Annotated in this window: 122 protein-coding genes (1 of these 122 cut by a window edge); 28 read left to right on the top strand and 94 right to left on the bottom strand. The window is 41.0% G+C overall.

Annotated elements, in window-relative coordinates; translation table 11 throughout:
* The 4 genes from B9A18_RS16855 to B9A18_RS16840 form a co-directional block, all read right to left on the bottom strand.
* A partial coding sequence (locus B9A18_RS16855; protein WP_084290674.1) for a Gfo/Idh/MocA family protein occupies positions 1-794 on the bottom strand: 794 nt, incomplete at its 3' end.
* A gap of 18 nt (positions 795-812) precedes the next feature.
* Complete coding sequence (locus B9A18_RS16850; protein ID WP_084290672.1) at positions 813-2,270, bottom strand: Gfo/Idh/MocA family protein; 1,458 nt, start codon at positions 2,268-2,270, stop codon at positions 813-815.
* A 36-nt stretch (positions 2,271-2,306) separates the two neighbouring features.
* A complete protein-coding gene (locus tag B9A18_RS16845; RefSeq protein WP_084290670.1) occupies positions 2,307-5,735 on the bottom strand; it encodes a 3-keto-alpha-glucoside-1,2-lyase-like domain-containing protein in 3,429 nt (1,142 codons plus the stop codon).
* Positions 5,736-5,785: 50 nt separating this feature from the next.
* Positions 5,786-7,075 carry a Gfo/Idh/MocA family oxidoreductase gene (locus tag B9A18_RS16840; protein ID WP_084290668.1) on the bottom strand — a complete coding sequence of 430 codons (1,290 nt, stop codon included), beginning with the start codon at positions 7,073-7,075 and terminating at the stop codon, positions 5,786-5,788.
* Between the two features lie 186 nt (positions 7,076-7,261).
* On the opposite strand from B9A18_RS16840, the gene B9A18_RS16835 reads away from it, so the two are divergent.
* The 3 genes from B9A18_RS16835 (at position 7,262) to B9A18_RS16825 (ending at position 9,847) form a co-directional block, all read left to right on the top strand.
* Entirely contained in the window at positions 7,262-8,530 is a 1,269-nt protein-coding gene (locus B9A18_RS16835) for an ROK family protein (RefSeq protein WP_084290667.1), read from the top strand.
* A gap of 85 nt (positions 8,531-8,615) precedes the next feature.
* A complete protein-coding gene (locus B9A18_RS16830) occupies positions 8,616-9,545 on the top strand; it encodes a DnaJ C-terminal domain-containing protein (RefSeq protein WP_084290665.1) in 930 nt (309 codons plus the stop codon).
* 11 nt (positions 9,546-9,556) lie between these two features.
* Positions 9,557-9,847: a chaperone modulator CbpM gene (locus B9A18_RS16825; RefSeq protein WP_084290663.1), complete on the top strand. Its 291-nt coding sequence runs from the start codon at positions 9,557-9,559 to the stop codon at positions 9,845-9,847.
* Here B9A18_RS16825 and B9A18_RS16820 read toward each other — a convergent pair.
* From B9A18_RS16820 to B9A18_RS16800, 5 genes are all read right to left on the bottom strand, one after another.
* The gene (locus B9A18_RS16820) at positions 9,844-11,715 is read right to left on the bottom strand and encodes an alkaline phosphatase (protein WP_235005354.1); all 1,872 of its coding nucleotides are present in this window, start codon (positions 11,713-11,715) and stop codon (positions 9,844-9,846) included. The two genes, B9A18_RS16825 and B9A18_RS16820, sit on opposite strands and share 4 nt — an antisense overlap.
* A 72-nt stretch (positions 11,716-11,787) precedes the next feature.
* Positions 11,788-13,311, bottom strand: a complete 1,524-nt coding sequence (locus B9A18_RS16815) for a RagB/SusD family nutrient uptake outer membrane protein (protein WP_084290661.1) — start codon at positions 13,309-13,311, stop codon at positions 11,788-11,790.
* 19 nt (positions 13,312-13,330) lie between these two features.
* Positions 13,331-16,690, bottom strand: a complete 3,360-nt coding sequence (locus tag B9A18_RS16810; protein ID WP_235005353.1) for a SusC/RagA family TonB-linked outer membrane protein — start codon at positions 16,688-16,690, stop codon at positions 13,331-13,333.
* Positions 16,691-16,819: 129 nt separating this feature from the next.
* Entirely contained in the window at positions 16,820-17,773 is a 954-nt protein-coding gene (locus B9A18_RS16805) for a FecR family protein (protein ID WP_084290659.1), read from the bottom strand.
* 63 nt (positions 17,774-17,836) lie between these two features.
* Positions 17,837-18,376 (bottom strand): RNA polymerase sigma-70 factor, encoded by a 540-nt coding sequence (locus B9A18_RS16800; RefSeq protein WP_144009527.1) that lies wholly within the window; start codon positions 18,374-18,376, stop codon positions 17,837-17,839.
* A gap of 208 nt (positions 18,377-18,584) precedes the next feature.
* Here B9A18_RS16800 and B9A18_RS16795 point away from each other — a divergent pair, with 208 nt between their 5' ends.
* From B9A18_RS16795 to B9A18_RS16770, 6 genes are all read left to right on the top strand, one after another.
* Positions 18,585-18,908 carry a hypothetical protein gene (locus B9A18_RS16795; RefSeq protein ID WP_084290655.1) on the top strand — a complete coding sequence of 108 codons (324 nt, stop codon included), beginning with the start codon at positions 18,585-18,587 and terminating at the stop codon, positions 18,906-18,908.
* Between the two features lie 89 nt (positions 18,909-18,997).
* The gene (locus B9A18_RS16790) at positions 18,998-23,362 is read left to right on the top strand and encodes a CusA/CzcA family heavy metal efflux RND transporter (RefSeq protein ID WP_084290654.1); all 4,365 of its coding nucleotides are present in this window, start codon (positions 18,998-19,000) and stop codon (positions 23,360-23,362) included.
* Positions 23,363-23,366: 4 nt separating this feature from the next.
* Positions 23,367-24,659, top strand: coding sequence for an efflux RND transporter periplasmic adaptor subunit (locus tag B9A18_RS16785; protein WP_084290652.1), 1,293 nt, complete (start codon positions 23,367-23,369; stop codon positions 24,657-24,659).
* Positions 24,660-24,718: 59 nt separating this feature from the next.
* Complete coding sequence (locus B9A18_RS16780; RefSeq protein WP_084290650.1) at positions 24,719-26,698, top strand: heavy metal translocating P-type ATPase; 1,980 nt, start codon at positions 24,719-24,721, stop codon at positions 26,696-26,698.
* A gap of 111 nt (positions 26,699-26,809) precedes the next feature.
* On the top strand, positions 26,810-28,360 hold the full coding sequence (locus B9A18_RS16775) for a hypothetical protein (protein WP_084290648.1): 1,551 nt from the start codon (positions 26,810-26,812) through the stop codon (positions 28,358-28,360).
* 245 nt (positions 28,361-28,605) lie between these two features.
* Entirely contained in the window at positions 28,606-29,367 is a 762-nt protein-coding gene (locus B9A18_RS16770; protein ID WP_084290646.1) for a methyltransferase domain-containing protein, read from the top strand.
* Between the two features lie 44 nt (positions 29,368-29,411).
* Here B9A18_RS16770 and B9A18_RS16765 read toward each other — a convergent pair whose 3' ends face one another.
* The 19 genes from B9A18_RS16765 to B9A18_RS16675 form a co-directional block, all read right to left on the bottom strand.
* Positions 29,412-30,836: a GDSL-type esterase/lipase family protein gene (locus B9A18_RS16765; RefSeq protein ID WP_084290644.1), complete on the bottom strand. Its 1,425-nt coding sequence runs from the start codon at positions 30,834-30,836 to the stop codon at positions 29,412-29,414.
* 233 nt (positions 30,837-31,069) lie between these two features.
* A complete protein-coding gene (locus tag B9A18_RS16760) occupies positions 31,070-32,596 on the bottom strand; it encodes a DUF4955 domain-containing protein (protein ID WP_084290642.1) in 1,527 nt (508 codons plus the stop codon).
* A 5-nt stretch (positions 32,597-32,601) separates the two neighbouring features.
* Positions 32,602-34,041, bottom strand: coding sequence for an alpha-L-fucosidase (locus B9A18_RS16755; RefSeq protein ID WP_084290640.1), 1,440 nt, complete (start codon positions 34,039-34,041; stop codon positions 32,602-32,604).
* 94 nt (positions 34,042-34,135) lie between these two features.
* On the bottom strand, positions 34,136-35,455 hold the full coding sequence (locus B9A18_RS16750; protein WP_235005352.1) for a glycoside hydrolase family 88 protein: 1,320 nt from the start codon (positions 35,453-35,455) through the stop codon (positions 34,136-34,138).
* Positions 35,456-35,480: 25 nt separating this feature from the next.
* Positions 35,481-37,352, bottom strand: a complete 1,872-nt coding sequence (locus tag B9A18_RS16745; RefSeq protein WP_084290638.1) for an alpha-L-fucosidase — start codon at positions 37,350-37,352, stop codon at positions 35,481-35,483.
* Between the two features lie 18 nt (positions 37,353-37,370).
* Positions 37,371-38,555 (bottom strand): alginate lyase family protein, encoded by a 1,185-nt coding sequence (locus B9A18_RS16740; protein ID WP_084290713.1) that lies wholly within the window; start codon positions 38,553-38,555, stop codon positions 37,371-37,373.
* Positions 38,556-38,564: 9 nt separating this feature from the next.
* Complete coding sequence (locus B9A18_RS16735; protein ID WP_200816378.1) at positions 38,565-40,712, bottom strand: glycoside hydrolase family 31 protein; 2,148 nt, start codon at positions 40,710-40,712, stop codon at positions 38,565-38,567.
* 13 nt (positions 40,713-40,725) lie between these two features.
* Complete coding sequence (locus B9A18_RS16730; protein ID WP_084290636.1) at positions 40,726-43,326, bottom strand: glycoside hydrolase family 95 protein; 2,601 nt, start codon at positions 43,324-43,326, stop codon at positions 40,726-40,728.
* Between the two features lies 1 nt (position 43,327).
* Entirely contained in the window at positions 43,328-45,799 is a 2,472-nt protein-coding gene (locus tag B9A18_RS16725; RefSeq protein ID WP_084290634.1) for a glycoside hydrolase family 95 protein, read from the bottom strand.
* 9 nt (positions 45,800-45,808) lie between these two features.
* Positions 45,809-48,274, bottom strand: coding sequence for a glycoside hydrolase family 2 TIM barrel-domain containing protein (locus B9A18_RS16720; RefSeq protein WP_084290632.1), 2,466 nt, complete (start codon positions 48,272-48,274; stop codon positions 45,809-45,811).
* A 175-nt stretch (positions 48,275-48,449) separates the two neighbouring features.
* Complete coding sequence (locus B9A18_RS16715; protein ID WP_084290630.1) at positions 48,450-49,328, bottom strand: AraC family transcriptional regulator; 879 nt, start codon at positions 49,326-49,328, stop codon at positions 48,450-48,452.
* A 323-nt stretch (positions 49,329-49,651) separates the two neighbouring features.
* Positions 49,652-51,451 carry an alpha-L-fucosidase gene (locus B9A18_RS16710; protein WP_084290711.1) on the bottom strand — a complete coding sequence of 600 codons (1,800 nt, stop codon included), beginning with the start codon at positions 51,449-51,451 and terminating at the stop codon, positions 49,652-49,654.
* A gap of 139 nt (positions 51,452-51,590) precedes the next feature.
* Positions 51,591-53,885 (bottom strand): glycosyl hydrolase family 95 catalytic domain-containing protein, encoded by a 2,295-nt coding sequence (locus tag B9A18_RS16705; RefSeq protein ID WP_084290628.1) that lies wholly within the window; start codon positions 53,883-53,885, stop codon positions 51,591-51,593.
* A 12-nt stretch (positions 53,886-53,897) separates the two neighbouring features.
* Positions 53,898-55,361, bottom strand: coding sequence for a RagB/SusD family nutrient uptake outer membrane protein (locus tag B9A18_RS16700; RefSeq protein WP_084290710.1), 1,464 nt, complete (start codon positions 55,359-55,361; stop codon positions 53,898-53,900).
* An 11-nt stretch (positions 55,362-55,372) separates the two neighbouring features.
* Positions 55,373-58,876 (bottom strand): TonB-dependent receptor, encoded by a 3,504-nt coding sequence (locus tag B9A18_RS16695; protein WP_235005351.1) that lies wholly within the window; start codon positions 58,874-58,876, stop codon positions 55,373-55,375.
* 206 nt (positions 58,877-59,082) lie between these two features.
* Complete coding sequence (locus B9A18_RS16690) at positions 59,083-60,249, bottom strand: FecR family protein (protein ID WP_084290626.1); 1,167 nt, start codon at positions 60,247-60,249, stop codon at positions 59,083-59,085.
* Between the two features lie 74 nt (positions 60,250-60,323).
* On the bottom strand, positions 60,324-60,902 hold the full coding sequence (locus tag B9A18_RS16685) for an RNA polymerase sigma factor (RefSeq protein WP_084290624.1): 579 nt from the start codon (positions 60,900-60,902) through the stop codon (positions 60,324-60,326).
* A 155-nt stretch (positions 60,903-61,057) separates the two neighbouring features.
* Positions 61,058-65,092: a hybrid sensor histidine kinase/response regulator transcription factor gene (locus tag B9A18_RS16680; RefSeq protein WP_235005350.1), complete on the bottom strand. Its 4,035-nt coding sequence runs from the start codon at positions 65,090-65,092 to the stop codon at positions 61,058-61,060.
* Positions 65,093-65,299: 207 nt separating this feature from the next.
* Entirely contained in the window at positions 65,300-66,451 is a 1,152-nt protein-coding gene (locus B9A18_RS16675) for an aldose epimerase family protein (RefSeq protein ID WP_084290620.1), read from the bottom strand.
* Between the two features lie 132 nt (positions 66,452-66,583).
* On the opposite strand from B9A18_RS16675, the gene B9A18_RS16670 reads away from it, so the two are divergent.
* The 5 genes from B9A18_RS16670 (at position 66,584) to B9A18_RS16650 (ending at position 73,033) form a co-directional block, all read left to right on the top strand.
* The gene (locus B9A18_RS16670; protein WP_084290708.1) at positions 66,584-67,294 is read left to right on the top strand and encodes an NUDIX hydrolase; all 711 of its coding nucleotides are present in this window, start codon (positions 66,584-66,586) and stop codon (positions 67,292-67,294) included.
* Positions 67,295-67,382: 88 nt separating this feature from the next.
* A complete protein-coding gene (locus tag B9A18_RS16665) occupies positions 67,383-69,086 on the top strand; it encodes a ribulokinase (RefSeq protein ID WP_084290618.1) in 1,704 nt (567 codons plus the stop codon).
* Positions 69,087-69,118: 32 nt separating this feature from the next.
* Complete coding sequence (locus B9A18_RS16660) at positions 69,119-69,817, top strand: L-ribulose-5-phosphate 4-epimerase (protein ID WP_084290616.1); 699 nt, start codon at positions 69,119-69,121, stop codon at positions 69,815-69,817.
* A gap of 30 nt (positions 69,818-69,847) precedes the next feature.
* Positions 69,848-71,338, top strand: a complete 1,491-nt coding sequence (gene araA / locus B9A18_RS16655; protein WP_084290614.1) for an L-arabinose isomerase — start codon at positions 69,848-69,850, stop codon at positions 71,336-71,338.
* Between the two features lie 9 nt (positions 71,339-71,347).
* Positions 71,348-73,033, top strand: coding sequence for a sodium/sugar symporter (locus B9A18_RS16650; RefSeq protein WP_084290612.1), 1,686 nt, complete (start codon positions 71,348-71,350; stop codon positions 73,031-73,033).
* A gap of 84 nt (positions 73,034-73,117) precedes the next feature.
* Here B9A18_RS16650 and B9A18_RS16645 read toward each other — a convergent pair whose 3' ends face one another.
* The 21 genes from B9A18_RS16645 to B9A18_RS16545 all read right to left on the bottom strand — a co-directional run bounded on the left by B9A18_RS16645 (position 73,118) and on the right by B9A18_RS16545 (position 104,822).
* On the bottom strand, positions 73,118-74,134 hold the full coding sequence (locus B9A18_RS16645; protein WP_084290610.1) for a zinc-binding alcohol dehydrogenase family protein: 1,017 nt from the start codon (positions 74,132-74,134) through the stop codon (positions 73,118-73,120).
* Between the two features lie 28 nt (positions 74,135-74,162).
* On the bottom strand, positions 74,163-74,951 hold the full coding sequence (locus tag B9A18_RS16640) for an SDR family oxidoreductase (protein WP_084290608.1): 789 nt from the start codon (positions 74,949-74,951) through the stop codon (positions 74,163-74,165).
* A gap of 14 nt (positions 74,952-74,965) precedes the next feature.
* Entirely contained in the window at positions 74,966-76,879 is a 1,914-nt protein-coding gene (locus B9A18_RS16635; protein ID WP_084290606.1) for a glycoside hydrolase family 88/105 protein, read from the bottom strand.
* A 97-nt stretch (positions 76,880-76,976) separates the two neighbouring features.
* Positions 76,977-79,283, bottom strand: a complete 2,307-nt coding sequence (locus tag B9A18_RS16630) for a DUF5703 domain-containing protein (RefSeq protein WP_235005349.1) — start codon at positions 79,281-79,283, stop codon at positions 76,977-76,979.
* 11 nt (positions 79,284-79,294) lie between these two features.
* Complete coding sequence (locus B9A18_RS16625; protein WP_084290604.1) at positions 79,295-80,746, bottom strand: sialate O-acetylesterase; 1,452 nt, start codon at positions 80,744-80,746, stop codon at positions 79,295-79,297.
* Positions 80,733-82,046: a bile acid:sodium symporter family protein gene (locus B9A18_RS16620; protein ID WP_084290602.1), complete on the bottom strand. Its 1,314-nt coding sequence runs from the start codon at positions 82,044-82,046 to the stop codon at positions 80,733-80,735. Before B9A18_RS16620 ends, B9A18_RS16625 begins: the two co-directional genes overlap by 14 nt.
* A 6-nt stretch (positions 82,047-82,052) precedes the next feature.
* Positions 82,053-82,715: an aspartate/glutamate racemase family protein gene (locus tag B9A18_RS16615; RefSeq protein ID WP_084290600.1), complete on the bottom strand. Its 663-nt coding sequence runs from the start codon at positions 82,713-82,715 to the stop codon at positions 82,053-82,055.
* A gap of 8 nt (positions 82,716-82,723) precedes the next feature.
* On the bottom strand, positions 82,724-84,121 hold the full coding sequence (locus B9A18_RS16610; RefSeq protein WP_084290598.1) for a four-carbon acid sugar kinase family protein: 1,398 nt from the start codon (positions 84,119-84,121) through the stop codon (positions 82,724-82,726).
* A gap of 5 nt (positions 84,122-84,126) precedes the next feature.
* Complete coding sequence (locus tag B9A18_RS16605; RefSeq protein WP_084290596.1) at positions 84,127-85,374, bottom strand: ribulose-bisphosphate carboxylase large subunit family protein; 1,248 nt, start codon at positions 85,372-85,374, stop codon at positions 84,127-84,129.
* A gap of 7 nt (positions 85,375-85,381) precedes the next feature.
* A complete protein-coding gene (locus B9A18_RS16600; RefSeq protein ID WP_084290594.1) occupies positions 85,382-87,430 on the bottom strand; it encodes an aceric acid hydrolase in 2,049 nt (682 codons plus the stop codon).
* A gap of 36 nt (positions 87,431-87,466) precedes the next feature.
* On the bottom strand, positions 87,467-90,844 hold the full coding sequence (locus tag B9A18_RS16595) for a glycosyl hydrolase (RefSeq protein WP_084290706.1): 3,378 nt from the start codon (positions 90,842-90,844) through the stop codon (positions 87,467-87,469).
* A 12-nt stretch (positions 90,845-90,856) separates the two neighbouring features.
* A complete protein-coding gene (gene fucP / locus B9A18_RS16590; RefSeq protein WP_084290592.1) occupies positions 90,857-92,170 on the bottom strand; it encodes an L-fucose:H+ symporter permease in 1,314 nt (437 codons plus the stop codon).
* Positions 92,171-92,214: 44 nt separating this feature from the next.
* Positions 92,215-92,655 carry a MaoC family dehydratase gene (locus B9A18_RS16585; protein WP_084290590.1) on the bottom strand — a complete coding sequence of 147 codons (441 nt, stop codon included), beginning with the start codon at positions 92,653-92,655 and terminating at the stop codon, positions 92,215-92,217.
* 21 nt (positions 92,656-92,676) lie between these two features.
* Positions 92,677-93,756: a Gfo/Idh/MocA family protein gene (locus tag B9A18_RS16580; protein ID WP_084290588.1), complete on the bottom strand. Its 1,080-nt coding sequence runs from the start codon at positions 93,754-93,756 to the stop codon at positions 92,677-92,679.
* A gap of 6 nt (positions 93,757-93,762) precedes the next feature.
* On the bottom strand, positions 93,763-94,998 hold the full coding sequence (locus B9A18_RS16575) for an extracellular solute-binding protein (protein WP_084290586.1): 1,236 nt from the start codon (positions 94,996-94,998) through the stop codon (positions 93,763-93,765).
* Positions 94,991-96,151 carry a CaiB/BaiF CoA transferase family protein gene (locus B9A18_RS16570; RefSeq protein WP_084290584.1) on the bottom strand — a complete coding sequence of 387 codons (1,161 nt, stop codon included), beginning with the start codon at positions 96,149-96,151 and terminating at the stop codon, positions 94,991-94,993. Before B9A18_RS16570 ends, B9A18_RS16575 begins: the two co-directional genes overlap by 8 nt.
* Positions 96,152-96,154: 3 nt before the next feature.
* Complete coding sequence (locus B9A18_RS16565; protein WP_084290582.1) at positions 96,155-97,306, bottom strand: CaiB/BaiF CoA transferase family protein; 1,152 nt, start codon at positions 97,304-97,306, stop codon at positions 96,155-96,157.
* Positions 97,303-98,463 carry an ABC transporter substrate-binding protein gene (locus B9A18_RS16560; RefSeq protein WP_084290580.1) on the bottom strand — a complete coding sequence of 387 codons (1,161 nt, stop codon included), beginning with the start codon at positions 98,461-98,463 and terminating at the stop codon, positions 97,303-97,305. Before B9A18_RS16560 ends, B9A18_RS16565 begins: the two co-directional genes overlap by 4 nt.
* Before the next feature lie 39 nt (positions 98,464-98,502).
* Positions 98,503-100,914 carry a beta-galactosidase GalB gene (gene galB, locus B9A18_RS16555; protein WP_084290578.1) on the bottom strand — a complete coding sequence of 804 codons (2,412 nt, stop codon included), beginning with the start codon at positions 100,912-100,914 and terminating at the stop codon, positions 98,503-98,505.
* A 15-nt stretch (positions 100,915-100,929) separates the two neighbouring features.
* Positions 100,930-102,045: a glycoside hydrolase family protein gene (locus B9A18_RS16550; RefSeq protein ID WP_084290576.1), complete on the bottom strand. Its 1,116-nt coding sequence runs from the start codon at positions 102,043-102,045 to the stop codon at positions 100,930-100,932.
* Between the two features lie 8 nt (positions 102,046-102,053).
* Positions 102,054-104,822, bottom strand: coding sequence for a glycoside hydrolase family 78 protein (locus tag B9A18_RS16545; RefSeq protein ID WP_084290574.1), 2,769 nt, complete (start codon positions 104,820-104,822; stop codon positions 102,054-102,056).
* A 214-nt stretch (positions 104,823-105,036) separates the two neighbouring features.
* Between B9A18_RS16545 and B9A18_RS16540 the strand changes: the two genes are divergently transcribed.
* Positions 105,037-105,810: an IclR family transcriptional regulator gene (locus B9A18_RS16540; RefSeq protein ID WP_084290572.1), complete on the top strand. Its 774-nt coding sequence runs from the start codon at positions 105,037-105,039 to the stop codon at positions 105,808-105,810.
* 124 nt (positions 105,811-105,934) lie between these two features.
* On the opposite strand, the gene B9A18_RS16535 is transcribed toward B9A18_RS16540, so the two are convergent.
* From B9A18_RS16535 to B9A18_RS16425, 23 genes are all read right to left on the bottom strand, one after another.
* A complete protein-coding gene (locus B9A18_RS16535) occupies positions 105,935-106,846 on the bottom strand; it encodes an NAD(P)/FAD-dependent oxidoreductase (RefSeq protein WP_084290570.1) in 912 nt (303 codons plus the stop codon).
* A 147-nt stretch (positions 106,847-106,993) separates the two neighbouring features.
* Positions 106,994-109,327, bottom strand: a complete 2,334-nt coding sequence (locus B9A18_RS16530; protein ID WP_084290568.1) for a PDZ domain-containing protein — start codon at positions 109,325-109,327, stop codon at positions 106,994-106,996.
* An 82-nt stretch (positions 109,328-109,409) separates the two neighbouring features.
* Positions 109,410-109,880, bottom strand: a complete 471-nt coding sequence (locus tag B9A18_RS16525) for a DinB family protein (protein WP_084290566.1) — start codon at positions 109,878-109,880, stop codon at positions 109,410-109,412.
* A 236-nt stretch (positions 109,881-110,116) separates the two neighbouring features.
* On the bottom strand, positions 110,117-112,291 hold the full coding sequence (locus B9A18_RS16520) for an alpha-L-rhamnosidase-related protein (RefSeq protein ID WP_144009525.1): 2,175 nt from the start codon (positions 112,289-112,291) through the stop codon (positions 110,117-110,119).
* Between the two features lie 11 nt (positions 112,292-112,302).
* On the bottom strand, positions 112,303-113,892 hold the full coding sequence (locus B9A18_RS16515) for a sodium:solute symporter family transporter (RefSeq protein ID WP_084290564.1): 1,590 nt from the start codon (positions 113,890-113,892) through the stop codon (positions 112,303-112,305).
* A gap of 40 nt (positions 113,893-113,932) precedes the next feature.
* Positions 113,933-115,018: a Gfo/Idh/MocA family protein gene (locus B9A18_RS16510; protein WP_084290562.1), complete on the bottom strand. Its 1,086-nt coding sequence runs from the start codon at positions 115,016-115,018 to the stop codon at positions 113,933-113,935.
* Positions 115,019-115,027: 9 nt separating this feature from the next.
* Positions 115,028-117,574, bottom strand: coding sequence for an L-rhamnose mutarotase (locus B9A18_RS16505; RefSeq protein ID WP_084290560.1), 2,547 nt, complete (start codon positions 117,572-117,574; stop codon positions 115,028-115,030).
* A gap of 10 nt (positions 117,575-117,584) precedes the next feature.
* Positions 117,585-118,472 (bottom strand): sugar phosphate isomerase/epimerase family protein, encoded by an 888-nt coding sequence (locus tag B9A18_RS16500; protein WP_084290693.1) that lies wholly within the window; start codon positions 118,470-118,472, stop codon positions 117,585-117,587.
* Positions 118,473-118,477: 5 nt separating this feature from the next.
* Positions 118,478-119,884 (bottom strand): acetylxylan esterase, encoded by a 1,407-nt coding sequence (locus B9A18_RS16495; protein ID WP_235005348.1) that lies wholly within the window; start codon positions 119,882-119,884, stop codon positions 118,478-118,480.
* On the bottom strand, positions 119,884-121,017 hold the full coding sequence (locus B9A18_RS16490; protein WP_084290558.1) for a sialidase family protein: 1,134 nt from the start codon (positions 121,015-121,017) through the stop codon (positions 119,884-119,886). The genes B9A18_RS16495 and B9A18_RS16490 overlap by 1 nt, the downstream gene beginning before the upstream one ends.
* Before the next feature lie 9 nt (positions 121,018-121,026).
* Positions 121,027-123,765, bottom strand: a complete 2,739-nt coding sequence (locus B9A18_RS16485) for an alpha-L-rhamnosidase (RefSeq protein WP_084290556.1) — start codon at positions 123,763-123,765, stop codon at positions 121,027-121,029.
* Between the two features lie 67 nt (positions 123,766-123,832).
* Complete coding sequence (locus B9A18_RS16480) at positions 123,833-126,601, bottom strand: glycoside hydrolase family 2 TIM barrel-domain containing protein (protein ID WP_084290554.1); 2,769 nt, start codon at positions 126,599-126,601, stop codon at positions 123,833-123,835.
* 15 nt (positions 126,602-126,616) lie between these two features.
* A complete protein-coding gene (locus B9A18_RS16475) occupies positions 126,617-128,089 on the bottom strand; it encodes a sialate O-acetylesterase (protein WP_235005347.1) in 1,473 nt (490 codons plus the stop codon).
* A 4-nt stretch (positions 128,090-128,093) separates the two neighbouring features.
* Positions 128,094-129,941: an exo-alpha-sialidase gene (locus B9A18_RS16470; protein ID WP_084290550.1), complete on the bottom strand. Its 1,848-nt coding sequence runs from the start codon at positions 129,939-129,941 to the stop codon at positions 128,094-128,096.
* 42 nt (positions 129,942-129,983) lie between these two features.
* Complete coding sequence (locus B9A18_RS16465) at positions 129,984-130,910, bottom strand: glycoside hydrolase family 43 protein (RefSeq protein WP_084290548.1); 927 nt, start codon at positions 130,908-130,910, stop codon at positions 129,984-129,986.
* Entirely contained in the window at positions 130,910-132,358 is a 1,449-nt protein-coding gene (locus B9A18_RS16460; RefSeq protein ID WP_084290547.1) for a glycoside hydrolase family 140 protein, read from the bottom strand. Before B9A18_RS16460 ends, B9A18_RS16465 begins: the two co-directional genes overlap by 1 nt.
* A gap of 12 nt (positions 132,359-132,370) precedes the next feature.
* Positions 132,371-135,556 carry a DUF6298 domain-containing protein gene (locus B9A18_RS16455; protein WP_084290545.1) on the bottom strand — a complete coding sequence of 1,062 codons (3,186 nt, stop codon included), beginning with the start codon at positions 135,554-135,556 and terminating at the stop codon, positions 132,371-132,373.
* Positions 135,557-135,615: 59 nt separating this feature from the next.
* Entirely contained in the window at positions 135,616-137,244 is a 1,629-nt protein-coding gene (locus B9A18_RS16450; RefSeq protein WP_084290543.1) for a polysaccharide lyase domain-containing protein, read from the bottom strand.
* Between the two features lie 4 nt (positions 137,245-137,248).
* Entirely contained in the window at positions 137,249-138,904 is a 1,656-nt protein-coding gene (locus tag B9A18_RS16445; RefSeq protein ID WP_084290541.1) for a pectate lyase family protein, read from the bottom strand.
* A 426-nt stretch (positions 138,905-139,330) separates the two neighbouring features.
* Positions 139,331-140,302, bottom strand: coding sequence for a hypothetical protein (locus tag B9A18_RS16440; RefSeq protein ID WP_084290539.1), 972 nt, complete (start codon positions 140,300-140,302; stop codon positions 139,331-139,333).
* A 25-nt stretch (positions 140,303-140,327) separates the two neighbouring features.
* Complete coding sequence (locus B9A18_RS16435; protein WP_084290537.1) at positions 140,328-142,193, bottom strand: RagB/SusD family nutrient uptake outer membrane protein; 1,866 nt, start codon at positions 142,191-142,193, stop codon at positions 140,328-140,330.
* An 11-nt stretch (positions 142,194-142,204) separates the two neighbouring features.
* Positions 142,205-145,339 carry a SusC/RagA family TonB-linked outer membrane protein gene (locus B9A18_RS16430; protein WP_084290535.1) on the bottom strand — a complete coding sequence of 1,045 codons (3,135 nt, stop codon included), beginning with the start codon at positions 145,337-145,339 and terminating at the stop codon, positions 142,205-142,207.
* 302 nt (positions 145,340-145,641) lie between these two features.
* Entirely contained in the window at positions 145,642-146,316 is a 675-nt protein-coding gene (locus tag B9A18_RS16425) for a DUF3826 domain-containing protein (protein WP_084290533.1), read from the bottom strand.
* 453 nt (positions 146,317-146,769) lie between these two features.
* On the opposite strand from B9A18_RS16425, the gene B9A18_RS16420 reads away from it, so the two are divergent.
* Positions 146,770-147,642 carry an AraC family transcriptional regulator gene (locus B9A18_RS16420; RefSeq protein WP_084290531.1) on the top strand — a complete coding sequence of 291 codons (873 nt, stop codon included), beginning with the start codon at positions 146,770-146,772 and terminating at the stop codon, positions 147,640-147,642.
* Between the two features lie 19 nt (positions 147,643-147,661).
* Here the strand turns inward: B9A18_RS16420 and B9A18_RS16415 are convergent, their stop codons facing one another.
* The 8 genes from B9A18_RS16415 to B9A18_RS16380 all read right to left on the bottom strand — a co-directional run bounded on the left by B9A18_RS16415 (position 147,662) and on the right by B9A18_RS16380 (position 163,079).
* Positions 147,662-151,189 carry a malectin domain-containing carbohydrate-binding protein gene (locus B9A18_RS16415; protein WP_084290529.1) on the bottom strand — a complete coding sequence of 1,176 codons (3,528 nt, stop codon included), beginning with the start codon at positions 151,187-151,189 and terminating at the stop codon, positions 147,662-147,664.
* Positions 151,186-154,008, bottom strand: a complete 2,823-nt coding sequence (locus B9A18_RS16410; protein WP_144009524.1) for a glycoside hydrolase family 95 protein — start codon at positions 154,006-154,008, stop codon at positions 151,186-151,188. Before B9A18_RS16410 ends, B9A18_RS16415 begins: the two co-directional genes overlap by 4 nt.
* Before the next feature lie 17 nt (positions 154,009-154,025).
* On the bottom strand, positions 154,026-155,630 hold the full coding sequence (locus tag B9A18_RS16405; protein ID WP_084290525.1) for a glycoside hydrolase family 28 protein: 1,605 nt from the start codon (positions 155,628-155,630) through the stop codon (positions 154,026-154,028).
* A gap of 21 nt (positions 155,631-155,651) precedes the next feature.
* On the bottom strand, positions 155,652-157,199 hold the full coding sequence (locus tag B9A18_RS16400; protein ID WP_084290523.1) for an MGH1-like glycoside hydrolase domain-containing protein: 1,548 nt from the start codon (positions 157,197-157,199) through the stop codon (positions 155,652-155,654).
* The gene (locus B9A18_RS16395) at positions 157,199-159,943 is read right to left on the bottom strand and encodes an alpha-d-galacturonidase (protein ID WP_084290522.1); all 2,745 of its coding nucleotides are present in this window, start codon (positions 159,941-159,943) and stop codon (positions 157,199-157,201) included. The genes B9A18_RS16400 and B9A18_RS16395 overlap by 1 nt, the downstream gene beginning before the upstream one ends.
* A gap of 283 nt (positions 159,944-160,226) precedes the next feature.
* Entirely contained in the window at positions 160,227-161,567 is a 1,341-nt protein-coding gene (locus B9A18_RS16390; RefSeq protein ID WP_235005346.1) for a S8 family peptidase, read from the bottom strand.
* A gap of 89 nt (positions 161,568-161,656) precedes the next feature.
* Positions 161,657-162,181, bottom strand: a complete 525-nt coding sequence (locus B9A18_RS16385) for a hypothetical protein (RefSeq protein WP_084290519.1) — start codon at positions 162,179-162,181, stop codon at positions 161,657-161,659.
* 97 nt (positions 162,182-162,278) lie between these two features.
* The gene (locus tag B9A18_RS16380) at positions 162,279-163,079 is read right to left on the bottom strand and encodes a DUF4382 domain-containing protein (protein ID WP_084290517.1); all 801 of its coding nucleotides are present in this window, start codon (positions 163,077-163,079) and stop codon (positions 162,279-162,281) included.
* A gap of 157 nt (positions 163,080-163,236) precedes the next feature.
* Here B9A18_RS16380 and B9A18_RS16375 point away from each other — a divergent pair, with 157 nt between their 5' ends.
* The 4 genes from B9A18_RS16375 to B9A18_RS16360 are packed head-to-tail and all read left to right on the top strand — an operon-like array spanning position 163,237 to position 166,380.
* A complete protein-coding gene (locus B9A18_RS16375; RefSeq protein WP_084290515.1) occupies positions 163,237-163,515 on the top strand; it encodes a hypothetical protein in 279 nt (92 codons plus the stop codon).
* A 43-nt stretch (positions 163,516-163,558) separates the two neighbouring features.
* On the top strand, positions 163,559-164,368 hold the full coding sequence (locus B9A18_RS16370; RefSeq protein WP_235005345.1) for a hypothetical protein: 810 nt from the start codon (positions 163,559-163,561) through the stop codon (positions 164,366-164,368).
* Between the two features lie 13 nt (positions 164,369-164,381).
* Positions 164,382-165,056 (top strand): response regulator transcription factor, encoded by a 675-nt coding sequence (locus B9A18_RS16365; protein ID WP_084290512.1) that lies wholly within the window; start codon positions 164,382-164,384, stop codon positions 165,054-165,056.
* Position 165,057: 1 nt separating this feature from the next.
* Entirely contained in the window at positions 165,058-166,380 is a 1,323-nt protein-coding gene (locus tag B9A18_RS16360) for a sensor histidine kinase (RefSeq protein ID WP_084290510.1), read from the top strand.
* A gap of 6 nt (positions 166,381-166,386) precedes the next feature.
* Here B9A18_RS16360 and B9A18_RS16355 read toward each other — a convergent pair whose 3' ends face one another.
* From B9A18_RS16355 to B9A18_RS16325, 7 genes are all read right to left on the bottom strand, one after another.
* On the bottom strand, positions 166,387-167,640 hold the full coding sequence (locus tag B9A18_RS16355) for an MFS transporter (RefSeq protein WP_084290509.1): 1,254 nt from the start codon (positions 167,638-167,640) through the stop codon (positions 166,387-166,389).
* 18 nt (positions 167,641-167,658) lie between these two features.
* Positions 167,659-168,576, bottom strand: coding sequence for an ROK family protein (locus tag B9A18_RS16350; protein WP_084290507.1), 918 nt, complete (start codon positions 168,574-168,576; stop codon positions 167,659-167,661).
* A 100-nt stretch (positions 168,577-168,676) separates the two neighbouring features.
* A complete protein-coding gene (locus B9A18_RS16345; RefSeq protein WP_235005344.1) occupies positions 168,677-172,732 on the bottom strand; it encodes a hybrid sensor histidine kinase/response regulator transcription factor in 4,056 nt (1,351 codons plus the stop codon).
* Between the two features lie 26 nt (positions 172,733-172,758).
* The gene (locus B9A18_RS16340) at positions 172,759-175,383 is read right to left on the bottom strand and encodes a DUF4962 domain-containing protein (protein WP_235005343.1); all 2,625 of its coding nucleotides are present in this window, start codon (positions 175,381-175,383) and stop codon (positions 172,759-172,761) included.
* A gap of 9 nt (positions 175,384-175,392) precedes the next feature.
* Complete coding sequence (locus B9A18_RS16335; RefSeq protein WP_084290503.1) at positions 175,393-176,787, bottom strand: sulfatase family protein; 1,395 nt, start codon at positions 176,785-176,787, stop codon at positions 175,393-175,395.
* 2 nt (positions 176,788-176,789) lie between these two features.
* A complete protein-coding gene (locus B9A18_RS16330; RefSeq protein WP_084290689.1) occupies positions 176,790-178,286 on the bottom strand; it encodes a sulfatase family protein in 1,497 nt (498 codons plus the stop codon).
* Positions 178,287-178,295: 9 nt separating this feature from the next.
* Positions 178,296-179,939, bottom strand: coding sequence for a sulfatase family protein (locus B9A18_RS16325; RefSeq protein ID WP_084290501.1), 1,644 nt, complete (start codon positions 179,937-179,939; stop codon positions 178,296-178,298).
* 348 nt (positions 179,940-180,287) lie between these two features.
* Here B9A18_RS16325 and B9A18_RS16320 point away from each other — a divergent pair, with 348 nt between their 5' ends.
* Both B9A18_RS16320 and hepC read left to right on the top strand, forming a co-directional pair.
* Complete coding sequence (locus tag B9A18_RS16320) at positions 180,288-181,496, top strand: glycoside hydrolase family 88 protein (protein ID WP_084290499.1); 1,209 nt, start codon at positions 180,288-180,290, stop codon at positions 181,494-181,496.
* A 14-nt stretch (positions 181,497-181,510) separates the two neighbouring features.
* Complete coding sequence (gene hepC, locus B9A18_RS16315; RefSeq protein ID WP_084290497.1) at positions 181,511-183,487, top strand: heparin-sulfate lyase HepC; 1,977 nt, start codon at positions 181,511-181,513, stop codon at positions 183,485-183,487.
* A gap of 92 nt (positions 183,488-183,579) precedes the next feature.
* Here the strand turns inward: hepC and B9A18_RS16310 are convergent, their stop codons facing one another.
* From B9A18_RS16310 to B9A18_RS16300, 4 genes are all read right to left on the bottom strand, one after another.
* Positions 183,580-184,227, bottom strand: a complete 648-nt coding sequence (locus tag B9A18_RS16310) for a DUF4136 domain-containing protein (RefSeq protein WP_084290495.1) — start codon at positions 184,225-184,227, stop codon at positions 183,580-183,582.
* Positions 184,228-184,270: 43 nt separating this feature from the next.
* Complete coding sequence (aspA, locus tag B9A18_RS16305; RefSeq protein WP_084290493.1) at positions 184,271-185,680, bottom strand: aspartate ammonia-lyase; 1,410 nt, start codon at positions 185,678-185,680, stop codon at positions 184,271-184,273.
* A gap of 36 nt (positions 185,681-185,716) precedes the next feature.
* A complete protein-coding gene (locus tag B9A18_RS25015; RefSeq protein WP_144009523.1) occupies positions 185,717-185,959 on the bottom strand; it encodes a hypothetical protein in 243 nt (80 codons plus the stop codon).
* Positions 185,960-186,096: 137 nt separating this feature from the next.
* On the bottom strand, positions 186,097-187,071 hold the full coding sequence (locus tag B9A18_RS16300; protein ID WP_084290491.1) for a 3-keto-disaccharide hydrolase: 975 nt from the start codon (positions 187,069-187,071) through the stop codon (positions 186,097-186,099).
* A 217-nt stretch (positions 187,072-187,288) separates the two neighbouring features.
* Between B9A18_RS16300 and B9A18_RS16295 the strand changes: the two genes are divergently transcribed.
* The gene (locus tag B9A18_RS16295; RefSeq protein ID WP_084290490.1) at positions 187,289-188,329 is read left to right on the top strand and encodes an AI-2E family transporter; all 1,041 of its coding nucleotides are present in this window, start codon (positions 187,289-187,291) and stop codon (positions 188,327-188,329) included.
* 4 nt (positions 188,330-188,333) lie between these two features.
* Here B9A18_RS16295 and B9A18_RS16290 read toward each other — a convergent pair whose 3' ends face one another.
* Complete coding sequence (locus tag B9A18_RS16290) at positions 188,334-189,647, bottom strand: erythromycin esterase family protein (protein WP_084290488.1); 1,314 nt, start codon at positions 189,645-189,647, stop codon at positions 188,334-188,336.
* 43 nt (positions 189,648-189,690) lie between these two features.
* The gene (locus B9A18_RS16285; protein ID WP_084290486.1) at positions 189,691-190,380 is read right to left on the bottom strand and encodes a BON domain-containing protein; all 690 of its coding nucleotides are present in this window, start codon (positions 190,378-190,380) and stop codon (positions 189,691-189,693) included.
* A 204-nt stretch (positions 190,381-190,584) separates the two neighbouring features.
* On the opposite strand from B9A18_RS16285, the gene B9A18_RS16280 reads away from it, so the two are divergent.
* A complete protein-coding gene (locus B9A18_RS16280) occupies positions 190,585-191,712 on the top strand; it encodes a beta-propeller fold lactonase family protein (RefSeq protein ID WP_084290484.1) in 1,128 nt (375 codons plus the stop codon).
* Here B9A18_RS16280 and miaE read toward each other — a convergent pair.
* Positions 191,709-192,290 carry a MiaE family protein gene (miaE, locus tag B9A18_RS16275; protein ID WP_084290482.1) on the bottom strand — a complete coding sequence of 194 codons (582 nt, stop codon included), beginning with the start codon at positions 192,288-192,290 and terminating at the stop codon, positions 191,709-191,711. The two genes, B9A18_RS16280 and miaE, sit on opposite strands and share 4 nt — an antisense overlap.
* Before the next feature lie 128 nt (positions 192,291-192,418).
* Between miaE and B9A18_RS16270 the strand changes: the two genes are divergently transcribed.
* The 4 genes from B9A18_RS16270 to B9A18_RS16255 all read left to right on the top strand — a co-directional run.
* A complete protein-coding gene (locus tag B9A18_RS16270) occupies positions 192,419-194,224 on the top strand; it encodes a response regulator (RefSeq protein ID WP_084290480.1) in 1,806 nt (601 codons plus the stop codon).
* A gap of 41 nt (positions 194,225-194,265) precedes the next feature.
* Complete coding sequence (locus tag B9A18_RS16265) at positions 194,266-194,601, top strand: SMR family transporter (RefSeq protein ID WP_084290478.1); 336 nt, start codon at positions 194,266-194,268, stop codon at positions 194,599-194,601.
* Between the two features lie 4 nt (positions 194,602-194,605).
* The gene (locus B9A18_RS16260) at positions 194,606-195,250 is read left to right on the top strand and encodes a Crp/Fnr family transcriptional regulator (RefSeq protein ID WP_084290476.1); all 645 of its coding nucleotides are present in this window, start codon (positions 194,606-194,608) and stop codon (positions 195,248-195,250) included.
* A gap of 70 nt (positions 195,251-195,320) precedes the next feature.
* On the top strand, positions 195,321-196,020 hold the 5' portion of the coding sequence (locus tag B9A18_RS16255) for a sulfite exporter TauE/SafE family protein (protein ID WP_084290474.1). It continues 95 nt past the right edge of the window; 700 of the gene's 795 nt are visible here — the first part of the coding sequence; the start codon lies at positions 195,321-195,323; its stop codon lies beyond the right edge, outside the window.

Below are 196,020 nucleotides of genomic sequence, written 5' to 3'. Positions count from 1 at the left end.
CCGGCCTCTTTCGCTACAATCGACACAGAACCTTTCGGTCCGATCACATCTTTCACAAAGAAAGCCGTTTCACTCATCATTGGGCCCCAGCCGGCTTCATACCAGCCCACAGAACCATCTTCAAATCGAATCTGTAATTGCCCGTAATTGTAATTACCTTCCGGAATATCATTACTTAATCTTGCTCCAATAGCACTTACCTGTAAAGGCTTAGAGCGGGTCATCTGACACATCACATCTATATAATGTACCCCACAATCTACTATTGGGCTCAAACTTTTCATCAGGTTACGGTGTACCGTCCATTTGGCACCCTGACTTTGCTGATTCAAATTCATCCGCATTACCAATGGCTTTCCCATTTCTGATGAAAGTTCAATGAAGCGTTCCCATGACGGGTGATAGCGTAAAATATAACCCACCAGTAATTTCTTACCATATTTTTTAGCGGCATCAGCAACACGCTGTGCCCCCTCAACAGAATCTGCTAATGGCTTCTCTATAAATACGTGTGCGCCGCTTTCCATCGCCTTAACAGCAAAAGGTTCATGCGTATCCGGATAAGTAGAAATACACACTGCATCAGGCTTCGTTTGTGCCAAAGCTTCTTCATAATCACTGAACAAGGGATAACCACCGCCCAGCTTTTCGTTTAACACCACTTTACTGTTACCGGTAGATACGATACCACATATTTCAAATCCATCAAGGTTATGGTAAGCAGCGGCATGAGAGGCTCCCATATTACCGCAGCCCACAACCAATACCCGAAGATTTTTTGTTATTAATGACATGTTTTTTCTGATTAACGATTATACACCTAAACTCCACCCTTGACGGTATTCACGCTTCACAAACTGGTTTACATCATCAAAGTTAGTCACCCTTAGGTTTTGCTTATCCCATAGCAATTTAATATCTCTGCCAGGATAGCTAAAGCCTTTGCCATTCTCCTTCGGTTTCTGTACATCTGTACCTCTGATAGCCAGATTAGCAATCAACAAAGTTTCGGTAAGTGGGCCTGCAATTTCAAACGGAGAACTCAGCTTCATTTTTCCATAACCTGCAATAGCAGCTTCCGCCCATTGCCAGTAATGTCCGTCTACCCCCCCAGGAACGCGCTCAGTACGTTTTTTGGTACGGTCCTCCGCATTTTTAGTTAAAGGCAATAAACGAGGGTTAGCGCCATATACATCGCACATCATTTTACCTTTTGTGCCTTCAAAAAGTACACCGTTAGCACCAAAAGGCTCATTAGGCAACAATTCTTCCGGACGAGCAGGCTTAATACCGCCATCCATCCAGTGGATCTGTAAATTACCTTTGGTCTTTTTAGTTTTCTCAAAAGTCATGATTACATGACTTGAAGGCGGACAACTATCAGGGAAATATCCCCGCTTAAATTCATCTACATAAATACTACCCACGCTGCACTGCACATCGATAGGTGTATCCAGACCCAATACCCTGAAGGGTGGTTCAACAAGGTGACAGCCCATATCTCCAATTGCACCAGTACCGTAATCCCACCAGCCTCTCCAGTTAAATGGAACCAGCTTATCTATAAAAGGCTTATAAGGCGCACTACCTAACCATAAGTCCCAATCCAGTTCTTTAGGGATTTCGCCGTTGGTAGACGGCCATAAAACACCCTGTGGCCAGGATGGACGGTCAGTCCAGCAATACACATTTTCCACCTTCCCGATTACACCCGCATCAATCCAATCCTGCAATTGCCTTACGCCATCTCCCGATGAACCCTGGTTACCCATTTGGGTAACTACCTGATAACGGTTAGCAGCTTCAGTAAGCTTGCGCGCTTCGTAAATATCGTGACTCAAAGGTTTTTCAACATACACATGTTTACCTAACTGCATCGCAGCCATAGCAATCATTGCGTGGTTATGGTCGGGCGTAGACACCACTACAGCATCTAAGTTCTTGCCATCCTTATCGAGCATTTCACGATAATCTCTGTAGTATTTTGCTTTTGGAAAAGCTTTTACCGATGCAGCAGCTCTTCTATCATCCACATCACATAAAAATGCGATTTCAGATTTACCACCTTTATAAATATTAGCAATATTACTTTGTCCTTTTCCACCTGCACCTACGGCTGCAACCATCAAACGATCACTTGGGGCTAAAAAACCGCGGCCACCCAATACATGGCGTGGTACAATCATAAATCCTGCAGCTGCAAGTGCAGTGGTTTTAATAAAGTTTCTTCTTGAACTACCCGTACCTAAATCCTTTTTCTCCTCAGTCATTTCTAATTCCTGTGTATACGATAAATAATATTTTTACTATTTCTTTTTGCTCAGATCTTTGATTCTAATGTTTCTGAATTCTACTGGTGAACCATGTCCAAGGAACCCGATATGTCCGCTCTCGCGTAACAATCCAGGATGGCTTTTACCATCTGCAGCACCGTTTTTCCTGGCTTCAGTAAGGTCTGCATCCAAAATTACTGTTCCGTTCAGGATCACTTTAATCTTAGGGCCTTTTACAATTACTTCTTCGTAGTTCCACTCACCAACAGGTTTAAGGAATCCTCTTTTTGCAGGGATTGTACCATAAACAGAACCATGATATTGGTAAACATGAAGGTCTTTATAAATTGGGGCATCATTATCTAAAATCTGTAATTCCATACCCTGGTAAGCAGCATCACCTGTTAAAGGAGCTCTGATACCCAGACCATTGTTAGCACCCGGAGTTAATTTAAACTCAAAGCGATAAATGAAATCACTGAATTCTTCTTTAGTAAACAAGTTACCACCTGAACCTTTTCCTGGTTTCGGACGGATAGCGATGTTGCCATCTTCGATGGTATAATCGGTAGTATTGCCAGTCCAGCTGTGCATATTGGTACCGTCAAACAATACCTTATAACCTTCTTTCTTTTCTTTTGCACTCAATTCAAAAGGTTTTGCACGAGGAATCTCTCTGATGTAAAGATCGCGGTAGGCAACCGGTGATCCGTGTGCCTGCAACTCTATTTGCTCCTCTGCAAAAATTGGCAGATTTCTGTCCCAGAAATTCTCCAGAATCACATTGTCAGTTACCAGTTCACCATTCAGATAAACAGTAACACGGTCGCCCTTCATTAAAATACGGAAAGTATTCCACTCATCTAATTTATTATCGGCAACTTTTAGCGGTTTACTTTCGTTTGTTTTATTGTTATACAAACCACCTGAGCCTACTTGCGCACCTACTTTTACGCGTGCATTGTCCCAGATTTGTACTTGTGGCGTACCACGAAGATAGATACCAGCATCACCTTCACCTTTCTTATCATCAATGATTTTCCAATCCACCAACATTTCAAAATCGCCATACTTTTTCACAGTAGCCAGGTTATTTCCATGACTCATGAATTGCAGCTCGCCATTTATTGGTTTCCAGCTATCAAGTGCTTCAGCATCTGCTTTTGCCTGAGCAGTAGCCAAAGTAGCGGCATCCATTTTAGCCCTCTTTAACGGATCACCAACCAGGCCTTTCCAACCAGTCAGATCAGTACCATTAAACATAGGCACAAAACCTTCACCCTTTGGCATTTCAGCAAGATACTTACGCATTGCTTCTATTTGATATTCACTATCAGCACCTTTAATTACGCTAATGGTTTTGTTCAATAAATCTTTTACCAAAGCACCATTGTATGATTTATCAGCCAGAGTAATGTTCATAACCGCATTGGCTGCTGCTTGTTGCAAAGCTGGATTATCAAGGTATCTGCCTGCAAATAATAAAGCATTCAGGCATTTCCCCTGCTCTATATCTTTTAAGATTTGTTGTTGTTGCGCAGGCGCTTTAGCTACTGCCATTGCTTCACGCAATAATAATAGTCGTTGTTCAGGCTGGTATTTAGCAGCCCTTACCAAACGAAGGTATCCATCAACCGCCTTATTAACATAAGCCGCATTAGCAGGCTGACGTGCAATTTTGATCAATTCATCAGCAGCACCAATATCTGCCCATGATGACAAAGCAGCAATAGCGGCTGTTTTAGTCGACTCGTCACCCGTATTGAAAGCTTCAGAAACCGCTTTTAACGATTTATCTCCACCTAAACTTGCCAGCATTTTATAAAAAAGTGGTTTTTTATCTGCTGATGTAGCAGCCATTTGCTGTAACACCATATCTACCTGCTGATCATTGTTTTTTACACCTTTCATCGCAGCAATAATTGCATCCTGAACTTTCACTAATTCAGTCTGACCGGGAGTCTCATTCAGCAATTTGAATAACTGAGGTAGATTTTCGCTGGTAACAGTTTGTTTAAGCGCTGTAAAAGCGGCCTGTTTAACCTCAGGGTTTTTACTTTTAAGCTGGCCGTAAATGGTGCTCAATTGTGCATTTGCAGCTCTTGAAGCCAACACATTGATTAAAGCAACCTGAACTTCCGGTTTTGCTTTAGGAATGAAGGCTGCAACTTTAGCTGTGATCCCATCTCCACTCATTCTGGAAATCGCATCAGAAACCGCAGTAATTGTAGCTCCATCACCCCTGCCCATAGTTTTAAGTAAATTACCAAGTACTTGCTCCTGGCCAATTTTACCTGCCGCTGCAATTGCTGCCGATCTAACAGCTAGATCATTGCTTTTAAATAAAGCAGTAATGGCAGGAAGCACAGATTTGATTTTACTATCGCCAAGCATGTCGATGATCGCTACCTGAGTAGCAGGATCAGCTTTTGCAATCTTTTTAGTCCATTGATCAGCCGTTACAGGCGTAAGATTAGGCAAGGCTAATTTCAATGCCGCAGCACGGTATTGAAATTGTTTATCGCTCATTGCAGCGAATAGATATTCATCACTTTGTGCTTTGCTAAAATCAGAAACCAATTTCAACGCAGCAGTGCGGATATGCACCTGATCATCTGCTTTTACTTGCTCAAGAATTTTCTTAGCTATTTTGTTGGCTTCAACCTTTTCACCGTTCTTCATTAACTGCTCTGCATACCATACATAAGCAGCAACAGCATTGGTGTTATCGTATTTATATCCAGCCTTTTCTGCAGCGGCAGCTAAAACTGGTTCTGAAGAAGGATCAGCAATATAGGCCAATGCGTATAGTGACATTTTAGCCAGATTACTTTCACCTGTAGTTAAAGGAGCAATAGCTTTTGCGGCCGCTTTATCACGACTATCACCTAATGCTTCAACAATAGAAAGTTTAGCCGCACCGTTAGCTTTAGCTAAACCGTTTAACAAAGCAGCTTTTGCCGCTGGCGAATTGATTTTAACCAATGCTCTTGCTGCAGGATCTGCAAGCTGCGCATCTGCTAAATAAGGCTGTAAACTTGCTATGGCGTCGTCTTTACCTACCAATTCCAGCTGACTGATGATAAACGATTTGTTTTGTTTATCAGACAACTTAGCTAAGGCTTTAACATAGGCGTTTACACTCATTTTTCTCCAGTTTTCCTGGCCAGGTTGAGTTACATAAGCAGAAAAACCGCCAATAGCATATTCAAGCAATGCATTGTTACCTTTTCCGGGTGCCGTTAATCCACTGATCAGCGTGACATAACCATCCTCACCCAATTGGGCGATTTCCTGCATATTTCCCTTTAATTGCTTAGCATCCCTTGCAGGTAATTGAGCTAGCAAATCTGCTATACGCGTGGTGGTCGTACGCTCGTCGGATTTATCCTGTGCCTGAGCAAAAACATTGCCTTGTAACAATACAACAGCAAGCAGGATAAAGAATATCTTTTTTATCATTATAGTATGAATGAGATGTTTGTTAAAATTATTTTAAAAGAATGAAACGATTAGATGATAAACGGTGCACGCATTACGGGGTTAATTAACCTGTTAGCTCCTTCATCATCCACAAACTCCTGTTTAACCGGATCAAATTTCAGATTCCTGCCTAAACGTAAAGCAGCCAGTCCGATGTTGATGATGTTACATGAACGGTGGCCGTTTTGCTCATTCAAAGCAAACTGTTGTCTTGTTCTAACAGCTTCAGAAAAATCGGTCATTTGTGGTGCAGGATCTGGGAATGCTGCCAGTTTACGCTCCAGATCAGGGATATCTGATTTAAAACCAGGATATAGTTTTCCTTTTGGACCTTCAATATAAGGCACATTGGCATCTTTAGCCTCGCCATCTAAAATAATCTGACAACCGTCAGCATAGGTATAAGTTATTCTTCTCCAAATACCTACAGCATCAGTATGTTGCTGAGGAGCATCTATTTCAACCGATATCGGGTTGGTATCATCTTTACCTAAAAAGTATTGAATTGGATCCAGATAGTGCTGCCCCATATCACTTAAACCACCACCATCATAATCCCAGTATCCACGGAAAGTCTGGTGTACACGATGCGCGCTATATGGTTTATAAGGTGCAGGGCCTAACCATGCATCATAATCCAATTCAGCAGGAACCGGTTCAGGTGGCAAATTATCTTTACCTACCCAGAAAAACTTCCAGTCGTAGCCCGTGTGTCTGCTTACTGTTACCTTTAAAGGCCAGCCTAACAAACCACTATCAACCAATTTCTTAACTGGTTTCACAGTAGTGCCTAAACCATAAAAATTATCTTTAAAGCGGAACCAGGTATTTAACCTGAAGATTCTGCCATTTTGCTTTACAGCTTCCATTACCCTTTTACCTTCACCTATGGTATGGGTCATTGGTTTTTCACACCAGATGTCTTTACCGGCATTAGCAGCGTCAACGGCCATGATACCATGCCAGTGCGGAGGTGTGGCGATGTGTACAATATCAACTTCGGGAAGTTTAATCAACTCCCTGTAGTCGCTAAAGGTTTTTACACCTTTATCCAACATCGGCAGTGATTTTGCGATATGTCGCTTATCTACATCGCAAATGGCAACTACCTGAGTTCCATCGTATGGGAAATGGTTTCTACCCATTCCACCAACACCGATAACAGCTTTGGTTAGCTTATCGCTTGGTGCAATAAATCCTTGTCCTCCCAATACATATCGGGGAACGATGGTAAAAGCGGCCAATCCTACCGCAGTTTTCTTAATAAAATCTCTTCTTGAGCTTGGTTGTTGTGGTTGTTGTGGTTCTTCCGGTTTCATATGAGCTTGTGTTGTTTCATCTTCATGCAATCCCCAACATCAATTACATCGGATCATTGCATGGTTAATATTAGTGAGAAATTGTCAAAAACACAAAACATCCTTTAATTATTTGGGTATTAAAAATACTTTCATGATTTTTTAATATAAGTTCCATATATTTAACAAAACAGAGCAATTAAACCGATGGATCTTCGTCTATTAAATAACATAACAAAACCAACGCATGATAAACAGCTGACCCATAAATACCAGCTTGTTAAACATCTTTTTAATTCAGGTCCATGTTCAGTTTCTACTTTATGTCATACCATGAACATGAGTACACCTAGTATTTTAAAACTGATCACCAATTTAATTGACGAAGACTGGATCGAAAAGAAAGGGTATGGCGTATCTATTGGGGGTAGAAAACCTGATTTGTATCGCTTAAAGGATAAGAAAATTCTGATCATCTGCATTGATATCGCATTGTTCCACACCAAAATAGCGATAGTAGACAACAATTATAATTACATTGTCGAAGCCCAAACCATTGCGTTGCCGATCTCAAAAAGCACAGGATCGGATTTCTTCCATATTTTAAGCACCCATATCCACGACATTCTAAAAAATCATGGCATCAACGTCGACCAGTTAATTGGCTGCAGCGTAGGCATGCCCGGCCTGATTGATTCTGAAAAAGGCAAAAGCTACAGTTATTTTCTTAGCGATACAGAAGACACTTCCTTAACAGCTGAATTTGAAAAAATGCTGAAGCTCCCTGTTGTGATCCAAAATGATGTAAACGGATCATCCATGGCAGAATTTACACACGGGATGGCAAAAGGTAAGCAAAACGTCCTGATCCTGTTGATGGACCTGGGTGTCGGACTGGGAATTATCATGGATGGTAAATTAAGAAAAGGCGCCTGTGGTTTTTCGGGAGAACTCGGCCACATCCCCTTTGTAGAGAACGGCGCCTTGTGTTATTGCGGCAAACACGGTTGCCTGGAAACCATCACTTCTGGCAATGCTTTATCAGAAATGGCAAAAGAAGGTATTCTCTCAGGCAAAAATTCTATGCTGAACAAACTCAGCAAAGAGGAACTGCAAAGAATTGAACCGGCTGTGATCATCGAAGCAGCAAATAAAGGCGATCAATATGCCATTCAGCTACTCTCCAATATCGGCACCTATATGGGAAAAGGAATCGCTATGCTGATCCAGCTCTTCAACCCGGAACTGATCATTTTAAGCGGGAAAATTGCCGAAGCGAAACAATACATCACGCTGCCCATGCAACAGGCCATCAACACCTATTGCATGACCCAGATCAGAGAGCGGACAACAATTGTCTCTTCCGAGCTTGGTGAAAATTCGAGGCTTTTGGGCTATGCCACAACAGGCATCGATCATTTTCTGGACGCCTGCATTAAGAAAACCGGAAAGTCAAAGTCAAGAATTCACATATAGTAATGATAATTAGCTTATTATTTGCATAAGCAATCATTTTATGATTTTATGTGTTATTAAATTACAATAGCAAAAGACAACATACATGGCATTTATAGATTACTATAAAACTTTGGGACTTAATAAAACAGCTTCCCAGGACGATATCAAAAAGGCCTACAGAAAACTGGCTAGAAAATACCACCCGGATCTGAATCCCAATGATAAGGAAGCCAATAAGCTTTTTCAGCAAATCAATGAAGCTAATGAAGCTTTAAGCGATCCTGAAAAACGCAAGAAATATGATGAATACGGGGAGAACTGGAAAAATGCCGATCAGTTTGAGCAGCAAAGACGTTCTCAGGGACAGCAATCCTACCGTGGTTCAGGCAATCCTTTCGGAGGCGCTGGAGGTGGTGGCTATAGTACCGGAGATTTTGGCGGCTATGGTGGTGGCGATTTCTCTGATTTTTTTGAATCTATGTTTGGCAGTGCGGGCGGTAGACAAAGTCGCGGTCAGACAAAGTATAAAGGCCAGGACTTCCAGGCTGAACTAAAGCTGAATCTGCTTGATGCCTATAAAACACATAAGCAAACCATCACTGTAAATGGCAAGAACTTACGAATTACTATACCGGGCGGTATTGCGGATGGACAGGTAATTAAATTAGCCGGCCAGGGTGCACCTGGTAGAAATGGTGGTCCGAATGGCGATCTGTTTATTACCATTGGCATCCACCCACACCCTATTTTTAAAAGATTAAACGACGATATTTATGTCAGTAAGGAAATTGACCTCTACACGGCTGTGCTGGGTGGTGAAACGATGGTCGACACCCTTGATGGTAAAGTAAAGCTAAAAGTTGCCCCAGGCACACAAAATGGCATCAAGGTCAGACTAAAAAATAAAGGCTTCCCAGTATATAAAAAAGAAGGTGATTTTGGCAATCTGTTTGTTACCTTCATTGTAAAAATACCAACTGAACTTACTGAAAAACAAAAAGAGTTATTTGAGGAATTACAAAATCTTACTTAAAACCATGGACTATGGAAAGAGAATTAATTGCAATAACCCAATACTGTATCCAATACAATATCGAGCCTTCTTTTATCAGTGCTCTTGAAGAATCAGGTATTATCATCTTAACCAACGTTGGTGAAGAAAAATTCATGTACGCCTCACAACTTAGTGAAATAGATAAGTACATCCACTTTTACTATGATTTGGAAATTAACATTGAGGGTATTGACGCCATCAGGCATTTACTTCAAAAAGTAAGGGAAATGCAAGAAGAAATACAGCTACTAAAAAAGCAGCTGCACCTTCATCAACCTTAATTAAAGCAATTTTTCCTGCTATTGAGTTTTAGGACCTTTAATATTTTATGAAAAATTTCATTGTTCTGGTAAGTGCCCCTAAATTCATCTGAGCCCGGACCGTAAGCAAATACAGGAACCATAATATTGGTATGATCATTTGTACTGAATTCGCCAGTGATTGTTCCGTACTGCTGATCAGCATCCAATAGGGTTAAACCACCAGTTTCATGATCTGCGGTCACAATTACCAGGGTTTCCCCGTCCTGATCTGCAAACCTGAGTGCTGCTTCAATCGTTTTGTCAAAATCATGCATCTCAGTTACTACATAAGGCAAATCGTTGGCATGGCCACCATAATCGATTTGTGCAGCTTCAGCCATGATAAAAAAGCCTGCTTTATTTTTCTTAAGCATTTTTATAGTTTGTAACAAGGATTCTTTCAATACCTCACCCCTACCATCTTTTACTGGCCGGGTAGCTTCATCTTGCAACAATACCAGTTGCCTGCCTTTGGTTTGGTTAGAAAATTCAGCAAATGAAGTACTTAAATTAAAGCCCTTATCAGCTAAGTTATTCATGAGCTGTGTGTTTTTATTCTTTATAAAGCTGGTTTGATTGGAACCAACTAAGATCTCTAGTTTGCTATCCAACAGATCCCTTGCAATCTCCTCAGTCATAGATCGATCCACTTGATGCGCATAAAATGCAGCAGGTGTAGCGTCGGTAATATCGCCAACACTTATGACACCGCTTTTCAGTCCGTAGTTAGCCAGGGTATCTACCAGATTAGTTCTTTTCCTGTCATCGGGTCCCATTCCAATGTATCGGTTATTTGTTTTTTCACCGATTGCAATGGCAGAACCACCAGCTGCCGAATCTGTATTTCCTGAATTTGATGCACCTGTCTGAGAAAAACCTGTGTTTTTAATCCGGTTAATATTCATATCACCATGATTAGCGATAAACCCTGCATGAATCTGGGCCAGTCCCATCCCATCACCAATCAACAAAATTACATTCTTAACTGGCTTTTTTAATCCATCCACCTTGTATTGTGGCGTATAAACCGGATAAGCAACCGGATTGGTATAAGTTAACTTATCCTTATGAAGGTAAAAATCCCGCAGTTTCTCAGGACTATCAGTATTGATCCAATCGGTACCTAATTTTTCTAAAACGATCCATGTATTAGGACTGTCTTGTGTAGCCCAAAAACGGAATGGTTTATTCATTTGATGGGCTTTATCTACCAGCCCTTTTAACTTTATCACATCTGTTGGAGTGGGCACGCCCTTTCCGTTCCATTTCGTGTAACTTTTAAGTTCGTCACTGATCATTCCAATACGCTTTAACTGATCTTCAGTATAAGCCACATTTGGCCGTCCATCAAATGAAATATAATCAGGATAATCTTTAAAATCCACCGGCTTCGGACAGTTGCCACTTATTACAATGCATATAGCAGCCGGATTTTTTGTGCTGTTAAAAACATCCTTATATACTTCTAAATCCTTAATCAACTGCGGAAGCACGCGACGATAATCTGCTTTAATGTCGATCACCAATTGAAGCTTTAGGGAGGGGTCTTCGTAAGGTCTGTTTCCATTTTTAACATAAAATTTAGACAGCGGTTCCAGATAAAGCTTTCTGAGTGTTGCATCAGCGCTGATTTCCGTAGTATCATGTGCGGCGTATAATTGTCCGTTTCTTAAAAATACATCAACCTCAATGGAGCCCATCCCTGCATAGTAAGCACTGAGTAATGGTATATTCTGATGGTAATCATTATGGCTATGCCCACGATTGTATGCTACCGTATTTTGCGCATTCGTTTGCAAAGACATTAGTAAAGCGCCAATCATTGCGCAAAAAAAATATTTCTTCATTCATTTATTATTTAAAAAACCACACTTACTTTTCAGTAAGCATGGTTAAATTAAGCGTTGCAAAATAGGGAACTACCAACCAATACTCTGTTTAATTACGCCGCCACTATTGTCGATTTCCCTTTGAGGAACTGCCCATACATCATGAACATTAGGGTCAAAATTTCTGGCCGCCCAGATTTCTTTTCCCTGAGAATCGTGAAGTGGCCTGGCATAAGTAGCTTGTGCATCTCCCCATCTTACGAGGTCGCGGTGACGATCTGCCCATTCACCAGCCAACTCATTCCGACGCTCGCGTTTCAAATCAACAATCGTCATTCCTGTTTTGGCTAATAAACCAGCCCTTACCCTGATTCTATTTAATTCTGTATCACCTGCACCTACTCCGTCCTGCATAATTGCCGCTTCAGCTTTAATCAACAGCACCTCAGCAAAACGCATTAAAGGGACGTTAAGATCGGTAGTTCCATTATCACCACTTGGGTTAACATGCAAAGGAATCGGGTTTGGATAAGAGAAAGGCTCCATATACTTTTTAAACTGATAGTCAGAAGTCGCCCCCCCATCTTTGGTAAAGCTACGTTCCTGACCGAAATACATAAATTTATCACCGGTCTTTAAGATGGTAGCTTCACGACGCTGGTCACCAGCTTCATAAGAATCATATAATTCTTTGGTAGGCAGGTAATAGCCCCAACCATTATAAATATTCCAGCCTTTATTGGTTAGCATTACACCCGGTAATTTACTACCCCAACCTGTACCACCTGCACTTGGCGAACATACTACCGACCAGATATATTCCTTTGACCAGTTATTAGCTGATTTAAATACATCCGCAAAACCAGTTAAAATCAGTTCATGCTTTCCAGAAGTAATGACCATATCGGCATACTTCTTTGCGTTAACATAATCCTTTTTGTAAAGATAAACCTTTGATAAATAAGCCCAGGCAGCAGTTTTATGTGCCTTGCCATAGTCAGCTGCAACCATTTCTGTAAAGAAAGGAAGATTGTCTGCCGCCTTTAAAAATAACTGAATGATATAATCATAATTTTCATTTACATGCTTCGCTCTTGGAATGGCTTTAGTAGGATCGGTATCCAATCCAACAATTGGAACGCCGGCTTTATCATTACCGTAATTAGCTGCCAGCTGAAAATAAACCAATCCTGCATTAAAATAGGCGTCGCCAATAATCAGTTTTTTCAGCTGCTCATCCATGGGAATAGCAGGAACATTTTTAATGATGTCGTTGGCACGTTTGATAATCGCATATCGCATGGCCCACTGCGATTCTGTATAACCTCCACCAATGTAATTCTTATTAAAGTTCTTAATGTTATCGGCCTCAGGCTTATTTCTTCCTGTAACCATATCATCACTGGCATTGATAAACCAGAACATCCCCCTACCATAATAATCCTCTTCATTGTATTTCTCATACATGCCGCCTTCGGCTTTCAAGGCATCTTCTTTTGTTTTCCAGAAGTTTTGTGCAGATGGTGCACCCTCAGGAGTGATATTCAGCTGATTTTTGCATGAACTCAGGACAGCAAAGGCAGCTATGGCTATATATTTTATACTCTTTTTCATTTCTTTCTTTTCTACGGGATTATAAATTCACACTAAGACCAAACAGGAAGCTTCTTGACTGGGGGTAACGGCCCACATCAAGTCCGTAATTATCCATTCCTATTTCCGGATCGAAACCAGAATATTTAGTGATGGTAAATAAATTGTTTGAGGTAACATACACACGTATCGCCCCGGCTTTCAACTTACTGGTAATAGATTTTGGAAGTGAATAACCCAGGGTGATGTTGCGTAAACGCAGGTAAGAACCATCCTCTATATAAAAATCTGAAGCGTTAAAGTTTCCATTTTCGTCAGATGTCGAAATGATCGGAACTTTACCGTTAGGATGTTCAGGGGACCATGCATCCAATATACCTTCCAACTTGTTGTAAGATGGTCCGCTGGCGCTAAAAGTAGTACGCTTTACTGCATTGAATAATTTGTTGTTTTGAACCCCTTGTGCAAAAATATTCAGATCAAAATTTTTGTAACTCGCATTAAAACTTAAACCATAAGAAAAATCGGGATAGGCACCTCCTGCAAAGTAACGGTCACCACCATCAATAGATCCACTATCATCCAGGTCTGCAAATTTAAAATCACCCGGACGTGCCTTGGGCTGTATCTTTACACCTTTTGAGTTCTTATAATTATCAACCTCCGCCTGTGTTTGAAATATACCTTGTGTTTTTCTTACAAAGTAACTGTAAAGTGGCTGTCCTTCTTTAATATATAAAGGGGCAAGCTCATTTCTGAAGTTATTCGTTACAGCAATACTTTCCAAACCAGGAGCCAGTTTGATCACTTTATTGTTTACTTTAGTTAAGCTGGCATTTACCGAGTAATTAAACGCCTTTCCTTTATCACTGGTATAGGTTAAGCCCAGCTCAATACCATTGTCTCTCACCAAACCTGCATTAATGGTTTGTGTGCTTAAGCCTGCTGTTCCTGGTAAGGGTTTCTTCAGGATCATTTTATCTGTATTTTTAATAAAATAATCTGCTGTAAGTGTAAGGCTGTTCTTCAGCATTCCAAGGTCCAGACCAATATTAGTTTGTTTGGATTCTGCCCAGGTTAGCTCCGGGTTCTCCAATACATTTGATACATATCCGTTTTGTAAAGTTGGCGTCTGCCCGAAATAAGCTATTGTTTTAACCAATAGCGGGCTCACATCTAGTGGCTGCAGACTACCAAGATTGCCTAAAAGACCGTAACTACCCCGGATTTTCAATTCACTTAACCAGGTACTTTCCTTTAAAAAGTTCTCTTTACTTAATACCCATCCCCCTGATATTGAATAATAAGGTTGAAACTTATTTTCTGGTTTTGGAACGAGTGAAGACCCATCACGACGACCTATGATCGATAGCAGATATTTATCTGCATAGTTGTAATTGGCTCTGATAAATAAAGAAGACAATGCCGTTGATACCAGATCACTTACTGCAGGTTCGAAAACACTGGCATTCACCAGGTATCTTTTAGCAGGAGCTTCATCGTCAAAACCCCTTCCGATAACTGAAAAACCATTGTATTTAGTTTTCTGGAATGAAAATCCACCGGTAAAGTCCAAATGGTGAAGCCCCAGATCTTTTTTGTAAGTAAGCACCTGCTCTGCAAGAATATCGGTTAGCCTCCTGTCACTCTCTTCCAATGAGTTGGTTAATAACGGCTTGCCGACTTCAGGACGTTTAGGTGTAAAAATTTTTGCATGATAAAATCCTTTAGTAACACTTAGGTTGGATCTGAATGTTAATCCTTTTGCTAAATTAAAAACTGCATAAGGATTGATAAGCAGTATATTTTCAGGCCTGTTGACATCCATACGCATCAGATCGGCAACAGGGTTAATAATGTCTCCATAATCACCAGCGTATTGTCCACCCGGTAAACCAGCAAAGGAACCATCTGCGTTATAAGGAGTAGCATTTGCAGGATAATAAATGGCCGATAACAACGCACCGGTATAATCGCTGCTGGTGTTCGCTCCCTGACCGTTTGTACTGCTAAAAGACAGGTTTTTACCTATTTTCAACCAGGATGTTAACTGATGATCTGAATTGATACGAAAATTATAACGCTGTACTTTTGTGTTCAATAGAATACCTTCGGCATTACGGTAGTTAAAACTCAGGTATACATTTGATTTTTCAGATCCCCCGGATACGCCCAGGTTATAGTCTTGTGTAAGTCCTGTTCTAAATACTTCGTCCATCCAATTGGTCCGGGTAATCTGTCCATCCGGATATTTTACGGGATCAAAAGCAGGCAATATGGTTGAGTTACCATTCTTTGCTGCTGTTGCAGCTAATGATGCACGTTGCGCAGCATCCAGCGATTTAAGCTTTTTCCATGCACTTTGTGTACCTATTTTTCCATCTACAGTGATTTCCATTCTGCCTTTCTTTCCTTTTTTAGTGCTGATCAGGATGACACCACCGGATGCCCTGGCACCATAAATAGCAGCAGAGCCATCTTTAAGAACAGAAATAGATTCAATATCGTTCGGGTTCAGTACCGGTGTACCAGGTACAATAGATCCATCCACAACATACAATACACTCTCACCGTTAATACCGCCTGAACCTCTAATATTTACCCTGGGTCCTGATGTTGGATCTCCACCTTCATTGGTTACGATTACACCCGGTGATTTTCCCGCCAGGATTTCACCAACGCTATTCACTGATCGCGAAGAGATTTGATCGAGCGGAACCACACTCACTGCACCAGTAAGGGTAGCTCTTTTCTGTGTACCATATCCAACCACAACGACCTCATTTAACAACGACTTATCTTCCATTAAGGTTACATTATAAACATCAGCATCAGTCACCCTAACCTGTCTGGTTTTATAACCTACCATTGAAAAAGACAGCACAGCATCATCTCCAACAGGGATACTGTATTTTCCGTTTACATCTGTAGTGGTAGATTTTGCAGTACCCAATACCTTAACAGATACACCCGGCATGGCAAGTCCTGTTGAATCTGTTACCATCCCCCTAATCACTCTATCAGCCTTTTTAACAGGTAATGGAATGCTTTTTAAAATGATAAAGCCTCCCTTTTCCGTGCAGCTGAAACCCAGTTTTCTAAGTACTGACTCTACCTTTTCGTTTTTAAAAGTTTCGTTAACTTCTCTTTTACTTTCTAACAGGACATCCGGATTGTAAATAAAACGTAGACCGGTACCAGCCTCAATTTCTTTCAAAAGCTGGCTGGTGCTACGCCCTTTGGTAACTTTTAAACTCACCGAGCTTTTTTCTAGTTTTTGTGCCATACCGGGCGAGGCAACAAGTGCCCCGCACAGCGTACAAAGGATGGAAAAAGTTAAGAATGAATATTTCATGGCTTTATAAAGAGCTGCTGACCTCTCGTATGAGGATTGTTTCATATATTTATTTGTTTTTTAACATTGAATTGTGTTTTAAAATTAGCCTGGCTGCATAATTGGCGTTAGAAGCCGGCTTTAAAAATACCGGTGCTGATCTGATCAGTGCCGGTTATGTTTTCGATTACGCTTTCATTTTCTATACAGGTTATAGGTTTTATGGTGATCTGATTTACTCACTTTAAGACGATGCAAACTGCATAGCAGGTCCATGATCTCTTCAGGAGTTTGTTTGGTATTAAAAGTTGCTGTACATTTTAGGTTATTTAAGTCGGTACTACCTAAATTGATGTGTATGCTATAGGCATATTCCAGCCTTTGGCAAACCTTTAATAAGGTCTCCCCTTCAAATGCTATATTGGTATATACCGGTTCAGGAGTGTAATCAATTACTGCCCGCAGGTCCTTCTTATCATAGATAATACGCTGCCCCTTTATCAAGGTTCCAAATACCTGTTTACCATTTCCTACAGCGACTTTTCCAGTTACTACGGCAATACAGATCTTTCGGCTTGCACCGTACGACTTAATATTAAAGGAGGTACCCAATACTTTAGTATACAAGTCATGACCTGTTTTAACAGTAAAAGGACGATGTTTATCATGGGCAATATTAAAGAAAGCTTCTCCCTCTGCAAGCTCTACAGAACGGCTGTCGGCCTTGAATCTGGCGGGATATACTATTTTAGCTGAAGGGCCAAGTTTGATTTCAGAACCATCTGCCAGCACTATATTTTTCCGCTGTGTTGCAGTAGTACTTATACTGACCAGATTTTCACTGATTGTTTTTCCTCCAGGCCAAACTACAACAGCTACTCCTGATACAAGGAGTAAAACTGCGGCTACCTTTAGCAGTCCAAACCAGCCTGATAAATGCAATACCTTTTGTGCCGAATGGTTTTCCATTGCAGCTTGTAGTCCGAGGAAAATTTCATTCCCCATTTCAGCTTTTCTATTTTCGGCTATATGCTGATTGCTATTTTCATAAGATGTGTACCAGCTTTCTACCTGTTTGATTTCGGCAGGGCTGGCTTCACCATCTTCATATCTTTTCAGCAGTATTTTTGCCTGTTCTTCTTTTGTCATCTATATACATGTCAGTTCAAAAGAAGATTGGTACTATGTAGTACCATTAAGTTTGAGTTAATTTTATATTAACTGCATGAGAACTGCTAAAAACAGCAAATAAGACAACCTTTCCTTCAGCAATTTTAGTGCAGATGAAATCTGATTTTTAACAGTTTGGACAGACAGTCCAAGTTCAATAGAAATTTCACTAATTGTTTTTTCCTGCTTTCTACTCATCCAAAAAACCTGACGCATTTTTTCGGGTAAACCCGATATGGCATCATCAATCTCTTTGTTCAGGTCTTTAAGCATTAATTTATTCTCGGCCGACAACTCCATCTTCTCTCCTATCAGCAGCAACAGATCTTCCCGATGTTTATCTTTTATTACAGCCGACTTAAAATAGTTAATCACTTTATACTTCACCGCGCCCTGCAGATAAGCACCCAAACTACCTTCTATCATCAATCGCGATCTGTTTTCCCATAAAGAGATAAAAATCTCCTGAGTAATGTCCTGGGCGATTTCTTCGTCCCTAACCCGCCTGTAGGCACTATCCAATACCACTTCCCAGTAATTGCGGTAAATTTGCTCCATAGCAAAGGCATCTCCCTTCTTCAAAGAGGCAATCAGCGGAGCGCTTAACGGAGTAGCTTTTGTTTCGATAGTAGTTTTTTTACAAAGCTACAATGTGCAACATTCCCATTACATTAAGAAATCTTTAAGAAAATAAGACCCAATCAAGCCATTAGTTAACTTTAAATTAAAATAAAACAGCCGAATGATAAGGATTAATTTGGTTTATAAAAAAAACTGTTAAGTTTGTAATATGAAGTATCTCGCATTCCTATTCACCATCTACATACTGGCCCTGTCTGCATGGCCATGCTGTGGAAATGAAGCAGATCTTCCATCAGGACATCAGGATTCGTGTTACACATCTTCTGAAAATCATAATGATAAGCATGAAAACTCACATGCCTGCTCTCCATTTTTTCATGCCAGTACTTACCATGCTTTTGTAGCTGCGTCGACCGTGACTAAAGCACCATCGCTGGTAGTAGCCGAACGGAACAGTAGCTTTCCTGATTACCAGGACGGTGCTATTGTCTTATTTCCGGGCGACATCTGGCAGCCTCCTCAGTGGGTATAATTAATTTTCTAAAATCTTTTACTATTAATTATCCATTGCATTGTCATGGCAAATATTGCTATTGATATGCTGTAAATTAACATCATTTTATGTTTAATAAGATTATTTTATTCTCTATAAAGAATAAACTGGCTATTGGCATAATGACCCTGGCTTTAATGATCTGGGGGATTTATTCCTTAACAAGGCTACCTATTGATGCAGTACCGGACATCACAAACAATCAGGTACAAGTCATTTCACAGGCCCCAAGTTTGGGTGCGCAGGAAGTGGAACAATTCATCACCGCACCTATTGAGCTGGCCATGGCCAACATCCCAAAAGTGATCGAGAAACGCTCGATTTCCCGTTCGGGAATATCGGTGATTACCATCGTTTTTGAAGATGATGCGGATATTTACTGGGCCAGACAACAGGTTGCTGCCCAGCTAAAAGAAGCTGAAAGCATTATTCCGGAAGGTTTAGCTGAACCTACGCTTGCCCCTATTACTACTGGTTTGGGCGAAATTTACCAATATGTATTGCACACCAAAAAAGGCTATGAAGGTAAATATACGGCTACAGACTTAAGGACCCTGCAGGATTGGGTAGTCAGGCCTCAGCTTGCCGGAACCAAAGGCGTAGCCGAAGTGAGTGGCTGGGGTGGTTATGTAAAACAGTATGAAATTGCATTAGACAATGAAAAACTGAACGCCAATAATGTAACCATTTCACAGATTTACGACGCGCTTAAAAACAACAACGAAAACACCGGAGGTTCTTATATTGAACAGCAAAGTAATGCCTATGTGATTCGTGGAATCGGTCAGGTTAGATCCCTTGACGATATTGAAAAGATAGTCGTAAAAAATGTTGGTGGTGTTCCCGTACTCATCAGAGACATTGGAATCGTACAGTTTGGTACGGCTACCAGGTACGGCGCAGTAACCAGAAACGGAACCGGCGAAGTTGTAGCCGGCATCACTTTGATGCTTAAAGGTGAAAACTTTAATCAGGTGATAAAAAATGTAAAAGAAAAAATCACACAAATTCAAAAAACACTACCTGAAGGTGTGGTTATAGAACCTTATATGGACCGCACCGAATTGGTTGGCAGATCCATCAGCACGGTTCAGAAAAATCTGATTGAGGGCGCCCTGATTGTGATTTTTGTACTGTTGCTATTGCTTGGTAACTGGAGAGCGGGTTTAATCGTAGCTTCGGTGATACCTTTATCAATGTTATTCGCCTTTGCCATGATGCGGCTTTTCGGAGTGTCGGGCAACCTGATGAGTTTAGGAGCTATAGATTTTGGTTTAATTGTGGATGGCGCAGTAATTATTGTAGAAGCGATTATATTCCGACTCACAGAAAGTAAACTGTTTAAAGGCACACCAAGGCTAACTCAGCAACAAATGGACAAAGAAGTTTTTACGGCTTCTTCAAAAATCAGAGCCAGTGCAACATTTGGAGAGATCATTATCCTGATTGTATACCTGCCCCTGTTATCGCTGGTTGGTATTGAAGGAAAGATGTTTAAGCCAATGGCAGAAACGGTAGTATTTGCCATTATAGGTGCATTTATTCTCTCTTTAACCTATGTCCCGATGGTGAGCGCCTTGTTTTTAAGCAAAAATACAGAACACAAAAGAAACATATCCGACAAGATCATGGATTTCTTCAAACGCATCTACCAACCTATGTTAGAACGAGCCCTGCGTTTTAAAAAACTGGTTATTGCTTTTGCGATCATTTGTTTTTCTATCTCGCTTTGGTTGTTTAACAATATGGGTGGCGAGTTTATTCCGCAATTGGAAGAAGGAGACTTAGCAGTTGAAATCGCCATGTCGCAGGGAACATCCCTTACACAGGTAGTAGAAACTTTTGGCAAAGCCGAGAAAATATTGAAAGATAAATTCCCTGAAGTGAAACAGGTGGTAACGAGGATTGGGAGTGCTGAAATCCCTACCGACCCGATGCCGGTTGAACGGGGCGACATGATGGTGACGATGTTACCGAAAGAAGAATGGACTACAGCAAAGACCAAGGAGGAGATGTCGGAAAAGATGGAGGAAGCCTTGTCTATTTTACCAGGTGTAAGCGTAGAACTCACGCAACCTATGCAGTTGCGTTTCAACGAATTGATGACTGGTGTAAGGCAAGATGTTGCCATAAAAATTTATGGGGAAGACCTTGATAGACTTACAGCTGAAGCCAATAAGGTTGCGAAGCTTATTGCTCCTGTAAACGGCGTAAATGAGCCTTTTGTTGAACAGGTAACCGGACTACCCCAGGTAGTTGTGACTTATGACAGAGATAAAATTGCTCAGTATGGTTTAACTATTGGCGACATCAACACCATTTTAAAAACGGCCTTTGCAGGAAATGTAGCGGGCGTAGTATTTGAAGGTGAGAAACGTTTTGACATGGTGGTTCGCTTGCAGCGCGATCTCCGCGAGAACATCTCCAGCATCGAAAATTTATACGTCCCACTTCCTTCAGGCAATAAAGTGCCTTTAAACCAGGTGGCAAAAATAGAACTTAAGGAAGCTCCGGCACAGATTTCACGTGAGGATGGAAAAAGACGTATTTATGTAGGTTTTAATGTTAGAGGAAGAGATGTAGAGCGTACGGTGACCGAGATCCAGAAAATACTGGATGCAAAATTAAAACTTCCTTCGGGCTATTACATCACTTATGGTGGCCAGTTCCAGAACCTTAAAGAGGCAAAAGACAGACTTTCTCTTGCAGTCCCTGTAGCTATGATTTTAATTCTGGCTCTGCTTTATTTTACCTTCAAATCATTTACGCAAACCGTACTGATTTTTACAGCGGTTCCATTATCAGCTATAGGTGGCGTACTTGCATTATTGCTTAGAGGTATGCCTTTCAGTATCTCGGCCGGTGTTGGCTTTATTGCCCTCTTTGGTGTAGCGGTATTAAACGGAATTGTCCTCATCTCCTATTTCAACCAGTTGAAAGAGGAGGGGGTTACAGATGTATACAAACGCGTAATGCAAGGTACAGCGGTAAGGCTCAGACCGGTAATCATGACGGCTGCTGTTGCTTCGCTTGGTTTTTTACCAATGGCCTTATCAGGCAGTGCAGGTGCAGAGGTGCAAAAACCTTTGGCAACGGTGGTAATCGGCGGCTTAATCTCTGCCACGCTGCTTACTTTATTTGTACTGCCTTGTTTATACATTTTGGTTACAGACCGTAAAAAACGCATATCGATGCCCGCAAAATCAATAGCCATGGTACTGATTCTTTTTGGATTAGGATTTACAGGTTCAGCTAAAGCGCAGCAATTGCCCATCTCGGCAGATACAGCTGTTGCCCTGGCCTTAAAAAACAACCTGCAATTAAAATCTTCAGGATTGGCCATCGACCAGTCGAGGGCCATGCAGAAAACTGCTTTTGACCCGGAAAAAACCGCTTTTGGTGTCTCTCAGGATCCTACTGGTGGTGCCAGCAACGATAACTCTATCTCCGTTTCGCAGAGCTTTGCCTGGCCCGGTTTTTATAAAAACCAGAAAAAGGTGCTTGTCGGACAAACGGGTCTAATGGAAAAAACAGGTAATTATACCCGATCGGAAATTACCCGTGATACCAGGTTGGCCTACTACAACCTGCTTTACAGTATGAATACTTTAAGGGTTTTGGAAATGCAAGACAGCATTTACCGTAATTTCATTAAGAAATCTGAAATCAGGTATAAAGTTGGTGAAACCTCGAACCTGGAACTAATTACAGCCAGAAACAAATACCAGGAAGTGCAGGCCTTAAAAAAGGCAGCCGAAACAGAACTGGCCATACAGCAGTTAAACTTACAGCAATTGCTAAACGTAAAAACGGCCATCACCCCTATTGAAAAATCATTGCCAATATTGACTTTAGCTGAGACTGGAACAAATGGAACAGCGGGTAATCCATTGATTGATGTATATCAGCAGCAAATTGCGGTAGCCAAATCGAAAATTGATTTAGAACGTTCACGTGCTATGCCCGACCTTACGCTAGGCTATGCGCAACAGTTTGTAATCAAATCTTTTGATCCGGCAAACATTGGTAGGAATTATACTCCCGGAACTCGTATTGCCGGTATTCAGCTAGGTATTGCTGTACCTATATTTAACGGTGCAGGTCGTGCAAGGGTTAACAATGAAAAGCTTGCTGTACAGATTGCAGAAACAGACTATCAACGGGTACAAAATGAACTGGCTATGCAATACAACCAGGAGCTTCAAAATTATGCGAAGCACAAAAGTCTTGCGGATTATTTTACTGCTGAAGGCATAAAACAAGCAGATGAACAACTGCGCATTGCACAAGTATCCTACGACCTGGGAGAGATTGGCTACATTGAGTTTATTCAAAACATGGCACTCGCTGTGCAAAGCAAACTTAGCTATCTGCAAACCGTTAGCCAGCTCAACCAATCAGTTATTCAATTACAATTTTTAAAAGGGAATTAATCAAATGAACGCAACACCATATATCAAAAAAAACATAGCTGCACTGATTTGTTCAGCATTTATTCTTACGGCAATTGCTTCATGTGGCGATACGGCAAAAACCGGGGCGACAGTTGAAGCAGCACATGACCATGGAGCTGAAGGGCATGAAGAACATAGCGATGCACTTGAATTGAGTCAGGAGCAACTGGATGCCGTTGGCATCGTGATTGGGGAAATAGAACAGAAAAACCTCACCGCTGTGGTAAAAGCGAGCGGACAGCTGGCCGTTCCACCACAAAATGCAGCACAAATCAACGTGCTTACCGGTGGTATCATCAGAAAAATCAATGTCATAGAAGGGCAGCGTGTAAGCAAGGGACAAGTGCTGGTTACAATCGAAAACCAAGACCTAATTAAGCTGCAACAGGATTATTTGACAGCCAAAAGTGGCTTTAGCTTTGTTGAGGCCGAATACAACCGCCAGCAACAGCTTAAAGCTGCCAACGCTGGAACAGGAAAATCCCACCAGCTGGCAGAAGCCAATTACCATACAGAACGTGCCAGATTAAAGGCATTGGAACGTCAGCTACAACAGTACGGTATCTCCATTAGCCGCATCGCATCCGGAAACATCACTTCCCAGGTACCGGTTACCGCTCCTATCAATGGTACTATCGGAAAGATTACTGCAGAAACAGGTTCTTATGCACAACCTGGTGTATCGATCATGGATATTGTAGACAATTCAAAGATCCATGCCGATCTGATTGTATTTGAAAAGGATTTGTCGAAAATTAAAATAGGTCAGAAAGTTGATTTCCAGTTAACCAATCAAAAGAACGAACAGATTGAAGGGCACATCTACGGTATCAATAAGTCTTTCGAAAATGATAGTAAAGGCGTGGTTGTTCATGCCATCATTAAAAAACCGGGGACTAACCTCATCCCGGGAATGTATGTAACTGGCCTTATTGGCGTAGGTACAGCAACTACAAGTGCCGTTCCAATTGACGCTGTAGTCAGATCTGATGGTAAAGAGTTTATCTTTATCGTAGACAATAAAGCCGAAGTTGCTCATGAGCAGGAGCATGAGCACGATCATAAAGGAGAGCCAGAAGAAAAACATAAGGAGGAAGATGCAAAGCATGGAAAATCAGTGCATTTCAAAAAGATAGAAGTAACTACAGGCGTTTCGGAAATGGGCTATGTACAGATCAATCCCCTTGAAAAATTACCTGAGCACGTTAAGGTAGTCACTAAAGGAGCCTTTTACCTGGAATCAAAAGCATCAGGACCAGCGGCACACAGTCATTAATTAAACATTTCCTATCAAGGATATGAGACAAAACATTGAATTATATGTAATTTAAGGGTATGAAGTCTGCGGAAGTACATGATGATTGCTGTTCGGTTAAAGAGAACAGCAATCCTAACGAATATAAACATAGCGAAACGGATCATTCTGATGATGATGGGCATAACCATGGTGCAGAAGAACCTTCAGGATGGTTAGATCATTGGCCTTTATTAACGGCGCTGACCATCGTGGTGATCATGATGGTTTTGGCTTACGGTTTTCAGCTTACTTTTAGTACCCCTACACAACTGATCATTTTTATCCCCGCCTATTTATTGGCGGGGTATAATGTTTTGGGATTGGCCTATAGAAAAGCATTACGGCTCGACTTTTTCAACGAATTCGTTTTGATGAGTGTAGCCACGATTGGTGCATTTGCCATTGGTTCGTTTAGTGAAGGTGTTGCTGTAATGGTGTTCTACTCCATCGGTGAATGGTTCCAGGATTCGGCAGTAAGCAATGCCAAACGAAGCATTAAAGCCTTGCTCGACATCAGACCGAATACCGTTAATGTGATCAGAAATGGAAAAGTGCTTACTGTAGCTCCTGTTGATGTAGCTATTGGTGAGACGATACAGATCAAACCAGGCGAAAAAATAGCATTGGATGGCGTATTGTTGTCGGACAAAGCTACCTTCAATACTGCTGCATTAACCGGAGAAAGCAAACCTGATAACAAAGCCAAAGGCGATACCGTATTGGCCGGAATGATTAACCTGAACCAGGTTACAGAGGTAGCGGTTAAAGCTGCTTTTAAAGACAGCAAACTGAGTAAAATACTCGAAATGGTACAGGATGCGACTGCAAGGAAATCGCAAACGCAACTGTTCATCTCCCGTTTTGCAAAAATATATACACCAATTGTATTTGCACTGGCCGTTTTAGTGGTAGTCCTCCCCTTGCTCTTTGTTTCCGACTATGTTTTTAAGGATTGGCTATACAGAGGGTTGGTATTTTTGGTTATCAGCTGTCCTTGTGCGCTTGTGGTCTCCATTCCTCTCGGTTATTTCGGTGGAATTGGATTAGCCTCTAAAAATGGAATTTTGTTTAAGGGCTCCAACTTTTTGGATGTAATGACCAAGGTAAATACTGTGGTGATGGATAAAACCGGCACGCTGACAAAAGGTGTGTTTGAGGTCCAAAAAGTAGTGACCAATGTTTTTGATGAGCGGGAGTTAGTCTTACTGGCAGCAGCCATCGAAAGTAAATCTACCCACCCTATTGCCCTTGCTATAGTTAAATATGCAGGTGAGATTTTCCATGATGCACAAATTACTGAGGTAAAAGAAGTATCAGGACATGGACTTAAAGGAACCATAAATGGGAAGGCCATACTGGCTGGAAACACCAAGTTACTAAGGAAATTTGATATTGATTACGACCATAGCATCGACAATGAAGCAGATACCATTGTGGTCGTGGCCGTAGATGGTAAATATGCAGGCTATATCACTATTGCCGACGAGATTAAAGAAGATGCCAAACAGACTATTACCGATTTACACCGTTTAAACATCCAAACGGTAATGCTTAGCGGCGATAAGCAAAGCGTGGTTAATAAGGTAGCTAAACTATTGGGAATCGATAAAGCTTTTGGCGACCTTCTACCGGAGCACAAAGTTGAAAAGGTAGAAGCCCTCAAGAAGGAAGGCCGACACCTGGCCTTTGTAGGTGATGGTGTAAATGACGCTCCTGTTATTGCGCTTGCCGATGCAGGAATTGCAATGGGTGGTCTGGGAAGTGACGCCACCATAGAAACGGCCGATATCGTGATCCAAAATGATCAGCCTTCAAAAATAGTAACAGCGATAAAGATCGGGAAACTGACCCGCAACATCGTTTGGCAAAACATAGCATTAGCCATGGGGGTAAAAATTATTGTTTTAATCCTAGGTGCAGGTGGCGTGGCTACTTTATGGGAGGCCGTAATTGCCGATGTGGGTGTAGCGCTTCTGGCCATATTAAACGCAGTTCGCATTCAGCAAATGAAGCTATAAATTATCGGCAGGCTTACCTATTGAAAGCCAATTCAATTGATAAGTCTGCTAATAATACGTACAAAAAAATCGGTTTTTATTGCGCAATTGCATTAGCAATTTAAACCGCACATGAGAACCAAATCTATCTTAGCTATCTGTATCCTGTTTATCGCGGGATTAACACTTTCCTTTGTAAAAGACAATATCTGGGGATCTAAATTCTTAACCGTAAACAAAGACGGCAGCATTACTTACTTCCCAGATGAAAAAGGTAACATCATACCGGATTTCAGTCTAGTAGGCTATCACCATGGTTTAAAAGAAATTCCGAAAGTCAACATTGTAAAAACCATACAACCTATTTCAGGCGATGCCGGAAAGCTAATTCAAACTGCAATCGATGAGGTATCAAATATGCCGCTCGGTGCAAATGGTTTAAGGGGTGCAATCCTGTTAAAGAAAGGGGCCTACTCCATCGCTGGTACGCTTAGCATTAAAACCGATGGCATTGTATTAAAAGGTGAAGGCAATACTGCTGACGGCACCAAACTCATCGCTGCAGGCAAAGGCTTACGTTCTTTAATCACCATCGGTGGAAAAGGCAGGATAACTGAAGCTGGCAATCGTGTTAAAATTACAGATAAGAACGTGCCTGCAGGTGCAAAATCATTCCAGGTAAGTTCATCGAAAGATTTTAAGGTAGGTGATAAGATCATCGTATACAGACCAGGAACAGAGAATTGGATTCATGATCTTCAAATGGACCGAATTGTAGCCAGAGACGGCACCAAACAATGGAAGGGCGAAGATTACAACCTAAGCTTTGAGAGAGCAATCACAGCTATAAATGGGAACAAAATTACAATTGACAATCCGGTAGTTATGGCGATGGAAGAACAATATGGCGGCGGAGAAATTTTCAAATATGAATACAAGGGCCGCTTAAAAGAGGTAGGTATTGAAAACATCCTGTTCGAATCCGAATATGCGCATGATACGGATGAAGATCATGGCTGGGTTGCAGTAGCCTTCAATCATATTGAAAACGGCTGGGTAGATCAGGTAACATCTCGCTTTTTTGGTTATTCATGCGTAAGTCTGGGTAATGGTGCAAAGAATATTACTGTAAAAAACTCCAAATGCTTCGATGCAAAATCAGTGATTACAGGAGGAAAAAGATACTCATTCAATAACGACGGGCAGCAAAACCTGTTTATGAATCTGGAAACTACTGAAGGCCGACATGATTATGTTACCGGTGCAAAAACCTGTGGCCCGAATGTTTTTTACAATTGCAAAGCAAGGAAAACACATGCGGATATCGGTCCACACCACCGCTGGGCAAGTGGTACTTTGTATGATAATATTGATACCGATGGTGAGATCAACATTCAGGATCGTGGTAACTGGGGCAGCGGACATGGCTGGGCAGGTGTTACTCAGGTAGTGTGGAACTGTAAGGTTAAGGGTGCTGCAATACAAAACCCATGGGTATCAGGAAAAAATTATGCGGTTGGTGTGCAGGGACAGAAGCTAAAAGGTCGTTTAGAGGGGAAACCAGATGGTGAATGGGAAGGAATGAATAAAACGGATCTACAGCCGGCTTCTTTGTATCAGGCGCAAGTGAAGGCAGCGAGATTGGCTGGGCAAAACAGGGATTCTCCTCTGAGACTGCATTAATTCGAAGTGTTTATGGCTTTTATGGCCTCATTGAGCTCCTTTCAGTCGGTTAATTATCGCTGAAGAAGCGATAAAGAACGCTAGGTCTCATCGGAAAACCCAATTTTGCTCGTCAACTAACGGGAGTTACACGTATAAACTCACGGAATTGATGGTAAACTCACAGAGTTGCTGATAGATACACAGATTGACCTTTCTTATTGTTGACTTTATTTCCGAAATTCAGGTCATTAACACCAATCAATATGGCATGGGATCCTGAAAAATATGACGAATTTAAGTCTGAGAGATTTAAACCGTTTTTTGATTTAATCGATCTTATTGGGGATAAACCAGATATGAAGGTGTTAGACTTAGGTTGTGGCACCGGGGAGCTTACCTATATGCTGGCCGAAAGGCTGATCAATCCAAATGTAAAAGGGATCGATTCTTCGAAAGAAATGCTGGAAAAGGCTAAGCAGTACGGCAACATTACCTTTGAGCAAAAAACGATTGAAGAACAGATCAAAACAGGCGAAAAATGGGATTTAGTTTTTTCAAATGCAGCACTTCAATGGGTGGATGACCATCACACTTTACTGCCAAAAATCATATCGACCTTAAATAAGGATGGACAGTTAATTATTCAGATGCCAGTTCAGGATGAGAACTTACTCAACAAGATCCTATTAGAGTTGGTAGAAGAAGAACCCTTTAGCACTGCTTTAAATCACTGGAAAAGGATATCTCCGGTGCTTTCTATGGATGATTATGCACAGATTTTGTTTGAAAATGGCGGCAGTAAGCTTACCATTTATCAAAAGGTCTACCCTATTATTGCAGCTACCCACAACGAGCTCTATGAATTCATTTCCGGATCTGCACTTGTTCCCTATTTTGAAAGATTTGATGCTGCAACAAAAAAACGGTTCATAAGCGAATTCAAGAAAAGAATAAGTTTAAAATTCAAGAAACTACCGGCGCTCTATGCCTTTAAAAGGCTAATCATTTACGCTCAATTTCATTGATGCTACATTTTTTTCAACTGACATAGGTCGAAGAGGAACAATTGTTATTTACTACTTTTTAAAATAAACTCAACAATCACCTGAGGATTAGGCAAGCTATGCGGATGGTGCTTACCCTCAGGCTTGTGAATAATCCTAATATCACCTCCTGCTCTTTTTATCTTTTCAGCGAAAGGTAAAGTGTTTTCAGCTATTGGCACTACCTCATCCATATCACCACAAACATGCAGCATCGGATACTTGCCCTTAACTATTTCCTTGATTTTATCTATTGGACTACCTGAAAATGCCGCAGCTTCTTCCTCTGTTTGGTAACCATAATCTTTTAAAAAAGTACTCCATTCCTTTTTACTTCCCGGGCCTATCCCTTTACCTCCCGGCCAGCTTTTTAAATCCAAAACCGGATTATCGGCATAAACGCAAGCTACTTTAGAGGGGTTCGCCGCAGCCCAATTGTATACATACACACCTCCACGACTCATCCCCTCAAGTACAGCCTTCTTAGCTAAACCCAGCTTTTGCAGGTAAGCGTAAAAGTCATTCCATATCCCTACTGCCTCCTTATTACCAAACAACTCTGCTACATCGCAATAAACCACATGATAACCCCGCTCTAAAAGGGCAATATCTGCTTGTGGCTCATGGCCCCAAAACCTTGCTCTCCATATCCAGGGCATGCCCGGAGCAGCCCGCTTAGGTTTTACAATTCGGGCATCACGACCGTTAAACAAAAAGCTTAAGGCCTCATACCCATAAAATGAAGACTCCTTAACAGCAACATCTTTCATCTTATCAGATACATTTACATTTTTCGTCTTCGTTCCAATAAACTCATGTAAACGTGCAGCAATAAGACCCGCCCCAACAGCATCCGGATGAACTTTATCCGCAAATAACGCTTCCTTATCAGCGAACAATGAATATAAATCAAGCACCGGAAGCTGCTCTTCATAAGCTAATTTCCGTATGGTTGCCAGAATACTGTCTTTCAGAAAACTCCCCGAAATACCAAATTTCTCCTCAGAAAAAGCCTTAACCGGCAGCAACAGCACAACTTTTGGATGACTCGGCAGCGCAACAAAGCTCCTGACCATATCCCTGTAGTCATTTTCAAAATCAACCATCATTGGCCTATTGATCAGCTTACTATCATTGGTTCCCAATTTGATAAAAACCAGATCAGGATTAGCTGCCAATGCCTTCTGATACTCTGCCGTATTCCAATATGGCTTATTTCCCTTTTTAAGCATCGTAGCGCCACTAACACCAAAGTTCAGCACTTCGTACTTTCCAACACCTAACAACGCTTGTAGTTGCGCCGAATAAGACTCCTGCGGCCTATTAGCCAATCCAGATCCATAAGTAATACTATTCCCAATACAAACAACCCGTATTTTCGACTGTGCAAAACCAGTTGCTCCAATCAAAAAAAGCCCCCATACCAAAATCACTCTAATGATATAATTCATTTCTATTCTCGTCTTCTTAACCTTCTAAAAAACATCCATAAGCACCACACTATATCCACAACACACTATTTTCTGCATCATGCTGCTCTATACATCATGCTATTCTCTGCATCATGCTTGAAAAAGAAAATTACCTTCTCTGAAGCGGCCTTAGGCGCTGTTGTCCTTCAACAACAGATGCCAGACGCTGAAGAGAACGGTTATTTTCTTCGTTATTTTCTTCCTTTTTCTCGCTACTTATTAAGTCTCAACTTCAACTGCGCCTCAAACAGCGACTTCGGCAATACCGCTTCCCCTTTCATCTCTACTACCCCTGCATTGTCAAACGTCACTTCCTTATCCGACTGAAAACCAACCAAAATTGGCTCTGCAATTGTATAATTCCTCCTTCTGCTCATATCCCAGAAATTGTAGTGCTGGTCCTTTGCCGACTTATGATGAAAATCCCAAAGCACCAGGTGCTTACCATGATGCGGATGTCCGGGTTCCGGACCGCCAAGGTTATAAAAAACACCTCCATCAATATCATCATACAAGGTGGCAAAAGGTTGCCCCGAGTGTATGTCGAAATTCTGATCCGTACCTAATGAACATTGGGTAATAACCGTACTTACAGCACCGTAGCCTGTACCTGCACCATGATGTTGCGCACCATTAAATGTACATTTCTTAACCAACACACCATACCCGGTTCTTGCGTGTACCGAAGCATGCCCCTTTTTACCTCTAAAATGAGTATTTTCTACTGTTACCTGATATCCTGAGCGGATCATTACCCCTTCATTCCAGTCATGAAACTCACAATTGCGCACCCAGCTATTCTTCACATACTCCATACCGATCGCTTCATAGGCATAATCATGAATTTCATTTTTATGGTGAATAAACTCTTCAGGATAACTCTTCCAGTTACTGGTAAACAAGATGTCTTCTACACCGCAATGGTCTATAGAAACATATGATTCAATTGTCCAATTGGCCGACTTAACCATTTTGATATCCAAATGAATAGGATTTTTAAAAGTAACCTTCTCTCCCTCCACTTTAGTGATCGTATGAATTTCATAAATCTGCATTCCGCCCTTTTCGCCCAATAAGCGCGACCATTGCGGCTTCAATTCCAAAGGAGAAAAATAAAGTCTGGTATACTCCTCACTTTTATGACGGATCACTACATCCTGCCCTACCTTTAACCTGGCTGCATCCTTTACAACGACAGAGAAAGTCTCCCGTCCTGCATCTTTCACAATAGTTGCCAGCTTTTCCGTATTCAATTTTTCTGGCTTAAACATAAACTGCCGGCCATTGATACGCATGTTTGCCTGGTAGATTTCGGTACCACCGACTCCGCTCCCACTGCCTTTTAAAATGATACCACTTTTTGAGATTAGGATCTGCTTTTTGGCATCTTCATCGGGAGCAATCAGGTATTTACCGGATGAGAAGTATATAACACCACCGCCAGGATTAGCTTCGGCCGCATCAATAGCCTTTTGAATGGCTTGATCATCAAACTGATCATCATTGGGTTTAGCCCCATAATCATCAACCTTAAAATACTTTTTATTAGTTACAGCTGGGATCGGAATTTCGGAAAACCCATAACCTGCATATGAAAAATCGGGCAGCACTGGCGTGCTACCCGATTTTTTTGCTTTCACAAAATCTTCCCACAATGGGGCTGTCTTTTGCGCATGAACATCTGTTATTAAAGTATTAATTAATAAAAGCGATGCGGCAAATTTTATAGTTTTATTCATTTATTTTAGTCTAATGCACCTGTTTTCATTTCCTTTTTAGGTGTAGCTTCCTGCTGATGGGCTACTTCACCTTCAAACTCAATTTTAATTACACTTGCAACGGCATCAGGCGCGCTTGCAGGCAGGTTAATCACCAAATTATTTCCTTTAGTTTCCGCTTTCACGTTGTCTTTTGCGCCCAATAACTTTGCAGAAACAACTTTATTCTTAATAGCTGAAATGGTTAATTTTCCGTCTGCAGGCCAGTTAAATACTGTAAAATAAAGTGTAGTACCCTTAGCGTTATCCTTTCTGGTTACGCGCCCCCATTGTTGCGGTACTAAAGGACTGGATTTAGTACCATATATAGATTCACTGTTCACTTTCATCCATTTACCAATCTCCGCCAGTCGATCCACACTTTCCTGAGGAAATGTTCCATCAGGTTTCGGACCGATGTTTAGCAGATAATTACCACCTTTTGAAGCAATATCAGCCAGGTTACGGATTAGTGTCTCTGTAGATTTCCATTTCTGGTCAGCCGTTCTGAAGCCCCAGGTTCCATTCATGGTCATGCAAGTTTCCCAGTCCATGCCATCCAATTCAGCCTGACTAGGTATTTTTTGCTCTGGTGTTTTGGTATCTCCTGGAAAGTTCGGACGTTTCAAACGATCATTGGTAATGATATGTGGTTGTGATTTTAAAGCATTTTGTAGTTTAAGTGCTGCTTCATCAGTCATATTGGTTGGCGTATCCCACCAAAGCACAGCGATATCACCATAATTAGTCATTAACTCTTTCACCTGCGGAACAGCCACATCATCAATATATTGATCAAATGTTTTGGTCATCTGCGCAGGATCCCAATGCCCTTTATTAGCCAGGGTATAAGCATCAATTTTGGCCGAATCAGGATTTAACCATCCTTCTCTCATTACTTTTCTAGCTACAGATCCTCCCGGATTGTTCCAGTCTTGTGCCTGTGAATAATAAAAACCTAACTTAATACCATGCTTTTTACAAGCTTCAGCCAGTGGCTTCAATAGATCCTTACCGTAAGGTGTAGCATCAGTGATGTCCCACTTGCTTGCTTTAGAGTTGAATAAAGCAAAACCATCGTGGTGTTTTGCGGTGATAATCAGGTATTTCATTCCGGCATCTTTTGCCATGCGTACCCATGCATCCGGATTGTATTTTACAGGATTAAAGTTCCTGGCCATTTCCTGATATTCGGTGACCGGGATTTTAGAGCGGTTCATGATCCACTCTGCCCCTCCGCGCAATTGCTCATGACCTTTGTAAACACCGGCAAACTGAGCATATACTCCCCAGTGAATAAACATTCCAAATTTGGCATCACGCCACCAAGCCATCCTTTCATCTTTTGTTAAGGCTCGCTGACTGTAGGTAGACTGGGCTAATAATAAAAAAGCCGTTGCTACTATAAGTAATTTTCGTTTATACATGATTTGGTTCTAGTTGGTTTTACTAAGGACTAAAATAGCGCATTTGCTTTGCTTAAAATTCAACAAAATTGGCTCTTCCATATACTATTGTAACTTATCTTTTTAACGCTTTATAACGAAGCAAAGCTTCAAGGTAGTAATAATCAGCGTACGACAATGGTACATCCACCTCACTGTTAGACGGCTTTGAACCGGTGCTGCTGATCAGAATGAATCCTTTATTCTCTCCTACCGGAGATACATATTTAGTAGCCAGGCTGTTCAGCATCTTATCTGCTTTTTGCAGGTAAAGATTTTTATTCTTGCTATAACCGCTTAATTCATATAAGCCCGAAGCAATTACTGCAGCAGCCGAAGCATCGCGGGGCTCGTTAGGAATGTTAGGTGCATCAAAATCCCAATATGGAACCAGATCAGCGGGCATGTTTTTATGATTCAGTATAAAACGGGCTATGTTTTCTGCCTGTTTTAAATAGGCAGGATCTTTTGTAAAGCGGTAACAAAGGGTATATCCATACAATGCCCATGCTTGTCCCCTTGCCCATGCAGATTCATGACTATAGCCCTGATGGGTTTGTCTCTTTAACACAGCACCTGTATTCGGATCATAATCAACAACATGATAAGAACTGTAATCAGGGCGGAAATGATTTTTCATGGTGGTATTGGCATGACTTACTGCAATTTTATGGAAGGAAGAATCACCGGTAAGTACTGTAGCTTCAAAAAGTAATTCCAGGTTCATCATGTTATCAATGATTACCGGATTTCCCCATTTATCGGTACTGTGGTCCCATGAGCGTATCACTCCGGTTTTAGGGTTAAAACGTGTTGCCAATGTTTTGGCCGACTGGATAATAACATCCGCATAATGTTTGTCTTTAGTTACACGATATCCTGTACCTACACTGCAGTAAACTTTAAAGCCCATATCGTGGGTTTTGCCATTGAACTGCTCTTGCTCAATAAGTGCAGTATATGCTTTTGCCTGATCTAACCACTGCTGCTTACCGGTATATTGGTATAAGAACCATAGCTCACCTGGAAAAAAACCACTTGTCCAGTCGCGCGAAGCCACCAGCCTCAAATTACCATCTTCCAATGTTCTCGGCGAAACCTGGTCGGCTTTTGCCCCGGCAACCTTAACCTTTTCTATTTCTTTAAGCATCACAAGGGTTTGCTTGTCGGCCTGGTTAAACGCCTTTTTCACATCTACTTCAAAGGCATTTGTTCGCTTTGGAAATGCAGTCGTGGAAAGAACTTCTGTCCTGCCTAATTTTCCAGAGTTCTGAGTACTTCCTGAGATTGTTGAGGTTTTTGTGTTAATGGTTTTAACACGTTGAACGTTATCCTGCGCAATAGATGAGCCGGTAGCGAGCAATAAAGCATATATGGTTAAAGGGATTGTTTTCATAATCGTTTCTCTTATTATTAATATTCTATTTTATAGGTAAAAGCTGGATTTCAAGTAATTTCATCAACTCCGCTCCTTTAATAGCTAATGGAGTGACGTTAAGCTGATAGGCACCCTCGCCCAATTCGGCAACACAAATTTCCTGGGTAACAACGGCTCCCTTTTGAGAAGCAATAACTTCTTCTTTTTTAGAGAAATCGCCTACTTTGATTTCATAAGTTGAACCACCCTCATCGGCGATATATTTTGCAATAATTTTATACCTGGCAGGTTTTAATGCTTTTAAATTCCAGGATAAGTTGCTGTCTTTCGAGCTCCATCCGTTAACAAAGTAGCGGTCGGTTTTTCCATCGCCAAAACCTAACTTTTTCCCTTGCTGTTTAGCATCAAACACCAGAAATCTGTTTACCGGGATATTTGGATCAAGCACTCTTGCCGCATCAGCTTCGATTTTCCCATTCACTTCCAACACCAGCACCACGTCGGGGCTGCCAGGAGCATTCGCAGGCAAACTCACATTCACATCTGAGGCTCCTAAACGTTTAACCGCTAACTTCTTTTTGTTTTTGTCAGTCAGGAACCAGGCCGCTTTAACGTCGCTTTTCAACCCGCCAACTACCAGATTCCCATCTTTAGGCCAGTTGAATACATGCAGGTAAATAAGCTGACCTTTTTGAGTGCTTACGCCCCAGGCCGGGATAGGCAATACACCGCGCTGGGTACCATATATCGCCTCACCATTTTGGCTTAACCAGCCGCCAATACTATCCAGAATATTTTTGTCCTTCTGATCAAAGGTACCATCACCTTTAGGGCCTAAATTCATTAACAGGTTAGCACCACGCGAAGCCGAGTTAGCCAAAAGCTGTATAAAAAACTTAGCAGATTTATGACTGTTATCATGTTTAGAATAGCCATAAGATTCGTTGGTGGTTGGAATCGCTTCTGCATCACCGGCAACGGTAAGCAACTCAGCAGGCCTGTCGCCCGTATTTACATAATCACCAAAATTAACTTTAGCGCTTCTTACCAAACGACCATTTACCACAATGTCAGGATCTGTTTCTCGGATGGCTTTAAGAATCCTAATGTTTTCCGACAAAGGAAGCTTTTGTGGTGTATCAAACCATAAAATATCAGGATGATACTTGTTAATGAGTTCTTTTATCTGAGGAATTGCTTTTTGATCTACGTACTTAACTGCTTTCGGTAGCCATTCCGGATGCGTATCGTACCAGTTAGTACCACCATGCAGTTTATCTCCACCAGGGTTGTTATACTCCCAGTCGTTACCCGGGGCATCAGGATGCTCCCAGTCGAAGGCATGTGAATAATAAAAACCGAACTTCATTCCATGCTTCTTAGCTGCAGCAGCCAACTCGGCCATTGGATCACGCTTAAAAGGTGTTTGCTTAACGATATTAAAATCAGAAACATTTGAATCATACATGGCAAAACCATCATGATGTTTTGCGGTAATGATAAAATAATGCATTCCAGCTTTTTTGGCTTCAAGGATCCATGCTTCAGCATTAAATTTCGTAGGATTAAATAGATGTGCCAGATCCAGATAATCTGCTCTTGTTATTTTCTCTTTACGCATCAAATGCTCGGAATACCCCTTCACTTCCTTTCCTTTCCATTCTCCGGCAGGTAGTGCGTATAAGCCCCAATGTATAAACATCCCAAACCGGGCGTCCCGCCACCAGGCAATCCTTGCATCATGAGTCTTCATGGAGTTTTTCCACCAGCCACTACTGGCCTCCTCCATTGCTTTCTGATCACGCTGCTGCGCCCTGTTAAACATTTCTTTGTCTTCATCTCCAACTACCTGACTATACCCGAGGCTACTGAGCGTAATGAGGGAGGAAAATAAAAATACTGCTTTCCGGTTCATGGCAAATTCTTTTTTTAGTTACAGCCAGATTAGGGGGTTCCTAACCGGCAAATTTCTGATTACTTCTTCTACAGTAGGCTCATGATCAAGCTTTACCCAGGTATTCAGCCAATCTGTTTGACCATAAGCATTGGCCCCGAAAACCAAAAATGGTTGTGCTACCGGCCAGTTATCCCAATACATTACATCCGGTTTTAGTGGCCATTTACTTTTATCAGCTACAAAAGAATACAAATACGCAATCCCTTTTTGAATAGATTTTCCATCACTGGTTTTATAATTCCAAAGATTATCAGTTTTGGTGGATAGAATCTGGCAAAGAGTGGTCATCGCATCCAGATTAAAGATCGAATAACCATAAGGTTTTGTACGGGCAAGTTCCCTTGGGAAGCTACCATCCACTGCCATTTGGTTAGGCAACAATACATTTTTATACCTGTCGCGACAAAAATCCAGCAGCTTATCATCATTACACAGTTTAGCAAAAGATGCCACCTGCATAGTAAAGCAAGTACCATGATTGTTTTGAGCATTCATTTCATCTTTTCCGTACTGGTGACTCATTAACCAGTTAAGGTATTGAGCAAACCATTTTTTGGTTTCAGACAAAACGCCTGAGTCTATTGCTTTCTGCATCACAATGAGTCCCTGAGCTACTTCCATCAATTGAATGGTGTCGATAATGCCAATTCCGCGACCGGTAAAACGCCCTTTTATAGCTTGTGCATATTGCAGGTTAGGATTCATCATGGTCCCTTCATTTACAAACCAGGCCTGTAAGTGCAACATGGCCTGGTTTACATATTTCTGATCGCCCGTAAGCTTATATGCAGAAGCCAGCGAGCCAATGATTTTACTGAAACGGATCATTGCCAAACGGTGTGCTACAAAGTTTTCCGGATTGGTCATCCCATCCTTCTGAATGTATGGACCATCAGGATTTTGTGAATCTGGCCACCAATAATCTCCCTCCGAATAAAAGTCGTGCTTACCACCGGCACTTCTCGATGAGCTTTGCGCGGTTACCGTTACAGGCTGCTGTTGCATGGCCCATGCTGCGTTCTTTAAAATAGATGCTTTTAGTGTCTTTACAACTTCTTTTTGCACACCTTCTGCAATATCCTCTGGATTATTGGCCATGGCATTTATCTGAGCGCTAGCCATGATCATCAATAAAAATGCCATTAACAAATACTGTTTCATCCTTTTCATTTATTTGGTCATCGCTTTAAAGCTTACTTTATTTATAGTATTAGGTTTCCCTTTTGCGGCACCGGATATAGCCGTTTTGAGCTTACCATTTCCGTCTTTAGCTACATTAATTTCCCTGAAACTATATGCACCTTTTTCATAATTAAAAGTCTCCCCATCATCATCATAAAGCATATACTTACCAGGTTTACTTCCATAGTATCTGATCTCCAGATCAAGTTTTTCAGTTGATTTAGGTGCATGCATCAACGCTGGTCCCATTGGTACAATACCACCGTCTTTTACATAAACAGGGATCTTATCTAAGCCTGGAGTAACCGTAATAACTTCTCCATCACCTGCATATGCACCGGTATAGAAATCGAACCATTTACCTTTAGGCAAAATCACCGTTCTGGTTTCCTTGCCTGCAAACATTGGGGCTACCAATAAATACTCGCCGGCCATATACTGGTCTTTCACTTCTTTACTTACTGCTTCAACATATGGGTTCTCTTCCAGATTGGTTGTTTTAATTTCTTTCTTCACATCCGCCTGATAGCCATCTTCAAGATTCATCGCTCTAAATGGAGGGATCCCCTGAAAATGATACTTGGCAAACTCACTGTACCAATAGGGCATCATTTGCATACGCAACAATGCGATATCTTTCACCTGTTGCTCTACTTTAGGGTACGACCATGGTTTGGTGCCGGTAGACCATGCGTTGATCATCGCCATTGGTGAGAATACAACAGATTGCATACGGCGCAACCATTCTTCCTCCGTTTTAGAAGCTCTTGCTTCCGGAGTCCACAATACCCCCGCAAATCCACTATTGATCAGCGCGGTAATGAAATCTTCGTGGTTATAATAATCGTTGTAGATTACATAAGGCATAGATGCCCCACCGCCATTAGATCCCCTTACCAATCCATAAGTACGTTGATTGCGTTCATGATACATTTCTGCGCTGTAACGCTGGATCAGCAAACCATAAGTCTGGCGCATTTGCTCTGCGCTTTTTCCCGAAGGAAAAGTCGTTAAATCAGGCCATAAATAATGGTCATAACCATCTACCTCATCAAACTTATAACCACTAACACCGATGTCGACCTGACTTTTTTTCAACTGTGAAAAAAGGATATCACGTGCTTCCGGCATAGTCAGATCAGGAATTGCACCCAACCAAACTGTACGATCGGCAGTAAAAGGCTTAATACTGTTATAGATAGAAGCTTGCGGAGAAACATAAGGGTTTGTCCACAGGTTAACCCTTATCCCTTTGTTCAATAAGCTTTTCACAAAAGCTGATGGTTCAGGAAAACGTGTTTTATCCCACTCAAACGTACAAGGGTAAGCTTTGCTTTGCCACCCCGGTTCTAAGCCAATAAAATCAAGTGGAAAGCCTTTATCTTCAAATGCTTTAACCTCCGCCTCTACATCTGCCGAAGTATACAATGTTTTTACCCTTTGTGTAAAGCCTAATCCCCAACGAGGAGGTAGTACTCCACCACCGTTTAACAGGTTGTATCTGCGAATGGCATCGAGTGGTTTAGGACCAGCAAACACATAAAACTCTACGCCTTCTGCTGGCACCAGAATTTCTACACCATCAGAGTAAGGGCGTGAAGACCATGTTTTATCTGTATTACGATCTTTTGCTTCAGGAACATTCTTCCCTTCGCGTTTAACAGCGGTTCCGGCATAAATATCCAGGTATCTTGCTGAATTGACAAACACACCATACCCATTTGAGGATACATAAAAAGGGGTTGGCGCATGTGTACGTCCGTTGTCTTTACCCCCAAAATGATCCACATGTAGTTTCAGGATTTTACCACGCTGATGAACGGTTTGAAAATTTAAGCCAAAGCCGTAGATCTGTTCGTTTTTATCAAGCGGAAAACGCAAATAGGTTTTTCCATCCGTTAGCTTCCCAGTAATTTCTTCCTTTACCAGCGGGAATGAAGCCTCCCCCATGTCTTTTAATCCATTTATAGCCGGTTTGGCACCAGCAGCCGTTAGCAGATTATAACTTTCAGGCTTGCCCACACTTCCCTTCCAAACTCCGGGCGCGATAAGTTCCCATTTGATTTCCTGGGCAACCAACTGGGAGACACTAAATAAAAGGATTAAGCAAATGGAATATTTGAATATTCGGTTCATAGCAAATAATGGTTTATAGGGTAGTTACTTTATATATTTTCCCTTTTTCGGTTTTAAAATCTATCACATAGCTCTTTTTCAAATCGAGCTTTTGGAGCTTTGCCTTTTCACTTTTATGGTATTCCGGCTGCTCAAAAAGCTCGTTTAAGCTATTTTGATTTCCCCCAATTGCAGGTTTTGAAACAGCTCCATTAATTGCTACAGGAACATTCGTGCTTAATCTGCAATTCCCTCCGGAACCCGAGTAAATCTGCGCCGCTGCCAACTTTCCATTGTTCCAATCGATGGCTACCGTAAAATTCCCTCTGGCTTTTATCCCTTTAATGCTGCCTTTTGTCCATTCATCAGGCAAAGCTGGCAATAAGTTGAGCTGTCCTTCATTACTTTGCAACAGCATTTCCGTTATTCCGGCAGTAGCTCCAAAGTTTCCATCAATCTGAAAAGGTGGATGCGCATCAAATAGGTTAGGATAAGTTCCACCCCCACTCATTTGTACATTGGTTAATTGCGCTGCCGGTGCATTTGGATCTGCCTTAGCTTCAATAGTTTTTGCCGGGTCGATTAAGGTAAGTCCTGCTTTTAAAATTTTCAAAGCATGATTTCCATCCTTTAACCTGGCCCACCAGTTGATTTTCCAGGCCATAGACCAACCAGTGCTTACATCTCCACGGTGTATAAGCGACTGTTTTGCTGCCGCGGCCAATTCCGGTGTATTTTGTGTAGTAATTTGATTTCCAGGATAAAGTGCAAAAAGATGCGATAAATGACGATGTGTATCTTTAGGATCATCCAGGTCGTTAAACCACTCCTGCAACTGTCCATGGCGTCCAATGTTGAAAGGATATAATTTTTCTTTTGCTGCTATCAAACGCGCACGGAAATCTGGATCGATACCCAATGCCTTTGATGATTCAATACAATCATGGAACAACTCTCTGATGATTCCCATGTCCATCGTCGTAGCCTTACTCACTTCGTATTCTTTCCCATCAATCTTAAAGACGTTCTCAGGAGAAGTAGAAGGATTGGTTACCAGGTATCCGCTTTTATCTTTTACCAGCCAGCTTAACATAAATTCTGCTGCGCCTTTCATTAATGGATAGCCCTTTTCTTTAAGGAATTTCTTATCACCGGTAAACAGGTAGTGGTCGTATAGATGGGTGCTTAACCATGCTCCACCCATCGGCCATGCCGACCATCTTGGGGCTCCTTTGGGATCCCAGTCGTACCCTCCTGAAGGTGATGTTTTAGACCAGATATCGGTATTATGGTGAACCACCCAGCCCCGCTGAATGCCATAATTGACTTTAGCAGTTGTAGCACCATTAACAGCCAGTCTACCGATAAAATCAAATAATGGCTGATGCAATTCAGAAAGGTTCGTATTCTCGGCCAGCCAGTAATTCATCTGCGTATTGGCATTCACGGTATAATTACTTCCCCATGGTGGCTGAACATGATCGTTCCATATGCCCTGTAAATTGGTGGCCGGTGATCCTGCCCTGGAACTCGCGATCATTAAATATCTTCCAAATTGGTAATAAAGTACTTGTAAACCCTGATCATTCCCCAGAGCTCCCTGGCGTGATAACCGCTCATTCGTAGGCAGTTTGCTCAGTTCCGTATTGTCGGCCAACTTAAAAGAAACCCGGTCGAATAAGTGTTTATAATCTGCCTTATGCACCGCTTTAAGGGCATCGAAAGTTTTGGGATAAGCCTTTGCCAGTAATGTTTTAGCTTCTAATGCAGGATTCTTGCCCTGTAAGCCGGGAGATTTATTGAAACCATTGAAACTGGTGCCATCTGTCAGAAATATCGTTACTGCATTCGCGTTGCTTACATTAATGGTATTCCCCGCAGCTTTTGCCGTTCCTCCATGAGTCTTAACCTGAACATGAACTTCAAAGGTCATTCCTTCCTTATCGTCGTAAACAATTTGTTGTGGCTCAGATGCCCGATGCGCTACATGCTTAGGTGCCTTACCCTTAAGCACCAGATAATTATCGGCTTCAGCCTTAACTGAATGCTTTAATTTACTGATTATACTGGTTGTAAAGCTGATCGCATGCATTTTATCAGACGTTAAACGTATAACCATCACCTTATCAGGATAACTGATCAGCGTTTCGCGTTTATAAGTAGTACCGCCTATTTTATAAGTTACTGTACTAATTGCGTTATTAATATCCAGCTCGCGGTGATAAGCTGTAGTTGTTGAGTCTTTAAGGTTAAAGTCTAAAAAAAGATCAGCCATGGTCAGGTAACGCGCTGAATACGGCCCCTGCATGTTCTTTTTCCAAATTTCTGCAGCTTTGCCATAATCGCCGGCAAAAACGGCTTCCCGAACCAAGGGTAAGCCCGCCTGGGCTTTAGGGTTATTACCCGCATCAGGTGCCCCCGACCATAAAGTACTGTTATTAAGTTGAAAGCGCTCTTTGTTTACGCGACCAAAAACCATTGCTCCTGTCTTTCCATTACCAAGCGGTAAGGCTTCTTCCCATATTTTAGCAGGTTGATTGTACCATAACTTCAAGCCTGATTCTTCCTTCTGCTGAGCAAGCACTGCTGAAGTACCAAAAATTACCCCAAGAAAAAGAACACTATACTTCACCATATCAATTCAATTTAAAAGTGTATTCCTTACCTGCTTCTGTTTTAAAATCGTATTCCTTTGCAGCTTTTACACCTACAGGATTTAGTTTCGCAAGCGGAGAAATCAATGGGGGTTTAACTACCGGAGTTTCATAAAAAGGATTCGGATTTACGCCATTACCAGCGGAAAACTGGGCGGTATTCATCTTCATATCTGTATTAAGGCGCAATCTGCAATTGCCGCCATTTTTAGACTTTATTTTAAGCTGGGTTATTTTATTATTGCTCCAGGTCATGTCGATTACATAACCTCCACGCGCTACCAATCCTGTAATTTCGCCTGAAGGCCAGTTATCTGGTAAGGCTGGTAAAAGATGTATTGCGCCATCATGTGACTGCAATAACATTTCTGCAATACCGGCTGTACAACCAAAATTACCATCAATCTGAAAAGGAGGATGGGCATCGAACATATTCGGATAGGTTCCACCGCCTGTTGTACTTACGCCATCAATGCGCCCCCCTACCAGCTTTAACTGATCGGTAATAAGTTTATAAGCATGATTACCGTCTAAAAAGCGAGCCCAGAAATTAACTTTCCATCCCATCGACCAGCCTGTAGCCGGATCTCCGCGGTAAGTTAAAGATGTTCTGGCTGCGTCAAATAGCTTTGGTGTTCTTGAGGGGGAGATCTGATTACCTGGATATAAACCGTATAAATGCGAAACGTGACGGTGTTTATCATCAGGACGATCTGAATCGTGCATCCATTCCTGTAACTGGCTGTGTTTGCCAATTTGCATAGGTGCTAACCTACCTATTGTAGTTTTTAATACCTGACGAAAATCAGAATCAAGGTTTAAAATCTCCGCAGCTTTCCCGGTTTTGGTAAACAGATCGAATAAAAGCTGATTATCCATGGTTGTACCTGCGGCAATAGATACGCGCTTACCAGGTACATAAGTATTTTCTGGAGAATTAGATGGAGCAACCACCAGCCATTTGTTTGTTGGCTCTTCCTGCAATACATCCAGATAAAACTCGCAAGCTCCTTTTAATACCGGATAATATTCTTTCAAAAATGCCTGGTCACCGGTAAACATATAATGATCCCATAAATGCTGACTTAACCAGTTACCGCCCATTGGCCACAAACCTGCATAAGGCCTGTCTACCGGCCCTGTAATACGCCATAGATCTGTATTGTGATGAGTTACCCATCCTTTTGCGCCATACATTACTCTGGCCGTTTCCCGTCCGGTAACTGAAAGATCTTTTAACATTTTAAACAATGGGTCATGCAATTCCGACAGGTTTGTAACCTCTGCAGGCCAGTAATTCATTTCCGTATTGATGTTGATTGTATACTTACTGTCCCATGGCGCCAGCATTTTATCGTTCCAGATACCTTGTAATGTTGGCGGTTGATTTCCCGGTTGCGAACTGGAAATCAATAAATACCTGCCAAATTGAAAATACAATGCCGTTAAATGGGGATCATTCGTTTTCGCAAATTCAGCGATACGCAGGTCTGTGGGCTTATTTACCGCCTCATTTACACCAATATTAAACTTTACCCGGTTAAAATACTGCTGATAAAATTTGATGTGATCTGCTAATGCCGATACATAGTTCTTTTTAACCGCCTTATCTAAAAATGAAGCGGCTTTAAGCCCCGCATTTCCGCTTACATCTTTGTAGTTTTTAAAGTTTGTAGCGATAGAAACATAAACTGTAGCAGAATTCGCGTTCTTCACTGTCCAGGCATTATGCTGCAACGAAGCATTTCCACCATCTGCAATCACTTTTACCTGCGATTCAAACTTAATTTGTCCTTTCTCCCCTTCGTGATCAGTGGTGATTCCCGAAAGAATCAGTTTACCATTTTCTGTTTTCAAGCCTCCACTTTGCTCGGAATTCATCGTTGCATTGAAAGTTATCTTACCCGGTTTATCAGCGGTTAGGCGCAGTATCATTACCTGATCGGTAAATGACGAGAATATTTCTCTTTTATACTTTACGCCAGCAAGCTCATAAGTAACCGTGGCTACAGCTTTTTCAATATTTAAATCGCGATAATAGTTAGTTGCTTTTTCATGGCCATCAAACTTTAGGTTAAGATTTCCAGCAGGCTGATAAATCATCCCACTATTCTTTTTAGGGAACATCTTTACATCAGCAATGGCTTGTGCGTCCTCAAACTTCCCTTCAAAAAGTAATTTCCTTAATTCCGGAACAGCAGCTCCTGATTCAGCAGTAATGTTGCTGTTAGGTCCGCCCGACCAAATGGTCTCTTCATTTAATTGCAGTTGTTCGTTTGCAGGTTCGCCAAAAACCATGGCGCCTAAACGACCATTACCAATTGGCAGGGCTTCATTCCAGTTAGCAGCAGGCCTGTTATACCACAACTTAAGGGTACCATCATTCTTTTTCGCCTGTCCAAAGGCAAAAGAAGAACTAACAAGAGTAAGAAATAGAAATAAACCTTTGATCATGAGCTTTTATTAATTAATTGAGAGGAAGCCTGCCGGTATACCATCAGCTTTTACACTGGCTACACTTTTGCCTTTATTCGTATTTACACTAATCACAGCTCTTCCGTTATAAAGCTGTACTTTACGTGATCCATCAGAAGTTCCCTGATCATCAATCAAAGCTCCCTCTCCGGTTAAACCAAATGTGACATAATTGCGTGCATCTAAACACAAGATATTGTTTGCATCAAAAAGTCTTGCCTGCATGACCACAATATTATCCTTTTCAGCTATTTTCTCTAATACCAATTTAGCTGGTTTACCCCATTTGGCAGTCTGGTATTCCTGTGTAATTTCATCAGTAATTTCTTTACCATCCTTTGTTTTGGCTACAACCTTGATTTGATTTGGGCCTTCGTTGTATTTTACCATCCATCTTAAGCCTGCGGCAGGAAAATTCTGACTGTTTCGTTTCTTTTTACCCATGCTTTTGCCATTCAGGAAAAGCTCTGCTTCATTACAGTTAGAATATACCTTAACCATTTTCTGCTCGCCCGCATCGCCCCATCTTACCGGCCATGAATGTCCGTAGACATGAACCATCGGAGCTGCAGTCCAGTACGACTGAAAAACATAATAGGCTTCCTTTTTAGTAAAATCTCTTTCAATTACCCCCTTTTGGTTCATGTATGGAACAGGGTTATCCGGACGAACAGGTGTAGAGAAGTCTTTAAATGGCCAGTAAGCGGCACCTGTTAACCAAGGCATATTTTCCTGCTCTTTTAAATGCCAGTCGATCAAATTAACTATATAACTCTCACTCCAGTCGCCATCCTTTGAAACCCTTGCAGCACCACCATGTAAGGAAGCATCACCAGCTCTTTCATCCGTTCCCACACCTGTTTCAACTATACTCAAGGCTTTATCCGGACTTTCAGAATGTCTACCTGCATGACTATCACCGCCCCACTCTACGTGCAGGAAGTGATCAACCCTGTCAAATTCTTTTTTAGAAGCCTCTTTATATTCGGTATAAATTCCTCTGTACCAACCTGCCCATATAGATGGAGAATAAACATCTACAATATCTTTACAGAAATCACATCTTCTGATGGCTGTCTTTCTGGTAGGATCAAGTTTATGTGAAAGATCATTGAGTTCCTTCATAAAGGTTCTGATCTTTTGCTCATCAAACTCATTAAAATCTCCGGGCCAGTCGTTCTCATTCCCCAATCCCCAGATGATAACTGAAGCATGGTTATAATGCTGCTCAATCATATTGGTTAGCATTCTGCGTGCCTGGTTTTTATAAACATCGCCACCAAGACCGCCGCGACACCATGGAATTTCTTCCCAAACCAGTATGCCCAGGCTATCACATAAATCGAGCACAATTCTGGATTGCTGATAATGTCCCAAACGAATAAAGTTCACGCCCATCTCTTTCATCATCGTCATCTCCTGGCGGATCATTTCCTCTGTCATCGCCGCAGCAACACCTGCATGATCTTCATGACGATGTGTTCCCCTTAACAATAATCGTTTACCATTAAGCAGGAAAGGCCCTTTTTTCTGAAACTCGAAACTCCTGAATCCGATCTTCTCCTGATGTACATGTGTGTCGCCTTTAGCAGTGATGCTGGTTTGTACCGTATACAGGTTTGGCTTTTCAGGTGACCATAATTTAGGGGCTTTCAGGTTTGCTTCCCACAAAGCTTTATCACCATAGAATGCCTTTATTTGATTTTCCCAGGTGGCAACGATCTTTCCTTCGGGATCTCTTACTTCTATTTTAACTGAAACCGTGTCTACGCCATTAGGATTAAGTAACCTTCCGCTAATGTTCAATTTGCCTAGCGCCCCCTTAGCATCAACACTTGCAGCAGCAAAAATCTTATCTACAGATACTTTAGGTACATAAACTAAATTCAAGTATCTATACAGTCCACCATAAACGTTAAAATCAGATAAATCAGAAGGAATCATTTCCAGGTCCCTGCTGTTATCACATCTGATTTCCAATGGGATTTTACCTTTAAACTCTTTATCAAATGCAGCTGTTTTTTTAAATGCATTTACCGCATCAGTGATGTCAACAGTCCACTCATCGTAACCTCCAACATGCTCGGCTACTTTTTTATCATAAATATATACCCGTGTTTTCTGACCGGCGCCTTCAAAATGTAAAAGTGTTCTTCCTTCTGAATAGGGATTTTTGACATCCAATTGCGTGCGGTACCAACCTGGTCCCTGATAATAATTCTCATCAGGATCTACAGAATTTAAAGCATTAAAGCAATGTGGTAAATTCACCGACTGCCACAATGGAACACTTTCGGGGTTACCTTCTTTCACCGGTCTTACTGCTTCCCAAACACCCCCCAGATCTCCTTTTAAATATTCCCAATTGTTAATTAATCTTTGCTTGTTTTGCGCAGAAATATATTGACTACATATCAGCAGTCCTAAAAAAAATACCAGCTTAACTCTCTTCACTTTCTATTCGATGTAACTTAAAAATATAATGGTTGGTGGTTGTTTTGACAAATGCTAAATTGCTCATTAGGGCTAGCATATTGATTCGCCCTTTTAGCTTATTCATCAACTATTTTGGCATAATAATGCAGCTCCTGCTTAACAGACGGGTAAAAAACAAACATAATCTGGGAGGTTAAGCGCAAGCGCTAACAAATTCTTTCTGATAGCACAAAGGACTTTTACCGGTAACTTTCTTAAAGCATTTGTGGAAACTCGCGAAGTTGTTAAAGCCACTGTTGTAACATACCTGTTTGAGGTTAAGACTATGTTCAATCAGCAACTTACAGGCCTGTCCAACTTTAACTTCTATTAAGAATTGGGAATAGGTTTTACGCGTACGCGATTTAAAATAGCGGCAGAAAGAATTCGGACTGATCCTGGCCACTTCAGCAATCTCTTCTAAATAGATTTTATTTTTAAAATTGGCGTAGGTATAATCATATATATCATTGATTCTATCTTTCTCTACCATTTCCAGATCGTAATGGAATCCCACTGAAGAAAGTACTTCCAGCTGGCTTGATTTGGCTATTTCTACCAATGCCTGCATTAGAATAATAATTCTTTCTGTTCCTTCAGCCTTTAGCATTTTTGTAATTAATTCTGCTATCAGCTCCTTATTCTTCCCAGTTACCTTTACGCCTCTTTTAGCTTTTTCTAAGATATCTTTCAGTTGCTTATTCTCCGGCAGATTAATGAAACAATCCCCAAAAAGGTTCTCACTAAAATGAGCTACTCTCACATCCGCTGCCGCAGGCTTTACATCCGTGGTAAAATAAGCATCATCAAACCTCCAATAGTGCGGCAAATTAGCGCCTAACAATACAATATCTCCTGATTTAAAACGCTTAATGCTATCGCCGATAAATTGTGTACCGTCTCCCTGGTTGAAATAAATCAATTCAATCTCCTGATGGTAGTGCCATTTATTATTAATAGAAGGCTCGAGGTCTTGCCTTACACTAAATGATTGGGCAGGCTCCATTGATACTTTAAGTAGTTGTGCTTTCATGATCAATATATTTGGTTAGGTTAAATTTTTGGTTTGGCTGATTTTACGGTAAAATATTTGAGCAATAAATTCCTATCAGCTGGTCAATTTGACCAGTGACAGGAATAATTCGGGATGTCTGTTCGTGAAGAAACTGCTAAGGATACTTAATGAAAGTATCAGCAGTAAAAAGGTTATATAAATTTCGTTCATGGCTCGTTTAGCTTTACAGGTTAAAGACATTTAAATGTCCTATAACATTATATTTGGTAAGGCTAATCTAGCTCTGAACGAAATAGAAAAGGGGGTAAAATCTTAAAAGAAGGGGGTGAAAATCTTAAATATCACTTCACAGGGTCAATATGAACAGATTTTAGCTTAAAAAGCTCTACTCCGTTTTGTAATGGCTTAATGTTTATCTGATAAACTCCTGCTTTAGCAAATGTTGTTGTTGCAATAGTGTGTTTAATGAAAGGTAATGGTGCTTTGTTATCAAACTCTGAAGTACGTAAAGTCCTGAAAAGAAACTCCTGATTGTTAACATTCATACTCCCTTCCTGTTTAGCACTCTCCGGTGAACAAGAATATTCCAAAGTGATTTTAAAATCGCCCGGCTCCGTTACACGAACAGAAAACTCAGCTTCATCTGTGCGGTCTTTCATCCCTGTTACGCAGATGGTATGTTTCCAATCCCCATAATAGTGACTATAGGTTAAACTATTAATCTTTGCATTCCCTTTTAGCTTTGCAAAAGTTGCTTCTACCTGATTTTCCTTAAACTGACTGGATACAGTTACCGGAACACTTAAATCGTAATCCGCTACTTTTCCCAAATACTCCATTACGAAAACGGTGTTGGCAGCATCTTTATCAAATTCCGGAAGCTCAATCCAGACATCATCGCCTGTCTTTTTCCAGACCAGATTTTTCTGGTTTGTTAAGGTATATACCTTTGAAACTTTCCCCTTAAATCCTGGAACCAATAATTTACCATTTTCAGGTCTGTATAATACATGCAGATATTGTTTACCGGGCTTAGAAGTACTTACACCCCAGGGCTGTGCCGGAATTAATCCATAAGTACTGCTGTATATACTCTCTCCGTACTTATTCAACCATTTTCCGGTTTCCCTTAAAAATTTTGCTGAATATTCAGGAATATTTCCTTCGCCATCAGGTCCAACATTTAGCATCAGGTTCCCACCTTTTGAAGCTACATTAGCTAAAAGCCTGATAATTTCTGCCGGTGTTTTAAAATTCATATCGTGTTTGATATAGCCCCAGGAATCGTTGTGCGTATAGATCGATTCCCATGGACCTTTGATTGGGGTAGCGGGCACTTCCGAATCACCGAAATCTTTATAATCACCCAACCCTTGTCCAACCCGACTACTGAATAAGCTTTTTGGCTGTAAAACTCTTAGTTCATCCACAAATGCCTGCGTTTGTGCTTTGGTCATACCGCCAGGGGTGTCAAACCATACAATCCCCAAAGGCCCGTAATTGGTCAGCAATTCTTTTAATTGGGGAATAGCCTTTTCCTTATAATATTTCTGGTAATCTTTTTTTGACTCCTCAAAATCCCAGGTATTCCTTCCTCCATTAGGCTCATACCAATCCTGAAATTGTGAATAATAGAAACCAAAGTGGACTCCCCGTTTTGCATTAGCTGCAGCAAGGGCTTTCATTGGATCTTTTTTATAAGGTGTAGCATCTACGATATCAAAATCACTAACTTTTGAGTCATACATGGCAAACCCATCATGATGCTTCGCAGTAATGACCATGTATTTGATACCGGCATCTTTAGCCAACTGCGCCCAGTCTTCGGCATTAAACTTTACAGGGTTAAAGGTTTGTGCCACCCCCTTATACTCGGCAACAGGAATTCTTGCCTGATTCATAATCCACTCACCGCTACCGTAATAGCGTTTCCCTTTCCATTCACCGGCAAGTTTAGCATACAAGCCCCAATGGATGAACATACCAAACTTAGCATCTTTGAACCACTGAATATTAGCATGTTCTTTGTCTGACGACCTGCTATCCCACATTTCATCCATTGTTTGCGCATGAACAGCCGCAACAGCACTGCTGCTTAAAGCTATTGAAAGGATAGTTTTACGGAAATAATTCAATTTCATGTTTATGATAGTTTTAGATACAATCTTCCAATCTAAAACTATCATAAAATTATACTGGCAATAAAGCATGATTTTGCCTAATTATTAAGTTATTTTAGCAGACTGATTGTTTTTTGATTTTTTATTTGTTCGACTACGGCTATTTTTCAATGCCCATCTCCAGATATTCGCCAGGCTTTGTATCAAATGCAAAAGTATTGCCTGAAAGTAGCTCGGCCTTTTGGCCATTTCGCATTAGCTGCACTTTTTTCCCTGGCCAGGGATTGTCAATAATACATGGCCGACCAGCCTCACTTAACAATTTAACATAGCTGATTTCGCCTTTTTCCAAACTGCTGCTCACCAGGAATGCGCCATAAGCACGTAACTGATCAAAACTGGCATCTTTATCCTTATTCCAATTCGGAAATATTCGGATCACCTGTTCATAGCTTTGCATCATCATTTCATTTATAGTAAGCGGAACAGCAGCAAGGGTTTCGGTTCCGCCACCATCAGCAGTGATCCAAAGGTTGGGAAGTGACTGTAAGGTGATTCGATCTTTCAATTGCTTTAAAATTTCGTCGGAATCATATCCCACTCTTACCGCAGCAGGAAAACAGGTTTCAATACCATTCCCGAGTGTATTTGCCCATTCTCCGGGAGCTTTCATCCGCTCCTTCCAACGGCTTACATCGCTCAGTAAAATCTGATTAAAAGCTGAATCTGTTTTAGGACCGCATACCCCACCAGGGAGTATCAAACCATGAATGGAAACTCTGGCTAATCCAGCAATGCGACTATGCCAGGCAGATGGACTTTTTTCAACTCCTTTCAAACTCAGTTTACCATCCACTTCTCCTACCGTAAAATCACTCATATGGTTAACAATATGCTGCCACTTTTCTACCCTTTCTGCATCAACTTTTAAAAATGTACTGACGTCAATTATTCCTTTGAACAACATTTTCACTAACCCAACTGAAAGTGTAGAATTAAAATCGCCAAGCTGGTCGCGCCATTGTCCATTATTTTTCAGGTTCGGCATGACCTCACCGTAATGGTCCATGTAAATCACATATCGACCATTCTCAAATTTCAGATAGTCTTCCCAAAAGTTGGCACATTCCAGCAGGTAAGGGTAAATTTTACGGGCATAAACGGCATCATAGGTGCTGTAAAATCGCATCAACATATTACCCACACTGAATACAGCATTGATTTTTTGTCCCAAAAATTTATACCCCCCATCAATGGTATTTTCCCGCGTTGCATACCGTTTCAGCATTTCTTCAGGAGTAAGTGGCCAGCGGGTTGTAACCAAACCTTTAGGCCCTATCCCAACCGGGTAATAAATTCCTTTAATCTCGAGCAGATCTTTAGCATGTTGCTTTCCCTTTTCCATGTAATCCAGCAATGGCTGATCAAAATTATCAGTCTGATCAATGTAATTAGATGAATATGCCGCCCAATAAGGAGCCTGGTAATTGTAATTCAGGTGGTAATCACCACCCCATGCAGATGAATCACGAGTTACAAAAGGTCCCCAGATGCCCGGTGCAAATTTGTCGCCCCTCGATGTGGCTCCAAATAAGTATTGTGAAGCATAGTAATATTTTTCAATAAAAGGATCGTTTATACGGACATTTGAACGTCCCCAGAAGTCCTTCCACCAGGCTTCGTGTGCCTTTTTCATCGTAGCTATGCTACCTGCTGTTGTCGATTGCGCTTCCTTGATAGTCCTTTCCTTCCAGTCTTTTCGGTCATGATTAGTATACATGGTTACGGTAAGACTTACCCTTTGATTTGGCTTGAGATTTAAAGTACCATCTTTTTCAACCCTGGCACCTACAACCTTTAACGCCATGGCAATATGGGATGGCCATTCCAGCAATGGCGTATTTTCAAAAGACCGGGTAACCCAAATTACCTCTCCATTCTGGCCATCTGTATTTATCGAGGTATTGCCTTTGGTAGCGTAAAGCCCCAATTTCATACTGCAAGCTTTGTTTGCAATAAATTCGGCCACCACTGTATTTCTTGTTGCCGCTACCCAGGCATTCATAGAGACAGTGAGGTTTTCTTTTGTAAACTTCCCTGCAATGAAGGCTTTATCCTGGATTTGCTCTGCATAGAAATTAGCGCCCTGGAGGGCGCTAATTTTCACTTCTAACCATCCTGGCAATGCGATTCCGCCACCTGGGTAAACCGGATATGCCCGCCAGAAATCATTTTTACCCAGATATAAGCTTAGCTTATCCGGGCTTCCGCCAAGCGTTAAACCAATATCTCCATTTCCAGCTAAGGGTCCGTCAGGTGTTTTAGCTGTAGGCACCTTTTGTGGGGCTGTTGTAAAAACAGCCTTATAGCGACCCGCATAAATTTCCTGTGCATAATTTCTACTAAAGAGACACAGCATTAGCATCGTTAAGGATAACAGAGATTTGTTTATCATATATTGAGCACGTTAAAATCCAGTATTTTGTGTCCAGACACCTCTCATGATATCCATTTGGCCAAGAGGAATTGGGAAAAGATAAGATTTGAATTTTCTCTTTGTTCCTTTTGCATCATAAGGGATTAAAGGAATGACCTGATCTGCTATTTTCCATCTGATCAGGTCATTATATCGCAAACCTTCAAAAGCCAACTCTACTCTTCGTTCATTCCTAATGTCATTTCTTGTAAGTACTAGTTTTGGTGGCATATTTACACCCGGCCTGGCTCTTACATCATTTAATGCTTTTAACGCGCGCAGATCAGCTCCCTGACCGTTTTCGAACATCGCTTCGGCATACATCAACAGCAAATCGGCATATCTGATTTTAACCATATGCTGATCACTCAAAGTAGCTCCTGAAGCATTATTAATTGCTGGATTTATCCATTTTTTAATAGCCATACCAGTATAAGGAATCTGACCTTCTGCAGTACTTCCAGTTTGCTTAAAACCTCCCGGATTATAAGCCCATGGATCTCCTGCTTCGAAAATGGTCATTTTTCTTCTTGGGTCATTAGGTTCGTATGCATTTCTAAGTTCTACAGTTGGAAATATCGACATCCTTCCACCAATTACCTGATCTAAAGAATGATAATCATCCGGAGCTCTGAATTGTACAGAAAGCATTATCTCCCTGTTATTGATTTGATTGCCGAAGAAAATACCTGCGTAACTAGGGGAAAGCTGAAAAGGATTTGTAGGATCCCCAATTAATGTCCACGCGGCGTCAGCTGCTTCTGCAAAGCGCTGATTATTTAACAGCACTCTTGTTTTTAGAGCAATAGCAGTCCCTTTAACCGCACGTCCGTCTGTATAAGGATCTTGTTTCAAATAAGAAATGGCAAGATCCAAATCTTTAAGGATCTGCGTAACAACATCAGACTTTGGCGATCTTGGTGTATTCAGATAATCGCCACCAAGCTCTGCTGGTTGTAAAATAATTGGAAGATCACCATACAACTGGGTCAATTCATTGTAGTAATAGGCTCTTAGGAACATGGCTTCGCCTTTCATGCGCTTGTTGGTGGCATCCGGCATATTAGGAACCCGATCTACATTTGCCAGAAAATAATTACACGATGCAATTCCCTGAAAGCCGAAAGTGAAGGTTTTACTTACAATACCGGTTGTCGCCTGGTTATGATCACCCCTCATCACCACATCAAAAGATTCATAATTAGAGGTATTTGAAGCATTATCAGAAAGTGCTTCCCAATAAAGAGAGTTTCCGCTCTGGTTTTTTCCGTTTGAAAAAATTGGTTCTTTTAGTTTTGCATAGCAAGCCACTAAAGCCTTGCCTGCCTCCCCTTCTGTTTTCCAGAAGTTCTCTTCCTTAGGATTAGAAAGCGGGTCTTTATCAAGTGTCTTTTTACATGAAGTCACAAAAACTGCTGACATCAGAAAAAGCCCTATTCTTATATATGTTTTCATCTTATTCATGATTAAAAGGTAACTTTAAGTCCGAACGAATAAATTTTAGCCTGGGGATATATTGCTGCCCTGCCACTTGCAGCTGCACGCTCAGGATCACTTCCATCAAAGAAATCAGTGATTGTAAACAGGTTATCACCTGAAACATATAAACGTAAACCTTGCATTTTAGCTTTATTGATCAGCTTAGCCGGAAAGTTATACCCCAACTGCAGATTTTTTAACCTGAGGTAGGAAGCGTCTTGTAACCACCAGTCAGACACCTGTGTATTTGGTGCATAAAGTTCATTAAAAATATGTGGTATGGTATTGGAAGTACCTTCTCCATCCCATGCATTTTCCCAGAAAGTTGGAGGAGGACCGGCTTGTCTGAATGGTGCAACACCCCATTCTTTCACATAAATTTTCCTTCCCTGTACCCCTTGAAAGAAGAAGCTCAGGTCAAAATTCTTGTATTCCGCATTAACGGTAAGTCCGTAGTTAAATTTAGGGAAAGCACCACCTACAACCGTACGGTCATCAGTTGTTATTTTTCCATCCGGCACACCATTTGGTCCGCTCACATCCCTATACTTCATGTCGCCGGGTTTAGGTTTCACTATTGGAGTTGGTCCGTTATCAATCTCAGCCTGATTCTGATAAATACCATCAAAAATATACATGAGATAAGACTGATAAGGCAAGCCTTCTTGTGTGATGGTTCCATTGCCGCTGTTGATTTCACGGGCACCAAATTTTACCACTTTATTTTTATAAGTTTCGAAATTCCCCTGCACCTTATAACGGAAGTCATTTATTTTGCCCTCATAACCTAAAAGGAACTCCAATCCAGTGTTTTTCATTTCACCGCTATTTACCGTTGGTCCGGCTAATCCGATAAAGTCAGGAACCTGAAGCTCTCTTAAAATATTGGTTGTTCTTTTAGTATACCAATCTACAGAGCCAAATAAACTAGATCCGAAGAGGCTGAAATCAAGGCCTAAGTTAGTCAACGTGGTGGTTTCCCATTTCACATTGCTATTGATCAGATCCGTTTGCGTTACCCCTTGTTGCAGGCTTCCTCCGATGAAATATAGGTAAGGGTTTAATACAGACTGATAAGGATATGGCATAGTTTCACCTAAAAGTGTTCTGTTCACGTTCTGGTTACCTACCTGACCCCATGATACTCTGGCTTTAAGGTTATTTACCCAGCTCACATCTTTTAAGAAATCTTCCTGAGAGATTCTCCATCCCGCTGAAGCTGATGGAAAAAATCCCCATTTATTTCCGGTTGGGAAACGTGATGAACCATCATAACGGAAATTCGCCTCTAATAAATATTTCTCTTTATAGTCATAATTTACCCTGCCAAAAAGAGATTGCAATGCCCATTCGTAGCTAAATCCATCAGCAGTTTGTCCACCTGGTTCAAAAATACTCAGGTCTAACAAATCAGCAGAAGGCGCGTTCCTTTTAAAGCCTTGTAAACGATCATATCTGAAGGTTTCCTGACTTCCGCCTAACAAGGCAGTCAGGTTATGATTTTCTCCAATTTTTTTGGTGTAGTTTAAGGTTCCGAAAACGGTATACTGCACGTCTTTATCGTTACGGACAGTTAAATTGTTCTCCCCTACGGTACCATTCCATTGCGTATTGTAAGCATATGTTCCGGCATTGTCAGGTAAGAACATATACCCGGGAATGCCCACCACATGTACTTTCGTCTCTCTCTCATTATATTTAACGGCCCCTTTAATTTCTCCTTTCAAACCAGGAAGGATATCTACGTTTAAATACGCCGAAGCCAAAGCGTAATGGTTGTTCAGGTATCTGCCTCCATTTTCCGCTGTAGCTACCGGGTTCTTATTTCCCCCTTCGAAAATATATGCTTTAGCAGCATACCTTCCACTACCATCCGGCAACTTCGGTGTAAAAGTTGGGTGAGCTGCGAGGGCACTCAGGATCTGATCCTCAGTAGAATTACCATCGAAATTTCCATTCAATGCTGTTTCATTCCGTTTACCTTTAGAAAAGGAAATATTGGTACCGAAAGTTACCTTTTTGTTCAGATCAGTTTTAAAATTGAATTGCGCATCATACCTCTTGTAACCAGTAGCGATCAAAATCCCGTCCTGATTAAGGTATCCTGCTCCAAAGTTATAGGTTGTACCTTCCTTACCTCCATTTACACTCAGGTAATGTTGTTGCATCGGAGCGGTACGGAATATAGCGTCCATCCAGTCGTAACTTGGGTATTGAGCCGGATTGGTGATCGCCCCCTGACGATACTCTTCAATTTGTGCAGCTGAATATCTCTGGTTAGCACTTGTACCGGTATGGTCGATCGCTTTATTTAACAATTCCATGAATTGAACAGAATTGGTAATCCTGTCGTAAATAGAAGTTGCACGCTGGCTACCATAGTTGTAACTATAATCAATGTTTAACCGTCCGGCCTTACCAGATTTAGTTGTTACCAATATTACTCCGTTTGCAGCTCTCGAACCATAAATAGCTGCAGATGCTGCATCTTTCAGCACAGAGACACTTTCAATCTGATTAGGATTAACGTTATTCAGGTTACCTTCAATACCGTCAATTAAAACAAGAGGTTCATTCCCCGCTTTACTAAAAGTACCCATACCACGGATCTGGATACTTGCACTTTCGGCTCCGGGCTGACCGGAGTTTTGCGTTACCTGAACACCAGGCATTCTGCCTTGTAATAAAGAAGTTGTATTTGGAGCTTGTCTGCTGGTTAATTCAGTACCGGAAACATTACTAACAGCTCCGGTTAAATTCACTTTCTTTTGCGTACCGTAACCTACTACGACCACCTCCGAAAGCGCACTATTTTCTTCTTTTAAAACTACATTAATGGTAGTTCTGTTGCCTATGGCGATCTCTTGTGTTGTAAATCCAACGAAACTAAAAACAAGTGTTCCAGATCCATCGGGCAATGATAATGCATAATTGCCATTCGTATCAGACATAGTACCTGTACTGCTGCCTTTAAGTTTAATACTCACACCGGGCAGTCCTCCACCCTTCTCATCGGTAATTCTTCCCTTCAGCTCTAATTTCTGAATTGAATTGCTAACACGATTAACAACGGGTTGCGCATTTTCTTTAATAATTACGGTTTTATTGCTTAGCAGATAAGTAAAGGGCTGGTTTTCAAAACAACGTTTTAATACCTCTTCAACCGTTTGGTTCTGTACAGAAAGATCTATTCTCTTTGCTTTTTTAAGGTCCTCGATATCATAAAAGAAATCATAACCACTTTGCTTACGAATTTCTTTGAATATTTCTTCCAGAGATGCATTTCTCTGTGAAATAGTGATACGCTGCGCCTTACTTGCCTGTGCAAACTGCAAAAACACAGTAATCAGCATAATTGTGGTAATTTTAACTCGCATAAGTAGTTTTCTATGATCTATCGCTTTGAATCTGTAAAAGACAGCATTCAATATCCATAGATTTTTTTGTAATAAGCCTGGTGGCTTACTTACAGATTGTTTATAAAAGTTCATACATTTGATTAGTTGGGTTAAACGAAAAATTAACTGTTTGAGGGTATCCCAGCCATTTTTTTTACCGGGAGTGGTTCGAAGCACTTCCGGTTTTTACTAAACTCCTTCTGGAAATTCAGTTTTGGCTTTTACACCTTAATTAAGGTCCTAATTCTTCAATAAATTGCTCTTTCATTCTGTTTAATTTTTGGTTTTTATATGCTTGTCTATTTTTTATTTAAAACGGTAATTTTCTTGCCATCAATGGTAAAATGAACCTTACCTGTAGATTCCATTATATTTAATACTTCTGAAATATTTTTAGAGCGGGATATATATCCGCCGAACTTTAAGTGATCAAAATTCCCTTTATAAACCACTTCCACATCGTACCACCTTGCCACTCTGTTCATGATGCTCTTCAGGTTGTCGCCTTTGAATGCAAAATCTCCATTCTTCCAGGCAATGATAGCTTCTGTATCGACCGTCTGAACCTTTATCGCATGCTCATTTAACAGGGCCTGTTCCCCTGGTTTCAGCAACTTTGAATGTTCTTTTTCTTTAACGTCTGACGGGATTACACGAACAATGCCTTCCAGGAGTGTAGTTTTAATACCTTCTTCCTCCTTATAGCTATTGATGTTGAAATGGGTTCCCAATACTTCTACTTCCTGACCGGGAGTTTTCACAATAAAAGGAACATTAGTTGCGCCCGATATATGACCTTTAACCTTTTGCTTTGCAACTTCAAAATAACCTTCGCCCATTAGCTCTACTACTCTATCACCTGTAAACTTAATTGGATACCTTAGAGAGGAAGCAGAATTTAACCATACCTTGGTGCCATCGGGTAAGTTAATCTGATATTGTCCACCTTTAGGTGTCTCAATGGTATTAAACGATAAGGCTTCTTTTCCTCCTTTATCGGAAGCGACTACGGTATAAACCAATTTGCCATCTGCTGTTTTCTGGATACTTAATCCTCCTTGCTTAACAATTTCGCCACGACTTGCATCTGTTAAGGAAATCTTACTTCCGTCTGCCAATGTCAGAATAGCCTTATTTCCACCTGGAGCCACGTCATTATTTTTAGCTGTTCGAATTACTGCAGGTTGTGTTTTGGGTAAACTGAAATAGAAAATCCCAATTGAACCCATGATCAGTAAAACTGCGGCTCCAAGCCAAAAATTTAAAGGCTTTTTTTTTGCAACAGGCTGATTAGCGCTGAGCGCTTTCCAGGCGGCTTCCTTTGTCCGCTTCACTGATGCCATATCTAAATCTTCAGCAACAGCGGAACTCAGTTTCAGGTACCAGCTTTCAACGATCACCTTCTCTTCCTCTGAGCATAAACCCGCATTGTATTTATCTAATAATTCTCCAGGATCTTTTGCCATATTCTGCCATTTAGCTTTTTTCGAACATAAGACAAGAAGCTATATGGTGTGGGGGTACAAGCCCAGAAAAAAAATTACAAAATAAATAGGAGCAGGAGGGCAATTAGAAAATCCAGTTTAGGTTTTAATATCTTAAGCGCTCTTTTTACCTGAGTCTTAACCGTCAATTCCGACAACTTTAATTTAGAGGCAATTTCTTTATGGGATAGATATTCCGTACGACTTAATTTAAAAATTTCGCCCATTTTTTGAGGTAGGGAAGCTATTTCCTTTTCAATGATGCGCTTTAACTCTTTCTCCCTCACATAGAAATCAGTAAGATAAGTTTCCTGACCCATAAACACTTCCAGAGAATCAAGATAACGACCTTTCACTTTCTTATGGGCAATCTGGTTTAACACCAGATTCCTGGTACACGCGTATAAATAAGATGATACAGTACCATTTAAGGACAGAAAATCCCGTTTCGTCCATATGTTTTCAAACAACTCCTGCACTACATCTTTAGCCTCATCTTCATCCTGAAGAATTTTGAGTGCATGCAGATATAATACGACATAAAAACGATCAAAAATCTGCGTATAAGCGCCATGATTCCCCTCCTTTATCAGAGTGAATAATTCTTCATCTGTATGTAAGTTGTTTACTGACATATCCCGATCAAAATCATCTATTTACGACAGGAATAATCCCCACAAAAGGTTCCAAAGTCGAAATAGCATTATATTTGGTTAGTTTCCTACTCAAATGTAACAAATTTAAGAGCTAAAATCTTGGCATTTCATTCAATAGTTTTAGCATACTCCGGTTAATTCTCTTCCGAATAATCACTAGGTGTTCTGCCGAACTGTTTCGCAAACTCCTTACTGAAATACTTACTGTCGCTAAAGCCCACCATGTATGCGACTTCATAAACGGTATAGGTCTTTTGCTGTAAAAGCTGGGCTGCTCTTTTTAAACGTACCGATTTAATAAAATTATTAACAGTTAAACCTGTTAGCGCCTTGATTTTTTTATACAGAATAGGTGTACTCATGCCAATATCAGCAGCCAATACATTTACATTGAACTCGTCAACACTGAAATTTTGCTCAATAATAGCCATGATCTTATTTAAAAACTCTTCATCTGTAGATTCGATCAGTACATTGGAAGGCTGTAAGGTAATTTGCTGACTAAACTTCTTCCGCATATTGCTTTGTAACGCAAGCAGGTTATTGATATTCAACAACAACACATCAATGCTAAAAGGCTTGGTGATATAAACCTCGGCACCCGTTTTTAATCCACTTACCTCATGTATATTACCTGAGCGGGCCGTTAACAGAATAATTGGGATATGGCTGGTTCGGGGATCTGTTTTAAGTACACGACACAATTCAAGGCCATCCATCACAGGCATCATCACGTCGCTGACTATAATATCAGGAATTTTTTCAAATGCAAGCGCAGCACCTTCCTCCCCATTTTCAGCTTCAATGATATAGTAAAACGCTTTTAAGGACTGCTTAATGAAATCACGTATCTCCCGGTTATCTTCAACAATCAGTAAAGTTATCTGCTCTTCAACTGGTTTATTATTCAAAATATCCAGGTCAGGTAACTCCAGCAATTCCTCTTGTACCTGATATAAAGCAGGATTCTCCACATTCACAAACTGAGGAATGAGCTCATCCTTTTTAAAATGACTATGGCCGGTTTTTAATTTTAGACTAAAACAGGTTTGAACATTTCTGTTGGCATTTTGCGGACTTGGCAACAGTACCAGATCTCCATGATGCAATCGCGCTATTTTCTTCGACAAGGCAAGGCCTATACCTGTCCCGCTGTTCCTCGAAAGCGGATCTTTTACCTGGTAAAAATTAGTAAACAGTTTGTCTCTGCTCTCCTCCGGAATACCCTTACCGTTATCACATACAGTGATTTCTACAACGCCTTTGTCTATTCTAATTACAGAAAGTGTGATCAGCCCGTTTTCAGGGGTAAACTTAAACGCGTTCGACAATAAATTATAAAACACCTTTTCCAATTGCTCCGGATCAAAGTATACCTCGATATGCTCATCGCTACTGACAAACTGATAATCAATATGGTGTCTTATAGCAAGATACTGGAACGATAAGTAGATCTCTTTGGCAAATTCAACAATATTTTCAGGAGAAACATTCAACTGCATTTTGCCTGCCTCCTGTTTTCTAAAATCCAGCAATTCATTAACCAAACGGGTTAACCTTCCGGCATTCCTTTTTACAGTAAGTAGTCTGCGGTTTATCCCCGGGTGTTCTTTTGTATCGTTAATTAAATTTTCTAATGGCCCGAGGATAAGTGTTAATGGCGTTCTGATTTCATGCGAAACATTGGTAAAGAAATCCATTTTCATCTGATAAACCTCATGTTCCTTTCTTAGTAAAGCCCTAATCCATAAAAACCTGAATACAAGGAATAAAACAGCAGAAGCAATCAAAATATAGCACAGATAAGCCCACCATGTCTTCCAAAATGGTGGTTTAATATGAATGGTCATTTGCTCAAGCTGATCGGTCCATACACCATCGTTATTGGATCCCTTTATCAATAACTTATAGGTACCTGAAGGAAGGTTATAAAATGTAGCTATAGGGGAAGTTACATAGTTCCACTCTTTATCTAACCCTTCCAGCTTATAAGCGTATCGATTCTTCTCTGATTTGATATAGTTAAGTACAGCAAACTCTAAACTAAAAATGTTCTGTGCATGAGAAAAAGTAAGCTCTTTTGTTAAACTGATATTTCGGTTCAACAATTTGCTTTCATCGCCGATAACTACTGTTTTGTTAAAAAGTCTTAAGCGCGTAAAAATAACTTTCGGGACCTTTTTATTTTCTTTAATCTGATTCGGAAAGAAGCTAACCAAGCCGCTATAACTTCCAAAAAAGAATTCTCCTTTGTTATCCCTATAGAAGGAATTATAATTAAATACATTACCAGGTAATCCATCCTCGACTGTATAGGTCTTAAAAGTTTTCCTGTCAAATTTGGCTAATCCATTGTCTGTGCTAATCCATAAGTTTCTTTGTTCATCTTCCAAAATACCTAAAATAACATTGCTGGGCAGGCCATTTTTCATGTTATAAAACCTGATTTTACTTAGTTTAGGATCATAACGGATTAATCCTCCTTCATAACTACCCAACCAAATGATTCCCCTTGAATCTTCCTGTATTACATTGATATCATCAAATTTTGAGCTGTTATCATTAACCCTGAGTCCCTTTATTTTATTGGTAACCGGATCCAGGATATAAGTGCCCGAATTAGTGGCAATCCATATGTTCTTTTTAGAATCTTCAAAAAAATACCTCAGAAATTTCAGGTCATGGTGATTACCCGACCCGCTATATGGAGCAAAGTTGTTTTCCTTTTCATTGTATATGAAAATCCCCTGCGCCCTTGTCCCTATCCATAACCTGTTTTGACTGTCATGCAACAAACAAACAATCCGGTTGGAATTTAAAGCTTTAGGATCTGAATAATTAGGTTTGTAATGCCTGAAGGTTTTGGTAACCGGCGAATAAACATCCAAACCTCCCTCATAGGTCCCAATCCAAACCTCACCATTCTGAGCAATGGAAACAGCTTTAACCAGATTAGAACTTAATGAATTAGCATTTTCTGTATCCTGCTTAAAACTGGTAAACCTACCTGAAGCCCGGTCGTAGTAGTTCAGTCCCTCGGCTTCTGTACCAATCCAGAGGTTATGGTTCCGATCTTCAACTATTGAACTCACCACATTACTACTGATACCATTCTTACCGAGACTAGTCCTGTACTCTCTGAATGGTGTAGCATTAGGATGATAAAAATTCACACCACCAAAATAAGACCCCACCCATATCGACCCGGTAGCATCTTCCAGAATATCATAAATAGAATTGTGATTTAAACTCGTTGGATCTTCAGGATTATGAATTAGCGCAGTGAATTTAAAACTATTTACATTAAGTAAGTTAATACCATTCAGTGTTGAGATCCACAGTTGCCCTTCCCGGTCCATTTTAATTTTACGGATGACATTACTGCTGATGCTATTGGGATCTCCCTTTTTAACCATAAAATGTCTAAAAGTCCCGTTGTCACGGTTTAGCAAATTCAAGCCGCTATTGTGTGTTCCTACCCATAGATTACGCTTTGGATCTTCATAAACAACACCTACATCGCTATCACTCAGACTATTTGGATCATCACTTTTATGGAAATATGACTTATAGCTATATTTCCCTTTTATCAATTGCATCCTTGTTAATCCCTGGATGGTTCCTAACCAAAGTGCCCCTTCATGATCCTGATGAATCGATTTAACCAAATGATGTGCTATACCTGAGTTAGGGTCCTTCCCCGGAAGAAAGCGAATAAACTGATCATTAGTGGTTAATTTGTTTAATCCACTATCAGTCCCAATCCAGATATGTCCATTCTTATCTTCATAGATACATCTAACAATATTATTGCTGATGCTGCTTTTATTCTTTGAATCGTACTGATAGCGTTTAAAAGAATTACTTTCAGGCAGGTACCTATTTAGTCCTTTTTGAGTACCTACCCATAAATTACCTTTACTATCGGTTAATAAAGCATTGATGTTCTGACTACTGCTTAATGATGCATTGTTCCCCTGCTCACGCTTATAGATTTCGAAATTTTGGGTGTTATACTTATTTAACCCATCTTTTGTTCCAAACCACATGAAGCCCATACTATCCTGGGCAATTGAAAGTACACTACTTTGGGAAAGTCCGTTTTCGACTGTCAAGTGCTTAAAACCAATTTTATCTTTTTGGGCGTTAGCCGGCCTGTATCCAAACATAAGAATGAATAACACGGACAACTTAATCCGAAAAAAGAAAGGAGACATTTAGTATTTGGTATTTTGGTTTAGCGTAAAAATAGGGTTTTACTTTCATATTCGCTGAACCGACTCAACAAAAAGGCATTGTACGATGATACAATGCCCTTTTATTACCGTTTTTCAGAATCCTGATCGCAAATAAGCGCTACGAAGCCAACCCCGAACTTATTTCTGTACGCTAAATCTATAAACCGTTACCGTTTTATACACTTGTCCCGGTTTTAGAACTGTTGTTGCAAAAGATGGCTGATTTGGCGCATCCGGAAAGTGTTGAGTTTCCAGACAAAAAGCTGAACGATGTGGGTAACTTACTCCATTTTTTCCATTACGTTCTTCACCGGTTAAAAAATTACCACTATAAAACTGCAAACCTGGCTCTTCCGTAAGGACATCCATGATAATACCTGTTTTAGTACTACTCACACTGGCTACTTTACGAAGCCCGGTACTCTTTCTGAGCACATAGTTATGGTCATACCCCTTTCCATATTTCAATTGTTGATCATTATCATTGATCCTTGCACCGATTAATGTTGGTTTAGTAAAGTCAAACGGTGTTCCTGCTACCTTTTCAATTTTCCCTGTAGGAATTAAAGTTGAATCAACCGGTGTATAATCATCAGCATCAATGGTTAACAAATGATCCGTAATCGTCGAATCTCCTTCACCATTCAGGTTGAAATAAGCATGATTGGTAAGGTTAACTACGGTATGCTTATCTGTGGTGGCATGGTAACTTATTTTAAGTGCATTATCATTCGTCAATTCATATACTACTTTTACGGTTAAATTACCCGGATATCCTGCTTCACCATCCTTAGAAAAATAACTAAGTTCAAGTGTCTGATCATTTACTTTTTTAGCATCCCAAACCTGGCCGTAGAAGCCATTGGAACCACCATGCAAAGTATTTACACCATCGTTTAATTCCAGCTGATAAGCTTTACCGTTTAATGTAAATTTCCCTTTTGCTATACGATTGCCGTAACGACCAATTAAGGCCCCAAAAAAGGGCTCACCCTTTTTCTGATAGGAAGTAAGACTATCATAGCCCAAAACAATGTCCTTAAGCTCATTCTTCTTGTCTGGCACTAATAATGAAACTACCCGTCCCCCATAATTGGTAATCGAGGTTTCTACACCATTTTTATTTTTTAAGACGTAAAGCGCTACTACTTTTCCATTGACCGTGCCATTAAAACCACCTGCATCAGGGCTCGCTGCAACAGAAACTGCGGTAGAATCATGGCCTACACAGCCACTTAGTACCCATGTAGCAATAAAAATTAAACAAATTGAATTAAGGTTCTTGTTCATAATTATGTGAGTTTTATATTTGATCGTAAGTCTAATGTAGAAAAAGTATATTAAACGTCAAAACAACAATTAATATTTAATGATATATGATAACTTTACCATCAAACAGTTAAATACAAAATGGATATGCCAATGAAACAGTATTCTGACCAAAACCGATTTTTAATTGCTGTGGATTGCATCGTTTTCGGCTTTGATGGTGAACACCTCAAAATACTTCTGATTAAAAGGGGATTTGAACCTGAAAAAGGTAAATGGAGCTTAATGGGTGGATTTGTAACACCGAAAGAAAGTCTTGATGATGCAGCAAACCGCATACTTACCCAACTTACAGGTTTGAAAGATGTATACCTGGAGCAAATTCAGGCCTACGGAAATCCAATGCGCGATCCTATTGAAAGAACCCTGTCGGTAACCTATTTTGCATTGATAGATATACATAAATATGAGGCGCAAATTAGCGACCAGTATCATGCCGAGTGGTTCCCGTTAAAAGAAACCCCTCAATTGATATTTGATCATGAAGAGATGGTGGAGACTGCCAAAAAGAAAATAAGGTATAAAGCAGCGCTACACCCCGTCCTGTTTGAACTTTTACCTAAAAAGTTTACCATCCCGCAATTACAAAATCTATACGAAGATGTGTACAGTACACAAATAGACAACAGAAATTTCGTTAGAAAATTAACTGCAACAAAGCTACTCATCAAGCTTGCTGAAAAAGATAAATCAGCATCCAAAAAGGGAGCCTTCTATTTTAAACTTGATAAGAAAAAGTACAAAGAAAACTTCCAGGCCTTCTTAAACTTCATCCCAAACCCAGATAAATTAACATCTGTATAATAAGACCTTAGCTCATTTCTAAGGAATATTTAAATAAATTCTTTTATTTAAATAAATAAACGTTAATTAGACATTTATAAAACTAAATATGAGCAAAGATCAATACGTTATTGGGATTGATTATGGATCGGATTCTGTGCGTTCAGTAATTATAAACGCAAAAGACGGAGCAGAACTGGCTTCATCCGTTTTCTACTATCCCCGCTGGCAGAAAGGTTTATTCTGCAATCCTGCACAAAACCAGTTCAGGCAGCATCCCTTAGATTATATCGAAGGTCTTGAACAAAGTATAAAAGACTGTATACAGAAAGCTGGTGGTACACCAATAGCCAATTCCATAAAAGCTATAGCTGTTGATACAACTGGTTCTTCGCCAGTTGCAGTGAACCAGCAGGGTACTCCCCTGGCTCTTTTACCCGAATTTGAGAACAATCCAAATGCCATGTTTGTGCTATGGAAAGACCATACCGCTGTAAAAGAGGCGATGCAAATCAACCAGTACGCCGCAAAATACGACACCAATTACCTTAAATATTGTGGCGGAATTTATTCATCAGAATGGTTCTGGGCTAAATTGTTACATATTTTACGTGCTGATGAAGTGGTAAAAAATGCCTGCTACTCATGGGTAGAGCATTGCGATTGGGTCCCTTTCTTACTTACCGGCGGCAACCACATTTCGCAGATGAAAAGAAGTCGCTGTGCAGCCGGACATAAAGCACTGTGGGCGGAAGAATTTGGCGGCTTACCTCCAAATGATTTCTTTACAGCTTTAGATCCATTACTGGATGGTTTCACCGATCGCCTGTATAAAGAGACCTTCACTTCTGACGTATCTGCAGGAAACCTGAGTGAGGAATGGGCTGAACGCCTCGGCCTAAGTACTGATGTTGTGATTGGTGTTGGTGCCTTTGATGCGCATATGGGCGCTGTAGGCGGACAAATTGAGCCTTATCATCTAAGTAAAGTAATGGGTACTTCTACCTGTGATATTCTGGTCGTACCACAAGAAGATATTGATGGCAAACTCATAAAAGGAATTTGCGGACAAGTGAATGGTTCTGTTATTCCCGGAATGCCTGGCCTTGAAGCCGGACAATCGGCTTTTGGTGATGTATATGCCTGGTTTAAGGGGGTACTGGCCTGGCCTATTAAAAATCTATTAAAAAACTCAGCCCTGTTAACCCCTAATACAGCAGCTGCACTAGAGAAAGAACTTTTAGATCGGCTTATCCCTGAATTAAGTAAGCAGGCGGCTTTGTTGCCCAAAACCAATGATGATGAACTGGCAATTGACTGGTTAAACGGAAGAAGAACTCCTGATGCCAATCAGGAACTAAAAGGTGCCATCAACAACCTTGATCTGGGGACTGATGCGCCACGCCTGTTCAGGGCATTGGTAGAAGCAACTTGTTTTGGTGCTAAAAATATCGTCGACCGTTTCAGAACGGAAGGAATTCCTGTAAAAGGTATCATCGGTATTGGCGGTGTAGCCAAGAAATCACCCTTTGTGATGCAAACGATGGCCAATGTATTGAATATGCCTATCCGAATTCATCAGTTTGAGCATACCTGCGCTTTAGGTGCGGCGATGTTCGCTGCTGTAGTAGCTGGTATATATCCTAATGTTGAGGCTGCAATGCTGGGTATGGGCAGCGGCTTTGATAAGGAATATATCCCCGAAGAAGAATCTGTCGCTTATTATGAGTCCCGCTTTTTAAAGTACAAAGCGCTTGGGGCATATATCGAAGAAACCACTAAAAGTGAACATCATACTTTTCAGGAGGCATAAGCCTCCTGTCTTTATAGCTATAAAATAAAACAATGAGTAACTACCAGGAAATTAAAGAAAAGGCTTATTTGGCGAATATGCAACTCCCTAAACTAGGGCTGGTGCTTTTCACCTTTGGAAATGCCAGTTCGGCTGATAGAGCTGCCGGCGTTTTTGCCATAAAACCAAGTGGTGTGCCTTATGAAGAGCTGACACCAGAGAAAATGGTAATTGTTGATTTTGACGGCAATACTGTTGAAGGAACAATGCGTCCGTCATCGGATACAAAAACACATGCGGTATTGTATAAACATTGGGAAGAAATTGGAGGGATAGTACATACCCACTCCACTTACGGAACGGCCTGGGCACAATCGCAAAGAGCTATACCCATATATGGAACCACACACGCCGACCACCTTACGGTTGCCATTCCATGTGCCCCTCCTATGCAGGACGACATGATCGAAGGCAATTATGAGTATGAAACTGGTTTCCAGATCATGAACCATTTTAAGCAGGCCGGCTTGAGCTATAAAGAGGTAGAAATGATCCTGGTAGGTAATCATGCACCTTTTACCTGGGGAAAAACAGCTGAAAAAGCAGTTTACAATAGCGCAGTGTTAGAGGAAGTAGGCCGAATGGCCATGCTTACTGAACAAATACGTAAGGACGTACCTAAATTAAAGGACGCCCTGATCAAAAAGCATTATGACCGAAAACATGGTGCAGATTCTTATTACGGACAATAACTGAAAACAAATAGACAATCACATTCAATAATGATCAATTTAAAAGATTTAGAGGTATGGTTCATCACCGGAACGCAAGACCTTTACGGTGAAGAAACCTTAAAACAAGTAGCAGCACATGCGCAGCAGGTAGCAACATTTTTGGACGAAGCACAGCCTATTCAGGTACGCGTGGTGTATAAGCCAATTGTAAAAACTCCAGATGAGATTTTTGATACATTACAGCAAGCAAATTCGAACGCTAATTGTATTGGGGTAATTACCTGGATGCATACCTTCTCGCCTGCTAAAATGTGGATCAGAGGATTAAATATTCTTCAGAAACCATTACTGCACCTTCATACACAATTCAACAGAGACATCCCCTGGGATACGATTGATATGGATTTCATGAACCTGAACCAGAGTGCACATGGCGATCGCGAGTTTGGTTTCATGGTAACCAGAATGCGTAAAGACCGAAAAGTAGTGGTTGGTCACTGGCAGGATGATGAAGTTGTGGGCGAGATTGATGTATGGACCCGTGCTGCTGCAGGATGGCATGACTGGCAAGGTGCCAGATTTGTACGTTTTGGAGACAATATGCGCTACGTAGCGGTTACTGATGGTGATAAGGTTGAGGCTGAACTTAAATTCGGTTTTGAAGTTAACACTTACGGTATCGGCGACCTGGTAGCGGTTATTAACAGCATTCCAGAGACTGCTATCCAGGAATTGATTACTGAATATGAGTTAAGTTATACCATGACAGCAGATTTGCTTCGTGGTGGTGCAAAACATACATCTGTATATGAGGCTGCTAAAATAGAACTAGGCCTGAAAAAATTCCTGGAAGACGGAAGATTTAAGGGATTCAGTGATACTTTTGAAGATTTACATGGGATGATGCAACTACCTGGTATTGCTGCTCAGCGTTTAATGGCTGCAGGCTATGGTTTTGCCGGAGAGGGCGACTGGAAAACAGCTGCTTTGGTACGTGCTTGTAAAGTAATGGGCTCAGGTTTACCAGGTGCCAATGCTTTTATGGAAGATTACACTTACCATTTCGATCCCGCCAATTCATTGGTATTAGGTTCACACATGCTTGAGGTAGATGCTTCACTGGCTAATGGTAAAGCTCGTTTAGAAGTACATCCATTAGGAATTGGCGGTAAGTCAGATCCAGCGAGACTGATCTTTAATGTTGCTGGTGGAGATGCACTCAACGCCTCTATTGTTGATATGGGTAACCGTTTCCGTTTACTGGTTAACGAAGTAAAAGCTGTGGAGCCTGAGCATCAACTTCCAAACCTTCCTGTAGCGCAGGTATTATGGAAACCACTACCTGATATGAAAACAGGATGTGCAGCCTGGATTTATGCTGGTGGTGCTCATCATACGGCATATAGTCAGAACCTGACCACAGCGCATATGCTGGACTTCGCGAATATTGCAGGTATTGAGTACATTAACATCGGAGCAGACACTAAAATCAATCAGTTCAGAAATGAGCTGCATTGGAATGAAGTCTTCTATAAATAATAACCCAATATGAACAATAGTTTAGTAACTACAGATTATGTAGTTTTCATCATCTACTTTTTAGTCGTATCCGGCTATGGGTATTATATTTACCGCCAGCGCAAAAAAGACGAGCATGATGCCAAGGCATTTTTCCTGGCCGAAGGCACTTTAACCTGGTGGGCCATTGGCGCCTCCCTTATTGCGTCAAATATCTCTGCCGAGCAATTTATCGGCATGAGTGGTGAAGGGTTTTTCCTGGGGATTGCGGTAGCCGCTTACGAATGGATTGCAGCGATCGCGCTGATCATTGTTGCGGTATGGTTTATCCCCGTATATCTTAAAAATAAGATATACACCATGCCACAGTTCCTCAAGACCAGGTATAATGAATCTGTTGCTTTAATCATGGCTATATTCTGGCTGTTTTTATACGTATTTGTAAACCTTACCTCTATTCTTTATTTAGGTGCTGTTGCCATTAACGGACTAACAGGAGGCGATTATCTACACATTATCATGATCGCACTTGCGGCTTTTGCGTTAATCATTTCACTTGGCGGAATGAAAGTTGTTGCCTATACCGATGTGATTCAGGTGGCTGTCTTGATTTTTGGTGGACTCGTAACTACTTATATTGCCTTAACTGTAGTAGGTCAGAAATTTGGCGTCGGTGCCAATGCCATCGCAGGTTTTAATGTATTGATGGAACAGGCCCCGGAGCATTTTAAGATGATCATTCCAAAGCCTACTGCCGAATCTACACAAAATGAGATCAGCAAATACCTCACTTTCCCAGGACTTGCCTCCTATATTGCCGGTATCTGGATCATCAACCTCAACTATTGGGGATGTAACCAGTACATCACACAACGTGCTTTAGGTGCCGACCTGCAGACTGCCAGAACTGGTATTTTGTTCGCTGGTTTTTTAAAGCTTCTGATGCCGTTAATAGTAATGTTACCTGGAATTGCTGCCTATGTTTTATATAAAGGCGGACATTTACCTCAGCTGATTGGCGGTAAAGATGGTGCTTATTCTGCCATACTTACCTTTTTACCAACCGGGCTTAAAGGCTTATCTGTAGCTGCTCTTACTGCGGCGATCGTAGCTTCCCTGGCAGGTAAAGTAAACAGCATCTCTACCATTTTCACATTAGATATCTATTCAAAGTATTTCAAGAAAGGTACAGAACAAAAAAATCTGGTTTTTGTAGGCAGAACAACTGTATTTGTAGGGATGATCCTCGCCGTACTATTTACCTGGAATGACCTTTTGGGTATTGGCGGAGAAGGTGGTTTTACCTTTATCCAGAAATATACAGGCTTTATCAGTCCCGGTGTTTTCGCCATGTTTATCCTGGGGATGTTCTGGAAAAGAACTACAGGTAGTGCCGCCATTGCAGGTGTACTGGCAGGTTTCCTTTTCTCCGTTTTCTTTAACGAGATGGCGCCTGGTCTGTTAGGAAACGATACGTTTTTGTATACAGCTTATCCTAATGGAAAGGGCAGTTTTGAGATCCCGTTCCATATCTGTATGGGGCTTTCCTTCTTCTTTACCATGGCAATTATGATTGTGATGAGTTTAGCCGGACCTAAGGTAAATCCTAAGGCGTTTGAACTGGATAAAACCATGTTTAAAGTTGCCCCATCCACTATGGCTTTGATCGTGGTTACTTTGTTGATCATTGCAGCACTTTACGTAAAGTTCTGGTAATTCGATCACCCGAAAAACCTCCTAAAAAACAGGGGTGTTTGCTCATCACAAACACCCCCGTTTCATTTACTCTATATCGATAGGTTAGCCTAATTCCACCATCGCTTTAATTACTCCGTTTTTTGGATCAAGCCAGCCTTTAAACTCATCTTTCACTTCATCAAACAGCACCCTGTGCGTAATATAAGTTGCTGGTTCAACCAAGCCCGCCTTCATGGAAGCAATTACGTGTTCAAAATCCGCTCTGGTTGCATTTCTGCTGCTCATCAAGGTTGCTTCTCTTTTATGGAACTCAGGATGGCTAAATGAAATATTTTCCTTTTGCAAGCCAATCAGCACAAAACGAGCACCATGCGCCATATATTGAAAGGCATTATCAATCGCTTTCAAGCTTCCTGTAGCATCAATAACAACGGTGGGCATATCACCTCCGGTAATTTCCTTTAATTGCTCCAGTACGTTGGCGGCTAATCCATTAACCACATAAGGTACCTTTAGTTTATCCTTACAAAACTGTAAACGGGCATCATTGATATCCAGTGCAATGACTTTCGCACCTGCGATACGTGCAAACTCCATCGTACCCAAACCAATTGGTCCGGCACCAATAACCAATACAAATTCATCCTTTTGAATACCTGCCCGGCGAACCCCGTGTGCGCCAATAGCCAAAGGCTCAACCAACGCCAGTTCATCAAAACTTAAGCCTTCACCATGAATTAATGAATGAGCAGGAACAGAAAGGTACTCCACCATTCCTCCATCTACATGCACCCCGCATACTTTAATAGCTGTGCAGCAATTTGGTTTGCCAGAGCGACAAGCGATACATACCCCACAATTAAAATAAGGGATAAAAGTAACGGATTCGCCTTTTTCAAAGCCTTCTACACCGTCAAATTCAATCAATTCGCCCGAAAGCTCGTGTCCCAATATTCTCGGATAGCTAAAAAATGGTTGCGTGCCCTCAAAAGCATGTAAATCGGTACCACAGATACCGATCCGTTTAATCTTTATAATTGCATGGCCGGGCGCTAATACCGGACGTTCCGCAGAACCGTACTCAAAGGTACCCGGAGTGCTGCAAACTAGTGTCTTCATTTATATCTTGTATTTTCTATATCAGCTTTTATGCATTCGCTAATGCCCTGTCAAGGTGCACATAGCCTCCATCCACATGGATGATTTGTCCGGTAGTATGACTCGACCTTCCAGACATCAGAAACACGACCATATCGGCAATTTCCTGTGCTGTGGTCATCCTGTTTTCAAAGGGGATTTTTGAGGTAATCTCTTTTAATTTCTGCGCTGCATCTGGCAGGGTTTTAATCCAGGTTTCGTAAGCTGGTGTCCAGCACTCTGCAACAACTACTGCATTTACCCTGATACCATGCTTCAGCAGCTCAACAGCCCATTCCCTAGTCAGCGCATTTCTACCACCATTGGCAGCGGCATAGGCCGAAGTATTCCCTTGACCGGTTTCCGCAGTTTTAGAAGTAATATTAACTATTGCACCCTTACTTTTAATCAATTCAGGTAAAGCAAAATGTGCCATTAGATAATAGTGGACTACATTTTTATGCAGCGATGCCATAAAGTCCTTGTAATTGCCATGCTCCAGTCCCACTCCGTCATTAACACCGGCATTGTTCACCAACCCGTCAATTCGTCCAAACTGCGCAATGATAGCTTTTACAGCATTTTCGCAAGCCTCCGGATCGCTCAATTCAGCTGCAACCTGTACTGCTTTGCCTCCCGCAGCCATAATCTCGTCCACCACTTTCAGGTTATCACTTTCCTTTCTACCCACAACTACAGCCACAGCGCCTTCTGCTGAAAATGCCTGCGCCGTTGCTTTTCCTATCCCCTTGGCTCCACCTGTTACGATGATTACCTTATCCTTTAAATGTAAATCCATAATGATTTATAAAATTATTTCTTCATTAACTGTTTGCCAACCCAATTTACAAGGTCCTGGCCAGCTTTAAAATTGTCGTATTCAGCAGGCAACTTTCTGCCGTCCACGTATTCATTGTACAACCATGGATCACCAATGGCAAATACAGCACCTTTACCTAATTTTGCCACAGCCATCATATTGCTTCCTTCCTTATCTTTAAAGACTGACCTGGCTGGTGCTACCAATTTTAACGTACTATATTCCTTTATATAAAACTGCTCTTCAGCTTTAAATATCTCATTACCAGCAGGAACAATTACCTTTCCCATTTCGTATTGATTTTTAACCACCCTACCTTTACTGTCTTTGTTAAACTGTATTCCAAAATTCTTAGCCAGCTGGTTAAAATGATCAAACTCTACATTTCCGGTATCATTCCCCATCAATACCAGTATACCACCCGCTTTAACCCAGTCCGTAATATTTTTAATGTCATTGTCACCAATAAAATTAGGTTTAGGGGTTTCTTTTTTAGTATCAGGATCTACAATAATATAAACCGAGGCATTTTTAAGATTAGCGGAAGTGGGTGCACTGGATAAGGTTGAAGTTTTAAACCCAGCGTTATTGAATTGCTCGCCCCACATTGAATACCCGACACTGCCCATTTCATCCCACTTATAATGCCATGAAACCTCATTACCACCCTGATCCTTTTTCTTTTCATTGTTGAAATAAGAATCCAGCATAACCGTTTTACCCAAACCTGGTTTAGGCATGGCTGCAATTTCCATTTCATTGATTGCCTTTAAAAAAGCACCTACACCTTTAGGATCATTCGTGATTACTTTTTCACTCAGGTAATAAGCGTAGCTACCATCGCGATAAGGCTTACCACCTAAACCGGAAACCGAAACCGTACCTTTAAGATTAATCATGTTTTCAGCACGCTGCTCAACAAATTCCTCTTGCATGCCTTTATATCCTTTGTCAGCAACTGCAAAAAATGAAGCCGGTAAATATTGCATTCTAACTCCTTTGGCAATAGCATAAACAAACATTGCTGAAGCAGAAGATTCAAAGTAATTGCCTTTATCGTTCGGTCGGTCTAAAATATCATACCATATACCTGTTTTATTATTCTGTACGCTTTTAATCGCTACAGCCAAACGGTTAAAAATGTTGATCAGTTCTTTTCTTTGCGGATGATCCTTAGGGAAATTATCCAGTGCATCTACCAATGCCATCGCATACCAGCCCATTGCTCTGGCCCATATATGTGGCGACAAACCTGTTTTAGGATCTGCCCAACGCTCTACTCTCGATTCATCCCATCCATGGTACAACAATCCGGTTTTCGCGTCCCTGGCGTGCCTTTCCATGAAAATGAATTGATTAGCAATATCATTAAAGGCTTCCTTGTTATTAATCAATGCCGCATACTCAGCATAAAATGGCTGCCCCATATACAAACCATCCAACCACATCTGGTTTGGATAGATTTGTTTATGCCAGAAGCCACCTTCTTTTGTTCTAGGATGCTTCTGCAGTTGCTCCCAAAGGGTAGTTGCTGCTTTAAAGTATTTTTGCTGTCCGGTTACTTTATATAGTGTAAGCAACACGGTCCCATTTTTTACATTATCAATATTATAATGATCCTTACTATAGGTATCAATCACCCCATCAGCCGAAATAAACTGGTCCATTTTACCCTCAACGTATTTAAAATAGGTTGCATTACCAGTTCTTCTCCACACTTCGGTCATACCGTCCTGAACAACGCCATCGTCGTACGACCATTTTTTGGATCGTTCCTTCCATACTTCCATAACAGTTGCGGCCATCTGATCGGATAAAGGCTTAGCCTTTATTGCATTTTGTGCATTTGACTGAAATGCCGTTATGAGGGCAAATAAGCTAAATATAAGGGATCTCGTTTTTATCATACTTGTTTCTTATAAATGGTTCAATACAAGTCTACATAGTTTTAAACAGTGATTTTAGTAAAACGGAAGAAATAAGTACGCAATCGTTGTCGGAAACTTATTTCAATAAAATCATTATATCTTTTCTTCTTGATTCGGGGATTACCTTCAGCATTTCTATTTTCCCTCCTTTTAATACAACCTCTACTGTTGTTTGATAAGGCGCATGGAGTTTAAAATGAGCATCCCATTGTTTTGGCCATGCAGGAAAGAGATAAATCTTCTTTCCATAAGTTTGAAGTAGCATTTCCTGCAAACCTATCATCCCAGATCCGCCCCAGTTATGGTCGGGAACCCAATCAAAACCAGGACCCCAGAATGCAGGAAATCTCCTGCCTGAATCTTTTAATTTTTGCAAAGTCAGCGTAGCTGCTTCCTGTGTTAATCCTAATCTGGCTGCAAAAATATTATCCTGCTTCCAACCTATATGACTTCTGAATTTAAGTACATCAGTATCATACTTAAAGGTATTTACAGCGGTATCAAGACCAGGTCTGCCAATTCCATAAATCCCCCATGGATATACAGGATACAACTGTGGACTTTCCGTATTATTTACCCGCTCCCATACTTTTGCCGGTGCGATAGTAACGTGCCCGTCAAATGTCCTGAAACTCATTGGAGGAATCCGTTTCAACATCGTCTCCCAATCCGCCTTCTGTTGTGTAGAAATACCGGGGATCTCCAATGCACGTTTCAATACCGTTGTTAATGCAGCAATAGTAGATGTAGCATTATAAGTCATTTTATACGTTTCGGCAGCTGAGCCCGGATACAAAACCAAATGCCCGTTTGCATCCAGCGCTTTACTTCCTCTTTGCTTAGCTAAATAAGTATAATGTGCATCAAAAAAAATAAGCGAACTTTCAATCAGTGGAAGGTATTCTTTAATATCCTTCCCTGCATAACTTTCCGTTTCCAGTATCATCATACAAAATTCCAGCACAGTATCCCACTGATATTCTAACCAGGCATTATATTCCATGCCCAAGTCATAACCTGCAGGTCTTTTCCAGCCGTACTCAGCTGGATTTGGCAAGCCAAAATTCTCTAATTGTTCAGTAAAACTTGCGCCTTTATGTCCCCAATAGAACTCCGATCTTAGCTCCGCATTCCTTACAAGATCCTTATAAAAATCAAATTGAGGCTTCATCAGATCCGCATCGCCACTTTTTAACATTGGCCAATAAACCAATCGCTGGTTTTGTGCCGTGTGTGTTCCTCCACCCCAGTTTCTGAAATCAGGCGTGAATTTTAAAGCGGTATCAACCTGTGCCGGATCATAGGTAAAAAGTCCACCGTTAAATTTAGTCGGATAAGCGCCATATGCATTGCAGCCCAGCATATAACGAAATAAGGTATAATTACGGGCTGCCTGAGCAGCTAAAGGTTCTGTCTGACTACTAACATCGATAAAGCTTCTTTCCCAATAGCTTTTCCACCAGTTTTTAGCAGCATTAAATGCTTTGGCAGAATTTAGGCTTGTGGCAGTTTTATTTAATCCTGCCTCCCATTCATCAACTGTTGTCGTACGTGCAGTGTGTAAAGTAACGGCTATGTCGATAGACTTTGAAGGCCTGTTACTTTTCAATTTCCAGGCCTTATATACTGTTCCTAAATAAGTTCCGGTATCATTACCAGACACCTGCATATCAGTCCCTTTCATAGACCCGCCAAACACCAGATTTTTAAGCGGGTTATATAATTTAGCCTTATTAGTCTCCAATCCCTGCTGCTTTACAGTAACATCAAAAACAGACTCATCCTTATTTTTATGAAAGAAAACTACTTCGTGTTGCTTAAAAGCAATGCTATCCTTAAAGGTTTTCACTTCACCTCTTGGCGCCCATTTATAAGAGTTTTGGTTATTTTCTTTGCCTTTAGTTAGCCGGTCTTCAAATCTCCAGCTTTCATAAGCAGCCTCCGCAATAGTTTTCTGATTGCTCTTAATATCCAAATGAACCACAGGTTTAAATACATCCACCCATACTTTCAGGGTTGTTTCCAGATCCCTTTTTTTTCCTGAGATCTGTACATAGCCTTCTTTTAAAACGAGTTCCTGTTTAAAATCTGCATGAGCGTCAAACGGGTTCGGACTTAATTTAAGTCTGACTCTTCCTTGTTTCAGTAAAGTATTATTTTCATCAAATGTGCCACTTCTGGAAATATAGAAAAGCAAGTCGCCTTTTTCTACCCAGACATTGAGGCCAATGTCGCCACCACCGCAAGGCATAGAACCGGCAGAGTTGTCGCTCTGACTAGTCCACACCAAATTCGCCTCCACTTGCTTATGCTGCGCAACGGCTGCCTTAAATAAACAAACGGATAGTAAAATGGCACAAATGACAATAACCTTCTTCTTCAAAATACTTAATTTTATTGTTCCCAGTCGTCCGTTCTGAAAGAGGATACGGGTAAACCTTCATTACTATATAAGTCGCCAATTACAAAATCCTTAAACGCGTAGCGCACGGCCACCGGAACCGGCACAGCTTCGGAAGAAACAGTTATACTACTCCCCGAAAGCACAGCTTTTGCAGGATAAAACATTTTATCCGCTCCAGCAACTTCAAATAAGCCAAGCGGTTTACTAAAAGAAGTTAATCCGTTGGGTACGTTTTTAAACTTAACCACAGCTGTACCATCTTTAACACTTATGGATTCATAATCAGGACTTGCGTAACCAAAGCCTTTTATGCCATAGGTATTACCTAATGCCAGATAGGCCAACCGCAAGCCACCTGTTTCTTTATTTGCCGGATGTATGGAGCGATCCTCTCCAACATCCATCAGTACTGCCATCCCCGAATTCGGAATCTTAGCCATCGATTTGCGCTGAGCATCTCTGATGAAAGCTGAATTCAGTTTACCGGCAGTTTGCATATTTTCCGACTTAACATATCTGTATGGTGCAATCTGCGCATAATAAAATGGAAATTCTCCCATTCCCCATACACTCCGCCACTCCTTAACCATTGCAGGAAAAAGATCCTCATAACGGTCAGGTCGGGTTTGATTGGATTCTCCCTGATACCAGATGGCTCCGCGGATACCATAGCCCATCACAGGATACAACATACCGTTGTATAAAGTGGTAGGTGTGCGACTCACTTCTTTGATGCTATCCGTTTTTGAAGGAATCTGAACTTCAGGAAATGACTTTAGCAATTCCGGCGACATCCAGGCTTCTATGGTCGAACCGCCGTAACTATCGTTAATCAGTCCAACAGGAACCTGTAGCATTTCACTCAACAGTTTACCAAAATGATAGGCAGTAGCACTAAAATTAGCTACCGCTTCTGGTCCCGCAATTTTCCAATCCGACGGCTTACTATTGTCCTGTCTTTCTGTTATTGAAGAACGTGGAACTGTGTATAACCTGATCTTCGAATTAGAAGATTTCAAAATGGCCTCATTTGACCCCAGTACAGGCTGACTTTTAAATCCTTTCATGGGCATTTCCATATTGGATTGCCCACTACAAAACCAAACTTCTCCAATTAAAATATCTGTCAAAGTGATGGCAGCACCATCGCTGATGGTGATTACGTAAGGTCCGCCAGCTTTCGGAGTAACTATTTTTAGCTTCCACTTCCCTGCAGCATCAGCTTTTATGCTGTATTTCTTCTTATCCCATGATGGCGTCACAGTAACCTGGCTATTCTTTTTCGCCCATCCCCATATAGCAACATCAGCCTTTTGTTGAAGCACCATATGGTCTGTAAAAATTGATGCAGGTTTTACTTCAGCAAACGAAGAACTTCCGCAAAAGGACAGCAACAATGCAGTTGCGACTGTTTTTGAGATAATAATTTTAAGCCTCTTCATGTATTTTTTGAGTTGATTTTTCTAATTCTTCTTCCTTCAGTGCCTGTTTTCTCCAGTAATTGGCAAGGATTGATCCCGAAATATTCATCCAGGGACTAAATACGGCAGCTGCGAGGCCAACGGTTCCCAGCTTACCCATAGAACCGGCCAAACCAGAGGCCATACCGCCATTCTGCAAGCCAACTTCAAAGGCAACGGTTCTTGATGATCTCTTATCCAAACCAAATATCCGGCTTAACAAATAACCAAAAAGGTAACCAGCGCCATTATGGATCACCGATGCAAGAAACAAAATAAAACCGACTTTTAACAGGTTATCTCTTCCGGCAGCTGTTGTAACGGTTGTAAAATAAACAATACCAAACATAGAAATATAAGGCATCAACCGATCCAGATTATTGAATTTCAGTGTAAATAAGTGATAAATCAATCCTACAAGAAATGCGCCTGCAAAAAAACTTAAGATCTCAACGGATTCCATGCCTTCAATAGAAAAGACCTGTTCAAGCCCTTTCCACATTCCAAAAGGTAAAGCCAGCAGCCAAAGTACACATACAGCAGCAATCAGCTGAATACGCTTCCAGCCTTTTGGTGTTGCCCTTTTTAAGTAATCATGAACCAGTGCCGCACCGATAGGAACGATCACAATCTTAATGATCTCCATCATCATATTGAAGAATTTAATCTCAATCAGCGTTCCTGCCAGTAATTTCATCAGCAAGGGTGTCAAAAATGGTGCGATCAGCGTAGCCATTGCGGTAACCGCAACAGATAATACCAGATTCGCACGAGCAATATATACCATGACATTAGAAGCTAAACCACTGGAACAGGAACCAATTAAGATGATCCCTGCCGCAATTTCAGTTTCGAAATGAAACACACGGGTCAGCAAATAGCCCATTAACGGCATAATGGTAAAATGACATAACAAGCCAATAATTACTCCTTTCCCTGTGCTGCCTAAGCCCGTAAAATCGCGCAGGCTCATGTGTATTCCCATGCCAAACATCACCATCTGCACCACCACGAGGATGAGCCACTTGTTGCGAAGATCAAAGTCGCCCCATTTCAGAAAAGCGGCAGGATAAATCATCCCCGCCACAACAGCCGTAATGATCCAGGCAGTATACTGGTAATTTTTCAAGGTTTCCAGCGCACCTATTCCTATAGCGGCTGTTACAGCCATTGCTACTGCCGCGGGTTGCCAGAGTGCAGCATCTAATCTAAAAAGGCCAGTCAGCAGCACTACAAATGCAATCAGCGCCAAGAGCAGACATAATCTGCGAAAATTATACATGATGCCCTACTTAAATAGATCTGCAATGTGTTGAATCGCCAAAGTCGGACTTGCGAGTATTGGGATACGTTTTTCTGCATCAGGTAATCCATCAACCACTCGCGACATCGAGGCTTGTGCCAACACAATTACATCTACTTCAGCAGAAAGTTCGACCAGCGCTTTAGCCACCATTTCATCATGTTTTTCCGGCTGTCCACCCATCAAGGCCTCAAATGCACCTTCACAAAGTCTTGACGTCAACTCGATTTCTTTACCTGAAACGGCTGCGCGGCGTTTAACCAGATCGCTTGTTGGACCAAGTGTAGTTGGTAATGTCGCAATTACGCCGATCCTTTTGCCAGTCTTCACAGCAAGGTCAGCCATCGGCTGATCAACCCTTAAAACCGGAACACCAGTTAAATCTGCGGCAGCTTCGATTGCCGCACCTATCGAAGAACAGGTAACCAGGATAAAATCCGCACCCGCGGCCTCCGCTGAAGCGACATGATCTACGACCCTTCTGGAAGTTAACTTAGTTAGTTCATTACGGGTAATCACATCTTTGATCAAACTGTCATCTACGATATTAAACACGTTAACGCCAGGCAGATAATCGCTACAAAGCTTCTGAAAAACAGGCACTAAAGTGGCTGAAGTATGGACAAGTCCGAGTGTTTTAGCTTTCATATTTTTGGTTATATAAGGTTAATATTAAAAAAGTCTTCTTTTCCTACCTGTCCGCCTTTAAAGACCAGCTCTAACTGGTCGACAGGAGATTCTGGTGCATACGCACGACATAAGGGGGCACCAGGTGACAGCGGGGCAATCATTTCTACCGCCTCTATCCCCATTGCCCTTGCGGCGTAACTGGAAGTATCTCCTCCGGCGATAATAATCCGCTGAAGACTTGTTTGCTCCGCAGTCATCCGAACGATCTGGCCAAGCAGCTGACCATACAGCTGCGCTGTAGCAGATTTACCAAAGCCCTTCTCCCTGAATATTTTATCAGTCTCGGCTACACGAACGTCGTCATTACCCAGACTGGTATGGATCAGGGGATGTTTCCCCCCGGCAATCAATCCCACAGCCTTCAGCACATATTTTTCAGCCGCAGTCTTAATGAAACCGGTTTCCATCGATAGATCAGCCCCAGTTACCTGACTAGCCAACATGACCGTATCTATAGCAATTTCAGTAAAGCCATGGTTTAAAGCATAGCTGATCTGCCCGGCTGTTACCGCAGAGCAGCTACCTGAGGCCACCAATACTGGCCCATCAGCTTTCCTATTTTTCCATTCAGTTTGCTCCTCTAGTATTCCGCTTTCCTGCCAGTAATTCCCCAAAGCCATTTCTATCGCTGAGGAGCCTGCAGAGAATACGATATGCCCGTTACCAGCTTGTGCATCGATCAACTGTCCTATACTTTTAAGTTCTTCCGGTACCAGTGCATCAAAAAGCACAATTTCATATCCTGAAAAATCAGGACTAAAAGCTTGTTCCTGGTATTTATGCAAGTCAAGGATATTGAACAAACCTATACTTTTAGTAGTTTGTTTGCCCAGGTGCAAGCGGATATCACTTTCATCTGCCGGCGTTATAGGATGACTGCGCATCGAGGGGTGTCTGTCGAGGCGATAAATTTCACCTTCACTACCGATCCCCATACGTGCGAAAAGGTTTCCAAACAAACCGTATCTACCCAAATGCGGTGCTGCCGCAAGCAATGGCACAACCTCAGTTTTAAATACAGATACGCCGATATCGATGGCTTTACCAATGTTGCCAATTGTTGGCGAAGAATCGAAGGTAGAACAGACTTTATAGTGTACATGACGAGGGTTCAGTTTTTGCAATGCAGTAAAAGCGGGCTTTAGCGTTTCTTCCATTTCATCTGGCGAAAGTGTACGGCTCTTGCCAGCCACTCCGATGGCTTGCAATCCGGGATAGTGCGCCAGTTGTTCCATTGAGGGTGCTTCAATAAACAGGACAGTTTTGATTCCGGCCCTGCTTAAAAATTCCAGTGCATCGGTTGATCCGGTAAAATCATCCCCGTAAAAGGCGATTAATAAGCGGTTATTTTCCTGGCCTTCCATTTCTGTTATTTATTTTTACCAAATACAGAAACGGAATGACCGAACTCCAGATATTTTGTAGCAGCTTCATCTACAGACAAACCATCTACCGCCGCCTGCCAGGCCTGTTGCAAAGCAACAACACCGCCAGCAGGACCATCGGGATGAGCCATAATGCCACCTCCTGCCATGTACAGCAGGTCTACCGTTTTAGTACGTCGATAAGTTTCAGGTGCCTGCCCTCCCCATTGTCCCGAAGAAACAACAGGCAAAATCGAATAACCACCCAACAAGGGAGTCAAACAAGCTTCAATTGACTTTACTACTGAATCATCAGATTCCCAGAACTTATTCTGAATACCATTTACATGGATCTGGTCTACACCTGCAAGGCGCCATAATTTCTGATAAGCAGAAAACTCAATACCCAATAAAGGGTGACGATTGAGCATCCCCCAACCATTGCGGTGCCCATGTATAGCCAGTTCACCCATATCTCCTATTTTTTTCACGCCGGACAAGCCTACACTATTCAGGCTGATCATCACAGAAGTACCTCCTGATTTCAATACCTTTTCATAGTTGCGCTGCATCTGGTCTATATCATCACTGATGTTAAAGGCATACATCACCTTTTTGCCAGTTTGGTCTGCATGTTTATTGATCACATCCATCACGGCATCCACCCGTTTATCAAAAGGAGAATTAGCGGATGATCCCAGTAACTCATCGTCCTTAACAAAGTCGATACCCGCTGTTGCCAGGGTTTTAACCAATGCAGCAGTTTGTTCAGGCGTCATCCCTATACTCGGCTTTATGATTGTTCCGATCAGGGGTCTATCGTAAACACCCGTAAATTTCCTACAACCCTCAATCCCAAATTTAGGACCTTTAAATGCCCCCGCGTAAGATGCGGGTAATTCCAGATCCATTAGTTTTAAGCCGGTAAACTGGGTCAGTTCATAAAGATTACCTTGTAAAGTAGAAACCAGCACGGGTAAATTATAACCAAAATTCTCTACCGACCAGGACACCTCTATCATCGCCCGTTGATATTTACCTCCGGAGGAAATTACCCCAGGAATCGCAGGGCTATCAGCGGTATCCAGGACAGTTATGTTTTCTACCCTGGCTGCGAAGCGTTGCTTCAATTCTTCTGTTTCTCCGGGAACAGCAATAAAAGTTCCCGACGACTGTTCACCAGCCAGCACCTGTGCTGATTTTTCAAGATCAAGCGGTGTTTCTATGTAATATTTTGCAGTTACTCTTTCCATTTTTTTACTATCTGCTTACAGGTAGCCAAACCGACATTTCCGAATGCCCACGGTTACCCCAGGCAAAATAAGGCACCAGCCTGATCGGCGTTATTGTATTTGATTCATTAAGTGGGCGATAAAGCACATTTTTCCAGTCCTTATTTTCAATCAGCTGCGCAGTACCTTCCAGGCTCATCATATCTGCTCCATCAATTTGTATAGGACTAGCCTTTAAACTGATCTTAGCAGGAATAAAAACATTAAAGATTCTTTTACCTGGCAAGTCAGAAGATTCCAGACAGTAAACTATAGGTCCGCGTTTAACCGCTATCTGGTTCCTGGTTTCTTCTACCAGAGGATTTGATTCCACCAGCTGTGCCTCCATCGGCAATACCAGCTCAACCTGATCTCCAGCTTTCCATTTACGGTTCAGTTCCGCATAAGTACCCGGAGTTAGTACAACGTTTTCGGTCTTTCCATTCACCTTAACAGATGCATGGGAAGTCCAGCCCGGAATACGGAAAAACATAGAATAAGGCTTAGTTCCCGTTGCTTTGATCCTGATTTTAATGTTGCCATCCCATGGATAATTCGTTTCCTGGATAAGACTAACCTTCGATCCATCACTTAAATTAGTGTTTATGGTATTACCACCATACAGATTAAACCACAATCCTTTATCAGAAATACTATAAGCATAATCACTTACCTCAGCAATGGTCCGCACTACGTTTGGCGGACAACAGTTTGATAAGCCGATGTATGGTACTCGGTCTTTAGACCAGCGTTGTTTAAAAGGCAGGTCATCCGAATAACTAAGCGGATTGGTATATAAGAATTTCTTTCCATCCAGGCTTATACCTGAAAGCACACTGTTGTGCAAGGCAAGTTCCATTACGTCAGCGTACTTTGCATCTCCGCTAATCTGCAGCATTCTCCAGTTCCAGAGTACATTTCCAATATTAGCACAGGTTTCATTGTGAGCTGTGAAGTTGGGCAGCTGATAATCTCTACCGAAGGCCTGGTGAATCTTTTGCACCTCTGTGGGGTTATATGAAGTCCCGTCAGGAGAAGTACCATCATACAAAGAGCCACAGCCCCCGGTGATGTACATCTTATGCTGATTTACATCATCCCACATCAAATTCAGCGTATGCATTAGAGAATCGTTACCAGTTTCAGCGTATAAATCGGCCACGCCGGCATATAGGTAGTTTGCCCTTACCGCATGTCCCGTAGCTTTGGTTTGCTTTAAAAATGGAATCCTGTCCTGGTTATCATCTGTACCATCATCAATTTTACCTTTAATGGCAATCAGGTGCTTGGCCAGTTCTAAATAACGAGGTTCCCTGGTTGTACGGTACATTTCGATAACACCCATATAATGAGAGGGACAAATGGCATTTCTAGCCAAGGCAGGAGATGCCTTCTGATAAAAATTGTATAGGTATTCAGTGGCTTTCTTAGCGACATCTAATAAATTGGTTTTCCCTGTTGCTCTGTAATGCACACATCCGGCAGTCATCAAATGGCCAATATTATAAGCTTCAAAACTCAACCTATCCTGAAACTGGTTGTTTGAGCCAGTTTTACGTTGCTCTATCATGGCCTTTGTGTAGATATAGCCATCTTCCCGCTGTGATTTTGCAATCACGGCAATGGCCTTATCCATCTTAGCCTCTAGTTTCTTATCATGTGTTGAAGCATACATGCTAGCCATAGCTTCCAGCGTTTTATAGTAATCGCCATCATGAAAAGAAGGGCCTTTATGTGATCCGGTGTCCAGGCCGGCAGCAATTTCAAAATTCTTAAAAGCATGACTGATGTGTTCATCGTTATAGATGTCCCACATATTTGGCACCATAGTTTCTTTGGCAATCTTAAACCGGTCAGCCCAGAAACCCTTCGTCCAGTTTACGTCCTTCATATTCGGACTATGGAGCTTAGCATGACTGCTTTCTTTCGTGTTTACCAGGCTTTTGTCTTGTGCAGCACTATTCAGTATCGGAAAAAACAATGCCGAACAAGTACTGTACAACAAAACTTTCCTTAGCTGTACTTTGATCCTTTTCATGTTTATATATTGGTTTTATGGTTCGGTTAATCGTATTTATTTTACAGTCTGAATGGTAACAGGCCCTAGTAGCCCAGCTTCCAGTAAAGGTTTACCCTCCAGGCGATAAGGTGCGTTAGTCTTTGTGATCCGTTTATTTTCTGGTAGTCGCTGATCGCCGATCAGCCTGTTTGCCCAGGTATTGCTGACTTCAATACTAATGTTGTTGTTTCCTCTTTTAAGCACCTTACTGATGTCTACCCGGTAAGGGGGCGTCCATACAATCCCACAAGAAATGCCATTCACCTTTACCTCTGCTATATTGGCTACTTTCCCCAGATCCAGCCAGGTTCCTGCCTGTTTATTTCCTTTAAACTGGAAAGTTTTGGTATAAACCGCAGTACCAGAATAGTATTTAACCAGGGAATCTGTGCTGGTACTCCAATCCGCAAGTGCTGCAAAAACCAATGGCTTTGATGGTCCGCCATAGGCAGCGTCGAAGCTTACGTTCCAATCTCCTGTCAATACCTGACCAGTATTAAATACCTCAAAATTCGCTTTACCGGCAACTGGTTTCGCAGGTTCAGCATTGCGATCAAAACTCACAAAAAGCGATGCATTCGCTTCCAGTTTAACCTGTAGCTCCAACCTTCCATCCACTACCGACCAATCTCCAGCTTTCCAGCTTTTCCCCGAAACGGCATCATATAATTCTGGCGCGCTTTTCACGTCAGAAATCCGGAATGAAAAGTTTAGCAACCTAGACTCATTCAACTGATTGGCTATAAAGTAAATATCTTCATCTATAGTTCTCCGGTGCGTATAAGCGATATATTTTGCATATTCGGTTTGTCCGGCTTCTGTAACAAATAAATCCCGATCAAGGTTCAGCGCTTTAAATGTATCTTCCTGAAAAGCGCCTATATTCACAAAGCCTTCACCATTTCTTCCCGGCTTCCATAATTCATCAACTACATTTTTAAATTCAGTTTCTTTCACCTGTTTTAAGCCCGACTGGTAAAGCGGTTTCTCATTGAGTAAAACTGTAGCTCCTGCTTTTACCAGGGCAAGTAATTGTTTTACTGTTTCGTAGTTCATGTACTGGTAGTTGGGATCCATAACTGTTTTACCCGGAATTACTAATATGGAATAACTGGCACCCCTAGTGAACACTACTTTTTTATCTTTTACTACTGCTGTACTCAATACATCGGGGTTAAAGGAGTCGTAAGCATACCCACGTAAAGGATTAACCCAATTCTCAGGATCAGCCATATTCGCAGAGTGGTTTACCCCCATTGGCTTTATCCTTAAAGGCTCGCCAACGTTCATCAACCTGGTCCGCTCATTATCTACTACATCTTTTCCGAAAACACCCGGTAAAACTGATACCAACCGATCAGGTAATACTGATCTGCGGGGAATTTCGTCGCCGGTAAAAACGGCGATATCTACAACTGGATTTCCTTGTTGCAATAATGTTTGCACACGTTCCGCATAACTCACCCAGGCTTTACCCGGTTTCCACCAGGTCTGATCACGCTGAAAGTACAAACCGATGCCATCCAATGTCATTCCTGGTTTCCTGTCCATCCAGGGATTATGGGCAAACACATGATAAACCATCTTATTGATACCCAATGCATAGTTCCGGTCCAGTAAAGTTTTCATGTTGCCAGGATGCTCAGACCAGTCCATACGGATCGAGGTAAAAGCTTCGGCCTGGATGATGTTTTTGCCATAAATATGAGCACCGGAAATGGCATCCATCATGTCATTGGGCTTATCATGAGTCGGACTGTTCAACCAGAACTCACCCATGGGTACATCCACGGTTTTATAGTGCATCAGCCCGTCACTAATCATAGTTGGTGCCACACTTTCCGCGGCAAAATTGACTCCTTTTTCCTTCGCCAGTGCCGCGAGTGGGGTGTAGAACTGATCTACGACCAATTCAGCGATAGTTTTACGCAAGTCGTATAAAAAACCTTCTGAAACTGCAGCCGTCTGGACCGGCAAGCCTGTCATAATGGGCAGGTAAGGCATCATGTCATATCCCCTACGCTTTTTAAACTCTGCAGCGAATAAGGACGACCAATTCTGGCTTCCGCATTCCCAGCTGTCTATAAACAATTCGGTCAGGACTTTGGAAGCGATTTCCGGACCGCCTCTTTTCAAGGCTTCACCATACCAGCTGTCGAACTGTAATTTCACAGCAACCGGGTTAAATTTATCGCACTCAAGACCTTTACCGCCACCTCCGGTAGCATTTGTATGCTCGGTAGAAGTATGACCAATCCTCAAGATGGTCCAGTTTCCTTTAGGTGCTTTCCAGCTCAGACTGCCATCCTTATTTAGTTTTGTGCTCAGGTCTATAATTTTATTCAATGGAACACATAGCTGATCCGGCAATTGTGCAGCAGTACTACGTTTACTGATGCGCCATACAGCTGCTGATTTTCCTTCATACTGATTGATCCTTCCTTCGCCAGAAAGCTCCAGGTTAAGCAATTTCAAAGAAGGTTTCCACTTGGCGGCATCCAGGTCTTCCGAGCCCGGTTCCGATCCTCTTTTGTCGTAAACAAAACGGTAATACCTTGCGGTAACCGGAACAAGGGAATGCGTAACATCAGCATCAGTATCCTGCCAGCCATGACGAGGAGGCTCCAGCCGACCGATGGAACGAAAAACTTTTCCATCGTCACTCACCTGTACTTCAAGACGATGAGCCTGATAGTTGTTACCACCTGTCTTTATTTTGAGACTCCGTGTAGTGAAGGGCTGCTCAAAAGCATACTGAAACCAGCATGGTTCGTTACTACCAAAACTTTTTTTATTTCCAGCGATAACCAGTCCACTCGCATCCGCGCCATTACTGGTACTGATTATCGGTACTACAGTTCGAGTAGTAATGCCTGTACCTTCGGGTGAAGGGTAAGCGTACACTGCAATATCTTTATAATAACCTTCGATTGTTTCCGGCTGTTCCAGCTTAAATTTAGTTTGTTTTCCACCCTGGATATTCAACTGAGTAGATACAACCTTTTGCATGGATAGCTCAGGCGTGATCCATGGGCCGCCAGCGAGTGCGAAGCCGTCGCTCACATGCATTCCGAGTTTGAAGTTTAAACGTTTGGCTTCCTGCATGGCGAAGGTGACCATGTCCCACCAATGCGGAGTTAACTGCTGTGCCGGCGGGCTAAATATTGGAGGATTAGCAGCACCTTTGATTGACAAGAGGTAAGCCCCACCAAGACCTGCGGATTTCATGGCCTCCAGATCAGCAGTAATGCCAGATTTTGAAACCCCACCCTGGATCCAGTGCCACAACACCCAGGGTTTAGTCGTCTCATTTTTCTGGGCATGAACAGGTATTACTGCTATTGTGCACCAGATTACAAAAACCGACAAAATCCCTTTTATGCTAAAACTCATACCACAATTCATCTATTTATGGGCAATTTTATAGCCCTTCAATCCGAAGTACAAGATGATCAGAAAACAAACCAGCGGGATACTGTAGCCAATCTGAATATTATCTCCATTTAAATCGATCAGGGTCCCCATGCCATAAGGTAGAATTGCACCCCCTACAATAGACATAATTAACCAGGATGATCCAGGCTTGGTATCATCTCCAATGCCATCAATTCCCAGGGCAAATATGGTTGGAAACATAATCGACATGAAAAATCCTATGGCGCCCAGGGCATAAACCACATAAGCTCCCTGACCAAGAATTGCGATTAAGCTCAGGAAAACAGCTATAACTGCATATAAAGACAACAATTTATGAGAAGAAATAAACTGCAGAATTGCTGTGCCTGCAAAACGACCTACCATAAAGAGTAAGCCATACATAGCAAGATAGTAAGCAGCTGTCTTCTCGTCGAACCCGGCACCTTGCTGCGCCATCCTGATAAAAAAGCTGGTTACACAAACCTGTGCTCCAACATAAAAAAACTGCGCAACCACGGCCCACCTTAAATGCTTATGACGCAATGCACCAAAAAAGCTACCTTCAGCAATACCATCTTTACTTTTAGTCTTTATTTCCGGAAGATTTACAAAATAAAAGATAATGGCAATTACAACCAATACAACCCCCAGAACAATGTAAGGCATTTTAACAGATGCTGCTTCTTCCATAAAATAGCTGGAACGAGCTACATCGGTCATGGCATCCAGTTCTTCCTTGGTATGCGATTTTCCCGAAAGGATAAACATCGAACCGATAAATGGTGCTACCATAGCAGCCAGTCCATTAAAAGATGCGGCAAGATTCAATCTGCTTGTCGCTTTGGACGGATCACCTAAAACCGCAGCATATGGATTTGCGGAGGTTTCTAAAATCGTTAATCCGCAACCAATGATAAATAAGGCAATTAAAAATGTTACGTATGACAATTGGTTAGCTGCCGGTACAAATAAAAATGCTCCTCCTGCAAATACCAACAATCCAATGATCATACTCGCTTTGTAGCCCCATTTCTTAAGAATCATTCCTGCAGGAATGGCCATTAAAAAATAAGCCAGGAACACAGATGTATCTATTAAGGTCGACTGCCTGTTATTTAAATCACAAGCCTTTTTTAAATGTGGTATAAGTATAGAATCCAGGTTATGCGCCATTCCCCATAAAAAGAATAAGCTCACCACCAGAATAAATGGCACTAAATATTTCTTACCTGTTGCTGTATCTCCTTTACCTGTAGCCTCATCGCTTATGATAACTACTTCCGGTTCTGTGTTGTGGTTCATATATTGGTCGTGTTAGGGTTGATTTTTATCCAAAAAAAAAATTACTATTTCTTTTTTACCAATAGCAGGTGATCACACACCAATACTACTTCTCCATGTTGGTTTTTAATTTCTACATGTTCTGTTACGGTTCCATATTCAGGCTTCTTAGCTTCTGCCTTTTCAGAAATGGTGATTTCCGAATGAATGGTATCACCTATAAAAACAGGTTTTACAAAACGTAAGCGATCATATCCTTTAGAAAAAGCCTCAGGATTAATTTCAGAAGCTGTTAGCCCGATGCCTATGCTAAATATCATGGTTCCATGAGCTATTCTATGCTTAAAAGGCTGGGTCTTGCACCATTCCTCATCCATGTGATGGGGAAAGAAATCGCCTGTATGCCCTGCATGAACCACAAAATCTGTTTCTGTAATGGTTCTTCCTAATGTTACCCGTTTATCGTCCAACTGGTAATCTTCAAAAAATATTGATTTAAAATACATTGCTTTTACGTCTTTATAATGTTACTCAGCGTTCAGCTGCTCATTTACTTTTATTCCGCCCTTGTCGCTAGACAAGTACGCACTTTCTACTACTGCCATTGTTTTAATCACATCTTCTACACTGGTATACAGCACGTCAGATGATCCTTCTTTATAACGCATCAGGTTAGCCATTGTACCGATAAATGCTTCCGGAAACCATGAACCTTCCAAATCCATTTTTTTCCATTCCGGAACTTTACCTTCTTCAATCAGGCAATATTCAAATACATCAGGAACCCCATGTGGATAATCCATCAGTAAACCCATCTTGGCTTTTATTGCACCTTTGGTACCTTCCCATTTGATGAAACTCTCCTGGTTATGCGGGCCAAAATCATGATCATGATTGGTGTTGATTACTGCATGCATGGTATCTCCGTAATCAAATAAAATAGTTGATCGGGAGGACGAAAGTGTTTTTGCAGGATGCTTTAGCGTTTTTGCCATTACCGTTTCCGGTTCTCCTAAAAATGAACGTACCATATCTATATAATGAATGCTATGGTATTGAATTTCCAATCGTGGATGAACGATCACATGCGGAAAGATCTCCCATGGCGTTTTAATGGTCACCCGCACTTCCATATCATACAGCTCACCAATCAGGCCTTTTTGGATCATGTCCCTTGCTGCACTAACAAATGGCGCAAAACGCAACTGGAAGTTGATAGCTGCAACCAGCTTTTTCTTTCTGCATAGTTCCAATATCTCTCTGGCCTGATGAAAATTATCACCCATAGGTTTCTGAATCAATACAGCAGCACCATCAGGTAATTGGTCCAGCACCTCAATGTATTGCTCCGGCATAATGGTCAGATCATATACAGCATGCTCAGGTGCTTTAGCTACTGCTTCTGCTATAGATTCATACACATTGGGAATCTGAAAAATTTCCGCAAGTTTCTCTGCTCTGGCTTTGGTACGGTTTACGATACCATGCACCATAAAGCCTGCTTTTTTATAGGCCGGAAGATGTGCATCAGCTACAATACCACCAGCCCCAATAATGATAATAGGATGTGTAGTTTCAGGTAACTGAGGTTTATATATGATTTCCATAAAGGTCTATTTGTCAATTAAATTAATCTTATCCTGTGCTGCTTTTACAATTTCGGTAACCGCTTTATCTGAATGCAAAGCGTTCAATACCATTTCATCTATAAGCACAGCAATTTCTGCCCAGTTGTATTTCTGGGGTAGAGTCTTCGCATTTTCATGCAATTGTTCGAGCTTGTGATAATATGGTACAATCTGGTTGATTTCTGCATCCTTCCAGGTCGATACGCGACAGCCAATCCCACCTTCAAGAGTAAGCAGTTTATCATTCGCTTCATTTACTGCAAAGCGGATGAAATCGTAAGCAATTTGTTTATGCCTGCTACCAGACCCTATGGTATACAGCCAGTACACATTCAATGAGGTAGGTGTACAGCCCTGGGCAGACGGTATTAAGCCTACTTCTACTTTCCCTTTCACCGCCGATGCGGGATCTACTTCACAAACAGAAGCAAAACCAAACCAGTTGATCATCATGGCCACTTCTCCCCTGGCAAAAGCTGCACCGGCCCTTACCGAATCGAACTCAGCAGAACCTGGATGTATTGCTTCCTTATCTTTTACCACTCCCCTGTAAAACTCCAGAGCGTCAATCGCATATGGAGAATTAACATTAACACGGCCGTTTTCATCTATCAGGTCACCTCCACGACTCCAAAGCTGCAAACAAAAATCAAACACCGTATTGTGTCCATCAGGGTAACAGGCAAATACAGTTCCGAATAAGTTTTGCTCAGGGCGATTAAAGAAACGGGCAACCTTAACAAAATCCGGCCACGTTTCAGGAACAGCAAGCGGCTTCCCATATTCTACCAGATAGCGTTCCTGCTCTGTCTTATCTTCAAACAGATCCTTTCTATAAATCAGGCATTCAGGGCCATCATGAAATGGCAAACCAACAACCTGATCTTTAAACTGCTGTGAAGCCAGTAAAGAATTGCTCCATCCCCCTGGAAATGCAGCAGGTGGCAGCTGATCGATAAAAGGCTTCAAATCCTCGAAGGCACCAGCGGTACAACCTTCATACAACCAATCGGTATTGATATGGGCTACATCCCAGTCGCCATTTTTTAGTCCTTTATTTAACAATGTACTTTCATGAAGTTCATGCAAATCCATGGGCACCAGCTCCGCCTTTAATCCGCAACCGGAAGAAAGACAATATTGGTCCCACACCTTTTGCATGGCCGATTCGAAGGGGCCGAACTTACGAACGGCTATTCGGAATACTTCATTTTTATTCATGAACACTTGATTTTACAGTTACAAACTGGCTAATGATCCTTTCATTATCCTGCCCTAATTTAGGAGAACCTTTGGAAGAAACGAGTAATTCACCATCAATCCTTATCGGACAACGGGTAGTTTGGTAACGATAACCATCCGTCATTTCCACTTCCTGAATCATATTTAAGGCTTTAAAACCCTCATGTTCCATCAATTGCTTCCAATTCAATACATCCGAACACCAGATATCTGCAGGTTCTAAAATGGCAAGCCATTTTTCGGTACTTCCTGTTTGTAAATGATCTGCAAGAATCGCTTTAATCTCATCACGTTTATCAAAAGCTTCAGCCGGATCAGTATAATGTTCCATTGCTTTACATCCCAATAAACCAGCAAGTACGGGGATTGATCCCATGGCCAGCGCTATAAAACCATTGCCAGTTTTATAAATCCCGTAAGGCGCTCCCAAATAAGCGTTTGCATTATTTTGTGCGGTCCGTTCCGGAAGCGCTCCGCCATCATTCATAAAGGTGGTGATGGTCTCAAACTGGAAATCGTATGCCGATTCTATCATACTTACCTGCACAAAAGCACCTTCTCCGCTGGTCGCTTTGCGAAACAAACAAGCCAGAATACCCTGTGCCAGATGCGAACCTGCCAGCATATCTACAATGGAAAGTCCCATGGCCACCGGGCCTCCGGCATTACCGCTTAACCAGGTTAAACCAGTTACTGATTGTAAAAGTAAATCCTGACCAGGCTTCCCTTTGCCAGCTCCGTCTGTACCGTAACCCGAAAGCTCAGCATAAATAATATTATTGTTCAGTTGCTGTACAGTGACATAATCAAATCCTAACCTTTCCATCACACCCGGACGAAAATTATGGATCATCACATCTGCCTTTTTCAACAGCTCACGAACCATTTTGCAATCTTCCTCATTTTTAAGGTCGACCTCAAAGCTTTCCTTATTTCTGTTGATCGCATGAAATACAGAGGATTCTCCATTCATGATCACATTTGAAGTGTACAGGGTCCGACAAATATCACCAACCCCGGAACGCTCTATTTTAATAACCCTTGCACCCATGTCGGCCAACCTCAAACTTGCTGAGGGGCCCGACAAAAACTGGCTAAAATCTACCACTAAATAATCTTCCAGGGCTTTCATATCCTATTTTAAATCAAATTCGTTATTAATCTTTTTATTATCTGCACCTATTTTTGGCGCAGCTTTGGCGGCATAAAGTTTATTTCCGTCTATGCGTATAGGTGATCTTGTCGTATCAATCGTACGTCCATTACCTAAATCCAATTGCTGTTTGATCTGTTGATTTTTGAAAACTTCGAGTTCAACAGCTTCTTTATAATTGAGTACTGCAGCACACCAAATATCGGCAGGCTCCAACACACTCAGCCAATGCACATTGGTATTGGTCTTAAATGTTTCGCCCAGCAATAACAACAGCTCGTCCCTATTTTCAAAGGAAGAGTCCGCATTGGTATAGAAATCCGAAATGTCGCAGCCAATCAGTTTACTGATCTTGATCAAATTACCCATAGCTAATGCCAGATACCCATCTTTGGTCTGGTAGGTACCATAAGGCGCACTTAAATAAGGATGTGCACTGCCAGCTACTTTACTTCTCTGCGGCAATTGTCCGCCATCATTTAAATAGGTGGTTAGCACCTCAAATTGTATATCCAATGCCGATTCCAGTAAACTCACCTCTATCAACACGCTTTTATTGGTTTTAGCACGCTTAATCAAAGCAGCTATAATCCCCTGAGTAAGGTGATTACCACACATGATATCGGTTACCGACAAGCCGAAAGGTACCGGTCCATCTTCGCTGCTACCAGAAAGGTGCGTTAAACCGGAAACAGATTGCACCAACAGGTCTTGCCCGGGCTTTGCTGCCCATGGCCCCTCTTTTCCATATCCGGTAACCGTAGCATATATAATTTTAGGATTGATGCTTTCCACAGATCTGTAGTCCAGTCCTATTTTCTCCATCACTCCAGGTCTGAAGTTATGGGTCATCACATCCGCTTTGGCAATCAGTTTCCTCAGCATTTCCAAATCTTCTGGGTTCTTCAAATCAGCAGCATATGACTCCTTGTTCCTGTTGATGGTATGAAAAAGTAAGCTATCTTCGTCAACAAACAAGTTTTTAATAGCCAGTTGTCTGCATGCATCTCCTTTCACTGGTCGCTCAATTTTAATGACACGAGCCCCAAGATCAGCTAGCTTTAAGCCTGCCGACGGTCCTGCCAGGAACTGACAAAACTCTAAAACCAAAACTCCTTCAAGCGGTTTTCTCATGATAATTGTAAGCTTCTTGATTCAACATATAGTTTGTTCATCTTTTCCAGCACCTGTAACTCGTCACCGCCATTCATCAGGTAATCCCTTACGATATCTCCGGCATGATCCTGAAAAAACATATGCCCATGGTAACGGGGACGAAGGAATGCACGCTGCAAAGCAGGTAAAGTATTGCTAAAGAAATTGCTTGATTTACGATTTACTTCGGTATCTGTCCAGGCACTTAAATGACCAGGCTGACCACCATTTTCGAAGAAAACAGTTTGCTGGCAACTGGTCGACGCTACATATTCAGCATACTTTACAGCCATATCAATGTGTTCAGAGCTGGAAGAGACAGCCAATCCTGTACCACCCAATGTGCTGCGTAGATTATGACTGCCATCTAAAGTAATCATGTCGTGGAAATGCAGCAGCTTGCGTGCGTAACCGCTTCTCGAATAATTAGAATAACCATAGGCAAAAGGACAATAAGCAATATCATCGCTTAAAGTCATGGCTTCATATACCTGAATCGGATTTCTTTTAAAATTGTCCGGATGAATCTTTGAAGCCAGTTCACGGTACATTTTTAACGCTGCGACACCTGTTTCTTGTGAAACAATCAGGTCTTCCCGCTGGCAAGGATCTTCACCCAAAGAGCAGCAAAATGTATAAAAATTCATTAACACATCGATCGGAATCCCTGCAAAAGCAACCAAACCTTTATCAGCAAGATTCAATAGATCTTCAAAAGTTTGAGGCAAAGCAAAACCATGGTTTTCAAGCAGATCTGGTCTGCTGGAGGCTACGGGAGTAGCAGCATCAATTGGTAATGCCCATTGGTGACCGTCGTAAGCGTAACTCTCATAAGAATGTCCAACTGTATTTTCTTTTTGATCAGCTAAATATGCCTTAGAAAGATAAGTATCCAAAGGTAATATAGACTGTGTTTTCGCGGCAAAACCTGCCCAGGGATGATCTATCACCAGCAAATCAAATCGCTGGGCAAGCTCCTGTATAGAAAAATCAGCAAACTGCTGCAAACTTCTTTTCTCCCACGTAATTTCTACTTGTGGATTCAATTCTGAAAACCTTTGTGCAGTGGCAACCATGGGTACAAAACCCCTGCTATGGTTCCATGTTATTCCTTTTAAACTAATCTTATCACTCATGACCTTTATCTCTATCTTATTTTTCGCTCAATTTCATTTTTACTTAACTTTGATTGTTAAGTCTCCTCCCGGCAAACCAACAGCTGTAGCGGTTAGCTTTATTCCCCCGCTTCTTTCTTTGGCTTGTACAATAGCAAGACATAAACCGCGATATGCTTTACGGTAGTCCGCTTTAAAAGGTTCCAGACTTGCCTGAAATCCATTATCTACGCCTGCAATGGTACCTGCTCCTTCTAATTTAAACTGAACCAGATTATCTGCGTCAGGCACTAAATTCCCCTGCTCATCTAAAATCCTTACTGTTACAAAAGAAAGGTCTTTACCATCTGCTGCTATACTGGCTCTGTCGACCGATAACTCTATTTTCGCCGGCTCACCCGCAGTTTTAATCTCTTTAACTAAAACTACTTTACCATTTTTCTTAGAAACAGCTTTTAAAATACCAGGCTCATACTTTACCCGCCAAACCACATGCAACTCTTCCCCTTTTTTAGCTCTCGTACCCAATGATTTACCGTTCAGGAACAGTTCTACTTCATCAGCATTGTTGTAATAAGCCCAAACATCCACAGTTTTACCTACAGCCCAGTTCCAGTGTGGAAAAACATGCAATACCGGTTTACTTGTCCATTCGCTCTGGTACATGTAATAGGCATCCTTAGGGAAGCCCGCAAGGTCTACGATTCCAAAATACGAACTTCTTGCCGGCCATGGATAAGGTAGTGGCTCCCCTAAATAATCGAAGCCTGTCCAAACAAATAAGCCTGATACATGTTCATATTTTTTTGCTTCCTTCCAGGTTTCTTCGTGTGTAGAGCCCCAATAAGCGGATACATTATCATAAGAAGAAGCGGCAAATTCGGCATTACCCTCAGTAAGCTTTGTTTTACCGTCTTTCGGCCAACGGCGGATGCTATCGGAAGGCATGTCATAAAATCCACGGGTATCTAGTGACGAGGTTGTTTCTGTAGCGATGAATTTTTGCCCCGGATAGTTTTTAGGGAAATCCTTGTACAACTTATGGTTGTAATTCAAACCATAAATATCCAGCGCTCCTGACTGGTAAATAAAGTTCTTTTTGGCATCGGTTTCTGTAAGTGCAGAAGTAATCAGACGTGTAGTGTCCAGATCCTTTACCAGCTTCACCAATTCTTTGGTGATGGCTACCCCAGTACTGTCAAACTGTTCACGGATCTCATTGCCGATACTCCATAAAATAATCGAGGGATGGTTTCTGTCCCGTTTCACCATATCCTGCAAATCCCTCACATGCCATTCGTTCCAGTTCAGGTGATAATCTTGCTTGTTCTTCTTTTTGGCCCACATGTCAAAAGCTTCATCCATCACCAGAAAACCCATTTTATCACATAAGTCGAGCAGTTCAGGCGCAGGCGGGTTGTGTGCAGTACGGATGGCGTTGGCCCCCATCTCTTTCATCATCTCCAGCTGGCGTTGCATTGCCCTTACGTTGATTGCCGAACCTAAAGCGCCCAAATCATGATGCATACAAACACCTAGTATTTTCATGTATTCACCATTCAGCATAAAGCCTTTTGCCGCATCAAAATTAAAATAGCGGATGCCAAGTGGCGTTTCATAGTTATCCACCAATCTTTTACCTGAAAATATCTTTGTGACTACTTTATAGAGATGAGGATTGTTTACAGACCATAATTCAGGTTGATTTACAGTAGTGGACTGTGTTACCTCCATCAAGGTATCTTTTAATACAATGTGGTCAGTTCTAATCGATGCGACCAGTTTACCTTTTGCATTGTACACCTGCGACTGCACATCAATCTGCCCTTTTAACCGGGATTTATTCCTGATCTGCGTTTTAAAACTCACTTTCGCAGCAGTTTTATTTACTGAAGGTGTACTTACGAAAGTTCCCCAGTGATCTATTGCTATATTTTCTGTGGCAGTTAACCAGACATTCCGGTAAATCCCCGATCCCGAATACCAGCGTGAATCTGGTTGAGCAGAATTGTCTACCCGAACAGCGATTACATTTTTACCCGGGTTTAAATATTTAGTCAGGTCATAATTAAATGAAGAATAACCGTAAGGGCGTTTTCCCAGCAGCTGACCATTTATCCATACTTCACTATTTTTATAAACCCCATCAAACTCGATGAAAATGTTCTTTTTTTGCAATAAGGTCGACAATGTAAAAGATTTCCTGTACCAGGCGATCCCCGTAGGTAACCCTCCGCCTTCCGGTTTTGCAGGGTTCTTTTCATCAAATTTACCTTCAATACTCCAGTCATGTGGTAAAGTCAGGCCCCTCCATTTTCCATCATTAAAGCCTGGTGATTTTGCACCGGCTTCATCTCCCAGATAAAACTTCCAGTCCTGGTTAAATTCCTGCCGCACACGAGGCTGACTGTAAGCTGTCTGCATTCCAACCCACATCAATAACAATAAAACCAGGTTCCTTCTTAACATCATATCGGTATCTTTAACTTATTTAACTGCCGGATTTACAAATCCAACTTTACTTTTTCCTAAATCTTTTGAAGTCGCTACTGCAATACCACGCTGATCCTTTTTATTCACCGCACAATAGAAATGATATACCACTCCTTTATGCTTTAAAACAAAGGATTTGTGGGCATACATTTCGTCATAAGGCTCAGACGATTCTACCAGGTTATCACCGGTCCAGTCGGTCCAGTTTACCAGGTCTTTCGATGCCGCAAAGCGATTAAACCCTCCATTTCTATCCTTCCAGAACGCCCCGAAGTAAAACATAACCCAGGTGTCTTTAATTTTCTGGATTACTCCGTCGCCGGTAATGCCTACCGGGTGGTGTACCACAGGATCAGTCTTAAACCTCTTCCAATGTTGCATATCATCAGAGACAGCCATCCCAATGCGCTCGTACCATCTTGTTTTTTTATTATTCTTCAGTGAATCACCTACCGCATTATAATACATCACAAATCGATGCCCTGTAAGCTTTTCTTTATCTTCAATCACACTACTTTTAAAAAGCTTGTTGCGGTTTTCCCACCATCTCACGTCTTTATCCAGGGCGCTTAACACCGGTTCTGGCATTCTTGTCCACTCATGTGCCTCCGATGGCTGCTGATCAGTATAAGCCATTCCGATGGATAGTGGCTCTGTTTCATATCCTTTTTCCTTACCACCGAAATAAGACATCCAGTATTTACCGTCGAATTTTCCCAGTTTATAATTACCAGCCCATTTGATATCAGTTAATGCATTGTATCCTGCCTTTTGGTTATCATCCCATTTGCCGGCATCACCAAAAGACATCAAGCGACCCATATTTACCCAATTCAGCAAATCCTTACTTTTTGCCAGCCAGGTTTCATATCCCCTGCCACTGTAGATGAGGTAGGTCATATACCATAGCTTACCCTCACGAAATATGGTAGGGCAATCCATCTTATGCTGTTCATCTTCAGGCACCATCACCAAACCATATTTGTACGGTGTTTTAACCTCTTCATAAATTTCCTGCATTTTAGCTGACGGAACATCATTCCTCGGCGACTGTGCTAAAGCAGCCGATGAAATAAAGAAAGTAAAACTTAAAAGCTGTATCCACTTCATGATTAAACCTATTGTACTTTAAATGTATAACTACCCGATCCGATCTGTAGCACTGCTCTTCCCTTTTCGTAACCTTTTAATTTAATTCCGGCCTTGTCTTTTACAACAACATTACTTTCGGTAAGTTGCTGTCTTTCCGTTGCGGGGATATAAACAGTTGCTGTTGTATTTGTTGGTATGGTAACCGATAATTCAAATTTCTGATCTGACTTTTCCCAGTCTGAAACAATTAAACCATAAGGAGAGGTATAACTGCCTTTTGCCGAAGTCAGATCACCCACAGGCTCAGGGTAAATTTTAATGTGCTTAAAGGCAACTGATCCTTCTTCCTGCCTGATCCCCGCAAGACCACTGTAAAACCACTCCATAATATGCCCCAGCATAAAATGATTATTAGATACCTCCGGTAATGCTGCCCATGATTCGGTTAAAGCCGTAGCACCATGCGCCAGCTGATAGCCGTACCCTGGCACATCGCTTCTGCTGTTCATATCAAATATGACATCTGAACGGTTCTCCTGTTCCAACACCCTTAAAACATACCGGTAACCAATGTCGCCAGCGGTTAAGGCATTATTCCTGTCCCGGATATCCTTAATCAGGTTCGCCAGTACTTTGGTTTTATTTTCCGGGTCAACCAGCTCCATATAAATGGCCATGGCATTTGCGGTTTGACTGCCAGCGGCATATTGCCCGGTTTCTCTGTTAAAGAAGCTTGTATTGAAAGCCTGTTTTACCAGGCTAGCAAGATTTCCATATTTTTCAGCATCTGCTGGTTTGCCCAGCAACAATGCCATTTTCTGCATCAGCTGCAAGTTGTAGTAATAAATAGCAGTGCCCGTTACCCCTTTAGGGGTTTGCTGTGAGACACCTGGGCGTTCAGGACCGATATCGTACCAATCGCCCAAACCTTGTTTTAAAATATTGCTTTCAGCTTTGGTTTGCAAGTAAACCATATAACGTTGCATCGTTGGATAGGCATTTCTCAACACCTCAGTATTGCCATACCATTTGTACAGATACCATGGCAGGATAATTCCGGTACTTCCCCACTCTGGCGAATCGCGGAACATATCACCTCCCCAGGTAAACTGAATATATTCAGGAGCAATTTCAGGGATGAGGCCATTATCCAGCTGAGAGGTAATCACATCATTCACAACCTTATTGGACAAAGTAGCGACATCATAATTATACATTACTGATGAGACCATCAAATGCGACTGTTCCAGCCAACCCAATTTTTCGCGATGCGGACAATCCGTAAATACACTTGCCATATTACTTTTTATAGCCCAGTCTATCAATTTATCAGTTTTGTTAAAAAGTTGATTGGAAGAGGTAAATTCACCTGCTCTTGCTGCCGCATTGCGGGTGTGCAGACCTTTTAACTCCAATATTTCCGGTAATTGCGTTTGCCCTTTATTCCCTTTTGGAGCGGCTCCTCTTACCTCCAGATACCTAAATCCGTAATAAGTAAAACGTGGCTGCCAGGTTTCTACGTCTTCTCCATTCAATACATATTCGAAATAAAACGGACTTCCTGTAGGTTTCTGGTTCACCTTTCCATCTTTAAGCAACTCTCCCGGATAAACCCTGATGGTATCACCTTTATTTCCTTTTACTTTCAGACTAATGATACCTGAAGCGTTTTGCCCAAGATCATATATCCATTCCTTTTCTGAAATTTTACTGATGCTTTGCGGTTTAAAGTTTTCAAATATTTTAAGTGGCTCTGCCTCTTGTGATCTGATAGCTGCCGGACCGTCTACGATGAGTACCTGTTTCCAATGCTGATCATTAAAGGATGGCACATCCCAGCCCTTTTGAACTAAGCGTGCATCGAAATCCTCTCCGCCATATATACTGGAAAAAGTAACAGGTCCTGAAGCAGTCTTCCAGCTTTTATCACTAATGATGTTCTCTGTTGTGCCGTCTTTGTATTCAATCAACAGCCTGCATATCATTTTTGGATAGCCAAATGACGGTTTAGATTTCCTGAACCTGCCTTTCACCGGCGGCACATAATAAAAGCCATTGCCCAACATTACGCCAATGGTATTAGTGCCCTTCAGCAGACTCCCGGTCACATCAAAACTTACATATAAAGCCTCTTTATCATATTTCACCCAACCGGCGTCCAGAAAATGATCCCCCTGTTTTTTACCATTCAGGCTCATTTCAAAATGTCCCAAACCACTAATAAACAAACTGGCTTTAGCTACAGGTTTCTTAACAGCAAAATTCTTTCTTAAAAGCGGCAGTACATTACTACCAAAATAAGTATCCTTTTTATTGTCTTTCGGCAGTGCCGTGATGTTAGAATCTGCCAGCTTCTCATAAGCAATCCATCGGGCATTCTTCCAGTCGGTCGCCCTTAACAGTCCCATTTGCCATTTCGATACCGGAGCCCATGCCGATGCTTTACCCTTATTATCCCAAACCCTTACTTTCCAGTAATACGTTTTTCCGGCCACCAGTGCCCTACCTTTATAAGTTACCTGTATAGAATTATCTGATGCCACTTTTTTAGAATCCCATACATTTCCTGTATTTTTCATTAAAGCAGTTAAATCATCGGCAACAAGAACCTGGTAGGCCGACTGCAATACAGTCCTTTCCGTTGATTTCAATCTCCAGCTCAATACTGGTGATACAGCTTCAACTCCAAGAGGATCAGCCTTATACTCGCAACGCAACGCCTCAACACTCAAATCCTGAGCGAAAATGGGAAGTGAAAAAAGTAATAGACTAAGGAAGTGTACTAATTTGCTCATTCTGATTATAAGATTAACACCTACTATAACTAAATTAGCGAATAGCTCAAAGACTAACGAGGTGCCGGTTTACAAATGGTTATTAATTCAAATATAAATATTTATTTCAAATATGAAAGTCTATATTTAGATAACTTCTATAAAGAAGTTGAAAGAATAATGAATAGAAACCATTTAGTATGTTTGCAAAACCAAAAAAAAGATACAAGTTTGTATGAAGGACAAAGAAATTAAATATCAGGCACCTGCACTGGACAAGGGACTTGATATCCTTGAATACCTTTCCGCTCAATCCATCCCACTTTCTCAAACTGAGATTGCAACAGGCATTGATAAAAGCCCAAATGAAATTTACCGAATGCTAATGAGTCTGGAAAGTCGCGGATATATATTAAGAGATGAAGTTTCTGGAAAATACAGACTTTCATTAAAGCTCTTTCACCTTTCGCACAGACACTCACCGGTTGACGAGTTGCGTAAGGCCGCTCAATATCCACTGGAAGAACTGGCAAATACGATTATGCAGTCCTGCCACCTTAGTATATTATACATGAACCAGGTGATGGTGATCCTGCATGCCAAAAGTCCGAGCCCAATAGCGCTTTCTATAGAGGAGGGTAACCTTTTCCCGCTGCCATTAACAGCTTCAGGCAAAGTACTGCTTTCTTACATGCCGGATGCTGAACAGGCGACAACATTAAGCAACAATACTATTTACCAGTCATTTACCGACAAGGAAAAGAATAAGTTTAGCCGTTCACTACTAGACATAAAGAGCAAAGGAGCCTACGTACGTAACAGTGATCTGGCTGCTGGTGTAATTGATGTGTCTGTACCGATAGGAAAAGGAAGTACCGGTATCGTTGCCTGCCTTACTGTTTCCAGTCTTACCGCTTTAAATGTAAACAAGGACATCGATAATGAGGACATCCTTGTTGAAGCGATTAATTGTGCGAAAAAGATTGAACAACGAATAGGGATTCTCTAAACATTAGTGGATATTTACCGCTGTTTTTCCGGGGTGTTACCGGGGCGATGAGCAGGCCTGTGGCCCCATCAGGCCCCAGCAACACCCCGGCAAGGCCCCGCCAATGCCTCAGCAACTATAGCCTTCAATTCCACGCTTCAGCAATGAGTTCATGATTGATAAAAGCCCCGGTTTTACCTCCTGCAGCTACAGCAGCAGAAACTGCCCGGAATTTGCTGGTGTTATCCCCTGCAGCAAACACCCCGGCAATACTGGTTTTCTGAAAATCATCAACCTTGATATAACCTGAAGCATCCAGCTCACATCCCATTTGCTCTGGAACGGAGCAATGCTGCTCAAAAGGAGGCCTTGCATAGAGTGCATCCAGCATACGACTACTGCCATCGGTAAAAACTACACTGCTCAAATTCCCTTCTGCATGTACAATTTCCTGCAAAGTCTTTTCGATTACATTGACATTGATTTGAACCAGCCGTTGTAACTGTTCATCCGTCAGGTCGGATTTACCATTCGTAAAAACAGACAGCTGCTTTGTCCAGTTGTGAATCATTAAGGCCATTTCAAATGCTGTGTTTCCATTGGCCAGAATACCGGTAACCCTATCTTTATATTCGTAACCATGACAATAAGGGCAATGAATCACCGATATTCCCCAGCAGGAAGCAAAGCCAGGGATTTCTGGCATCAGGTCTTTAACACCTGTACTAAAGACTAACTTTCTTGCATTCAAGACCTGTCCGGAGGCCGTAGAAACCTCAAAATCATTGTTTTCGCCTCTTACAGCATTTACATGATCCTCTAAAAACTCAATCGTTGGGTATTTCAGGACTTCCGACTTTCCAAGGGCACTAATATCCGCAGGTTTACTCCCATCCTGGGTAAGAAAATTATGAGAATGTGGTGTTTGCTGATTACACGGATTACCACTATCAATAACCAGCACCTGACGAATAGCCCTGCCCAAAGCTAATGCTGCCGATAGACCTGCGTAACTCCCTCCTACAATGATTACATCATATTTTTGATTTTTATCCATAGCTCTTTATTTTGCAATAAAGTTGCATATTTACTCGTACACCACAAATACTAATTGCAACTTTGATGCAAATAAGACATTACAACTTCAAACTTGTTATGTCAACCATTGGCACCCTCGTTTTTCGCTATTTAAAAAAGCAGTTAGCTATTTCAATTTGACTATAATCTCCTGTTCCTTCTGATTCCTAAACACCTTAAGTACAGCAGCGGTCTTATTTTGAGCAGACTGCCTTGCTACCATCAGATCTTTAACTGTAAACACAGGATGATTGCCCATTTGTAAAATCACATCATTAGGCTTAATTGTATTGCTCATTAAACTTCCATTATCTACACTAAGCACCAACACACCCGTTTCAGTAGGCATTCCAGTTGCTGATCTTTCAGCAAGTGTAGTCAGATTTTTCACTTTAACACCGGCAAAATCATATACAGCGTCTTCTTTCCATACTTTCGGCACAATTAAAGGAATAGCTACCTTTTTAGCCTTTTTGATCAAACCTGGAGATACAACCCCAAAATTCATCTCAAAATTCTTAAATCCGATAGCAAAAGCCTTTGAACCTGCTTTTACCCGATAATCTCCCTTTTCTGCACTCATAAACTGCGGATCACCAACCACCGAATTTGGATCTGTTTTCCACTCCTGGACTTTTTTAAGCGAAACCTCATCCGGAAAAAGATTACTATCTATTTGCTTTCCCCAGTCGACAATATGAACAGGATAATAAACTGCACTTACGATATTGTGCTTAAATATATCTGTGCTGTTCTTAAACCAAACATGTGGATGAAAGGAATTATTAATCATAATGTTGTTCTCCACTACCCTCTTAAATCCTTCTCTTAACTTTATGCCACCATTTAGACACACATTATTCCTGATGATATAATTGGAAGAACCATCATCCAAATCGATATCCCATCCATGATCACACCTGAATCTATTGTTAAAAATCGAAGTAGGTTTCATTGCATCCAGGAAAATCAGTTCCGGGTGACTAGCCGTAATACTATCCATTACTGTGCGCTTAGGATGCCAGAACCGATCTCTTCCCCAGGAGTTGAAAGCACCATGATCCCCGGTTTCCAATACCGTATTAAAAACGTCGTTATACTCTATGTTATGACCACCCCAGGTTCCCTCGTTTATATTAATACCTGCTCTTGGCACGTCATAAATGGTATTGTGACTTACTTTAATATTTTGTGCCATAGAGATATGTACACCAGCTGTTTGTTTTTCTACCTGGCCAATATTATGGATTAGATTGTCGTACACCGTACATTCAGACGGGAAATTGTTTCCAATAGGACCTAATTTTGTATCTATATCCTTTAAGTCTACAAACATACTATATTGAAAAGAGGGGGAACGAACAGCCTTAGGATCGCCAACAAACACAACAGCACTACTCCCTGAATTATAAATATGGTTGCCAAAAAACATATTCTGTTTATTGTAATTGCTATATACCAACACATTACCTCCCAGTTCACTGAACACGCATTTTTCTATGTTGATGCGCTCGCCGCCTTCAATAGTAATGGCTCCTTTACGGTATATCGTCCAGTCGCTTCGCAATAAAGGTTCTCTGTTTTTCATAAAAGTCCGCAGGGCATGGGTAAAGGTGATCCCCTTTATACTGATATTTTTCACTGGCCTGGCAGCCGAACCTTTTATTTCCAATAAACTTTCCATTTGAGGAGTCTCAATCAATGCAGTCGCCAAATTTACTGTGGTCTTTAAGTAAAGTTGTTGCTGCCGCTTATCAAAATACCATTCATTTAAGGTATCCAGCTCTTCTGCTATATTTTCAATAAAACGGTAATCTTTATGCATAGTAGTGGGACGATTGTTTTGCCATCCTCCTTCCATTTCCAACTTCATTCCGTTCTTTCCCTTAATCTCATAAGCAAAACCACCCCACATGGCCGTTTGCATCGCATGAAGATAAGCTCCTTCAGGCGCCTTCCATTTCTGAATATGCTCCGCACTAAGTACATCTGCTGCAGTACCATTAAATGGCACTTTTCCTTGTTGATAATTAGGGTACCGCGCCATCTGCATCAATGTACCGTTTACATAAAGCTGATCAAAGATTAGCCCTGACCGGGGAACTCTGGCATAGTAAATACCATCCTTCTGTTCCCAGCTCAGGTTTAATTTAGCTGAACCTTTAACAACGACTATTTCCTGCTGATAAGCCTGAATGTTAAGTCCCTTACCTTGAGCACGACTATCATCCACAGTAAAAACTATAGGTCGACTTAAATCATAGGCCCCTTTTCGCAACAGTATATTCACCTTTTCAGTCTTATACTTCCTTGCTTCCATTTGGGCCCTGTATAAGGTAGCGAAGGGGCTATTCATCGTTCCTTTATTTTTATCGTTCCCTTTTGGAGAAATATAAATGTCTTTTGAATGACTGTATCCAACCATTAAAAAACTAACTAATAGCGTTATAGAAAATCTCATTCGACTAAATTCAATATTCTAAATCGACATCGGTTCAAGTATATTGGCAGAACATTAAGTTATTTAAGCTTCGAATTTACTTTCAAGGTTTATGAACAGCTATAATCAATTGTCTCACTGCCCCAAAATGGTAAGCCGCATGAGGCAACAAAGCTAATGTACCTTTCAACAAATGGGGATTAGACCAGTCTTTAACTTCTTTTATGGCATCTATCAATCGCTGATAAACACCAAGCAAATCTTCCTGTAATTGCTCCCAATCCGCAGTATTAACTTCATGAATCGTCCAGCTTTCATCCCAACTACCTGAAGGCTGTACTCCTTTGTAAAATGCCATTGCAAATTCAAGGCTCCACCTTAAATGCTCAGTATGCCCCGCTATAGTTGAACCACCCTTCACTGTAGGAGTAGATGCTGCTTTAGCCGTTATTTGTTTAAGTGTAGCAGTTAATCCATAACCCGGATTACCATCAATGACCCAGGATTGATCAACCTCAGACCCTATATAAATTTCCCGGAGTAATTCAAGAAATGGCTTCAATACTGTTTCCATAATGTTGCTTTTAGCCGAAACAACAATCTAAACCAGTACTTTGTTTCTTTGCTAAAAACGAGCGTACAGTTTCCAGATAGTTAACTTACATTGAACACATATTGGACGGATATTGAACGGACATTGAACGGACATTGAACGGATACTGAACGGACTGAGCCGCACAATATCCGTTAATTATTAGTTAATGAAGCAAAATAGAACACTTCATCATAAGACAGCAAACCGGCGGCCTACTATTTGGTATAACTCACCGTGTATGCTGTCCCCTTCTCAAGCTTAAGTTCATAAGTTCGCTTTCCTACCTCAACAGCCGTTCCACCTTTCACAATAGGTTTCGAAACGCTCTTAAATCTTAACACACCACGCCCCTCGTCAGACTTAACCTTAATTTCTTTCTTACTGCAATACAAGGAAATTTCACCGGCAGGCGTGGGTACTTTCCCTTCCATCCACTCTAATCCACCTAAAGACGGCTCAACAACATAACTTTCATATCCTGCGGTAAGTGGTTTAATTCCTAAATAATACTTACCCAATAAGTAAATCGGACTTGCACCCCAGGCATGGCAAAGGCTTTTACCAAACGGGCGACCGTACATTGCTAGATGTTCGGTACCTTTTTTATCAGGATTGTACTCTTCCCAAAATGAAGTAGCTCCTAAATCCAGCATACCGCCCCAATAATCCTTCATCTGTTTCAGTACATATGACTGTTCCCCCATTGCACAAAGTGCTTCCAGTTCATAAAAACGCATATACGGCGTAGTAATCTTTTTAATTTTATCATTCATCAATACATGCTGTTTTACATCCAGCTTTTGTGATGGCGTAAAATAATCGAAGAAAATACCGAACATATTGGCATAGCGGGTTACATTATCCGTAGGTTTTCCAGCAATTCTGCTGTGCACCAAAGCATGTTTGCTCTCATCCCAATACAGTTTAAAGATCTTAGCTTTCAAATCAGCAGCCATCTTTTTGTAATTCGTGGCAGCTTCAGTATCCTTTGCCATGTCTGCACACAATGCCATGGTTTCTAAACTGCGACAAAATAGCAATTGCTCAAAACTCACTTCCCCATCTTTACTTAGTTTATCTGCCCAGTCGATGAAAATCCAATCCCCCGGCATCCATTCCAGTAAACCATCCTTATTTCTGCGGTTAAGCACATAATCCATCAGGCTCTTCATTCTTGGATAAATATCCTGCACAAATTTCTGATCGCCTGAATACTGGTAATAGTCGTAGATTCCTAAAAACCAATAGAAAGAGTAATCCATGATGGTATTGATGTGCGCCGTTACCGGATCTTTACCTCTTTGCGCCAGCAGGGTCCTTTTCACTATTGGCGACTCATTAAAGGAGTAATAATTCATCAGGTAGCTTTGGTAAGCATCGCCCGACCATACCCACCTGTCGCGTTTTATCCCATCAATAAAAAACTCGCGGGTATTTAAATGGAATGTATATTTGGAGATATCATAAATCTTATTGATTTGTTCATCCGAACAATGAAAGCTTCCCTTTTCAGTTACCGGGGCATATTCATACAACATCGATACCCCGTCCAATGTCACATTACCTTCAGGCTGACAGTTTACATAACGAAAAGCCTTAGACAATTCAATTACAGAGTCTCTTTTGCCTTTCAGATCAATCTCCAGTAAATCCAGCGTCTCACAGTGATCTGCCGATAAAGCTTCCTCCCTTGATTCTCCATAATAAATATGCAGTTTACCTTTGCCTTTTATGCCCTTCAGCTTAAGGAAACCGAAGGTTTCTTTCCCAAAATCAGCTACAAATCCTTTGTCTACCTTTTCCGTTTTTACCGCAGCCATCAGTGCTGTTGACAATTTAAACTGCGAAGGTGGTGACAAGGGGTTGGTCAGGTTCCATGACCCTACAGAAACATAGGTGGTGCCCGACTTATCAGAGGCCTTTCCACTTTCATCTATCCATTCCTTATCTTCAAAAGTCGTCAACCAGCTTTCATCAGAAACAATGGTTTTCCCCTGTACAAGTATCGCAGGGACTTTATCTTGTCCGTAAACTTTTAAACTCAATTTATGCTTACCTGCAGGAACAGTGATCTTTTTCGGATAACCGGAAAAGGCCTGACCGTCGATCTTCACGTTGTACTGTCCTTCAACGTACAGGTTTACTTCTTCGGCATTAGCCAGGTTAAATTCCTTATGAAACTCAACCAGCACATAATGACTATCCATTTTCCAGAATGGGGGAAGGAAGGCACCTCGCTCTGTTCTCCGGTTTTGCATTTTGTTGGACACCCAAATGTCCAGATCGCCGGGATACCAGATCCAGGCAGCTTTTGAAGTTTGCTGGGCCTGTACCTCAGCATAGCCCATCAGTAAAAGAAGTAATGCGGTAATAAATCGTAGGTTGATCATATCTAATAAAATTAATGCCCGTTAAAAAAAATGTATAAAGCAATCATAACCACAGCAAGAGCAGCCCATGATATCCAAACTCGTTTTGTCGGTTTTTCAATTGCACTTTTGTCGAGCTCATTGATCTCGTAAACCGTTGGGTTTCTGTCCAGCAACGAGATCAGCACTGCAATCAGCAATAAGCCTGCAAAAATCAGGAAGGAAAGAATCAGGTAATGCGGCCAGAAAGGATATTTATCAGGCGGAAGTATCCATAAATAGGTCACCCCAGTGCCCAGACTTAAAGCTGATCCCACGGAAAGGGTAAAGTTTACAGCTTTCCTTGTCGTCCTTTTCCAAAAAACAGTAAGCAGAAACACGACCGATAATGGCGGTGCAATAAAGCCCAGCACAGATTGAAAAATATCAAACAGATTTAAACCTTTGATATTATCGATGGCCAACACTACAATTACAGCAAAAATACAACCAGCAATAACTGATAATCTCCCCATCCGGATGATCTGCTTGTTCGTAGCCTGTGGATTGATGTTTTTCACATACACATCCATCGTAAACACTGTACTCAATGAGTTTAAGGATGAACCTATGGTACCTACCAGTACAGCAATCAAGACTACAATTACCAATCCGTTCATTCCCGGAGGGAACAGGTTGGTCACCATTGTCATATATGCCTCATTAGGGTCTTTCAAATCAGGAAACAACACATAACACAGGATACCTGTAATGATAAACAAAGGAAGCGAAAGGATCTTTAACCAGCCGATAAAACTAACGCCTAGCTGCCCCTGCTCCAGATTTTTAGCCCCCAGAACCGATTGCACCATAGCCTGATCTGTACAGAAAAAAGCTATCGCTGCTACCGGATACCCCAGCAAAATGGCATACCATGGGTATTTCGGATCACTGGCAGGCTGGATCAGGTTCCAGTAATGCGCAGGCGTTTTGCTGTACAAAGCTTCAATACCGCCAACTTTTTGCAAACCTAAAACGGTTAAGGCCAGAGATACAGCGATCAACAGAATCATTTGAAAGACATTCACTTTGGCAATGGCTTTAAGACCACCGAAAAAAGTAAACAGGCCTGCAAAAGAAACCAATACCATTACCGATTGCCACATGGGAATACCCAATATCTGTCTTACCAGGAAGCCACCTGCAAAAAGCCCCAGGGATAACCAGGAGATCAGAATTTTGATCAAGGCATACCAGGCTAGTATGTTCTGAGTAGAGTCGCCATACCTTTTACCCATAAACTCAGGCATGGTACTTACTTTCGCAGCCAGGTATTTTGGCGCAAAAACAATGGCCAGTAAAAACAGGAATATAAAGGCATACCAATCGAAATTTACAGCCACGATACCCGTGCTATAGCCGATACTGGCAAAAGCCAGCAGCATGGAGGGACCAACATTGGTAGCCCACATGTTAAATCCAATGCTCGACCAGCCCAAGGATTTATTGGCCAGGAAAAGGGTTTCGTCGTCGTTTTTCTTCTTAGAGAAACTAGCCCTGTAACCGATAATAATTAGAATAACCAGATAAGCAATTACAATAAAGTAATCCAGATTGGTTAAGCGTTCGACAATGTTACCCATTAAGTATTTTTTTGGTTTGGTTGATTGATTTGGATTTGCTTTACAGTCCGAAATCGGCTCTTAAAAGCTCGTACTCGTTCAATATATCATTGATTTTAACAGGAACGCCGGTCTGCAATGACCTGTCCATAGCCTGCAACAAGGCTATTGTGCCTATCCCCTCTTTTAAATCAGGGTAAGCTACTGTATCGTTTTCGATGCTCTCTGCGAAGTATTCCAGATAATTCTGGTATTCGCCTGCATGGTGACTCTGACCTTCAAAACGGAAGAAATGTTTCAGCTTAGCATCTCCCCATGTAATCAGTTGTTCTTCGCCCGTATTTGTCGTTACCGCATAACGCAATTCATGATAATCGGCCTGACTGGCCCCTTCCGTACCTCTCAACACACAACTCATCTCACTTTCGCGGTAAGCTGGCTGTATCGGGCCGGTATAAGCACCACTTACGCGCGCAATCCTTCCGTCAGTCGATTTGAAGATAAAGTGCATCGTATCTTCGTTTTTTAAGCCAGCTTTTTTGCCATTAGAGCTGATCATCCCATATCCCATCACCTCTTCAATTTCGGGAAGGTACCATCTGATAAAATCAACCGGATGGCTTAATCCGCCATAAAGCCATTTAAAAGAAGCTTCTAAGGCCCATTTTTTCTCCAGGAACCAACGGTGATCGGCATTATAATGACACTCAACCGTGATTAAATCACCAATGATACCTGCAGCATAATCAGTCCTTTGTCGCTTATAAGGTTCAAAGAAACGGGAACTCTGACCAACGAATACTTTTTTACCACTTTGCTTTGAAACCTCCAGGAGCTCTTTAGCGCGCGCCAAATCGTCAATGAATGGTTTTGTACAAACTACATGCTTTCCGTGCAGCAGCGCTTGTTTAACGTGGTCTGCATGCAAATGATCAGGCGTGTAGATTGCGATCACGTCGATGCTAGCGTCATCCAGCATTTCCTGATAGCTGGAGGTATAGTGCGGAAAATCGAATTCTTTTGCGCGTTGTTTGCACACATCTTCGTTCGCATCGCAAATTTTTACCAGTTCGTATTTGTTGCTTGCAAGGGCGGCCGACATGGTACTACGCCCTTCTCCCAGCCCTAATATTCCTAATTTTAACATATTCAATTTCTAATTATTCTTACTAAAAAACACCCAAACTTCTCCGGGTTTAGTTCCTTCAATTCCTTCCTGATACTTTTTCATCAGATTATTCCAATTGTCAACCCGAGGATTATTCTGTGTGGTTTTTGGATTTAATTCATCTAAACTTGCGCCTTTAGGAATGCTGATCACCAGTATCAACTGTCTTCCATTTTTAAAAATTCTCAACTCCTGAAAATCTGCATTGCAAAAGCCCTTCGCTACTTCCGGCCATTTCTCAAACTGCGTAGCATGATACCCCAGGTATTCCTTTTGCATCCGCTCATCCTTCACCAGGTTTGTACTTAAAATGATGTTGTCCCATTCCTTAACCGGCTCTTGTCCGCAATGCTTTTTACGTTCAAACTTGTAAAATACATCTTTATAGAGTCTAGCTTCTGCACCCTGGATTCTCGATTGTATTTGCCGCATCAATGCGGCAGATTCATTCATTGCTGCGTACACCAGCAAACGATTATTCCATTGGTAAATGGCCGGTGCAGCGATGCCCTTTTCCCTGCAAATTTCAACCAGTAAAGCCTTACTCAATCCGGCCGAAGAAGGAAGTATGACCTCTATTACCAGCTCATTCCCATTACCAGAATCCACACTATTAAGCGGCTGACCAATACCATTTACCGAACTGTTTTTCAACAGATAGCGATAATCAGACTCAAGTCCAGCTTTAACTTTAATACTATCGGCAACTTTTGGCCCGTTACCCGTCCAGACATTTCCCGGACCATTTGCATTTTGCAAATATTTCTCAGCTGGCGTCCAGTTATCCTTCACTGTAAAATAAGAAGAACCCTCATCGGTATACAGGTAAAACCAATGCCCCGGATCATGAGGATAAGGCGCCTTGTAAATGCTGTCGATATAGTTATTGGAAATCAGAGAACCTGGTTGGGCCGATAAGGTATAAATACCTGCTACATCATACAGGTACTTCCCATAATGATGGATTTTATTTGCTGTGATAGTGTTGTTGCGCATGGCGTTGATGGTTCTTGTCCAGCCCCAGCCCATACTGATTCCTGAATACGACACATCACTGATCTCATTGTGTGCAATATTGATTCCCCTTACATACCCAGCACCAATTCCCACACAACCCCAATCTTCATTAGTTACATCCGTGATCAGGTTATTGGTAATGCTTTCATTGGTACAAATCTCTCTTTCATCTTTTGGATTATAAGGCAAATGTGCCTCCGTAGCTTCATCAGAAAAGATTCCAATCAAAATACCACTGCCACCAATATCTTTGAAAAGGTTTCCTTTAACTTCATTATGATAAGTCCCTCTTTTATAATCCAATCCAGTTGAAGCATGATGTTCAAAACTACATGCTTCAAAGCCGGTATGATGTGCGTAGCTTACTTCAACCGCAGCTGCAGGGCGACCAACCCAGGCCTGATTCTCCAGTCCTTTTTTATCCGGTGTTCCCGGTATTTTTAGTTTATAAGCATCCAGCATATACATCCCTGTCTGATGGGGTACATGACCAAACTGTGATGGTCTTAACCAACCTGCGTGCTGAAAGGAAATACCTTTAAAGAACACATAACTCACCGGGTTATCGATTGTACCTTCCATCCTCACTAAAGTCTCCAGATATGGCGCAACAGCCTTCGCTTTATTCATCTGCTCGCCTGCTCGCGGCCAGTAATAAACTTTGCCGTTCTTCAGATCCTCGTACCATTCTCCAGGCTCATCCAGAAACTGGATCGCATTGGTTAAATAGAAAGGTGAGTTACCCGTTTTTGCAGAGATCCAGGGAGCAGGCCATGGATGTTCTGATTGCACGCGGCTTTCCGGTTCCATAAAAGTCAGCTCGGCCTCTTTGCCTGTTACTTTTACTGATTTTATCCGGAGGTTAGCGATGGCCCACCATTGTTGGATTACCATTTCCATACCTTTTATATCCTCAAAATTGCCAATGCCTTTTATTGCCGGCAGAGGAATCTTGCAGGTTTTTGCGGGAAAATTCCAGCTTAAAATCCGGGCCATTTTGTCCGCATTCCAATCTCTCGCTCTAATCGCCTTTTTTCCATCAACCCACATCTGCCTGAATTCTAAATCACTACTTCCCAGTACAGGTACATCGGCTACCCAAAGTTTCTCTTTAATATCATTTGAAACACCGGGCAGTGCTCCGCCCACCTTTTTCCAGTCCGAAATAGAAATTCCGCCACTCAGCACAACATCAGCTCCTGCGTTTTTTGTAATGATAGTCGGACTCGCTGCAGTACCCGAATCTTCAGGTCTGATGACCACCGGTTCATTCAATTGATAAAAGCCTTGCTCTATAATGATGTTGATCCCGTTCTTTATGGAAGGATCATTTAAACGCCTCAATTCACGTGCTTTACGGAGTGCGTTAGCCAGGCTTGCTACCGGCTGTTTTTTCGTACCTGCATTGCTGTCCGATCCTTTTAAGGAAACATAGATATCCGCAGCATACAGACTCGTATTGCTCAACAGCAAAGCCATAAATATTACAAGCAAGCAAGGTTTAAGTGTCTTCTTCATCCCTTGTATATTATTGAAAAACAGACTTTACATAGCTTGTATTTGCAGTAAAATTCCACTTTACATTTCTTGGGTCTTTGGCATCCCTTGAGCGCTCAACCACCAGCCAGCCTTTCCAGCCCATATCATCCAATGTTCTCCTTACGGCTTTCATATCAATCTTAGGATCGTTCTGCAACCATACACCATCATCGTTAGTGCAGTGAATCTGAACAATGTTCTTCCTGCCCAAAATCCGCAGTTCAGTATGTAAATCCCGACCATTTTTGATCGCATTGGAAAAGTTGAAATAACTTTTAATAGCTGCTGAGTTTATGTCTTTTAGCAATTGAAGTTCGCCACGTGCATCCAATGCGGTTTCAATACCAATCACCACACCTGCTTTTTTAGCCATCTTGCCCGCTACTTTTAAGCGTTCAACAATTGCAGGTCTGAGTTCAGGGTTTTTCACCAGGTCGCCCTGTATGCCCAATGGCAAGAAAGCCACCTTTACGTTCATCGCTTTCATGGTAGTGATGCAATCACCAATCATTTGCTGATATGTTGGCCTTGTTGCCAAAGATTGCGCATAAAAACCGGTCATAGCCAATGAACATATTTCCAGATTCAACGCTTTGGCTTTATCCATAAACTGCTGTCTGACTACCGGATCGGCCAGCTTATTATCAAAAGTATCTCTGTTGCCCAAACCGCCCATATCCAGCTCCACACCATCGGCACCAATTTCCTTACTCAAGTCAAAAGCGCCTAACTTCTGCCGTTTCAAAATCATTAAATCTACCACTGCTACTTTATACCTTTGATCTACAGACGCATAAGCCCAACTGTATTGATCAGTTAACATTAGCCCTCCCGTAAGGAGCGCCAGTTTCCCAATAAATTGTCTGCGGTTTTCCATATCTATCATTTTGAAATGCTTGCTTTAAATACCTTTTCTAATTGCTCAAACCCCTTGATTGCATTTGCAGGCAAACGCTCTCCTTTATCACCAAAAACATACATAGCCGATTCTTTCTCTACCCTGCATTTGCTTTCGTCGTATTGTCCGGTTTTATTCTTTACCGCAGCTCCGTTAAGCTTAAAATTCTGAATCAAAAAGTCGTACAGCGCTTTGCGTTTTGAAGGACCGAAATCATGACCTTCATCTGGTAAGTGAACGTTCTGCACCAGGTCTGGCCCACCATAGTAGCCGTATATTTTTTTCAGGAAAGGCATATCATGTTCAGGTACGCTTACCGTCCAATCCTTTCCATCCGACACGACCAACTGAGGATTCGGCGCAGCCATCGCTGCCAGTTCAACGTTGTTTGTACCACCAGCACAGAGGTGAATCGGCATCCCACTTTCACATGGACAACCGCCATAAAATGAAGACGATAAGGAAACCACCGGAACACTTAGTTTAATACGATCATCCATAGCGGCCATCAGTACAGTATGACTTCCGCCACCCGATCCACCACTGATACCTACCCTACCCTTGTCCGTTTCTTTCAGTGATAAAACATAGTCGAGAATCCTGATTCCCCCTAAGGTCTGTATGGTGTGCGCCAGACTTCGTCTGTGATCTTCCGCTTTAAACTGGAGCAGAGATTCTCCCCATGCAAACAGGTCGTAGCTAATGGCCATAGCTCCCATCCGTGCGATCATGGCGCAACGAATCTGGCAATCGGCACGGTAACGCTGCTGTGCCCAATGTCCGTCCGGACTAAGTACAACAGGAATCTTTCCTTTAATTTTTAGCGGCTTGTACAAAGATCCATTCACATACAATCCAGGCAATATTTCAATCGCAATATTTTCCACAGTATAACCGTCCATTATCCTTTTGGGGGTAACGATTGGTTTTGATGCAGGTTTAGCCGGTAATGGCGATAACAGCTGGGCCTCGTAAAGTAAAGGCTTAATTAAAGCCTTACGCTGTTCCCAACTTGCTTTATCCTTGTAAAGGGTAGACAGATAATCAAGGGTATTCTGTCCCTCCTGCACCTGCCAGCGGTAATACTCGTATTCTTTCAATTTGTAAACGCCTGCTTTCTCCTTGTTCACTTTCATGTCCAGGGGTGCGAGCACGTTCGCAAGCGTTTCATCAACATTTGGTCTGAACCGCCAAAACGCATAATTTACCCAACGATCCTTTATCTGGTTATCACTATACTTTACCTTTACTTTAAAACGGCTTTCTATCTCCGCTAAGACATCTTTTAATGGCTGACGGTATAGTGAGTCCGAATTTTGAGTTTGTGCAATAGCACTGCTTAAAAACAGCAAAAATCCAACAACCAGAAATAAAGCAGTTCGTTTCATCATTATTCCTCGTTTTTAACCTCTGTAATTACAGGTGCAGTGTATCCTTTTAGTTTCGGCCAAACGCCGTTTACAATCTTTTTAAGCTTCAATTTCGATGGATCAACCACTACATGCTTAATCTTTAATCTTCTCCAGGTGTAAATGAAATGCAGCATACCATCTGATGTCTGGATCACTGCAGGATAAGAATACTGACTGATTGGAGAATCTTCAAGAATTAATGCAGCATACCACGCTTTGCCATCTTTAGAAATAGCTACGTTTAATGGGGTTCTAGGCCCTTTAGCCAGATCACCCGGAGGCAATACATGGTTATAAACCAACACGTGTCTGCCGTCTTTCATGGTCACAGCATCAGTGCCAGAATTGTTATTTGGCAAAGTGGTTTTAGCTAAGGGCGACCAGGTTTCCCCGTTGTCGGCTGACCACGATTCTACAAGCGCCCTGTTTTTGCTTCTGGCTAGAATCTGCAACTTACCTTTTCCGTGATCTAAGATGCTTGGTTGTATGGCATCTAATCCGTTCCCGGCTATCGGACCAACTGTCCGCCAGTTTTGACCATTATCTTTGGTTACCTCAAAATGTACTTTCCAACCATCTCCTTCTTTACTTGAAGGGTTAAACAAATTGCCATTGCTTAGCAAAACAGGTTTGTTTTTAACAGGGCCTATGTATCCATCAGGTAACTTTTTAGCGTCAGACCAGGTCATCCCACCATCTTTAGAAGTGCGCATCATTCCCCACCATTCGGATGGCTTAGGACCTATTTTATAAAAAAGCAGTAAATCGCCTCCCGGTACCTGGTACAAAACCGGATTCCAGGTTGGCAATCTTAATTTATCATTCTGTATACCATTGGCTACTGAAACAGGAGCTAACCATGTTCCGTTTACTTTGCGGCTGATGTAAATCTCTACATCAGGATGACGCTCTTTGGTACCACCAAAATAGGCAGCCACTAAACCTGTAGGTGTTTCGGCAATGGTGGCCGAATGGCAAGAAGGGAAAGCCGCCTTTTCATATAAAAACTCATCAGTAATGATCCCTGAACGCCATTTTTGCGATTGTGCATTTACGTCGAAAAAAATCGTGCAGATTAGTAAAGTCAATATGTATATTTTTCTATTCATCATATCTATAGTTTATAGTTCAGCTGCAAATGAATACTCACCAGAGCCCATTTCAAATACAGCCCTATCGTGTTCCATTTGTATAAATTTTAATCCTTTCACATCCGTAGCTTTCCGCCCCCCTTCTTTTACCTGTCCTGCCGATTTTGCAGGAATACTAATCCTTGCCATAGTATTAGCAGGAATAGTAATGTTCCATTTAAAATCAGTTGCTGACTTAGTCCAGCTGCTTTTAATCAAGCCATGAACAGAATTGTATTCCGCATTTACGGCATCCAATCCTTTAATCATCTCAGGCTTCATCACAATTTCCTTAAAACCAGGAGCTGAAGCCTTAATACCGGCAAGGTTCTCATAATACCAGATCAGTAAATCACCCAGCATCATAACATGGTTCTGTGAGTTCATTTTTGGGGCAGCAGTATTTCCATTCCATAACTCCCATATCGTTGTAGCTCCGTTTTCGATCATATATCCCCATGAAGGATAAGTTTTCTGCGAAGCTATCCGGTAAGCAAGGTCACTTCTTCCATTATCAGTCAGTGTCCGCATCAGGAAATTTGTCCCCTGTACTCCCGTACTCAGGTGCCCATTATTCTTCTCTTCAATAATATAACAGATCTGCTTTACTACTTTCTCCTTATGCTGCTCCTCAACCATACCAAAATATACCGGCAGCAGGTTATCCGTTAGTTTATTGTCGCCGTAATACCCCTGCGCATTATAGAATTTACGATTAAAGGCCTTTTTTAATTCCGATGCCAATGCAGCATAACCAGCGCTATCACCTCCATTGCCCGTAACCGTACTGTAATGGGCCATCATTATTGAAAGCTGATAATAATAGGCCGTAGCAATTAATGCACTTGGATGTTTCTGATCGGCGTTAACTCCTTTGCCATCTTCAGCTGTTACAGGAGGAGCACACCAGTCGCCATAACTATCTTTGGTCATAATCCCCTCACTATTCATATACCTATCCTTCATGTAGGTCATCCATTTTTTTACGGCAGGATAGTTTTTATGCAGTACAGATATGTCTCCCGTTTGCTTATACAACATATCAGCTACAAAGAGTAAAGTTGCAGGCCAGGTTACGTTATCGCTATAATACCTCCAGAATGCCGGGGCGACATCTGGGATCGCACCATCTTCCTTTTGAGCATAACGGATATCGTCCAGCCATTTCTTATACAAAGCTGTATTGTCGAACAAAAAGCTTTCGCCGTAAGCTCCTACAGTCCTGTCGCCCAGCCACGGCTGCCGCTCATTGCGTTGCGGACAATCAACCGGCATACCCTTATAATTGGAGGCAATGCCCCACCAGGAGTTTTTAAATATCTGATTTATCAAGCTGTTGGATGATTCAAAAGTCCCTACAGTTTTCATGTCGTCATATACCAGGCATCCCGTAAAGTCGCCTTTTTGAGGAATCCCAGGATAACCACTCAATTCTACATAACGAAAGCCCTGATAGGTAAATCTCGGCGCCCATGTCTCTGTACCCTCTCCTTTAAGGATATAGGTATCTGTGGCTTTTGCATCGCGCAGATTTGTCCTGAATAGCTCGCCGTTTGGTTCCAGCGACTCTGCAAACCGCAAGGAAACACTTGTTCCTTTTGTGCCTTTGACCTTAAATTTTACCCAACCAGCAAAGTTCTGCCCAAAATCTATGATGTATTTACCATTCGGGCGTTTGGTAATGGCTACCGGGGCAATATTTTTCATCACCTTCATGGCTTCACTCATCTGCGCCTGATAGGTACCGCCCGGCTCTTGTACATATTCGGCTTTGAGCCATTTATTTTCGTCAAACCCCGACTCGCTCCATCCTTTAAACTCTTTACGCGCATCATATACCTCACCATCGTATTCGTTATTGGCAAGAATTGGCCCATCAGCAGTACCTTTCCAGGTATCATCGGTTTTAATTGAAGCGGTAGAGCCATCTGTGTATTTAATGACCACCTGAAGCAGTAATTTAGGGAAGCCGAATGTTTTAACTTTATATGCTTTAGCCTGACGCATGGCGAAAAACCGACCGTTTCCTAAGATTACGCCAATGGCATGTCTACCCTGTTTCAGCCGTGCTGTAATATCTAAGGCGTTGTACTTTATATTTTTTGTATAATCTGTAGGAGCAGGTGCCAAAACCTGGTCACCGATTTTTTTACCATCAATATACAGTTCATATAAGCCCATACCCATGATATAGGCGGTTGCTGATGCCACTGTTTTATTCGTTGAGAACTCTTTTCTGAAATAACGGGCAGATAAACGGCCCTCAGCTTGATTATCCCAGGGGAAAAAGCGGTCAAACCCTATCCATCTGCCTTCCCAATCCTTATAATTCAATAATCCCATCGACCATGATGCAACACCGCTCCAATCGGTTTCCTCTTTATTCGTTGAGACTTTAACCTTCCAGTAATACTTGCTTTTACTTTTCAATGCAGGGCCTGCATATTGGTTATAAACAGATGCAGTCGATTTTACTTTACCCGAATTCCATACATCGGCATCATTTTCTGTGAGCTTATCTACCGATGAGGCTACCAGAATTTGGTAGGCTGTTTGTTTAACGTCACGCTGCGCCGAATTAATTTCCCAGCTTAACTTAGGCTGAATCACATCAATTCCTAAAGGATCCTGCAGCATCTCACAGCGCAAGTTATGCAACGACACCTGTGCAAAAGCACCGGTAAGGCATAGCATCAAAAGGGCTGTTAGTATATATCGTTCAAGCTTCATTTGGTTCAGGCTTTTATCTATTCAATTTAAGCATTATTTACTTGTCGAAACCATCATGAGCAACCGCTCACAGAATGCGAAAATCAAAGTAAAGTGTCATATCCAATGCCCTTGCAGGCTCCTTCTCATAATCATAAAAAATATTCTGCATCGACATAGGACCGGTTCTGTCCTTTCTTTGCGTTTTAGTACCTATCCCCGGAATCCCCTGCATAAAAGAAATATCGCCCGATGGGAAATGCGGTTCATAGTTATGCCACTGATCTGTTTTCCAAGCCGCGCTAAACAATCTTAGAAAAATGTCCTCATTCTCCGTGATCACGGTAAAAGGTTGATCCTTTGTAATGAATTTACACCAGTACATATTGGAATGGTAGCCTTTAAACTCCGGGTATACCCAGGTTTCGCCGGTTTCCGTATTGTTATAATCCTTTTTCCATATACCGAACTCATTTCCTTTCAAACGGTTCTTCCAAACGCGGTGCGGACCTCTTCCCATATATTCTACCCCTTTAATCTGGTCTTCCGGGAAAGAGAAATTCAATCCGATAAAATTCGTCAGGTATTCTGCCGGAAAGTATTTTACGTTTAGTTTCAACATGCCTGAAGGATAAATCGTCCATTGCAAGGTGTTGTAAGCTTCTTTCCTGTCAAATGAGGATTCAATGATCAGATTTGCACCTTCCATACGGTGACTGATCTTTCTGAAATTGGTAGCCCCTTCCTGGATTACCGGTCCGTTTGTAAAAGGAATGATGCCTTTTGCATTTTTCACTTCCCTCAGTATGCCTGTTTTTTTACTAAAACTTAAAGAAATACCATTAGCAGTGGTGGTAAATAAAGAGTCTTTTTCCGTAATCGTAGCAGTACTTCCGCCGTCTTTTTTAACCAGCGCCAAAGCTTCTTTTTTAGGGAGTGTAATCGGGAAACTCCAGGTATACAATTCTTTTCCATGCATATCAGTAGCTGTGACATACAACACATCATAGCTATTCCAGTTTGCAGGAAGTGTTACGCTTAACTTACCTTTTTCAAGCGGTTTAACATCTGGTGCTGTAGCTTCCCCCTTAATCTCCGATTTAGTTTTCAGGTTCAATAACTTCCAGTCAAAGCGACAAGCATTCAGGTTAGCAAAATGAAAGCGATTCTCTACATTAAATATCCCATCAAATCCAGCTGTCATTTCACGATGCTCAAAAAACACCGGACTCCAGATCTCTTTAATAGCAAAATAACTACCTTCTTTCTCATGATACGGACCAACTATACCGTCTGCACCACGACTACCGTCCGCATCTATTATATTATTTTTATCGGTACGTACCACGCCCTGATCAGCAAAATCCCACAGGAAGCCACCTGCAGAAAGTGGATTCATTAACATATCGTTCCAGTAATCTTCCAAACCGGCACCATGACCGCCATCAAACATACCGTGTAAAAATTCAGTAGGCATCACAATACTATGCCCGTGTTTGTAGTTACCTATACCATAATTATACTCCCGGTAATGTTGCGTATCAAAACCATTGAAATCTTCCCAAGGATGAATAACAGGGCGTTGTTGAATATCCTCCTGTGCAAACAACGGATCAAGCTCCCGATTGTGACCGCCTTCGTTTCCATTTGCCCAAATGACAATCGAAGGATGATTTACATCATGTCTGATCATTTCTTTGACCAACTTCGTGCCTGTAGGCGTATCATAATGTCCATGCCAACCGGCAAGTTCGTCCATTACATATAAGCCGAGAGAGTCGCAAACATCCAGAAAATGACCATCAGGTGGGTAATGCGACATACGTACCGCATTCATATTCATCTCCTTCATCAGTTCAACATCCTCAATACTGTTCTTTTTGCTTAAGGTTCTGCCCGATGCAGGGCGGAAAGAATGTCTGTTTACCCCTTTAAATTTAATTTTAACACCATTTACAAAAATACCATCACGAGGCTTTACGACGATGGTTCTGAAACCTATCTTTTTAGATAAAGTATGAAGAGCTTTGTTTTTCTGATACAAAGTAAAAGTTGCTGTATATAGATTAGGGAACTCGGAAGACCACAATTCAGGTGCATTAAATGATCCTGAAAGGCTGACAGGCGCCGATCCCTTCTTAAGGTAAGTACTAATTGGGGCACCATATTTTTTACCATCAGCACTGTACAACTGCACAGTTAATTTATCAGCATTACCTGCAACGTAAGCTTCAGCTTTAAACTGTCCATCTGCTTTTGCTTCAATCGCTACCCTTTCTATATGTTGTACTGACAAAGCCTCCAGGTATACTGGTCTGAATATGCCACCAAATATCCAGAAGTCGGCCTTACGCTCGGCTTCATTTACTGATTTATTAGCCGAATGCTTTGATACTTTTGCTTCGAGCAGATTATCTGCACCATATTTTAACAAGGCAGTCAGGTCATAGCGGAATGCGTAAAACGCGCCCTGGTGAATTGCTCCGGCCGATTTACCATTAATCTTTACTTCTGTATCAGTCATCGACCCTTCAAAAACGATGTTGATCTTTTTCCCTTTCCAGGCAGCAGGAACTTTGAATTTATACTTGTATAAACCTTGTTCTTTCCCCCTTACACTGTCTTTAGCGAAGCCATAATCGTATTTACCAAAACCTTGCAGTTCCCAGTTTGAAGGTACAGGTATGGTGGTCCATTTACCTGAGTTCATTCCTTTAGTGCAAAAAAAGTCCCATTTTACTGTATGGTCATTTCCGGTACCCGACAAATAGATTTGCTCCGTCTGCTGGGCGCGAAGAACGTTGACAGAACTGAAAAGCATCAGCAAAATAAAAGAAAGGATCGGTGTAAGCTTCATGAATAAAGGATCTGGTTATATTGGTTTAAATTGTTTCGTTAGTGGATTATCAGTTCTGAAAGGCAATGCAGGTAAGCCATCTTTATTGTAAAGGTTTGGTCGCATAGCCTCATTAAAACCAAAGCGTACTGCTGCAGGATTCTTCAGGCCTTTTGCAGATACGATGATCTTGTTCCCTTTAATTACAGCATTGGCAGGAACGAATTTCCCATCAGCACCGGCTATAGTAAAGCAATCCAAAGCTTTTCCGTCGATGCTGGTCAGGCCTTTGCCTGAATGCTCAAATTCCAGTTCGGCTGTCGCTCCTTTAAAGCTTACAGATTTATAGATCGGTCCGGAATAGCTTAATTTCTTATTGTAGTCATTGGCCAAAGCCCATAAAGCCAGTCTTCTCCCTATTTCCCATTTATAATTAGGATGCAGATCATCCGGATAGTCGTTCAGGTCGGTCGTTACAACCATACCGGTATTCGGCATTCTCAGTAATTGCGTCTGTGCTTCCCAGAATTCAGGTTCAGTTTGCTGATCCAAAGCAACCTTGCCTTTGGTAGTAGAATAATTAAACGGTGCAATTTGTACATAGTAAAAAGGCAGATCTGCGTTTTGATCACTTGAACCTATCTTCCAAGCTGTTCTCCAGCTATTGATCAACGCTTTCATTTTGTAGCTGTAGCTAATATTCTCTTTTAAAAAGCAATTGGTTTCTCCTTGATACCACAAAAACCCGCTTAAGGCAAAAGGTGTTAAAGGCTCAATCATTGGGGTATAAAACTTCCCCGGATCGTTGCCCACCTTTTGGTCTTTGAAATAGCCTGTCTCAACGTTCTCCAGACTATCTTTAGGTATCCATGGCTCAATAGCACTACCACTTACTGCCGAAGAGATCATTCCTACAGGCACATTCAACTTCTCATGTAGCTCTTTAGCAAAAAAATAACCTGCTGCAGAGAAGTTCTTTAACGCCGAGTCCTGGGCGACACTCCAGCTTTTATGAATAGAGTCTGGCTTACTTAACTGCTTCCGATTCACCAGAAAAATACGGATCTGAGGATTATTGGCTTTTTCCAATTCATCTGCAGGGTATCCCAGTCTTTCTTTTAAAGGCTTTTTTACTTTCGCAATTTTGCGCATGGCATACTCCATGTTCGATTGTCCGGAACAAAGCCATACTTCTCCTACCAAAATATTATCCAGTACAATGGTATTTGAGCCTTTTATGGTCATAGCAGCAGGAACCGCAGAAGTTTTTAAAGGCGATAAAACTACTTTCCATTTACCATTTGCATCGGTTGTAGTTTGCTTTACCTGTACGCCGAAGCTTACCGTTACCAGTTCTCCAACTGCTCCAAAGCCCCAAATATTTAAGGGCTTATCACGCTGCAAAACCATATTACTGGAAAGAATCTGAGGCAAAAGTATTTTTGCATTGGCTTCACCCATCGTTCCGAATAACACAACCAGCAGTAAATATCTCTTTAAGCCCATCATCTGTCTATTTAATTGCTTCAGTTTTTAATGACTTGATATAGAAAATAGCTTCTTTAACCGGTGTTCCCGGATCTTTCAGATCATAATCCTGATCTGTAGGCGTATCTACATCAGGGAAACGACGAACATCTCCCGTTCTGAATGTTATCCTTTCAAAAGAAGAAACCGGGACAAACATGAGGCGTGTACCTTTGCTCTCTCCATTTATAAAAATATTGTACATCCGCTTGTCCATATCCAGTTCTGCACGAATATGATAGGTTTTACCTCCTTCATATTTCATAATTCCCGAATTCCGGTAACCTACCTTGGCTTTTAATTCGCCATCGGCATCAAAAATCAATCTTGCTCCGGCCGTTCCCTTTGCATCCTGAAATTCCACCTGCAATGAACCTGTATTATTTTGTACCGGTGTAACCGTAAATTCTATATTTACTTTTCTGGCTGAAGGGATTACTCTTTCTGCCTTTGCATAATCATACGGATCCTTATCTCTTAAAGTTAGTGATTTGGTACCATCAACCGATTTTTCGATCTTAACCGAGGCCCAAAGCGGACTGAAAGTATTCCAGAATTTCAGTTCCTGTCCATCAGGAAGGGAATTGAATGCTTCGTTTACAGGACCGCTTACTACCGACAAAACTGGGACAGGTACTTTTGCCACCCATATGTCTTCCTTATTCATGCTATAGGTTAACCACATATTTCCATCAACAGGTTTACCATTGCCTTCCAATATTCCTCTGATATACTGTGGCCCGTAGGATTTATAGTTACCACCATAGCGCATTTGCGATATTTCACCGTTTATCAGCAAAAGATCTTTATAATTCAGACCGTCATCACTGGTTGAAACAGCTAATGGCCAGCGAAATTCAGAAGGGTTGTAAACAATGGCATAACGACCGTCGGACATACGCTGCCCCCATATTTTAGCATTACTATTTACTACCCCCGGTGCCCTTAACGGGGTATACTGCCATGTTTTACCATGATCATTACTCACTGAAGTCAAGGCATGTTTCCACAAGCCCACTACTTTACCATTGGCCAAGTGATAGTAACTGAAAGCCTTTACTGGTCTGTTCAATGGTATTAATGGATCATTTCTATCCGCTTCCTCTACCATTTGCTGCATCATCAGCGGACTCGCAAGAATCTCGTTACAAGCAGTAACAAATCCCCGATCCTTACTCTTTGTATACATTGGATAAAGTGTATGCTTCATGTCCCAGGTGGAATTCGGTCTCAATAAATAGATTGGACCATAGGTTCCATCCTTCTTAACCTCCCTGATCACTCTGCCTATTCCCTTTCCATCGTTGGGATCATCTGTTTTATCCATAGCAATACCATAATAAGCTAAGGCAAACAAGCGATCTGCTTTCGAAACATAAAACCCTACGCGCTGGTGCATGGTAGCATATAAGTCTTTCGCCACCCCTCCAACGCCTTCCTTTTTCCATCCATCAGGAATTTTGTAAGGTGGAAAAATAATATCAGGTTTAGACCAGTTGTAACCGTCTTTAGAAGTTTGCAGCAATGTTCTGCTTGGTGGAATGTGTTCCCCTACCGGATCGCTCAGAAATTCCAGGTAAAAGGTATTGTTCCAATAGGCCAACATTGGTGCATGGTTGTAGGTCCAGTCCAGACCATCCGACAATTCTGGATGTTCCCGGTTTGCCCTTAACGTCTGGATATTATGCACCCCCACGGCAGGCACAAGCTGACCGTTATGATAATCGGCATTCACGATAGTTGTGCCGGTATAACGTAGGGTATCCTGAGCTTGTGCTGCTTGTACTGTTATGAACAGTGCGGAGGCTAACCAAATACTTTTATAATTCTTCATTATTTATTCTTTTTTTGAGTCGTTATCCTGACCCGCAATGTTTTATTCTACACCAAGCTGATTGAGCACTTTCCTTTTTACAGGCACTATCGTTCCATGCTTATGCCCTTTCGGAATTACCGTTTGAGCAGAAACATCTTCAAAATGCTTAAAATCACTTGTTTTTATGACTGCATACTTTTTCTCTCCGTAAGCATCATAATAAATCAGCCAGTTTTTACCGATCCTAACAACAGATGGTCCTTCTGTAAGCAATCCGCTAAAAGCAGCTGATACTCCTGTATAAGGACCTAGAGCCTGAGGACTAAAAGCGACCTTCAGGTTCCTGTTCGGCCTGGTATTGTCTTTCAACACCAAGACATAATCTTCCGCAGCTTTTTTTACAATTACCGCATCAATTACACTAAATCCCGGATCAAGAAACAGTTGAGTTTCCGAGAAAGTCTTGAAATCCTTAGTGGTAACAGCATACATCCTGTGGTTGTTTTTTTCTTCTTCTATCCCTTTTTCAAAACGATATGGGATAGTAGAAGCCCATATAATGATGTATTCTTGTTTAACATCATCATAAAACAACTCTGGCGCCCAGACATTCACTGTAGTTGGTTCATTTTGCAATACAGGGACAAACTTTTGTTCAGACCAGTTAACCAAATCTTTGGAGCTGGCGTAACCGAAACCTCTTTCTCCCTTCCATCCACATGTCCATACCAGATGAAATACACCATCAGGTCCCTGCAGCATTGAAGGATCACGCATGATCTTTTCCTTACCAACCTCCGGTTTCAGCAAAATCTTATTGAGGTCGTTCCATTTGTAGCCATCATAGCTATACAGCATACGTAAGCCCTCGTTGGCAGGCTCATGAAAAGAGGTAAACAGATAGGCTTTTTTAGAACAAGCGCTAAAAGTAACCACCAACACCAGCAGCAAAAACAAACGATATGTGCGCTTAAAGCTATTCATCATTATATTTTATCTATGATCAACACCCAATCGTTACCATCCTTTACTTCTCCCGGAGGGTCAAAGTCATGGGTCCCCTTATTATCAATATTGCCTATAGCTGTAGTTTTACCATCTCGTGGGCTGAACCAGGAAGCTTTTACCTGATCGCCTTCGATTACGCCCATTTTTAAAGGAATATTCCTGCCATTGTAAGTATAAACGAATAGGTAATCCTTTCCTCTGGTAGCCAGTAGCCTGTTATACTTTTCATTATCACCTCCCGCAGCGCCGACAATTACAGACTGATCGGGAACTCTATCAAAATAACCATTGTCTGCCTGCGTTGAAGCGGCAGTTTGATCAGCTGGAACCCTTGACAACATCAGGTTTTTCAAATGTATCATTTGACCTGCTCCAGGATCATTTAAAGCATCCTGCCATGATTTTGTTGCGCCATAGGCAGCTCCTTTACTTCCAGCTTTATAGAATTGCATTACAGAGTTATCACCATAAGTATAACCAAATGCACCTGCAAAAACCGACCAATAGCCATATCTCCTTACGTCCGCATCATTCCATCTAGGTTGTTTAACATCATGTAAACCTTGTGGAATACCTTCATAAGAAGGCTCACCGTCAATAGTTGGCTTAACCGGTTTCAGGTTATAATCTTTTTCAATGTATTTCCAGTTGTCTTCACCATAGTGCCATTGCTCTTTGGCTGAAGTGTCCTGATCATAACGACGGTGACCAGATTGTACCATATTAAAATCTAACCATTTTGCATCGTGAAACCACTCAGAAGAGCCTGTTCTGCCTCTCGGATGAAAAGTGATCAGGTGATTTGGATCATTCGCTCTTAAAGTAGCGCCAATTACTTCCCATACTTCCTTAACTTCCGAGCCCTTGATGTCACCACCATTTAACCAGATGATGTTGCTTTTGTCTTTATACCTGTTTGTTAAAAACTCCGCATAGCTCTTTGCCTGTGCTGGCGTTACTTTTTTGTTCTTCACATTGGTACCCCAAACTGGAACCAAGGCCATATAAATACCTTTTTCTTTAGCTTTATCAACGATATAATCAATATGATCCCAGAAATCATATTGTGTGGAATCAGCAAAGGAATTCCCTTCTGTAACTGCCGGTTTAGCAATATCACCGTTTACCAATGATGAGTCACCGTAGATATTAACTGAGGGTACAGTATGCAATACCATAGCCTGTATCACATTAAATCCTTTTTGCCTGCGGTCTTCCAGAAATTGATCAGCCTGCTCGCGTGTAGTTTTGTTAAACAATAACCACCCGGTATCTCCCAGCCAGAAGAATGGTTTACCGTCTTCCGTAAAGTATCTTCCGTTTTCTGAAATGTGTAAACCCTTTTTTAAAGCATCGGGTTTCTTGTTTGATGTACAACCAAACAGCGCTAATGAGATAAAGGCAAATAAAACTATCCTTTGATACATGGCAATAATGTTTTAAATTTTGTTGATAAAAACGACATCGTCTCCTGACGAAAGCTTATTGATTTCGATGGTTGCACCACCTTTGATTTTTTCTTCTTTAACAACAGCACCGCTAGCCGGGTTGATGTGCTTTACACTATAATTACCCGCTGAATTACCTAAATCAAGTTTTACCGCAGCTGATGAACTGTTATACAACACATAAGCTTTACCGGCATTCGCCAAGGCATACTGACCTGCAGGCTTTCCTGCCAATTCAAAAGGTTGCATTCCGGCAACAGAAAACGGTGTTTTATCAGCTCCAGACACTTCCGAAGGGGCATTAAAGAGCGAACCACCTCCCATAAAAATTGCCCATCCAAAGGCGTCGTAATTATCTCCTGAATACATGACTGCCTTTTCAGGATATTTCGAACGGTATTCTGAAACTGCGCGGTATACCTGATCGAAAGATGTCTTTTTAGGCTTTAACAAACGGGCGTGCTGACGAGGAGCAAGATTTTGTCCGCCTTCTGGTGCATAGGCCGTTCCATCCGCCTGGTAATGCCAGTAGCGAATATCAATCAAATCAACTACCTCTGCCCTGTCTTTATCTCTCAGAATAGCATCCTGCACATCTTTAGTTGTACATAAGCTAATTATCGGATGTTTACCTGTTTCCTTCTCCCACTCTTTTATCGTATCTATCCAAAACTGCACAAAATGCAATGGCCCTGTAAACTCGGCGCTTATAGACTGAATTACACTGGTATTAGCTGCAAAATTATCCAGGCATTTGCGAATGTAAGCGCGGTGTAATGCTCTCCGTGCCGGATTGCTGATGTCATAAAACTGCTCTGCCATAAATATGCGCTTGTCACCGGCATAAGGCACTGGCTCAGGGAAACCTGTGGTATTTATGTTGTTTGCTGTACGCCATGGAAAATCAGCATAATGTGCACCGGCTTCGATAATATTATGTTGAAAATAGTTCTGATGAATCAAAACCAATCCTTTTTGGTCTGCCAGATCAGCAAAAGTTCTTAACCTGTTCCAGTACCATAAGTTATATTTGGTCAGGTCGTATTTACTTAAACCATCCCATGCGAGGTCCTGGCCGCTTCTGGCAAATGGCAATTCATAAAAGGGTGCCCATACATCACCATCCATTCTCCTGATGCGCTCATGATCGTCACGTCTTCTATCGTACCACAGGCCATAATTATGGTCTAAGATCTTAACCCTTCCTTTCTGCATTAAATCTGTGGTCTCGTCCAGGTCATCGGTCAACCCCTGGCCCGAACGTCCCGGAACAAAACGGGTAATATGGGGACTTGCACTTGCTAAACCATAAGGCCTGGCACTGCCGTTCCACCATCGTACATCTTGTCTGTTGCCAAAAACCAATGTATTTCCACGTAAAATCCAGCCGTTGTTAACAGCCATTGCTGTAACCTGAGGTTTTACTGCACTCTTTTCTACAGCAATCTTATCAATACTTTTAGCTCCACCTGCATCAACCGGTATTTTTTGTCTTTCCGCCGCCTGATCTATATAGTCTGTTAGCTGCAAAGCCGGCTTAACAGCTAATTTTGTTAATTTCTGTGCTACATCTACTGGTGGACTACTTGATGCTTCGGATTCTACCGGCATCACAAAAGTGCGTGCATCAACCTGGGATCCGAGCCTGTCTTGCAATTGTGCATAATATAAACTACGCGGTTGAATCTGCTCGTTTGACATGTCCCAATATCCATCACCTGCAAACTGTGCCCAGGTACCAAAAGCCCAGTTTTGCGCAGTAGGTGGCCGATAGCAATCTATCCTTGCAGCAGTACACTGCCAGAATACACTGTTAGCGGCAGCCCATCCAGCTCCCTGCCCGTCTTGTCCACGGTTCATAAAGCTCAATGCCTGTCCGTCCACATTTACAACATCAAATAAAATACCCGATGCCCAACTGTCAACCGCCCCACTAAAGCTAAAAGGCAAATAAGCCTGACACTGAACAAAAGCATTAGGGCCGGGAGCGCAATATCCAGTAGCAAAGTCGTGATAACCATACTCCGAATAAAGTCTTTGAAACAAGGTTTGTCCACCGGTAGTTAAAAACGTATACCTGCGTTCACCACCAATCTCCGAAACAGGTGTCAACGATTTACAATCTTCTACGGTAACTCTGTTTGCAGTTTCCTGAACAGTTACCACTGAGCCTGCAAAATGTTCAAATACCACTTGTCTCACCCAGGCGTCTTTAACATTTTCCAGGGAAATACCTGTCCATCGGTGGTATTCATCTTTAGGGTTCTGCTTATCATAAGCAGATACAAATCTTAAATTTTCCGCTCCGGAATTCGAAATTCTGCCATTCCAGCTATATTTTGACACAGTGGCTTCACCATAAGCTGCATCCAGGGCAGTGGTTAAAGGTGCATCTAATGTTAACTCATTCCCATTTATGGCAAGTACTTTCCTATCCCAATTGATATCTCGCTGTCCAGGTTTCCATCCCAGTGAAGTAATGCCTCCGCCAAAATGATCTGTTCCCAGCACATCAATCCAGCTTTTTGTCGACGCCCGTTGCACGATCACCTGATCGCCCTTTTTAAATGCTGAAGCATTAGCAAGGGTAACTTTCATGGCATTCACAGGAACATATTTATCTGTAATAGTAACTGGCTTTTCTTTCACACGGTCATCCTTACCTAAAATACGTAGCACGCCCAACCTATCCAGCCCTGTAGCATACAAAATGGTTCCATCTGTACCCATGCCACTACCACGTAAAACCACACCATTGGCACTGATTTTCAGCGTACCTGCGACTTCATAACTCCCTTTCTCTAGTAAAACAGCCCCTCTTAGGCCGTCCTTCCCTAAAGGCAATGAAGCCACATAGTTTAAGGCCGACTGGATTCGTAGCGTTGCATCGCCTTCCTTAACAGGCACTACAACCTTTACCAAAGCATCAGGAATGGCTTTTTCACCAGCCATATAACCTACATAAGAAAAATCGGGAACACGGTTACCTTTTTCATCAGGTGTATAATTCAGTTTGCCATCTTTACCCTTAAAAATAGGCTTTGGTGGTTCTTCAACCTTAACTTTTTGTGCAAATACAGCACCTACGCTTAAACAAATCCAAATTGCACATAGTAACGCAGGTAAAACAATTGCTCCACTATACTTTTTAGAAGTATGTTTATTTGTAAGTATCATATTTGGTTAGTGGTGATTTTGAATTAAAACTGTTGAACGAATTAAAACTGTTGCACTATCTAGGGCTTTACAGCCAGTAAAGGCACTACGCTGTTGATATAATTCTCGATATTAGCATAACCATTTTTACTAATCTTAGTTGCATCCTTTGCGTCATTAGGATTTAAACCGCTTTTAATTTCATAGCTATCTGGCATGCCATCGTTATCTGAATCTTTGTAAGGTGTACCTTTATATTCAGGATATCCACCTACCTGGCTGATGTCTGAGATGATCCCTTTTATATAAGAGTCTTCAGGCAAACGACGCTTTATATATGCTTTACCCAGGCTTGTTTTTCCTCCTTCAAGATATTTAATTTTACCCGTCTTCACCTGCTCTATTATTCTTTTGTCTACCGCATCACGTACCGGCAAATTTGCTCCGGCATGAGTTACGGTATAATCATAAGCCTTATGGGTATCTATTATGCTTATTTTAGCCATTGGCATAGGTTTATTTACCCGCATAGAATCCAATGTCCTTTGTTTATTCGCTGAACCTTCTACCTGAACACCACCGTCCCAATTGTCTTTAGTTACTTTATCATTGCCTTCAATAATGTTTCCATTGATATAGGCCTTACCAAACAAATGTGCAAATTTCTTATCTCTTCCAGTTTCAGGCTTTAAAATACGGTAAGCAATGGGTTGATCTAATGGAGTTATTGGTCCGGGTTTATAATAGTTATTAATGAAATTATAGAAGGAATTGTTATCGCCCCCATCTGCACTACGGTTCCACCAGTTAAATACCACGTTGTTGACAAAGCCAAAATCCCCATACATGCCTACAGAAGGATTACGACTAATATTGTTTGCCCACAGATTACGCATAAAAGTACTGTTTAGTCCACCTATAGTACTACCAAAAGCATGGTTGTAAGTGTCTAACGCTTCAGAAAATATAGAATTTTGAATAGTGACATTTACAGTAGGTAATTTTTTAGGCGCTGATCCATCTTTTGGATCATAAACATGCCTGTAAATAGACATATTTTCGTCAAGTCCCCAGCTGGCAGAAACATGGTCAATGATAATATTACCCACCACATTACCGCCGATAGCATCATCTCTACGCGTTACATCAGTTTCACCACGACGGAAACGCATATAACGGATAACCACATCGTGTGTATTGATCCATACCGATTCTCCGGCTATACATACACCATCGCCTGGCGCTGTTTGTCCGGCTATAGTAATGTAGGGCGCCCGAATAATCAATGGGGTTTTTAACCGGATAATGCCGGCGACATTAAAAACAATAATTCTTGCTCCCCCCTGCTCACAAGCCTCACGCAAAGAACCAGGGCCTTCATCAGCCGTTGTCGTTACCACGTATACCTGACCACCGCGGCCGCCAAACGAATAGGCACCACCACCTTCTGCACCCGGGAAAGCTGCTAATTTAGCCTGCGGCAGATCCGAAGGTTTGGCCGCCCATGGAATAAAGGGCTTACCATTTTTCGCATCACGGTCAATAATAGGTTTTACCTTTTCAAACTGAAGATCTGATTTGCGCTGGATAGCAGCCAAAACAGAATCAGCCTTAGTTTCCATAGCAGGAGGAATTACCGGATATTGTGCCAGGGCCTGATTTCCAATTCCAATAGCAGCGGTTGCCAGGATCAATGAAAGTACTTTCATGTTATTATGGTTTAACAATTTTTACAGGAACTACACTATTTAAATAAATTTCGATATTCGAATAGCCACTTTTGGTGATCTTAGCCGTATCAGATGCATCCTTAGGATTCAGACCATTTTTTGTTTCATAGCTATCCGGCATGCCATCGCCATCAGCATCTTTGTAAGGTGTACCTTTGTATTCCGGATAACTACCTACCTGACTGACATCAGTAATGATACCCATTTTATAGGAATCTTTTGGTAACCTGCGGTGCTCAAAATCCGGTTTATCCGATAACTTAACATTTGCAGGAGTAACAATTTTTCCGGTTCTCACCTGCTCAATTACGCGAGTATCCACAGGATCGCGTTTAGGCAAAGTTGCACCAACATTTGCGAGTACATATTTATGTGCTTCCATCGTTGGCAAAATGGTCATCTCTGCCATTGGAAAAGGTTTTTTTACACGCATAGCAGCAAAGTAAGTTTGAGCTTGCTCGTAAGTCATCAACTCACCTTTTTTATCTTCCAACTGCACCCCACCATTCCAGTTGTCTTTTGTTACTTTTTCATTGCCTTCTATGATGTTTCCTTCTACATAAGCTCTTCCGAATACAACATAAGGTAATTTACTTCTGCCAGACTCTGGTTTTAATATTCTGTAGCTGATCGGATCTTTTAACGAAGTTACCGGACCAGGTTTGTAATAATTGTTGATGATATTATACATGGCGGTATAATCACCACCATCTGTTGAACGATTGTTCCAGTTAAAGATCACGTTATTGGCAAAATTGAAAATGCCATTCCATCCTATTGATGGGTTACGGGCACCATTATCAGCCCATAAGTTACGCATAAAGTTACAGTTTTCTCCACCCAGGGTGCTTCCAAAAGCATGGTTCCAGGTATCTAAAGCTTCAGAGAAAATAGAGTTTTGGATAGTAATATTTACTGTAGCCAGTTTAACTTCAGTTTTACCGGTGCTATCGTTATACATGTGACGGTACATAGACATGTTTTCATCTAGTCCCCAACTTGCCGAAACGTGATCGATCATAATGTTACCTACAGGATTTCCACCAATAGCGTCATCTCTGCGGCCAACAAAAGTCTCTCCCCTTCTGAAACGCATAAAACGAACAATCACATCATGTGTATTTAACCACACCGACTCACCAGCCACGCAAACACCGTCGCCAGGAGCAGTCTGACCTGCAATAGTAATATAAGGCGCGCGAATAATTAAAGGCGTTTTAATGCGGATAATTCCCGCTACGTTAAATACGACGATTCTTGCGCCACCTTGTTCGCAGGCATCACGCAAAGAACCAGGACCGCTATCGTTTAAGTTTGTCACGACAATTACGCGGCCACCACGACCGCCGAAGCTATGCGCGCCACCACCTTCAGCTCCAGGAAAAGCAAGGATTTCTGATTGTGGAAGATCTACCGGACGGCCAGCCCATGGTACATAAGGCTTTCCTTCCTTTGCTTCCTTTGCTATAATTGGAAGTGCTTTTTGCCACGCAATATCTGACTGGCGGTAAGCTTCCTTCATCATATCCTCTGATTCTTTTTTAATATCGGCAGGAATGCTAGGGTATTGTGCGAAAGCTGAGGGCGCCGCAACGACAAGTGCTGCAGAAAATACGAAATGCAAAAATTTCTTTTTCATCAATGTCTCGATTAATTGAACATCAAAAAGTACGTAATTTATTTATATATAAAAAATATATTCAACTATAAATACGAATCAATCTAATATGTCAGATTTATAAATTGGTTAGATGGTATATTAATCCAAAAATGCGATCTATAAGATGCTAATTACTATATAATTTTCTCAATGTATTGTACAATATTATCACATCGCGTTTTTAAACGTCAAAATAACGTTTTACGTCGCAGAGATGTTACATATTTCGAGGGCAAAGGCGTTCAAAAAAAAGCGCTTAACAGCAACAGTTCAGTAAGATACTGATTTGAGTTCTTATTTTAATACAGATTGTCAAGCAGCAGATGAATTCAAAAACCCGCAACCTACAAGCGAAAAAAGCCGCCCCTTTCGGTAGCGGCTTTATAAACACACACAATAATTAATTTAGTTCTGGACTTTTACATTGACCACAACAAATGGTTTTCCGTCAAGATCTGATGTAATTTGCTTAAAGAGAATGGCCCCGTATTTTCCTTCAGGCGTTTTAAAATAAACAACTGAATTAAGCTTTATTGCAGCTGCTGCGGTCCTTGGCAGTTCTTTCAGATTAATGGTTTTAGCTGAAGCAACGGTCCCTATACTTACCGATGACAGCATGGTGGTACCCGTATTAGCGTTAAAAGTAGCTGATTCGGCAAGCTGCCCGCTAAACAACGTCTCTCTCTTTGTCCATGTGCTGATATCATTGATATTAAAGAACAATGGGCTGGCACTTAAAGAATATAGATAATAATGGTAACCGCCTACAGAAACACCCTGTTCAGCCTGCGGTGCGACAACTCTATAGATACCAAAATCCAGGTCAGCCGAAACATCTTTTCCATTTAAGTAACTGAAGCTCTCTCCCCGCTTTATCGAATAATAACAAGGTCTGTCTTTCAAGGTCGAATCTGGTACATATATTTTTTTATTTGCTACGAAAGTATAGTTTGCTTTTACATTAAATGTAACAGAGGTATATCCATCACCGATATAAACAGCCTGTTTGTTTAATGCGTATATACGATACTTACTTTCACCTGCTCTCGTTGCACGCATTTTGTATACACCTGAATAAGTTCGTTTGTTTGCACCATCAGAAAGACTGATCTGCTGAACCGGGGCTTCCTGCCCTTCCCATTTTACACAAACCGCTGCCATATCTTCCTTTGCGGAAGTGATGGTATAGTCTATATAGATACTATCCCCATCGTTATACTCCTTATAAGCTGTCACACTATAAGGATGATCGCCTTTGAACGTTACAGACACGTCGTTAAACATATTATAAATATTTGGTGCTTCCTTTTTACAGGCACCTAAGGACAGAACCAATCCGGAAATCACAACACCAATTTTAAAGCTTATACTTTTCATTTTTTCTCGTTTTAAAGTAATCTGATTAATTCAAGGGATCAAATGATCCACCAGCCCAACCTATTGTTGGCAAAAGCAAGGCGCTTGAGTACATAAAATCATTATGGAAAGTGTAGAAATAATGGTACTCAGGAATACTGAAAGCACTTATACCACTCGGAGTTAGAACTGCATTCTTAAAAAAGTAGTTGTATGTACTTTTCTTATTATAATCCAATGTATCCCTTCTTAACATAGTTGGATTGGTGGGAATAGCAGACTCTAAGATTGCTTTGTCTCCTGATCTTTGCAATTCAATTCGAATGGTTTGTATAGTTCCAGTCAAAGTATGCCATCTTCTTAATCTTCTTAAGTCCGCATTACGTTTACTTTCAAAAGAAAATTCGATAAAACGCTCGTTAACAAGCAATTCTCTCATTTGCGAGGAGCTAGATATAGCTCCCAGACCGTAGTCGTTTCCGCCGTTCCCCGCTTCTATGCCCGCACGCTGTCTGATCTCTCTGATCAAATTCTTAGCCGTACTTAGGTCACCAGTCTCATTGGCGCATTCCGCATAATTCATCATTACCTCTGCAAAACGAATTTCTACCCAGTCCATACCGCTCCCTCCCAGATTATTGGTATAGTTAACAGCACCCGACGCAATAGAAGCGTTAGAGAATTTTTTGGAATACACACCGTAATTGGCAGTTTCACCAGCCGCGTTTACATAATTCCATTGCTTTCTTCCAGCTTTCCCACTTAATGGCCAAACACTTCCATTGTAAGCGAAAGTAGCCTCAAAACGTGGATCCCTGTTTTGCCAGAACATAGTCGCATCGTATGTGTATTTTGCATTTCCACCTACAGTGCTGATCGGATTCCCATCCTTCATTGGATAGGCATTCAATAAAATAAGCGTAGGTATAAATGCGTTATTCGCTGATCCTCCCTCAGTAACGGGACGTACCTTATTTTCAGTGTTGTGCCCACGTCTTTCCACTGTAGCGGAATAGGTGCGCACAAATACAGCTTCTGTATTAACCAGACCTTCGGTAAGAAAAATATCACTGTAATTAGACATCAATTTACGTCCATTAGCTTTACACAAATCATAGGCTTCTTTATTTGCCTGCAAAGCGGTTTGCCATCTTGATAAATCATTTCCAGGATTGAATTGCGGGCTTGCCCAGTAAAGCAACACCCTAGCCCTTAAACAAGCTACAATTTCCGTTGAGATTCTTCCCCTTCCATCGGAATCACCCCAGGTAATGTTCTGTAAATTTTCTTTGGCCAAATCCAGATCTTTTAAAATCTGATCAAAACATTCTTTCGCTTTTGCCCGTCCCCCAACATCTAAGGTACCAGGACTCTGTGGAGTTAAAACCAACGGCACACCACCGTAAACTTTTACCAGTTCAAAATAATTCAAAGCTCTTAAAGCATAATACTGTCCCACAAATCTTTTCTTTAATGCATCTGACAAAGTACCCAAAGGAATATTAACTATCCCATTGTTACAACGGGCAATATCAAAATAGCGATTATCGCCAAAAGTAGACCCCTGGTATTTATTCCCCACAAACCTCACATCATTATTAGCCAGAACACCTTGTACCCCCAAAGCAGCCTTGGCCCAGGTATCATTACCTGAAAAATAATTCTCATCACTGGCTAAATGGATGGGGTAACGATCATACGTATCCTGATGTGGGAAACGTGGTGTAGACATGTCGTAAGTTTCGCGCAAATGCATTTCTATAGCACCTTCAGTACTCCAGATTGCGGCATCAATCCCACCCCTATCTTTAAGTTCAAAAAATTCATCTTTATTTACACATCCCACTATAGCTGTGGAAAGAGCCAAAAAAAGTACAGACTTTTTCAGGATATCTTTATATTTCTTAATCATCACTTCTAAAATTATAAGTTAACACTTAAACCCAATGAGATGGTCCTGATTGTAGGATAGTCGTATGCACTAGATGTGTACGGATCTTTATATTTCAGTGGGTTTACTATTGTCCATAAGTTATTACCTGTTGCCAATATCCTTGCCCCACTTAAACCCAGTGTCTTGGCCAGTCTGTCAGATACCTTATAACTTAAAGTCATATTATTCACCCGGATCATGGTACCATTGACAGCCCAGAAGGTCGAGTTTACGCCAATTGATGGATCGTCATACCTTGGCAGTTTTCCCTGCAACGGATTTTCAGGTGTCCATCTGTCTTTCCATATCGTCAAAACATTATTTGTTACCGAAGCTGAGGTAACTGATCTGCTGTCATAAAATGCTTTACCTCCAAGTCGGGCGTTGATGTTGGTACTCAGACTAAAAGCTTTATAAGATAAATTGAGATTAATACCAGCGTTTAAAAATGCATTTGGATGTTTGTATAACGGAACCATGTCCGACTCATTGATGATTCCATCTTTATTGGTATCTTCATAAACTATCCAGCCTACTTCAGGAACTGCTCCCTTAAAGTTGTAAGCCGGATTTTGCTGAATAAACTGATCTACTTCCTGTTGTGTTCTCAGCATGCCTTTGGCTATTAATCCCACATTGCTACTACTGTAAATTCTTGGATCCAGACCAGTTGTAATGATCTCTTCACCGATAATAATTGGCAATTTACCAACCTCATAAAATTCACGATAGGTAACTCCATTACCAAAACTAAAGTTCATGCTGCTATTTAGTTTCAAATCTTTTGTTAAAGAAGCCTTATAACCCAAATTAAATTCAGTACCCCAGTTATACACTTCGCGGTAATTTACTGTTGCAGATTTAAATCCTGCATACATAGGATATAGTTTATCTATTCCACCATCAAATCCGTCGTAAGTAAAGTTTCTAAAAACCTCAACCCCCACATCCAGTTTATTGTTGAATAACGATGCTTCTATTCCGGCATTGATAGTCTGTTTTTTCTCCCAGGTAATATTTGGATTCGGAAGTACAGATGGATTCAAACCGATACTATTGTTGCTGCCAAAAAGGTATCCATCCGACGTTCCTATAAGATAGCGTTCCTGCCATAACCTGGCATTTACCCTATCATCTCCAGTAATTCCGTAGTTAAATTTGAATTTCAGGAAGTTGACAAATTTAACATTGTCCTTAAAGAAATTTTCCTGACTCACAATCCAGCCCAAACCTATACTTGGAGAAAATCCCCACCTGTTACCTGAGGCAAAATTTGAGGATGCGTCCAAGCGGCCTACCAGATCAAGAAGATATTTCTTATCAAAATCATAGCTAAAACGTCCAAAGAATGAGCGCTTAGTAGATTCGGAGACCGTACGTTGTGGTATCTGCAAATTATTGGTATTAAAAGCCCATGGATCATCTACGTTTGGAACCAATTGTCCTATCCATACATTATCCTGCTTTTCACTATAGGACACTGTTTGCTCACCACCAACGGTCAGATCCATAGAGTGTTTCGCAATAGTTTTTGCGTATTGCAAGGTCAAGAATCCCTGATAGCTATTTCCGGTGGTTTGACCTGCACGTGTTTCCGCACTTTCTTTGGCTACAACAGACGAAGTAGGAGCAGCAGGATCGGGAACATTCGTATATAATGCAGAGTTTCTACCAAATGTGACAAATTTATATTCCTCATATGGTGGCCTATACAATCTTGTGCGGTTAGAGTTCCCTCCCTGAGAAATCTGGAATTTCGCTGTTAACCCTTTTACTGCTTCTGGTTGATAGCTTAAACTGGCATTGACCCTATATCCAAACCCCTTTCGGTTATCATAATAACCAGAATTTAACAATGCCAATGGATTGGTTCCGAAATCGACTGGTTTTCCATCGATACTGATAGGCACCCATCCTGGTACAGTAATTATTGATCTGAAGAAATCCGCGTCATTTTCCTGGCCAAGGCTATTATTTGCTACATTTATGTTCTGATCCACATTGAATGCGATGTCGGCCTTAAGTCCCGGAAGTATCGTAGCATTCAAGCCACTACGAAAAGTGTATTTATCAACCTTTAAGCCCTTGTAATTTCCATTTTCATTCTGATAACTTCCACCGGCAAAAAATGTAATCTTATCACTCCCGCCAGAAATACTTAAATTGTGGCGTTGAGTAGTTGAAGCTTGCCAAAGTTCATCATACCAGCTTTTATTATTTAAAGTTTTTAAATACTCGAGATCCTGAGGAGAAAAAGAACTTGAAAATGGCTTGTTACCTATTCTTATCCCCTCATTAAGCAATAGGCCATGTTCGTAAGGAGAAAGCATTTCAGGCACCTTGGCAGCATCAGAAACACCTACGTATCCATTGTAGCTCAAACTGGGTTTACCTGCTTTTCCGCGCTTAGTAGTAACCAATACCACACCTTTTGCTCCGGATGCTCCATAAATTGCAGCAGAAGCATCTTTCAAAATGGTAATATTCTCTACCATAGAAGCGTCCAGGTTATCAAAAGCATCACTGGTTGGAAATGAAATTCCATCAATGATATACAAGGGTTCAGATGTCGCACCTATGGTATTACCCTGATTACTGGTTGAAGCATTCCTAATGTTTAGATTAATAGATGCCCCAGGTTTACCTGAAACCTGGCTAACGCCCAAACCAGCAATCCGGTTTCTTAAAGCCCCTGCAATATTAGGTGTCGGAATATCCATCAACTCTGCTCCGGAAATCGTTGCTACCGAGCCCAGAATTTCCGATTTCTTCTTCGTCCCATAACCAACTACGATGACTTCATCGAGGTCAGAATTATCTGATGCCAACGAAACATTCAATGTAGTTTTCCCTGCCAACGTAATCGTTTGTCTTTTGAAACCGATATAAGAGAACACCAATGCATCAGTCGCAGGATCGGCCTGAATGGTGTAAATCCCATCGACATTTGTGGCTACATTACTGGGCTTACCCTTAATGCTGACGTTAACGCCCGGCATTGGCCCTCCATCAGTGCCATCAGTAACTTTACCTGTAATTTTCTTTACTTGTGCATACGAGGAAGCACAAAAAAGTAAGGATAATATTACTACCCCTTTTAACATTCGTAAAAGTTTAAAGTTCATACTTGGTTTGTATTAAATGGTTAATTTCTTATTGAAAGATTAGTGCTCGTTAAAAAAGTCTACTCTTAGAAATAATTATGTTTTGGTTTTAAATTGATGAGATGATAATGGGTTGGTTTTAAACCAAATGTTTAATCAAGTGATCTTGTTTTAAATGGTTTATAATGATATACAGTTTATGTTTCTTTGATAAGAAGAAAAACCCCGTTACCAATAGTTACTTTAATCAGTAACGGGAATTCTTTCTAACCAAATAAAGAACGAATGAGCGCATTCTTCTAACCAAATGAGAGCGGTTATTTTTAATTTCCTTTAGCCGCTGCTTTTCTCCGCTTCTCCCATTCCTGGCCTTCTTTTTTCAGATCATAGCCTGCTGCAGAAAGATAGTTGTTGATTCTGCCTTTGTACTTACCAAACCATGCATGTTTTTTATCTGATGATTCGGCATCAATAGCGTGCTCTCGCGCTTCAGTAAGCCAGATTAAGATTTGCTTTTTCTGCTCATCATTAAGGGTTAGTATCTGCTCCTGATACGCCTTATAAGTGATAGGCAATACACCGTAAGTCATTCCGTTTTTTACTTGTTCTACTTGTTCTGCACTTAACTTCGATGAAAGTTTACTAAGGTAACTTTTATGTAGCTTGGCTAATTTAGCGTCTGTTTTAATCGCTTCTTCCTTAGTAGCAGCCTCTATAACAGCTTTATTTCCTTCGTGTTGTTGCTTGATAGCTTTTACATTTGCATCACGTACAGTATAAATATCATTGAGGTTATTATACTGATCTCTTATAATATTACGCACCTTTTCCTGCTTTCCGGCATCATTTATATTAAGCACGGCTGTAATTTTATCAGCACGTTCCGTGATAACCTTTAAATAAGCTGCTTTTTCATTCTCGGGGACAGCGTTATTTTGTGCAAATACACCAATAACACCTGAGAGCATTAAAGTCAGTAGTAGGCAAACACGTTTCATAATTTATAAATTTGGTTAGTAGTATTATAGTGGATCTTCTTTTTTAGGTTTAGGCGAGACTTTATTCGTTAAGGAACTGTAGTTGATAAACTCATGTGCTTTTGATGAATCATCAGAATAAGAGACTGCGTCTCCCAGCAATTTTGATTTGCTAAAAGCCTTAAACTCTCTATAGAAACCAGAAGAATTTCTTTATTTACCCGCTGTTTCATAATTTATTACTGAACAAAATCTTCATATAAAAAGAATTTGTTGGTTTATAATTTGGTTATCCCCTAAAGGTCTTTATACAAAACTCAACAATAGCGCCTTGTAATTATTAGTAACTGTTAGCAAATTATTGTAGGATATTACCATATAATCTCCTAACTTTAGTCATATTATATATATGATTTGCTAAATCTTCGTTTTCAATAATTAAATATAAATATAATATTCAAATATAAAAATAAAATGAAGCCTCATTTTCATAAAATTCCGAGCACGCTCCAGAGTTCCTTTAGTATTCGTCATGATATTAAATCAGACTTCGGGAACATCTGGCATTACCATCCCGAACTTGAACTACATTATGTAATAAAAGGAGAGGGTGTCAGATTTATAGGTGACAACATTAGCAACTTTACGCCCGGCGAAATGATTTTAGTTGGAGAAAACCTGCCGCACACCTGGCGTTGTAAAGATGAATACTTCCAGAACAATCCTGATTTGAATGTAGAGGCTATGGTGATTCAGTTTTTACCAGATTGCCTGGGCTCTTATTTGCTGAGCCTACCAGAAGCCTACCTTATTCCCAAACTTTTTGAAAAAGCTAAAAGCGGTATGGTCATCAACGGTCAGGCCAAAGATAAATTAGCTGAACTAATGAGCTCATCAATTGAAGCCACCCATCTGGATAGAATCATTATTCTTTTGAGTATTTTAAAGACACTGGCTGAAACAGACGAATATTCGACAATAGTAACAGGGAAAAGTACTTTTTATCAATCTAACGAGTCAGAAACCTTACGCATCAATAAGATATGTAATTACACCATGACGAATTATAAAAATGACATCACCTTAGAAGAGATTGCATCCTTAAGTAATTTAAGCATTACTTCGTTTTGCAGGTATTTTAAACTGATGACCAAGAAGACTTATTACGATTTTTTAATAGAGATACGTGTAAGTCATGCCTGCCGCTTTTTAATTGAAAATAAACTACCTACAGAAATGATCTGTTTTGATTGCGGTTTTAACAACGTGTCAAATTTTTACAGACACTTTAAAAAAGTAACAGGCATGACCCCGCTGGATTACAAACGGAAATACCTTAACGAATAGTTTTGTAAAGCGCTAAAAACTATTGCACATCCAATGCATCAATACTTAATCCTGCAGCATCTTCAGCAATTAAGCGCACCCTGTATATTCCGGCATTGATCATCGTACCGGTATTGGTATTATAATAGTTCCATTTACCCTTTTTAGTTGCTTTAAACTCGATTGGTTCCGCTGCTTTTAACACTGCACCATCCATGGTTAAAACTTCTATTTTCCCCTTCAATGACTGCTCAAAAGGATTGTGGTATTTAACCGTAAGTGAATAAGTATCCGCCACACCTACTACCATTTTCCACTCCAATATATCACCAGAAGGCTTTTTAAAAGTAATCCGTTCTCTGCCCATCAACTCTTCCTTTACCAAGCCTTCCCCTTTTAAACCAGCATCAGTAGCCTTATAGGTAGTAATGGTTTTTAAATCATAGGCCGGCTGCATATTACTTACGGGCAATACGACAATCGTGTACATGGCCGTGTTTGGCGCTTTTGGTCCTAAGTTTAAAGTCTGATCTTTTGCATGTCGTTTACGGAAGACATTAAATTGCTCGCCTTTACTATTTTTAAGCATTGTTTTCGTATCCTCATAATCTGCCAGCCAATTTAACCTGTTACTTACGTTTGCATCTACAGCTATATAGACATCCGCTTCGGCGGTAACTTTAAACTGTAGATTATTATTTCCCTTATTTAATGTCTGAATCCATTCTGCACCATATAAACCTGAAGGCAAAGCAGTAAAATAAACCTGTTCATCAGCATATTGCTGATCGCCCAAATCCATCCAGGTATCTGGTTTAGCAATGTTTCCATTAAGCGCCTCTACAATTGCTTTGCTTTCTTTAGCAGGCGTGTTAGTTTTACTGGCAGAAGCAATAGCAATAGCAGAAATCACAGCTTGTCCGGATTTCACCTGAGGGAAAGATATGACGAGTTCCCCGCCTTTAACCACCGCCTTTATTGTCTTTTTTAAAGCAGCATCGTGGCCTGCTTCCTGCCATAAATCTACATCCTTAAGCAGCGTTTTATCGTTTACAGCGACATCAAACAGGCGCATTCCTGTAGCATCCATCCCGCCGCCAGTGCCCAACCAAGGCTCTATGAAGTAAAGCTCGACAAGGTATTCACCATCCGGAACAGGAAAGTGATAGGTAAGTTGGTCGCGGCCATATCTAAAAGTCTGAAACAACTTCCAGTCTGTCGTTCCTTTAATCGGATCAAAAGTACGGCGTTGGCTTGCAAAGAAAGCAGGCATACCGTCAAATGCGGTTGTCCAGGATTGAGAACCAAAGCCACCTTCAGTTAGCTGCCTGTCGGCCGACCACAATTGTCCATTCTGATCTTTATACTCCGGACCTCCACAATTTATTCTGTACAGATAATTATAACCTTTTACAGCTCCTGTCAGATTTTTAGCATCCTTATTAAAATCGTTAAATTGAGGTGATTTTGGTAAGTTATTCAAAACGATATAATCTTTAGCTATTGCTTTTCCATTTACGTAACCCACTGTATAAAGCACATTATACTCAATGTTAACACCATCCCATTGGAAATGCGTACCAATACCACCACGTTTTCTTTTTCCTAGCGAAACTGCATTTACATCATTAAATAGCTCCACTTCATCACAATTGGAATATATGGTAATGCTGTCCTTCTTACCCGGTTTTAGCCATCTTTCAGGCCAGGTATGCGAAACAATGTAAACCATTGGCTCAGTTTCTTTAGGTGCATAATTGGCCCTAAACATATAAAAGACATCCAGGGGTTCTTCCCATGGGGTAAACAAGCCTTTGTAGTTTACCGGACCAATTCTATCCAGTTCTCTTAAGCCTTCCCCACCTTGTACCCTTCCTGGATTATCGTGTGAACTGAATAGCCAAAAATAATGTCCGGCAGTTTTATCTTTTACAGATTCGGCAAGTCTGACTTTCATCTCCATCAGCTGAGTCATATTGTTTTCGCTGTATGCTCCTTTCTGCGTAAAAGGACCTTCAGTGTGCAAATCAAGCGTTCGCCAGGCACCATATTCACCAATTAATACTTGCTTCTGGATATCTTCAGCATAGTTTAAGGGATCTCCGCCATAAGTTCCTGTCCAGTTTTGTGGTACATCCCAGTCCGTTCCTTTGCCCCCGTTACAGGTTGTTACTTTCCGTTGCGAAGAGGCTGTAGGGTCAAGTTTACGGATCAATTCTGTACATTCTCTTGCAAAATCTTCGGGCAAAGTACTTTCATTTTCTAAGCCCCATAGGACTACAGATGGACTGTTACGACGTTCCTTCACCCAATCTGTAAGCAATGATTTAAAATTCGTCCTGAATTCGGGTGTATCGTACCAGATATGTGCAGCCATTTGTGTCCAGGATAGGATGCCTAATTTATCCCAATACTCCTGATAAAGGAGGTTATGGGGCTGATGCGCATCACGAAAGGAATTAAAACCAGCTGATTTAATTTGCATCACTCTTGATTTGATCTGTTCAGCACTAAAGGCATGGCTCTGACCAATCAGGTGTTCATACTCTGCTACTCCATTTATAAAAACAGGTTTACCATTCAATAAAAACCGCTTGCTGTCCGCCGGATTCTCACCAATAGGCCAGCTGATCCAGCGAATGCCATAAGGAGTGCTCAATTCATCTATCACTTTATTTCCCTCTGCAACACTGGTTTTAAGCGTATACAAATAAGGATCTTCGATAGACCAAAGCTTTACATTTTTAAGTTGTTCTGTTTGTTGGGCTATAACTAAGTTCTTTCCAGGCAATAGCTTTTTAACTATCTTAATTTCGGTTACTTTGTGACCGTTTTTATCGAATAACTGGTTGATTATCGTAATATTTCGGACAACCTGACTATAATTTTTAATCTCAGTCTCCATTTTCAGCAAAGCTGATTTTTCAGAGACTTTATCATCATTCCAGATATGAACGCCAAAAGGCTCAATTCTAAGATCGCTGGTAACCACCAGATGTACCGGTCTGAAAATACCCATTGGTTGCGAACCTTCAGAAAAACCTCGTTCTGTTGAACAACCGCCATCAACCCATGGCAAATCTTGTATGTTTGCCGGGTGGTCTGCGCGTACAGCAAGCAGGTTCGATTGATTGTTTAATTTAATCGCATCAGTTACATCGAGTGTAAAAGTAGTACGGCCTCCAGCATGGTAACCAACCTTTTTACCATTTAACCAAATGCTGGCATAAGAGCCCACGCCTTCAAAATAAAGAAAAAACCGTTTACCTGTTTTTTGAGCGGCAGTTGTAAATATTTTACGATACCAGGCATAACCATGTCTGTTACCATGCAACATACGGCGATAGCCTTCATACTGATCCCAATTATGCGGAACATTTACTGTTTTCCAGCCTTTATCATTAAAGCCAATTTGCTCAAAACCTTTATAAGCATTTATATTGGTATCATCGGCAATACTCTGCCAGTTGTTGTTTAATGTAGTACTCTTGCGTAATCCTGTCTGCGTAAAACCCGTGCTCGTTAAAAAAAGGCCAATCAGAAAAGCTATAACTTTCCTTTTATTCATAATTTCTCTAAATCTCCATTCAATTTATATACTGCTCCTTTCTGTGTAGCAATACTTGTAATTCTATTTCCATAGCGTAAAAGACATACACTGTCTTCATTCGACTTAACTTCAACCGAGATTAACACGCCTTTACTCCATTTAAAACTAAGTTCAAAACCACCTCTGGCACAAATTCCTTTTACTTCGCCCTCTGGTAAATCAACTGGTAATGCAGGTAAAAGTTCAACAAACTGCGTATGACTCTGCAAAAGCATCTCTGCTATACCCGCAGCACCACCGAAATTTCCATCTATCTGAAACGGCGGATGCGCATCGAACAGGTTTATATAAGCGCCTCCACCTTTTGCAGCCGGACTGATCAACATTTTAACCATTTTCATGGCATGATCTCCGTCTTTAAATCTCGACCAGAAATTGATTTTCCAGGCTAAACTCCAACCTGTACCTTCATCGCCTCTGTACAGTAATGATTGTTTGGCGGCTCTCATCATCTCTGGGTTATCCCAGGTTATGTCATTGCCAGGATGTACGCCCCATAAGTGCGAAACGTGTCTGTGTTTATTCGTTGTATCGTCTTTATCTTCCAGCCATTCCTGTAATTGCCCGTATTTACCAATCTGATTCGGTGCCAGAAGCGTCAGCTTATTTTGTAATACTTTACTGAATTCTGCATCTGTACCCAGTAGTTCACTTGCTGCAATACAATTTTTAAAAAGTGTGCGGATAATCTGGTGATCCATTGCAGGTCCGGCTACCAAGCCTCCATTCTCCGGTGAGTTAGAAGGTGTACTGATCAGCCAGCCGGTTTTAGAATCTTTGATCAAAAAATCAACAAAGAAAACAGCTGCCTGTTTCATTAATGGATAAGCTTCATTTTTAAGAAAAACCCTGTCCTGCGTAAAACGATAATGTTCCCATAAATGCTGACTCAACCAGCCGGCTCCAGAAACCCAGATACCATGATTTGAGGCATTTATAGGCGCTGTACCATTCCAAAGATCTGTATTGTGGTGAAGTACCCAACCATTAGCATTGTAATGTTCCTTAGCCGTTATCGCACCATTTTTCGCTAGTACTGCTGTCTTTTTGAATAAAGGCTCATTCATTGCCGGCAGGTTCAGTGGTCCTGTTGGCCAATAATTCATTTCAAGGTTAATATTGGTGGTGTATTTACTCCCCCATGGCGGCGTTAGCAGGTCATTCCATATCCCCTGCAGGTTTGCAGGTTGTGTCCCCGGTCGGGAGCTGGAAATCAACAGATACCTGCCGTATTGCACATATAAAGCTGCGAGAGGAGCATCATGAGCAGCGGCAAAGCGTTCAATACGCTCATCTGTGGGAAGCTTCTCGTTATCACTATTTCCAAAACTTATTGAAAAGGCCTTATAGTACTTCTGATATTCTTTTAAATGCGCGGCCTTAACTTGCACGTAAGTTTTATCTTTTAAACCAGCCAAGGCTTTTAAACATGCATTTGCAGGAATACCAGATACATTCTTATCACTAATAAAATTAGTTCCGGCTGTAAGGTAAAGGATTACCTCATCAGCGCCGGTAATTGCAATCTTATCCTGTCCAACCAGCAACTTGCCTTTAGTTACGACTGCTTTAAGCTGACTTTCGCCTTTTAATGCTCCGCCTCTAACTCTTAAAGACAGAGAAATGGTATTTGCATCTATTTTTTTTACAGCAGCGTATTTATGCGGACTGCCCAGTACTACATCTAAACTAATGCTACCTTTTTTATCAGCAGTTAAGCGGATAACTATAGCCTGGTTAGGCTGACTGGCAAAATACTCCCTCAGGTAATTCACTCCGTTTAGGGTATATGAAGTACTAGCTATTGCCGTACTTAAATCTAACTTCCGTTTATAATTGCTAACAGTAACTGACGGATTTTTAAAATTCAGATACAGTTCGCCAAAAGGCTGATAACTTGCCTGAAACTGCGGAGCCATTGGAGGCTCATCGTTCTGTATTTTATATTTCCATGCTTTAACCAATGATATCCCATTCTGAGGTTCTGCTCCTTCCGGATAAACAGCAATTGCACGGCTAGTATCTTTATAACCGGCAATCCCTCCCTTATCAAAGTAATTTAATACCTGTATCGCAATTACATTTTTTCCTTTTTTAATCAGCTTGGCAGGAATGGTATATTTTCTTGGTGATGTACCATCTGTATTGCCTACCAATGTGCCATTTACAAAAGTAAAATCATGATCACGAATTCGGTTTAGGTCTAGTACCAGATTTTTACCTACCCAATCATCCGGTACATCAATGGTTGTACGGAACCATACGGCTCCATCAAGACCTGACAGGCCAACGGTTTCCCATCCTTCGTAGCTCGGCACATTGATTGTTTTCCATTGCAGATCGTCATAATTTTCCTCTGCCGGACTGCCTGTAATGCCTTTTAAGGCCTTCATATCTGCAGTCCATTTATTCCTATCTCCTGTGGCACTTTGGGTACCCATAAACTTTTCAGTGGCCAGCTTTTCGGCTGCCTCCTGTTTGCCTTCAAACAGCAGTTTCCTGATTTCTGAGAGGTAATTTGCAGCCCCTTTACGATTGTAATCTCTGGGTGCACCTGTCCACAAAGTCTCTTCGTTAAACTGAATCCTATCTTGCTCCACCCCAGCAAATATCATGGCGCCAATACGTCCATTGCCAATAGGCAGGGCATCAGTCCATTTTTCAGCCGGTTTGGAATACCAAAGTTGATAGGTAGATTGTTGGGCGATAGCATGGGAAATGGCCACACAATTGACCATAACCACATACACGCAGATTCTAAAACTCATGAGTTTCATGTCGATGCAAATTAAAATTACTTAATAGGATCCCCCGAAATAACCCGCACTGCTTCTGTAACTTTCCCTTCCGTTACAACAGGAGTTTTAACATTTTTAAAGTTATTGTTTCCTAATGTTATATTTTTAGTTTTTTCTCCACTTAACTTTAGATACAAATCTGTTCCTGGAGCCGGGAAAGCGTTATAAATAAATGCACCATCTACATTGTTAAGATCTATAACAGGCACATTTTTATGTGGTGTATAGCTTTTTAAACCATTTATAGTTAATGAATTGACGGTATTCACCTTTACCGAAGGCCCGATTTCCGTGTTTACCTGAACATTATGAAATTCTATACGATTTGCATTTTTAATATTAAAGCCTGTTTTTGCATCCATATTGATATCATTAAACGTGATATTCTCTATTGGCATTTCTTCCAGACCGTTTAAATAAGCTGCCTCATTTACTTGCCCTGTAATGTTGCTGAAATGGATGTTTCTGAATCTTGGTGTACGTTCTGAAACCGGTTCAACAGTAGTTTTAGCGTACTGCAAATCCAATACGATTGCCTGTTCACGTATATTTTTCATAATGATATTGTCGACTCTGATTTCTTCAACAACACCGCCTCTACCCCTGGCAGATTTAATACGGAGACCACGGTCTGTACCATCAAATACGCAGTTAGAAATGGTTATTTTCCTTACATCGCCCGACATTTCGCTACCAATAACTACCCCACCATGGCCAGAAAGCATCGTGCAATTGGTAATGGTATAATTTTCCGCCGGAACAGCCATTTTTCTTCCTGGTGCATCTTTACCAGATTTAATGGTGATACAGTCATCACCAACGCTAATGTGGCTATCGGAAATTCGTACATTTTTACAAGACTCCGGATTGATTCCATCGGTATTTGGCGCAAAAGAAGCAGGATTTGTAATAGTTACAGCATGTATCGTTACATTCTCACAAAACTCAGGGTTAACCGTCCAAAAAGGCGAGTCGCGTATAGTAATTCCTTCAATCAACACATTCTTACAAAACATAGGCTGGATGAATGGCGGACGTAAAAAGCCACGTTTCATCTGCTTTGGCTCGTCAGGCAAAAGGATATCTTTATTCAAATCATCGAACATAAATTGCCATTTAGAACGTGCTTGTCCTTCCTTATATCCCTCCACAAAATCCCACCACTTTTTGCCATGCCCATCAATAATACCACGACCAATAATTGCAATATTTTCTGCTTTATAAGCATAAAACAAGGGAGAAAAACTGGTTACATCAACCCCTTCGTATCTGCTTTTAACCATAGGCAGATAATCATCAAAATTATCACTGAAGTGAAGTTCTGCACCAGCATCAATGAAGATAGTGATGTTACTTTTTAAATGTATCGAACCTGTAAGGTATTTACCTGCAGGAAAATATACGGTTCCACCACCAGCTTTTGAAGCAGCATCAATAGCTTTTTTAATGGCTGAAGTAGCTAATTTAGTACTATCATTTTTAGCTCCATATTTAAGTACATTATAATAGGCTTGTGCATTCGCATTTAAGCTAAAAATCATTGCACAGCAGCAAAGGGTAAAAACGGCTAAAACTTTTCTGATCGGGCTATTAAACTTCATTTCGGCTATGTTTGTTGTTGATTATTTGAGTTGAATTATGGCAGGTTTTAGCTTTGCAGACTGATAAATTTCCTTTCCATCGGCGTAAATACGCAGACCTTTGCCTTTGTTATACTTATTTCCGGTTTTATCCCATAACAGCGTAAGTGTTTTACCATGATAGGTTACATTCTCCAGTAAAAACCAATCCCACCGACCTTCCGGAATAAGCGGATAAAAACCAAAGGCATTATCTAAACGCGGCTTAATGCCTATCAGATCATTGATAACTAAGTCGCAAAAGGTTGAATGGTTATAAAAACTACTTCTGGGATTATCACCTTTTAGCCATTCTCCATTCTTTTCATCCTGATACTCTCCTAAATAAGGCTTACCATTCTTTTGATGAGACCTGGCATATTGATGAAGCTCATCGTAAAATACCTTTGCCGTCATTTTACCGTGTTTTTTATAATTGGTCAGCAGATTTGCCAGACCTTTTAAAGTCTGCGAACTGGCAAAGGGCCATAACGCACCATCCCATTCGCAACTATGCCCTGATCCGCGGGTTCTAAACGTTGGTTCTCTTCTTTCGGCTGTTGTTAAGCCCCATGGCGCTTTAAACCCCGCAGTATCCAATAATTGATCCCATGCTTTCGCATAAGCAGGCTTATCAGCTGGCAGGTCAAAATCCCAGGGCACAAAACCGATGGCTTCACGGGCATGGGCGAGCTTCCCATTAGGATGTTTTGTTTTAAAGAAGCTGTCTTTGTTATCCCAAAGACTATCCTGTACTAATTTTTTAAGCTGTGCCGTTTTACCATTGTACTTCTGTGCCAATGCTTTATCGCCAGCAATATCAGCCATACTGGCCAGCGCTTTAGCATTTCCATACATATAGCTGCTGATGGTTGGCCTTCTGTTTTGATCCTTTCTCGATCCACTAACAGACTCTTCCATTCCGTCTTTTACATCAAATTGCCAGAACAAACCGCTCTTTAACTGCCTTTCTTTTTCCCATTTGCCATAATCTGCATCCAGGGCAGGTAGAATTCGTTTTAAATGCTCAGTATCAGGTGTCACCAGATAGTTCTGATAAACAGCATCATCGATCCAGCTACTAAACTGATGGAAGCGTTGTTTGCTTTGCCCTACATCAGCGTGGTACAACCAAAAATCTATGTACTCTTTTAGATAGTCGGTATTTTTAAGCCAGCGGCCCTCATAAATATGATGGCCCAGCGCGCAACTGATAGAATTGTATTTACCCGCATGCTTAACAGGCTCAATAAATTCAGTAAAAATGAAGCCTTCAGGTGTTTTTACCAGATGTTTACGGAAAGACCACCAACGGTAGTAATAATTTTGCTCCAGTACTTCATCAGGACAATCCAGCAAAGGCACGTTTTGCGATAGCCAGTCAAATGATTGTGCATTGGGCACATAATTCTTTACGGCTTCTGTATCAATCGAATTAAAGTAATCCACATATTTTTTAAGCTTCGCAGTACCGCTGCCCAACTGTGCAAAGACGCCTGTTCCTAAAACCAGGAACATGGCAGTTACTATAAGTTCTTTTTTATTCATCATTACTCAAATAACCAATCAATATCTTTTCCTTTTCCGTCCAGTCCTGCATTATAAATTCGCATTTCCTGGCCTTCACTTATAAATCCTAAAATCACACAAGCCCCTTTTCCTAAAGTTAAGGTATTTGTACCTACGCCAAACGAATAGGCATGAATATTTACCGGGGGGTAGCCATCTAAAACCAATGCATTGGAGATCTTTATTTCCGACTGTCCGTAATTATTTGCACTTGCATCAGTTTCCAACTCAGGAGCTGCCAGGTATGAACGATCTTTTTTGGTAAAAAACCCTACCAATACCTTCACAGGAGCAGTAGTACTAAACTTCAATGTCGTACCTGATTTTATTTGTTGTGCCTTATTCAGCTTTACGCCTTTAAGTCCAATCAATTGCTCAGTTACTTCTTTTATTTTAGTCACAGAATCTATAAACACCTGAGCATCTTTATTGATGATATAACTGTCATGGCCAGAAAGGATTTTAACTGCAGCATTTTTAAATGGCTTTAAGACATTTGCTTTTCCCGATCCCGAAGATTTAAGAGAATCTATACTTCTTTTAAAGTGGTTCAGTTCTTTGGTGAATACCGGCAGCATCTCTTTCCAATGAATAAAAGTCTTGTCAACGCCACGCATTGGAATCTTACGTTGTTTAGTCTGCATACTATTGGCATACAGATACTCATTCTCTGTCAGCTTAACCAGATTAGCATAATAATCTACACTCTTTTCAAGAAATGGCAAAGCTTTTTGCAGGTCGCTCACATCATTAGAATATTTATAGCGTAAAACCCATAGCGCCGACTTTACCTTCTCCGCGTAAAAATTAGCCATGGCATCATAGCAATATATATCATTTTTAAGCCTTCTAAATTCTTCGCTGTCTTTGCTAACCTTTGGTGCGGCTTCATTGATAGAAGCCAATGCCTTTTTACCATGTTCAACTACCTCTTTAGCAATTTGAACGGGAGTTTCACCTATATGGCCTTGTTTTTTCCACTCCTTCTCAGCATACTCAATAATCATCTCCCCTTCCGGTGCTTCAGATTCGTACATTAAAGTAAATAAACCATAGCGATAAGGGTTGATCAGCTGTGTCATCAACATACCTAAAGTTAAAGTTTGCCTGTTTCCATCAGTAATCCCATAACGGCGTAGCAATTTAGGAGAGATCTCCCCCGATTCTTCGTAAGCATTGAGAATGGCTTTTCCTGCGGTCAGGTCTGTTCCATATTTACCGGCTAACTGCTGCCCCCAATAGTTAATTTCCTCAATTCTATCTCTATTAGAGTTCCAGGCGTATCTGGCCCATTCTTTATACCAGATCCAATCTCTATCCACCTGTAACTGTCTTTCAGTAATCTTATCTGCGGTATAAGGCCAATCCCAATAACCCGATTGTGGGTACAGGTGAAGTCCTTTAGCCCCATATATTTTATTCATGGCCTGTACAGATTTTTGAATAAAATCTGCCGATCCGTAACGGAAGGGTTCGAGGTTAGCCAGAATATGAACATTGGCAATATGCACCGGGGCTACCGCACTTAACTCCCTATGCAACTCAGCCCAACTGCCTCTTGGCGTATAGGTTGTTAAAGCTTCACCATTAAACTTATTCTCGGTGTACAAATTCTTATAGAGTGGCAACGAAGCCTTCATCACACTTGGCGCATGGGTATCATGAGCCCGTAACACAATGGGCGGTTCATTTTTAATACCTGCGGCTTTTAATCCATCTTTTACCCCTGGTATAATGGTTTTTGTAAACCAATCTATATCATCCTGCCCTACTCCTTCCATGGCTTCTCCCAAAGCTACCAGTAAGCCTACATTAGGATACTTTTCGACAAATCCTGCAATAGATTTTCTTGTATAATCAGCTATCAATGGAATAATGGGGCGATTTCTATCCTGTGTTTTTAAGCCATGCTTTTCGGCAAAAGGTTTAGGTATTAAAATATTGTAAAACATCTGAATTACCCAAATACCACGTTTATCCGCTTCCTGAGTTAAGAATTTAAACATTTCCTCATTCTTTTTCAAGGTGGCATCATCCACTTCTACCGCATAAGGATAATCTTTAAGTCGCAGGAGTGATGAGAAAGGATGACCATTCCACAGATATAAGGAGTTGTAGCGATTCTCTACCATCATATCCAGATATTGAATCCAAAGATCTTTATCGTAGAACCAGGAGAAAGTTTCAGGCGTATAGGGATATTCATAAACATCTCTGCCAGGTAAGTATTCAGGTTTTTGCAAACCAATACAAGTACCACGCAATACCATTTCAGGCTGATCAGTAACAGAGATCTGATCAGGCAGTTTTCCTTTCGTTTTAATTTCATCAGAGAGCTCCATACAGCCATATAAGGCTCCAGAATAGTCTCCCCCTTCAATAATCAGGTTCTTATTTTTATTATAGTTAATACTAAACCCTTCTTTTCCAAGCTGTTTACCAGTACCATTAACAGCTCTTAAGCCATTAAGTAGCTGATCCGTCTTTGTACCGATCACAATCAGATCATTGCCTGCTGGCATTTTGTCCTTCTGTACAATCTTAACATCATAACCCACTAACGATAAAGACTTTGCTAATCGTTCGGCTCCAAACTTAACTCTGGAGTTACTTTGCGCAGGAATAACAATGGTACGCTTGTTTTTTAGAGGAAAATAGGATGCCCTGGATTCAGCAATGCTAAAAAACAAAAGACATAATAAAATAAAAATTGGGAATTTTCTCATTCAACACGGTTTTCAGAAAATCTATTCTTAAAAAGACTTGGGCTATATTTGGCTAATAAAGCAATCTCAAATATAGGAATGGGGCCATCTCCTTTCCTGTAGTATTTCCCCAAAATACTGTAGGATATTAGCATCAGCCTCTAAAAGACGTATTATTCCTGTTATATTCTAAATCAAACAATGACCAGGTTTGCTGTATGGCATAAATCGGGAGCTTCTCGCATAAACAAAAAAGGGGCTGTATCATGTGATACAACCCCTTCCTTATAGGCGTAATAATTTATTACTTTGATTTAGTCATTTCTTCAGCCATTACCAATGCATTGTAAGCATTTACAATTCCACCAGTTCTGCATAATTCCGTCATTTTTACCTTCGTACCACCTGATTTAGGTTTGGTAACAGGGAAATCAATCTTGGTAACAGATTGTTCAATGATAAATTTCAATTGTTTTGCAGTTAGTTCCGGATAATAGCTTTTTAACAAAGCAGCTATTCCGGCAACAACCGGAGTAGCCATACTTGTACCCGACAAAGGGCTGTATTTATTTCCCGGTATAGTAGCATAAATGGCAACTCCGGGAGCAAACACATCAACCGTCTGATCGCCATAGTTACTAAAAGGAGCAACAAGACCAGCTTCTGTAGCACCACTAGCACCAACCGTAATCATGTTTGAAGCTCTTGAATTTCCTTTCATATGAAAAGGGCTTGGATAATGCGGCTCGCTATCGATATCTGTACCTTCATTTCCGGCAGCATTTACAAGCAACACGCCTTTCTTTTCAGCATAACGAATAGCATCTTCTACCAATTTACGCTCAGGAGAAACCCTTTTACCAAAGCTCATATTGATAATTTGTGCGCCATTATCTACTGCGTAACGAATACCCAGGGCCACATCTTTATCGTGCTCATCACCATTAGGAACTACACGTACACCCATTAACTGCACTGCACCTGCAATACCGTCCATACCTATTCCATTGTCACGCGTAGCGCCAATAATTCCGCCAACATGTGTACCATGAAAATATGGATCCCCCATTAGGTTAGCATTTCCGTAAAAACGATCCTTAATATTAAAGTAATCATCTTTTACTTGCTTTGCTCTGAAATCAACCGGAGCAATACTATCTGCTTTCTTTAACAAACTTTTGCTCAGTACCCATGAGCGATAGTGTTGAAGATCGTTCTTTTTTACTTCTTTTTCATTTTCAACATTTGCAAACTGATCTTTATATCTGTAATACACACGTTGATATTCAACACTTTCATTAGTTACCTGTCCATTTTCACCACCTAAAAAGTTCCAGCCGAATACATCGCCCTTGTAACCGTTCCCATCCAGATCCTGATTACCAAATGTTTCCTTGGGGTTTCTCCATAAATTTGCTTTTAGATCTTCGTGCAAAGTATCCAGACCACCGTCTAATACTGCTACCACTACAGGTTTTGGGGTTTTGCCTTTTAACAACTCATTATAAGCCTTTAAAACACCTGTACCGTATACTTTTTCTACATCTTTAGACTGTAAATGCCAGTTTTGTTGCGGTGGTTGCTGCTGCGCAAAGCTCAATGCAGAAACCAACACCCCCGACACCATTGTAAATAGTTTCTTCATGTTGTTTTTTTTCATTAGTTGCCGCAACTTACGCAAAATCCGGGAATTGTTAATATCCATAGATTGTAACGTATCTCTCACAAAGGCAATTAATGTTTGCCTTTACCCTGCCCCTTAGATTCAGATTTGGAATTACCTTTACCCTTCTCTTTAAAGTTACCTTTGCCTTGAGGACCTTTCTCGTTCCCTTTTGATTTGTTTTTAGGGTGCCCTTTAACTACATAGTATTTAGGATTATCACTCCTTAAAATAACGGCTTGTCCGCGGTTGGATTTATACTTCGCGTATTTTACTTTCTGCTCTTTAAAATGCAAGTATGGTTTAGGCGAATTGATGACAACTTTATAACCATTGTATAAATCATAATTACTATATCTTGATGGCAAAACAGTACTAAATATCCATTCACCGTTACTCAGGTAAATAAATTGTCTTCTAGGCACATAATAATAACTTTCTATATCTGGCAAATAATAATAATCTACATGGTCATACCCGACCGGTCCCCAGAGCGGTTGAGATCCGATATTAATATTTACACTTATCTGAGCAGAAGAGCTGAAAGGCATAAAACCGGATACAACCACCAGAATCAAAATGAATAGCTTTTTCATAGGAATAAATATTAAAATGTTTATAATGAGCAAAGGCCCGACAACTGGAATTCTTTTTATAATCAGTCATCGGGCCTTTGCCATATTAGATTGTTAATTATTGTTTCAAAACAATCGTTCCAAGGTTATTGTTTTGACCCAGGCTTACTGCAACATTAGTAATGGTACTATCTTTGTAACCAACAACAGGTACAAACTTCACAGAATAACTGCCAGCCGCAAGACCACCTACTGTAAATTTACCTGTTAACGGATCAGCTATGGTACCTACAGTATCTGTTCCGGCGATAACCAATACTTCAGGATGGCTCAATAAAGGCATCACAATTCCAGATACCAATCCAGAGGTTGCTGTTGTAATTCCCCTTACTACCGGTTTAAGCAAATACTTACCATTTCCAGTCTTTACAATAGATTTAGCTGCGTCAAAATCAAGTAATAGTGAATAGGCTACACCTGGTACTAATGATGGATTTGCTTTAAGTTTAACTTTCCAGCCGGAAGATTGCGCACTTGGTGTAGTCAGTGACTGCGAAACTCCATCAACAACGATTGTATTTCCTGAGTCGTTTAATACCAAACGAATGTCTGTAATTTCACCACTAGGCATTTCTCCTGAGGCTACCAGAATGTCAGGCTTGCTGCTACCTATTCTGAAATCTAAAATATTAAAGATGCTTGTCTCAGCGGCGAATGTATATGGTTTACCGTCTGAAAAAAGTATAATTTCTTTAACACTAAGATTAATCTCGTCAAAATTACCAGGTGCATCCGTCATCCTGATTTCTACCTTTGTTGTTCCGTTATCGGATCCATTCCCATCTTTCGTACACCCAATAAGACTGACAAATCCCGTAAACAATAAAGCCAAGCCGGCGTATACAATTCTCTTTTTCATAGTTTTGATTTTAAATAAACATTAACATTTTTGTTACTCAAAGTTGAGAACCGAAGATGAATTTAAGATGAGATTTCAAGTTTATTTGCCTATAAAATTTCATCTTAAATTCATCTTAGACCATGACATTTGTTCTTGTTACCTTTATATTTACACAATGGATAGATCTTTTGTTTTCAAAGCATTGCTATTTTTCATCTTGGCATTACCGAAATGGACCTCGGCCAGCGTATTGGCTGTTGATACTGCCGGATACAATCTACAAGATGAAAAAAAAGATAAAAGCAAGGAGAAATCAGATCCTAAGCAAGAACCCGTAAAACCTGACATCAGCACGGTCCCTAAAGCACGAAAGCAATCCAGACCACCTGTGGTTAAGCCCAATATAAAAGCTAAGCCTATCAAGGTTATTCGTCCAAATATTAAAAGACCGTAGTACTTAATTTATGAGGTGCATATCTATTCTGATTCTGATTTGTATGGTTTCTATTAAACTACAAGCACAAGAGGATACTGTTAAAAAAACTACTATAACTCTAGCCGCACTTTATAGCAGCAATGTGAGTTATTATGGACAAACTACCGACGAAAAACTTCCATATGTGTTAACAAATGCAACGGTACGATTCCCTATAGGTCTTTATGTTTCTGCTGGGGCTTACAAACTTTTAAACTACGGCTCAGGCATATCTGAAACGGATGTTGGGCTTGGCTATGATTATGATTTCTCTGATAAATTAAGTACAGGGATAGCCTATACACGTTTTTTTTTTCCGGCAAACTCGCCCTTGTTACAGGCCGCGAATGAAAACAACCTAAACCTTTCGGCAAAATATACATGGCCATGGCTTAAAAGTTCAGTTAGCGCCGATTATGCTTTTGGCAGGGAGAATGATATTTTTATCAGCCTTAACCATGCTAAAGAAATCAGTCTGGGTAATTTATTTAATGAGAAAAATTATATTTCTATAGAGCCTGCAATTGAACTTATTGCGGGTACCCGCCATTTTTATGAAACCTATACCATAGAAAAGAGCAAACGCGATAAAGCCAACGGCAAAGGCAAAGTACCTGTTTCACCCGGTAATTCAAATTCAACAATCACCACTACCCTGGCCTCAAATAGTTTTAACCTGCTATCTTACAATTTCAAACTCCCACTCAACCTGAGTCGCGCCAATTACATGGCTGAGATCAGTTACCAACTATCAATTTTAGGTCCAAAGGCCGATGCAGAGTTAAAACAACAACAATCGTTTTTTGGTGTGGCATTTTATTATCAGTTTTAATTCAATTGACACTATGAAAGTATTAATCGTTGAAGACGAAAAAACACTGGCTTATGAAATGGAGGCCTTTCTAAAAAAGAGTTTTTATCAATGTGACATAGCCCTTACCTTCAGAGCCGGTCTGGAACAGCTGGAACTAAACAACTACGATTTTATTTTAATAGACCTGAGTTTACCGGATGGAGATGGCCTGGAAATATTGAAAAAAGCCAAAATAAATAATCCGGATGCAGCTTATATTATTATTACGGCAAGAACAAACCTAAAAGACCGGGTTAGCGGACTGGATCTTGGAGCTGACGATTATCTGCCCAAACCATTTTATCTTTTAGAGTTGCAATCCAGAATGCAGGCCATTGCCCGACGGAAGTTCAATATCTCTGAAGAACTTTTATCCATAGGTGAATTTCACATAAACCTGCCCAAAAGACTCGTCCTGTTTGAACAAGAGCAGATTGAACTTTCGCGTAAAGAATTTGATTTATTTAGTTACCTTTTACTTCACAAAAACAGGGTATTAACACGTGGTCAGCTCAGTGAACATATTTGGGGCACTTTTGTAAAAGATGATTATGATTCAAATTATATTGATGCCCATATCAAAAACATCCGCAAAAAATTAAATGTATGGGCGGATACTGAATGGCTGGAAACCGTACGCGGTGTAGGTTACCGTATTAAGAAATAACATGAAATTATCTACTAAACTTACGCTTTTCATTACCGGTTCAAAATTGGTAATTGTATTGCTTTTTGTTCTGGCACTGCCATTTCTTATCAAGGAGATAGCTTCAGAATATACCAATTACACGTTAAAGCAGCAGCGCAAAAAAGTACTGACGATTGTAAATAAAAATGGTCCGGATTATTACTTCCAGGGCGATGATAACTATGGTAGTTATACCATACTCAAAGAAGAATTCATAGCGTTGTTACCAGTAGATGCCAGTTTGAAATTAGACACCATTAAAAACTCTCAGCGCCTCATTGAAAGCGACACGCTCAATTACAGGGTTTTGAGTTACACCTTTAAAAACAAAAATAAGAACTATCTGCTGGAGATCGGTAAGGCTACAACCAGCATTAATCAGTATAACAACCCCTTACAACGTTTCGCCCTATATCTTTTAATAACCCTGATAGCTTTAACTATATTAATTGATCTTACTTTTATCCGCGTACTGATCCGGCCGCTGGGGAAAATTATAAAAACCAGATTAATAAACAGAAGATTCCCATTTAAAGAGGGCCAAAAGCGAATTGAAACCAGTACAGCTGATTTTAAATATCTTGACGAGTCGTTGATTCTGTTGATGAGTCAGATCAATGAAGCCTTCCATAAGGAAAGGGAGTTTACTTCCAATGCTTCCCATGAACTAATGACTCCCATTAGCATCCTCCAGAATAAAATGGAAAACCTGCTTGCAGAGGAAGCCCTTGATGAGCCTTCCTCCATGGCTATTATCGAAATGATGAAAACTGTAGACAGGTTAAAGAATATTACCAGTTCACTCCTACTAATTTCCAGGATTGAAAATGAGCAATACATCAGAAAAGAACAGGTTCAGCCCTTGCAATTGTTTAATGAGATCGTGGAAGAAATCAGTCACAGACTGGAAGAAAAACAGATACAGATTTCACTTAACATCTCTCCTCAGGCAGTCCTTAAAGGGGTAAATAAAGATCTGCTGTTTCAACTTTTCTTTAACCTGATTCATAATGCCATAAAATTCAATCGTGATAAAGGAAATATTTTCATAAACGACAGCTATTTAAATAATGGAGCTTATGAAATTACCATTAGGGATACCGGCATAGGAATTCCAAAAGAGGATTTACCGAATATTTTCGATCGCTTTATGAAAACAAACCTTGAAGGTGATGTAGGGTATGGATTAGGACTCGCCATTGTAAAAAGCATTGCTATGTACCATCAAATACAAATTGATGTTAAATCGAACCTTAATGAGGGGACAACATTTAGCATATTGTTCCCCCTCAGTTCCGTATAACCTCTTCTATGCTTTAAACAATTCCTTCAAACTTACCGTCTTATTATTGATCATGGGTTTGGCATAATAGGCTAAAAACAGGATATAAGCCAGCGTTAGGTAAAGGAATACCAATGCATAGCGTAGTCCGATCATATCTCCCAAAGATCCAATAATTAACGGCACCAAAGCCCCGCCAAAAATCCCCGAACACAATATTCCTGAAAACGAACCATGGTGCTGAGCCACTGAATTTAAAGCCAGAGAGAAAATAATAGAAAACATCACCGAGATGAAAAATCCGGCAGCCGGAAAAGCATACAAAGCCATTTCCTTATCACCGAATAAAGCAATAGAAATTACCAGCATAGAAATCAGTGTAGCCAGTTTAAGAATCAGCTTTGAGTCCCACAGCTTTAATAAAGCCAGGCCAAGCAAACAGCCCAGCGACATCAGCCCCCAGAACCAGGCTACAGCTTGTGCCCCCTCCTTACCTGGATCAACTCCATGATAAGTTCTTAAAAACTCCGACATCCAGTTAGCCAATGCCTGCTCTGTGCCTACATAAGCAACAATACCTCCAAAAAACAGCAATACGTTTTTGTTCTTAAGCAGACCCAGATAAACAACTGCAGCTCCTGATTTCTCATCCTCTTTCAGTTCCACTTTTGGCATTTTAATAAAGGAAAGCAACAATAAGATCAGTAAAAAGATAAAGCTAAACAACCAATATAAGGCGGTCCATGATAAGTTATCCTTCACCAAACTGGCCAACAATCCAATTAAAGGGCTTTCAATAGGACTCGCAGAAAGCTCTCCTATAAGATAAGAAAATACAAAAGGACTGATAAAGGAAGCCAATCCAAATACGAGTTGTCCCAATACCGAAAAGAAAGCAAAGTTTTCTTCACCACCCGCCGTCCGCATCAATGGATTAATAATCACCTGCAACATGGCCATACCTATCCCAATGATAAATAATGAACCTAATGCTATACCATACTGTGGATATAAACCAAAAGCCATAGCCCCGATAAAGTTCAGCGTAAAAGCAATCAGCATCGATTTTTTTTCGCCAATCCGCTCAATCATGATACCCGATGGGATTGACATGATGCCATAGGCTAAAAAGAAGGAAAAAGGCAAAAAGGCTGCCATAGTAAGACTCAGGTTATAAGTCTGGATAATGATCGGCATCAATGGTCCAAGAATATTGGTTACAAAAGATATGACAAACCAGATCAACAGGATAACACCAACCAAAAAATTATTACGTTGCATATAAATTCTTTTAAATGATTAAAATTTTGAAAACACTCTTGCCGCACAACCGAGTAGACCAGCCTGGTTACCTAATTTTGCAGCTACTATATGAGTATACTGTGCTGTTCCAGGCATAGCCCTTTCCATTACCCTCGACCTGATTTCTTCTATATAAAATTTGCCGGATTCGCTGATACCACCACCTAGTACAATTTTTTGGGGGCTAAATACATTCACATAACTTGCGATACCCGTGGCCATGTAATCAAAATGATTTTCCATAGCAGAAATAGCTTTCTGCTCTTTGGCCAGATAGTTTTCTACAATCATTTTACCAGTAATACCTTCGGGGCCTGTTCCATGGAGCAATGCATAATCATTAATCAGCGCAGTTACTGAAGCATAAGCTTCAAAACAACCCGACGAACCGCAGGAACATTTGATTCCACCATGAAGGATAGTGATGTGTCCTAATTCAGTACCACGGTTTTTATAACCACCATAAAGCTTTCCATCGATGATCAATCCCCCGCCTATTCCGGTCCCTACTGTTATAAAAACGACGTCGGTACAGTCAGCTGCCGCACCATAAATCAATTCACCCCAACCCATCATGTTGGCATCGTTATCGATTACCACCTTTAAGCTGGTAGAAGTTTCAATAATTTTGCCCAGGTCCAGGTTTTCAAATCCGGGCAGATTATCGGCCCCGCCGATTACTACATTCTGATCTACAATACCGGGAAAGCCGATACCTACCCCAATTACTTTTTCGGGTGCATGCTCTACGCATTTACGGATTGCTGCATTGATCAATGCAATGACTTCACCCTCTGTTAAAATATTATTTAGCGGAAATAAAAAGGAATAGATCACTTCTCCAGTGTTGCTTACCAGTCCACATTTTAAAGATGAACCACCCACATCAATTCCTATAGCGTACGATTGTGTCAATTTTTCTCAGGTTTCAATTATCTAAATCGAAATTAGATTTAATGGACCTGAGGAGATTTCAATATTGTCTTTAATGGTTTAGATTTTGTCCTAAAAGCAATTAATTACTATCAGATTCCTTCCTTGCAAGGTATTCTGTAGGCATGCAGTCGTAATACTGCTTGAATGCAGTAGAGAAATACGAAGGTGAATTAAAGCCCGACATATAAGCTACCTGCGCAATGGTGTACTGGCGGGACTCCATCAGCTCGACTGCCTTTTTAAAGCGAATACGCTTGATAAAATCCGTAGCAGATTCGCCTGTGATAGCTTTCAGCTTTAAATAAAGATTTGAACGGCTCATGCCAATCTCCTTACTAAACTTGTCTACCGAGAAATCAGATTCTGTAATGTGCGTTTCAATGATGGCAATAGCGTCCCTTAAAAAGTCTTCGTCCAAAGTATTGAAGGCTATATTTTCGGGAATGATATCCGTGGAACTGGAATAATATTCTTTTAACCTTTTGCGCGACCTGCTAATGTTTTGCAGTTTAGCTTCTAGTATGGCAATAGAAAAAGGCTTGGTTACATAATCATCGGCCCCTACTTCCAGACCTTTAATCTGGTGATCTGTTTCATTCCTGGCAGTCAGCAATATCACCGGAATATGGCAGGTTTGGATGTTCTGTTTGATTCTTTTACAAAAGTGTATGCCATCCATTTCAGGCATCATTACATCGCAAATGATCAGGTCTACCTGCTCCTCCTCCAATACTCCCAATGCTTCCTTACCATCATAAGCAACGCTAACCTGGTAAATATTATCGAAATAGTTTTTAAGATACCCTACTATCTCAGGGTTATCATCTATAACCAGTAGTTTTTCTTTTTCAGGACCAATACCAGTTGTTTCTTGCGTTACAAGCTCTTCATCGTCTGCAATGCTGCTATGTGCATTCTCAACAGAAAGCTCATACTTTGGTGTTTCTATATGTTCATCAGCATCATACTGTTCATCAGCCAATGGTAAAGTTACCACAAACATACTTCCTTTACCCAAGGCACTTTCAACAGCAATGCTTCCATGATGCAATTCCACCAGACTTTTAGTAAAGGCAAGCCCAACCCCCGAACCAAGGTTCATTTCCTGACCGTTTACCTGGTAAAAGCGATCGAATACGCGTTCCTGGTTTTGATCATCAATACCAATTCCGGTATCACTAACTTTAATCACGGCATCGCCATTCTTTTCAGCAAACTCAACAGTTATGGCACCACCTTCAGGAGTATACTTAAATGCGTTGGAAAGCAGGTTAAACAGAATCTTTTCTACCGCATCCTTATCAAAATAAAAAGACAACCTGGCTTCGGTAGAGCGGAAGCTATATTTGATCTTGTTTTTTTCAGATAGGGTAAGGAATGAACTGTAAACTTCATGGATAAAACCAACCATATCGGCTTTCCTTACCTTAAGTTTTTTAGTACCCAGCTCTGTTTTTTTAAACTCAAAAAGCTGATCTACGAGACTATACAGTCGCTTTGCATTGAGAAGTATTAACTCATGGTGCTTCCTTAATGTCTTATCGGTAACCGGCTTGCTCATGATTTCTTCGAGCGGCGCCAGGATTAACGTCAATGGTGTACGGAATTCATGTGAAACATTGGTAAAAAAATCCATTTTCATCCGATTGATGTAATCTACCTTTTCACGTTCCATTCTCTCCAGCTTTAACTGGTGTAAGGTTCTTATCCGTTCTGTTAAAATTCTGTAAGCAAAATATCCGCCCGCAGCAGCCAAAATAGTAAGTAGGAAATAAAACCAATTGCTGTTCCACCATGGTGGAGATACAACTATCTCTATGCTTTTCACTTCACTGCTTTCGCCCAAAGGACCTACCGCTTTTACATGAAACATATATTTTCCGGAAGGCAGGTTGGTATAACTGGCCTTCGACATATTCTCAGTCAGCTGCCAGTCGGCATCAAAGCCTTCCAATTTATACTGGTACTTCGTTTTATTTGGTGAGATGTAATTGAAAGCATTGAAGAAGATCGTAAACTGCTTATACTCATGCTTAAAATTCAGCCTACCAGCCTGATCTATATGCTGATCCAGCACATCAGAACCATCTTCAGGGACAACTGTCTTGTTAAATACTTCGAGTCCGGTGAAGGTTACTTTCAACTTCTGCGGACCTTGTTTTAAAGCCTTAGGATAGAAATATGAAATACCATTTATCCCCCCAAAAAGCATCATTCCGTCTGATGCTTTGCAGAAAGCATACAAGTTAAACTGGTTGTTTTGCAAACCATCTTTATTATCAAAAACCTGAAGCTTACGCGTATCAGGGTTGAACTTTACCAGTCCTTTATTGGTAGATATCCATAAAAAGCCTTCATCATCAGCTTGTATACCATAAATGGTTCCTTTCAAAAAGTCTTTTCTGGTATTGTAGGTTATAAATGATCGGGTCTTTTCATCAAATAGGTTTAAGCCATCCCGGGTTCCTATCCAGATGCGCTTTTTATGGTCTTCGGCAATACAACTCACCACATCATTACTTAATAAGGTCCCAGAAAAAGTATCGAACAAGAAGTTATCAGGATAAAACAGATTTACACCATTTGTGGTGCCTATCCATATCCTTTTTTTAGAATCTTCCAGCAAATACGTGACCTCATCAGAGGTTAAACGTTTACCTGCCTTATCAATATAAACGTGATTAAAAGCCCCTTCAGCAGCGTTAAACTGATCAAAGCCGGTCCTTGTACCTACCCATATCCTGTTCTTATGATCTCTTAGCAAAGCGTACACCATATCACCGCTAATACTTTTTGAATCGTTGACCTTATGCCTGTACACCTTACTTGTTCCAGTAGCCGGATCAAAGTAATTCAGTCCCGAATTATGGGTTCCTACCAATAACTTACCGGATTGATCAAAAGCAATTGCTTTAATATTATTGGAGCTTAGTGCAGCCTGACCAGATTCTTTAGCCGTATAGTACTTAATGGTTCCGGCCCTGCGGTTCCAGTAATTCAACCCCTTATCGTTGGTTCCGATCCAGAAGTCGCCCTTACTATCCTGCTTAATCACATTTACCACCTGATCATTCAGTGAAAGGCTTCCTGTGTTTTGGTTGAGAAGATTAAATTTAATGTCATTATGATGGTAGTAGTTTATCCCGCCATAAAATGTACCCAACCACATCCCATTTTGCTTGTCGCGGTATACACAACGTACAGAATTCTGACTGATGGTATAAGGTATGGAAGCCTGGTGATAGTAATTTTGAAAAGTATTGGTTTTCGGATCAAGAATGGAAAGCCCCTTAAAAGTACCCATCCATATATTGCCCAGCACATCTTTATTGATACCCCTTACGTCATTATCAACCAGACTGCCTGCAATGGCACCACTATGCCTGTAATTATACATCTGATCATTCGCAATGTTATATTTAACCAAACCACTGCCTTCTGTACCAATCCAGAGCCAGTCTCCCTCTATGAAAATATCATTGATTTTAGGTCTGCCCTGCCCTAAATTTATAAAACTTAACTTTTTACTGGCCTTGTTCATTTTAAACAAACCTACATCTGTACCTACAAGCAAAGTATTTTTAACCAGGGCCAGCTGGGTAACGCTTTTAATGTCGTAAGCTGAGGCATCAAAATTAACCTGTTTAAACTGGCCAGAGGCTTGATCCAGATAAAAGATCTCGCCTGCACTCGAACTTACCCAGATTAAATTGTCGCCATCCTGAATGATGGATGAGATAAACCATTCGCCCGATTTACGGGGTAGTCGGTAGTTCTGAAAACTATTGGTAGCATAATCGTAACGACTTACACCCTGGTTACCTCCAACCCAAATCAGGCCTTTGTGATCCAGATAAAGACTACGGATAAAGTTAGATTGTAAACTGTTTTTATCCCCTTTAGAAGGTCTGTAGACCGTGAAACTCTCGCCATCATAACGGTTAAGTCCGTCCTGAGTAGCCATCCACATAAAACCTAGTGTATCCTGTACAATTGTAAATACAGTGCTTTGCGATAGCCCTTTATCAACAGATATACTTCTAAAATAACGTTTTACAGGCTGTTGAGGAATATCCTGTCCATATACTGTCTGCCCAAATATTACAAGCCACAGCAACAAACAAAAAAAAGACATCCCGTTCCTCATGGCCCAAATCAATATTATTTACGTTTAAATCCGGCATCAAAATTAACTACATCTGGCAAACTATCCACTACTTCCTGCTTATTAATTACATTATTTTTCAATTCGATCAACATGGAGCTCCCTTTTACCCTATGTTCATATACTTTACTTTTAACTTTTACCGGCCTATTTCCATAGCTAAATACTGAATTTTCATTAGCAGATTTCACCTGTAATGAAGCTGGCTTAGTAGCATTTAATTCCGCCATAATTTCCCATTGACCCAGCTTTAAATGGTAAAGACCATTGACATCATTCAGCAGTTTAACGACCTCAACAACTCCGTTTTTCAACTGGATAATGGTTAAGAAACGGTTCTGCTGCACAGGATTAGCAGTACTGATCCCGGCATGCCATTGGTCTTTAAATTCAATGACATTATCTTCATCATCGGTTTTACCTTTCCAGTTTTTTGCCGGGAAATTATATTTATCATGGATGCTCATTTGCAAAGGTGTATGTGCATAAATTGCTGCATTTACATGGCCCAGACCGGTTGTCAGATCAAAACTTTGTGTTAAAGCATTTCCACTCTCTTTTCCATTCATATTAAAAGGGCTATGAAACTGAGTAGTCCATTTCACCGGTTTAACCGCTTCCAGTTCATCATATAACACTACATAATTGCTATCCAGTTGTAGCATATGTCTTCTGTATAATTTCACACCAGAATTACCATAACCACTGTTTTTATCAGCTTTAAGCCCAATTTCTTTAAAACGACCTAACCAAAAATCTGTAGTTACTTCCCCGTAAGCATTTGACGCATCGCCCAAAGCATACTGAATGTGCGCTCCTGTCATAAAGCGTGGCATCCAACCATAGCCATCCTCACCTATCCTTTGTCCAAGGCTATCGGCTAGAATTGTATTGTAGGCTCTGGATGAACGATAGTCTAAAAGATTATGTGCATCACTAAAATTGCTGTAGAATCCTGTACCACCAAATACCTTTTTACCTTTATAGTTAATGGTAAAGGCATTTTGAGCAGCATGACCATGCCCTGCTGCACCAAAAGGATTGGCCATTAAATAGCTGGTCAGATTTTTACCGGTATGTGCCAGATCGGAATGCATGGCGGCTAGCCCCACATCATTAAATACTCTTCCTTTAGGCAAAGCCGATGGAGATACAACTGGTTTTGTTGCTTTCGGATTGAAATTCAACAACCTGAACAGCTGAAAATCATCATTTCCTTTAAAATAATCAGGTTTACTTTTTCTGATTTCGGAAACATACCAGTTTAAATATGGATTATTTACTTTTAAAGCCAAGGCATCAGCAAAAATGGCCTGCATTTTTACCGTACCTCCCAAATTCTCGTGCATATCACCTACGGCTGTAGAAGTTGAGTTCGGCGGATAACTATACAGCATGTAATAAGGCAGATTTTGCATCCAGCTTTGCTTGAAATAATCTACTCCTGAAATGTTTCCGAATAATTCGGGCAGGTAAATCAATGTTTCGTAATGCGTTCTGAAATAACCATTTCCTTCATGCCATCCACCATCATTGGTACCCAATACCGGGAAACGAGCGCTCCATATTTCATAAACATAGGTTAGCCATTCGTGGGCTTGAGGCAATTCACTAGCTACAGCGACTGCTGCAATTGAGAAATTGCGCATAATATGCTGCCAAACATGGTTATCACACATTTGCAATTCAAAGCGGTTAGGCAACCCCTCATAGATCTTTTGTCCACGTATACCGATGGTATTTTTTAACAGATTCTTTTCTTCCGCAGTAAGATATTTAAATCCGGCATCATATAACCATGCCAGGCCTTCAATGATATTCCCATTGTTAAAATCATCACGTGTAGCCAATCCATCAGGGTTCATCTTAGCTACATGTACTGCTCTTTTTATGGCCTCTTTTATAAACCGTTCCTCTTTTGTTAGCTGAAAAGCGATACAAAGGTTTCTGATCGGCATCGCTACCTTTTCACCAAAACCATGATACATAAACTCTACCATCTGCTTGCGTTGCAAGGCATTCATCCCTGTGGTATCCCGAGGTCTTGTTGGCTTCTCTTCTGGCAACTCTTGCCCTAATAATTTGCTGGTAGCAACTACAAAAGCTTTAGCTTCCGGATTATGTTTGTTGTTGGTATAAAAAGCATCAGCACCTTTATTCATCCCCCATAAACGTGGATGCGCGGCCTTACTCTTTTCCAATATTGTTGCAACAGTAGGTGAAACAAACAGGTTTTTAGCTTGCTTCTTTACGACAAAATCATAGGTGGGCGACCATTTCCATTTAGCTCCCGACTTCTCAACAGCAGCGTATTTCCAATACCATCTGCCTGGTTTTAAGCTTTGGTGCAGTGGATATACAGCCCAGCGCTGTTCAGCACCGGTAATTACATCTTTATTAAACAGGCTATCACTAGCTAAAATCACCTTATACTTAACCGTTTTACCTTTTACACCTGGCCATAATAAACACGGACTGTCATCAGGAACTTCAACCCGGTTTATCGGGTATGCCCATTCGCGAACCCGCGGGTGTAACATACCGGTATCCAGCTGTTTCACTGCTTCTTGTTTAACCGGCGTAAAAAGTAAGGCCGACTGAAGGACAATTGCTAAGCTCATGGCCATAGTTTATTTTTTTAACGCGTAAAATGAGTCCTGATGCTCTTTACACCATTTCTTAAGATAAGCGCGCATTTGATTCAATGTTTTTTTATGAGAAGCTTTTACAGCCAGGTTATCCATTTCGCCCGGATCATTCTGCAAACTAAACAGTTGCTCTTTAATTTCTCCTTTATCGTATACGATATACTTAAATTCTTTAGTAATTACGGCTCTTCCCTTGATCCCCAATAGTACCTCGTTATCGGCAAAGTCTGTTTCTATAACCAATGTATCGCGTAAATTAACCCTAGGGTTTTCGATACGTTCCTTTAGATTTGCCCCTTTTAAATAGGCAGGTGCCTCAATACCGGCAAAGCCACATATTGTAGGGATAATATCAATCCCATTACATACCAATTGGTCATCAGTTTTAGCTTTCCATTGTCCGATTTTAGAAATCATGAATGGTATTTTAGCTGACTCTTCATAAAGAACCTGCTTTTGGTTCCACTCATGTGCCGCATAACCATCACCGTGATCACTTGTGAAAATGATGATGGTATTGTCTTCAATACCGTACTTCTTTAAGGACCCCAAAACCATGGCCACATAGTTGTCTACCTTCTCTACCAAACGGTTATAAGCCCAACGGTATTTACGCCATTGCGCTTCATCCCAACCAACTGATGGATACGTACGTGGACTTACTTTCTGCTGTTCTCTAATGATAGCAGGTTCATTTGGGGAGATTCTCCAGTTTGCAGGAAGTTTTGGACATAAAGCCGTATCCGGTGAAGCATCTATTACATCCATTTTTAAATTATCGCCTCTGGCCCATTCGCAAATGTCGTGGGGATTAAGAAAAGAAGCGACCAATAAGAAAGGGTTATCTTTGTTCTTTTTTATAAAAGCAGCGCAATGTGATGGAGTAACTGCATCAGTATAATCACCGGGACCTGTATTACTGATGGTTTCAAAACCATGTTGTTCGATTTTGGTAGCAGGAACAGGCAGGTGCCATTTACCGACATAGCCGGTTTTATAGCCTCCTGCCTTAAATATTTTACCCATCATTAGTACCGAATCAGGCCATTGTCCGTCTTTCTCCGGCGCATTGCCGGTAAAGCCCGATTCATGAGGCATTTTGCCACTAAAGATAGCTGATCTCGAAGGCGTACAAAGTGGCTGAGCGCAATAAGCGCGGGTAAAGCGGGTTCCATTAGCTGCCAATTTATCCATGGCAGGTGTATGTAAATCCTTGTTCCCGGCATTACTCATCGCATCAGCAGTTTGCTGATCGGTCATAATGATGATAATATTTGGCTTTGAGGCAATTGCCTTTTGAGCCTGAGCACCAACATTCCCAAATCCGGCCAACAAAGTGACAGCGATCAGTAATCCTTTCATTTTGTACGTCTTCATACTTAATTCAAATAATTGTAAATAGAATCCAGCTTAAACTGTTTTTGAGCTTCGGCACTTGGGCGCGGTGTTTTATCGATCTCGCTGAAATACGGAGTACTGTCCCAAATTAATTTACTATTGCCCATACGCGGATCTTTGGTTTGAACAAGATATCCCTTCATCTGCGTTGCAAGTGTTTCCTTGATTTTAGCATACTTTGCATCTGCGGCAAGGTTATGCAACTGATCAGGGTCATTTTTTACATCAAACAACTCCTCTGCAGGACGTTTACCGAAACCTAATTCAAACATTGGTTTTACTGCCGGATTGTCTTTATTTGCAATCATATAGAATTTAGCTGGTCCCGGATAGTTTAACATATAGGGATCGATGTCACCATACAATGGTGGATCACCAGCTGGCCATCTTCCCGGCTCATAATTTCTGATGTATAGAAAATCTTTGGTACGGATTGCCCTACCCGGGTATCCTAAACCATGCTGACGCACAAAGGCATGACGCTCACGTCCTAATACGACAAAGTCTCTTTCTTTCTCCTCTGCTTTTCCTTCTGTTACTACCGGCAATAAACTTTTACCTGTCATATCTGCTGGTACAGCCACATTACCCAATTGTAAAAACGTAGGCGCTAAATCGTTCAGTGTAACCAAATGATCAGAAACTACATTCTGTTTGAATTTACCTGGCCATGAAATGATCATTGGTACGTGAGTTCCAAAATCATATAGGTTGGCTAAACCCCTTGGCATTTGCCAGCCGTTATCACTACATACTACAATTACGGTATTGTCTAACTGTCCACTTTGTTTCAATTCAGCTAATATTTGTCCAAGTTCCTGATCGAAAGTTTCAATTGCCGCGTAATAATCTGCAATATCCTTACGCACATCCGGATGATCCGGTAAATAGCCCGGAACGGTTACTTTTGTTGGATCAATACCCGCTTTAGCACCAGAACCAACTACATATGGTCTGTGTGGATGTAAGCTGCTTACCCAATAGCTCCATGGACCTTCTTTTTTGTTTTTTAAGAACTCACTAAAGCTAGCATACTTGTTTCCTCCTGGATTACGAGGACGTTTGTTAGCTTCGAAGCTACCTGGCCCCCAACCTTTTCCCTGGAAACCGATCGCATAGCCCGATTCTTCCAGCAAGTCCGGATATACTTTGTACTTAACAGGTAATACGCCCCATAAATTGGCACCATCTTCGAGTCTCCAGATATCCTGACCGGTTAGCATGGCTGCCCTTGCAGGTGTGCAAGAAGGAGAACTGCAAAAGGCATTGGTAAAACGCACACCCTGTTTGGCAATTAAATCCATATTAGGGGTACGTACTGTTTTATCGCCATAGCTACCCACATGGTTCCATGACTGGTTATCAGACATGATCATCAGGATATTTGGACGCTCTTGTTTCTTTTCAGGGGAGCAGGAAGCCCAGGTAAGCACCATCATTAGTGCTGCAGGAATGTATTTAAAATTGTTAAACTTCATATTCGTCATTTATTTAGTTACCGCTTCTGTTGGATTAGTGTCTTTGTATTGCTCCTGGAGTTTTTTAAGTTGTTCTTTTAGTTCCCGAACTACAGGCTGATAAGCTTTATTGCCATATAGATTGTTCATTTCCTTTGGATCTTTATGCAGGTCATAGAGCTCCCATTCATCTACATCATTGTAAAAGTGGATCAACTTATAACGCTCTGTTCTGATACCATAATGTCTTTTTACCATATGCCAGCTTGGGTATTCATAGTAGTGATAATACACTGCTTTACGCCAGTTTTCAGGCGCTTTACCTGCATTATCCAATACCGGGCGCAGAGAAACACCTTGCATATCATCAGGTATTTTAACTCCAGCATAATCCAGTAATGTTGGTGCAAAATCAAGGTTCATGGCAAAAGCATTACTTACCGAACCGGCTTTAATAGCGGCAGGATATCTAACCAATAAAGGTGTTCTGAAAGATACATCGTACATAAAACGCTTATCGAAATACCCATGTTCTCCCAGATAAAAACCTTGATCCGAAGTATATACAATAATGGTATTATCTAACTCCCCAATTTTTTTCAGGTAATCCATTAACCTGCCTACGTTTTCATCAACAGAAACCACACAAGCAAGATAATCGCGCATGTATTGCTGATATTTCCAACGTACCAGATCCGCACCTTTAGGGTTTAGCTTTTTAAATTCAGCTACACGTTTGTCGTATACCTTTCTCCACTTTGCTTTCTCTTCAACAGTCATTCTGTTGTATACTTCAAAAAAACGGGCTTTATCCAATGATGGATCATTGGCTTGCTGATAATCATCACCCTTGGCATCTTTAAATTTCTTCTCTTTAGGCAATTTAGCCATAGAGTCGAGCTGTGCTGTGGACATCATTTTAAGATCCCAGGCACTCCACATGTCAGTAGAGATGTTCATCAATTGCTCTTTAGCAGCTCTACCCCTGTTTTTAAAATCATCCAATAGATTATCCGGTTCAGGAAAAACAGTATCATCAAACATTCCCAGGTGTCTTGGTGCAGCCAACCAGTTGCGGTGCGGTGCTTTATGCTGATAAATCATCATAAAAGGCTTGTCGTGGTCTCTTTTCTCAAGGAAACCAATAGCCTTATCCGTAATCACATCGGTAACATAGCCTTGTTCCTTAACAGTATGACCATTCTCGAAAAACTCAGGCTGATAATACTGCCCTTGGTTAGGCAAAATGCTGTAATAATCGAAGCCCATAGGCGTTGAACCCAAATGCCATTTACCGATCATTGCAGTTTGGTAACCGGCTTTCTTGAGCAGTTGCGGATAGATCACCTGAGTGCTATCAAACACTTTGGCGTTATCAGTAAGCCCATTGATATGGCTGTACTTACCGGTCAGGATAGTGGCCCTTGATGGGCCGCATACAGCATTGGTGACAAAACAGTTATTAAACAAAATGCCCTCGCTGGCAATTTTGTCCAGATTGGGCGTTTTAATAAGTTTACTGCCATAAGCACTCATAGCCTGAATGGTATGATCATCCGTCATGATGAACACAATGTTAGGCCTTTTAGTACTTGACCCTGTATTTGGTTGCTGACATGAACTAAGGGCCATGCCGGCCACAAAACAAGACAAAATAAGTTTCAAATTACCCATTTTTAATATTCAGGTTTTTATGTAAGGTTAGGTTTTTAATTGCGCTCCCCCGCAGGGAAAAACGAATATATAGCAGTCCCCCAAGAACCGATTTAGGTATTGTTTAAAATCGTATCACTTTTGATGAATCCACTGATTATTTTGCGAAAGCGCATCGTTAAACTCATTTTACGAGCAAATAGGTCAAGTCAAATCCAAAAAATCCTTAAAAAAATTTAAAGATTCACCAATTCCTAAATGAATATATCCGATATCGAAATCTTCTGTTTTTTATCGTACCTACCTTCATAAAATCATTAATATCTAAAATTAACAGCTCAAACTGCATTAAAAAACAAAAGCATAATTATGAAAACACTACTAGGTTCATTTGTTGCCACTATCGCTTTGATAGGTTCAACAAATAGTATGGCAGTCACGAAGGACAACGGAGATGATTGGTTAAAGAAGTCAACAAAAACTGCGGTATACCAGTTAACCAAAGCAGCGCAAACTTTTACACCGGGAATGAATCCAAGATCGATCAACCCTGATGGAACAGTAAGACTTGCTCCTGTACGCGATTGGACAACCGGATTTTTTCCAGGTACTTTATGGTACGGATACGAATTATCGGGTGATAAAAATTTAGCCGCAGAAGCCAAAAGGTTTACACTTGGGTTAGACTCACTACAATATATAAAAGATACACACGACTTAGGCTTTATGTTGTATTGCTCATATGGTAATGGCTACAGATTAACCGGTGATAAAATTTACCGCAAACCTCTTGAGAATGGTGCAGCAAATTTATATGCACGTTTCAACAAAAAAGTAGGTGCTATCCGTTCTTGGGATTTCGGTCACTGGCAATTCCCGGTAATTATTGATAACCTGATGAATCTGGAGTATTTATACTGGGCAGGAAATGAATTCAATAAACCGGAATGGTTTGCTGCAGCTAAAACGCATGCCGTAACTACAATGAAGAACCATTTCAGAAAAGATTACAGCTCATACCATGTAATCAGTTACGATACTTTATCCGGAAAAGTATTACAAAGAGAAACCCACCAGGGTCTGACACACAATTCGGCATGGGCCAGAGGACAAGCATGGGCAGTATATGGCTACACCATGAGTTTTAAAGATACCAAAGACAAAAAATTCATTCAACAGGCTGAACATATCGCTTCGTTTATCATGAATCACCCGAAAATGCCTAAGGATAAAATTCCACTTTGGGATTTTGATGTACATAACTCAGACCGTTCGCCAAGAGATGCTTCTGCTGCTGCTGTAATCGCTTCTGCGCTGTTAGATTTAAGTACACAGGTAAAAGACGGTGATAAATACTTTAAATTTGCTGAAGATATATTGAAAACCTTGTCATCAGACGAGTATTTAGCAAAACCTGGAGAGAATCAATTTTTTATCCTTAAACATAGTGTAGGTGCGTTCCTTTACAATTCAGAGATCGATACACCTTTGAACTATGCAGATTATTACTATCTGGAAGCATTGAAAAGATATGCTGAGATTAAAAAAATTGACTTAAAAACAATCGCCCAGTCTTAATTTAGAACCAAATAATGATGAACCTAAAAAAGATCATCCTTTTGCTTACTCTTGCCCCTACCCTGTTGTTTGCGCAGCAGCAGAGCAATCGGGTATCAAAAGACAGCTTCAGTAACCTGAATCTGAATTATCCCGGCCTGGAAGAAGTAAATAAGCTTATAGCTGCAAATGATTATGAAAATGCAGCTAAAGCTTTATTAAAGTACTACAGAAAACGAGATAACATCAAGCATCCTGACTATAACAAGGAAGACCAAGCGAAGTTTGCAGGTAAAAAACTTGCGGAGGGTGTACAGGAAAAAGCTGATAAGGGTATGCTGCATCAGTTTTATGTACACCCGGGCTATGGATTTATTGATTATGGTAAAGACATCAACTGGCAACACTGGCCAATTAAAGATAACGAGATCCGCTGGCAGTTACACCGTACTTATTGGTGGCAGCCAATGGGACTGGCCTACTGGGCTTCGGGTGATGAGAAATATGCTAAAGAATGGATCTTTCAGTTCCGCGACTGGGTAAAAAAGAATCCAAAAGGATTATCTAAGGATAATGACAGGTTTGCGTGGCGCCCTTTAGAGGTGGCTACCCGCATCCAGGACCAAACAGGAATGTTCAATATGTTTGTTAACTCTCCTAACTTTACGCCTGATTTCCTGCTTGAATTCTTGAATATTTATAATCAACAAGCTGATCATATCCTTAATAACTATTCTGACAAAGGAAATCACCTGTTGTTTGAAGCACAAAGAATCATTTATGCAGGTTGTTTCTTCCCTGAGTTGAAAGCCGCTGGGACCTGGAGAAAAAGTGGTATTGATATCTTAAATTCAGAGATCAAGAAACAAATTTATCCTGATGGTGTACATTTTGAGCTTTCGCCAAACTATCATGTAGCTACAATCAACATTTTCTTAAAGGCCCTGCGTATGACTCAGTTGACAGGAATGTCTAATGAGTTCCCTGAAAGCTATAAGAAAACTATTGAAGAGATGATTATTGCGCTGGCTGATTTTTCTTTCCCTGATTACGCTTATCCTATGTTTGGTGATGCCAAACTGGCTAAAAAGGATGAAATGGTAAAGCAGTATAAAGAATGGCAGGAAGTTTATCCTACAAACCAGGTAATTAAATATTTCGCTACTGAAGGAAAGCAAGGTACCGCGCCGGCTTATTTATCAAGTGCGTTAAAAACGGGTGGTTTTTACACCTTTAGAAATGGCTGGAAAGAAAATGCGACTGTAATGGTACTAAAAGCTAGTCCACCGGCATTCTTCCACAGTCAGCCCGACAATGGTACATTCGACTTATGGGTAAATGGCCGCAACTTTATGCCTGATGCCGGCGCTTATGTATACAGCGGAAGTGAAGAAATTCAGAAACTGAGAGAGGCTTACCGTCAGACTAAAGTACACAAGACTTTAACGCTTGACAATAACAATATGGACATTAACAATGCCAAATTGATGACCTGGAAAGCTAGTCCTGCTGTTGATCTGTTGGTTTACAGCAACCCAAGTTACAAAGACCTCAACCATCGCCGCAGCGTATTGTTCATTGATAAAAAATACTTTGTAATCATTGATGAGGCTGTAGGTGCTGCAAAAGGCAATGTTGGTATTCACTTCCAATTAGCTGAAAAAAGCAACGCCGCGTTTAACAAAAACCAGAACAGTGTACAAACGCAATACAAAGATGGTAATAACCTATTGATTCAAACCTTAGGTAAAGGTGCTACACTAACTGAAGAAGAAGGTAAAGTATCTTACTCCTACAGGAAAGAAGTTGCGCGTCCTGCTTTTGTATTTGAAAAAGCAAAGAACACCGACAATACGGTAAGTTTTACTACAGTTCTTTATCCTTATGAAGGTGCTAAAGCTCCGGTAATTAATGTTAAAGAAGGTTCAAAACACAACCTTGCAAAAGGTATCGTTGATTTGACATTAACCATTGATGGTAAAAAACGTCAGATTTCTGAACAATTGTATTAATCTATATCCAAACTGGAATAGCATAGAAAAGCCGGACAATGTCCGGCTTTTTCAGTTTATATGAATTGTGTTAGCTAATAATATCAGTAAATTTACTGTGCGGGGAATAACCCATCCTTAATCAATTGATCAACCAATACTTTCGGATAGGTTCTCACGAAGTTATCTATCGAACCTGGATTAACAGTTTCAGACTGCGCCGACCAAATCAGCTTATTACCTTGTAAATCATACAAATTCGTTTCCATAAAATAAGTTTTATCAGTTACATAATACCCTGGCTCATAAAACATTGGATACCAATAATTGTAATAGCTATAGAATCCCCCATACCATCTGTAATGAGGATATGGAGCATAACTGTTGGTACCGGGAACATACCTGGTATCGCTATTTTTATTGATGAGAGATATCGTTAGCACATAGTTTGCACCTGAATTTTTAATTTGGGCCGACAATTGACTCTCTGTAGGCAATTTCTTATAAAACTCTGGGTTGAAATAATCTGTACCCTTTACCGTCTTAATATTTCTCTGACCTGCCAAATCAGAAAATCCCTTTTCCAGTTCCGTCCTGACCTTCATATTTTTGGTTAGCGAGGCAATAAAAATGGTTTGCCCAGTCAACGATTTACCACGAACTGCAGAATCAACCCAAGATCCGGTAACTCGGGTAATCGGGCTACAAGACCATGCCATTCCACAGACCAGCAGAATGGCTAATAATTTTAATTTTTTCATAATAGAGATGTTTAATAGTTATAGCTTACGATTTAATACAAAATTAATGGGCAATAAATCTGGGATGGATCAGGTTTTCGATAGAATAAATCTCGTCCCATTTGGCCTGAGTAATCAGTTGTTTTTCTTTTACAACGATCTCATAAATCGATTTCCCTGTTTTAAGCGCTTCCTTAGCAATTGAAGAACATTCCTCATAACCTAAGATTGGATTCAACTGGGTTACAATCCCTATACTTTGCATCACCAGGTTTTTACTGTGTTCCACATTAGCAGTAATACCTACAATACATTTTTCCCTCAATGCATGGCAGGCTTTTGTTAAATATTGTAATGAAGTAAACAATGCCATACCAATTACAGGCTCCATTACATTAAGTTGCAACTGTCCTGCTTCAGCGGCCATAGTTACGGTAAGGTCTGCTCCGATCACATAAAAGCAAGTCTGGTTCATCAGTTCAGGCATAACCGGATTTACTTTTCCCGGCATAATAGACGAACCCGGTTGCATTGCGGGAAGATTAATTTCGTTCAAGCCACAACGAGGCCCACTGCTCAATAATCTCAAATCATTACAAATCTTACTTAATTTTATAGCGCTTCGCTTTAGTGTTCCGCTCAATTGTACAAAAGCACCCGTATCGTAAGTAGCTTCAATCAGGTCGGCAGCAAGTATCACGGGAACATTACTAATCTCAGCAAGGTATTTTACGCACAATGCAGCATAACCCTCCGGAGCATTTACTCCAGTACCTATGGCTGTTGCTCCCATATTCACTTCTGTGATGAGTAATTCAGCTTCCCTGATACGCATGATATCCTCTCCTAAAGTAGTTGCAAAAGCGTTAAACTCCTGCCCCAATGTCATCGGCACTGCATCCTGGAGCTGGGTTCTACCCATTTTTAAAACATTCGAAAATTCTACCCCTTTGTCATAAAATGCTTTTTGCAGCTGCTCCAGGGCCTTTGCAAAGGTTTCTATTTTCATATAGGTAGCAAGTCTGAATGCTGTCGGATAGGCATCATTTGTACTTTGGGAAAGGTTGACATCATTATTTGGATGTAAATGGATATATTCTCCCTTTTTGTAACCCATGTATTCCAGGCCCAGATTAGCAATTACCTCATTGGCATTCATATTGGTTGAAGTACCCGCACCGCCTTGTATCAAATCACTGATAAACTGATCTGCAAATTCACCGGCAATCAGCCTATCACAAGCATAAGCAATGGCTTCAGCCTTTTTAGCATCCAATATCCCCAAATCTCTGTTTGCCAATGCAGCAGCCTTCTTAACATGGCCAAAAGCTTTTATAAAATGAGGTTCACTGCCAATGGGAATACCGGTAATATCGAAATTCTCTTTCGCACGCATGGTCTGCACCCCATAATAACAATCGTTACTAATTTCTTTCTCCCCTAAAAAATCGTGTTCAATTCGAAATGTTGCCATAGTATAATTCGTTTTAGATATTTGAATGGTGATGATTTAAAATCTTTTAATAACGTAAAAAATATTGCTGAAGATCAGCAGTCTTTTGAGTGGTACTGGCAAAACGAAGTTGGCTTTGTCGTGGAGAATTCCACTGATGTCGTAAATACCATTGAGTTTTAAACGACCAATCAGAAAAGAGCTTATTCTAGGTTTTCCATTAAGAGAATCTTTGCTCTTATAATTTATCAACTGCGCAGGCGACTGGTGGACAGACAGAATACAGACGGACTTATTCATAAGAGGTTATTTAGATGCTGCGTCCACATAATGCGACTCTTGTTTCTATAAAACCCTTTTATGTGCCAAATGTTTGTGGAAAAAGAAAAAGCCTCCAAATTTTACTTTGGAGGCTTTATACAAAAAAAATGCTTTTTTTACTTCGCAGGAGTAATAATTATTTTCCTGAACTCGATCGGTTGATGATCTCCCTGAAGGTAAATTGGTCCGGGTTCACCTTCGTTGCTATCTAATGCTCCACCAGTAATTCCTGGTATCTCCTGGTTACTGATTATTGTTTTACCATTAGCTACCACAGTTACCATACGACCAACCAAAGTAATATCAAAGGTTTGCCACTGATCAGGTCCTAATGTTGCCATTTCACTAGCTGTTAAAAAGCCATACACTCCACCAAACAACACATTATTGGGGTGCGCATCTTTATTACTATCTTCTATTTGTGTTTCGTAACGACCTCTTAAATATACCCCACTGTTTCCACCTTTCTGGTATTTAAATTCAACATGCAATTTAAAATCATTGAATTTCTGATCGGTTATTAAATTAGAACCTGCTTTAGGACTGGTTAAAACACCATTTTTCACAACCCATTGGTTTTCACCCATCGCTTTCCAGCCTGTCAAATCTTTTCCATTAAACAAGTTGATTGCTTTTCCCCATACTGGTGCAGCAGTTCTTTTCAAATAAGGTGCTTTTACACCTTTCCAGTTGTACTTTTTACCTTCACTCGTTACCATTGTTCCCTGGATCCCGGAACCTACCAGTTCTCCTTCAATAACAAAATTCTGGTTTCCTCCCTCCCATTGTGGTGGGATTTCAAACCTAAACTTACCATTATCAAACTTTACTTCTGATACCGGACGTGCACTCCCCGAAGCAGCAACAAAATAACCTACTAAAGTGCGGGTACCCGAAAGTTTTACTTCCAACCATGATGGCGCAGATTTACCATTTTCATCAACGGTAATGTCCCAGCGGCCAATCAAATCCTTAGGAGCCACGGTAACCTGGGTATTAACAAATTGATTGGCAGATGAGGCCAATACAAATTCAGCAGAACTCGTCATTAACAAACAGCTCAAACCAAACACAAGAAATCTTTTACGCATAAGAATAATTAGTTTTAGAATATCATTTGTGGTTTATTGCCTTGGGACAATGAAATATAGGCCTTCGACATTGACGACAAGATAAGATTAATTTACTTTTCGCACAAACCGTCAAAAGATCAACTATTCCAGTGACGAAGATCATTTCTAAAATTAAGCCGAATACCTAATTTTAACTTAAGCTACCAATACCTGTGCAGCTTTAAAAAATGAGCTCATGTCTGAATTAACTACGAATTCGTTATTAAAGTGGTTACTGCTCATATCTATAAGTGCGCTCCTATTGTATTTTGGCGCTTTGTTGTTTATCCCCATGCTATTTGGTTTATTGATTGCTTTTGTCTTGTATCCATTTTGCCGATGGATGGAAATGAATCGCATCCCGAAATACCTGGCGATAACTGCTTGTCTGGGTGTTGTCATGATCCTTTTTTTTGCACTTATTTACATATTAGGCTGGCAAATACAACTATTTAGAGAGGAAATTCCTGAAATCAGCAAAAAGCTTAAAATAGCGCTGACAGAAATGCAGGAATGGTTACAACAAAACTGGAACTTAGCCACTAAAATGCAGGATGAATGGCTCCATTCGCTGCTATCAAACAGTGGCACTAGAATAACCGACATTGTTAACAGTATTTTTTCTGCGACTGCAAATACCTTATTTATGCTTTTCCTGGTACCGGTATATACCGTTTTATTTCTTTATCACCGATCAGTATTCGTTAAGGTTTTTATCCTCGCATTGGGCTCCGAAAATGAGGAAAAACTCAGATCAGTACTTCAAGAGGTCATTTTCACCTATGCCAACTTTATTAAGGGGATGATCTTCGTATATATCATTGTTGGAATTTTAAATAGTATAGGTCTTGGAATATTGGGGATAAAGCATGCCATACTTTTTGGAATGCTCACGGCCATTATGACCATTATTCCCTATATAGGGATCTTTTTAAGCTCATTATTGCCCATTTGTGTTGCATTCGTAACTAAAGACAGCATATGGTATCCTTTAGGGGTAATTGTGGTCTTCTCTTTTGTTCAATATCTGGAAGCTAATGTTATTTTCCCAAAAGTCGTTGGCAAACAATTGGAACTGAGCACATGGGCTACATTAGTTGCTGTTATTGTAGGAGGAATGATCTGGGGTATATCGGGCATGATATTGTTTGTTCCGATAATCGCCATTTTAAAAATCGTGGCACAAAACATCCCTGAGTGGGAACCATTATATGTATTGTTGAACCGGAGAGAATAGGAACCTAAAAAGCGAAGGGATAACTCTCAGGAACCTGGTGACCATCAGGTTTAAAATGTAAAGGATGAAGTGCTGTAGTTTCGTCTATATAAATAAATGCATCATATCTTGAACTTAAAACAGAGGACACATAATTGCCATAATTTTCATGTTTCGAATGATAAACTACGCCGATAGCCCTATGCGGCAAGATTACATCAAACCGTTGTTTTTTAGTTTTGTCAAAAATCATTAATTTGTTCTCTGCAGACTCCGTATGCAATATTTCTTCCACACTGCCCTTTTTAGCAGGAGGTACGTCCATAACCTGCATCGGTGCACTCCATTCCTCCCCAGCCATAACGTTACCCTGATAAGAACCAAATCCGACTAGTACCACATTATCGGCTCCCATTTCTTCCCTAATTAGCTGGCCAATATTAATCAATCCTCTGGCATGCATATCAGTGTATCTTGCATCTCCAATATGAGTATTATGCTCCCAAACAATTCCTTTTGCCTCTGGCCCATAAAACTTAAACAACCTATGTAGCGTTTCCATCATATGCGTGTCTCTGAGGTTCCAGGTATAATCATGCGTCCCGGTCATGTGCCGATAATACTCTTCTGCATTCACTAATACGTGCGCATTTTGTTCAGCATTCAACCCTGCTTCGGGATCATGATCATAATGAACTGCATTTTTACGAATTTCGACAAGCAAGTTAACGAGTTCTTTGCGACAAGCGCCTTCCAGACCATGATAGGCTTTGGCATACTTGTACTCATCCCTGCCATAAGGCTCAAAACATTTAACCGCATTTTTTACTATTGAAGCAGCACTGTGTGCAGTCCCCTTTAAATAGTTATCAATGGCATCCATAGATTCCCAGAAACTATAAACGTCTAATCCATAGAAACCTATTCTCCTATCTCTAAGCAAACCGGAATTATAATCTTTCAGCCAGGTAGTTAATGCTGCAATTTCCCAGTTTGCCCACATCCAGGTTGGCCACCTTCTAAAATTCTTCAGTACCTCCTCGGGCTTTTTATCCTTAAAATCGTAGCCTTTAATATATCTGTTTAATCGGTAGCAATCCGGCCAATCTCCTTCAACTGCTATGAAATCAAAACCTTTCTCTTCAATCAGCCTTTTGGAGATGGCCGATCTCCAGGTATAATATTCATGGGTACCATGGGACGCTTCACCGAGAAGTACACAATGCGTATCTCCAATTCTTTCAATTAGCGGATCAAGACTTTTCCTGTCTTTTAAAACATAGCTTTCCTCCTTGTTAAGATCACCTGAGAGAAACTGTTTATTCAAATAGTCTTTCATTTTTTTTTACTTAAAAATAAGTTTTACCCATAGCAAACAGACATCACTCGTAGAAAATAAATTCAGGATTCTCTACCTGTAGTTTACTGTCAACATCTAATACACCAGGGGCAGCCCATGCTGCATTTTCAGCATCATCCTTCTCAGCAAGAGACCTCACTGTACCAGTCAACGTTACTTTATTCTCCTCTACTTTAACCAATATTCTTTTTGCATCAAGCATAGCATTCCGCTGAAAGGCAGCGATTATTTTTTGTTTAATTTCAGAAGTTTTAATATTAGTGGTAACCAATTTTGGTTTTACAGCTATTAAATTAATTACAGCTATTACTCCATTTAGATTTTCAATTGCTGCTTTTGCATTTTTACGTTGATACTCCCATTCTACTTCCCCTTCCAGTCGAACAATTCCTTCTTCAACCCTTACCTTTATTCTTTCTTCCTCAACAGCTGTATGCCATTTTAGTGCATTTAGTACAGCAGTAGCAATATCCGTATCAGACCTATGATATGAAGGAGAAGCTCCAATCTGGATTTCTTCAGCAATAGCTTTAACGCCTTTTACCCTTTTCGCTGCTTTCTCGGCTATCGTTTTCTTAAAATAAGAATCTACCTGCCCCGACAGCGTTACCACCCCTCCCTTTACCGCAACACCAATTTCTGAAGGAGTTAATGAAGGCTCCCAGCCCAATTCATCCATTACATCCTTTTGAATTTCCAAATCGCTTCTCATATTTCAAAATTTTAGCGGTTAACAAGTCAAATTTACCCGCTATATATTTCTTTTAAAATGACTACAATTAGTAATTTCGATGACTTAGGTCATTCTGCAAAAAAAAGGAAAACCAACTAGCATCCAAGCTGTTATCTTCAGCACCTGTATATCCCAGGCTGGGTCATTTTGAAAAATCAAAAAAAACTAACTGGTATCCTATGTATGATCTGGATCAGTCTGACCGGCATAGTGGATAACATGGCTGTTATTGGAAAATCAAACCAGTATTCAGGATTGCAACTGGTGCACACTCAAGCTCTTCGTAGCGTTGTAGGAATAAAATCCATTTTCTTCAATTCAGACGGCACTAAATTGTATGCCCTTAACCTCGAGGGAATGCATATAGATGAATTTAGCCAAACCACTAAAAAACTCCTACGAAGGATTAGCTTTAAACCAACAAAATCACCAGGGCTGGATTACAAATCTAACCGCATTATACCTTCATTTGAAGAAAAACCTGTAGAAGCCTGCTTTACCCACGCCGGTAAAATTTTATGGGTATCCCTGCATAACGCCGGGGGAATCACTCCTATTATACTCGATTCAAGTATTTTGAAAAGATCTACAGTAAAATCAAGATTAAACAAAATAACCTATATTAACGATCTGGAGAGCGGTATAAAAACTACAGTCCAATTTCCTGTTATTCAAACCGGAAAGATCCCCAAGGTAATTGCAAAAACGGCAAACGATAAGTATTTGCTTGTTAGTAACTGGAGTTCAAAAACAATCAGCATTTTAATGATCAATGATTCGGTTCCCCCATACGGAACAAAAATAGCAACAATCCCCACCTCTGCCACACCGCGGGGAATTGCAGTGGACGATAAAAACAACAATACCTATGTCGGAATAATGGGTGGAAATACAATCATCAGGATCAATAATAAAACCTGGAAGGTTGAAAACAACATTACAGTGCCCCAAAATCCGCGACACTTAACGATGGATACCTTAGGGCATTTGTTTGTTTCCTTTAATGAGGTTTCAGAGGTAGCCTGTATAGAGACCAAAACTGATAAGATATTGTTTAAGGCACAAACCCACGCTCAACCCAGAACAATTGCGCTATCCGGGAATCAAAAGTTTCTTTTCATCGCATGTTATGCCGGAAATAAGGTTGATATTTTTAAAATTAACAACCGGAGTTTCCAGAAACTCTATTCCCTCAACTGCGCTGGCAAGCCCGTTGGAATAGCTATTCATGAGAATGAAAAAAATCTGGAAGCCTGGGTATGTAATTACGCCGCCGGATACATTAAGATATTTACTTTTGAGAAAACCTAACCATGAATAGCTTCCTTATTTCCAAAGCTTTGGATAAGTTCGCCTTCAAATTCAAGCCATTCCTTCCACCTTTTATCTACATCGATATCAATCGTGTATTTGCGTGCAAAGTTTAAAAAGGTAGTGTAATGACCCGCTTCCGATACCATCAAATCATGATAGAATCTTGCCAGCTCCTTATCTTTAATGTTTTGCGACAACACGCGGAAACGCTCACAGCTTCTCGCCTCAATCATTGCAGCGAATAAAAGACGGTCTATAAAAGCTGCATTTCTGCTCCCATCTCTCTTGCTAAACTTAACCAAACGCCCAACATAATCATCTTTGCGTTCACGTCCGAGGGTATAACCACGTTGTTTAATGATGTCCACCACCATTTGAAAATGTTGCATTTCTTCAATAGCGATGGCTGTTAATTCTTCCACCAGGTCCATATGTTCTGAATTATTGGCAATCAGGGTAATCGCATTGGTTGCTGCTTTCTGCTCGCACCAGGCATGATCCGTTAAAATCTCCTCTAAATTTGATTCAGCAATGTCTGCCCAACGCGGGTCTGTCAATAATTTTAATCCAAGCATAATGATAATATCTTCCTGGGGCCAAAATTAGGAAAGTTTTTAGTCCTTTTCTACCACTTCAGATCAAGTAAAAGATTTAAACTATAAAAGCTACTCTAATTATTTTAAATTTGAGTAACCTATATACTATGATCAACCTCTCCCAACCTATTGAAAATTTCATTGCCAAGTTGGCGAAGACCGAACCCGACCCCATAAACCGGGCCCGGGTTAAAATGCTCTTATACATCATAACGATCTATCTTCCCTATACCGCTCTGCTAATCGTAACCTACTACTTCGGTGGAGAAACCCTGCATCTAACCAGGGTAAGTATCGTTTTTGCGACCTGCCTGCTGCTACTATTTATTATCTATTATTTCCAGTCCTGGAAATTAGCTTCACATATCGTACTCGTCAGCCTCACATTGGCCGTTTGGACCAATATATCCATATATGTACGGGATATTAATGTAGAGACCTTACAATTCATCTGGTTCGCCAGCGCATTGAGCTTTTATATGCATGGTTTAAAGTGGGGCTGGTTTTATTCAGCCATCAACGTGATTCCTGTTTTGGCTTTTACCGCACTTAATCGAACGAATTATTTTTATTTGGGAGATGGACCCTATGAAGTTAGCCAGGTAATCTACCTTTTTGTTACTGCTTACAACTTCGTATGTATCATATACATGCACTACTATTTCTTTAAAGTTTTCACCCGAAATTTTATTAATCTAACTCATACAAAAAACGAGCTCAATGAGCTCAATGAAAAACTTAATACCACATTATCGAATCTAAAAAAAGTGTCCAATGCCCGAATGGACTTTTTATCTACCATGTCACACGAATTACGTACACCGCTTAATGGTGTGATTGGTATATCAAACGCATTATTACACCACAATCCACGTGAGGATCAGGAAGAAAACCTTGCTGTTTTAAAGTTTTCTGCTGAAAACCTGCTATCGCTAGTTAATGATATCCTCGACTTCAATAAATTCGATTCCGATAAAGTCGAACTGGAAAACATTCCATTTGACCTCACTGTGCTTATAAACAACAATTACTCCAGTCTTAAATTAAAGGCAAAGGAAAAGATGTTGGATTTAAAGCTCTCCATTGCTGATGACATTGAGCATAAATTAGTTACCGGCGACCCTACCCGCTTAACCCAGGTATTACTCAACTTATTAAACAATGCTATAAAATTCACTGAAAATGGATCCGTAAGCCTTCATACCCAAACCATAAAATTAACCGAAAACCAGATAACTATTCGCTTTACCATAGAGGACACTGGTATTGGCATTGAACAAAACAGACAGAAAGATATCTTCGAACCATTTATTCAGGCTTCAACGAGCACCAACAGAAACTATGGCGGTACCGGACTCGGGCTCCCAATTGTTAAAAAGGTTTTAGCAATGTATAATAGTCAATTGAAATTAACCAGCACGCCAAACGTAGGTACAAAATTCTGTTTCGATATTGCTTTCCACTATCAGAAAGCAGACACTGCAACTTCGCATAAATCAATAAATATTAAACAGGAACTGGCCCACCTTAGAGTTCTTGTTGCTGAAGACAACCCCGTTAATATTTTAGTCATAAAAAAGACACTTCAACAGTGGAATATTGAGCCCATAATTGCGGAGAATGGATTGATTGCCTTGCAGAAACTGGAAGAGGAAGATTTTGATATTGTATTGATGGATATTTATATGCCTGAAATGGATGGGTATGAAGCGACCATAATGATACGTAAAATGCTGCCTCCGGTAAAAGCAACCGTACCTATTATTGCCATGACCGCAAGTGTTAATGATAGCGTAGTTGAAAAAGTAAAACAGTCAGGAATGAATGATTACCTTTCAAAACCATTTGATCCAAATCATTTATTTCAAAAGTTAAAAGGCTTATGCATTGAGGTTCCTTTATCTAAAAACTAACCTGTTCAGACCATTTTCTTACCTTTGTTAAAATTCAAGAAATGCTAAAAACCTATATATTCTTGCTGATAGCTATTGTTTTTGAGATCATTGCAACTTCTGCATTGAAAGCATCCGACCAGTTCAGCAAACTCTGGCCATCTATTTTAACCGTTTGCGGATACGCAGCGGCCTTTTATTTTTTAAGCCTCAGTCTGAACAAACTCAACCTTGGAATTGCTTATGCCATATGGTCGGGAATTGGTATTGTTATGATTTCTTTTGTCGGACTTTTCCTATTTAAGCAAAAGCTAGATTTTCCCGCTATCATAGGCATCGCTCTTATTGTGTGCGGCGTTGTAGTTATCAATGTATTCTCAAAAGCTGTAAGTCACTAAGCATATGAAAAACGAGGTCAATATATCTGAATACATCCAAGTCCTTTTCCCTCAGTTTGAGCCTGCTCTGAAACAGATCCTGATTGAGAATGGGGTATTGAAATCTTTTGAAGCAGGAGAAATGCTTATGCAAACCGGCCAAAATATGCGCTCCACTATTCTTATTGCGGAAGGTCTGGTGAAATTATACCGTGAAGGAGATGAAGGAAATGAGTTTTTCATGTATTACCTGCATCCTGGAAATGCTTGTGCACTGTCAATGATCTGTGCCACAAAACAAGAAACCAGTCAGGTTATGGCCAAAGCTGTTGAACCCACTAAAGGCTTGATGATTCCCATCTCTCTGATGGATACCCTTATGAAAGAATACAAAACCTGGTATTACTTTGTATTGGAAACTTACCGCAGCAGATTTGAAGAATTATTGACTGTTGTGGATAACATCGCCTTTAAAAGTATGGATGAACGTCTTGAATTTTACCTTAAAAAACAGCACCGGGACCTAAAAAGCAGATCTCTAACCATTACCCATGGAGAAATTGCAAATGATTTGAATTCTTCCCGAGAAGTAATTTCCAGGTTATTAAAAAAAATGGAGCAGCGTGGTGAAGTAATCCTTCACAGAAATTATATCGAATACCTTAAATAAAATTCCTTGTGTGATTGAAGTCACAGTAAATCGCTAATCCAAGTTTCATCTTTGTACAAAATCATTAGAAATGGAACTTATAGCTTACTTGGCAACAGCATTTATCGGGATTTCTCTGGGTCTCATTGGTGGAGGTGGCTCTATTCTTACCATGCCTGTATTGGTTTATCTTTTTGGCATCAACCCATTACTGGCCACCTCATACTCCCTCTTTGTAGTCGGCACAACCAGTCTTGTGGGGGCAATAAATAATTACAGAAAAGAACAGGTACATTTGAAAGCCGCGTTTTTTTTCGGTTCAGCATCAATTATCACCGTTTTTATCACACGGAAATTTATACTTCCTTCAGTACCAACCCATGTATTAACCATTAATGGTTTTACTATTACCAGTGCACTGGTAACCATGGTGCTTTTCGGAGCTTTGATGTTACTTGCGGCAACAAGCATGATCAAAGATCAAGGAAGTCAGGATGCTGAAAAGGAATGTAAAGATTGCCTCAGGTTCTTTAACCTCTTTGGTTATGGAGTAGGAATTGGATTGGTGACTGGACTTCTTGGAGCTGGAGGAGGTTTTCTTTTGATCCCTGCACTAGTTTTCCTGGTAAAGATTCCCATGAAAAAAGCAATAGGGACATCCCTGCTTATCATTGCACTGAATTCCATGATTGGATTTGCAGGTGATCTGGGGCACTTTGCTGTAAACTGGAAATTCCTTATGGGAATTACTTCAGTTGCAATTACAGGCTTGTTTCTAGGTACCATTATCA

The sequence above is a fragment of the Pedobacter nyackensis genome (genome assembly GCF_900176505.1).
In the GTDB taxonomy this organism is placed as follows: Bacteria; Bacteroidota; Bacteroidia; order Sphingobacteriales; family Sphingobacteriaceae; genus Pedobacter; species Pedobacter nyackensis.
Note: the sequence above shows the minus strand (reverse complement) of the source record. Positions and strands in the feature narration are given on the sequence as shown.

Bases quoted from the DNA above. Each gene is read 5' to 3' on its own strand.
- B9A18_RS16850 (WP_084290672.1), bottom strand. From the start codon at position 2,270: ATGACTGAGGAGAAAAAGGATTTAGGTACGGGTAGTTCAAGAAGAAAC.
- B9A18_RS16845 (WP_084290670.1), bottom strand. From the start codon at position 5,735: ATGATAAAAAAGATATTCTTTATCCTGCTTGCTGTTGTATTGTTACAA.
- B9A18_RS16840 (WP_084290668.1), bottom strand. From the start codon at position 7,075: ATGAAACCGGAAGAACCACAACAACCACAACAACCAAGCTCAAGAAGA.
- B9A18_RS16835 (WP_084290667.1), top strand. From the start codon at position 7,262: ATGGATCTTCGTCTATTAAATAACATAACAAAACCAACGCATGATAAA.
- B9A18_RS16830 (WP_084290665.1), top strand. From the start codon at position 8,616: ATGGCATTTATAGATTACTATAAAACTTTGGGACTTAATAAAACAGCT.
- B9A18_RS16825 (WP_084290663.1), top strand. From the start codon at position 9,557: ATGGAAAGAGAATTAATTGCAATAACCCAATACTGTATCCAATACAAT.
- B9A18_RS16820 (WP_235005354.1), bottom strand. From the start codon at position 11,715: ATGAAGAAATATTTTTTTTGCGCAATGATTGGCGCTTTACTAATGTCT.
- B9A18_RS16815 (WP_084290661.1), bottom strand. From the start codon at position 13,311: ATGAAAAAGAGTATAAAATATATAGCCATAGCTGCCTTTGCTGTCCTG.
- B9A18_RS16810 (WP_235005353.1), bottom strand. From the start codon at position 16,690: ATGAAACAATCCTCATACGAGAGGTCAGCAGCTCTTTATAAAGCCATG.
- B9A18_RS16805 (WP_084290659.1), bottom strand. From the start codon at position 17,773: ATGACAAAAGAAGAACAGGCAAAAATACTGCTGAAAAGATATGAAGAT.
- B9A18_RS16795 (WP_084290655.1), top strand. From the start codon at position 18,585: ATGAAGTATCTCGCATTCCTATTCACCATCTACATACTGGCCCTGTCT.
- B9A18_RS16790 (WP_084290654.1), top strand. From the start codon at position 18,998: ATGTTTAATAAGATTATTTTATTCTCTATAAAGAATAAACTGGCTATT.
- B9A18_RS16785 (WP_084290652.1), top strand. From the start codon at position 23,367: ATGAACGCAACACCATATATCAAAAAAAACATAGCTGCACTGATTTGT.
- B9A18_RS16780 (WP_084290650.1), top strand. From the start codon at position 24,719: ATGAAGTCTGCGGAAGTACATGATGATTGCTGTTCGGTTAAAGAGAAC.
- B9A18_RS16775 (WP_084290648.1), top strand. From the start codon at position 26,810: ATGAGAACCAAATCTATCTTAGCTATCTGTATCCTGTTTATCGCGGGA.
- B9A18_RS16770 (WP_084290646.1), top strand. From the start codon at position 28,606: ATGGCATGGGATCCTGAAAAATATGACGAATTTAAGTCTGAGAGATTT.
- B9A18_RS16765 (WP_084290644.1), bottom strand. From the start codon at position 30,836: ATGAATTATATCATTAGAGTGATTTTGGTATGGGGGCTTTTTTTGATT.
- B9A18_RS16760 (WP_084290642.1), bottom strand. From the start codon at position 32,596: ATGAATAAAACTATAAAATTTGCCGCATCGCTTTTATTAATTAATACT.
- B9A18_RS16755 (WP_084290640.1), bottom strand. From the start codon at position 34,041: ATGTATAAACGAAAATTACTTATAGTAGCAACGGCTTTTTTATTATTA.
- B9A18_RS16750 (WP_235005352.1), bottom strand. From the start codon at position 35,455: ATGAAAACAATCCCTTTAACCATATATGCTTTATTGCTCGCTACCGGC.
- B9A18_RS16745 (WP_084290638.1), bottom strand. From the start codon at position 37,352: ATGAACCGGAAAGCAGTATTTTTATTTTCCTCCCTCATTACGCTCAGT.
- B9A18_RS16740 (WP_084290713.1), bottom strand. From the start codon at position 38,555: ATGAAACAGTATTTGTTAATGGCATTTTTATTGATGATCATGGCTAGC.
- B9A18_RS16735 (WP_200816378.1), bottom strand. From the start codon at position 40,712: ATGAACCGAATATTCAAATATTCCATTTGCTTAATCCTTTTATTTAGT.
- B9A18_RS16730 (WP_084290636.1), bottom strand. From the start codon at position 43,326: ATGGTGAAGTATAGTGTTCTTTTTCTTGGGGTAATTTTTGGTACTTCA.
- B9A18_RS16725 (WP_084290634.1), bottom strand. From the start codon at position 45,799: ATGATCAAAGGTTTATTTCTATTTCTTACTCTTGTTAGTTCTTCTTTT.
- B9A18_RS16715 (WP_084290630.1), bottom strand. From the start codon at position 49,328: ATGAAAGCACAACTACTTAAAGTATCAATGGAGCCTGCCCAATCATTT.
- B9A18_RS16710 (WP_084290711.1), bottom strand. From the start codon at position 51,451: ATGAAATTGAATTATTTCCGTAAAACTATCCTTTCAATAGCTTTAAGC.
- B9A18_RS16705 (WP_084290628.1), bottom strand. From the start codon at position 53,885: ATGATAAACAAATCTCTGTTATCCTTAACGATGCTAATGCTGTGTCTC.
- B9A18_RS16700 (WP_084290710.1), bottom strand. From the start codon at position 55,361: ATGAAAACATATATAAGAATAGGGCTTTTTCTGATGTCAGCAGTTTTT.
- B9A18_RS16695 (WP_235005351.1), bottom strand. From the start codon at position 58,876: ATGAACTTTTATAAACAATCTGTAAGTAAGCCACCAGGCTTATTACAA.
- B9A18_RS16690 (WP_084290626.1), bottom strand. From the start codon at position 60,249: ATGGCAAAAGATCCTGGAGAATTATTAGATAAATACAATGCGGGTTTA.
- B9A18_RS16685 (WP_084290624.1), bottom strand. From the start codon at position 60,902: ATGTCAGTAAACAACTTACATACAGATGAAGAATTATTCACTCTGATA.
- B9A18_RS16680 (WP_235005350.1), bottom strand. From the start codon at position 65,092: ATGTTTGGATACAGGCCGGCTAACGCCCAAAAAGATAAAATTGGTTTT.
- B9A18_RS16675 (WP_084290620.1), bottom strand. From the start codon at position 66,451: ATGAACAAGAACCTTAATTCAATTTGTTTAATTTTTATTGCTACATGG.
- B9A18_RS16670 (WP_084290708.1), top strand. From the start codon at position 66,584: ATGAAACAGTATTCTGACCAAAACCGATTTTTAATTGCTGTGGATTGC.
- B9A18_RS16665 (WP_084290618.1), top strand. From the start codon at position 67,383: ATGAGCAAAGATCAATACGTTATTGGGATTGATTATGGATCGGATTCT.
- B9A18_RS16660 (WP_084290616.1), top strand. From the start codon at position 69,119: ATGAGTAACTACCAGGAAATTAAAGAAAAGGCTTATTTGGCGAATATG.
- araA (WP_084290614.1), top strand. From the start codon at position 69,848: ATGATCAATTTAAAAGATTTAGAGGTATGGTTCATCACCGGAACGCAA.
- B9A18_RS16650 (WP_084290612.1), top strand. From the start codon at position 71,348: ATGAACAATAGTTTAGTAACTACAGATTATGTAGTTTTCATCATCTAC.
- B9A18_RS16645 (WP_084290610.1), bottom strand. From the start codon at position 74,134: ATGAAGACACTAGTTTGCAGCACTCCGGGTACCTTTGAGTACGGTTCT.
- B9A18_RS16640 (WP_084290608.1), bottom strand. From the start codon at position 74,951: ATGGATTTACATTTAAAGGATAAGGTAATCATCGTAACAGGTGGAGCC.
- B9A18_RS16635 (WP_084290606.1), bottom strand. From the start codon at position 76,879: ATGATAAAAACGAGATCCCTTATATTTAGCTTATTTGCCCTCATAACG.
- B9A18_RS16625 (WP_084290604.1), bottom strand. From the start codon at position 80,746: ATGAAGAGGCTTAAAATTATTATCTCAAAAACAGTCGCAACTGCATTG.
- B9A18_RS16620 (WP_084290602.1), bottom strand. From the start codon at position 82,046: ATGTATAATTTTCGCAGATTATGTCTGCTCTTGGCGCTGATTGCATTT.
- B9A18_RS16615 (WP_084290600.1), bottom strand. From the start codon at position 82,715: ATGAAAGCTAAAACACTCGGACTTGTCCATACTTCAGCCACTTTAGTG.
- B9A18_RS16610 (WP_084290598.1), bottom strand. From the start codon at position 84,121: ATGGAAGGCCAGGAAAATAACCGCTTATTAATCGCCTTTTACGGGGAT.
- B9A18_RS16605 (WP_084290596.1), bottom strand. From the start codon at position 85,374: ATGGAAAGAGTAACTGCAAAATATTACATAGAAACACCGCTTGATCTT.
- B9A18_RS16600 (WP_084290594.1), bottom strand. From the start codon at position 87,430: ATGAAAAGGATCAAAGTACAGCTAAGGAAAGTTTTGTTGTACAGTACT.
- B9A18_RS16595 (WP_084290706.1), bottom strand. From the start codon at position 90,844: ATGAGTTTTAGCATAAAAGGGATTTTGTCGGTTTTTGTAATCTGGTGC.
- fucP (WP_084290592.1), bottom strand. From the start codon at position 92,170: ATGAACCACAACACAGAACCGGAAGTAGTTATCATAAGCGATGAGGCT.
- B9A18_RS16585 (WP_084290590.1), bottom strand. From the start codon at position 92,655: ATGTATTTTAAATCAATATTTTTTGAAGATTACCAGTTGGACGATAAA.
- B9A18_RS16580 (WP_084290588.1), bottom strand. From the start codon at position 93,756: ATGGAAATCATATATAAACCTCAGTTACCTGAAACTACACATCCTATT.
- B9A18_RS16575 (WP_084290586.1), bottom strand. From the start codon at position 94,998: ATGAATAAAAATGAAGTATTCCGAATAGCCGTTCGTAAGTTCGGCCCC.
- B9A18_RS16570 (WP_084290584.1), bottom strand. From the start codon at position 96,151: ATGAAAGCCCTGGAAGATTATTTAGTGGTAGATTTTAGCCAGTTTTTG.
- B9A18_RS16565 (WP_084290582.1), bottom strand. From the start codon at position 97,306: ATGAGAAAACCGCTTGAAGGAGTTTTGGTTTTAGAGTTTTGTCAGTTC.
- B9A18_RS16560 (WP_084290580.1), bottom strand. From the start codon at position 98,463: ATGAGTGATAAGATTAGTTTAAAAGGAATAACATGGAACCATAGCAGG.
- galB (WP_084290578.1), bottom strand. From the start codon at position 100,914: ATGATGTTAAGAAGGAACCTGGTTTTATTGTTATTGATGTGGGTTGGA.
- B9A18_RS16550 (WP_084290576.1), bottom strand. From the start codon at position 102,045: ATGAAGTGGATACAGCTTTTAAGTTTTACTTTCTTTATTTCATCGGCT.
- B9A18_RS16545 (WP_084290574.1), bottom strand. From the start codon at position 104,822: ATGAGCAAATTAGTACACTTCCTTAGTCTATTACTTTTTTCACTTCCC.
- B9A18_RS16540 (WP_084290572.1), top strand. From the start codon at position 105,037: ATGAAGGACAAAGAAATTAAATATCAGGCACCTGCACTGGACAAGGGA.
- B9A18_RS16535 (WP_084290570.1), bottom strand. From the start codon at position 106,846: ATGGATAAAAATCAAAAATATGATGTAATCATTGTAGGAGGGAGTTAC.
- B9A18_RS16530 (WP_084290568.1), bottom strand. From the start codon at position 109,327: ATGAGATTTTCTATAACGCTATTAGTTAGTTTTTTAATGGTTGGATAC.
- B9A18_RS16525 (WP_084290566.1), bottom strand. From the start codon at position 109,880: ATGGAAACAGTATTGAAGCCATTTCTTGAATTACTCCGGGAAATTTAT.
- B9A18_RS16520 (WP_144009525.1), bottom strand. From the start codon at position 112,291: ATGATCAACCTACGATTTATTACCGCATTACTTCTTTTACTGATGGGC.
- B9A18_RS16515 (WP_084290564.1), bottom strand. From the start codon at position 113,892: ATGGGTAACATTGTCGAACGCTTAACCAATCTGGATTACTTTATTGTA.
- B9A18_RS16510 (WP_084290562.1), bottom strand. From the start codon at position 115,018: ATGTTAAAATTAGGAATATTAGGGCTGGGAGAAGGGCGTAGTACCATG.
- B9A18_RS16505 (WP_084290560.1), bottom strand. From the start codon at position 117,574: ATGAAGAAGACACTTAAACCTTGCTTGCTTGTAATATTTATGGCTTTG.
- B9A18_RS16500 (WP_084290693.1), bottom strand. From the start codon at position 118,472: ATGGAAAACCGCAGACAATTTATTGGGAAACTGGCGCTCCTTACGGGA.
- B9A18_RS16495 (WP_235005348.1), bottom strand. From the start codon at position 119,884: ATGATGAAACGAACTGCTTTATTTCTGGTTGTTGGATTTTTGCTGTTT.
- B9A18_RS16490 (WP_084290558.1), bottom strand. From the start codon at position 121,017: ATGATGAATAGAAAAATATACATATTGACTTTACTAATCTGCACGATT.
- B9A18_RS16485 (WP_084290556.1), bottom strand. From the start codon at position 123,765: ATGAAGCTTGAACGATATATACTAACAGCCCTTTTGATGCTATGCCTT.
- B9A18_RS16480 (WP_084290554.1), bottom strand. From the start codon at position 126,601: ATGAAGCTTACACCGATCCTTTCTTTTATTTTGCTGATGCTTTTCAGT.
- B9A18_RS16475 (WP_235005347.1), bottom strand. From the start codon at position 128,089: ATGATGGGCTTAAAGAGATATTTACTGCTGGTTGTGTTATTCGGAACG.
- B9A18_RS16470 (WP_084290550.1), bottom strand. From the start codon at position 129,941: ATGAAGAATTATAAAAGTATTTGGTTAGCCTCCGCACTGTTCATAACA.
- B9A18_RS16465 (WP_084290548.1), bottom strand. From the start codon at position 130,910: ATGATGAATAGCTTTAAGCGCACATATCGTTTGTTTTTGCTGCTGGTG.
- B9A18_RS16460 (WP_084290547.1), bottom strand. From the start codon at position 132,358: ATGTATCAAAGGATAGTTTTATTTGCCTTTATCTCATTAGCGCTGTTT.
- B9A18_RS16455 (WP_084290545.1), bottom strand. From the start codon at position 135,556: ATGATACTTACAAATAAACATACTTCTAAAAAGTATAGTGGAGCAATT.
- B9A18_RS16450 (WP_084290543.1), bottom strand. From the start codon at position 137,244: ATGAAAGTACTTTCATTGATCCTGGCAACCGCTGCTATTGGAATTGGA.
- B9A18_RS16445 (WP_084290541.1), bottom strand. From the start codon at position 138,904: ATGAAAAAGAAATTTTTGCATTTCGTATTTTCTGCAGCACTTGTCGTT.
- B9A18_RS16440 (WP_084290539.1), bottom strand. From the start codon at position 140,302: ATGAAAAGTATAAGCTTTAAAATTGGTGTTGTGATTTCCGGATTGGTT.
- B9A18_RS16435 (WP_084290537.1), bottom strand. From the start codon at position 142,193: ATGATTAAGAAATATAAAGATATCCTGAAAAAGTCTGTACTTTTTTTG.
- B9A18_RS16430 (WP_084290535.1), bottom strand. From the start codon at position 145,339: ATGAACTTTAAACTTTTACGAATGTTAAAAGGGGTAGTAATATTATCC.
- B9A18_RS16425 (WP_084290533.1), bottom strand. From the start codon at position 146,316: ATGAAACGTGTTTGCCTACTACTGACTTTAATGCTCTCAGGTGTTATT.
- B9A18_RS16420 (WP_084290531.1), top strand. From the start codon at position 146,770: ATGAAGCCTCATTTTCATAAAATTCCGAGCACGCTCCAGAGTTCCTTT.
- B9A18_RS16415 (WP_084290529.1), bottom strand. From the start codon at position 151,189: ATGAATAAAAGGAAAGTTATAGCTTTTCTGATTGGCCTTTTTTTAACG.
- B9A18_RS16410 (WP_144009524.1), bottom strand. From the start codon at position 154,008: ATGAAACTCATGAGTTTTAGAATCTGCGTGTATGTGGTTATGGTCAAT.
- B9A18_RS16405 (WP_084290525.1), bottom strand. From the start codon at position 155,630: ATGAAGTTTAATAGCCCGATCAGAAAAGTTTTAGCCGTTTTTACCCTT.
- B9A18_RS16400 (WP_084290523.1), bottom strand. From the start codon at position 157,199: ATGATGAATAAAAAAGAACTTATAGTAACTGCCATGTTCCTGGTTTTA.
- B9A18_RS16395 (WP_084290522.1), bottom strand. From the start codon at position 159,943: ATGAGAAAATTCCCAATTTTTATTTTATTATGTCTTTTGTTTTTTAGC.
- B9A18_RS16390 (WP_235005346.1), bottom strand. From the start codon at position 161,567: ATGAAGAAACTATTTACAATGGTGTCGGGGGTGTTGGTTTCTGCATTG.
- B9A18_RS16385 (WP_084290519.1), bottom strand. From the start codon at position 162,181: ATGAAAAAGCTATTCATTTTGATTCTGGTGGTTGTATCCGGTTTTATG.
- B9A18_RS16380 (WP_084290517.1), bottom strand. From the start codon at position 163,079: ATGAAAAAGAGAATTGTATACGCCGGCTTGGCTTTATTGTTTACGGGA.
- B9A18_RS16375 (WP_084290515.1), top strand. From the start codon at position 163,237: ATGGATAGATCTTTTGTTTTCAAAGCATTGCTATTTTTCATCTTGGCA.
- B9A18_RS16370 (WP_235005345.1), top strand. From the start codon at position 163,559: ATGGTTTCTATTAAACTACAAGCACAAGAGGATACTGTTAAAAAAACT.
- B9A18_RS16365 (WP_084290512.1), top strand. From the start codon at position 164,382: ATGAAAGTATTAATCGTTGAAGACGAAAAAACACTGGCTTATGAAATG.
- B9A18_RS16360 (WP_084290510.1), top strand. From the start codon at position 165,058: ATGAAATTATCTACTAAACTTACGCTTTTCATTACCGGTTCAAAATTG.
- B9A18_RS16355 (WP_084290509.1), bottom strand. From the start codon at position 167,640: ATGCAACGTAATAATTTTTTGGTTGGTGTTATCCTGTTGATCTGGTTT.
- B9A18_RS16345 (WP_235005344.1), bottom strand. From the start codon at position 172,732: ATGTCTTTTTTTTGTTTGTTGCTGTGGCTTGTAATATTTGGGCAGACA.
- B9A18_RS16340 (WP_235005343.1), bottom strand. From the start codon at position 175,383: ATGAGCTTAGCAATTGTCCTTCAGTCGGCCTTACTTTTTACGCCGGTT.
- B9A18_RS16335 (WP_084290503.1), bottom strand. From the start codon at position 176,787: ATGAAGACGTACAAAATGAAAGGATTACTGATCGCTGTCACTTTGTTG.
- B9A18_RS16330 (WP_084290689.1), bottom strand. From the start codon at position 178,286: ATGAAGTTTAACAATTTTAAATACATTCCTGCAGCACTAATGATGGTG.
- B9A18_RS16325 (WP_084290501.1), bottom strand. From the start codon at position 179,939: ATGGGTAATTTGAAACTTATTTTGTCTTGTTTTGTGGCCGGCATGGCC.
- B9A18_RS16320 (WP_084290499.1), top strand. From the start codon at position 180,288: ATGAAAACACTACTAGGTTCATTTGTTGCCACTATCGCTTTGATAGGT.
- hepC (WP_084290497.1), top strand. From the start codon at position 181,511: ATGATGAACCTAAAAAAGATCATCCTTTTGCTTACTCTTGCCCCTACC.
- B9A18_RS16310 (WP_084290495.1), bottom strand. From the start codon at position 184,227: ATGAAAAAATTAAAATTATTAGCCATTCTGCTGGTCTGTGGAATGGCA.
- aspA (WP_084290493.1), bottom strand. From the start codon at position 185,680: ATGGCAACATTTCGAATTGAACACGATTTTTTAGGGGAGAAAGAAATT.
- B9A18_RS25015 (WP_144009523.1), bottom strand. From the start codon at position 185,959: ATGAATAAGTCCGTCTGTATTCTGTCTGTCCACCAGTCGCCTGCGCAG.
- B9A18_RS16300 (WP_084290491.1), bottom strand. From the start codon at position 187,071: ATGCGTAAAAGATTTCTTGTGTTTGGTTTGAGCTGTTTGTTAATGACG.
- B9A18_RS16295 (WP_084290490.1), top strand. From the start codon at position 187,289: ATGTCTGAATTAACTACGAATTCGTTATTAAAGTGGTTACTGCTCATA.
- B9A18_RS16290 (WP_084290488.1), bottom strand. From the start codon at position 189,647: ATGAAAGACTATTTGAATAAACAGTTTCTCTCAGGTGATCTTAACAAG.
- B9A18_RS16285 (WP_084290486.1), bottom strand. From the start codon at position 190,380: ATGAGAAGCGATTTGGAAATTCAAAAGGATGTAATGGATGAATTGGGC.
- B9A18_RS16280 (WP_084290484.1), top strand. From the start codon at position 190,585: ATGATCTGGATCAGTCTGACCGGCATAGTGGATAACATGGCTGTTATT.
- miaE (WP_084290482.1), bottom strand. From the start codon at position 192,290: ATGCTTGGATTAAAATTATTGACAGACCCGCGTTGGGCAGACATTGCT.
- B9A18_RS16270 (WP_084290480.1), top strand. From the start codon at position 192,419: ATGATCAACCTCTCCCAACCTATTGAAAATTTCATTGCCAAGTTGGCG.
- B9A18_RS16265 (WP_084290478.1), top strand. From the start codon at position 194,266: ATGCTAAAAACCTATATATTCTTGCTGATAGCTATTGTTTTTGAGATC.
- B9A18_RS16260 (WP_084290476.1), top strand. From the start codon at position 194,606: ATGAAAAACGAGGTCAATATATCTGAATACATCCAAGTCCTTTTCCCT.